The 214,304-nt window shown below is 73.1% G+C and carries 194 protein-coding genes and 4 pseudogenes (1 of these 198 cut by a window edge); 113 read left to right on the top strand and 85 right to left on the bottom strand.

Translation table 11 applies throughout. The annotated features are described in order from the left end of the window. Together B100_RS0108545 and B100_RS0108540 are read left to right on the top strand one after the other, a co-directional pair. Positions 1 to 1,094 (top strand): protein phosphatase 2C domain-containing protein (locus B100_RS0108545; protein WP_024884025.1); only part of this gene is annotated, 1,094 nt, incomplete at its 5' end. 66 nt (positions 1,095 to 1,160) lie between these two features. After that, positions 1,161 to 2,906, top strand: coding sequence for a pyruvate dehydrogenase (locus B100_RS0108540; protein WP_024884024.1), 1,746 nt, complete (start codon positions 1,161 to 1,163; stop codon positions 2,904 to 2,906). 1,674 nt (positions 2,907 to 4,580) lie between these two features. On the opposite strand, the pseudogene B100_RS37535 reads toward B100_RS0108540, so the two are convergent. Then, positions 4,581 to 4,902 (bottom strand): annotated as a pseudogene (locus B100_RS37535) (helix-turn-helix domain-containing protein); the annotation flags it as partial. A 201-nt stretch (positions 4,903 to 5,103) separates the two neighbouring features. Between B100_RS37535 and B100_RS0108530 the strand changes: the two are divergent. Both B100_RS0108530 and B100_RS0108525 read left to right on the top strand, forming a co-directional pair. Then, positions 5,104 to 5,721, top strand: a complete 618-nt coding sequence (locus B100_RS0108530) for a hypothetical protein (RefSeq protein ID WP_024884022.1) — start codon at positions 5,104 to 5,106, stop codon at positions 5,719 to 5,721. Between the two features lie 215 nt (positions 5,722 to 5,936). Continuing rightward, positions 5,937 to 6,356 carry an ATP-binding protein gene (locus B100_RS0108525; RefSeq protein WP_037722518.1) on the top strand — a complete coding sequence of 140 codons (420 nt, stop codon included), beginning with the start codon at positions 5,937 to 5,939 and terminating at the stop codon, positions 6,354 to 6,356. Positions 6,357 to 6,407: 51 nt separating this feature from the next. On the opposite strand, the gene B100_RS0108520 is transcribed toward B100_RS0108525, so the two are convergent. Next, entirely contained in the window at positions 6,408 to 7,460 is a 1,053-nt protein-coding gene (locus B100_RS0108520) for a DUF2637 domain-containing protein (protein ID WP_024884020.1), read from the bottom strand. 360 nt (positions 7,461 to 7,820) lie between these two features. Beyond that, positions 7,821 to 8,693 carry a (2Fe-2S)-binding protein gene (locus tag B100_RS0108515; RefSeq protein ID WP_024884019.1) on the bottom strand — a complete coding sequence of 291 codons (873 nt, stop codon included), beginning with the start codon at positions 8,691 to 8,693 and terminating at the stop codon, positions 7,821 to 7,823. 167 nt (positions 8,694 to 8,860) lie between these two features. Here B100_RS0108515 and B100_RS0108510 point away from each other — a divergent pair, with 167 nt between their 5' ends. Beyond that, entirely contained in the window at positions 8,861 to 9,700 is an 840-nt protein-coding gene (locus tag B100_RS0108510; protein ID WP_024884018.1) for a GntR family transcriptional regulator, read from the top strand. A gap of 313 nt (positions 9,701 to 10,013) precedes the next feature. On the opposite strand, the gene B100_RS0108505 is transcribed toward B100_RS0108510, so the two are convergent. Together B100_RS0108505 and B100_RS0108500 are read right to left on the bottom strand one after the other, a co-directional pair. Continuing rightward, positions 10,014 to 10,781, bottom strand: a complete 768-nt coding sequence (locus tag B100_RS0108505; RefSeq protein WP_037722517.1) for a hypothetical protein — start codon at positions 10,779 to 10,781, stop codon at positions 10,014 to 10,016. A 157-nt stretch (positions 10,782 to 10,938) separates the two neighbouring features. Next, complete coding sequence (locus tag B100_RS0108500) at positions 10,939 to 12,630, bottom strand: PucR family transcriptional regulator (protein WP_024884016.1); 1,692 nt, start codon at positions 12,628 to 12,630, stop codon at positions 10,939 to 10,941. Positions 12,631 to 12,971: 341 nt separating this feature from the next. Here B100_RS0108500 and B100_RS0108495 point away from each other — a divergent pair, with 341 nt between their 5' ends. The 5 genes from B100_RS0108495 (at position 12,972) to B100_RS0108475 (ending at position 19,749) form a co-directional block, all read left to right on the top strand. Continuing rightward, positions 12,972 to 13,862: an FAD binding domain-containing protein gene (locus tag B100_RS0108495; protein WP_024884015.1), complete on the top strand. Its 891-nt coding sequence runs from the start codon at positions 12,972 to 12,974 to the stop codon at positions 13,860 to 13,862. Beyond that, positions 13,862 to 14,437 carry a (2Fe-2S)-binding protein gene (locus B100_RS0108490; protein ID WP_024884014.1) on the top strand — a complete coding sequence of 192 codons (576 nt, stop codon included), beginning with the start codon at positions 13,862 to 13,864 and terminating at the stop codon, positions 14,435 to 14,437. Before B100_RS0108495 ends, B100_RS0108490 begins: the two co-directional genes overlap by 1 nt. 2 nt (positions 14,438 to 14,439) lie before the next feature. Further along, complete coding sequence (pucD, locus tag B100_RS0108485) at positions 14,440 to 16,830, top strand: xanthine dehydrogenase subunit D (RefSeq protein ID WP_024884013.1); 2,391 nt, start codon at positions 14,440 to 14,442, stop codon at positions 16,828 to 16,830. Between the two features lie 267 nt (positions 16,831 to 17,097). After that, positions 17,098 to 18,555, top strand: a complete 1,458-nt coding sequence (locus B100_RS0108480; protein WP_024884012.1) for an NCS2 family permease — start codon at positions 17,098 to 17,100, stop codon at positions 18,553 to 18,555. A gap of 45 nt (positions 18,556 to 18,600) precedes the next feature. Continuing rightward, the gene (locus B100_RS0108475; protein ID WP_024884011.1) at positions 18,601 to 19,749 is read left to right on the top strand and encodes an XdhC/CoxI family protein; all 1,149 of its coding nucleotides are present in this window, start codon (positions 18,601 to 18,603) and stop codon (positions 19,747 to 19,749) included. A gap of 3 nt (positions 19,750 to 19,752) precedes the next feature. Here the strand turns inward: B100_RS0108475 and B100_RS0108470 are convergent, their stop codons facing one another. The 4 genes from B100_RS0108470 to B100_RS0108450 all read right to left on the bottom strand — a co-directional run bounded on the left by B100_RS0108470 (position 19,753) and on the right by B100_RS0108450 (position 23,173). Beyond that, the gene (locus B100_RS0108470; RefSeq protein WP_024884010.1) at positions 19,753 to 20,481 is read right to left on the bottom strand and encodes a DinB family protein; all 729 of its coding nucleotides are present in this window, start codon (positions 20,479 to 20,481) and stop codon (positions 19,753 to 19,755) included. A 120-nt stretch (positions 20,482 to 20,601) separates the two neighbouring features. Next, positions 20,602 to 21,042, bottom strand: a complete 441-nt coding sequence (locus tag B100_RS0108465; protein ID WP_024884009.1) for a hypothetical protein — start codon at positions 21,040 to 21,042, stop codon at positions 20,602 to 20,604. 59 nt (positions 21,043 to 21,101) lie between these two features. Then, complete coding sequence (locus B100_RS0108460) at positions 21,102 to 21,857, bottom strand: polysaccharide deacetylase family protein (protein ID WP_037722516.1); 756 nt, start codon at positions 21,855 to 21,857, stop codon at positions 21,102 to 21,104. Positions 21,858 to 22,420: 563 nt separating this feature from the next. Next, the gene (locus B100_RS0108450) at positions 22,421 to 23,173 is read right to left on the bottom strand and encodes an SDR family oxidoreductase (protein WP_024884006.1); all 753 of its coding nucleotides are present in this window, start codon (positions 23,171 to 23,173) and stop codon (positions 22,421 to 22,423) included. A 69-nt stretch (positions 23,174 to 23,242) separates the two neighbouring features. On the opposite strand from B100_RS0108450, the gene B100_RS0108445 reads away from it, so the two are divergent. From B100_RS0108445 to B100_RS0108410, 8 genes are all read left to right on the top strand, one after another. After that, positions 23,243 to 24,238 (top strand): AraC family transcriptional regulator, encoded by a 996-nt coding sequence (locus tag B100_RS0108445; protein WP_486585603.1) that lies wholly within the window; start codon positions 23,243 to 23,245, stop codon positions 24,236 to 24,238. Positions 24,239 to 24,768: 530 nt separating this feature from the next. Then, positions 24,769 to 25,776, top strand: coding sequence for a glycosyltransferase (locus B100_RS0108440; protein ID WP_024884004.1), 1,008 nt, complete (start codon positions 24,769 to 24,771; stop codon positions 25,774 to 25,776). Next, entirely contained in the window at positions 25,773 to 26,426 is a 654-nt protein-coding gene (locus B100_RS0108435; protein ID WP_024884003.1) for an HAD family hydrolase, read from the top strand. The genes B100_RS0108440 and B100_RS0108435 overlap by 4 nt, the downstream gene beginning before the upstream one ends. Beyond that, complete coding sequence (locus B100_RS0108430; RefSeq protein WP_024884002.1) at positions 26,423 to 27,412, top strand: glycosyltransferase family 9 protein; 990 nt, start codon at positions 26,423 to 26,425, stop codon at positions 27,410 to 27,412. The genes B100_RS0108435 and B100_RS0108430 overlap by 4 nt, the downstream gene beginning before the upstream one ends. Beyond that, positions 27,409 to 28,359 carry a glycosyltransferase gene (locus tag B100_RS0108425; protein ID WP_024884001.1) on the top strand — a complete coding sequence of 317 codons (951 nt, stop codon included), beginning with the start codon at positions 27,409 to 27,411 and terminating at the stop codon, positions 28,357 to 28,359. The genes B100_RS0108430 and B100_RS0108425 overlap by 4 nt, the downstream gene beginning before the upstream one ends. A gap of 42 nt (positions 28,360 to 28,401) precedes the next feature. After that, a complete protein-coding gene (locus B100_RS0108420) occupies positions 28,402 to 29,403 on the top strand; it encodes a glycosyltransferase family 9 protein (protein WP_024884000.1) in 1,002 nt (333 codons plus the stop codon). Further along, positions 29,400 to 30,275 carry a glycosyltransferase gene (locus tag B100_RS0108415; RefSeq protein ID WP_024883999.1) on the top strand — a complete coding sequence of 292 codons (876 nt, stop codon included), beginning with the start codon at positions 29,400 to 29,402 and terminating at the stop codon, positions 30,273 to 30,275. The genes B100_RS0108420 and B100_RS0108415 overlap by 4 nt, the downstream gene beginning before the upstream one ends. Beyond that, a complete protein-coding gene (locus tag B100_RS0108410; RefSeq protein WP_024883998.1) occupies positions 30,272 to 31,168 on the top strand; it encodes a glycosyltransferase family 2 protein in 897 nt (298 codons plus the stop codon). The genes B100_RS0108415 and B100_RS0108410 overlap by 4 nt, the downstream gene beginning before the upstream one ends. A gap of 57 nt (positions 31,169 to 31,225) precedes the next feature. Here the strand turns inward: B100_RS0108410 and B100_RS0108405 are convergent, their stop codons facing one another. Both B100_RS0108405 and B100_RS0108400 read right to left on the bottom strand, forming a co-directional pair. Then, positions 31,226 to 31,546: a DUF3040 domain-containing protein gene (locus B100_RS0108405; protein WP_024883997.1), complete on the bottom strand. Its 321-nt coding sequence runs from the start codon at positions 31,544 to 31,546 to the stop codon at positions 31,226 to 31,228. A gap of 60 nt (positions 31,547 to 31,606) precedes the next feature. Further along, positions 31,607 to 32,536, bottom strand: a complete 930-nt coding sequence (locus B100_RS0108400) for a polysaccharide pyruvyl transferase family protein (protein ID WP_024883996.1) — start codon at positions 32,534 to 32,536, stop codon at positions 31,607 to 31,609. Positions 32,537 to 33,007: 471 nt separating this feature from the next. Between B100_RS0108400 and B100_RS36925 the strand changes: the two genes are divergently transcribed. Both B100_RS36925 and B100_RS0108390 read left to right on the top strand, forming a co-directional pair. Further along, on the top strand, positions 33,008 to 33,532 hold the full coding sequence (locus tag B100_RS36925) for a hypothetical protein (protein ID WP_158686707.1): 525 nt from the start codon (positions 33,008 to 33,010) through the stop codon (positions 33,530 to 33,532). Positions 33,533 to 33,679: 147 nt separating this feature from the next. Continuing rightward, complete coding sequence (locus B100_RS0108390) at positions 33,680 to 34,795, top strand: winged helix DNA-binding domain-containing protein (protein WP_024883994.1); 1,116 nt, start codon at positions 33,680 to 33,682, stop codon at positions 34,793 to 34,795. Between the two features lie 581 nt (positions 34,796 to 35,376). Here B100_RS0108390 and B100_RS0108385 read toward each other — a convergent pair. Continuing rightward, positions 35,377 to 38,187 carry a LuxR family transcriptional regulator gene (locus B100_RS0108385; protein ID WP_024883993.1) on the bottom strand — a complete coding sequence of 937 codons (2,811 nt, stop codon included), beginning with the start codon at positions 38,185 to 38,187 and terminating at the stop codon, positions 35,377 to 35,379. A gap of 155 nt (positions 38,188 to 38,342) precedes the next feature. Next, entirely contained in the window at positions 38,343 to 39,173 is an 831-nt protein-coding gene (locus tag B100_RS0108380) for a helix-turn-helix domain-containing protein (protein ID WP_024883992.1), read from the bottom strand. A gap of 158 nt (positions 39,174 to 39,331) precedes the next feature. On the opposite strand from B100_RS0108380, the gene B100_RS0108375 reads away from it, so the two are divergent. From B100_RS0108375 to B100_RS0108360, 5 genes and pseudogenes are all read left to right on the top strand, one after another. Continuing rightward, complete coding sequence (locus B100_RS0108375) at positions 39,332 to 41,005, top strand: AMP-binding protein (RefSeq protein ID WP_024883991.1); 1,674 nt, start codon at positions 39,332 to 39,334, stop codon at positions 41,003 to 41,005. Further along, positions 41,002 to 42,110, top strand: a pseudogene (locus tag B100_RS33785) (AMP-binding protein); the annotation flags it as partial. The gene B100_RS0108375 and the pseudogene B100_RS33785, both read left to right, overlap by 4 nt. Before the next feature lie 45 nt (positions 42,111 to 42,155). Beyond that, entirely contained in the window at positions 42,156 to 42,593 is a 438-nt protein-coding gene (locus tag B100_RS37530; RefSeq protein ID WP_486585605.1) for an AMP-binding enzyme, read from the top strand. A gap of 84 nt (positions 42,594 to 42,677) precedes the next feature. Next, on the top strand, positions 42,678 to 43,595 hold the full coding sequence (locus B100_RS0108365; protein WP_024883990.1) for a LysR substrate-binding domain-containing protein: 918 nt from the start codon (positions 42,678 to 42,680) through the stop codon (positions 43,593 to 43,595). A gap of 4 nt (positions 43,596 to 43,599) precedes the next feature. Beyond that, a complete protein-coding gene (locus B100_RS0108360) occupies positions 43,600 to 44,322 on the top strand; it encodes an SDR family oxidoreductase (RefSeq protein ID WP_024883989.1) in 723 nt (240 codons plus the stop codon). A 49-nt stretch (positions 44,323 to 44,371) separates the two neighbouring features. Here B100_RS0108360 and B100_RS0108355 read toward each other — a convergent pair whose 3' ends face one another. From B100_RS0108355 to B100_RS33780, 3 genes and pseudogenes are all read right to left on the bottom strand, one after another. Then, positions 44,372 to 44,839, bottom strand: a complete 468-nt coding sequence (locus B100_RS0108355) for a GNAT family N-acetyltransferase (protein WP_024883988.1) — start codon at positions 44,837 to 44,839, stop codon at positions 44,372 to 44,374. Beyond that, on the bottom strand, positions 44,836 to 45,381 hold the full coding sequence (locus B100_RS35340; RefSeq protein WP_078540762.1) for a GNAT family N-acetyltransferase: 546 nt from the start codon (positions 45,379 to 45,381) through the stop codon (positions 44,836 to 44,838). The genes B100_RS0108355 and B100_RS35340 overlap by 4 nt, the downstream gene beginning before the upstream one ends. A gap of 48 nt (positions 45,382 to 45,429) precedes the next feature. Continuing rightward, positions 45,430 to 46,095 (bottom strand): annotated as a pseudogene (locus B100_RS33780) (hypothetical protein); the annotation flags it as partial. A gap of 214 nt (positions 46,096 to 46,309) precedes the next feature. Between B100_RS33780 and gcl the strand changes: the two are divergent. After that, positions 46,310 to 48,094 (top strand): glyoxylate carboligase, encoded by a 1,785-nt coding sequence (gene gcl / locus B100_RS0108345; RefSeq protein WP_024883986.1) that lies wholly within the window; start codon positions 46,310 to 46,312, stop codon positions 48,092 to 48,094. Between the two features lie 103 nt (positions 48,095 to 48,197). Here gcl and B100_RS0108340 read toward each other — a convergent pair whose 3' ends face one another. From B100_RS0108340 to B100_RS0108325, 4 genes are all read right to left on the bottom strand, one after another. After that, the gene (locus B100_RS0108340; RefSeq protein ID WP_024883985.1) at positions 48,198 to 48,947 is read right to left on the bottom strand and encodes a hypothetical protein; all 750 of its coding nucleotides are present in this window, start codon (positions 48,945 to 48,947) and stop codon (positions 48,198 to 48,200) included. A 165-nt stretch (positions 48,948 to 49,112) separates the two neighbouring features. Then, positions 49,113 to 49,349: a hypothetical protein gene (locus B100_RS0108335; RefSeq protein ID WP_024883984.1), complete on the bottom strand. Its 237-nt coding sequence runs from the start codon at positions 49,347 to 49,349 to the stop codon at positions 49,113 to 49,115. A 412-nt stretch (positions 49,350 to 49,761) separates the two neighbouring features. Then, the gene (locus B100_RS0108330; RefSeq protein ID WP_024883983.1) at positions 49,762 to 50,652 is read right to left on the bottom strand and encodes a 2-hydroxy-3-oxopropionate reductase; all 891 of its coding nucleotides are present in this window, start codon (positions 50,650 to 50,652) and stop codon (positions 49,762 to 49,764) included. Positions 50,653 to 50,708: 56 nt separating this feature from the next. Beyond that, positions 50,709 to 51,554, bottom strand: coding sequence for a TIM barrel protein (locus tag B100_RS0108325; RefSeq protein ID WP_024883982.1), 846 nt, complete (start codon positions 51,552 to 51,554; stop codon positions 50,709 to 50,711). 108 nt (positions 51,555 to 51,662) lie between these two features. On the opposite strand from B100_RS0108325, the gene B100_RS0108320 reads away from it, so the two are divergent. The 6 genes from B100_RS0108320 to B100_RS0108295 all read left to right on the top strand — a co-directional run bounded on the left by B100_RS0108320 (position 51,663) and on the right by B100_RS0108295 (position 57,435). Continuing rightward, positions 51,663 to 51,914, top strand: coding sequence for a YkoF family thiamine-binding protein (locus B100_RS0108320; RefSeq protein ID WP_037722515.1), 252 nt, complete (start codon positions 51,663 to 51,665; stop codon positions 51,912 to 51,914). A 53-nt stretch (positions 51,915 to 51,967) separates the two neighbouring features. After that, positions 51,968 to 52,279 carry a helix-turn-helix domain-containing protein gene (locus B100_RS0108315; protein ID WP_051489954.1) on the top strand — a complete coding sequence of 104 codons (312 nt, stop codon included), beginning with the start codon at positions 51,968 to 51,970 and terminating at the stop codon, positions 52,277 to 52,279. Positions 52,280 to 52,450: 171 nt separating this feature from the next. Further along, positions 52,451 to 53,359: a 2-oxo-4-hydroxy-4-carboxy-5-ureidoimidazoline decarboxylase gene (gene uraD, locus B100_RS35335; RefSeq protein ID WP_024883979.1), complete on the top strand. Its 909-nt coding sequence runs from the start codon at positions 52,451 to 52,453 to the stop codon at positions 53,357 to 53,359. Positions 53,360 to 53,364: 5 nt separating this feature from the next. After that, positions 53,365 to 54,270 carry a factor-independent urate hydroxylase gene (gene pucL / locus B100_RS0108305; RefSeq protein ID WP_024883978.1) on the top strand — a complete coding sequence of 302 codons (906 nt, stop codon included), beginning with the start codon at positions 53,365 to 53,367 and terminating at the stop codon, positions 54,268 to 54,270. 116 nt (positions 54,271 to 54,386) lie between these two features. Continuing rightward, positions 54,387 to 55,766: an 8-oxoguanine deaminase gene (locus B100_RS0108300; protein ID WP_024883977.1), complete on the top strand. Its 1,380-nt coding sequence runs from the start codon at positions 54,387 to 54,389 to the stop codon at positions 55,764 to 55,766. A 280-nt stretch (positions 55,767 to 56,046) separates the two neighbouring features. Further along, complete coding sequence (locus B100_RS0108295) at positions 56,047 to 57,435, top strand: nucleobase:cation symporter-2 family protein (protein WP_024883976.1); 1,389 nt, start codon at positions 56,047 to 56,049, stop codon at positions 57,433 to 57,435. A gap of 16 nt (positions 57,436 to 57,451) precedes the next feature. Here B100_RS0108295 and B100_RS0108290 read toward each other — a convergent pair whose 3' ends face one another. From B100_RS0108290 to B100_RS0108265, 6 genes are all read right to left on the bottom strand, one after another. After that, positions 57,452 to 58,102: a peptidoglycan recognition protein family protein gene (locus B100_RS0108290; protein WP_024883975.1), complete on the bottom strand. Its 651-nt coding sequence runs from the start codon at positions 58,100 to 58,102 to the stop codon at positions 57,452 to 57,454. 108 nt (positions 58,103 to 58,210) lie between these two features. Further along, a complete protein-coding gene (locus B100_RS0108285) occupies positions 58,211 to 59,092 on the bottom strand; it encodes a lysozyme (RefSeq protein ID WP_024883974.1) in 882 nt (293 codons plus the stop codon). Positions 59,093 to 59,391: 299 nt separating this feature from the next. After that, positions 59,392 to 59,814: an acyl-CoA thioesterase gene (locus tag B100_RS0108280; RefSeq protein WP_024883973.1), complete on the bottom strand. Its 423-nt coding sequence runs from the start codon at positions 59,812 to 59,814 to the stop codon at positions 59,392 to 59,394. A 58-nt stretch (positions 59,815 to 59,872) separates the two neighbouring features. After that, positions 59,873 to 60,532: a hypothetical protein gene (locus B100_RS0108275; RefSeq protein ID WP_024883972.1), complete on the bottom strand. Its 660-nt coding sequence runs from the start codon at positions 60,530 to 60,532 to the stop codon at positions 59,873 to 59,875. Further along, the gene (locus B100_RS0108270) at positions 60,529 to 60,726 is read right to left on the bottom strand and encodes a DUF397 domain-containing protein (RefSeq protein ID WP_024883971.1); all 198 of its coding nucleotides are present in this window, start codon (positions 60,724 to 60,726) and stop codon (positions 60,529 to 60,531) included. Before B100_RS0108270 ends, B100_RS0108275 begins: the two co-directional genes overlap by 4 nt. After that, on the bottom strand, positions 60,723 to 61,553 hold the full coding sequence (locus B100_RS0108265) for a Scr1 family TA system antitoxin-like transcriptional regulator (RefSeq protein ID WP_024883970.1): 831 nt from the start codon (positions 61,551 to 61,553) through the stop codon (positions 60,723 to 60,725). Before B100_RS0108265 ends, B100_RS0108270 begins: the two co-directional genes overlap by 4 nt. 158 nt (positions 61,554 to 61,711) lie before the next feature. Here B100_RS0108265 and B100_RS0108260 point away from each other — a divergent pair, with 158 nt between their 5' ends. After that, complete coding sequence (locus B100_RS0108260; protein WP_024883969.1) at positions 61,712 to 62,167, top strand: ATP-binding protein; 456 nt, start codon at positions 61,712 to 61,714, stop codon at positions 62,165 to 62,167. 69 nt (positions 62,168 to 62,236) lie between these two features. On the opposite strand, the gene B100_RS0108255 is transcribed toward B100_RS0108260, so the two are convergent. From B100_RS0108255 to B100_RS0108245, 3 genes are all read right to left on the bottom strand, one after another. Then, the gene (locus B100_RS0108255) at positions 62,237 to 62,695 is read right to left on the bottom strand and encodes a hypothetical protein (RefSeq protein WP_024883968.1); all 459 of its coding nucleotides are present in this window, start codon (positions 62,693 to 62,695) and stop codon (positions 62,237 to 62,239) included. A 144-nt stretch (positions 62,696 to 62,839) separates the two neighbouring features. After that, positions 62,840 to 63,295 (bottom strand): hypothetical protein, encoded by a 456-nt coding sequence (locus B100_RS0108250; RefSeq protein WP_024883967.1) that lies wholly within the window; start codon positions 63,293 to 63,295, stop codon positions 62,840 to 62,842. Positions 63,296 to 63,392: 97 nt separating this feature from the next. Then, the gene (locus B100_RS0108245) at positions 63,393 to 64,301 is read right to left on the bottom strand and encodes an MBL fold metallo-hydrolase (RefSeq protein WP_024883966.1); all 909 of its coding nucleotides are present in this window, start codon (positions 64,299 to 64,301) and stop codon (positions 63,393 to 63,395) included. 168 nt (positions 64,302 to 64,469) lie between these two features. Here B100_RS0108245 and B100_RS0108240 point away from each other — a divergent pair, with 168 nt between their 5' ends. Together B100_RS0108240 and B100_RS0108235 are read left to right on the top strand one after the other, a co-directional pair. Continuing rightward, entirely contained in the window at positions 64,470 to 65,384 is a 915-nt protein-coding gene (locus B100_RS0108240) for an MmyB family transcriptional regulator (RefSeq protein WP_024883965.1), read from the top strand. A gap of 191 nt (positions 65,385 to 65,575) precedes the next feature. Continuing rightward, the gene (locus B100_RS0108235) at positions 65,576 to 66,376 is read left to right on the top strand and encodes a GNAT family N-acetyltransferase (RefSeq protein WP_024883964.1); all 801 of its coding nucleotides are present in this window, start codon (positions 65,576 to 65,578) and stop codon (positions 66,374 to 66,376) included. 22 nt (positions 66,377 to 66,398) lie between these two features. Here the strand turns inward: B100_RS0108235 and B100_RS0108230 are convergent, their stop codons facing one another. Both B100_RS0108230 and B100_RS0108225 read right to left on the bottom strand, forming a co-directional pair. Next, the gene (locus B100_RS0108230; RefSeq protein WP_024883963.1) at positions 66,399 to 66,725 is read right to left on the bottom strand and encodes a hypothetical protein; all 327 of its coding nucleotides are present in this window, start codon (positions 66,723 to 66,725) and stop codon (positions 66,399 to 66,401) included. A gap of 180 nt (positions 66,726 to 66,905) precedes the next feature. Next, positions 66,906 to 68,114 carry a pyridoxal phosphate-dependent aminotransferase gene (locus B100_RS0108225; RefSeq protein ID WP_024883962.1) on the bottom strand — a complete coding sequence of 403 codons (1,209 nt, stop codon included), beginning with the start codon at positions 68,112 to 68,114 and terminating at the stop codon, positions 66,906 to 66,908. A gap of 81 nt (positions 68,115 to 68,195) precedes the next feature. Between B100_RS0108225 and B100_RS0108220 the strand changes: the two genes are divergently transcribed. From B100_RS0108220 to B100_RS33765, 4 genes are all read left to right on the top strand, one after another. Beyond that, positions 68,196 to 68,822, top strand: coding sequence for a transcriptional regulator (locus B100_RS0108220; protein WP_024883961.1), 627 nt, complete (start codon positions 68,196 to 68,198; stop codon positions 68,820 to 68,822). Positions 68,823 to 68,934: 112 nt separating this feature from the next. Continuing rightward, positions 68,935 to 69,483: a YciI family protein gene (locus B100_RS0108215; protein WP_024883960.1), complete on the top strand. Its 549-nt coding sequence runs from the start codon at positions 68,935 to 68,937 to the stop codon at positions 69,481 to 69,483. Between the two features lie 159 nt (positions 69,484 to 69,642). After that, positions 69,643 to 70,161, top strand: coding sequence for a hypothetical protein (locus B100_RS33770; RefSeq protein ID WP_037722514.1), 519 nt, complete (start codon positions 69,643 to 69,645; stop codon positions 70,159 to 70,161). 174 nt (positions 70,162 to 70,335) lie between these two features. After that, a complete protein-coding gene (locus B100_RS33765; protein ID WP_037722513.1) occupies positions 70,336 to 70,866 on the top strand; it encodes a DUF3291 domain-containing protein in 531 nt (176 codons plus the stop codon). A gap of 70 nt (positions 70,867 to 70,936) precedes the next feature. On the opposite strand, the gene B100_RS0108200 is transcribed toward B100_RS33765, so the two are convergent. Genes B100_RS0108200 through B100_RS0108190 form a run of 3 tightly spaced genes read right to left on the bottom strand, consistent with a single transcriptional unit; the run spans position 70,937 to position 74,559 of the window. Next, positions 70,937 to 71,737: a hypothetical protein gene (locus B100_RS0108200; RefSeq protein ID WP_024883959.1), complete on the bottom strand. Its 801-nt coding sequence runs from the start codon at positions 71,735 to 71,737 to the stop codon at positions 70,937 to 70,939. Continuing rightward, complete coding sequence (locus B100_RS0108195) at positions 71,737 to 73,008, bottom strand: VWA domain-containing protein (RefSeq protein ID WP_024883958.1); 1,272 nt, start codon at positions 73,006 to 73,008, stop codon at positions 71,737 to 71,739. The genes B100_RS0108200 and B100_RS0108195 overlap by 1 nt, the downstream gene beginning before the upstream one ends. Positions 73,009 to 73,053: 45 nt before the next feature. Beyond that, complete coding sequence (locus B100_RS0108190; RefSeq protein WP_024883957.1) at positions 73,054 to 74,559, bottom strand: IucA/IucC family siderophore biosynthesis protein; 1,506 nt, start codon at positions 74,557 to 74,559, stop codon at positions 73,054 to 73,056. A gap of 47 nt (positions 74,560 to 74,606) precedes the next feature. On the opposite strand from B100_RS0108190, the gene B100_RS0108185 reads away from it, so the two are divergent. The 5 genes from B100_RS0108185 to B100_RS0108165 all read left to right on the top strand — a co-directional run bounded on the left by B100_RS0108185 (position 74,607) and on the right by B100_RS0108165 (position 78,893). Next, entirely contained in the window at positions 74,607 to 76,229 is a 1,623-nt protein-coding gene (locus tag B100_RS0108185) for an IucA/IucC family protein (RefSeq protein ID WP_051489949.1), read from the top strand. A gap of 105 nt (positions 76,230 to 76,334) precedes the next feature. Continuing rightward, on the top strand, positions 76,335 to 77,333 hold the full coding sequence (locus tag B100_RS0108180) for a TerC family protein (RefSeq protein ID WP_024883955.1): 999 nt from the start codon (positions 76,335 to 76,337) through the stop codon (positions 77,331 to 77,333). A 20-nt stretch (positions 77,334 to 77,353) separates the two neighbouring features. Then, positions 77,354 to 77,617: a hypothetical protein gene (locus tag B100_RS0108175; RefSeq protein WP_024883954.1), complete on the top strand. Its 264-nt coding sequence runs from the start codon at positions 77,354 to 77,356 to the stop codon at positions 77,615 to 77,617. Between the two features lie 86 nt (positions 77,618 to 77,703). After that, positions 77,704 to 78,618: a HipA family kinase gene (locus tag B100_RS0108170; protein ID WP_024883953.1), complete on the top strand. Its 915-nt coding sequence runs from the start codon at positions 77,704 to 77,706 to the stop codon at positions 78,616 to 78,618. After that, positions 78,615 to 78,893 (top strand): SelT/SelW/SelH family protein, encoded by a 279-nt coding sequence (locus B100_RS0108165; RefSeq protein ID WP_024883952.1) that lies wholly within the window; start codon positions 78,615 to 78,617, stop codon positions 78,891 to 78,893. Before B100_RS0108170 ends, B100_RS0108165 begins: the two co-directional genes overlap by 4 nt. Before the next feature lie 27 nt (positions 78,894 to 78,920). Here the strand turns inward: B100_RS0108165 and aceB are convergent, their stop codons facing one another. Together aceB and B100_RS0108155 are read right to left on the bottom strand one after the other, a co-directional pair. Beyond that, positions 78,921 to 80,546, bottom strand: a complete 1,626-nt coding sequence (gene aceB, locus B100_RS0108160; protein ID WP_024883951.1) for a malate synthase A — start codon at positions 80,544 to 80,546, stop codon at positions 78,921 to 78,923. Between the two features lie 206 nt (positions 80,547 to 80,752). After that, on the bottom strand, positions 80,753 to 81,352 hold the full coding sequence (locus tag B100_RS0108155) for a nucleotidyltransferase family protein (protein ID WP_024883950.1): 600 nt from the start codon (positions 81,350 to 81,352) through the stop codon (positions 80,753 to 80,755). Positions 81,353 to 81,557: 205 nt separating this feature from the next. On the opposite strand from B100_RS0108155, the gene B100_RS0108150 reads away from it, so the two are divergent. Beyond that, a complete protein-coding gene (locus B100_RS0108150) occupies positions 81,558 to 81,872 on the top strand; it encodes a DUF5955 family protein (RefSeq protein ID WP_024883949.1) in 315 nt (104 codons plus the stop codon). 97 nt (positions 81,873 to 81,969) lie between these two features. Here B100_RS0108150 and B100_RS0108145 read toward each other — a convergent pair whose 3' ends face one another. Then, on the bottom strand, positions 81,970 to 82,776 hold the full coding sequence (locus B100_RS0108145) for an IclR family transcriptional regulator (protein WP_024883948.1): 807 nt from the start codon (positions 82,774 to 82,776) through the stop codon (positions 81,970 to 81,972). Positions 82,777 to 83,013: 237 nt separating this feature from the next. Between B100_RS0108145 and allB the strand changes: the two genes are divergently transcribed. Together allB and alc are read left to right on the top strand one after the other, a co-directional pair. After that, the gene (allB, locus tag B100_RS0108140) at positions 83,014 to 84,354 is read left to right on the top strand and encodes an allantoinase AllB (protein WP_024883947.1); all 1,341 of its coding nucleotides are present in this window, start codon (positions 83,014 to 83,016) and stop codon (positions 84,352 to 84,354) included. Between the two features lie 31 nt (positions 84,355 to 84,385). After that, positions 84,386 to 85,501 carry an allantoicase gene (gene alc / locus B100_RS0108135; protein WP_024883946.1) on the top strand — a complete coding sequence of 372 codons (1,116 nt, stop codon included), beginning with the start codon at positions 84,386 to 84,388 and terminating at the stop codon, positions 85,499 to 85,501. A gap of 136 nt (positions 85,502 to 85,637) precedes the next feature. On the opposite strand, the gene B100_RS0108130 is transcribed toward alc, so the two are convergent. Then, positions 85,638 to 86,390, bottom strand: a complete 753-nt coding sequence (locus B100_RS0108130) for an SDR family oxidoreductase (protein ID WP_024883945.1) — start codon at positions 86,388 to 86,390, stop codon at positions 85,638 to 85,640. A 180-nt stretch (positions 86,391 to 86,570) separates the two neighbouring features. Here B100_RS0108130 and B100_RS0108125 point away from each other — a divergent pair, with 180 nt between their 5' ends. Beyond that, the gene (locus B100_RS0108125) at positions 86,571 to 86,990 is read left to right on the top strand and encodes a ribonuclease domain-containing protein (RefSeq protein ID WP_024883944.1); all 420 of its coding nucleotides are present in this window, start codon (positions 86,571 to 86,573) and stop codon (positions 86,988 to 86,990) included. 52 nt (positions 86,991 to 87,042) lie between these two features. Here the strand turns inward: B100_RS0108125 and B100_RS0108120 are convergent, their stop codons facing one another. Beyond that, the gene (locus B100_RS0108120) at positions 87,043 to 87,246 is read right to left on the bottom strand and encodes a hypothetical protein (RefSeq protein WP_024883943.1); all 204 of its coding nucleotides are present in this window, start codon (positions 87,244 to 87,246) and stop codon (positions 87,043 to 87,045) included. Positions 87,247 to 87,425: 179 nt separating this feature from the next. Between B100_RS0108120 and B100_RS0108115 the strand changes: the two genes are divergently transcribed. Genes B100_RS0108115 through B100_RS0108105 form a run of 3 tightly spaced genes read left to right on the top strand, consistent with a single transcriptional unit; the run spans position 87,426 to position 89,896 of the window. Further along, positions 87,426 to 88,676: a histidine kinase gene (locus B100_RS0108115; protein ID WP_024883942.1), complete on the top strand. Its 1,251-nt coding sequence runs from the start codon at positions 87,426 to 87,428 to the stop codon at positions 88,674 to 88,676. Between the two features lie 58 nt (positions 88,677 to 88,734). Next, positions 88,735 to 89,409, top strand: coding sequence for a response regulator transcription factor (locus B100_RS0108110; protein ID WP_024883941.1), 675 nt, complete (start codon positions 88,735 to 88,737; stop codon positions 89,407 to 89,409). 52 nt (positions 89,410 to 89,461) lie between these two features. Continuing rightward, positions 89,462 to 89,896, top strand: coding sequence for a PaaI family thioesterase (locus tag B100_RS0108105; protein ID WP_024883940.1), 435 nt, complete (start codon positions 89,462 to 89,464; stop codon positions 89,894 to 89,896). Positions 89,897 to 89,976: 80 nt separating this feature from the next. Here B100_RS0108105 and B100_RS0108100 read toward each other — a convergent pair whose 3' ends face one another. Next, positions 89,977 to 90,999 (bottom strand): Gfo/Idh/MocA family protein, encoded by a 1,023-nt coding sequence (locus B100_RS0108100; protein ID WP_024883939.1) that lies wholly within the window; start codon positions 90,997 to 90,999, stop codon positions 89,977 to 89,979. Positions 91,000 to 91,127: 128 nt separating this feature from the next. Between B100_RS0108100 and B100_RS0108095 the strand changes: the two genes are divergently transcribed. The 5 genes from B100_RS0108095 (at position 91,128) to B100_RS0108075 (ending at position 99,053) form a co-directional block, all read left to right on the top strand. Next, positions 91,128 to 91,865, top strand: a complete 738-nt coding sequence (locus B100_RS0108095) for a GntR family transcriptional regulator (protein ID WP_199785224.1) — start codon at positions 91,128 to 91,130, stop codon at positions 91,863 to 91,865. A gap of 233 nt (positions 91,866 to 92,098) precedes the next feature. Continuing rightward, entirely contained in the window at positions 92,099 to 93,247 is a 1,149-nt protein-coding gene (locus tag B100_RS0108090) for an ROK family glucokinase (protein WP_024883937.1), read from the top strand. Then, positions 93,244 to 93,849, top strand: a complete 606-nt coding sequence (locus tag B100_RS0108085) for a hypothetical protein (RefSeq protein WP_024883936.1) — start codon at positions 93,244 to 93,246, stop codon at positions 93,847 to 93,849. The genes B100_RS0108090 and B100_RS0108085 overlap by 4 nt, the downstream gene beginning before the upstream one ends. Before the next feature lie 87 nt (positions 93,850 to 93,936). Continuing rightward, positions 93,937 to 96,804, top strand: coding sequence for a DEAD/DEAH box helicase (locus tag B100_RS0108080; protein ID WP_024883935.1), 2,868 nt, complete (start codon positions 93,937 to 93,939; stop codon positions 96,802 to 96,804). After that, positions 96,801 to 99,053, top strand: coding sequence for an SWIM zinc finger family protein (locus tag B100_RS0108075; RefSeq protein ID WP_024883934.1), 2,253 nt, complete (start codon positions 96,801 to 96,803; stop codon positions 99,051 to 99,053). The genes B100_RS0108080 and B100_RS0108075 overlap by 4 nt, the downstream gene beginning before the upstream one ends. A 69-nt stretch (positions 99,054 to 99,122) precedes the next feature. Here the strand turns inward: B100_RS0108075 and B100_RS0108070 are convergent, their stop codons facing one another. Then, positions 99,123 to 99,488, bottom strand: a complete 366-nt coding sequence (locus B100_RS0108070; protein WP_024883933.1) for a metalloregulator ArsR/SmtB family transcription factor — start codon at positions 99,486 to 99,488, stop codon at positions 99,123 to 99,125. 203 nt (positions 99,489 to 99,691) lie between these two features. Further along, positions 99,692 to 100,066: a roadblock/LC7 domain-containing protein gene (locus tag B100_RS0108065; protein ID WP_024883932.1), complete on the bottom strand. Its 375-nt coding sequence runs from the start codon at positions 100,064 to 100,066 to the stop codon at positions 99,692 to 99,694. Positions 100,067 to 100,503: 437 nt separating this feature from the next. Between B100_RS0108065 and B100_RS0108060 the strand changes: the two genes are divergently transcribed. From B100_RS0108060 to B100_RS0108040, 5 genes are all read left to right on the top strand, one after another. Beyond that, on the top strand, positions 100,504 to 101,496 hold the full coding sequence (locus B100_RS0108060; protein ID WP_024883931.1) for an HTH domain-containing protein: 993 nt from the start codon (positions 100,504 to 100,506) through the stop codon (positions 101,494 to 101,496). Between the two features lie 298 nt (positions 101,497 to 101,794). Continuing rightward, on the top strand, positions 101,795 to 103,096 hold the full coding sequence (pcaDC, locus tag B100_RS0108055) for a bifunctional 3-oxoadipate enol-lactonase/4-carboxymuconolactone decarboxylase PcaDC (protein WP_024883930.1): 1,302 nt from the start codon (positions 101,795 to 101,797) through the stop codon (positions 103,094 to 103,096). Positions 103,097 to 103,169: 73 nt separating this feature from the next. After that, positions 103,170 to 103,805, top strand: coding sequence for an MBL fold metallo-hydrolase (locus tag B100_RS0108050; protein WP_024883929.1), 636 nt, complete (start codon positions 103,170 to 103,172; stop codon positions 103,803 to 103,805). A gap of 84 nt (positions 103,806 to 103,889) precedes the next feature. Continuing rightward, positions 103,890 to 104,669, top strand: coding sequence for an exodeoxyribonuclease III (locus B100_RS0108045; protein WP_024883928.1), 780 nt, complete (start codon positions 103,890 to 103,892; stop codon positions 104,667 to 104,669). 73 nt (positions 104,670 to 104,742) lie between these two features. Then, positions 104,743 to 105,150 carry a DUF6278 family protein gene (locus B100_RS0108040; RefSeq protein ID WP_024883927.1) on the top strand — a complete coding sequence of 136 codons (408 nt, stop codon included), beginning with the start codon at positions 104,743 to 104,745 and terminating at the stop codon, positions 105,148 to 105,150. Between the two features lie 992 nt (positions 105,151 to 106,142). Here the strand turns inward: B100_RS0108040 and B100_RS0108035 are convergent. After that, the gene (locus B100_RS0108035) at positions 106,143 to 106,904 is read right to left on the bottom strand and encodes a hypothetical protein (protein ID WP_024883926.1); all 762 of its coding nucleotides are present in this window, start codon (positions 106,902 to 106,904) and stop codon (positions 106,143 to 106,145) included. A 154-nt stretch (positions 106,905 to 107,058) separates the two neighbouring features. On the opposite strand from B100_RS0108035, the gene ggt reads away from it, so the two are divergent. Then, the gene (gene ggt, locus B100_RS0108025; RefSeq protein WP_024883925.1) at positions 107,059 to 108,876 is read left to right on the top strand and encodes a gamma-glutamyltransferase; all 1,818 of its coding nucleotides are present in this window, start codon (positions 107,059 to 107,061) and stop codon (positions 108,874 to 108,876) included. An 80-nt stretch (positions 108,877 to 108,956) separates the two neighbouring features. Here ggt and B100_RS0108020 read toward each other — a convergent pair whose 3' ends face one another. Together B100_RS0108020 and map are read right to left on the bottom strand one after the other, a co-directional pair. Then, positions 108,957 to 111,485: an ATP-dependent Clp protease ATP-binding subunit gene (locus B100_RS0108020; RefSeq protein WP_024883924.1), complete on the bottom strand. Its 2,529-nt coding sequence runs from the start codon at positions 111,483 to 111,485 to the stop codon at positions 108,957 to 108,959. A 177-nt stretch (positions 111,486 to 111,662) separates the two neighbouring features. Further along, positions 111,663 to 112,433, bottom strand: coding sequence for a type I methionyl aminopeptidase (gene map, locus B100_RS0108015; RefSeq protein WP_024883923.1), 771 nt, complete (start codon positions 112,431 to 112,433; stop codon positions 111,663 to 111,665). Between the two features lie 32 nt (positions 112,434 to 112,465). On the opposite strand from map, the gene B100_RS0108010 reads away from it, so the two are divergent. From B100_RS0108010 to B100_RS0107970, 9 genes are all read left to right on the top strand, one after another. Continuing rightward, a complete protein-coding gene (locus B100_RS0108010; RefSeq protein ID WP_024883922.1) occupies positions 112,466 to 112,747 on the top strand; it encodes a helix-turn-helix domain-containing protein in 282 nt (93 codons plus the stop codon). A gap of 123 nt (positions 112,748 to 112,870) precedes the next feature. Continuing rightward, on the top strand, positions 112,871 to 114,607 hold the full coding sequence (locus B100_RS0108005) for a hypothetical protein (RefSeq protein ID WP_024883921.1): 1,737 nt from the start codon (positions 112,871 to 112,873) through the stop codon (positions 114,605 to 114,607). 172 nt (positions 114,608 to 114,779) lie between these two features. Then, positions 114,780 to 115,622, top strand: a complete 843-nt coding sequence (locus B100_RS0108000; RefSeq protein ID WP_024883920.1) for a nitrilase-related carbon-nitrogen hydrolase — start codon at positions 114,780 to 114,782, stop codon at positions 115,620 to 115,622. Continuing rightward, positions 115,619 to 116,905 (top strand): class-III pyridoxal-phosphate-dependent aminotransferase, encoded by a 1,287-nt coding sequence (locus B100_RS0107995; RefSeq protein WP_024883919.1) that lies wholly within the window; start codon positions 115,619 to 115,621, stop codon positions 116,903 to 116,905. The genes B100_RS0108000 and B100_RS0107995 overlap by 4 nt, the downstream gene beginning before the upstream one ends. A gap of 26 nt (positions 116,906 to 116,931) precedes the next feature. Continuing rightward, positions 116,932 to 118,491, top strand: a complete 1,560-nt coding sequence (locus B100_RS0107990; RefSeq protein ID WP_024883918.1) for a PucR family transcriptional regulator — start codon at positions 116,932 to 116,934, stop codon at positions 118,489 to 118,491. 155 nt (positions 118,492 to 118,646) lie between these two features. Next, positions 118,647 to 119,489, top strand: coding sequence for a nitrilase-related carbon-nitrogen hydrolase (locus B100_RS0107985; protein WP_024883917.1), 843 nt, complete (start codon positions 118,647 to 118,649; stop codon positions 119,487 to 119,489). Between the two features lie 97 nt (positions 119,490 to 119,586). Further along, entirely contained in the window at positions 119,587 to 120,990 is a 1,404-nt protein-coding gene (gene hydA, locus B100_RS0107980) for a dihydropyrimidinase (RefSeq protein WP_024883916.1), read from the top strand. 11 nt (positions 120,991 to 121,001) lie between these two features. Further along, positions 121,002 to 122,003, top strand: a complete 1,002-nt coding sequence (locus tag B100_RS0107975; RefSeq protein WP_024883915.1) for a TIGR03842 family LLM class F420-dependent oxidoreductase — start codon at positions 121,002 to 121,004, stop codon at positions 122,001 to 122,003. Between the two features lie 27 nt (positions 122,004 to 122,030). Then, positions 122,031 to 123,554: an NCS1 family nucleobase:cation symporter-1 gene (locus B100_RS0107970; protein WP_024883914.1), complete on the top strand. Its 1,524-nt coding sequence runs from the start codon at positions 122,031 to 122,033 to the stop codon at positions 123,552 to 123,554. A gap of 37 nt (positions 123,555 to 123,591) precedes the next feature. Here B100_RS0107970 and B100_RS0107965 read toward each other — a convergent pair whose 3' ends face one another. From B100_RS0107965 to B100_RS0107935, 7 genes are all read right to left on the bottom strand, one after another. Continuing rightward, positions 123,592 to 124,452, bottom strand: coding sequence for a CAP domain-containing protein (locus B100_RS0107965; protein ID WP_024883913.1), 861 nt, complete (start codon positions 124,450 to 124,452; stop codon positions 123,592 to 123,594). Between the two features lie 359 nt (positions 124,453 to 124,811). After that, positions 124,812 to 125,477: a hypothetical protein gene (locus B100_RS0107960; RefSeq protein ID WP_024883912.1), complete on the bottom strand. Its 666-nt coding sequence runs from the start codon at positions 125,475 to 125,477 to the stop codon at positions 124,812 to 124,814. 179 nt (positions 125,478 to 125,656) lie between these two features. Beyond that, on the bottom strand, positions 125,657 to 126,721 hold the full coding sequence (gene lplAB, locus B100_RS0107955) for a lipoate-protein ligase LplAB (protein ID WP_024883911.1): 1,065 nt from the start codon (positions 126,719 to 126,721) through the stop codon (positions 125,657 to 125,659). A 149-nt stretch (positions 126,722 to 126,870) separates the two neighbouring features. Further along, positions 126,871 to 127,896 carry an oligopeptide/dipeptide ABC transporter ATP-binding protein gene (locus B100_RS0107950; protein ID WP_486585602.1) on the bottom strand — a complete coding sequence of 342 codons (1,026 nt, stop codon included), beginning with the start codon at positions 127,894 to 127,896 and terminating at the stop codon, positions 126,871 to 126,873. Continuing rightward, entirely contained in the window at positions 127,893 to 129,866 is a 1,974-nt protein-coding gene (locus tag B100_RS0107945; protein ID WP_024883909.1) for a dipeptide/oligopeptide/nickel ABC transporter permease/ATP-binding protein, read from the bottom strand. The genes B100_RS0107950 and B100_RS0107945 overlap by 4 nt, the downstream gene beginning before the upstream one ends. Further along, complete coding sequence (locus B100_RS0107940) at positions 129,866 to 130,816, bottom strand: ABC transporter permease (protein ID WP_024883908.1); 951 nt, start codon at positions 130,814 to 130,816, stop codon at positions 129,866 to 129,868. The genes B100_RS0107945 and B100_RS0107940 overlap by 1 nt, the downstream gene beginning before the upstream one ends. Positions 130,817 to 130,889: 73 nt before the next feature. After that, complete coding sequence (locus tag B100_RS0107935; protein ID WP_051489952.1) at positions 130,890 to 132,443, bottom strand: ABC transporter substrate-binding protein; 1,554 nt, start codon at positions 132,441 to 132,443, stop codon at positions 130,890 to 130,892. 202 nt (positions 132,444 to 132,645) lie between these two features. Between B100_RS0107935 and B100_RS0107930 the strand changes: the two genes are divergently transcribed. From B100_RS0107930 to B100_RS0107905, 6 genes are all read left to right on the top strand, one after another. Continuing rightward, positions 132,646 to 133,398, top strand: a complete 753-nt coding sequence (locus tag B100_RS0107930; RefSeq protein WP_024883906.1) for a FadR/GntR family transcriptional regulator — start codon at positions 132,646 to 132,648, stop codon at positions 133,396 to 133,398. A 254-nt stretch (positions 133,399 to 133,652) separates the two neighbouring features. Then, positions 133,653 to 134,672, top strand: coding sequence for an alpha/beta fold hydrolase (locus tag B100_RS0107925; RefSeq protein WP_024883905.1), 1,020 nt, complete (start codon positions 133,653 to 133,655; stop codon positions 134,670 to 134,672). Positions 134,673 to 134,697: 25 nt separating this feature from the next. Then, complete coding sequence (locus B100_RS0107920; RefSeq protein ID WP_024883904.1) at positions 134,698 to 136,188, top strand: exo-alpha-sialidase; 1,491 nt, start codon at positions 134,698 to 134,700, stop codon at positions 136,186 to 136,188. A gap of 94 nt (positions 136,189 to 136,282) precedes the next feature. After that, on the top strand, positions 136,283 to 137,242 hold the full coding sequence (locus tag B100_RS0107915) for a dihydrodipicolinate synthase family protein (protein WP_024883903.1): 960 nt from the start codon (positions 136,283 to 136,285) through the stop codon (positions 137,240 to 137,242). Then, complete coding sequence (locus B100_RS0107910; RefSeq protein WP_024883902.1) at positions 137,239 to 138,210, top strand: ROK family protein; 972 nt, start codon at positions 137,239 to 137,241, stop codon at positions 138,208 to 138,210. Before B100_RS0107915 ends, B100_RS0107910 begins: the two co-directional genes overlap by 4 nt. Continuing rightward, entirely contained in the window at positions 138,207 to 138,884 is a 678-nt protein-coding gene (locus B100_RS0107905) for a putative N-acetylmannosamine-6-phosphate 2-epimerase (RefSeq protein WP_024883901.1), read from the top strand. Before B100_RS0107910 ends, B100_RS0107905 begins: the two co-directional genes overlap by 4 nt. A 65-nt stretch (positions 138,885 to 138,949) precedes the next feature. Here the strand turns inward: B100_RS0107905 and B100_RS37525 are convergent, their stop codons facing one another. Further along, positions 138,950 to 139,348, bottom strand: coding sequence for a discoidin domain-containing protein (locus B100_RS37525; protein ID WP_486585604.1), 399 nt, complete (start codon positions 139,346 to 139,348; stop codon positions 138,950 to 138,952). Between the two features lie 33 nt (positions 139,349 to 139,381). Next, positions 139,382 to 141,349 (bottom strand): annotated as a pseudogene (locus B100_RS0107900) (glycoside hydrolase family 84 protein); the annotation flags it as partial. A 275-nt stretch (positions 141,350 to 141,624) separates the two neighbouring features. Here B100_RS0107900 and B100_RS0107895 point away from each other — a divergent pair. The 4 genes from B100_RS0107895 to B100_RS0107880 all read left to right on the top strand — a co-directional run bounded on the left by B100_RS0107895 (position 141,625) and on the right by B100_RS0107880 (position 146,475). Further along, positions 141,625 to 143,454 carry a gamma-glutamyltransferase gene (locus tag B100_RS0107895; protein WP_024883899.1) on the top strand — a complete coding sequence of 610 codons (1,830 nt, stop codon included), beginning with the start codon at positions 141,625 to 141,627 and terminating at the stop codon, positions 143,452 to 143,454. A gap of 101 nt (positions 143,455 to 143,555) precedes the next feature. Beyond that, positions 143,556 to 144,401, top strand: coding sequence for an inositol monophosphatase family protein (locus tag B100_RS0107890; RefSeq protein WP_024883898.1), 846 nt, complete (start codon positions 143,556 to 143,558; stop codon positions 144,399 to 144,401). Positions 144,402 to 144,556: 155 nt separating this feature from the next. Continuing rightward, on the top strand, positions 144,557 to 145,966 hold the full coding sequence (locus tag B100_RS0107885) for a phytoene desaturase family protein (protein ID WP_024883897.1): 1,410 nt from the start codon (positions 144,557 to 144,559) through the stop codon (positions 145,964 to 145,966). Next, positions 145,963 to 146,475, top strand: a complete 513-nt coding sequence (locus B100_RS0107880) for an O-acetyl-ADP-ribose deacetylase (protein ID WP_024883896.1) — start codon at positions 145,963 to 145,965, stop codon at positions 146,473 to 146,475. The genes B100_RS0107885 and B100_RS0107880 overlap by 4 nt, the downstream gene beginning before the upstream one ends. 65 nt (positions 146,476 to 146,540) lie before the next feature. Here the strand turns inward: B100_RS0107880 and B100_RS0107875 are convergent, their stop codons facing one another. Next, positions 146,541 to 147,476, bottom strand: a complete 936-nt coding sequence (locus B100_RS0107875) for a helix-turn-helix domain-containing protein (protein WP_024883895.1) — start codon at positions 147,474 to 147,476, stop codon at positions 146,541 to 146,543. Between the two features lie 127 nt (positions 147,477 to 147,603). Between B100_RS0107875 and B100_RS0107870 the strand changes: the two genes are divergently transcribed. Then, complete coding sequence (locus B100_RS0107870) at positions 147,604 to 148,647, top strand: saccharopine dehydrogenase NADP-binding domain-containing protein (RefSeq protein ID WP_024883894.1); 1,044 nt, start codon at positions 147,604 to 147,606, stop codon at positions 148,645 to 148,647. A gap of 284 nt (positions 148,648 to 148,931) precedes the next feature. Here B100_RS0107870 and B100_RS0107865 read toward each other — a convergent pair whose 3' ends face one another. Together B100_RS0107865 and B100_RS0107860 are read right to left on the bottom strand one after the other, a co-directional pair. After that, entirely contained in the window at positions 148,932 to 149,954 is a 1,023-nt protein-coding gene (locus B100_RS0107865) for an SPFH domain-containing protein (protein WP_024883893.1), read from the bottom strand. 4 nt (positions 149,955 to 149,958) lie between these two features. Beyond that, the gene (locus tag B100_RS0107860) at positions 149,959 to 150,390 is read right to left on the bottom strand and encodes an NfeD family protein (protein WP_024883892.1); all 432 of its coding nucleotides are present in this window, start codon (positions 150,388 to 150,390) and stop codon (positions 149,959 to 149,961) included. Between the two features lie 364 nt (positions 150,391 to 150,754). On the opposite strand from B100_RS0107860, the gene B100_RS0107855 reads away from it, so the two are divergent. The 5 genes from B100_RS0107855 to B100_RS0107835 all read left to right on the top strand — a co-directional run bounded on the left by B100_RS0107855 (position 150,755) and on the right by B100_RS0107835 (position 159,451). Then, positions 150,755 to 152,278, top strand: coding sequence for a potassium/proton antiporter (locus B100_RS0107855; RefSeq protein WP_024883891.1), 1,524 nt, complete (start codon positions 150,755 to 150,757; stop codon positions 152,276 to 152,278). A gap of 278 nt (positions 152,279 to 152,556) precedes the next feature. Further along, positions 152,557 to 156,480, top strand: coding sequence for a glycoside hydrolase family 2 TIM barrel-domain containing protein (locus B100_RS0107850; protein WP_024883890.1), 3,924 nt, complete (start codon positions 152,557 to 152,559; stop codon positions 156,478 to 156,480). Between the two features lie 39 nt (positions 156,481 to 156,519). Continuing rightward, positions 156,520 to 157,389 (top strand): DUF72 domain-containing protein, encoded by an 870-nt coding sequence (locus B100_RS0107845; RefSeq protein ID WP_024883889.1) that lies wholly within the window; start codon positions 156,520 to 156,522, stop codon positions 157,387 to 157,389. 72 nt (positions 157,390 to 157,461) lie between these two features. Continuing rightward, positions 157,462 to 158,946, top strand: coding sequence for an AlkA N-terminal domain-containing protein (locus B100_RS0107840; protein WP_024883888.1), 1,485 nt, complete (start codon positions 157,462 to 157,464; stop codon positions 158,944 to 158,946). Between the two features lie 22 nt (positions 158,947 to 158,968). Next, positions 158,969 to 159,451 carry a methylated-DNA--[protein]-cysteine S-methyltransferase gene (locus B100_RS0107835; RefSeq protein ID WP_024883887.1) on the top strand — a complete coding sequence of 161 codons (483 nt, stop codon included), beginning with the start codon at positions 158,969 to 158,971 and terminating at the stop codon, positions 159,449 to 159,451. A gap of 15 nt (positions 159,452 to 159,466) precedes the next feature. On the opposite strand, the gene B100_RS0107830 is transcribed toward B100_RS0107835, so the two are convergent. The 3 genes from B100_RS0107830 to B100_RS0107820 all read right to left on the bottom strand — a co-directional run bounded on the left by B100_RS0107830 (position 159,467) and on the right by B100_RS0107820 (position 161,984). Further along, positions 159,467 to 160,192 (bottom strand): Sir2 family NAD-dependent protein deacetylase, encoded by a 726-nt coding sequence (locus B100_RS0107830; protein WP_024883886.1) that lies wholly within the window; start codon positions 160,190 to 160,192, stop codon positions 159,467 to 159,469. A 52-nt stretch (positions 160,193 to 160,244) separates the two neighbouring features. Beyond that, positions 160,245 to 160,748, bottom strand: a complete 504-nt coding sequence (locus tag B100_RS0107825; protein ID WP_024883885.1) for an NUDIX hydrolase — start codon at positions 160,746 to 160,748, stop codon at positions 160,245 to 160,247. Positions 160,749 to 160,883: 135 nt separating this feature from the next. Then, positions 160,884 to 161,984, bottom strand: a complete 1,101-nt coding sequence (locus tag B100_RS0107820; protein ID WP_024883884.1) for an ADP-ribosylglycohydrolase family protein — start codon at positions 161,982 to 161,984, stop codon at positions 160,884 to 160,886. A 208-nt stretch (positions 161,985 to 162,192) separates the two neighbouring features. On the opposite strand from B100_RS0107820, the gene B100_RS0107815 reads away from it, so the two are divergent. Further along, on the top strand, positions 162,193 to 163,293 hold the full coding sequence (locus tag B100_RS0107815; RefSeq protein ID WP_024883883.1) for a glycerate kinase family protein: 1,101 nt from the start codon (positions 162,193 to 162,195) through the stop codon (positions 163,291 to 163,293). A gap of 257 nt (positions 163,294 to 163,550) precedes the next feature. On the opposite strand, the gene pssA is transcribed toward B100_RS0107815, so the two are convergent. The 9 genes from pssA to B100_RS0107770 all read right to left on the bottom strand — a co-directional run bounded on the left by pssA (position 163,551) and on the right by B100_RS0107770 (position 174,457). Beyond that, positions 163,551 to 164,363 (bottom strand): CDP-diacylglycerol--serine O-phosphatidyltransferase, encoded by an 813-nt coding sequence (pssA, locus tag B100_RS0107810; RefSeq protein WP_024883882.1) that lies wholly within the window; start codon positions 164,361 to 164,363, stop codon positions 163,551 to 163,553. A gap of 22 nt (positions 164,364 to 164,385) precedes the next feature. After that, positions 164,386 to 165,042, bottom strand: coding sequence for a phosphatidylserine decarboxylase (locus B100_RS0107805; protein ID WP_024883881.1), 657 nt, complete (start codon positions 165,040 to 165,042; stop codon positions 164,386 to 164,388). 170 nt (positions 165,043 to 165,212) lie between these two features. Beyond that, positions 165,213 to 166,427 (bottom strand): acyl-CoA dehydrogenase family protein, encoded by a 1,215-nt coding sequence (locus B100_RS0107800; protein WP_024883880.1) that lies wholly within the window; start codon positions 166,425 to 166,427, stop codon positions 165,213 to 165,215. A 2-nt stretch (positions 166,428 to 166,429) separates the two neighbouring features. Beyond that, positions 166,430 to 166,942, bottom strand: a complete 513-nt coding sequence (locus tag B100_RS0107795) for a MaoC family dehydratase (protein ID WP_024883879.1) — start codon at positions 166,940 to 166,942, stop codon at positions 166,430 to 166,432. A gap of 5 nt (positions 166,943 to 166,947) precedes the next feature. Further along, the gene (locus tag B100_RS0107790; RefSeq protein ID WP_024883878.1) at positions 166,948 to 167,910 is read right to left on the bottom strand and encodes an HpcH/HpaI aldolase/citrate lyase family protein; all 963 of its coding nucleotides are present in this window, start codon (positions 167,908 to 167,910) and stop codon (positions 166,948 to 166,950) included. Further along, positions 167,907 to 169,934, bottom strand: coding sequence for a protein meaA (locus tag B100_RS0107785; protein ID WP_024883877.1), 2,028 nt, complete (start codon positions 169,932 to 169,934; stop codon positions 167,907 to 167,909). Before B100_RS0107785 ends, B100_RS0107790 begins: the two co-directional genes overlap by 4 nt. Before the next feature lie 14 nt (positions 169,935 to 169,948). Next, on the bottom strand, positions 169,949 to 171,292 hold the full coding sequence (gene ccrA, locus B100_RS0107780) for a crotonyl-CoA carboxylase/reductase (RefSeq protein WP_024883876.1): 1,344 nt from the start codon (positions 171,290 to 171,292) through the stop codon (positions 169,949 to 169,951). A gap of 380 nt (positions 171,293 to 171,672) precedes the next feature. Then, positions 171,673 to 172,488: a TetR family transcriptional regulator gene (locus B100_RS0107775; protein WP_024883875.1), complete on the bottom strand. Its 816-nt coding sequence runs from the start codon at positions 172,486 to 172,488 to the stop codon at positions 171,673 to 171,675. 163 nt (positions 172,489 to 172,651) lie between these two features. Continuing rightward, positions 172,652 to 174,457: a 3-hydroxyacyl-CoA dehydrogenase family protein gene (locus B100_RS0107770; RefSeq protein ID WP_024883874.1), complete on the bottom strand. Its 1,806-nt coding sequence runs from the start codon at positions 174,455 to 174,457 to the stop codon at positions 172,652 to 172,654. A 350-nt stretch (positions 174,458 to 174,807) separates the two neighbouring features. On the opposite strand from B100_RS0107770, the gene B100_RS0107765 reads away from it, so the two are divergent. Continuing rightward, the gene (locus B100_RS0107765) at positions 174,808 to 175,413 is read left to right on the top strand and encodes an adenylosuccinate lyase (RefSeq protein ID WP_024883873.1); all 606 of its coding nucleotides are present in this window, start codon (positions 174,808 to 174,810) and stop codon (positions 175,411 to 175,413) included. Between the two features lie 140 nt (positions 175,414 to 175,553). Here B100_RS0107765 and B100_RS0107760 read toward each other — a convergent pair whose 3' ends face one another. The 3 genes from B100_RS0107760 to B100_RS0107750 form a co-directional block, all read right to left on the bottom strand. Further along, on the bottom strand, positions 175,554 to 176,108 hold the full coding sequence (locus tag B100_RS0107760) for a GNAT family N-acetyltransferase (RefSeq protein ID WP_037722523.1): 555 nt from the start codon (positions 176,106 to 176,108) through the stop codon (positions 175,554 to 175,556). A gap of 53 nt (positions 176,109 to 176,161) precedes the next feature. Continuing rightward, a complete protein-coding gene (locus B100_RS0107755; RefSeq protein WP_024883871.1) occupies positions 176,162 to 177,748 on the bottom strand; it encodes an alpha/beta hydrolase in 1,587 nt (528 codons plus the stop codon). 133 nt (positions 177,749 to 177,881) lie between these two features. Next, the gene (locus tag B100_RS0107750; protein WP_024883870.1) at positions 177,882 to 178,913 is read right to left on the bottom strand and encodes an Rv2578c family radical SAM protein; all 1,032 of its coding nucleotides are present in this window, start codon (positions 178,911 to 178,913) and stop codon (positions 177,882 to 177,884) included. Positions 178,914 to 179,071: 158 nt separating this feature from the next. Here B100_RS0107750 and B100_RS0107745 point away from each other — a divergent pair, with 158 nt between their 5' ends. Beyond that, the gene (locus B100_RS0107745; RefSeq protein ID WP_024883869.1) at positions 179,072 to 179,518 is read left to right on the top strand and encodes an SRPBCC family protein; all 447 of its coding nucleotides are present in this window, start codon (positions 179,072 to 179,074) and stop codon (positions 179,516 to 179,518) included. Positions 179,519 to 179,706: 188 nt separating this feature from the next. Next, a complete protein-coding gene (locus B100_RS0107740) occupies positions 179,707 to 182,139 on the top strand; it encodes an MFS transporter (protein WP_024883868.1) in 2,433 nt (810 codons plus the stop codon). A 66-nt stretch (positions 182,140 to 182,205) separates the two neighbouring features. Here B100_RS0107740 and B100_RS0107735 read toward each other — a convergent pair whose 3' ends face one another. The 7 genes from B100_RS0107735 to B100_RS0107705 all read right to left on the bottom strand — a co-directional run bounded on the left by B100_RS0107735 (position 182,206) and on the right by B100_RS0107705 (position 188,889). Next, complete coding sequence (locus B100_RS0107735; protein WP_024883867.1) at positions 182,206 to 183,114, bottom strand: alpha/beta fold hydrolase; 909 nt, start codon at positions 183,112 to 183,114, stop codon at positions 182,206 to 182,208. Then, complete coding sequence (locus B100_RS0107730) at positions 183,111 to 184,175, bottom strand: branched-chain amino acid ABC transporter permease (RefSeq protein WP_024883866.1); 1,065 nt, start codon at positions 184,173 to 184,175, stop codon at positions 183,111 to 183,113. Before B100_RS0107730 ends, B100_RS0107735 begins: the two co-directional genes overlap by 4 nt. Beyond that, positions 184,172 to 185,098, bottom strand: coding sequence for a branched-chain amino acid ABC transporter permease (locus tag B100_RS0107725; protein WP_024883865.1), 927 nt, complete (start codon positions 185,096 to 185,098; stop codon positions 184,172 to 184,174). Before B100_RS0107725 ends, B100_RS0107730 begins: the two co-directional genes overlap by 4 nt. Further along, a complete protein-coding gene (locus tag B100_RS0107720) occupies positions 185,098 to 185,838 on the bottom strand; it encodes a branched-chain amino acid ABC transporter ATP-binding protein (protein ID WP_024883864.1) in 741 nt (246 codons plus the stop codon). Before B100_RS0107720 ends, B100_RS0107725 begins: the two co-directional genes overlap by 1 nt. After that, entirely contained in the window at positions 185,835 to 186,575 is a 741-nt protein-coding gene (locus B100_RS0107715) for an ABC transporter ATP-binding protein (protein ID WP_024883863.1), read from the bottom strand. Before B100_RS0107715 ends, B100_RS0107720 begins: the two co-directional genes overlap by 4 nt. A 3-nt stretch (positions 186,576 to 186,578) precedes the next feature. After that, a complete protein-coding gene (locus B100_RS0107710) occupies positions 186,579 to 187,763 on the bottom strand; it encodes a substrate-binding domain-containing protein (protein WP_024883862.1) in 1,185 nt (394 codons plus the stop codon). Between the two features lie 232 nt (positions 187,764 to 187,995). Further along, positions 187,996 to 188,889 (bottom strand): SDR family oxidoreductase, encoded by an 894-nt coding sequence (locus B100_RS0107705; RefSeq protein WP_024883861.1) that lies wholly within the window; start codon positions 188,887 to 188,889, stop codon positions 187,996 to 187,998. A gap of 175 nt (positions 188,890 to 189,064) precedes the next feature. Between B100_RS0107705 and B100_RS0107700 the strand changes: the two genes are divergently transcribed. From B100_RS0107700 to B100_RS0107675, 6 genes are all read left to right on the top strand, one after another. Next, complete coding sequence (locus B100_RS0107700; protein WP_024883860.1) at positions 189,065 to 189,898, top strand: M55 family metallopeptidase; 834 nt, start codon at positions 189,065 to 189,067, stop codon at positions 189,896 to 189,898. Continuing rightward, positions 189,891 to 191,195, top strand: a complete 1,305-nt coding sequence (locus B100_RS0107695) for a M20/M25/M40 family metallo-hydrolase (protein ID WP_024883859.1) — start codon at positions 189,891 to 189,893, stop codon at positions 191,193 to 191,195. The genes B100_RS0107700 and B100_RS0107695 overlap by 8 nt, the downstream gene beginning before the upstream one ends. A 5-nt stretch (positions 191,196 to 191,200) precedes the next feature. Further along, the gene (locus tag B100_RS0107690) at positions 191,201 to 193,165 is read left to right on the top strand and encodes an alpha/beta hydrolase family protein (protein WP_106966964.1); all 1,965 of its coding nucleotides are present in this window, start codon (positions 191,201 to 191,203) and stop codon (positions 193,163 to 193,165) included. Next, positions 193,162 to 194,094, top strand: a complete 933-nt coding sequence (locus tag B100_RS0107685; RefSeq protein ID WP_024883857.1) for an LD-carboxypeptidase — start codon at positions 193,162 to 193,164, stop codon at positions 194,092 to 194,094. The genes B100_RS0107690 and B100_RS0107685 overlap by 4 nt, the downstream gene beginning before the upstream one ends. Before the next feature lie 41 nt (positions 194,095 to 194,135). After that, positions 194,136 to 194,693, top strand: a complete 558-nt coding sequence (locus B100_RS0107680; protein ID WP_024883856.1) for a GNAT family N-acetyltransferase — start codon at positions 194,136 to 194,138, stop codon at positions 194,691 to 194,693. A gap of 106 nt (positions 194,694 to 194,799) precedes the next feature. After that, the gene (locus tag B100_RS0107675; RefSeq protein WP_024883855.1) at positions 194,800 to 196,758 is read left to right on the top strand and encodes a DUF5107 domain-containing protein; all 1,959 of its coding nucleotides are present in this window, start codon (positions 194,800 to 194,802) and stop codon (positions 196,756 to 196,758) included. A gap of 43 nt (positions 196,759 to 196,801) precedes the next feature. Here B100_RS0107675 and B100_RS0107670 read toward each other — a convergent pair whose 3' ends face one another. Continuing rightward, on the bottom strand, positions 196,802 to 197,149 hold the full coding sequence (locus tag B100_RS0107670; RefSeq protein WP_024883854.1) for a VOC family protein: 348 nt from the start codon (positions 197,147 to 197,149) through the stop codon (positions 196,802 to 196,804). Between the two features lie 123 nt (positions 197,150 to 197,272). Between B100_RS0107670 and B100_RS0107665 the strand changes: the two genes are divergently transcribed. Continuing rightward, complete coding sequence (locus tag B100_RS0107665; protein ID WP_024883853.1) at positions 197,273 to 197,725, top strand: phage holin family protein; 453 nt, start codon at positions 197,273 to 197,275, stop codon at positions 197,723 to 197,725. Between the two features lie 95 nt (positions 197,726 to 197,820). Here the strand turns inward: B100_RS0107665 and B100_RS0107660 are convergent, their stop codons facing one another. Continuing rightward, on the bottom strand, positions 197,821 to 198,771 hold the full coding sequence (locus B100_RS0107660; RefSeq protein ID WP_024883852.1) for a TIGR03557 family F420-dependent LLM class oxidoreductase: 951 nt from the start codon (positions 198,769 to 198,771) through the stop codon (positions 197,821 to 197,823). A gap of 143 nt (positions 198,772 to 198,914) precedes the next feature. Here B100_RS0107660 and B100_RS0107655 point away from each other — a divergent pair, with 143 nt between their 5' ends. The 13 genes from B100_RS0107655 to B100_RS33755 all read left to right on the top strand — a co-directional run bounded on the left by B100_RS0107655 (position 198,915) and on the right by B100_RS33755 (position 209,184). Beyond that, positions 198,915 to 200,576, top strand: coding sequence for an FAD-dependent oxidoreductase (locus B100_RS0107655; RefSeq protein ID WP_024883851.1), 1,662 nt, complete (start codon positions 198,915 to 198,917; stop codon positions 200,574 to 200,576). Continuing rightward, complete coding sequence (locus B100_RS0107650; RefSeq protein WP_024883850.1) at positions 200,573 to 202,420, top strand: transketolase; 1,848 nt, start codon at positions 200,573 to 200,575, stop codon at positions 202,418 to 202,420. Before B100_RS0107655 ends, B100_RS0107650 begins: the two co-directional genes overlap by 4 nt. Then, entirely contained in the window at positions 202,417 to 203,343 is a 927-nt protein-coding gene (gene ligD / locus B100_RS0107645; RefSeq protein ID WP_024883849.1) for a non-homologous end-joining DNA ligase, read from the top strand. Before B100_RS0107650 ends, ligD begins: the two co-directional genes overlap by 4 nt. A 122-nt stretch (positions 203,344 to 203,465) precedes the next feature. After that, complete coding sequence (locus B100_RS35325) at positions 203,466 to 203,909, top strand: gas vesicle protein GvpO (RefSeq protein ID WP_024883848.1); 444 nt, start codon at positions 203,466 to 203,468, stop codon at positions 203,907 to 203,909. A 67-nt stretch (positions 203,910 to 203,976) separates the two neighbouring features. After that, complete coding sequence (locus tag B100_RS0107635; RefSeq protein ID WP_024883847.1) at positions 203,977 to 204,396, top strand: gas vesicle structural protein GvpA; 420 nt, start codon at positions 203,977 to 203,979, stop codon at positions 204,394 to 204,396. Continuing rightward, on the top strand, positions 204,393 to 205,166 hold the full coding sequence (locus tag B100_RS0107630) for a GvpL/GvpF family gas vesicle protein (RefSeq protein ID WP_024883846.1): 774 nt from the start codon (positions 204,393 to 204,395) through the stop codon (positions 205,164 to 205,166). The genes B100_RS0107635 and B100_RS0107630 overlap by 4 nt, the downstream gene beginning before the upstream one ends. A 4-nt stretch (positions 205,167 to 205,170) precedes the next feature. Then, the gene (locus tag B100_RS0107625) at positions 205,171 to 205,437 is read left to right on the top strand and encodes a gas vesicle protein GvpG (protein ID WP_024883845.1); all 267 of its coding nucleotides are present in this window, start codon (positions 205,171 to 205,173) and stop codon (positions 205,435 to 205,437) included. Further along, positions 205,434 to 206,144, top strand: a complete 711-nt coding sequence (locus B100_RS0107620; RefSeq protein ID WP_024883844.1) for a hypothetical protein — start codon at positions 205,434 to 205,436, stop codon at positions 206,142 to 206,144. Before B100_RS0107625 ends, B100_RS0107620 begins: the two co-directional genes overlap by 4 nt. Further along, positions 206,141 to 207,418 carry an SRPBCC family protein gene (locus tag B100_RS0107615; protein WP_024883843.1) on the top strand — a complete coding sequence of 426 codons (1,278 nt, stop codon included), beginning with the start codon at positions 206,141 to 206,143 and terminating at the stop codon, positions 207,416 to 207,418. The genes B100_RS0107620 and B100_RS0107615 overlap by 4 nt, the downstream gene beginning before the upstream one ends. Continuing rightward, on the top strand, positions 207,415 to 207,777 hold the full coding sequence (locus B100_RS0107610) for a gas vesicle protein (RefSeq protein ID WP_024883842.1): 363 nt from the start codon (positions 207,415 to 207,417) through the stop codon (positions 207,775 to 207,777). Before B100_RS0107615 ends, B100_RS0107610 begins: the two co-directional genes overlap by 4 nt. Next, on the top strand, positions 207,774 to 208,553 hold the full coding sequence (locus tag B100_RS0107605; RefSeq protein WP_024883841.1) for a GvpL/GvpF family gas vesicle protein: 780 nt from the start codon (positions 207,774 to 207,776) through the stop codon (positions 208,551 to 208,553). Before B100_RS0107610 ends, B100_RS0107605 begins: the two co-directional genes overlap by 4 nt. Then, positions 208,550 to 208,738, top strand: a complete 189-nt coding sequence (locus B100_RS0107600) for a gas vesicle protein (protein WP_024883840.1) — start codon at positions 208,550 to 208,552, stop codon at positions 208,736 to 208,738. Before B100_RS0107605 ends, B100_RS0107600 begins: the two co-directional genes overlap by 4 nt. A 113-nt stretch (positions 208,739 to 208,851) precedes the next feature. Beyond that, on the top strand, positions 208,852 to 209,184 hold the full coding sequence (locus B100_RS33755) for a gas vesicle protein K (protein WP_051489951.1): 333 nt from the start codon (positions 208,852 to 208,854) through the stop codon (positions 209,182 to 209,184). A gap of 36 nt (positions 209,185 to 209,220) precedes the next feature. Here B100_RS33755 and B100_RS0107590 read toward each other — a convergent pair whose 3' ends face one another. Further along, the gene (locus B100_RS0107590) at positions 209,221 to 210,042 is read right to left on the bottom strand and encodes a class I SAM-dependent methyltransferase (protein WP_024883838.1); all 822 of its coding nucleotides are present in this window, start codon (positions 210,040 to 210,042) and stop codon (positions 209,221 to 209,223) included. 161 nt (positions 210,043 to 210,203) lie between these two features. Here B100_RS0107590 and B100_RS0107585 point away from each other — a divergent pair, with 161 nt between their 5' ends. Further along, on the top strand, positions 210,204 to 211,823 hold the full coding sequence (locus B100_RS0107585) for an ATP-binding cassette domain-containing protein (protein WP_024883837.1): 1,620 nt from the start codon (positions 210,204 to 210,206) through the stop codon (positions 211,821 to 211,823). Between the two features lie 15 nt (positions 211,824 to 211,838). On the opposite strand, the gene B100_RS0107580 is transcribed toward B100_RS0107585, so the two are convergent. Beyond that, positions 211,839 to 212,951: a baeRF2 domain-containing protein gene (locus B100_RS0107580; protein ID WP_024883836.1), complete on the bottom strand. Its 1,113-nt coding sequence runs from the start codon at positions 212,949 to 212,951 to the stop codon at positions 211,839 to 211,841. 61 nt (positions 212,952 to 213,012) lie between these two features. On the opposite strand from B100_RS0107580, the gene B100_RS0107575 reads away from it, so the two are divergent. Next, positions 213,013 to 213,300 (top strand): DUF6158 family protein, encoded by a 288-nt coding sequence (locus B100_RS0107575; protein ID WP_024883835.1) that lies wholly within the window; start codon positions 213,013 to 213,015, stop codon positions 213,298 to 213,300. Positions 213,301 to 213,365: 65 nt separating this feature from the next. On the opposite strand, the gene B100_RS0107570 is transcribed toward B100_RS0107575, so the two are convergent. Together B100_RS0107570 and B100_RS0107565 are read right to left on the bottom strand one after the other, a co-directional pair. Beyond that, positions 213,366 to 213,911, bottom strand: a complete 546-nt coding sequence (locus B100_RS0107570; protein WP_024883834.1) for a type 1 glutamine amidotransferase domain-containing protein — start codon at positions 213,909 to 213,911, stop codon at positions 213,366 to 213,368. A gap of 69 nt (positions 213,912 to 213,980) precedes the next feature. Further along, positions 213,981 to 214,304: the 3' portion of a CBS domain-containing protein gene (locus tag B100_RS0107565; RefSeq protein ID WP_024883833.1), read on the bottom strand. The gene runs 102 nt beyond the window's last position; 324 of the gene's 426 nt are visible here — the last part of the coding sequence; its start codon lies off the right edge, out of view — the gene reads right to left on this strand; the stop codon is at positions 213,981 to 213,983.

Below are 214,304 nucleotides of genomic sequence, written 5' to 3'. Positions count from 1 at the left end.
CCGCAGCCCCCGCCTACGGCTCCTGGACCCCCGCCGCTCCCGTACCCACCCCGCCCGCCGACGAGCCCCCGGACGGAACCGGAACGGGCACCGGAGGGTCCCGCCTGGAACCGCTCCCGCCCCCACCTTCCTCCCGCGCCTACGTCGGCTCCCGCCCGCCCACCTACGACGCGGAGCCCACCGCACTCCCGGCCGCCGACCCGGACGCACTGGACGCCCTCGTCCCCGACACCGTGCTGGACGGCGCCCGCTACGGCGCCTGCACCCTGCGCGCCGCCTCCGTACGCGGGGACTCCGCCCGCTACCGGGGCGAGCCGCGCCGCGACGCGCTGCTGACCGCGCGGTTCGGGACGGGGGAGCGGGCCCTGGTCCTGGTGGCGCTGGCCACCGGCGTGCGGACCGCCCCCGGGGCGCACCGGGCCGCCGCCGACGCCTGCCGCTGGATCGGCGCGGCGGTGGGCCGCAGCCACGAGCGTCTCGCCGACGACATCAGGGCCGCCCGGCGCGGCGACCTCAAGTCCGGCCTGCACCGTCTCACCGACCGCAGCCTCGGCAGGCTCCGCGCCGAGGCGACCGAACAGGGACTCGACCCCGACGACTACGCGGCCACCCTGCGCTGCCTGCTGCTGTCCGCCGACCCCGAGTGCCGGACCCGGGTCTTCTTCGGGGTCGGCCCCGGCGGACTGTTCCGGCTGCGCGACGGCGAGTGGCAGGACATCGAACCGGAGGTCGCCGAGATCAAGGGCGCACCGGTGCTCGGCTTCGGCTCGCCGCCGCACGAGACACCGGACGGCGACCGCCTCACCATGGACCTGAACATCCCCACACCCCCGAGCCCGTACGAGCCGGCCCCCGAACCGCCCCGCGAACCCTTCCGCTTCCGCACCTCCGTAGCCCGCCCGGGTGACGTGCTGCTGATGTGCGGCACCGGGTTCGCCGAACCGCTGCGCGGCGAACCGGGACTCCGCGACCACCTGGCCGACCGGTGGTCGGATCCCGAACCACCTGGCCTGACGGCGTATCTGGCCGACACCCAGGTCCGGGTGAAGGGGTACGCCGACGACCGTACGGCCGTCGCCGTCTGGGAGGCGTGAGCGCGTCCGGTGTGAATTCATGGATTCCGTCAGGCATCTCCGGTACCCGAGGGGCAGACGGAACCCATGGCCAAACAGAACATCGCGGAACAGTTCGTCGACATCCTCGTGCGCGCGGGGGTCAAGCGCCTGTACGGCGTGGTCGGTGACAGCCTCAACCCCGTCGTGGACGCCGTGCGCCGCCACTCCGCCATCGACTGGATCCACGTCCGGCACGAGGAGACCGCCGCCTTCGCGGCCGGCGCCGAGGCCCAGGTCACCGGCAGGCTCGCCGCCTGCGCCGGCTCCTGCGGGCCCGGCAACCTCCACCTCATCAACGGCCTCTACGACGCCCACCGCTCCATGGCGCCCGTCCTCGCCCTCGCCTCCCACATCCCCTCCAGCGAGATCGGCCTCGGCTACTTCCAGGAGACCCACCCCGACCGGCTGTTCCAGGAGTGCAGCCACTACTGCGAGCTGATCTCCAGCCCCCGGCAGATGCCCCGGCTGCTGGACACCGCCATCCAGCACGCGGTCGGCCGCTCCGGCGTCAGCGTCGTGTCCCTCCCCGGCGACCTCGCCGACGAACCCGCCCCCGACCAGGCGCCCGAGACCGCCCTGGTCACCTCCCGGCCCACGGTCCGCCCCGGCGACGACGAGATCGACCGCCTCGTCGACATGATCGACCGGGCCGGGAAGGTCACCCTCTTCTGCGGCGCCGGCACCAAGGGCGCGCACGCCGAGGTGATGGAGTTCGCGGGGAAGATCAAGGCCCCGGTCGGACACGCCCTGCGCGGCAAGGAATGGATCCAGTACGACAATCCTTACGACGTCGGGATGAGCGGGCTGCTCGGCTACGGCGCCGCCTACGAGGCGACCCACGAGTGCGACCTGCTGATCCTGCTCGGCACCGACTTCCCGTACAACGCCTTCCTGCCCGGCGACGAGGTGAAGATCGTCCAGGTGGACGTGCGGCCCGAGATCATCGGCCGGCGCTCCAAACTGGACCTCGCGGTGTGGGGCGACGTGAAGGAGACCCTGCGCTGTCTGCTGCCCCGGGTGCGTGCCAAGGACGACCGCAAGTTCCTCGACCGCATGCTGAAGAAGCACGCGGACGCGCTGGAGGGGGTGGTGAAGGCGTACACCCGCAAGGTGGAGAAGCATGTGCCGATCCACCCGGAGTACGTGGCGTCCGTGCTGGACGACATGGCGGACGACGACGCCGTCTTCACCGTCGACACCGGCATGTGCAACGTCTGGGCGGCCCGCTACATCTCGCCCAACGGCCGCCGCAGGATCATCGGTTCCTTCTCCCACGGCTCGATGGCCAACGCGCTGCCGATGGCGATCGGGGCGCAGTTCACCGACCGGGGCCGGCAGGTCGTGGCGATGGCCGGCGACGGCGGATTCAGCATGCTGATGGGCGACTTCCTCACCCTCGTCCAGTACGACCTGCCGGTGAAAATCGTGCTGTTCAACAACTCCTCGCTGAGCATGGTGGAGTTGGAGATGCTCGTCGCGGGACTGCCCTCGCACGGCACCGCCATGAAGAACCCCGACTTCGCCGCCGTCGCCCGCGCCTGCGGCGCCTACGGGGTGCGGGTGGAGAAGCCGAAGGAGCTCGCGGGGGCGCTGAAGGCCGCGTTCAAGCACAAGGGCCCGGCGCTCGTCGACGTGGTCACCGACCCCAACGCGCTCTCCATCCCGCCGAAGGTCAGCAAGGAGATGGTGACGGGGTTCGCGCTGTCGGCGTCCAAGATCGTGCTGGACGGCGGGGTCGGCCGGATGGTGCAGATGGCCCGCTCCAACCTGCGCAACGTGCCCCGCCCGTAGGGGCGTTCAGTTGGTGCGCGGGCGCCAGGAGCGGTTGAGTGTGTCGTACTCGTAGTGCGGCAGGCCGTCGACGGCGCTGGTGCGGAAGGGGCGGCCCCGGTCGTCGATCCGCACGGTGCCGGTGCGGCCCTGCGAGGACCAGTCCAGCTCCAGGTACCAGCGGCAGTCGCAGCCCCGGGTGCGGGCGGTCACCCTCAGCACCTCCGGGTCCGACGCGGACACCCGGTACGGCATCCGCACCGCCGGGATCGGCGTCCCCGCGTCGTTCCCGGCGACCGCGCGGGCGATGGGCCGGTCCTTGTCCAGATCCACGTCGAAGTAGCGCGGGGTCAGCGCGCCGCCGCAGCCCTGGTCCATCGCGTACGCGTTGCCCTGCGCGGGCTCGGAACGGCCGGCCACGCGGACGCGCAGCGCCGTGAGCACGACGGCCGTGTCCGACGTCCCCTGCACGGACAGCTCCACCAGCGTCTCCCCGCCGTGCACGGCCCCCTGCGCGGAGGCCCAGGCACGGGCGTCCTGGGGGGCGGGCGGCGGGGGCACCCGCGCGGGCGGCCTGGCCACGACGTAGTCGTGTCCGCAGCCGTGCGACCAGGCGTGGGAGTCGGCGGACCAGGTGAGGGGTGCCTGCCCGGCGGGCGCGGGCCGTGACGCCGTGGGGGCGCCGGAGTCACGCGGTGCGCCGGACGCCCTGCCGCCTCCTCCGCGGCCGGGGGAGGCGGAACCGGACGGGGAGGGTGAGGCCGAGGCGGAACCGGAGACGGAGGGTGCGACGGACCGTCCCGGCGCCGGGCTGCTGCCGGGGCGGGCCCCGGACGCCTCCTCCTCGGCTGCTCCGGCGGCGGCCTCGCTCCCGGCCGGCGCCCGCCGCTCGTCCGGCAGGAACGACAGGCTTCCGACGGTGGCGAGTACGGCGCACACGGCGGCGGCCGCCGCGACGACCCGCTTCCGCCGCCACCCGCGCCTCTTGCGTCCGCCGTTGTGTTCGACGGGCCCACTGACGACGTCGCCGTCGTGCCCGTTCGCCCACTCCGAGTGGCCGAATCCGTTCGCCACCTCGCCGCCGGAGCGGCCGGCGCCCTCCGCAGCCGCGTCGGCCGACCCGGACGCTTCGTCACCGGCTCCAGGCGCGCCGGAGATCGGCACGGGAGCACGGTCCTCGCCCGCGCCGTCCGCCGGTGAGCCGGCGGACCCGGCTTCGGCGTCACGGCTCGTCCGGGTGCGGTGTCCGGGTTCCTGCTCCGAGGACCGCTCCCCGCGCCGGACGGAGGCGCCCGGGTCCCGGTGCGGCGCGGCATCGGGCCGGTCGCCGTCGGGCGACGAGACCGGCTCGGCGTGCCCTTGGGGCTTGCCTGGCTCGGCGTGTCCTTCGGGCGGCTCCGCGTGCCCTCTCGGTTCACAGGCTTCTTCGGATCCACTGGGCTCCCCGGGCGCACCGGACCGCCCGGGCTCACCGGGCTCACGGGATTCCTCGGTGACACCGGATTCCCCGGGCCCGCCGGACTCCTCAGCTACACCGGATTCCCCGAGCCCGCTGGGTACCCCGAGCCCGCTGGGTACCCCGGGCCCGCTGGGTACCCCGGGCCCGCTGGGTACCCCGGGCCCGCCGGGTGCCCCGGCCTCCCCCGCCGGATCGGCCGCCGTCCCCTCCGGCCCCGGTGCCGACCCCGTACCACCCCGTGGCCGGCGTCGTGCCTCGACCGCCAGGAGCCAGCGGCGGTGGAGTTCCAGGCGTTCCGCGTCCGACGCGCCGCACAGGGCCGCGAAGCGTTCGACCGGGGCGAAGTCGACGGGGACCGCGTCCCCGGCGCAGTAGCGGTGCAGGGTCGAGGTGTTCATGTGCAGGCGGCGGGCCAGCGAACCGTAACTGCGGTCCGTACGCCCCTTCAGCTCCCGCAGCAGCTCCGCGAACCGCCTGACGTCGTCGTCCTGTGCCGACACCGGCCCGGTCACCCCCCACCTCGTCCGTCCCGCACGGCGCGGGCCCTGGGACGGGCATCCCAGGCACCCCATATCACTGCACGTCAGACGGGCTGGGATGGTTCCATGCCGGGGAATCGGGCGGCGACGCTTGCGCCGGCCCCCGGCGGCGGCCGAAGCTCTGGGTATCGCGAACCGCCCCGACGGCCCGGACGGACCATCCCGGCCGTCGCGGTGCACGTCTCGCCATTCCACCACGCACACCTCACGGGGGACACCCATGCCCATCCGCACCCGTGTCGCGGCGCTCGCCGCGCTCACCGCCGCCACCCTCGCCGTGGGAGCGGCCGCCACCGCACCGGCCGGCGCCGCCCCGAAGAAGGCCCCGGCGCCCAAGTTCCTGGCGGCCTCCGAGCTGCCCCCGCACCCGACCGGCTGGACCGCCGGCCCGGTCGCCGACGGCTTCCCGGAGCAGCTCGCCTACTGCCTGGGCGAGGGCGTGCCCGCGTACGACTACCGGCACCGGCTGTTCCACACCGACCTGGACACGGGCGCCGTGCAGGTCACCGTCGTCACCGGGTCCGCCGCGAAGGGCAAGGCGCTGGCCGCCCGGCTGAACAAGGAGATCCGCACCTGCGCGGACCGGATCGAGCGGACCTACCCGGACGTCACGGCCGAGGGCCGGTTCTACGGCACGCTGCCCGTCGAGGAGGGGGCGACGGTGCACGGCCTGCACACGGAGACGTCGTACGGGGCCACGGACGTCAACCTGCTGGCCGTGGGACGGGACGGCAGGATTGTGACCGTCGTCGGCTGGGGTCAGATGGGCGACTTCGACGGCGCCCCGGTGGCCGCGTTCAAGAAGACCGCGAAGAAGGCCGTCACGAAGCTCTACTGAGGTTCGTGAGTTCTGCGACCACTGTGAGAAGCCGGGGTCGTCCTCTCGCCACGGGGGTCGGGAGGACGGCCCCGCGCGGTTGTGTGGCCGTTGCACTTCGGCCAACAACGGCTCACGTCCGCTCCGTATGACTGCCGGGTGAACGACCGGGCAAGCATTCCCGTGTAGGTGTTCGAGCAGCAGGGGGAATCGACATCGGCACGCGGGCGGGGGTCATGAGAAGTCAGGCTTCGGCGGATCGGCTGAGGCGCACACTGGGACGTGCGGACCTTCGGGCGGTGTCCGAGTCCCGCCGCGCCCTGCGCGAACTGTTACGCCACCGGTGCGACCCGGAACGCTCCGCGGTCGCCGAACTGCTCACCAGCGAACTCGTGACGAACGCACTCGTCCACACCGACCGCGAGGCCGTCCTCACGGCGGCCGTGGGCCCCTGGGGACTGCGCGTGGAGGTACGGGACTTCACCGCCCGCGAGCCCCGGCCGCGCCCGCCGGCCGGCAACGACAGCACGCACGGTCGGGGCCTGGTGCTGGTCGAGTCGCTGGCCGACGCCTGGGGCGTCCGCAGGCACGGCGTGGGCAAGTCCGTCTGGTTCGCCCTCCGCCCGGACACGGAGGCGGACGCCGACGCGGCGTGAGGGACGCGGTCCCGCACCGCGTCCCTCACGCCGCGTCGCGGCGCAAGGGCGTCAGCCGAACTGCTGCTCCAGGTCCTTGAGCTTGCGCTCCAGGGAGTCCAGGCGGGGCAGCGCCTGCGTGTCGTCCTCGGCCGTGAGGTCGACGGTCATCGCGTCACCGCCGGAACGGCGCGCGGGCTGCAGGGAGGGACGCGGGGCGCGCGCGGGCAGGGCCTCCGGAGCCGCTATGGCAGGCTCCGCGGAGACCACGTCGGAGTCGCGCTCCATGGTGGGCGCCTCCAGTTCGCGCCCGCCGCCCCGGCCGCCGCCTCCCCCGCGGTGGCCCCGGCTGATCGCCTTGAGCCGCGCCCGCTCCATGCGCTCCTGCTCCCGCCGGCGCCGCTTGGTCTCGTCCTTGCGCAGCTTGTCCTCGCGCACCTCCTCGACCGCCTCGTCGAGGCTGCGCACGCCCTCCAGCAGCATCAGCGACCAGGCGCGGTAGGTCTCGCGGGGGGCGCGCAGCCAGCGGACGATCCGGATCTGCGGCAACGGCCGCGGCACCAGGCCCTGTTCCCGCAGGGCGGCCCGGCGGGTCTGCTTCAGCGCCCGGTCGAACAGCACCGCGGCGGAGAGGGACATGCCCGCGAAGAAGTGCGGGGCGCCCGCGTGACCGATGCCGCGGGGCGCGTGGACCCAGTTGAACCAGGCGGCCGCGAAGGCGAACGTCCACACGAGTATGCGCGAGCCGAGGGCCGCGTCACCGTGGCTGGCCTCGCGTACGGCGAGTACCGAGCAGAACATCGCCGCGCCGTCCAGACCGAAGGGGACGAGGTACTGCCAGCCGTCGGACAGACCCAGGTTCTGCTCGCCGAAGCCGACCAGTCCGTGGAAGGAGAGCGCGGCGGCGACGGCCGCACAGCAGAACAGCAGGACGTAGGAGACGGTGCCGTAGAGGGCCTCCTTGCGCCGCCGGCGCTCCTCGCTGCGCTCCCACGAGTCGTCCGCACCGGTGTCCTTGACCGAGGAACGCTTCCCGCGCGCCAGCACCGCCACCGCCGTCAGCATGCCCAGGAGCAGCACGAGGCCCGGAAGGAGCCAGTTCAGCGATATGTCGGTCAGTCTCATCTAGGGGTCCCTTGCATTGGGATAGGGCGTAACGCCCGCCATAGTGGCCCAATCCCGGCGACCCTCAGGGGGTTTCGGGGCAAGAGGCCGCCAACGAAGTGCGAGGGGGGTGCCCAGGGCGGCATTCTGCTCGAACTGCCTTGTGAGGGGCGGGAGTTGAGTTCGAATAAGACTACCCGTACGGATGGTTCCGTGGAGAGTTCCCGCGAGAGGTGAGGAAATTGTGAAGTGCTCGTGACCTCCGCGGCGCGGTGCGCGCCGGAGCGGCGCACCGACAGGGCGCGCCGACGCGGCGACCGCCCTGACGTACCGGCGGGACGATCTTAGGCCGCGCGGTGTCCCGCCGTTGTCGACGTCGTGTCAACCGGCCTGCGCGGCCAGGGCGGTGGCCCGCTCGCGGGTCCGTGCGGGGGCCTGCTCCTTGGCGCAGGTGCGCGGGCAGGTGGCGCAGATGTCCGCCGGACGCACCGTGTAGAACATGCAGCAGCTCACCCGCTCCCGGGTGGCGGCGGCCGGCTCGGCGTCCGGACCCGCGGGCCGGCGGAAGGCGGCCGCGCCGACGTACGGCTTGGTCGCGCCCGGCAGCAGCAGCTCCAGTTCGCGCATGCCCCGCTCCTCCTCGCCGAGCAGCTGGGCGACGTACCAGAGGCTCTCGACGATCTCGTCGGTCGCCATGCCCCACAGTGCGCGTCCGCGCCGGCGCATCCGCGGGCCGAATCCGGCCAGCACGGGCTCCAGGTGCTCGGCGACCGCCGCGCGCACCTCCGCCCGCAGGGCCTCCTCGTCGGGCACCACCCGGGCGCCGGGCAGGGTGGCGGCGGGGTCGTCCGGCAGGCAGGCGAAGCCGTCGGGGCGGACCGCCATGCGGCCGACGGCGAGACCGGGGGCGCCGCGGTCGAACGAGACATGCGTCACGGGGTAGCGCGGCACCCGGCGGTGCAGGAACCACGGCACCGTGATCAGCAGGCAGGCCGGCCAGGCGTAGCGGTGCAGGCCGAAGCTGGCGATCACGTCCGGGCGGGCCTGCCGGCCGTAGTCCCGCAGCACCTGCGTGTCGTCCCAGGCGAGGAAGGCCTCCAGCGCGTCCCCGCCTGCGGCGAGGTCGTCGGCGGTGATCCAGCCGCCGCCCCGGGGGGTCGCCTCGTCGGCGCCGAGCTCGGTGACGGCGAAGGCGGGGAAGGCCTCCGCCAGGCGGGCGTACGCGTCCGCGACGGCCGAACCGGGCACGGCCATGGGACCACCCCTTCACGTCTCGTGGAGCCGGGCAATAAAAGGTAAGCCTCACCTTACCGAAGATCGGTGAGATGTGAACTGGCGTCCGATGCGCATAAGGTGCTTGACGCACGGGTGCCAACCCCCCGTAATGACCCCAAGTACCGACACGTCCGCTGGAGGACCTTGTGAAGGAGGGCACGGGCTCCGCCGGGACGGAGGAGGCGGTCGCCGCCACCCCCGCCGCGCAGGGCCGCTGCCGGGTGCCCGCCCAGCCCGCGGCCTCCGACGCGGACCGGCGCCGCGACACAGGGCGCGACCGGCTCGCCGGTCCCGAGAACGGCGGCTCCGCGCGCGGTGAGCACACGCACGGCGAGCCCGCCCTTGCCCGGCCCCGGCACGCCGTCCAGCGGTCGTCCGTGCGCGGCCAGGTCCTGGCCGCCCTGCGCACCGCGCTCGTCTCCGGCGACCTGCGGCCCGGCGAGGTCTACTCGGCGCCCGTCCTGGCCGAGCGGTTCGGCGTCTCGGCGACGCCCGTCCGTGAGGCCATGCAGCAGCTCACCCAGGAGGGCGCGGTCGAGGTCGTCCCCAACCGCGGCTTCCGGGTCGTCGAGCGGGGCGCGCGGGAGATCGCCGAGCTGGCGGAGGTCCGGGCGCTGATCGAGGTGCCGGTGATGCTGCGGCTCGCCCGTACCGTGCCGGCCGAACGGTGGGCGGGGCTCCGGCCGCTCGCCGAGGCCACCGTCCGCGCCGCGTCCTCCGGCTGCCGCGCCACGTACGCCGACGCCGACCGCGCCTTCCACAGTGCGGTGCTGGCCCTCGCCGGCAACGAACAACTGGTCGGCATCGCCGAGGAGTTGCACCGCCGAGCCCAGTGGCCGCTGGTGGGCGGCGCCCCCGGCGGCGGCAGCCGCGCCGAACTGATCGCGGACGCCCACGAACACACCGCGCTCCTCGACGCGCTGATCGCGGGCGACCTGGACGAGGTGCGCGCACTGGTGGGGGAGCACTTCGACGGGGCGGAGTAGGAGGGGGCACCCTCCGACAGCCCTGGCTGCATCGAGCACCGGCCCCTCGCACGGACCTCCCGGGCGCCCCGGCCCCTCGCACGGACCTCCGGGCGCCCCGGCCCCTCGGACGCGCCGCGAGCGCCCCGCACCCCGGATCCCCGCGCGCCGCATCCTCGAACGGCCTCCCAGGTGCCCCGCGTCCTGGGGCGTTGAACCCGCTCGGGTGCCTTGAGCCGGGTTCCGCGGACGTCCCCGGGTGGGCGCGGCGAGTCCCGGATCCCGGAACGCGCTCGACCCCCGGTTCACCCGAACGAGGCACCCGTCAGGGGCCTCACGCCGTGGCCGCGTCCGTCTCCGGTGGGGCGAGGCGGTGGGCGAGCCAGGTGGGGACGCCGCCCAGGAGGCGGAACAGCCGACGGGCCTCCTCGCGCAGCCGCGACGCCTCCGTCTCCGTCTCCGTGTCCGCCAGGGACACCAGCGCGGGCGCCGTACCGACGAGGTAGCCCAGCTCCTCGCGGATCCGCAGCGATTCCGCGAACCCGTGCCGGGCCTCCTTCAACTCGCCCTCGCGCAGCGCGAGTCCGGCGAGGTGGCGCCAGGTGGCGGAGAGCAGCAGCGGGTCGGGGTGGGCGGTGGCGCCCGCGTGGGCCCGCCGGTAGGCCGCCCGCGCCGCCTGCGGCGAGCGGGTGAGGTTCTCCGCGATGAGCCCCCGGCGGAAGTCCAGCAGCGCCCGTCCCGCCGCGCCCGGCGCGATCAGCGCCGCCGCCCGGCCGAGCGCGGCGCGCGCCTCGTCGGCCCGGTCCCTGACCTGGAACAGCGTGGCGGCGTAGGCCAAGTACCCGCGTTCACAAGCGGCGGCGCCCCGCTCGTCGTCGGTGTGCGCCAACGCCTCGGCCGTGCGCAGGGCGTCCTCCGCGTCCTCCCACCCGGCCTGCGTGTAGAGGCACCGCTCCACCAGCAGCGAGGCCCGCTGCAGGGACGTATGGGGGGTGGTGGGGGTGAGCAGTGCGGCCGCGTCCACCCAGCAGGCGCGGGAGCGCAGCCGCCACACCGCCGTCTGGAGGGGATCGTCATCGGCGGTCGTTCCGTCACCGGACATGGCGGTATGCGCCACGTTGCCCTCCCCGAGCACGCCATCGAGCTGTTGAGTGGTGGCCGCATCTCAGCACGAACCACCGGGCCCGGCCAAGAGGGCGGGTGAAGGATTTCACAAAGTCATGGGCCGCGGACCGGAACGGGGGAGTCCGAGTGCGGGCTCAGCTCATCCGCAGCGCCAGGAAGAAGTCCAGCTTGTCCTCCAGGCGCGACAGGTCACGGCCCGTCAACTGCTCGATACGGCCGACGCGGTAGCGCAGCGTGTTGACGTGCAGGTGGAGACGGGACGCGCACCGGGTCCACGAGCCGTCGCTGTCGAGGAACGCCTCCAGAGTGGGGATCAGCTCGGCGCGGTGCCGCCGGTCGTACTCGCGCAGCGGGTCCAGCAGCCGGGCGGTGAACGCGCGGCGCACGTCGTCGGGGACGAACGGCAGCAGCAGCACGTGCGAGGCCAGCTCCTGGTGCCCGGCCGCGCACACCCGGCCGGGACGGGCCGCCGCCACCCGCCGCGCGTGCCGCGCCTCCTCCAGCGCCCCGCGCAGCCCTTCGGCCGAGTGCACCGCGGCGGACACGCCCACGGTGAGCCGGCCGTCGCCGTCCAGCCCCTCGGTCAGCGGGCCGCGCACGGACTCCAGCAGCGCGTCGGCGAGCACCCCGGGGCCGCCGTCGTCGTGCTCGCCGGTCACCGAGGGCAGCGGGACCAGCGCGATCGCCTCGTCCCCGGTGTGCGCCACCGCGATCCGGTCGGACGGCTCGGTTCCGGTCGACGCCGGGTCGACCAGGATCTCCTCCAGGAGCGCCCGCGTCACCGCGCCGGCGTCGTCGGCCCCGTCCTCCCACTCGACCCGGGCGACCACCACCTGCCAGTGCGGGGCGGTGCCGAGACCGGGCAGCAGCACCGGCGCGGCCACCCTCAGCCGCGCCGCGATCTCCGCGGGCGCGGCGCCCGTCTGCACCAGCTCCAGCACCTCCTGCGCCAGCCGGCGCCGCACCGTGCGCGCCGCGTCCCGGCGGTCCCGCTCGACGGCGATCAGCTGGGTGACGCCCTGCAGCAGGTCCAGCCGCTCCTCGGCCCAGTCCCCGGCGTCCGCCTCGACCGCCAGCAGCCAGTCCGACAGCGCCGTCTCGCGGCCCTCCCGCGCCGGGGACGGGGCGTGCCCGCTGCCGCGCACCGGGAACAGGCTGTACGTCGTCTGGCCCAGCACCACCCGGTGCGGCCCGCGCCGCCCGGTGCGCACCGCGGCCAGGTGCTCCGCGGCGAGCCGCGCGCACGCCTCGGCGGACAGCGCGGGCGCGGCCCCGCGCGCCCCCGCGTGCTCCTTCGGCGCCGCGATCAGCCGGCCGGTCGGCGACAGCACCCAGGCCCGCAGGTCCAGGTCGGAGCCGAGCAGGTCCAGGACCACGTCGGGGCCGCCACCGGCCGGGCCGGAGGTCATCATCCGCCGGTGCCGGTCCACCACGGCCGCCAAGTCCCCGGCGCGCTCGCCGGACACCTGCCGCACCACGTGCTCGGTGATGGTCGCGAAGGCCACCGACTCGTGCACCGCGAACAGCGGCAGCCGGTGCCGCGCGCACGCCACGACCAGGTCGTCCGGGACGTCCCCCAGCTCCGCCTCGCCGGCCGCCAGCGCGGCCACCCCGGCCTGCACCAGGATCCGTACGAACGGCTCGGAGTCGGCGGCGTCGCGGCGCCAGGCCAGTCCGGTCAGCACCAGCTCGCCGCCCGCGAGGTAGCGGCTGGGGTCCCGCAGGTCGGTGGTCATCACGCCCCGCACACCGCGGTCCAGCTCGTCCTCGCCGCCGAGCAGCTTCAGGCCCAGCGCGTCGGTGTCCAGCAGTGCGCGCAGCCGCATTCTCGTCGCCGCCGTTTCCTTGTCTCGGTAGCCGTGAGGCAATGAAGGGATGGTTCCGGGAGGCCCGTGGGGTGGCCGATCAGCGAGGTCTACCGCTCCCTGGTCCACTTCTCTGTTTCTGTGGGAAGACAGGGAGGTTACTGAGGCTCTCCGTTCATACGAATCTACAAGATGCCCGCGATGGCCAGCCAACTCCTTCATGGTTTCCGTGACTGACCCGGGCGGAGTACGCGGCGGTGTACTGGGCGCACTCCGCGTGAACACCGCATGAACGAGCCGGGCCCGCCGCACACGGATTGGCTCAATCTGTACGCCCCACGAGACGAAGAAGAGAGCCGGTCATGGACTTCCTTCGCCCCGCCAGCTGGGAGGAGGCGCTCGCCGCGAAGGCCGAGCACCCCACCGCTGTGCCGATTGCGGGTGGCACCGACGTGATGGTCGAGATCAACTTCGACCACCGCCGTCCCGAGTACCTGATGGACCTCACCCGCATCGGTGATCTGTACGAATGGGAGGTCGGCGAGGACAGCGTACGGCTCGGTGCCTCCGTCCCCTACTCGACGATCATGGAGCACCTGCGCACCGAGCTGCCGGGCCTCGCCCTCGCCTCCCACACGGTCGCCTCCCCGCAGATCCGCAACCGCGGCGGCGTCGGCGGCAACCTCGGCACCGCCTCCCCGGCCGGCGACGCCCACCCGGCACTGCTCGCCGCCGGCGCCGAGGTCGAGGTCGAGTCCGTGCGCGGTTCGCGCCGCATCCCCATCGACGACTTCTACACCGGCGTGAAGCGCAACGCGCTCGCGCCCGACGAGCTGATCCGCGCCGTCCACATCGACAAGGCCGACGGGCCCCAGCAGTACTCCAAGGTCGGCACCCGCAACGCCATGGTCATCGCCGTGTGCGCCTTCGGGCTCGCCCTGCACCCGCGCACGCGTACGGTCCGCACCGGCATCGGTTCGGCCGCCCCGACCCCCGTACGGGCCCGGGCCGCCGAGGACTTCCTCAACGCGGCCCTGCAGGAGGGCGGCTTCTGGGACAACGGGAAGATCGTCACCCCGTCCGTCGCCAAGCAGTTCGCCGATCTGTGCGCCGCCGCCTGCAACCCCATCGACGACGTGCGCGGCACCGCGAACTACCGCCGTCACGCGGTCGGCGTCATGGCCCGACGCACCCTGACCTGGACCTGGGAGTCGTACCGCGGCGCCCACCGCACCACGGAGGGAGCCGCGTAATGCGCCTCAACTTCACCGTCAACGGACGCCCCCAGGAAGCCGACGACGTCTGGGAGGGCGAGAGCCTGCTCTACGTGCTGCGCGAGCGCCTCGGCCTGCCCGGCTCCAAGAACGCCTGCGAGCAGGGCGAGTGCGGGTCGTGCACGGTACGGCTCGACGGCGTGCCCGTGTGCTCCTGTCTCGTCGCGGCGGGGCAGGCCGAGGGCCGCGAGGTCGTCACCGTGGAGGGCCTGGCGGACTTCGCCCGGCAGCGCGCCTGCGGCACCGGCGGCACGTGCGGCACCTCCCTGGACGAGGCCAAGGGGTGGCGGGCGCAGGGCACCGACTCGCAGGCCGGCGGGGACACCGAACTGTCGCCCGTGCAGCAGGCGTTCATCGACGCCGGCGCCGTCCAGTGCGGCTTCTGCACGCCGGGGCTGCTGGTCGCCGCCGACGAGATGCTGGAGCGCAACCCCAACCCGTCCGACGCGGACATCCGCGAGGCGCTGTCCGGCAACCTGTGCCGCTGCACCGGCTACGAGACGATCATGGACGCGGTCCGCCTCGCGGCCGCCCGCCAGTCCGAGGGGGTCTGAGCATGCCCACGAACGGTGTACCCACGAAGATCACACAAGGCTCGGGCACCAAGGGCGGCATCGGCGAGTCCACCCTTCGCCCCGACGGCACCCTCAAGGTCACCGGCGAGTTCGCGTACTCGTCCGACATGTGGCACGAGGACATGCTCTGGGGGCAGATCCTGCGCTCCACCGTCGCCCACGCCGAGATCGTCTCCATCGACACCGCCGAGGCCCTCGCCACCCCGGGCGTGTACGCCGTCATGACGTACGACGACCTGCCCACCGGGGTGAAGCACTACGGCCTGGAGATCCAGGACACCCCCGTCCTCGCCCACGGCAAGGTCCGTCACCACGGCGAACCGGTCGCGATCGTCGCCGCCGACCACCCGGAGACGGCCCGTCGCGCCGCCGCGAAGATCAAGGTGGACTACCGCGAACTGCCGGTGATCACCGACGAGGCCTCCGCGACCGCCCCGGACGCCGTCCTCCTCCACGAGCACCGCGACGACCACCACATCGGCCACGTCCCGCACCCCAACATCGTGCACCGCCAGCCCATCGTGCGCGGCGACGTCGCGGCGGCCAGGGAGCGGGCCGACGTGATCGTCGAGGGCGAGTACACCTTCGGCATGCAGGACCAGGCCTTCCTCGGCCCCGAGTCCGGCCTCGCCGTGCCCGAGGAGGACGGCGGCGTCCACCTCTACATCGCCACCCAGTGGCTCCACTCCGACCTGCGCCAGATCGCACCCGTGCTCGGCCTGCCCGAGGACAAGGTGCGCATGACCCTGGCCGGCGTCGGCGGCGCGTTCGGCGGACGCGAGGACCTGTCCATGCAGATCCACGCCTGCCTGCTCGCCCTGCGCACCGGCAAACCCGTCAAGATCGTCTACAACCGCTTCGAGTCCTTCTTCGGCCATGTCCACCGCCACCCCGCCAAGCTGCACTACGAGCACGGCGCCACCGCGGACGGCAGGCTGACCCACGTCAAGGCCCGCATCGTCCTCGACGGCGGCGCGTACGCCTCCGCCTCCCCGGCCGTGGTCGGCAACGCCTCCTCGCTCGGCGTCGGGCCGTACGCCGTGGACGACGTCGACATCGAGGCCATCGCCCTGTACACCAACAACCCGCCCTGCGGCGCGATGCGCGGCTTCGGCGCGGTCCAGGCGTGCTTCGCCTACGAGGCGCAGATGGACAAGCTGGCGGCGCGCCTCGGCATGGATCCGGTGGAGCTGCGGCAGCGCAACGCCATGGAACAGGGCACGCTCCTGCCGACCGGCCAGCCCGTCGACTCCCCGGCGCCGGTCGCCGAACTCCTGCGCCGCGTCAAGGCGATGCCCCTGCCGCCCGAGCGCCAGTGGGAGTCCAGCGAGGGCGCCGACGTGCGCCAGCTCCCCGGCGGCCTGTCCAACACCACACACGGCGAGGGCGTCGTCCGGGGCGTCGGCTACGCGGTCGGCATCAAGAACGTCGGCTTCTCCGAGGGCTTCGACGACTACTCCACCGCCCGCGTCCGCATGGAGGTGGTCGGCGGCGACGCGGTCGCCACGGTGCACACGGCGATGGCCGAGGTCGGCCAGGGCGGCGTCACCGTCCACGCCCAGATCGCCCGCACCGAGCTGGGCGTCACCCAGGTGACGATCCACCCGGCCGACACCCGTGTCGGCTCGGCCGGTTCGACGTCCGCGTCCCGTCAGACGTACGTCACCGGCGGCGCGGTCAGACACGCCTGCGAGCTGGTCAGGGAGAAGGTCCTCGACCTGGGCCGGCGCAAGCTGGGCTCCTACCACCCCGCCTGGGCCAACGCCGAACTCCTCCTGGAGGGCGGCAAGGTCGTCACCGACGGCGGCGAGGTCCTCGCCGACCTGGCGGACGTCCTCGGCGACGAGGCCGTCGAGGTCGAGGAGGAGTGGAGGCACCGGCCCACCGAGCCCTTCGACCTGCGCACCGGCCAGGGCAACGGACACGTCCAGTACTCCTTCGCCGCACACCGCGCCGTCGTCGAGGTCGACACCGAACTCGGCCTGGTGAAGGTGATCGAACTGGCGTGCGCGCAGGACGTCGGCAAGGCGCTCAACCCGCTGTCGGTCGTCGGCCAGATCCAGGGTGGTACGACCCAGGGGCTGGGCGTGGCCGTCATGGAGGAGATCGTCGTCGACCCGAAGACCGCGAAGGTACGGAACCCGTCCTTCACGGACTACCTCATCCCGACGATCCTCGACACCCCGACCATCCCGGTCGACGTGCTCGAACTCGCCGACGACCACGCGCCGTACGGCCTGCGCGGCATCGGCGAGGCCCCCACCCTGTCCTCGACCCCGGCGGTCCTGTCAGCGATCCGAGCCGCGACAGGCCTGGACCTCGACAGAACCCCGGTCCGCCCGGAACACCTCACGGTGACGATGGAGGGCTGACGCCCTCAAGTCGCCCGCCGCTGCGGGCAGTACCGGCGCCACACGGCGAGCCGCCGCTGCGGGCAGTCGTGCCTCCCCCAGTGCCTTGAAGGCCTGGGAGGGGGACCTCCTACGCCGGTACGGGTGGGCGCAGCGGCACACCAACGCCGTTCAGGCGTCACCTCGTTCGTCTCGGGCCGTCCCCCGGGTCGTGCACCTCCCCAAATCCCGTCGTCCCCGCCCACGGAGACGCCTGGGTGCCCCTATGAACCTTGGGAGCAGGCCCACATGACCCAACAGTCACTGCAACCGACGACCACGGCCGAGGACGCGGGAACAGGATCCCGCGTCCCGGCAGGACGGTCCTGGCTGGACCGCTACTTCCACATCACCCACAGAGGATCGACCGTCGCCCGCGAGGTGCGCGGCGGCACCACCACCTTCATGACGATGGCGTACATCCTCCTGCTCAACCCCCTGATCCTGTCCGGCAAGGACGCCGCCGGGAACACCCTCGCCGCCACCGCCCTCATCACGGCCACCGCCTTCGCCGCCGCCCTCAGCACGCTGCTCATGGGCTTCTTCGGCAAGGTGCCCCTCGCTCTCGCCGCCGGCCTCTCCGTCTCCGGCGTCCTCGCCTCGCAGGTCGCCCCGCAGATGACCTGGCCGCAGGCGATGGGCATGTGCGTGATGTACGGCGTGGTCATCATGCTCCTGGTCGTCACCGGCCTGCGCGAGATGATCATGAACGCCATCCCGCTCGCCCTGAAGCACGCGATCACCATGGGCATCGGCCTGTTCATCGCCCTGATCGGCTTCTACAAGGCCGGCTTCGTCCACCAGGGCGAGTCCACCCCGGTCACCCTCGGCCCGGCGGGCGAACTCGCGGGATGGCCCGTGCTGTTGTTCGCCGTCACCCTCCTCACGGTCTTCGTGCTCCAGGCCCGGGGCGTGCCCGGCGCCATCCTCATCGGCATCGTCGGCGGCACCGTGCTGGCCGTCGCCCTCAACGCGTTCGGCGTGGTCGATCCGAAGCAGTGGGCGAGCGGTCCGCCCGAACTGCACGGCGGCGCGGTGTCGATGCCGGACTTCTCGGTCTTCGGGCACGTCGAGTTCGGCGGCTGGGGCGAGGTCGGCGCGATGACCGTCGGGATGATCGTCTTCACACTGGTGCTGGCGGGCTTCTTCGACGCGATGGCGACCATCATCGGCGTGGGCACGGAGGCGAAACTCGCCGACGACAAGGGCCGGATGCCGGGCCTGTCCCGGGCGCTGTTCATCGACGGCGCCGGCGGCGCGATCGGCGGGGTCGCGGGCGCCTCCGGCCAGACCGTGTTCGTCGAGTCGGCGACCGGCGTGGGCGAGGGGGCCCGCACCGGCCTCTCCTCCGTCGTCACCGGCCTCTTCTTCGCCGCGTGCCTGTTCTTCACCCCGCTCACGGCGATCGTGCCGGGGGAGGTCGCCGCCGCGGCCCTGGTGGTGATCGGCGCGATGATGATGTCCAACGCCCGCCACGTCGACTGGGCCGACCGCGCCACCGCGATCCCGGTGTTCCTGACCGTGGTGGTCATGCCGTTCACCTACTCGATCACCGCGGGCGTGGCCGCCGGGGTCATCTCCCGCGTCGCCGTCAAGACCGGCCAGGGCAGGGCGCGGGAGGTCGGCGCCTTCATGTGGGGCCTGGCACTGATCTTCCTGGTGTTCTTCGCCCTCGCCCCGATCGAGAGCTGGCTGGGCGTGCGCTGAGGCCGCGATTCCTTTGCACATCACCGCAGTTGAGGAGAGCGAGACATGCTGGACATCGCCGAGGAGCTGGACCGGTGGGTCGCGCGGGGCCGTGACTTCGCCGTCGCCACCGTGGTGTCGGTCGGCGGCAGCGCGCCCCGCGGGGCCGGCGCCGCGCTCGCGGTCGACGCCGACGGCACGGCGGTCGGCTCGGTCTCCGGCGGGTGTGTGGAGGGCGCGGTGTACGAGCTGTGCCTGCGGGCGCTCGAGGACGGCGTGACCGTCCTCGAGCGCTTCGGCTACAGCGACGAGGACGCCTTCGCCGTCGGTCTCACCTGCGGCGGGATCATCGACGTCCTGGTCACCCCGGTACGGGCGGCCGACCCCGTCCGCCCCGTCCTGGCCTCCGCGCTCGCGGCGGCGGCCCACGGCCGGACGGCCGCGCTGGCCCGGATCGTGAACGGCCCGGACGACCTGCGGGGCCGCGCGCTCACGGTCCGCCCCGACGGCACGTACGAGGGTGGCTTCGGCGGCCACCCGGACCTGGACCGCACGGTCGCCGCCGAGGCGGGCGCCTTCCTGGACGCCGGACGCACCGGCTCCCTGGAGATCGGGGAGCGGGGCTCGCGCTGCGGGGCGCCGCTCACCGTGCTGGTCGAGTCGTCCGTGCCGCCGCCCCGGATGATCGTGTTCGGCGCGATCGACTTCGCGGCCGCGCTGGTACGGGTCGGCACGTTCCTCGGCCACCACGTCACGGTGTGCGACGCGCGCCCCGTGTTCGCCACCAGGGCCCGCTTCCCCGAGGCCGACGAGATCGTCGTCGAGTGGCCGCACGAGTACCTGGCCCGCACCACGGTCGACGCCCGCACGGTGCTGTGCGTACTCACCCACGACGCCAAGTTCGACGTACCACTGCTGAAGCTGGCCCTGCGCCTGCCGGTCGCCTACGTCGGCGCGATGGGCTCCCGGCGCACCCACCTCGACCGCAATGCCCGGCTGCGCGAGGCCGGCGTCACCGACCTGGAACTGGCCCGCCTCAGGTCCCCCATCGGTCTCGACCTCGGCGCCCGGACCCCGGAGGAGACGGCCCTGTCCATCGCGGCGGAGATCGTCGCCGACCGCCGTGGCGGCAGCGGCGCCGCCCTCACCGGCGCCCACACCCCGATCCACCACGACCCCGGGACCCCGGCACGCCGCATCGGCTCGGTGGCCTGAGCGCTACCTCGCGTTCCCCGACAGCGTGTGGCGGATCCGCCACAGGTCACGGAGCAGCGCGATCTCGGCCATGTGGTGGATGAACTCAAGATTGGCTCCCGCGATCACACCGATGAACGGGTCGTCCGGGTCGGAGCCGTAGGGGTACTGCGAGAAGCCGATCGTGTCGAGCTGCTCCTCGGTGACGCCGCCGATCCCCTCCCGCCAGCGGTCGACGGCCGACCAGAACCGCCGGAGCGTCACGGCCGCCGAGGGGCTGAAGTCGACCATCAGCTTGGGGTCCTGCTCGCGTTCGCCGAAGGCCCACTCCCAGCCGCCCGCGAACTCGTAGTGCACATGCCCCAGCCGCCACGCGATGGTCGTGAGCGGTGTCTCGTCGGGCTCCGGCTCCCCGGTGTGGGCGAGGACCTCTTCGACCCGCTCGACGCTCACGTTCCAGTCCTCGGCGATCTTGTCGACGCTCATCCCGCTCGCCGCCTGCCGGGCGACCTCCGCGTACTCACTCGCGGGGATGTCCGGGTCGCCCAGGTCGAGCACCCACTCGCCGGGGCCGAACGCCCGGGGCGTCCGTGCTTCGGCCCGGGGCCGGATCGACCAGCACCCGGGGACCGGCTCCCAGAGGTACTCCTCGTCGCCGAGTCCCGACAGTCGCGCACGGGCCATGTCCGTCGCCTTGTCGAACTGCTCCAGCAGGATGCCCAAGCGGTCGGTCCGTGCGCCCTCGGTGCCCATGTCAGGCTCCCTGTCGTCGGGTTGTGTCCAGATGCCAGGGGGAAGGTAGTGGTCCCGCCCCTGGGGGCGCGACCGCTTTTCGGCACACCCTTGGACGCGGAGACCTCCGCCACCGGTGGTTCAGGCCGTCCGCAGCAGCCGGTTCATCGCGCGATCGAACACCTGGTGTCCTGCGCGGGCCAGCAGCGCGTCGCAGGCGGACGGCAGGAAACGCACCTGGATGTTCTCCCGCCACACCACGCCGACCCGCCCGTCGGGGCCGGGGCCCACCTCGATCTCCGCCCAGCCGGTGACGACCCGGCCGCGCTTCTCCAGCCGGCAGAACCCGGGGGTGTCACCCGCCGGGGGCCGCCAGACCGTCACCTCCATCGGGTCGTCGAAGGCGAGCGGGCCGAGGCCCGTGCGGGCGACGAAGACGGTGCCCTCGGCGGTGGGCGGGGGAGTGGTCACGGTGACGCGGGTCAGCGGGACCACCTCGCCGTGCCGGGGCCATGTGGTGAGCCGGCGCCACGCCTCGTCGAGGGGGAGGGGAGCCGTGCGGTGGAGCTGGAAGGTGGCCACGGGAGGATCTTAGGGAACGGCGGCCGGCCGGGGGCGCGTCCATGTGGCGGCCGTGTCGTTCACCGGTAGACCGCGCCGGGCTCCGCCTTGCCAGGGGCGAGCAGCTGCGGCACGGTCACGAACACGTAGCCCCGGGCCTTCAGCGCGTCGATGATGCCGGGCACGGCGGGGACGGTGCCGTCGTAGAGGTCGTGCAGCAGGATGATGCCGTCGCGGGAGGACTGGTCGAGGACGCGGCGCGTGATCAGGTCGGAGTCGTTGGTCTGGTAGTCCTTCGCCGTCACGCTCCACAGCACCTCCGAGAGCCCCAGCTCCCGGCTGATCTCGTGCACGGTGTCGTCGGTGCGGCCCTGCGGCGGGCGCATCAGGGTGGGGCGGCGGCCGGTGAGGCGCTCTATCTCCTCGTTGGTGCGGACCAGTTCCTCGCGTATCTCGTCCGGCTCCAGGTCGGTGAGGATGCGGTGGGTCCAGGTGTGGCTCGCCAGTTCGTGGCCCTCGGCGGCCATCCGCCGCACCAGCTCCGGGTACGTGTCGATGTGCCGTTTGCCGAGGAGGAAGAAGGTCGCCGGGACCTGCTCCTCCTTGAGGATGTCGAGCAGGCGCGCGGAGTGCTTGCTCGGGCCGGCGTCGAAGGTGAGCGCGATGCACTTGGCCTCGCGGCAGTCGACGGTGCCGAAGCGGGCCTGCACGTCGGTGGCGCGGACCGTGCTGGGTGGGGTGGTGTCGAGGTGGGTGCAGCTGGTGAGGGTGAGTGCGGTGATCGCGGCTGCGGCTGCGGTTGCCGTTGTGCGGAACGCGGTGCGCGTTCTTTTCATCCTTCTGATCGGAAAAAGCATGCGCGGACTGTACACGCCGTTTATACACGGGGTTTATAGTCGACTTCCGTGCGCCCTGTTACGGGGCGGTTGCATACTGTGAGAGTTCTCACGCCCCGTGCGGCGACCGGGGTGCCGGGTGCTGTTGTGCGCCGGGTGCGGGCCGTCGGGTGGCCGCTCGCGCAGTTCCCCGCGCCCCTTAGGGGCTCATCTCGTTGGTGTCGAGGGCACTCGAAATGAGCGGGGCAAGTTGGTGCAAGCGCTGGTAGTACCGCTGGCCTGATGGGTCACTGATCTGCGGAATCACTCGCTCCAAATCTGCGACACGGGCCTGGAGAATGCGCCTGCGCTGTGGATCGAGGGTGCCGCCGTTGTTGATCATTACGGTGTTCCTGCCAGAGAAGGGCTGTGTTCTGGACGTGCCCGGATCTGATCATCCGGCCACACTCCTGCAGGCTCACCGGAACGATCCAGGCCGACGGCTGCGCTTCGACCGGAACCCCTCCAGCCGGGACGGCAACGCCCGCGACCCGTAGGGAGCGCGCACTGCGCCGTGGTGCGCCTCAGATCTGGTTGGCGCCTCCGTCGACGTGGAATTCCACGCCAACGATGTAGCTGCTCTGCTCCGAGGCCAGGAAGGCGACGAGGGCGGCCGCTTCCTCCGGCCTCCCGAAGCGGCCCTTGGGCACGGTCGCGGCGACGGTCTCCTTGATAGCCCGGATGGTCTCCTCGTCGCCGAAGACAGCCATGCCGCCGGGAGTCTCGATCCACGCCGGCGAGACCACGTTGACGCGGATGTCACGGTCCTTGAGCTCGACGGACCACGCCCGCGCGAAGGCCCGCACAGCCGCCTTCGACGCCGAGTACGCGCCGAAGCCGGCCACGCCACGGGTCGAAGCAGTCGAACCGACCAGGATGACCGAGGCCCCGTCCTTGAGCAGCGGCAGCGCCTTCTTCACGGTGAACACCGTGCCGCGGACGTTGACGTCGAAGATCTGGTCGAAGTGTTCCTCGGTGGTCTCCTCCAGCGTCACAAAGGAACCGACCCCCGCGTTCGCCACCAGTACGTCCACACCCGTACCCCTCGCCTGGACCGCCTCGTAGAGCCGGTCCAGGTCCTCCGGCTCGGAGATGTCCCCGACGACCGCGGTGGCCCGGTCCGTACCGATCGTTTCGACGGCGGCCTTCAGTTCGGCCTCACGCCGACCGGTGATGAACACATACGCGCCCTCATCGGCCAGCCGCACAGCGGTGGCCAGGCCGATACCGGTGCTGCCCCCGGTGATGACCGCCGTCTTGCGCTCCTGCTGTCCCATGTCCTGTCTCCTCCACTCGCCGGCCAATCCTTGCGAAATCCACACTGCGCGATATCGGGGATACAATCCATGACGCAAAGTCTTGGTTTCTTTACGTATCGTCCAGGAGGGCTGGTGCTCGGGTTTCGGGATCCGGTGGCTGACGCGATCGGCCTTCTGCGGCCCCACACGGTGATCGGTCCCAGTCTTCGTGCCACGGGGGACTGGGCTTTGCGTTTCGCCCCGTTCCCGCATGTGCGGATCGGGGGTCTCGTACGCGGTGCGTGCTGGTTGGTCATCGAAGGGCATGAGCCCGTGTTCCTGCGAGAAGGTGACACCTTCATGCTCGGCAACCCTCCGCCCTACGTGCTGGCCAGTACGCTCGACATCGGCCCGCGTCCCGCGGAATCGGCGTGGGCGAGCGCCGAGGACGGGCTCGTGCGCATAGGCCCCGAGTCAGAACAGGACCTCTATCTCTGCCTCGGCGACATTGCGTTCGACGACAGGAACGCGGCTCTCCTGACCGATCTCCTGCCGGCGCTCGTAACCGTTCGTGCGACCGATCCCCATGGCAAACCGCTCGGGCAGCTGGTCGACCTCCTGGCCACCGAGATCGGGGTCCGCGCCCCAGGCGGTCCGCTCGTGGAAAACCACCTTGCACAGATCCTGCTCGTGCACATGTTGCGTGCTCATGCCGCTGAGACCAACCGGCCCACCGGCTGGCTCAGCGCCCTGAACGAGGACGGGATCGGTGCCGCCCTGCGCGCCATGCACGCAGACGTGGCCCACTCCTGGAAACTGAAGGAGCTCGCCGACATCAGCCACATGTCACGTTCCGCATTCGCCGCTTCCTTCAAGAGCCACGTCGGCGTCCCGCCCTTGGAATACCTCATCCAATGGCGCATGAGCCTGGCGCGTGACGCGCTCGCCCGCGACAGTCTCTCGATCTCGGAGCTCGCCCAGGCCACCGGCTACCTCTCCGAGAGCGCGTTCAGTACGGCGTTCCGCCGCGTAGTCGGCTCGTCACCTGCACAGTTCCGGAATCGAACACGACAGCCGCAGCACTCAGCCGGGAACGACGACTGAAGAAGCCGCGCGGCCGCGTCCAGCGCGGACACGATGTGGTGTCGAGGGCACTCGAGATGAGCAGAGCAAGTTGGTGCAAGCGCTTTTCCAGTGCCTTAAGGGCCTGGGAGGTGCACCCAGGGCGGCACGGGTGGGCGCGGGCGGGACCTTGAGGCGCCGGGTTGCGCAGTGTCCCTGCGGCCACCGAGGTGCCGGGTGGGCAGACCTCCGCGCCCCCCGGAAGGCCGCCGGCGTCGGCCGAAAGGGTGACGCTTGTTCGGGTTCGGGTCGCCGGGGAGGCGGCCTCCGACCTGCGCCGACCGCCGCCCCGGGGCACGCTGGTGCAGAGCGGGGCGAGTTGGGTCAAAAGGTTTGAGTCAGCCTCGGCCGCGGCACCCGCCACCCCGCAGCACTCCTCATACGCAGGGACGGAGCCCACTCCCCATGCACGACCCCGGTGACCACGCCCCGTTCCCCGAGCCGCAGCACCACAACCACAACCACCCCACCGCGGCCGGGCCGTACGCCGTGCCCAGAGGGAGGGCCCCGCGATGACGTCGTACGCCGTCGTGATTCCCACCCTGGTGGGGGACACCCTCGCCGACTGCCTCGCCGCACTGGCCGCCGCACACGGCCCGCGCCCCGACCGCATCGTCCTGGTCGACGACCGGCCCGAACAGCCCGAGCCCGACCCGGCGCCGCTGGAGCACGCGCTGACCGTCCTCGGAGACCTGCGCGCCCGCACCACCGTGCTCACCGGGGAGAACCGCGGCCCCGCCGCCGCCCGCAACACCGGGCTGCGCGCCGTCACCGAGCCCTGGGTGGTCTTCGTCGACGAGGACGTCCAGGTGGGACCGCACTGGTGCGCGCAGCTCCTGGAGGACCTCGACGAGGCGACCCCCGACACCGCGGGCGTGCAGGGCGTCATCACCGTGCCGCTGCCCGGCGGGCGCCGCCCCACCGACGCGGAGCGCGGCACCGCCGCACACGCCCGCGCCCGCTGGACCACCGCCGACATGGCGTACCGCACGGAAGCCCTCCGCCGCGTCGGCGGCTTCGACGAACGCTTCCCCCGCGCCTTCCGCGAGGACGCCGACCTCGCGCTGCGGCTCCTCGACGCCGGCTGGCGCATCCGCAGGGGCTGCCGCACCACCCTGCACCCCGTGCGCGCCGCCTCCCGCTGGGCGTCGGTCCACCGGCAGCGCGCGCACGCCGACGACGCCCTGATGCGGCGGCTGCACGGCCCCGACTGGTGGGACAAGGCGGTCGCGCCGCGCGGCCGGATCCGCCGGCACGCCGCGATCACCGCCGCCGGAGCCGCCGCCTGCGCCCTCGCCGCCACCGGACACCGCCGGGCCGCCGCCGCCTGCGCGGCCGGCTGGGCGGCCGGCACCGCCGAGTTCGCCCGCTCGCGCATCGTGCCCGGCCCGCGCACCCCCGACGAGGTGGTGACCGTCCTCACCACCAGCGTGGTCATCCCGCCCGCCGCGACCTTGCACCGGCTGGCCGGCACCTGGCGCCACCGCAACGCCCCGTCCTGGCGGGAGCCCGCCCGGTGAGCCCCGTGAAGGCGGTGCTGTTCGACCGGGACGGCACCCTGGTCCACGACGTCCCCTACAACGCGGACCCCGGCCGGGTGCGCCCCGTCGCCGGAGCCCGCGAGGCCCTCGACGCGCTGCGCGCCCGGGGGATCCGCACCGGCGTCGTCACCAACCAGTCCGGCATCGCCCGCGGGCTGCTCACCGAGGCCGACGCCGCCCGCGTCAACGGACGCGTCGAGGAACTTCTCGGCCCCTTCGACACGTGGGCCGTGTGCCCGCACGGCCCGGACGACGGCTGCCCCTGCCGCAAGCCCCGACCCGGCATGATCCTCCGGTCCGCCGGCCGCCTGGGCGCCGACCCCGCCGACTGCGTCGTCGTCGGCGACATCGGCTCCGACGTCGAGGCCGCCCACCGGGCCGGCGCGCACGCCGTCCTCGTCCCCACGCCGGTGACCCGCCCCGAGGAGACCGCCGCCGCCCCGTACGTGGCGCCGGACCTGCTCACCGCCGTGACACTGATCCTCGACGGCCCGCCCTGGGAGGAGCACCCCGCGCCCGGTCCGTACGCCCGGGCCGGCCTGGCGGGGGAGCCGTCCGGACGGGCCGCTCCCGGACCCGGGTACGCCGGCCCGGGACCACGGCCGCCCGGGACCGGGAGGTACCTGTGAAAGCCCTCGTCACCCGGCTCGACAGCTTCGGCGACGTGCTGCTCGCCGGGCCCGCCGTACGGGCCGTCGCCGCCCGCGCCGACCACGTCACCCTACTGTGCGGGCCGCACGGTGTGCCCGCCGCGAGGCTGCTGCCCGGGGTGGACGACGTGCTCGTCTGGAAGTCGCCGTGGACCGGGTTCCAGCCGCCTCCGGTGGACCGACGGGACATCGACGCGCTCGTCGCCTCCGTCGACGCCGACGCCGCGCTGGTCCTCACCTCGTACCACCAGTCCCCGCTGCCCACCGCGCTGCTGCTAAGGCTGGCCGGCGTCCCCTTCGTCGCCGCCGACAGCGAGGACTACCCCGGCAGCCTCCTCGACGTGCGCCACCACCGCGCCCCGCACGCCCACGAGGCCGAGGCCGCGCTGGACCTCGCGGAGGCCGCCGGCTTCCCCCGCGTCGACGACGGCCGGCTCCGGGTTCTCCCGCCGCCCGCCGCCGGCGCGCTGACCGGCGACGAGCCGTACGTCGTCGTCCACCCCGGCGCCAGCGTGCCCGCCCGCGCCTGGAGCCCCGGACGGTGCGCCCAGGCGGTACGGGAACTCGCCGCCGCCGGACGGCGCGTCGTGGTCACCGGCGGCGCGGGCGAGCGCGACCTCACCGCGTACGTCGCCGGCGACCGGGCCGTCGACCTCGGCGGCCGCACCGACGCCGCGCACCTCGCCGGGGTGCTCGCCGGGGCCGACTGCGTCGTCGCCGGCAACACCGGACCCGCCCATCTCGCCGCCGCCGTCGGCACCCCCGTGGTGTCGCTGTTCGCGCCGGTCGTCCCGGCCGAGCGCTGGCGCCCCTACGGGGTGCCCTACCTGCTGCTCGGCGACCAGGACGCCCCGTGCGCCGGAAGCCGCGCCCGGCGCTGCCCCGTTCCGGGCCATCCCTGCCTGGACACCGTGACCGCGCTCGACGTCGTCGCCGCGGTCGACAAGCTCGTGGAGGTGGCATGAGGATCCTGCTGTGGCATGTGCACGGGTCGTGGACCACGGCCTTCGTACAGGGACCGCACACCTACGTCGTCCCCGTCACCCCGGACCGCGGACCCGACGGACTGGGCCGCGCCCGCACCTTCGACTGGCCCGACTCGGTCGTCGAGGTGCCGCCGGAGCGCCTGGCCGAGCAGGGCATCGACGTCGTCGTCCTGCAACGGCCGCACGAACTCGGCCTCGTCGACCGGTGGCTGCGCCGCCGCCCGCCCCTGGTCTACCTGGAGCACAACGCCCCGCACGGCGACGTCCCCGACACCCGGCACCCCGCCGCGGACCTCCCCGGCGTCACCCTCGTGCACGTCACCCACTTCAACCGGCTGATGTGGGACGCCGGTCCCACCCCGGCCACCGTCATCGAGCACGGCATCGTCGACCCCGGCCCGCTGTGGACGGGGGAGCTGCCGCACGCCGCCGTCGTCGTCAACGAGCCGGTGCGGCGCGGCCGTACCACCGGCACCGACCTGCTGCCGGAGTTCGCCGCCGCCGCGCCCCTCGACGTGTTCGGCATGGGCACCGAGGGACTCGCCGGGCACCTCGGCCTGCCCGCCGACCGGTGCCGCTCGCACGAACTGACACAGGCCCGGCTGCACGCCGAGATGGCCCGCCGCCGGGTCTACGTCCACCCCGTGCGCTGGACGTCCCTTGGTCTGTCCCTGCTGGAGGCCATGCACCTCGGCATGCCCGTCGTCGCCCTCGCCACCACCGAGGTCACCGAGGCGGTGCCACCCGGCGCGGGCGTGGTCTCCAACCGCGTCGACGTCCTCGCCGACGCCGTACGGGATTTCGTCGCCGACCCGCTGAGCGCCCGCCGCGTCGGCGAGGGCGCCCGCGCCGCGGCCCTCGCCCGCTACGGCCTCGCCCGCTTCCTCGACGACTGGGAGCGCCTCCTGAAGGAGGTCACCCGGTGATCCGCGCCGCCTCCCCGTCCCCGCGTGAAGGGATCTGACCCCGTGCCCGCGCCCCGCCCGGCTCCCGCCTCGGACGCGGACGGCACCCCGCGCCCCCGCGTGCTGGTCCTGCGGGCCCTCGGGCTCGGGGACCTGCTCGCCGGGGTGCCCGCGCTGCGGGCGCTGCGGCGCGGGTTCCCCGGGCACGAGATGGTGCTGGCCGCGCCCGCCGGCCTGGCCCCCGTCGCCGGGGCGACCGGGGCCGTCGACCGGCTGCTGCCCGCCTCCGCGCCCGGCCGGGCCGTCCCCCGCACCCTCGACTGGACCGGGCCGCCTCCCGACGTCGCCGTCGACCTGCACGGCAACGGGCCGCCCAGCCACCGCCTGCTGCAAGCACTCCGCCCGCCGCGGCTGTTCGCCTTCGCGCACCCGGAGACCCCCGACATCGAGGGCCCGCCCTGGTACCGGGACGAGCACGAACGGGACCGCTGGTGCCGCCTGCTCCGCGCGTACGGCCTCGACGCCGACCCCGCCGACCTGCTGCTGCCCCGCCCGCACGCCCCCTCGCCCGCGCCGGGCGCGGTCGTCCTGCACCCCGGTGCCGGGGCGCCCGCGCGCCGCTGGCCGATCGAGCGGTACGCGGCCGTCGCCACCGCCCTGCGCGAGCACGGGCCGCGGGTCGTCGTCACCGGCGGCGCGCACGAGTCCGACCTCGTGGCCCGGCTGGCCAAGCAGGCCCGGCTGCCCGACACCGACGTCTTCTCCGGCGGGCTGCCCTTCGAGCGGCTGTCCGCCCTCGTCGCCGGCGCCCGCGCGGTCGTCAGCGGCGACACCGGCGTCGCCCACCTCGCGGTCGCCCACGCCACGCCCACCGTCACCCTGTTCGGCCCGGTGCCGCCCGCCCACTGGGGTCCGCCCGCACACCCGCGCCACCTCGCCCTGTGGCACGGCCCCGAGGGCGACCCGCACGCCGGCCGTCCCGACCCCGCCCTGCTGCGCATCACCCCCGACGAGGTCCTGGACGCCCTCCACCGCCTGCCCGCCCCCGGGGAGCCCGCCTCATGACCGCCCACCGCCGCACCGGCGTCGTCATCGCCACCCGGGACCGCCGCGAACGGCTCGCCGTCACGCTCCGGCACCTCAGCGAGCTGCCCGAACGGCCGGAGATCCTCGTCGCCGACAACGCCTCCACCGACGACACCCGCGCCATGGTCGCCCGCGACTTCCCCCACGTGCGCGTCCTCGCCCTGCCCGTCAACCACGGCGCCCTCGCCCGCAACCACGGCGCCCGGGCCCTCGACACCCCGTACATCGCGTTCAGCGACGACGACTCCTGGTGGGCGCCCGGCGCGCTCGCCCGCGCGGCCGACCTGTTCGACGCCCATCCCCGGCTCGGGCTGATCGCCGCCCGCACCCTCGTGGGCCCGGACGCCGCTTCCGACCCGCTCAACGACCTCCTCGCCGCCTCCCCGCTCGGCCCCGCCGCCGACCTCCCCGGCACGCAGGTGCTCGGCTTCCTCGCCTGCGGCGCCGTGGTCCGCCGCAGCGCCTACCTCGACGCCGGCGGCTTCCACCGGGTGCTGTTCTTCGGCGGCGAGGAGACCTGCCTCGCCTACGACCTCGCCGCCCGCGGCTGGGGCGTCACCCACTGCCCCGACGTCGTCGCCCACCACCACCCGGCGACCTCCGCCCGCCCCGGCCGCCCGGCACAGCAACGCCGCAACGAGGTGCTCACCGCCTGGCTGCGCCGCCCCGTCCCCTACGCCCTCGCCCGCACCAGGGTCCTCGCGGCCGAGGCACGCGCCGACGGGACGGCCCGGCGCGCCCTCGGCCAGACCCTCACCCGGCTGCCGGCGGCCCTGCGCGACCGACGGCCGCTGCCCCCGCACGTGGAACGGGCCGCCCGCCTGCTGCAGCCGGAAGGGACCACCGCATGACCGACCCGCGCACGACCGTCGTCGTCATCACCCACAACCGCCGCCCGGAACTGCTGCGCACCCTCGGCCGGCTCGCCGAACTCCCGGAGCGGCCCGAGGTGATCGTCACCGACAACGGCTCCACCGACGGCACCGCGGACGCCGTGGCCCGCCACCACCCGCAGGTCCGGCTGCTGCGCCCCGGGCGCAACCTCGGCGCGGTCGGCCGCAACCTGGCGGTGCGGGAGGTCCGTACGCCCTACGTCGCCTTCTGCGACGACGACTCCTGGTGGTCGCCCGGCTCGCTGTCCGGCGCGGCCGACCTGCTCGACCGGCACCGGGCCGTGGTGTCGGTCACCGCCCGGATCGTCGTCGAACCGCACGGCACCGACGACCCGATCGTCACCGAACTGCGGGAGTCCCCGCTGCCCGCACCGCCGTGGCTGCCCGGACCCGCGCTCGGTTCCTTCCTCGCCGCCGCGACCGTGCTGCGCACCGACGCCTTCCGCACGGCGGGCGGCTTCCACCCGAAACTGTGGCTCGGCGGCGAGGAGGAGCTGCTCGCCGCCGACCTCGCGGCCGACGGCTGGTGGCTGACGTACGCCGACCACCTCACGATCCATCACCACGCCTCCGAGGCGCGGGACGCGACGCTGCGCCGCCGGCACGGCATCCGCAACACCCTGTGGTTCACGTGGCTGCGGCGGCCCGTCGGACCCGCGCTGCGGCGCACGCTGAACCTGGCCCGTACGGTGCCGCGCGACACCACGTCGCTGCTCGCCTTCACCGAGGCGGCGGCCGCCCTGCCGTGGGTGCTGCGTGAACGCCGGGTCCTCCCGCACGAGGTGGAGTCCCGTCTGCGCCTGCTGGAGCCCACCCAACGCACCAGCAAGGCCCGCCGCTACACGGGCTGACGGGGGGTCGGGGCGGCGCCCGTCTCCCGGTCGGACGCCCGCCCGGTCCGGCGAGGGTCAGGTGCCGGACCACCTGCACAGGAGGCGGAACGTCGCGAAGAGCGTCACGGGCCACACCGCGGCGAAGGTCCACAGCGCCCACGGCGCCGAGGTGACGATGCCGGTCACCACCAGGGCCACCGACACCACGACCAGCAGGGCCACCGTCCGCCCGCGGGGGCTCCAGGTCGCCGGACGGCCCAGCAGGCGCTTGAGGTCGGGGCGCCGGCGGGCCCGTTGTCCGCGCAGCAGCCGGTTGAGCCGGCGGTCGCGCCGCAGCGACCGCTCGATCTCGTCGAGGATGTTCTGTTCGTGCTCAGGGAGCCGACCGATGGACATCGTCTCTCCTCCAACGACCGCCTACGGGACGGACCTCCGAGTGCCCGGCGGGCGTCCGCCCTAACCGGCGGCGGAGGCGGCTGACAGCGCCTCCACCAGACGGTCCGCGCCGTCCGGCACCCGGCCCTCGCGGAACGTCTCACGGGCCTGCCGTGCCGCGACCCGGCCCGAGGTCAGGCACCAGTCCCACCAGCGTTCCAGCCGGCGTCCGTCCACCTGCTCGGCCGCCAGCAGCGCCGGCCAGCCGCAGGCCCGCGCCTGCGCCGTCACCTTCGCACCGCCCGCCACCGGGTCGATCGCGAGCACCGGCGTGCCGACCCGCAGGGCCAGCACCAGCCCGTGCAGCCGGTCGGTGACCACGAGGTCGAGCCGCGACAGCACGGACTGCACCTGCGCGGGGGTCGCGCTGAGATGCCAGTCCCTGGTGTCGAGCCGGGTCTCCAGCTCCAGGCGGGCGCAGTCCTTCCCGGCCAGCCAGCGCGTCACCTGCTCGGCGACCTGCCCGTGCCGGCGCTGCGGACCGTACTCCTGCTGCCCGTGGGTCAGGATCACCCCCACCACGGGCCGCGGGGGCGCGGACGGGGCGCGGGCCGCCAGGTCCTCGGTGGGCTCGCTGCCGGGCGCGTCCCGTGCCAGCACCCGGTCGAAGCCGGTCACCGCCGGGCCGCCGGGGTCGATCACCGACGTGCCCACGGCGATCCGCACACAGTGCGCGAACCGCCGGTGCAGCTCCTCGATCTGCGGCCCGTGCAGCGGACCGCAGACGAACACGAGGTGCGAGTAGTCGTGGGGGCGTACGCCGTCGAAGTGGAGGGCGTCCGGCCGGAAGCCGGGGCTCCAGACGACGTCGTACGCCATGCCGGTGCCGCGCAGTACGTCCTCGACCCGGCGCAGGGCGAGGACGTCCCCGGCGGTCGCCTCCCCGTCGCGGAAGCTGAACCAGCCGGTCAGGAGGACACGGTGCGGTTTCCTCAGCCGTTCGTCGTGCACAGCGCACCGAGTGCCCCTCCGGGCCGGAGGGCAATCGGTGCGGTGCGGGCGGGATCAGCCGGCGTCGGGCCGCGGTGCCTCCTGCCATCCGCCGCCGTCCTGCCCACGGGGGCCCGCCGGCTGCGGGGCCCCCTGCGGCCGGTGAGCCCCCTGCGGGCGTCGGCCTTCCGGGGCGTGCCCGGGTCCCTGAGCCTGCCCGGGGGCCTGGCCCGGTCCGGGGCGCCGGGGCAGCCGCGGGCCCTGTGCCTGCCCGGGCCCCTGGCCCTGAGCGTGCCCTTGAGTCGGTCCCTGGCGCTGCGGCAGCCCCTGGCCCCCCTCCGGTCCGGGGCGCTGCGGCAGCCCGGGGCCTTGCCCCTGTCCGGGGCCTTGCCCCTGCCGGGCTTCCTGCCCCTGCCCGTGCGTCGGACCGAACTCCGGCTCCTGCCCCGATCCGGGCCTCTGCGCCCGTCGCTCATCCTGCGCCGGTCCGGCATGCTCCTGCCCCTGCGGCCGGCCTCCTCCGGGGCGCTGCGGCAGCCCCTCACCCGGACCCTGCTCAGGGTGCTGCCCCTGCCCCGGCCCACGGTCCTGAGCCTGTCCGGGACCGCGCCCCTGCCCGGAGTCCGGACCCTGACCCGGCCCCAGGTCCCGACGGTGCCCGGGCGCCTGCCCCTGCCCTTGCCGCTGAGGCAGCTCCGGCCCCTGGCCTTGACCCTGCGCCTGCCCGTGACCCTGCGCCTGCCCCGGACCCTGACCTTGACCCGCTCCCTGCGGCAGCCCAGGGTGCGGGGGCCGGCGGGGGCCGCTCTGGGGCGGGCGGGTGCCGCCCTGCGGCTGACGGGGACGGACCGTGCCCGCCAGCGCCTGGCGGGCCTCGAACTGGGTCCGCTCGGCCACCTCGCGAACCTCGGCCACGACGTCACCGCGCTCACGCACGAGTCGGTCGTAGACCGGCAGGCCGTCGGGGGAGGGGGCGGAGGATGTCATGGGGGGTTTCCTTCGTGGGGGGACGACTAGGAGGGGCCGGAGTCCGGCCCCAGAGGATTCAGCGCCGTTCGGGCACCGTGGCGTTACAGTCCGCCGCGTTCTGTCCGGGAAAGCGACAGCTGTCCCGGCGAGGCAATGAGGACACAATCAGACCTAGTACCCCGCTAGCGTGAGCCCATGACGAAGACGAAGCGGACCACCACGGCGTCGGCGCCCGTGCTCAGCACCCGGGCGCTCAACCGGGCGACCCTGGAGCGGCAGCTGCTGCTGCGCCGCTCACCGATGTCCGCGACGGACGCCGTCACGCACCTGGTCGGCCTCCAGGCGCAGAGCGTCAAGCCGCCGTACTACGCGCTCGCCGCCCGGCTCGACGGCTTCACCCCCGAGGCGCTGTCCGGGCCCATGGCCGACCGCACGGTGGTCCGTATCGTCACCCTCCGCTCGACCATCCACACCCACACCGCCGACGACTGCCTGACCCTGCGGCCCCTGGTGCAGGCCGCCCGCGACCGGGAGCTGCACCTGTTCCGGTCGGGGCTGGCCGGCGTCGACCTGGACCGCCTCGCCGTCCGCGCCCGGGGGCTCGTCGAGGCGGAACCGCGCACCATGAAGGAGCTGCGCGAGGCGCTGCTGGAGGACTGGCCGGACGCCGATCCGCAGGCCCTGTCCGTCGCCGCCCGCTGCAAGCTGCCGCTGGTGCAGGTCACCCCGCGCGGGCTGTGGGGCCGCAGCGGCCAGGTCCGGCTGACCACCGCCGAGCACTGGCTGGGCCGCCCCGCCGAGCCGGCCCCCGCACCGGACGACACCGTGCTGCGCTATCTAGCCGCCTTCGGGCCGGCGTCCGTGAAGGACATGCAGACCTGGGCCGGACTCACCCGGCTCCGGGACGCGTTCGAGCGCCTGCGGCCCCGGCTGGCCACCTTCCGGGACGAGAACGGCACCGAACTCCTCGACCTCCCGGACGCGCCCCGCCCCGACCCGGACACCCCGGCCCCGCCGCGTTTCCTGCCCGAGTTCGACAATCTGCTGCTGTCGCACGCGGACCGCTCGCGGGTCGTCCCGGCCGAGCTGAAGGGCCGGCACTGGAAGGGGAACGTCGCCTACCGCACCCTCCTCGTGGACGGCTTCCTGGCGGGACTGTGGCGGCTGGACGAGGACGCTCTCGTCGTCGAGCCCTTCGGGCGGCTCGACAAGGCGGCGCGTGAGGAGGTCACCGCCGAGGCGGAGCGGATGCTGGGGGTCATGCACCCCGGCGCGGCGTACGACATCCGCTTCGGGACGGTGCGGGACTGACCACCTCGGACGTGGACCCGGGACATGGACCCGGCGCGTGAACCCGGGACGTGAACCCGGGGCGTGAACCCGGGCATGGAGAGGGGGCGTTGCGGGCTGCTCGTGGAAGCCCGCAACGCCCCCTGGTCATGACCTGAGGGCTACTCAGGAAATCGAAGGGCCGTCCCCGGACGGCGGCGCGACGCACGCCCCGCGTCGGCGGTCAGGACGAAGACGGCGGAGACGACGGAAGAGGCGGAGGAGAAGACAGGCGCGGGCGCGGCGGCAGTGGCGCGTCCGGTGGCGGACCGTCTGGTGCGGGTGAGCCCTGGCATGGGTCTCCTCCAGTTGCCGGTGGGGGGTCGCACGGTGGGGGCCGGGTATCGGGGGGTGGCCCCGATGTGCCCGGGCGATCGGCACGTGTCACACGCTAGGACCGGTCCAGGGGGCGCCCCAATGAGGGAACCCCCTAAGGGAGTTGGACAGGGAAAACCCTCGGTCGCCGGGCTCGCGCCGGTACATTTCCGGTCACGGTGGCCGAAGCGGCGCCGGGCACGTTCCCATCGTGGCACGGCCCGCGGAGGGGTCGTGACCCGGGTCACCTACGGCGCGCGGCGCCCCGCCGCCAGCCGCACGATGTCCACCCGGGACCGTATGCCCAGCTTGCGGTACACCCGGGTGAGCGTCGCCTCGACGGTCTTGACGCTGATGAACAACCGCCCGGCTATCTCCCGGTTGGTCGCCCCCTCCATGACCAGCGCCGCGACCTGACGCTCCATCGACGCGAGCCCGTCCAGCGCGGCCGGGGTCGCCGCGGGTACCGGTTCGGCCTCCGCCGGACCGGCCGCCACGGCCTCGTCGACCTGCCGCAGCCAGGGCAGCGCGCGGCAGCGCCGGAACAGCCGGGCCGCCTCGTCGTACCCGGCGGGACCCGGGCCCCGCGAGCGCAGCCGGGCCCGCGCGAACGCGGCCCGCGCCTCCTCCAGGCCGTGGCCCAGCTTGGCCAGCCGCTCCTGCGCCGACGTCAACTGGGCGACGGCCGCCTGGTGTTCCCCGCGCGCCGCCCGCACCAGCGCCTCCGCGCGGTCCAGCACCGCCAGTACGCTCGCCCGGTTCAGGCGCAGCGCGTGCACCCGCGTGACGTTGATCAGTTCCTGCGCCTCGCCGGGTTCGCCGATTCGCACCAGCGCCTCGGCGAGGTCGCCCTGCCAGCGCCCGCGCGCCGGGTCGGTGATGCCCATGCCCTGTTCCAGCTCCCGGACCCGGCGCAGCGAACGCACCGCGGCCTGCGCGTCGCCCGACACCAGCTGCGCGTAGCCGAGGGCCGCCAGGGCCAGGGACAGGTACAGCTGGTCGCCGTCCACCTCGGCGTGGTCGGCGGACTCCCGGGCCAGGGCCAGCGCCCGGTCCACGTCACCGCCCGAGGCCTCCGCCACCGAGGCCAGCATCGCGGACGCGCTCTCGCCGATGCCGGAGTCCCGTGCCAGCCGCAGGCTCTCCCCGGCCAGGTCCAGGGCCCGCCCGCAGTGCCCGAAGCGCAGTTCGGTGTCGGCGAGCAGCCGGGAGAAGTGCACCTCGCTCTCGACCATGCCGCGCCGCCGCGCCTCCCGCAGCAACGCGGTGATCGCCGTACGGGCCTCGGGGAGCTGGTCGCTCATCAGCAGCCAGCGGAAGCGGGCCATCGCGGCGCCGTTGTGGTGGCTGGCCACGTCCGGGTCCTGGGGTTCCTGGAGCGCCCGCCGGATGGTGGCGGGGGCGTCGGGGTGGCCCATCAGGGTCTCGGTGGACGACTGGAAGGACAGCGCCATCAGCTCGGTGCGCCGGTCCCCGCCCCGCGCGGCCAGCTCAGCCGCGTGCGCCGCCTCCTGCCGGGACTTGGCGAAGTCGCCGTTGACCACGACCTCGCGCCAGGCCAGCTGGTAGTGGACCAGGGCGAGCAGGCGCGGGTCGTCCCCGGCGTCCGCGAGCACCTGCGGGAAGACCGCGTCGACCTCGCCGAGCGCCTGCCCGGCCGCCTCGATGACCACCATCCACGCCCGCACCCGCTCGGCGGGCACCGTCGCCCGGGTCAGCACCTCGCGGGCTATGTCCCGGGCCAGGTCGACCTCGCCCGCGGTGATCGCGTCCTCGGCGGCCTGCAGACGCCGCTCGTCGGGGGCGGGCGTGCCGTCCGCCGGCGTGTGCCGGGCGGCGAGCAGGCCGAGCGACGCGGCGACCGACGGCGCCCCGCGGTCCCGGGCCATCGCGGCCGCCTCGGCCAGCCGGGCCGCCACCTCCGGATCGGGTCCGGTGGCCGCGAGCGCCAGGTGCCGGGCCCGTTCGATCGGGTCGGAGGCCGCCGTGGACAGCGCGGTGTGCGCGGCCCGCCGCTCCCGCGCCGGCGCCTCCGCGTAGAGGGCGGCGGAGATCAGCGGGTGCGTGAAGCGCAGCGCCGGGTCCTCGGGGTCGGTGATGAGCAGTCCGAGCGACGCGGCCTGGGCGGTCTCGGCCTCCGCGTTGTCCCGGCCGGCCGCGTGCAGCAGGGCCAGGGTGGGGCGGGCGCCCGCGCTGGCCACCAGCAGGGTGCGGCGGGCCTCGTCGGACAGCATCTCCAGGCGGCTGAGGACCAGTGCCCGCAGCGAGGTCGGCACCGGCAGCGGCTCACCGGGGCGCGGCCGGGTGGGGCTCTCCGCGAGGGCGCGGCCCAGTTCCAGCGCGAACAGCGGGTTGCCGCCGCTGGTGCGATGGATGTCACGCACCGTCGAGCGGGACAGGCTGGTGTAGCCACGGTGGTCGAGCAGCGCCGACACCTGGGTGCGGGAGAACGGACCGAGCCGCACGGTCAGCGTGTCCGGCGGGCAGGCGCGCAGATGACGGTCGTACTCCTCGCCCTCGGTGCGCACCGCGCACAGCATGCGTACCGGGCTGTCGCCCAGCCGCCGGGCGGCGAAGCCGAGCAGCTCGGCGCTGGCCGGGTCCAGCCACTGGAGGTCGTCGGCGACCACGAGCACCGGGCCCTCGGCGGACAGCGCGCGCAGCGTGGACAGCACCGCGAGCCGCAGGGCCAGGCCGTCCCGCTGGAGGGTGGACTCGCCGCGCCCGGTGAGCGCCGACTCCAGCGCCGTGCGCTGGGCGGCGGGCAGCCGGGGGGCCACCTCGTCCAGCACCAGACCGAACAGGTCCGCCAGCGCCAGGAACGGCAGATGGGATTCGGACTCCGTGGCCGAGCAGCGCAACACACGCGATGTCGCACCCGCGTTTTCCGCCGCAAGTGCCCGCAGCACGGTCGACTTTCCTATTCCGGCGGGGCCGTGGAGCAGCACACTGCCGCCGCGCGCGAGCTGTTCCCGCGCGTCGGCGACCAGCTCCTCCCGGCCGATGACCAGGTCGGGGCGGCACCTGGCAGGCTCCTTGTCGTCCCGTCGCACGGTCACCGCTCCCCTCCGTGTGGCGTGTCCTGGCCAATATTAGGCAACAGGGTCCTCAATTCCGGGCGGACGGTGTAGTGAGGCAAATTACAGCGGGCCGATCTTCGGTAAATCCCATGGGGTACTCGCGGTAATACCGTGCGCGGGAGAACACCGCAAACCTACGGCAACCACCCGGCCCGGCGGGCGGCGACCACCGCCTCACCCCGGGTCCGGGCCCCCAGTTTCCGCATGGCGGACCGCAAATACGCCTTGACGGTTTCAGCCGTCACCCCGAGCCGCCCGGCCGCGTCCCCGTTCGTCGCCCCCGCCGCCACACAGGCGAGCACATCCACCTCCCGCGGCGCGAGCCGCACCGCACCGGACGGCGCCTCCCGCGCCGTGAGCAGAGCGCACACGTCCAGCAGCTCCGCCCGCAGCGCCGGGTCGGTGATCCGCGGGGCCAGCGCCCGCAACGCCGCGTGCGCCTCCCGCACCTGCTCCCGGTGCGCCCCCGACGCCGGCACCCGCGGCGGGCCCGCCCCCGGACCCGGCGCCGGATGCGCCGCCGCCAGCAGCTCCGCCGCCTCCTCCCGCACCACCAGGGCCTGCTCCACGTCCCGCGCCGCCTGCATCGCCTCCCCGAGCGTGCGGTCGCCGAGCGGGCGTGCGGTGCGCAGCGCCCCGTACAGCACCGCCCGCACCCGCCGCCGTACGACGACCGGCACGGCCACCACGGAGCGCAGGCCCTCGGCGGCGACCGGGGCGTCGTACTCGTGGCTGATCTGCCGGGAGACGGAGTAGTCCGTCACCGCGCACGGCCGGGCGAGCGCCACCGCCTTACCGCCCAGACCGTTGCCCGACGTCACCGCGAGCGCGCTGAGCGCCGGGGTGGCCGTGCCGCTCAGCTCGCTGATCCGCACCTGCCACCGCCCCGGCACCACCAGCCCGCCGAACGCGACCGGCAGCCCCGTCGCACGCCGCAGCCGGGCCAGCGCACCGCGGATCTCCACCACCTCGCCCGTCCTCGCCGGGTCAGCTGTCACCTGATCGCCCCTTCACCGCGGCCTGTGTGCGGGCGCACACCCCCGTTCGGGGGTAGTGAGACCTGCATCACGGATTACACGATGGCGGTGAGCCGCCCGGCAAGGTCCGGCACCGAGGAGGACGCATGACGACGGCGACGGAGCAGTTCCGCAGGGCCCGGGACTTCCTGCTGGAACACCGCGAGGACTACACCACCGCCTACCGGGACTTCACCTGGCCCCGGCCGGAGCGCTTCAACTGGGCCCTCGACTGGTTCGACGTGATCGCCGACGGCAACGACCGCACGGCCCTGCACCTGGTCGAGGAGAACGGCGGCGGGACCCGCCTGTCCTTCGCCGAGCTGGCCCGGCGCTCCGACCGGGTCGCCAACTGGCTGCGTGAGCGGGGCGTCGCCGCCGGGGACCGGGTGCTGGTGATGCTCGGCAACCAGGCCGAACTGTGGGAGACCGCGCTGGCCGCGATGAAACTGCGCGCCGTCGTCATCCCGGCCACCCCGCTGCTCGGCCCCGCCGACCTGCGCGACCGCGTCGAGCGGGGCCGCGTCAGCCATGTGATCGTCCGCTCCGCCGACGCCGCGAAGTTCGACGAGGTGCCCGGCGCCTACACCCGCATCGCGGTGGGGGAGGAGCCCGGCGGGGCCTGGCTGCCGTACGCCGACGCGTACGGCGCGCCCGACCGGTTCACCCCCGACGGGCCCACCCTGGCCGGCGACCCACTGATGCTGTACTTCACCTCGGGCACCACCGCCCGCCCGAAGCTGGTCGAGCACACCCACACCTCGTACCCGATCGGGCACCTGGCGACCATGTACTGGATCGGCCTGCGCCCCGGCGACGTGCACCTCAACATCTCCTCGCCCGGCTGGGCCAAGCACGCCTGGTCCAACCTCTTCGCCCCCTGGAACGCCGAGGCGACCGTCTTCCTGCACAACTACACCCGCTTCGACGCGCCCCGCCTGCTGGCCGAGATGGACAAGGCGGGCGTCACCACCTTCTGCGCCCCGCCGACCGTGTGGCGCATGCTCATCCAGTCCGACCTGGGCCGGCTGCGCACCCCGCCCCGCGAGGTCGTCGCCGCCGGCGAACCCCTCAACCCCGAGGTCATCGAGCAGGTGCGGCGCGCCTGGGGCGTCACCATCCGGGACGGCTTCGGGCAGACCGAGACCGCCGTGCAGGTCTCCAACAGCCCCGGCCAGGTCCTCAAGACCGGCTCCATGGGCCGCCCCAGCCCCGGCTACCGCGTCGAACTCCTCGACCCGGTCTCCGGCGCGCCCGGCGCGACCGAGGGCGAGATCGCGCTCGACCTGTCGGAGAGGCCCGTGGGCCTGATGACGGGGTACCACGGCGACCCGGAGCGCACCGCCGAGGCGATGGCCGGCGGCTACTACCGCACCGGCGACATCGGCTCCCGCGACGAGGACGGCCACATCACCTACGTCGGGCGCGCGGACGACGTGTTCAAGGCGTCCGACTACAAGATCAGCCCGTTCGAGCTGGAGAGCGCCCTGCTGGAGCACGAGGCGGTCGCCGAGGCGGCCGTGGTGCCCGCGCCGGACGAACTGCGGCTGGCCGTGCCGAAGGCGTACGTCGTGCTCGCGGAGGGCTGGGAGCCGGGCCCCGACACCGCGAAGGTCCTCTTCGAGCACTCCCGCGAGGTGCTCGCCCCCTACAAGCGCCTCCGCCGGCTGGAGTTCGGGGAGCTGCCCAAGACCGTCTCCGGCAAGATCCGCCGCATCGAGCTGCGCGAGGCGACGGCGGCCGGCTCGACCGCCGAGTACCGCGAGGAGGACTTCCGGTGACCGCACTCTCCTACAGCCACGGCACCGGCTCGACGCCCCTGCTCGGCGACACCGTCGGAACCAACCTGGACCGTGCCGTCGCCGCCTGGCCGGACCGCGAGGCGCTGGTCGACGTGGAGTCGGGCCGGCGCTGGACCTACGCCGCATTCGCCGAGCGTGTCGACGAGTTGGCGTCCGCGCTGCTCAACTCCGGTGTCACGCAGGGCGACCGGGTCGGCATCTGGGCGGTCAACTGCCCCGAGTGGGTGTTCACGCAGTACGCCACCGCCCGCATCGGCGCGATCATGGTGAACATCAACCCGGCGTACCGCACGCACGAGGTGGAGTACCTCCTCAAGCAGTCCGGCATCCGGCTGCTGATCGCCTCCCTCGGCCACAGGACCAGCGACTACCGGGCCATGGCGGAGGAGGTGCGCGGAAGGTGCCCGGAGCTGCGGGAGGTCGTGTACATCGGCGACCCGAGCTGGGACGCCCTGACCGCCCGCGCCACCCCGGACCCGGTGTGGCCGGAGCTGTCCTGCGACGACCCCGTCAACATCCAGTACACCTCGGGCACCACCGGCTTCCCCAAGGGCGCCACCCTCTCCCACCACAACATCCTCAACAACGGCCTTTTTGTCGGGGAGTTGATCGCCTACAGCGAGCAGGACCGGGTGTGCATACCGGTGCCGTTCTACCACTGCTTGGCATGGTCATGGGCAACCTCGCGGCCACCTCGCACGGCGCGTGCATGGTCATCCCCGCCCCGTCCTTCGACCCGGCGGCCACCCTGCGCGCGGTCCAGCAGGAGCGCTGCACCTCGCTGTACGGCGTGCCGACGATGTTCATCGCCGAGCTGAACCTGCCGGACTTCGCCTCCTACGACCTCTCCTCGCTGCGCACCGGCATCATGGCGGGCTCGCCGTGCCCGGTGGAGGTGATGAAGCGGGTGGTCGCCGAGATGCACATGGAGCAGGTCTCCATCTGCTACGGCATGACGGAGACCTCCCCGGTGTCCCTCCAGACCCGCATGGAGGACGACCTGGAGCACCGCACCGGCACTGTCGGCCGCGTCCTGCCGCACATCGAGGTGAAGGTCGTCGACCCGGCCACCGGCGTCACCGTCCCGCGTGGCACGTCCGGTGAACTGTGCACCCGCGGTTACAGCGTGATGCTCGGCTACTGGGACGAGCCGGAGAAGACCGCCGAGGCGATCGACCAGGGCCGCTGGATGCACACCGGCGACCTGGCGATGATGCGGGACGACGGCTACGTGGAGATCGTCGGCCGCATCAAGGACATGATCATCCGGGGCGGGGAGAACATCTACCCGCGCGAGATCGAGGAGTTCCTCTACGCCCACCCGAAGGTCGCGGACGTCCAGGTCGTCGGCGTCCCGCACGAGCGGTACGGCGAGGAGGTCCTGGCCTGCGTCGTCCCCCGCGACCCGGCCGACCCGCTCACCCTGGACGAGCTGAGGAGCTTCTGCGACGGCCGCCTGGCCCACTACAAGGTCCCCAGCCGCCTGGAACTCCTGGAGACCTTCCCGATGACGGTCTCGGGGAAGGTGCGCAAGATCGAACTGCGCGAGAGGTACGCGACCGGCTGAGCCCCGCGCGCACCTTGCTCACCGCTCGCACCGTGCTCGCCGCTCGTCGCGCCGGTGCCGCTCCTCGCGCCGTAGGATTTGTGCATGTCGGAGCTCAATCTGCGGCGTCTGCGCTACTTCGTGGCCGTCGCCGACACGCTCAGCTTCAGCCGGGCGGCGCGGCAACTGCACATCGCCCAGCCCGTGCTCAGCCGGCAGATCGCGCTGCTGGAACGGGAACTCGGTGCGACCCTGTTCGACCGCTCGACGCGGGGTACCGACCTGACCGAGGCGGGCCGGGCCATCGCGGAGGACGGACGCCGGCTGCTGCGGTCGGCCGAGGCCCTGGAGCGACGTGCCCGTCAGGCCGCCCAGGGGACCGAGCGGCTGGCCATCGGTTTCATGCCGGGCCTGCTGGTCACGCCCATCGTGCAGGGTCTGCGGCAGTGGCTCGCCGACATCCGGATCGACCTCGTCCGCACGGGCTGGCACGACCAGGTGGAGACGATCCTCGACGGCCGTGTCGACCTCGGTCTGGTGCGCCTTCCCGTTCCGCACCGGGGTCTTCAGGTCGAGCCACTGTTCCAAGAGGAGCGGATCGTCGTCCTGTCCGCCTCGCATCCCCTCGCCGCCGTCGAGGATTTGAGTCTGTACGCCCTGGCCGAGTACGACCTTCTCCAGTCCCCGGACGCGGCTCCCGAGTGGCGTGAGGCCCGTCTCGCGCGTGGTCTGCCCGTGCGGACCGGTGGTGACTATCCGCACGAGGTGGAGATCAAGCTGGAGCGGGTGGCCGCCTCGTCCGGGGTGGCGTTCCTCCCGGTGTCGACGGCCCGGTTCTACACCCGGACCGACGTCGTCGTGCGTCCGGTGGCGGGGCTGGCACCGGGCGCCGTCGGCGTGGCCTGGGCCGCCGGGCGCGACTCGGCCGCGCTGAACCGCGCGATCGCGCTCGCTCATACCCTGCGGGCATCACTGACGACGGAAAGGGTCTTGGACGCGGCGGCGGTCCCGGACGGACCCTGAACGCATGACCATCACCTCTTCCTCCCGCATCGTCGTCATCGGTGGAACCAGCGGCATCGGCCTCGCCGTCGCCCGGCGCGCCGCCGAAGCCGGAGCGACGGTGACCATCGCCTCGAGCCGGGCCGCGTCGGTCGAGCGCGCCCTCGCACAGCTTCCCGCCGGCGTCGTGGGACGGGCCGTGGACGCGAGCTCCAGCGACGCGGTCGCGGCCCTCTTCGACGAGATCGGCACGTTCGACCACCTCGCCTACACCGCCGGTGAGAATCTCACCGGCCGCCCGCTCACCGAGTACACGGTCGACGGGGCGAGCGAGTTCTTCGCTCTGCGCCTGTTCCACGCGCTCGAGGCCGTCCGGCTGGCCGTGCCGCATCTCGCGCCGGGCGGGTCCGTCACCCTGACCAGCGGCACAGCGGCCTTCAAAGGCGGCCCCGGATGGACCCTGGGGGCCGCGGTCTGCGGCGCGGTGGTGTCCGCCGCCCGCAGTCTCGCCGTGGAACTGGCGCCGGTGCGGGTGAACGCCGTGGCGCCCGGGGTCGTGCGCTCGCCGCTGTGGTCCGGGATGAGCGAGGCGGACCGGGAACACATGTACGCCGGTCTCGCCGCGTCCCTGCCCCTGGGCCGTGTGGCGGAGCCGGACGACGTGGCCAAGGCGTTCCTCGCCCTGATGGACCAGGACTGGGTGACCGGCACGGTGTCGGTCGTCGACGGCGGCACCCTCGTCGCCTGAGGGCGAGGGGCGTACGGGCCGACTCCGCCCGGTGCCGGGCACGTGGCGATCAGCGGTCCACCGTCCGGCGGAAGACCTGCCGGGAGCCGCCCTCCGGGCCCGGGGCGGCGGGCTCGGCGGGGGTGAAGCCGAGGCGCTCGTAGAAGACGCGGGCGCCGCTGACGACGGCCCCGGGGTGGTCGGGGCCGAAGGTGACCACCTCGATCTCGCCGGGGCCGCGCACCCAGCGCCGTACGGCCTCCTCCATCAGCGCGCGGCCGACGCCCGTGCCGCGGGCCCGGCGGGAGACGACGAGCCAGTGCACGTGGTACGTCGGCGCCTCGGCCCCGAAGAGCAGCCCGCCGAGCAGGTCCGGCCCGGAGGACGGGGCGACCAACGCCCGGGACGCGGCGATGTGCTCGCGTACCGCGTCGTGGAAACCGGGCTCCTCGACCATCGGTCCGAACCACTCCTCGACCTGGGCCGCCAGGTCGAGAAAGCCCGGGAAGTCACGCTCGCGTGCCGGTCTGATCGTCATCCGGACAGTCTGTCGGACGCCCCGGCGGTGTGCGGCAGTTCGAGGCGCATGCAGACGCGCGGCCACCGGTCGAGACCGTGGGCCGCCTCCTCGGCGCGGATCCGCCGCAGCCCAGGAGTGAGTTCGCCCTCGCCCAGCGTGCGGAAACCCAGGCGCGCGTAGTACGGGGCGTTCCACGGGACGTCGGTGAAGGTGGTCAGGGTCAAGGCGGTCAGGCCGTCCTCGCGGGCCCGGTCCGCGGCGCGAGCGAGCAGGGCTCGGCCCACGCCCCGGCGGGCGGCGTCGGGGTGGACGGACACCTGCTCCACATGGAGTGCGCCGTCCACCGGTTCGGCGATCAGGTAGGCGGCCGGTACGTCCGTGTGGGCGTCGGCCGCGACCCAGCAGCGGCCCGCCCGCCGGTAGCGCTCCAGCGTCTCCGGGGCGGGCGGCGCGTCGTCGGCGACACCCGCCATGCCGACGTCACGGAAGGGGGCGCCGGCCGCCCGTTCGATCTCCTGGAGGCGGGCCAGTTCGGCGTGGGCGGCGGGACGGATGCGCATGCGCCGAGTATGGGACGCCCCGGCGCGTCCGTCGCCGGGTTTTCGGTCCGCGTCGGCGTCCAGCGCGTCGGCGGCGGCGTTGACGGGCCGGGGGACGCCGGTGAGGTCGAGCCGGAACAGTGGCACGTCCAGGGTGTCGGCGCGGTCGCGGGCCTCGTCGGTGTAGCCGGAGAGGGAGAGGTACAGGCAGGACGCGGACTCCGTCATGGCGGTCAGCCACAGGCACTCGATGTCCCGGGGGGCCGCCGGCCGGGACGACGTGTCCAGTGCGGCCAGTACGCCCCGGCCGGCCAGTCCGATGCCGGACGTGGGCCGCTGGTCCGCGCGCCGGATGTCCTCGTGACCGAGGCGCCGCAGATACAGCACGGCCGCCGTGACCGCGTCCCGCGCGGTGCGGATCGGCATCACGGGGGTGGCGGGGCGCCGCGTCCTGCCGGCCGGCACCGACGCCTCCTCGCCCGCCACCGGGATGCGCATCACCGTCCCGCAGGGGCAGCCCAGTTCGGGGTGCGGCCACTCGCCGCGCAGGCCGCAGCTCCCGCAGCGCACGCTCACCCATTCCTCCCGCCAGGCGCGCTGCCCGACGGGGCCCGGGACCCGGTCCGGGTCCAGCGGCGCGGCGACGGGGGCGCCGCAGGCGCAGGGGTACGCCGGTGCCGTGTAGCGGTGCGAGCGCCGACAGTCGGGGCAGCGCACCGGCAGGCTCTCGGGCATGGTCCACTCCCGTGGTCTCGAGGCGGGTCCATCGTCCTCCATCCGCCCGCCGGTGTCCCGTACTTGCCGCGCGCTTGCCGCTCTCTTGACGGGCTTCCCCTACTCCTCTTACATTCATTCCAGATAGCAGAAGTTAGTTTCCATTATGCGGAAGAAGCTCGCGGCGGGGCGCGACGGGAGTGCGATTCCGAGAAGCCCGAAGCAGGAGTACTCCATGGCTCGAATGACGGCTGCCCGCGCGGCGGTCGAGATCATCAAGCGCGAGGGCGTCGACGTCGCGTTCGGTGTCCCCGGCGCGGCGATCAACCCCTTCTACGCGGCCCTCAGAGCGGCCGGAGGCATCGCCCACACCCTCGCCCGGCACGTCGAGGGCGCCTCCCACATGGCGGAGGGCTACACCCGTACGCACCCGGGCAACATCGGCGTGTGCGTCGGCACGTCCGGCCCGGCGGGGACCGACATGATCACCGGCCTGTACTCGGCGTCCGGCGACTCCATCCCGATCCTCTGCATCACCGGTCAGGCGCCGACCGCGGTGATCCACAAGGAGGACTTCCAGGCCGTCGACATCGCGTCGATCGCGAAGCCGGTCACCAAGATGGCCGTGACCGTGCTGGAGGCGGCGCAGGTGCCCGGTGTCTTCCAGCAGGCGTTCCACCTGATGCGCTCCGGCCGCCCCGGGCCCGTGCTGATCGACCTGCCGATCGACGTGCAGCTGACGGAGATCGAGTTCGACCCGGACACCTACGCGCCGCTGCCCGTCTACAAGCCCGCCGCCACCCGCGCGCAGATCGAGAAGGCCCTCGGCATGCTCAACGCCGCCGAGCGCCCGCTGATCGTCGCGGGCGGCGGTGTCGTCAACGCCGACGCGGCCGGCCTGCTGGTGCGGTTCGCGGAGCTGACCGGCACGCCCGTCGTGCCGACCCTGATGGGCTGGGGCGTCATCCCCGACGACCACGAACTCAACGCCGGAATGGTCGGGTTGCAGACCTCGCACCGCTACGGCAACGCCACCTTCCTGGAGTCGGACTTCGTCCTCGGCATCGGCAACCGCTGGGCCAACCGTCACACCGGACGGCTCGACGTCTACACCGCCGGCCGCACCTTCGTGCACGTCGACGTCGAACCCACCCAGATCGGCCGCATCTTCGCCCCCGACTACGGCATCGCCTCCGACGCCCGCGCCGCACTGGCGCTCTTCGTCGAGGTCGCCGAGGAGATGCGGGCCGCGGGCCGACTGCCCGACCGCTCCGCCTGGGCGGCCGCCGCGCAGGAGAAGCGCGTCACGCTGCAGCGCCGTACGCACTTCGACGACGTCCCGATCAAGCCGCAGCGGGTGTACGAGGAGATGAACAAGGCGTTTGGGCCCGAGACGCGGTACGTCACCACCATCGGCCTCTCGCAGATCGCGGGCGCGCAGATGCTGCACGTCTACCGGCCGCGCCACTGGATCAACTGCGGCCAGGCAGGCCCCCTCGGCTGGACCGTCCCCGCCGCGCTGGGCGTCGCCAAGGCCGACCCGGAGGCGCAGGTCGTCGCCCTGTCCGGCGACTACGACTTCCAGTTCATGATCGAGGAGCTGGCCGTCGGGGCGCAGCATCGCATCCCGTACGTCCATGTCCTGGTCAACAACGCCTACCTGGGCCTGATCCGTCAGGCCCAGCGGGCCTTCGACATCGACTTCCAGGTCAACCTGGAGTTCGAGAACATCAACACCCCCGAGCTGGGCGTCTACGGCGTCGACCACGTCAAGGTCGCCGAGGGCCTGGGCTGCAAGGCGATCCGCGTGACCGACCCGGACGAACTGGGCGCGGCCTTCGAGCAGGCGAAGAAGCTCGCTGCGGAACACCGCGTCCCGGTGATCGTGGAGGCGATCCTGGAACGCGTCACGAACATCGCCATGTCGACCACCAACGACATAAGCGACGTGGTCGAGTTCGAGCCCGTCGCGACGGAACCGGGGCACGCCCCGACGGCGGTCAGGCCCCTCAAGGTCTGACCAGCACGCGGAAGGGGCGGACCCCGGGGGCACACACAGGTGGCCCCGGGGCCTGCCCCGACCCAGTCACAGAGGCGTGGCGCCCCGGGGCTCCTTCAGCGTCTCAGTTCCCCCCGCCCCCGCCGCAACCCCCTCCACCTCCGCAGCCGCTACCGCCCCCACAGCCGCCCCCGCCTCCACAGTCGCCCCAGCCGCCGCAGTAGTGGGGGCCCGTGTAGCCGCCGCCGGAGCCGCCGGAGGCGGGGATGAAGCGGCGCAGGGCTCGTTTGCGACGGAGGCGGAGGCGGACGCGTGCGGTGAGGCCCGCGCGGAGGGCGAAGCGGGGGACGACGGCGCGGAGGGCCGGCTCGCCGTGCAGGGCGACGGCCAGCAGCTTCTCCTCGTCGGAGGGGCCGTCACCGTCCCGGCTCGCCGGGACGGGATACGCGGTGCGCAGCACGTGCAGGCGACGGCGTGCCGCCCGTGTCGTACCCAGCGCCGGCGGACTCACCATGCCCGTCTCCGCCAGCCCGGTCCTCAGCGTGTCCACCGCCCACCGGACGTCCGGGTCGCGCAGCAACTCCCGTACCTCGCACGGCCGGTGCAGCCGTTGGTGCACCGCGCTCTCCAGGTACGGCACCCTCAGCTCCGCCGGGACGTCGTTCTCCGGCGCGAGGGCTTCCTCCGGCGTCGGCAGGGGCGGTAGCGCGCGCCCCGCCTCGTTGTCGACCGCCACCACCGTGCCCCGTGCGCCCGCCTCGACGGCGCCGCGCAGGTGCAGGGCGACGACGGTCACCATGACGGCGGCGCGTGGCCCCGCGGCCAGCAGGGCGAGCTCGTGCGGCGTCTCCCGGACGCGCGCGGTGTCGGCCATGACAGGACACCCCCTCGGACAGGGGGCCCGCCGCCCCCGTGCCGGCGGGCCCCTGTGCGGGGATGGTTCCGCCCGCGGGGACCGCCCAAGCCTCGGGAGGCCGTCTTCAGAGGTTCATTTGAGGGTGCCGTAGCCCGCCTACGGACGTTGCCGTAGAGGCCGCGCTCACGACTCGTGGTGTTCGGACAGTCCCGGCCAGTCGTCCGGGCCGCCGCCCTGCCACTCGATGAAGTCCGCGTCCTCGACGTCGGTGACGTACAGGTCGGACAGGCGCAGGATCTCGCCCACGTCGTCGGTGTGCGTGGCGACGCCCAGCGTCTCGTCGTCGGAGGTGACCCGCCGGGAGCCGTCCAGGGCGGGCGCGTGGACCACGATGTGCGGATGCTCCGTCGGATGTGCCATGTCCCCAGGCTGCTGCGGTCCGGGCGGATCCGCACGCCGGGACCCGGATCGGCAGCCGGGAGGACGGTGGGCTCGGGGCCGCGGCGGCGGCGACGGCCGCGGGGCGTCTCCCCTCAGGTCGTAGGAGACGGGCCGCGGCGTTGACCACCGCACTGGCTCGCACGCCGCCGCGGCGCCCCAGGGCCTTTCGTTGGGATCGTCCCGGCGTCGCGAAGACGCACCGCGCCTCACAGCCGGCCTGATCCGGACGAAAGACCCTCGCCCGCCCGCACCGCCGCCGTGCCGTACGGCCACCCCTCATCCGGGCCGTACGGCGTCGCGGTGCGGGCCGTGGGTTCCGGGCGGCGCCGCCGCCTTGGGCGCGACAGGACTGATGTCGGCGCCGGCGCCGCCCGGAGTTTCGGGGGGTGGGTCAGACCCGCGCGCCGGACAGCCGCTCGACCGCCCGCAGCAGCGCGGAGTGGTCGAGGCCGCCGTCGCCCTGCGCGCGCAGGCTCGCCACCAGCTGGGCGACCACGGCACCGACGGGCAGCGCGGCGCCCACGTTCCGGGCGGCGTCGGTGACGATGCCCATGTCCTTGTGGTGCAGGTCGATCCGGAAGCCGGGCTTGAAGTCCCGGTTCAGGAAGTTGTCCCTCTTGCGGGCCAGCACGGTCGAGCCGGCCAGCCCGCCGCCCAGGACGTCCAGCGCCGCCGTCAGGTCGACGCCGGACTTCTCCAGGAAGACCACGGCCTCCGCGCACGCCTGGATGTTCACGGCGACGATCAGCTGGTTGGCGGCCTTCACCGTCTGCCCGGAGCCGTGCGGACCGCAGAGCACGATCGTCTTCCCCAGCGCCTCGAACAGCGGCTTCGCCTCGTCGAAGTCGGCCGGCTCGCCGCCCACCATGATGGACAGCACCGCCTCGATCGCCCCGGCCTCACCGCCGGACACGGGCGCGTCGAGCACCCGGATGCCCTTCTCCCGAGCGGCGGCGGCCAGGTCGACGGAGGTCTGCGGGGTGATCGAGGACATGTCGATCAGCAGGGCGCCGGGGCGGGCGTTCTCCAAGATGCCGTCGGGCCCGTACGCGACGGCCTCGACCTGCGGGGAGGCGGGGACCATCGTGACGATCACGTCGGCGTCGCGGACGGCCTCGGCGACGGAAGCCGCGGCGGTGCCGCCCGCGACGGTCAGCCGGTCCAGCTTCTCCCGCTCCAGGGTGTGGCCGGTGACGTCGTAGCCCGCCTTGACCAGGTTCTCGGACATGGGGGAGCCCATGATGCCGAGGCCGATCCAGGAGACCTTGGGAAGAGTGCTCATGAGGGTGCCTCTCGGTACGACTCGGTACGTCTCGGTACGTCTCGAAAAGGTGCGGGTCAGCGGGCGGCGGGTCGGCGGGCCTCCCGCGGCAGCCAGTCGAAGGCCTCCGCGCTCGGGCGGTCGCCCGGCTTGTACTCAAGACCGACCCGGCCGTCGTAACCGGCCTTGCGCAGCCGGTCCAGCAGGTCCTCCAGCGGCAGCGACCCGGTGCCGGGCGCGCCGCGTCCGGGGCTGTCGGCGATCTGCACATGCCCGGTCCGGTCCGCGTAGTGGTCGATGACCGCCGGCAGGTCCTCGCCGTTCATGGCCAGGTGGTACAGGTCCATCAGGAAGCGGGCGTTGCCCAGTCCGGTGGCCGCGTCGACCCGGTCGACGACCTCCAGCGCGGCCGGTGCCGACACCAGCGGGTAGTGCGGCGACTCGGCCCGGTTGAGCGCCTCGACCAGCAGGACCGCGCCGATCCGGTCGGCGGCCCGCGCGGCCAGGACGAGGTTCTCCAGGGCGAGAGCGTCCTGCTCGCCCGGGTCCACGCCGTCCACCCGGTTCCCGTACAGCGCGTTCAGCGCGCGACAGCCCAGCGACTCGGCGAAACCGGCCGCGACCTCGACGTTCGCACGGAACCGGTCCGACTCCTCACCCGGCACGGACAGGGCGCCCCGGTCGGGCCCGGGCAGCTGCCCGGCGTAGAAGTTCAGGCCGGTGAGGCGGACGCCCGCGTCCTGGATCGCCGTGCGCAGCGCGTCCAGCTCGGACCTTTGCGGCACGGGGGAGTCCGTCCAGGGCCACCACAGCTCGACCGCGGTGAAGCCGGCCTCGGCCGCGGCCGCGGGGCGCTCCAGGAGCGGGAGTTCGGTGAAGAGGATCGACAGGTTGACGGTGAAGCGCTGGTCGGCGAATCCCATCGGGCCGCGCTCCCTTCGTTGTTTTCCGTATGGCGAAATAATGTTTCTGCTTACTGGAAGATTGCCCGTGTGGGTGAAGGGCTGTCAAGAGGTCGGTAGGTTGGCCCCGTGCGATTGCGAGTGGAGTTCACGACCGAGCCCTTCGACCTCGACGAGGCGCCCGAGCACGCCGTGGTGGCGCGCGAGGTCGTCGAGACGGCCGACCTGGACGCGGTGGACGTCGGGCCGTTCGGCAACACCGCCGAGGGCGGCGCCGACGCCGTACTCTCGGCCGTGGACGCCCTGCTGCGCCGCAGCCTGACCGCCGGCGCCACCCGCGTCTCGCTCCAGATCAACGTGGTCGGGGAGGGCGACCGGTGACCGCGACCGGTGAGGGTGCCTTCATCGCGGCCGTGAAACCGCTGGTCGACGCCATGGGTGCGGAGCTGGTCCCGCCGGACGAGGCCGGCCCCGACGACGTGGTGCTGACCTGGGAGGGCGCCGCCGCCGTCGCCGTACGGCTGCCGCAGCTCGCGGACTCCCTCGACCACATCCTCGCCGCGCTGGAGCGCCGCCAGGGCGTGCCGCTGGCGGAGCTGGACCGCAAGGCGAAACAGGAGATCGTCCGCGCTCTGGAGGCGCGCGGCGCGTTCGCCGTGCGGCACGGCGTGGAGACCGTGGCGAGCGCGCTCGGCGTCAGCCGCTTCACCGTCTACAACTACCTCAACCGGGAAAAGGGCGCCTGACTCCGGGCGCCTGACTCCCGGCGCCGGACGCCCTCACGGGGCACCCGGCGGAGGGCACACCCAAACGTCACACGGAATTCTCAACAAACTGTTGACGCCTGCTGCGTGACGGCGTTCACTGTCGGCACGCCCGTTCGCAGCACACGGCCGTTCGTCGGCCAGGAGGCTCCCGTGACGTCGACATCCACGCCCCCGGGCCTGACCCGGTTCAACGCCCTGGAGGAGCACGCGGCGTCCGCCGCGCTCCACGAGGTCTGCGCCTCCACCGCCTGGACCCGGCGGCTGCTCGCCGCCCGCCCGTACGCGGCCCCCGACGACCTCTACGCCGCCAGTGACGCCGCGATGGCCGAGCTGACCGAGGCCGACCTGGCGGAGGCGATGGCCGGACACCCGCCGATCGGCCGCCCCAAGCCGGGGGACCCGACCTCCGCCCGGGAGCAGAGCGCCATGTCCGGGGCCGCCGACGGGCTCCGGGCCGAGATGCTCGAACTGAATCTGGCCTACCAGGAGCGGTTCGGCCACGTGTTCCTCATCTGCGCCACCGGCCGCAGCGCCGAGGAGATGCGGAACGCCGTGCGCGAGCGCCTCGGCAACCCGCCGGAGAAGGAACGCGAGATCGTCCGCACCGAACTGGGGAAGATCAACCGCATCCGGCTGACCCGACTCGTCGAAGAGGACCGACCTCGCATGAGCACCGACACCACCGCCTCCGTGTCCACGCACATCCTGGACACCAGCGTGGGCCGCCCCGCCGAGGGCGTCGCCGTACGCCTCTCCGCCCGCCCCGGCCGGCGGGCCGCCTGGCAGGAGCTCGGCGGGTCCGCGACCGACGCGGACGGGCGGTGCAAGGACCTGCCGGCCCTGCCGGAGGGAACCACCCACGTACGGCTCGACTTCGAGGTGGAGCCGTACTTCCTGAAGAAGAAGGCCGAGGCTCAGCAGGACGCCCCCGCGCATCGGGACAGCGGTGCCGTGTTCTTCCCCGAGGTGGCGATCACCTTCGCCGTCACGGCCGGCGAGCACTACCACGTACCGCTGCTGCTCAACCCGTTCGGCTACTCCGTTTACCGAGGGAGCTGACACCCATGCCCACGATCCTGGGACAGAACCAGTACGGCAAGGCAGAGAACCGAGTCGTCAAGATCACGCGGGACGGCGCCACCCACCACATCAAGGACCTCAACGTCTCCGTCGCCCTCTCCGGCGACATGGACGACGTCCACTACAACGGCTCCAACGCGAACGTCCTGCCGACCGACACCACCAAGAACACGGTCTTCGCCTTCGCCAAGGAGCACGGCATCGAGTCCGCCGAGCAGTTCGGCATCCACCTCGCCCGCCACTTCGTCACCTCGCAGGACCCCATCCACCGGGCGCGCATCCGCATCGAGGAGTACGCCTGGGACCGCATCGAGACCTCCGGCGAGGCCAGGCACTCCTTCGTCCGCACGGGCCAGGAGACCCGCCTCACCCAGGTCACCTACGACGGCGCGAGCTGGGAGGTCGTCTCCGGCCTGAAGGACCTCACGGTGATGAACTCCACCGACTCCGAGTTCTGGGGCTACGTCAAGGACCGCTACACCACCCTCAAGGAGGCCCACGACCGCATCCTCGCCACCTCGGTCTCCGCCCGCTGGCGGTTCAACTGGACCGACGACGCGCGGGAGATGCCCGACTGGGACGCCTCGTACGCCCAGGTCAAGCAGCACATGCTGCGGGCCTTCGCCGAGACGTACTCGCTCTCCCTCCAGCAGACGCTCTACCAGATGGGCACCCGCGTCATCGAGGAGCGCGACGAGGTCGACGAGATCCGCTTCTCCCTCCCCAACAGCCACCACTTCCTGGTCGACCTGGAGCCGTTCGGCCTCAAGAACGACACCCCCGACGGAGCGGTGTACTTCGCCTCCGACCGCCCCTACGGCCTGATCGAGGCCACGGTCCTGCGCGACGGCTGCGAGCCGCGGATCCCGGTGGACCTCACCAACCTCTGACCGCACCCCCTTTCGGCACCCGTGGCCGGGTACCCGGGCCCCGCCCCTCCCGGCCACGGCACTCAAACCCCCAGGGTCCTGCCGTGCCCTCTCCCCGTACGCGAAAAGGACGCACCATGGCAGCAGACCGGCGCACCGTCATCGAGAACTGTGCGATCGCGACCGTCGACGCGGCGGACACCGAGCACGCCACCGGCCACCTCGTCCTCGCCGGCGACCGCATCGAGTCGCTCGGCGCGGGCCCGGCCCCCGGGGACCTGGAGAACGTCGGCCGCCGGATCGACGCCACCGGCCATCTCGCGACCCCCGGACTGGTCAACACCCACCACCACTTCTACCAGTGGCTCACCCGGGGCCTGGCCACCGACCACAACCTCTTCGACTGGCTCGTCGCCCTCTACCCGACCTGGGCGCGCATCGACGAGGCGATGGTGCACGCGGCGGCCCAGGGGTCCCTCGCGATGATGGCCCGCGGCGGCGTCACCACCGCCATGGACCACCACTACGTCTTCCCGCGCGGCTCCGGCGACCTGTCCGCCGCGATCATCACCGCCGCCCGCGACATGGGCGTCCGCTTCACCCTCGCCCGCGGCTCCATGGACCGCGGCGAGTCCGACGGCGGCCTGCCCCCGGACTTCGCGGTGGAGAGCCTCGACGACGCGCTCGCCGCCACCGAGGAGACGGTGCGCCGCCACCACGACACCTCGCCCGGCGCGATGACCCAGGTCGCCGTCGCCCCCTGCTCCCCCTTCTCCGTCTCCACCGAACTCATGCGCCAGGGCGCCGACTTGGCCCGCCGCCTCGGCGTGCGGCTGCACACCCACGGCTCGGAGACCGTGGAGGAGGAGAAGTTCTGCCACGAACTGTTCGGCATGGGCCCCACCGACTACTTCGCGTCCACCGGCTGGCTCGGCGAGGACGTGTGGATGGCGCACTGCGTCCACATGAACGACTCCGACATCGCCGCCTTCGCCCGCTCCGGCACCGGTGTCGCCCACTGCCCCTCCTCCAACGCCCGCCTCGCCGCCGGCATCGCCCGCGTCCCCGACATGCTGGCGGCCGGCGTCCCCGTCGGCCTCGGCGTGGACGGCACCGCCTCCAACGAGTCCGGCGAACTCCACACCGAACTGCGCAACGCCCTGCTGATCAACCGCCTCGGCGCCCACCGGGAGAAGGCCCTCACGGCACGCCAGGCCCTCCGTCTCGGCACCCAGGGCGGGGCGCGGGTGCTGGGCCGGGCGGACGAGATCGGTTCCCTGGAACCGGGCAAGCTTGCCGACCTGGTGCTGTGGCGGATGGACACCCTCGCCCACGCCTCCATCGCCGACCCGGTCACCGCGCTGGTCTTCGGCGCCGCCGCCCCGGTCACCGCGTCCTTCGTGAACGGCCGCCAGATCGTGGAGAACAACCGGCTGCTCACCGCCGACGAGGACGCCGTCGCCCGCACCACCCGCGCCGAGGCGCGGAGGCTGGCCGGCATCGCCGCGCGGAACTGAACCCCCCCGCACGTCTCCGGGCCGTGAGGGACGGCTCCCGGCCCGGAGACCGCGGACCCGGTGCGCCGGGATCCGCGGAGGCCGTCTCCGGGGCGCGCTCCGGCGTGCCCCGGAACGGCTCACCACCCGTCCCACGCCCCCGTGGCGGCTCCACCGGACGTCCTCGTCCCTCCCACCCACGCTCGGCCGCACTCGAGCGGGAGGTACCCCACGCCCGCCCGCACCACCTCCCTGACAACCACGCCGGCACCGGCGTGCAACCGACCGGAGGAACACCGCAGTGGCCGACCATCCCGTAGACGAGAAACTGCCCGCGCCGAAGATGGCGACGACCGGCCTGCAGCACGTGGCCGCCATGTACGCGGGTGTCGTCGCCCCGCCCCTGATCGTCGGCGCGGCCGTCGGTCTCACCCCTGCCGAACTGACCTTCCTCACCGGCGCCTGCCTGTTCACCGCGGGCCTCGCCACGTTCCTGCAGACCGTCGGCGTCTGGAAGATCGGCGCCCGGCTGCCCTTCGTCAACGGCGTCACCTTCGCCGGTGTCGCCCCGATGACCGCGATCGTCGCGTCCACCGACGACAAGAAGGACGCGCTGCCGGTCATCTTCGGCGCGGTCATCGTGGCCGGTCTGCTCGGCTTCCTCGCCGCGCCCTTCTTCAGCAAGGCGGTGCGCTTCTTCCCGCCCGTGGTCACCGGCACCGTGATCACCCTGATAGGCGTCTCCCTGCTGCCCGTCGCCTTCGGCTGGGCCCAGGGAGCGAGCCCCGACGCCGACGACTACGGCTCGGCCACCAACCTCGGCCTCGCCGCCGTCACCCTCCTCGTCGTGCTGCTGCTGCGCCGCTTCACCCGCGGTTTCGTCAAGCAGATCGCCGTCCTGCTCGGCATGGTGGCCGGCACCCTGATCGCCGTCCCGTTCGGCGTCACCGACTTCTCCCCGGTCGCCGAGGCGGACCTGATCGGCTTCCCCACCCCGTTCCACTTCGGCGCCCCGCAGTTCCAGCTCGCGGCGATCCTCTCCCTGTGCGTGGTGATGGTCGTGTCGATGACCGAGTCGACCGCCGACATGCTGGCCCTCGGCGAGATCGTCGAGCGCCCGGCGGACGAGAAGACGATCGCGGCGGGCCTGCGCGCCGACACCCTCGGCTCGGCGATCTCCCCGCTGTTCAACGGCTTCATGTGCAGCGCGTTCGCCCAGAACATCGGACTCGTCGCCATGACGCGCATCCGCAGCCGGTTCGTCGTCGCCACCGGCGGCGGTTTCCTCGTCCTCATGGGCCTGTGTCCGGTCGCCGCCTCGCTCATCGCCGTCGTACCGCGCCCGGTGCTCGGCGGCGCCGGGGTGGTCCTCTTCGGCTCGGTCGCCGCCAGCGGCATCCAGACCCTCGCCAAGGCGGGCCTGGACAAGGACAACAACGTCCTGATCGTCGCCGTCGCGCTCGCCGTGGGCGTCATACCGATCAGCGCCCCGGAGTTCTACCACGCGTTCCCGGAGACCGCCCGCATCGTCCTGGACTCCGGGATCTCCACCGGCTGCGTGGTCGCCGTCCTGCTGAACCTCGTCTTCAACCACCTGGGCAACAGCCGCCGCGAGGCCGCCGACGTCACCCACCCGATGGAGACGGGTGAGGAACTCGCCTCCCAGGGCAAGGCGCCGGCGGCCCCCTGACGGTCCGGCGGCCCGGTCAGGCCCGGGCCGCCGCCACCTCCGCGCGCAGCTGCGGCAGCATGTCGTGGTAGACGCCCGGGCACTGCGTCGTGCCGTAGTCCTTGTGCCCGAAGATCTGCGTGGACGCGATGCCGTACTGGTCGCAGGCGTACGCGCACAACGTCACCAGCACGTCCCACTGCGCCTGCGGCGGCTCGGCGCCCGCGTGGTACGCGCCCTCGCAGGCGATGCCGATGGCCGCGGTGTTCTGCCCGGAGGTGTGGGCGCCGAGCACGAAGGTCCGCCCGCCGGTCAGCGCCGTGAGGCTGCCGGTCCGGCCCTCGGTGATCCAGCCGCCGCGGCTGACCAGGAAGTTGTAGCCGGTGTCCACCCAGCCGTTGTCGTCCATGTGCAGGTCCTGCACCCAGTGGGCGTGCGCGTGCGCCTGGGCGCGGGAGTAGTCGGTGGAGTTGTCGGACACGGTGTGGTGGACCACGATCCGGCTGGGCCGGTACTGCAGGACGCTGACGGTCCCCTGCGGGGACCGGGCGCCCCAGGTCCTGGTGGCGTCGATGTCCGGCTGGACGGCGGCGCCGCGCGCGTGCGCGACGCCGGACACGGCACCGGCGGCCAGCCCGGCCGCGCCGGCGATCAGGAGGCGGCGCCGGAGGACGTTCCTGGGATGCACGGGCACTCCTCGGGAGAGGGTGGTGGTGGGGGCAAAGCGGGAAGGGGCCGGCGTCCGAGGACGGCCGGCCCCACCGCGTGAGCGTATGACCGTGGACCTGTCAGTCCGTCACGTGTTGTTGGCGAGCGCCAGGAGCCGGTCGCGGGACCCGTTGAACTTGTTGCGGTCCACGTTGCCGGAGACGCCGGAGACCGACCCGGCGTCGGTGTACTGCCACACCGTCCAGGTGGGGAAGCCGCTCGGGATGGTCGGCGACGCGGCGGAGGTCCAGTGCGCCACCCACAGCGGGCTCTTGGCCGACATACCGGTCCAGTTGCCGGTGCAGGTGTTCCACCAGCTCGCCGTCGTGTAGATCACCACGTCGCGGCTCGTGCGCGCCTTGTACGTGGTGTAGAAGTCGTTGATCCAGGTGCGCATCTGCGTGGTGGACAGGCCGTAGCACATCGCCCCGTAGGGGTTGTGCTCGATGTCCAGGACGCCGGGCAGCGTCAGGTTGTCGCGCGACCAGCCCCCGCCGTTGCTCGCGAAGTACGTCGCCTGGGTCGCCCCGTTGGAGGCGTTGGGGAGCGCGAAGTGGTACGCCCCTCGGATCACGCCCGCGGAGTGCGCGGCCGGGTAGTTCGTGTTGAAGCGGGAGTCCTTGTAATTGGTGCCCTCGGTCGCCTTCATCCAGGCGAACTGGATGCCGGCGTTGCGCACCGAGGTCCAGTTGATGCTGCCCTGCCAGTGCGAGACGTCGATGCCCTGGACGCCGTCGGTGGGCGCCAGCAGGCCCCGCCCCGGGTCCTCGGCGGGCACGCCCTCGTGGATGGCGGCGCCGACGCCCATGTAGGCCTGGCCGGGTTTGACGTTGAGGGGCCTCGGGTCGGGCTGCGGTGCGGCGGTCGCGCCGCCGACGGTCGTGGCCGTGAGAGCCAGCGCGGCGCCGAGGACGCCGAGCGCGGTGGCCGTGCGTCTTCCGAGGCGGGAGACGTGGGGGAGTACCTGCATGGGGACTTGCCTCCTGGCACATGTGGGGATGAGAAGGAGGTGACGTCGGCCGCTGCCACCTGGGCAGTTCCGTACTGCTTGACGTGCGCGCGTCATTAGTTACGCACGTAGATTCACAGCGTGTAAAGAGTCTCCTGGTCTCTCTGGTGGTCTGGTCCACTGTAGGAGTGGATGGCCAGGAAACTTGGGAGCCGAACGGAGGAAACTTTCATCGGATGAAAACAGAAACCGGGCTCCGGTGACCCGGAACCCGGTCGTCGGCACGCCTCCTGACGCCCCCGCAGCCGTGCGGCGCGGCCCTACAGCCCGAAAAGGGCGGTGTCGTTCGTCAGCTCGCGGAAGACGTCCTGCGGGTTCGCCATCAGCTTGCGCTTCTCCAGGTCCAGCAGGCCGCCCACGGCGCTGACCTCCGCCGCGACCGTGCCGTCCGTCTTGGTGACGGTCTGCTCGATGGTGAAGGTCTTGCCCCCGCCCCAGTGGAAGACGCAGGTCACGTCCACCTCGTCACCGGCGAGCAGCTCCCGCTTGTAGCGGATCGTGGTCTCCAGCGCGACCGGCCCCACCCCGTGCGACTGCAGCCGGGCCTGGGTGATCCCCGCCTCCTGGAGCAGCGACCAGCGCGCGTGCTCCGCGTAGTTGAGGTACACGGCCTGGTTGAGGTGGCCCTGCACGTCGGTCTCGTATCCACGCACGGTCACGCGGACGGAATACGGCTTGCTCACTGCGTCCCCTTCACGCCTGCTCGGTTCGTTGCCCGATCCACCGATCTTGGCACGCCCCTCACACGCGGCGCGGGGAGGCCAGGACGTAACGGGCCCGCGTCCGGGGCTCCGTGTACTCACCGGCCTGCCAGCCGGCCCCCTCCAGGGTCTCCGCGCACGCCCGCAGCAACGTGGCGTCGGGCGCGTGAACGGCGACGGCGTCCGGCTGCGGAGTCTCCCGCACCCGGTAGCCGCCCTCGCCGTCCGCTCCGGCGGGCCGGTGCCCGGCCGCCTCCAGGGCGAGCGCGGCGGCCTGCACGAGGTGCGCGCGCTCCCATCCGCAGGGACGGTCGGTCGACCCGTCCGTGTTGGTCATCCGGCGCAGCTCCAGCATGCCCTGCCAGGCGCTGCGGACCTCCCGCGTGCGGGCGGGGCCCTCTGCGGGAGGTGCGGCCTCACCGCCGACGCGGGCGGCGAACACCCCGGTGCCGGCAGGCGCGTTCGCCTGCGGTGCGTTCGCCTGCGGCGCGCTCGGCTCGGGTGGTGCGTCCGGCTCCGCCTCCCGTACGCGGTGCCCGGCGGGCGTCAGGAAGTGGTCGTGCGGGGGCCGCGGGTGACGGAAGGCGAGCCCGCGCTTCACCAGCGCGGTGAGCTGGGCCTCGGTCCCCTTGAGACGCCCGGTCTCCGGATCGGCGGCCTCGATCAGCCGGCGCTGGGCGGCGGTGGGCGGTCGGGTCATCGGCGTCCCGACGCGTAGGGGAGGAAGGCGGCCCACTGGGTGGGGGTGAAGGTGAGGTGGGGGCCTTCTATGTGCTTGGAGTCGCGGACGTGGATGGTGTGGGGCGTGGTGGCCACCTCCACGCAGGCCGGGCCGTCGTCGGTGCTGTGGCTGCTCTTGAACCAGGTCAGGTCCGTGCGGGACTTCGCAGTCATGTCTCTCCCAGGATCTTCTCGATGAAGGCCAGCGACTCTCGTGGCGGGAGCGCCTGCGCCCGGATGACTCCGTACCGCAGTTCCAGGATCTGGATCTCCTTCCTCTCCGAGATCAGCCGACTGGTCCGCTGAACCTCGTTGTGCGCCACTGTGCTGCCCTCCTTGAGCCGCAGCAGATGGAACGGACCGCCGAGCCCGGCATTGTCCTCGCGATCCAGAGGAAGGACCTGGATCTCCACATTCCGCCTCTGCCCCACATCCAACAGTCGTTCGAGCTGTCGGCGCAGCACCATTTTGCCCCCGACCCGTCGCCGCAGTGCAGCCTCATCATGCACGAAGCTGAAGGAAGTGCCGGGCAGCGAGCCCTCGACGATGCGCTGCCGGGCCAGGCGGGCGGCGACCAGCTGGTCGACCTCGTCTTCCGAGAAGGCCGGGCGCCGCGAACCGAACACCGCCCGCAGATACTCCTCCGTCTGAAGCAAGCCGTTGACGACGGAGTTGTCATAGGCGCAGATCTCCACGGCCTCCGCCTCCAGCTTGGCCAGGTCCCGTACCTTCTTCGGAAAGCGAGCCTTCTCCACGTCGCCCCTCAGGGCGCTGATCAGGCCGTTGGCATCGAGGACACGGTCGGCCGCGTCGAGGAACTCCTCCATCGGCGCCCGGCGTCCCCGTTCGACGGAGGACACCTGCTCCTCGCTGTATCCGATCTGCGCGCCGAGGGCGGCCTGGGTCAGCCCCGCCCGTTCCCGGCACATCTTGATGACACGGCCGACGGTCCGCAGGACGGCCGCCGACTCCTCGTCCGCCCCATAAGGTTCCACGCTCATGTCCCCACACCTCCGTGCTCCGCCCGGTGTTCAACACGGCGAAGGCGCCGGATGTCACGCGTCGCGACCCGGACAGGCCCGGACGGCTTCCGTACGGCGCCTTCGGGTCCGGCCGCCGGGGCTGTTCACCGCGGAGCCGGATGACCACGCTGAGTGACATGAACGTCGAGATCGCCCCGGTGGACGAACACACCGGCCCCGCCCGCCACTTCCGTATCCGTCTCTCCGCCACGGCCAGGGGCGCCCGGCTCGCCCGTCACCTCGCGGCGGGCCAACTGGCGGCGTGGGGATGGCCGTACGACGCGGAGGGCAACCGGACGGCGTCCCTGCTCGTGACTGAGCTGGCCACGAACGCGGTACGGCACGGGCACGTGAGCGGCCGCGACTTCGCGCTCCGCCTGACCCTGTACGCGGCGGACGCCACGCTCCGTATCGAGGTCACGGACGCCCGCCCCGACCGCAGCCCGCCGCTCCCCGGCACACTCAGGCCCGCCGACCCCGACACGGAGTCGGGCCGGGGCCTGCTCCTCGTCGAGGCGCTGTCCACCCACTGGGGCACGACCGCCGGAGACCCCTACACCAAGACGGTCTGGTGCGAAGTCCCGCTGGGGTGATGTGCCGAACCATGCCGCTCGACGACAGCGTGACGCTCATGACCGCTGAAGACGCGCCACGCGCACGGGTCACGTGGCGGACAGGGCGCCGACCTCCGGGGTCTCGCCCGGCAGTGTGAGGACACCCCCGACGGGCGTGGCGGAACAGGGCAGCCTGCTCAGCAGGGTGATGCGGTCGAGCAGTTCGTAGCCCTCGGCGAGCGCCATCGTCGCCCCGCCGTAGGACTCCAGGTTCAGCACCACGGCCCGCACGGTCTCCACCTCCTCCACGAGCATCGGAATGTCGGCGTGACCGAGCGCGCGGGCGGCACCGGCGCGCTCCGACAGTGTCAGCATCAGCCAGTAGCCGCTCGCCTCGTCCACGACCCCCAGATCCCGCTCGTCGGCGTGCCGCGCCAGTTGGGTGCGCGCATGGCCGGTGACGCGCTCCAGCACCTGCAAGTCCTCGACGGTGAGGGCGAAGGCCGCCCCCCGTGCCGGCACGGTCTCGGTGGTGATGGCGCGGGTACGGCGGCGGAACGTAGGCATGCGTTGGAAACCCCTCCCCAGTGGCGTATACCCACCTGCTCCGAAGTGGCGGCCGGAAACCTGTCAATGTGCTGTCATCACCGGAGAGTTACTGTCGAGTCAGCTCGCGCTCGGGGAGTGCTCGAAAGGCAGCACGCGACGCAGTCAGAAGCTCCAGCTGTAGAGGCCGCCGCCCGTATGCGCCGCAGACGCTGCGAGGCGGGCGACGCCCCGCAGCACCGCGAGGAGATCGTCGTCGGTCATGTCGTCACCGTCCTCGGCCCGAAACCGCGTGACCCAGCGGCCCGCGAGCTCCTCGAGTTGGGCGGAACTCGCCTCGCCGAGGGCCCGGGTCAGCCGCTTCGGCAGAGCGAGCACCTCGACGCCGTCGTTCAAGGGGGCGGTGACCCACTCCGGCCATGGCCGCCACGCATACAGCTGCTCAAGCGGCGGGGCCTCCGGCGACGGCGCCTCGAAGTACATGTCCCACTCGGCGATGGCACTGTCCGGCTCGATGAAACGGCAGGTCACGGACTCGAATGCCGCACCAGGTCCCTGCAGGCGCGTCAAGGCGGCCGTCTCGTCGTCGGGGGCGAGGAAGAACACGACGTCGTGGGCCATTCGAGCATGATGGCAGCCCGCGGCAGACGGGGCGCGGCGTGCTCGGTCCTTGTGAGGCACACCACCCGCGCGACGTGGGCGCGGTGCGACTGCCGTGCTATGTACGGGAGAACGGCGCCCACCGGGCCAGCCCGAAGCCGCTGCCCTCGCGGCGGATCTCGAAGGCGCCCTGGCCCGGCAGGTGGGCGGGGAACACGAGGGCGTTGTGGTCGGCGGCGTAGGCGAACATCCGTGCCCGGCTGGCGCGGGCGCCGTCCTCGTCCTCCTCGAAGCAGCTGTTGAGGTGCGGCTCGTGGACCTGGATGGCCCCGTGCAGCAGGTCACCGGCGAAGACCGCGCGGTCGCCCCCGGACTCCAGGTGGATGACCGAGGAACCGGGGGTGTGCCCCGGCGCCGGTGCGAGCCGCAGGTTGCCGTCGATGACGTAGGAGTCCTCCCACGTCGTGACGAGCCCCGCGTCGATCACGGGCTGGACGCTGTCCTCGAACACGTTCTGGTTGCCCCGGCCGAACCGCGTGCGGTGCAGGTTGTCGGGATGCCAGTACGTCACCTCGGTGGCCGGCATCAGGTAGGTCGCGTTCGGGAAGGTCGGCACCCAGTCGCGACCGTCGAGGCGGGTGTTCCAGCCGACGTGGTCGTCGTGCAGATGGGTGTTGACGACGAGGTCGACGTCCTCGGGGCGCACGCCGGCCGCGGCAAGGTTGGCCAGGTAGTCCGTGTCCAGGTAGGACCAGATCGGCTGCAGCGGACGGTACTTGCCGTTCCCCGCCCCCGTGTCGATCACGATGACCCTGCCCTCGCTGCGCAGCACCCAGGACTGGGTGGCGACACGGGTCAGGTCGGTACTCGGCTCCCAGTGGTCCGGGTCCAGCAGGGCGGCGTGCCGCTGCCATTCCTCCGGCTCGCTGCCGGGGAAGAACACGTCGGTCGTCATCGGTGAGATCTCGGAGAACTCGACGACCCGGGTGATCTCGACGTTCCCCAGTTTCAGGGTGGTGGTGGGCATGGGTCTCCCTCGTTCGGAGCGGCGTGGGCCGCGGAACGCCGCGGACACGGCGTCCGCGGTGCATCGTGGGATCGACTCTGCGGGCCCCCGCCCGCAGCGACCAGTCCCGCTCCTGCCTACCCCTGACAGGTGCAGGCTCCGGGCGTCGCCGCCGCGCATACTGGCGTCATGGACCGCAGATCACCGCTCGGCGAGTTCCTCAGAGCGCGACGGGCACAGGTGAGCCCCGACGACGCCGGCCTGCCCCGGTACGGGGACCGGCGCCGGGTGCCCGGGCTGCGCCGGGAGGAGGTCGCGCTGCTCGCGGGGGTCAGCGCCGGCTACTACACGCGGCTCGAACAGGGCCAACAGGCCAACGCCTCGGCCGAGGTCCTCGACGCGATCGCGCGCGCCCTGCACCTGACCGCCTCCGAACGCGAGCACCTGCACGTCCTGGCCACGACCGGCCACCGCACCCGTCCGGGGGCACCCCGCCCGGAGCACGCCTCCGCCGATCTGCGCATGCTGCTGGACACCATGGCGCACGTGCCCGCCCTCGTCGTGGGCCGCCGCAACGACGTCCTGGCCTGGAACACGTCCGCCCACGCCCTCCTCGCCGGACACCTGGACCCCGCCGCGCCCGACATCCCCGACGCGCGCCCCAATCTCGCCCGGCTGGTCTTCCTGGACGCCCCCACCCGCGCCCTCTACCGCGACTGGCCCGCCAAGGCCCGCGCGGTGGTCGGCAACCTACGCATCCTGACCGCCCGCAACCCCGGCGACACCTGCCTCACCGCCCTCGTCGACGAACTGACGTGCCTCAGTGACGAGTTCGCCGGGCTGTGGGCCCGGCACACCGTCGAGAGCTGCGGCCGCGACGTCTACGCCTTGACCCATCCGCTGGCCGGAAACCTGACCGTCACCCAGCAGACCTTCCAGGTCCCGCAGGAACCCCACCAGTCCCTCGTCACCCTCACCGCGGAACCCGGCTCCCCTTCGGCCGCGGCCCTGGAGGCTCTCCACCGGACGCGTGGCGGCACGTGGCTCCACGACATCCGCGCACGCGACGAGGACGCCTTCCCGACGACGCACGCCGACGTCTGAGCACCGACTTCGCCGACGACACGTCGGGAGGACTCGTACGCCGACGCCGAGTTCGTCGCAGGGCTCGACCGGGCGGACGTGTGCGACACGGCGCGCCGGAGCGGGACCGGCGGGCCCCCTGCCGGGCACCGGGCGTGTACAACTCGTACCGCCCGGAAAGGCTCCACACCCGCGACCGGAGAGGAAAGCCTGTGCGCGATCTCGCAGACTCCGTCGAGTCGATGGAACAACTCGCCGCCGTCTGGCGGACCATGGTGCTCGACCGTGACCCGGACGCGGACGTCCGTGACCTGCCGGGCATCGCCGTCCGGTGGGCCGACAGCCGGTTCGCCTTCTGGAACTGCGTCACCCTGACCGGCGCCGGCACGGGCGCCGATCTCCTGGAGCGGCGCCTGAAGGAAGCGGCGGAGATCATGCGGGCGAAGCGCCGCCCGGGGTTTCTGTGGGTCTTCGAGGACCTCCTCGACGACGAGGCGCGCGCGACGGTGGACACGGCCGCCGGGCAGGCGGGCCTCGCGTACGCCTTCCCGGGCACCGGCATGGCCGGCGACCTGCTGCCCGTCCCGGAACCGCACCACCCCGACCTGACCTTCGTACGCGTGACCACCGAGGAGCACCTCCAGGCCTACGCGGACATCAACTCCCGCGCCTACGGCTTCCCGCTCGACGACGGCCGTGACGGACTCGTCGGCTCCACACTGTGGAAGCACGGCGTGCACGCCTACCTGGCCGTACGCGACGACACCCCCGTGGCCTGCGCCGCCACGGTGGAGGCGCAAGGGCGCCTCTTCGTCCTGCTCGTCGCCACCGACCCGGAGTGGCAGCGCCGCGGCTACGGCGAGGCGGTGACACGCAAAGCCCTGTACGAGGGCGCCCGGGCCACAGGAGCGACCCGCGCGACCCTGCACGCGACCGCCGCCGGCGCGCCCGTGTACCCCCGCATCGGCTTCCGGCCGAACTCCCCGATGCGGTTCTACGGCCTGGCGCGGTGATCGGCCGGCGCCGCCACGGCCGTCAGTAGACGATCTCCGGAGGCTGGTACGGCGTCCACCAGCTGAGCAGGCCCCAGATTCCGAGGGCGAGCGCGCTCGCGGCCGCCACGGCCGACAGCCACGGGCGCCGCAGGGTGCGCAGGGTGAGCAGCCAGACGGCGAGCGGCAAGAACGCCCCGCCGGCGGCGACGAGGGGCAGGTCGACGTAGAGGACGCTCAGGTCCCGGTACATGCCCTCGAATCCGCCGTGGACGCTGACGCGTGCCCTCGGCGCCCAGGCGAGCACCGCCGCCACGGCGCCCGCGACCGCCAGGAGGATGCCGGCGCAGCCCCGTCCGTGTTCCCTCATGCCCTGATCCGACGCGATCACCGTACGGGCGGTTCCCAGGCACCTCGCGAACGGTCCCGCTCCGCGCCTCGTGCACCCATGCCTCCGCCATGCCGGCCTCGTAGCCGGCGATCGCGTCGGGCGATGCCAACCCCCGACTCCCGGTACGAACGGCGTTGTGCGAGGTCAGGTCCCGCGGCTCTACTGCCGGTAGCCGCTCAGGAAGCGGCCGATGCGGCCGATCGCCGCCTCCAGGTCCTCCGCGTGAGGGAGGGTGAGGATGCGGAAGTGGTCGGGGGAGGGCCAGTTGAAGCCGGTGCCCTGGACGACCTGGATCTTCTCCCGGAGCAGCAGATCCAGGACGAACCTCTCGTCGTCGTGGATCTTGTGCACCTTCGGGTCCAGGCGCGGGAACGCGTACAGCGCGCCCTTCGGCTTCACGCAGCTCACGCCGGGGATCTCGTTCAGCTTCTCCCACGCCACGTCCCGCTGTTCGCGCAGCCGGCCGCCCGGGGCGGTCAGCTCGCGGATCGACTGCCGGCCACCGAGCGCGGCCTGAATCGCGTACTGCGCGGGCGCGTTGGCGCACAGGCGCATCGACGCCAGCATGGTCAGACCCTCGAGGTAGTTCCTCGCGTGCTGCTTAGGACCGGTCACCACCAGCCAGCCCGAGCGGAAGCCGGCCACGCGATACGTCTTCGACAGGCCGCAGAAGGTCAGGACGACCAGGTCGGGGGCGAGCGCGGCGGCGGAGTGGTGCACGGCGTCGTCGTAGAGGATCTGGTCGTAGATCTCGTCGGCGAACACCATCAGGCCGTGGCGGCGGGCCAGGTCGAGGATGCCCTCGACGACCTCCTTCGGATACACCGCGCCCGTCGGGTTGTTGGGGTTGATGATGACCACGGCCTTGGTGCGGTCGGTGATCTTTGCGGCCATGTCGTCCAGGTCCGGGTACCAGTCGGCCTGCTCGTCGCAGAGGTAGTGCACCGCCTTGCCGCCGGCAAGGGTGGTGACCGCCGTCCAGAGGGGGAAGTCGGGGGCGGGGATGAGGATTTCGTCGCCGTCCTCCAGCAGGGCCTGCACCGCCATGGACACCAGCTCGGAGACGCCGTTGCCGAGGAAGACGTCGTCGACGTCGACCTCCAGGCCGAGCGTCTGGTAGCGCTGGGCCACCGCCCGGCGGGCGGAGAGGATGCCGCGTGAGTCGGTGTAGCCGTGCGCCTGGGGGAGCATCCGGATCATGTCCTGGAGAATCTCGTCCGGCGCCTCGAAACCGAACAGGGCCGGGTTGCCGGTGTTCAGGCGCAGCACGCTGTGCCCCGCCTCCTCCAGCGCGTTGGCGTGCTCGATGACCGGGCCGCGGATCTCGTAACAGACCTCGCTGAGCTTGCTCGACTGCCGGAACTCCATGCGCCCCTCCGGTTTCTGGTGTTACTTGGTTTTACCAAGTGGACGCTTGGAAAGTCCAACAACTTGTCTAGACTGCGAGGCATGCCACCTCGCCGAAGCTACGACCAGTACTGTTCCGCCGCCCGTGCGCTCGACGTCGTCGGCGACCGCTGGACCCTGCTGATCGTCCGGGAACTGCTGGCCGGGCCGCGCCGCTACACCGACCTGCACGCGGACCTGCCCGGCGTCAGCACGGACGTACTGGCCTCACGGCTGAAGGACATGGAGCGAGACGGCCTCACCACCCGCCGCCGCCTCCCGCCACCCGGCGCGGCGTACGTCTACGAACTCACTCCGCGAGGGCGCGAGTTGCTGCCGGTGCTTCAGGCCCTCGGCACGTGGGGCGAGCCCGAACTTGGGGAGCGCCGCCCGACGGACGCGGTGCGCGCCCACTGGTTCGCTCTGCCGCTGCTGCGGTCCCTGGAGGGTGAGGGACTGGTCGAAGTACGCCTGGAGGAGGGCCGCTTTCACCTCCACCTGGGCGCGCAGGAGGGCCCGGTCCACAGCGACGGCCCGGCCCCCCGCGACCCGGACGCGGTCCTCACCCTCGACACGGCCACCTGCACGGCCATCAGTCGAGGCACCCTGCCCCTCACGGAGGCAATCCGCACGGGCCACGTCGAGGTGACGGGCGACACCCCCCTCGCCAAGCAGCTGCGGGACGCCTGATGGCTTCCCAACGGTGTACCCCGACCACCCGTACCCTCTCGCCCCGCGCGGCAGTCAGGTCCGCCGCCGTACCACTTGAGATGGTGCCCCTGACGAGGAAGGGTCCGTGGTCATGGAGTTCTTCTGTTACCACCGTGACCGACCCGGCTCCCTCGCGCTGCGCGAGGAGTTGCTGGAGGAGCATTGGTCCTACATGGACCGGTACGCGAAGGAGCTGATCGCTCGCGGCCCGACCCTCGCCGACAACGGTGAAACACCCACCGGCAGCGTGCACATCGTCGACCTCCCCGATCCCGCGGCAGCCCGCGCATTCGCCTTCGACGAACCCGGCTACCAGGCCGGCGCGTACCGGGACGTGCTGCTGCGCCGGTGGCGCAACATGATGGGGCGCACCATGTGGGATTTTCCCGGTGGCCCGAGTGGCGGCGACCGTTACCTGGTACTCGGTCTCGGCGAAGGTCCGGCCGCCGACCTCGCCCTGCCGCTCGACAGGGACGAGCTGGTGGCGTACGGACCTCTGCTGTCCGACGAGGGCGACACCTGGCTGGGTACCGCGGTGCTGCTCCGGGCCCCGGATCCGGAGACGGCGCGGGCCGTCCTGGATCCGGACAGGTACGCGGACATCGAGGTCCACAACTGGGAGTTCGGCGGGCGCCGATGACCCACGAAGGCACAGGAGTTCATGCCGTCCCCGGACCATATTGACCTGGCATGGGAGCGGTGCCGGCGGTTGACGAGGGCCGGTCGGCATCCACTGCCCGTGATCTCTGCCGACGTCCGGCAATGAGTGCGGCGTGGGGCGTGTGGCAAAGTCCGGGGCATGGGGTGGAGCTTCAAGGTGCACGGGGGGATCGCGCTGGCGTTGAGCGCCGGTGCGGTCCTGTTGGCGGTTCTCGCGTGGGTGCCGCGGACGACGATGTTGCTGGCCGGCGTGGAGTGGCTGGCGGTCGCGGTGCTCACCGCGCCGGTCGCCCTGGCTGCGGGGGTGCGCGCCTTCTTGACCGGGGCGGACAAGAAAATGACGTGGCGTGCCTTCTGGTGTCTGCCGGGCGCGTTGCAGCTGGTGCTCGGCGCCCTGGCCGCTTCCAGCTTCCTGCTGATGTTCCTCGGCATGTCCGGCGACAGCCGGCAGCAGACTGAGCCGATCAAGGACGGCCGCTACTACGTCTTCGACATGACCACTTCGCATCGTCGCGTGATCGAGGTCTCGCGCAGCGATTACGAGACGGTCCTCAGGAAGGAACAGCGCCTGATGTTCGGAGGTGCCGCCCTGGCTTTCGCTGTCAGCGCCTTCGGTGTCTTCACCGCCGGCGAGGTGCGCCGCGCTGACGCCGCGTAGGCGGTGCAGGCACCGGCGGCAGGGGCCGGCGGACACGCGAGGGGTGCGCTGCAAGAGCCATTTCGACGAGGAAAGCGCAACGTCGACAGGGCCCGCCGAGAGGGCTACCTTCACCTGGTCCTCGGCGGATCCGCGCCCAGGCGCACCCCCCCGCCCCCGACCAGGGAGACACGCATGCCCCGTCTTGCGCTGTACACCTTCGGCGTCCTCCAGGCACCCCTCGCCGATCCCTCGCCCGCCACGCGTGAGTTCTACGCCATCGGTGCGGACGTCTACCGGAGGATCGGCGCGCACCCCGGCCACCTCGCCCGGGCCGAACCGGCCGGCGGTGAGCAGGGGGTGCTCTTCGGGGCGGACTGGGGTGCGTGGGGGGAGTTCGCCGTACCGGCCTGGTACGGCAAGGGCCGCACGGCGGACACCACCGCCCTGGCCACGACCCTCTCCCTCTGGACCGACCCGCGTTCCGCCTTCGACGCCGTCTACACCGGGCTGCACCGGGACGCGCTGAAGAGGCGCCACGACTGGTTCGAACGGTCGCGCCACCCCAGTCACGTGCTCTGGTGGGTCCCCGAGGGAGTGACCCCGACCTGGCAGGAGGGTGTGGACAAACTGGATCACCTCCACGACCACGGCCCCGTACCCCAAGCCTTCACCTTCCACCAGCAGTTCACCCCGGAGGGAACCCCGACCCCCACCCAAACCTGAGGGCAACGGACGCCGGACAGGCGGAAGGCCCGCGCGGGGCGGGCCTTCCGGTGAGACACAAGAGGGGTGCCTACACCCCCGGCGGGACGTGCCGAGGCCGCCCCGGCCCCCGGGTCAGGCGGTAGCCGAAGACGCCTGCCAGGGAGGCCAGGACGCCGCCCGCCGCCGTCCAGATCCAGCGGTCGGACCACCAGCCCGACGTCCAGCCGTCCTCCGGCTCCAGGCCGGCCAGCACGGCGGAGGAGGAGTCGTCCGACTCCTCCTCCGGCCGGGACGCGATGCCCGGCACCAGCGGCTCGGACAGCGCGCCGTCCACGGCCGCCGCGCCGCCCATGTCCTGCGACTCGACGCGCAGTTCGGCGTCGACCGCCTGGCCCAGGTCGTTCGCCGACAGCGTCAGCGCCGTCAGCCGCACGTAGTACGTGCCGGGCAGCGGATCGTTGGCCCAGGGCTCCGACCAGGCGCGGACCGTGCGCAGCACGCACGCCAGCTCCACGGTCGTCGTGCCCTGGCCGGCCGCGCGGGTCTGGGCGCCGTACTGGCAGGCCTGGCGGCGGCGCAGCCCGTCGTACACGTCGACCTGCCAGGTCTGTGACGCGTGGCTGTCCGGCAGCTTCACCGTCGCGCGGACCGTCGGCCGCTGTCCCGCGTCCGCGGGGAACGACCAGTACAGGTAGTCGCCCGTGGAGGCCCGCGCCGTGGCGGTCTGCCCCTGCTCGACCTCCGTCGCGGTGCGGAAGGACGTCCCCGCGCGGGTCGGCCCGCCGCTGTCACCGGAGGCCTCCGGGGACGGCGAGGAGTCGGCCGCGGCGGGCGCGGCGGCCAGGCCCAGCGTCAGCAGGGCGGCACTCAGTACTCGTACGGCGCGCATCAGTTGGTCCTCCAGACAGCGACCCGCCAGCGGGACAGCCAGCCCCAGACGAGACCGGCGAGGAATCCGGTCAGGACCAGGGCGCCGAGCAGCCACCAGCCCCGGCCGAGGCCGAAGGAGGCGACGTCGCTCGCGCCGTCCGGACCGTCCACGACGTCGACGGTGAGCTCCAGCGGCAGACCGGGCGTGGTCTTCACCCCGGCGTCCGCCGAGAAGGAGGTGGTCACCGCGAGGCAGACCGTCTCCGTGGCCGGCTCGCCGCTGTCGTCGTCCAGTTCCGGCTTGGGGTAGCGCAGGCCGGTGGAGAGCACGTCGGTGCGGCCGGTGCCCGTGGCCTCGCCGCGTACGATCTCCCGGCCGTGCCGGGTGACGGCGCGCATCAGCAGCCCGTGGTCGGGACGCACCGCGCGGTCCGCCGCGACGCTCACGGAGGCGCGCAGTTCCTGCCCGGCGGGCAGCTCGACGCGGTACCAGCGCTGCTGGCCGAACTCCTCACGGTCGGTGTACAGACCGGACTTCAGCTCGGGCGCCTTCTCGCACGCGTCGGCGCCCTCGGTGGCCACCGGGGTCACCACCGGCTCGGCCGCCCGGTCGACCAGCTCGTTGACACGGTCGGTGAGTTCGTCCTGGTGCTCGATGGAGGTGTAGGTGCCGCCGGTCGCCTCCGCGATGCAGCTGAGCTGCCGGCTGAGCTTGGCGTTCGGCACCAGGCCCAGGGTGTCGATGGTCAGGCCGATGCCCTTGGCCGCGATCTCGCGGGCCACCTCGCACGGGTCGAGCGGGGCGCAGGTGTCCTCGCCGTCGCTGATCAGCACGATCCGCTTGGAGCCGTCGCCGCCGTCCAGATCACCGGCCGCCTTCAGCAGCGCCGGGCCGATCGGCGTCCAGCCGGTCGGGACGAGGGTCGCCACCGCCGTCTTCGCCTCGGTGCGGTCCAGCGGGCCGACCGGGTAGAGCTGCGCGGTGTCCTTGCAGCCCTCCTTGCGGTCGTCGCCGGGGTAGTCGGCACCGAGGGTGCGGATGCCGAGCTGCACCTCCTCCGGCGTCGCGTCCAGCACCTCGTTGAACGCCTGCTTCGCCGCCGCCATCCGGGACTGGCCGTCGATGTCCTTGGCGCGCATCGAGCCGCTCACGTCGAGGACGAGGTCGACCTTGGGCGCGTCCTGGCCCGTGGGTTCACCGGCGGCCGCCCCGGCCGGGAAGGCGATCCCGGCCGTGAGGGCGGCGAGCAGGGCTATGGCGCCTGCCACCGGCCGTGTTCTTCTGATCATCGGCGGATCCTAGTGATCAGGAGCGCCGCACTCCAAAACGGTCCGTCACCCCGGCCCGAACTGGAAGGGATTGGGCAGTTCCGCCCACTGGTCGCCGGCCCGTCCCGGTGACAGCCGCATCAGCGTCAGCGCCTTCGCCGGCAGCGGCCCGTCGAGCAGCGCCCTCAGGTCCGCGGTACGCGGCAGATCCCGCACGGCGTCCTCCAGGGCCGCCCGCAACGCGGGGCCGGACCCCGCCGTCCCGGCCAGCGCGCCCGCCACCAGCGAGCCGAACAGCTTGCGCCGCAGGGCGGGAGCGTCGTCCGTGATCATGCGGTCCGGCACGTCCGGCACCGGCATCCCGTGCCGGGCGAGGCGTGCCGGGGAGACCCGCAGATCGGCCAGGTCCCGGTAGACCAGCCGCACCGGGTCCCCGTCCGACGACAGCACCACCAGCAGGTTCTGCCCGTGCGCCTCCAGCGCCACCCCCAGCTCCAGCAGCCGCAGCCCGGCGGTGAGGGCCAGCCGGGCGAGGCGGGCCATCCGGGCGGGGGAGCGGGGCAGGTCCGTGACCGCCAGTGCCGCCACCGGCAGCACCCGCTCCCCGGGACCCGCGTACGCCTCCGGCGACTCACGCAGCAGGGCCGCCAGATCGGACGACCCCGCCGCCACCGCGCCCAGCGTGCGGGTGATGCGCAACAGCCCGTCCGTGCGCGCCGCCACCGCCTCGCCGAAGTCCGACAGCACCGCCGACGCGGCGACCGACCCGAGCGAGATGTCCCGCACCGAGGACGTCAGCCGCGCGCTCAGCGCCGTCTTCACATGCGGCCCGTCCGGCAGCGCGAGCGTACGCAGCGCCATCAGCGGATGCGCCGCGAGCACCCCCTCGCCCGACCGCTTGAGCACGTGCGCCGCCTGCCAGGGGTGCACCGGCACCAGCACCCGGCCCCCCTCCCGCAGCCGTTCCGGCCACACCCCCGTCACCAGGCACTCCCCGGCCGGCACGGGCAGCAGCCCCAGCTCCACCACCGGGCGGTGCTCCGGGCCGTAGGCGAGCTGTTCGGCCGCCGAGAACCCAGGCCGGGTACGGCAGTTGGGATGGAACGGATGCCCGTCGACCACCCGCTGCTCCCACTCCCAGTCCCGCACCGGCAGCCCCCTCCCGGCCGCCTCCTGCCCCGCCCGCGACAACGCCAACGACGCCGTACTGTGCGCCACTTCCTCGGCGAACGAGGTGCAGTGCGGCACCGCGAGGTCCGTCACCAGCCGCGCCGGATCCCCGTACGCCACCCCGTCCAGCCGCACGGCGGTCACGTAGGCGTCCGTCGCGTACGGGTCCGGGCGCGGGCCCTCCAGCCGCCGTCCGTCCGCCAGCCGCAGGACGAGACCCGCGCCGCCCTCCGCACGATCCGCCACCCACGGCAGCGGGTCGTGCGTGAGACCGCGCCACAGCCGGGTCAGCACCGCCGCGCGGGCGGCGGGCAGCGCCGCCGTGTACGCGGGCAGCAGACCGGGCCGTACGCCGGCCAGCTCCTCGGCGATCCCGTCCTCGGCGGTGGGGGGACGCTGCACGGGCGGACTCCTCGGATCGGCGGAAAGGTGGGACGTACGGGGGGACGATGCCCGACATACTGATCGTCTCCGCCGGACAGAACCGTAGGGAATCAGAACGCGTGGATCTCATCCCCCCGCCCGCAGACGACGACGCGGCGAGCCGCGCCGGCCTGGCCGGGCGAGCCGACGCCCACGCGGCCGTACCGCTGCTCAACTGCCTGCTGCGCGAGGTGGCCGAGCCCCTGCCCGGGCCCGCCCCCGGGGCGCCCGAGGACGGCCGCCGGACCTACCGCCTGCCCCACGCGGACCGGCTGCTGCGGGTGCGCGGCACCCGGCGCCCCGCCGACCCCGAGGTGTACACGGCCGGCGCCTGGCGCCCGGTGGACCACACCGAACTGGTCAAACTCGTCGCCGAGGAACTGCGCCGGCACACCGGCCGGTCCAACCACGAGCTGCCCGTCGAGATGCTCGACAGCCGCGACGCGGTAGCCGCGCTGCTCGCCGCCCGCGACCGGGCCACCCCGCCCGACGACCCGTACCTGCTCTCCGAACAGTCCCTGGTCACCGGCCACACCCACCACCCCGCCCCCAAGGCCCGCGGCGGCGGTCCCGCGGCCGCCTGGCTGCCGTACGCGCCCGAGGCGCACGCCCGCTTCCCGCTGGTCCTGCTCGGCGTGCGCGAGGACAGCGTGGTCGACGAGGGCGACACCACCGCCCTGGACGGCCTCGGCACCGCCCCGCCCGGATACCGGCTGCTGCCCGCCCACCCCTGGCAGCTGGACCTGGCCGCCCGCGACCTCGCCCCCGCCTTCGCCGACGGCCGCCTGCTCCGGCTCGGCACCACCACCGGCCCTGTGTGGCCCACGGCGGCCGTCCGCACCGTGTACGCGCCCGGCGACGACCTGTTCCTGAAGTTCAGCCTGGACGTGCGGATCACCAACGACATCCGCCGGCTGTGGCACCACGACCTGCTGCGCCTGCGCGCGACCGACACCGCCGTACGCGACGCCTTCACCGCGAGCGGCCGGCCGGCGGGCGGGGCGTGGCTGAGCGACCGGGGCCACCGCACCGCGGACTTCGCGGTCGAGCAACTGGCCGTCGTGGTCCGCGACGGACTGCGCGGCCACCTGCCGCCGGACGCCACCCCCTACCTGGCCGCCGCCCTGGTGGAGGGCTTCGACGGCGACCCGCTCGCCGCCACCACCCGGCCGGACGCCTGGTGGGATGCCTACCTGTCCCGGGTGGTGCCCCCCGCCGTCACGGTCTTCCACCGGTACGGCGTCGTCCTGGAGGCCCACCTGCAGAACACGCTGATCGCCGTGGACGGCGCCGGCCTGCCCGTGCGGGCGCTCTTCCGCGACGCCGAGGGCGTGAAGCTGCTCGCCGGGCCCGCCCGCCCGGACGGCCTGCCCACGGTGTCGCGGGAGGCCGGGTGGGAGCGCCTGGTGTACTGCCTGGTCGTCAACCACCTCATGGAGGTCGCCGCCGCTCTCGCCGAGCACCACCCCGGCCTGGACCCCTGGCCCGCGGCCCGCCGCGAACTGGCCCGGCACGACCTGCCCGAGATCCCCGCCCTGCTGTCCGCCCCCACCCTGCCCGCCAAGACCAACCTGCTGCTGCGCTGGACCGCCGCCGACGGCGCCGCGGCCCGCTATCGTCCGCTGCCCAACCCGCTGTCCGGCGGCTGAACGCGGGCACCCGGCCGGAGGCGACGACAGGCGCCGACCGGTCCCATGCCCCAGACTCGGGACGAGGGGGACCACCAGGCGACCATGCCCCGAGGAGGCCGGCCCGTGCATGACGTGCCGTTCTGGCTGTGGATCGTGTTCGGCGTCACCGTGGTGGTGTCCCTCGCGATCGACCTCTTCGCGCACCGCACCGCCCATGTCATCGGCTTCCGTGAGGCGGCCGCCTGGAGCGCCGGGTGGATCAGCCTGGCCATCGTCTTCGGTGGCGTGGTCTTCCTCGTGGTCGGTCCGGACGCGGGCGTGGAGTACACCACCGCCTGGCTGCTGGAGAAGAGCCTGTCCGTGGACAACCTCTTCGTCTTCGCGCTCATCTTCAGCTACTTCAAGGTGCCGCGGGCCTACCAGCACCACGTGCTCTTCCTCGGCGTCCTGGGCGCCCTGGTCTTCCGCGGACTGTTCCTCGCCGCCGGTGTGGCGGTGGTCAGCCGCTTCACCGCCGTCCTGTACGTCTTCGCCGCGATCCTCTTCTGGAGCACGTACAAGATCCTCAAGGGCGAGGACGAGAGCTTCGACCCGGGGAAGAGCATCGCGGTCCGGCTGCTGCGCAAGGTGATCCCCGTGCGGGACGAGTACGCGGGGCCGCACTTCTTCGTCAAGGAGGCGGGCAAGCGGGTGGCGACCCCGCTGCTCGCGGTCGTCGCCGCCATCGAGGCCGCCGACCTCGTCTTCGCCGTCGACAGCGTGCCCGCCGTCCTCGCCGTGAGCAGCGACGTCTTCATCGTCTACACCAGCAACGCCTTCGCCATCCTCGGCCTGCGCGCCCTGTACTTCATGCTGGCCGGGCTGCTCGACCGCTTCCACTACCTCAGCGTCGGCCTGGCCCTCATCCTCGGCTTCATCGGCGTCAAGCTCGTCCTCCAGGCCACCCACGAGACCGTCAGCACCGCCGTCCCCGAGATCCCGTCCCTGGTCAGCCTCGCCGTCATCGTCGTCGTCCTGGCCGCGTCGATCGTGGTCAGCATGCTGCGGCCGCCGGCGGAGCAGGCGGAGGCGGAGGGGCCCGGGACCGAGGAGCCCGGACAACAACCGGGCAAACACGAGTAAAACGGGCGTAAAGTAGGGCCATGAGCAGCGACCGCAAGCGCGACGGGACCGGGCCGACCGAGCTGGTGTGCGGCTCGTGCCGGCAGCCGGTGGAGACCGTCGTCGAACGACACAAGACCATGGGCATCAACGTCCCCCACTGGAGGGCGGGCCCCTGCCACAACCCCGACTGCGAGGCCTACGTCCCCGAACTGGTGCCGGCGGACTCCGTCCGCCCCGACGCCGGTCACCGGGCGCAGCGGCCTGCCGGGCGGCGTGAGATGGAGGCCGGCCCGCCCGCCTGACCGCACCCGCCGGCCCTCCGGACCGCCCGCCCCACGAGGTTAGGATTGCCTGTCCGACGTCGTACGAGGATGGGGTGGCCCGGAGCATGCTGAAGCAGGTCACCGCGACCCGCTACGTCGAGCCCCTGCACTCCGGGGGCTCCGTGCCCGGCGTCGTCGAGGCCGACGACCTCGGCACCTACGTCGTGAAGTTCACCGGCTCCGCGCAGGGCCGCAAGGCGCTGGTCGCCGAGGTGATCGTCGGGGAGCTGGCACGGGCACTCGGCCTGCGCTTCCCCGAGCTGGTGCTGGTGGACTTCGACCCGGCGATCGCCGACGCCGAACCCCACCAGGAGGTGCGTGAGCTGCACGCCTCCAGCGCCGGGACCAACCTCGGCATGGACTACCTGCCGGGAGCGCGCGACTTCACCCCCGAGGTGGCCGAGAGGTTCGCCGTCGCCCCGCTCGAGGCCGGGCGGATCGTATGGCTCGACGCGCTGACCGCGAACGTCGACCGCACCGTGCACAGCTCCAACCTGCTCCTGTGGCCGACCCTCGGAGTCGCCCCGCCCCGGCTGTGGCTGATCGACCACGGTGCGGCGCTCGTCTTCCACCACCGCTGGGACGCCGGCGACCCCGAGAAGGCGTACGACTTCCGGCATCACGCCCTCGGCCGGTACGGCCCCGACGTGCGCGCCGCCGACGCGGAGCTCGCGCCCCGGGTGACGGAGGAGCTGCTGCGGTCGGTCGTGGACCAGGTGCCCGACGCCTGGCTGGACGGCGAGCCGGGGTTCGACTCGCCCGAGGCGGTCCGCGCCGCCTACGTGAGCCATCTGCACGCGCGGGCGCGGGTCTCCGGCGCGTGGCTGCCCCTCGACTTCCCCACGGCCGACCAGGTCGCCGCGGAGAACGCCCTTCGCGCGGCACGGACGCAACAGGCCCGCCCGGACTGGCTCAAACAGGTCCCCGACCTGCACGGCCGGCCGGCGGTGGAACAGGACGGGACGGTGCACCTGCGATGACGACCGGCGCACGGCGCGTGGAGATCGAGTACTGCACCCGATGCCGCTGGCTGCCCCGGGCCGCCTGGCTGGCACAGGAGCTGCTGACCACGTTCGAACAGGAGGTGACCGAGCTGGCGCTCAGGCCCGGCACCGGCGGTGTCTTCGTGGTCCGCGTCGGGGACGAGGTGGTCTGGGACCGGCGCGAGCAGGGCTTCCCGGAGCCGACGGCGGTGAAGCGGGCCGTACGCGACCGAGTGGCCCCGGGGAAACCCCTGGGCCACTCGGACAAGTGAGCCGGACCGGACGGCTCTCGGGCCGCCTCAGCCCTTCAGCTGCTCGTACGCCGGCAGGGTGAGGAAGTCGGCGTAGTCCTCGTCGAGGGCGACCTTCAGCAGCAGGTCGTGCGCCTGCTGCCAGTTGCCCGCCGCGAACGCCTCCTCGCCGGCCTCCGCGCGGATGTTCGCCAGTTCCTCCGCGGCGACCTCGCGCGCCAGCGCGGCGGTGACCCGCTCGCCGTTGTCGAGGACGACGCCCGCGTTGATCCACTGCCAGATCTGGGAGCGGGAGATCTCGGCGGTGGCCGCGTCCTCCATCAGGTTGAAGATGGCGACCGCGCCCATGCCGCGCAGCCACGCCTCGATGTAGCGGATGCCCACCTGCACGGCGTTGACCAGGCCCGCGTACGTCGGCCTGGCGTCGAGGGAGTCGACGGCGATGAGGTCCGCGGCCTTGACGTCGACGTCCTCGCGGAGCCGGTCCTTCTGGTTCGGCTTGTCGCCGAGCACCCGGTCGAAGGACTCCATGGCGATCGGCACCAGGTCCGGGTGGGCCACCCAGGAGCCGTCGAAGCCGTCGTCGGCCTCGCGGTCCTTGTCGGCGCGGACCTTCTCGAAGGCGACCTTGTTGACCTCGGCGTCCCGGCGGGACGGGATGAACGCCGCCATGCCGCCGATCGCGTGCGCGCCGCGCTTGTGGCAGGTGCGGACGAGCAGTTCGGTGTACGCGCGCATGAACGGGGCGGTCATGGTGACCGCGTTGCGGTCGGGCAGTACGAACCTCTCGCCGCCGTCACGGAAGTTCTTGACGATGGAGAAGAGGTAGTCCCAGCGGCCGGCGTTCAGCCCGGAGGCGTGGTCGCGCAGCTCGTAGAGGATCTCCTCCATCTCGTAGGCGGCCGTGATCGTCTCGATGAGCACGGTGGCGCGGACGGTGCCCTGGGGGATGCCCAGGTAGTCCTGCGCGAACACGAACACGTCGTTCCACAGCCGGGCCTCGAGGTGCGACTCCGTCTTCGGCAGGTAGAAGTACGGGCCCTTGCCGAGGTCGATCAGCCGCTTGGCGTTGTGGAAGAAGTACAGGCCGAAGTCGACGAGGGCGCCGGGCACCGGGGTGCCGTCCGGGTCGGTGAGGTGCCGCTCGTCCAGATGCCAGCCGCGTGGCCGTGTGACGACCGTCGCCAGCTCCTCCTCGGGGCGCAGGGCGTAGGACTTGCCGGACCTCGGGTCGGTGAAGTCGATGGCGCGCGTGTAGGCGTCGATCAGGTTCAGCTGGCCGGTGACCACGTTCTCCCAGGTGGGCGCGGAGGCGTCCTCGAAGTCCGCGAGCCACACCTTCGCGCCGGAGTTGAGCGCGTTGACGGTCATCTTGCGGTCGGTCGGGCCGGTGATCTCGACGCGGCGGTCCTCCAGGGCCGGCGGGGCCGGGGCCACCTTCCAGGAGTCGTCGGCGCGGATCGCGGCCGTCTCGGGGAGGAAGTCGAGGGTGGGGGTGCGGGCGATCTCGGCGCGGCGCTCCGCGCGGCGGGCGAGCAGCTCGTCACGCCGGGGCGTGAACCGCCGGTGCAGCTCGGCCACGAAGGCGAGCGCCGTGTCGGTGAGGACCTCCTCCTGCCGCGGCAGGGGCTCGGCGTCGACGATGGCCAGCGGGGACGGCGCTGGTGCGGACATCAGCTGTCACTTCCTTCGGCGTGCGGGGGCACCGGGTGCCGGGCGACCCGGGTACGGCGGGAGAGGCCCTTGCGGGGGCAAAGGGCTTCTGATCAGTGGATAGTAGTTTCCTCATGGTGGAGTTCAATGTTTTGTTGATGTCGAGAATCTCCGGGTCGAGGGACGGTGGCGCGGGGTGCCTCGCCCGCCCGGCCGGGTGCACCGGCTCATTCAAGGTGCGTCAGATCGGCCTCGGTGTCGATGTCGTACGCCTGCGCGATGTCACCGCACTCGACGCGTTCGACGCGGTCCGCGTGCTCCTTCAGATAGGCGCGCGCCCCTCGGTCACCGGTGGCGGTCGCGGCGATCCCCGCCCAGTGTGCGGCGCCGAACAGCACCGGATGACCGCGCACGCCGTCGTAGGCCGCCGAGACCAGCGACCGCGGCGACCGGTAGGCGCCCCGCACCCGGGCGACCGCCTCTGGGCCGATCCCCGGCTGGTCCACCAGCAGTACCAGCGCGGCCCCGGCGCCGGTGCCGGCCAGGGAGTCCAGCCCCGCCCGCAGGGAGGACCCCATGCCCTGCTCCCAGTCCGGGTTGTCCACCAGCACGCAGCCCGGGAGTACGACGCGGGCGCGCACCTCGTCCGCGCGCGCCCCCAGCACCACGTGCACGCCCGCGCAGCCACCCGCGCGCAGCACCCGCGCCGCGTGCTCCACGAGGGGGCGCCCCCGGTGTGTGAGCAGTGCCTTGGGGCGCCCGCCGAGCCTGCGCCCGCCGCCCGCGGCCAGCAGCAGGCCGACCACCCGGTTCTCGTCGTCCGTCATGAGGTCCTGCATACCCCACCACCGCCCGTGGTCCGGGGCGTTCGGGAAGGTGCCTTGGGCCACGGTGTCACGCTCCGGAACAACTTGATGACGCAGTGGACTGGCGCAAAGGCCCCGGGGTGGCGTTTACTGGCGCGCACCGGTTCCACGGGGGCGCGCTGGGCCGGTCAGGGGAGGCGCACGACGACCTGCCAGGGGGAGGACTGTGTTGCGGAGCGTGGACCAGAGGTGTGTGCCCGGCAGTCAGGTGGACCCGCGAGTGACGGAGCTGCGCTCCGCCGTGTCCCGGTTACACCGCCAACTCGCCGCCCATCGCGCTGAGTTCCGGGACCGGAGCATCGCGGAGGAGGAACTCGCGACACTGGCCGGCCTGGCCGCCGCCGACCACCCCGACATCTCGCGCCTGCGCCGCTCCCTGCTGCTGGTCGCCGGCGCGATCGGCTCGGTGAGCGCGCTCGGGCAGGGCGTACGGGAACTCCGGGAGGCGGTCGACCTCTTCGGCCCGGCCCCTCGCTCCTGACGCCCGTTCGTGCGAGCGGCTCACGGGCGCGTGTCGCGGTGCTACGCCCCCGGGCGGAAGCCCGCCCCGGGCGGCGGCCTGCGGGTGTCCTCGGGGCTCAGGCGTTCGGGCCCGCGCCCGGGGTCGTCAGGGCCTCCGAGAGCTCCGCCGCGATCTGCTGCAGCACCGGCACGATTCTCTCCGTCGCCGCCTCCGTGACCCGGCCCGCCGGGCCTGAGATGGAGACGGCCGCCGCCGTCGGGGCGTCCGGCACCGACACCGCCAGGCAGCGGACGCCGATCTCCTGCTCGTTGTCGTCGATGGCGTACCCCTGCCGCCGGACCTCCTCCAGCGCCGCGAGGAAGCCGTCCGCCGTGGTGATGGTCTTCTCCGTCGCGGCCGGCATGCCGGTGCGGCCCAGCAGGGCCCGCACCTCCTCCGGCGGGAAGCCGGCCAGCAGGGCCTTGCCCACGCCCGTGGAGTGCGGCAGCACGCGCCGCCCCACCTCGGTGAACATCCGCATCGAGTGCTTCGACGGCACCTGCGCCACGTACACGATCTCGTCCCCGTCCAGCAGGGCCATGTTCGCCGTCTCGCCGGTCTCCTCCACCAGGCGCGCCAGGTACGGCCGGGCCCAGGTGCCCAGCAGGCGGGACGCCGACTCGCCGAGGCGGATCAGGCGCGGGCCGAGCGCGTACCGCCGGTTGGGCTGCTGGCGTACGTAGCCGCAGGCGACGAGGGTGCGCATCAGCCGGTGGATCGTCGGCAGGGGCAGGCCGCTGCTCGCGGATAGCTCGCTCAGCCCGACCTCGCCCCCCGCGTCCGCCATCCGTTCCAGCAGGTCGAAGGCGCGCTCGAGGGACTGTACGCCGCCACTGGCGGCGGAACGGGCGGAGTCGGTGGTGCTGGCGCTGGACGTCGGCACGGTGCGTTCCTTCCGGGACTGGCGGGGAGGGCAGAAGCCTACCCGGCGGCCGCCCGGCAGCCCGCTTGTACGGAACTACGTTCTGCCTACCGAAAGTGTAATTCCGCCTTGTGGAATCGTCCAGAGCCGCTGTCCGGGCGGCCGGGGTGGCGGGCGGACCCTTGACGCGGCGGGTGCCGAGGGGAACACTCCTTCAACAGAACGTTGAATTTTCCGCTGACGTGCAGGAGGCTCCGGGTGCCCGACGTCGAACTGGTGCTGCGCTCGACACGCGTCGTCACCCCCGAGGGAACGCGCGCCGCGTCCGTCGCCGTCGCCGACGGCACCATCACGGCCGTCCTGCCGTACGACGCCCCGGTACCCGAGGGCGCCCGCCTGGAGGACCTCGGCGAAGACGTCCTGCTGCCCGGCCTGGTCGACACCCACGTGCACGTCAACGACCCCGGCCGCACGGAGTGGGAAGGCTTCTGGACCGCCACCCGCGCGGCCGCCGCCGGCGGTATCACCACGCTGGTCGACATGCCGCTCAACTCGCTCCCGCCGACCACGACGGTGGATCACCTGGGCGTCAAACGGAAGACCGCCGCCGACAAGGCACACATCGACGTCGGTTTCTGGGGCGGCGCCCTCCCCGACAACGTCGCGGACCTGCGCCCGCTGCACGAGGCGGGAGTCTTCGGTTTCAAGGCCTTCCTCTCACCGTCCGGCGTGGACGAGTTCCCGCACCTCGACGAGGAGCAACTGGCGCACTCCCTCGCGGAGATCGCCGCCTTCGACGGCCTGCTGATCGTGCACGCCGAGGACCCCGGGCACCTCGCCGACGCCCCGCAGCGGGGCGGCCCCCGGTACGCCGACTTCCTCGCCTCCCGCCCGCGCCGGGCCGAGGACACCGCGATCGCCCGGCTCCTGGAGCAGGCCCGGCGGTTCGACGCCCGGGTGCACGTGCTCCACCTCTCCTCCGCCGACGCGCTGCCCCTCCTCGCCGAGGCCCGGGCGGACGGCGTCCGCGTCACCGTCGAGACCTGCCCCCACTACCTCACCCTCACCGCGGAGGAAGTCCCGGACGGGGCGAGCGAGTTCAAGTGCTGTCCACCCATCCGCGAGTCCGCCAACCAGGACCTGCTCTGGCGGGCCCTGGCGGACGGCACCGTCGACTGCGTCGTCACCGACCACTCCCCGTCCACCGCCGACCTCAAGACGGACGACTTCGCGACCGCCTGGGGCGGCATCTCCGGCCTCCAGCTCAGCCTTCCGGCCGTCTGGACCGAGGCCCGCCGGCGCGGCCACACCCTGGAGGACGTGGTCCGCTGGATGGCGACGCGCACGGCCCGGCTGGCCGGTCTCGAAGCCCGCAAGGGCGCCATCGCGCCCGGCCACGACGCCGACTTCGCCGTCCTGGCACCCGACGAGAGCTTCACCGTCGACCCGGCCGCCCTCCAGCACCGCAACCGGGTGACCGCGTACGCCGGCCGCACCCTGTACGGCGTCGTCAGGTCCACCTGGCTGCGCGGCCACCGGATCCTGGCCGACGGAGAGTTCACCGCACCGAAGGGCCTGCTCCTCACCCGACCCAGCTGACCCGACACCCGAAAGGCAGGATCACATCACCGTGACGGCGATCGAGACCTTCACCGGCGACGCCCACCCCTACGGCGGGGGCGACCCGTACGCGGACTACCGCACCGCCGAGTTCCCCTTCACCCGCCTCGCGGACCTCGCCGATCGCCGGCTCGGCGCCGGTGTGATCGCCGCCAACGACGAGTTCTTCGCCCAGCGCGAGAACCTCCTGCTGCCCGGACGCGCCGTCTTCGACCCCGAACGCTTCGGGCACAAGGGCAAGATCATGGACGGCTGGGAGACCCGCCGGCGGCGCGGCACCTCCGCGGGGCAGCCCTGGCCGGCGGACGACGACCACGACTGGGCGCTGATCCGCCTGGGCACGCCCGGCGTCGTCCGCGGCATCGTCGTCGACACCGCCCACTTCCGTGGCAACTACCCGCAGGCGGTGTCGGTCGAGGGCACCGCGGTGGACGGCTCCCCGTCGCCCGAGGACCTGCTCGCGGACGACGTGAAGTGGACGACGCTGGTACCGCGCACCGCCATCGGCGGCCACGCGGCCAACGGCTTCGCGGTCACGGCCGAGCAGCGCTTCACCCACCTGCGCCTCAACCAGCACCCCGACGGCGGCATCGCCCGGCTGCGGGTGTACGGCGAGGTCGTCCCCGACCTGGCGTGGCTCACCGCGCTCGGCACCTTCGACGTGGTGGCCCTGGAGAACGGCGGCCGGGTGCTGGACGCCTCGGACCTGTTCTACTCGCCGGCCGCCAACACCGTCCGGCCCGGCCGTTCCCTCAAGATGGACGACGGCTGGGAGACCCGGCGCCGCCGCGACCGGGGCCATGACTGGATCAGCTACCGCCTGGTCGCGCAGGCGCGGATCCGCGCCCTGGAGATCGACACCGCCTACCTCAAGGGCAACGCGGCGGGCTGGGCGTCGGTGTCGGTGCGGGACGGCGAGGACGGCGACTGGCGGGAGATCCTGCCGCGCACCCGCCTGCAGCCGGACACCAACCACCGTTTCGTCCTCCCGGAACCGGCGGTGGGCACCCACGCGCGGGTGGACATCCATCCCGACGGCGGCATCTCCCGCCTGCGCCTGTTCGGTTCCCTGACCGAGCAGGGCGAGGCGGCCCTGGAAGCGCGCCGACAGGAGCTCGGCGGCTGAACACGGGAAGCGGCGGCCCCGCACACGAACTGCGGGGCCGACAGCGGATTCCGGCGGCTGAGACCGTGAGGGCGCTCGATCCCCTCGGGGCCGGGCGCCCTCGCTCCCCAAGGCCGCCGGCCCCGGGGGACGGGACTCAGGCCGCGTGCCCCCCGTCCACCGCGAACTCCGCCCCGGTCACGTACGCCGCGCCCGCGAGGTGGGCGATCGTCTCCGCCACCTCCGCGGCCGTGCCGAAGCGCCCCAGCGCGGTCGCCGCCGCCTGCCCGGCCGCGTACGGGCCGTCCGCCGGGTTCATGTCCGTGTCGATCGGGCCGGGGTGGACGATGTTCGCCGTGATCCCGCGCTCCCCCAACTCCCGTGCCAGCGCCTTGGTCAGCCCCACCAGCGCCGCCTTGCTCATGGCGTAGAGCGTCCCACCGGGGCCGGGCACCCGCTGCGTCATGCACGTGCCGACGGTGACGATCCGGCCCCCGCGCGGCATCACGGCGGCCGCCGCGCGCGAGGCCAGGAAGACACCGCGCACGTTCACCGCGAGCACCCGGTCCACATCGCCGGGGGAGAGGGACTCCAGCGGGCCGAGCAGGCCGACGCCCGCGTTGTTCACCAGGACGTCCAGGCGGCCCAGTTCACGGACCGCGGCGCCCACCGCCCCCGACGCCTCCTCCGCGTCGCCGGCGTCCGCCCGGAGCGCCACCGCGCGCCGTCCCAGGGCCTCGACGGCCCGTACGACGTCCTCCGCGGCCTCCTTGCCGTTCACATACGTCACCGCGACGTCGGCGCCCTCCCGCGCCAGCCGGAGCGCCGTCGCGGCGCCGATGCCGCGGCCGCCGCCGGTCACCAGCGCCGCCTTGTCGAGCAGGGTCTTCTCCATCGTGTACGTGGTCATGTGTCCATCCCACCGCCGCTCGTCCCGCCGTGCTGGCGGCGAACGGACGTCTACCTGCGCCCCGGAGGGCCGGCGCGGACGGCGGCCGCACGTCGCGTCACGGGAAACTCATCGGACCGCACCGAAAACTCCATGTACTTGACATTGACATGCCACCGTCTACGCGCGTCATCATGGGCTATGCGATTCCCCCCACGCGCGGCCCGGTCCGGCGCCGCAGCAGCCCTTCTGTCCGTCCTTCTGCTGGGCGGCGGCGGAGCCCTCGCCGCGCCGGCGGCCCACGGCGCCCCCGTCGCCGCGGCGTCCGTCCTCGCGGTCGGTGACATATGCGCGAGCGACCTGCCCGCCGAGGCGCACGACACCCTCGACCTGATCGACCGGGGCGGCCCCTTCCCGTTCGAGCAGGACGGCACCGTCTTCCAGAACCGGGAAGGCGTCCTGCCGGACCGGTCGAGCGGCTACTACCACGAGTACACGGTGATCACGCCCGGTTCCCCCACCCGTGGCGCCCGCCGGATCGTGACCGGTGAGGAGTACCAGGAGGACTACTACACCGCCGACCACTACGCGTCGTTCGACCTGGTCGACCACACCTGCTGACCAGGACGGCGACGCGGCGGCAGGGACGGTGCGGCGGCCGGCCGCCTGCCGGTCACCCGCCCGGCTTCCGGCTCTCCGCGACGGCGAACAGGGCGATCCCCAGCACCAGCAGGGCGACGCTCGCGTAGATCTCGTAGCCGTCGAAGAACCCGGTCCGCCGCACCAGGCCCCAGTCCCAGCCGGTGAACTCCGTCACCAGACCGGCCACACCCTGCAGCACGGCCACGAAGCCCAGTACCTCCAGCAGTTTCCTCATGCCCCCGACTCTCGCCCCGCGGACCCCCCACCCACATCGGCCGCGGGGCGAGCCCTTTCCGACCGAGGTGGACGACCGGCGCGCTCAGGGACGCCGAAAGTCGCCGCCCGCCCGACTTCGGTCGACGATCCCGCCCGCGGGGCGTCCCGTGCGCTGCCCTCCGCATAGATTTGTCGACCGTGACTGATGACAACGCGGCACGGACCGCCCCGGTGTTCACGGGGCCCAGGTGGTTCTTCCCGTCCGCCCTCATCCACGAACTCGACCCGGACGCCGCCCGCTCGGGGCGCCGGCCCCGGCGTACCGCCCGCGACTGGCTCGTCGACTTCGCCTGCTTCCTGCTGGCCGTCCTGATCGGACTGCTCGGCGCGGAGACACTCGACAACACCCCTGACCTTCCCCGGTTCGTGAGCGTGGCCGACCAGGTGCTGGGCGCGCTGTCGTGCGGCGCGGTCTGGCTGCGCCGACGATGGCCGTTCGCCCTGGCCGCCGTCATGGTGCCGGTCAGCTTCGTCTCGGAGACCTCCGGCGGCGTGGCGGTCATCGCCCTGTTCACGCTCGCCGTGCACCGGCCCTTCCGGTACGTGGCCTGGGTGGCGGGCGTCCAGCTGGCGCTCGTACCGCTGTACTTCTGGTGGCGTCCCGACCCGGACCTGCCGTATGCGGCCGCGGTCGTCCTGCTCGTCGTGCTGACGGTCGCCGTCGTCGGCTGGGGCATGTTCGTCCGCTCCAAGCGGCAGCTCATGCTGAGCCTCAAGGACCGCGCCCGGCGGGCCGAGACGGAGGCGCGGCTGCGGGCCGAGCAGGCGCAGCGGCTGGCCCGCGAGGCCATCGCACGTGAGATGCACGACGTGCTGGCGCACCGGCTGACGCTGCTCAGCGTGCACGCGGGCGCCCTGGAGTTCCGGCCCGACGCCCCGCGCGAGGAGGTCGCGCGGGCGGCCGGCGTGATCCGGGAGAGCGCCCACGAGGCCCTGCAGGACCTGAGGGAGATCATCGGGGTGCTGCGGGCCGGCGAGAGCGAGGACGGCGGCCGGCCGCAGCCGACGCTCGCGGCGCTCGACTCCCTCGTCGCCGAATCCCGGCAGGCGGGCATGAAGGTCACCCTGGAGCAGCGGGTCACCGACCCGGCCGGCGTCCCCGCGTCCGTCGGCCGCACCGCCTACCGGATCGCCCAGGAGGGCCTGACCAACGCACGCAAGCACGCGCCCGGCACGGAGGTCACCGTGTCGGTCGCCGGCGGGCCGGGGGAGGACCTCGCGGTGACCGTGCGCAACCCCGCCCCGGAGGGGGACGTACCGGCCGTGCCGGGCGCCGGGCAGGGACTGATCGGGCTCACCGAACGGGCCACCCTGGCCGGCGGCACCCTGGAACACGGCCCCGCCCCCGACGGCGGCTTCGAGGTACGGGCACGGCTGCCATGGCGATGACTCCCGTCCCGCCCCTCGGTGTGTCCCCGTGCCGCCCGGCCATGATTACGTACCGTCCATGACTGCGATCCGCGTGCTTCTCGTCGACGACGACCCGCTGGTGCGGGCCGGGCTGTCCTTCATGCTGGGCGGGGCCGGCGACATCGAGATCGTCGGCGAGGCCGCCGACGGCGCCGAGGTGGGGACGCTCGTCGACCGCACCCGCCCGGACGTCGTCCTCATGGACATCCGGATGCCGTCCGTCGACGGGCTCACCGCGACCGAGTCGCTGCGGACCCGCGAGGACGCCCCCCAGGTCGTGGTGCTGACCACCTTCCACGCCGACGACCAGGTGCTGCGCGCCTTGCGCGCGGGCGCCGCCGGGTTCGTGCTCAAGGACACCCCGCCCGCCGAGATCGTCGCCGCGGTACGGCGCGTCGCCGCCGGGGACCCGGTGCTGTCGCCCGCGGTCACCCGGCAGCTGATGGCCCACGCGGCCGGTGCCGCGGGCGACACGCGGCGGGCCCGGGCCCGGGAGCGCGTCACCGGGCTCAACGACCGCGAACGCGAGGTCGCCGTCGCGGTCGGCCGGGGCCTGGCCAACGCGGAGATCGCCGCCGAGCTGTACATGAGCGTGGCCACCGTCAAGACGCACGTCTCCCGCATCCTGGCCAAGCTCGGCCTGAACAACCGGGTGCAGATCGCCCTGCTCGCCCACGACGCGGGACTGCTGGAGGAGACCGGGAGCTCCTGACGCCCGTCGCCCGGCCCGCGTACCGTCCGCCCGCCCCGAGGAGGCCCGCCGCATGACCTCGCCCCCCGACCTCGACCTCGCCACCGCACGGCGGCTGCTGGACGCGCAGCCCTTCAGCAGGCTGCTGGGCGCCCGGCTCACGGACTTCGGCGACGGCGGGGCGACCCTGGAGATCGACATCCGCGAGGACCTGCACCAGCAGAACGGCTTCCTGCACGGCGGGGTCCTCGCCTACGCGGCGGACAACGCCCTCACCTTCGCCGCGGGCGCCGTCCTCGGCCCGGCCGTGCTGACCGGTGGCTTCTCCGTCCAGTACCTCCGCCCGGCCACCGGCCGCACCCTGCGCGCCCGCGCCCACGTGGTCCACGCGGGCCGGCGCCAGGCCGTGACCCGCTGCGACCTGCTCACCGTGGCGGAGGACAGCACGGAGACCCTGTGCGCGGTGGCCCAGGGAACGGTCCTGCCGGTCACCGCCAGGACGTCGTGAACGCGTTTCCGCCCTGGCACCTCGAACCGGTTCCGCCCGGGCACCTCGGACCGTTTCCGTCAGGACTTCGTGAACGCCCTCTAGGCCGGCGCGTCCGCGGAGCTGCTCAGCAGTTCCGCGGGGCGGACCGCTCTGCGCTCCCGGCGGGACCGCTCGCAGGCCTCCGCGATCAGCAGGGCCCGCAGGGCCTCACGGCCGTCGCAGGGGTTGGGCCGCTCGCCCCGGACCACCTCGACGAACGCGACGAGTTCGGCCTCGTAGGCGGGCCCGAACCGTTCCAGGAAGCCCGTCCACGGCTTGTCCGCGGCCGGCGGTCCGGTCGGTTCCGTGGAGGCGATCGGCGTACGGTCGTCCAGGCCGACGACGATTTGGTCCAGCTCCCCGGCGAGTTCCATGCGGACGTCGTAGCCGGCGCCGTTCAGCCGGGTCCCGGTGACCGTGGCGAGGGTGCCGTCGTCGAGGGTGAGGAGCGCCGCGCCGGTGTCGACGTCGCCCGCCTCGCGGAACATCGGGGGACCGGCGTCCGATCCGCCGGCGTAGACGTCCACGACCTCCCGGCCGGTCACCCAGCGCAGGACGTCGAAGTCGTGGATGAGGGTGTCCCGGTACAGCCCGCCGGACTGCGCCAGACGCGAGGGGGCCGGCGGCTCCGCGTCGCTCGTCATCGCCCGTACCGTGTGCAGCCGCCCCAGCCTGCCCGTCCGCACCGCCTCACGGGCGCCCGTGTAGCCCCGGTCGAACCGCCGCTGGAAGCCCATCTGCAGCACCGTCCCGGCGGTCTCCACCTCCGTGATCGCCTGTAACGTCCCGGCGAGATCCAGGGCGATGGGCTTCTCGCAGAAGACCGGCAGCCCCGCGCGGGCCGCCCGGCCGATCAGATCGGCGTGCGCGGACGTGGCCGCGGTGATCACCACGGCGTCCACTCCCCAGGTGTAGATCTCGTCCACCCCCGGCGCCGCCGTCTCGCCGAGGCGGTGGGCGAGTGCCTGGGCCCGCGTCGGATCGACGTCCGTGAGGATCAGGGACCCGACCTCGCGGTGCCTGCTGAGTGTGTGGGCGTGAATGGTGCCGATGCGGCCCGTACCGATGACCCCGATGCGCATGGAAACAAAGTGGGGCTCGCACCGCTCCCTGTCAATGCGTATGTCCGGACAACCGAACTACACGACTTCCCGTCAACAGCCCGCCGGACTACGCTCACCCCGTGCCGAAACCAGAAGTGGACCCCACCGTGCAGCTGGAGCTCAGCGTGGACCGCGGCTCCCCCGTGCCGTTGTACTTCCAGCTGTCCCAGCAGCTGGAGTCCGCCATCGAGCACGGCACCCTGACCCCCGGCACCCTGCTGGGCAACGAGATAGAGCTGGCCGCACGGCTCGGCCTGTCCCGGCCGACCGTCCGCCAGGCCATCCAGTCGCTCGTCGACAAGGGCCTGCTGGTGCGCCGCCGCGGGGTCGGCACCCAGGTGGTGCACAGCCAGGTCAAGCGCCCGCTGGAGCTCAGCAGCCTCTACGACGACCTGGAGTCCGCGGGACAGCGGCCCACCACGGCCGTGCTGGTCAACACCATGGTCACCGCGTCCGCCGAGGTCGCCGCCGCCCTCGGGGTGACCGAGGGCACCGAGGTGCACCGCATCGAACGCCTGCGGTCCGCGCACGGCGAGCCCATCGCGTACCTGTGCAACTACATCCCGCCCGCCCTGCTCGACCTGGACACCGGCCAGCTGGAGGCGACCGGCCTGTACCGGCTGATGCGGGCCGCCGGGATCACCCTGCACAGCGCACGGCAGACCATCGGCGCGCGCGCCGCCACCGCCGTCGAGGCCGAGCGGCTGCGTGAGCAGCCCGGCGCCCCGCTGCTCACGATGCAGCGGGTGACCTTCGACGACACCGGCCGCGCGGTGGAGTACGGCACGCACACCTACCGGCCCTCGCGGTACTCCTTCGAGTTCCAGCTGCTGGTGCGCAGCTGAGCGCGATCCCGTGAGGGCTCTCGCGGCGCCGTGAGCGCGTGGCCGCCGTCGCGGTCGTCGCATTGTCCGGACAATGTGACCGGATCCACAGAGGCGTGACGCGCGCACCGTGAACCGGTGCGGACGCGAACGGGGGAAGGCCCGCCGCCGGCCGTTTCCGGTGCCGGATCCGACGTACCCCGCCACCTGCCCGGTACCGCGTTCGGCGGTCCCGTGCGGCACAATCGCACCCGATGAGCACCTACCGCGACTTCACCGCCCCCATCGGATCCCGGCGCGCCACCGTCCTGAGAACGGTCGGCACCCGGGAGCGCCGTTCCCACCTGTCGGCCCCCCGGGTCCCGACCGTGGGCATCGACATCGGCGGCACCAAAGTGATGGCGGGCGTCGTGGACGCCGACGGCAACATCCTGGAGAAGCTCCGCACGGAGACCCCGGACAAGTCCAAGAGTCCGAAGGTCGTCGAGGACACCATCGTGGAGCTGGTACTGGACCTGTCCGACCGGCACGACGTGCACGCCGTCGGGATCGGCGCGGCCGGCTGGGTCGACGCCGACCGCAACCGCGTGCTCTTCGCCCCCCACCTGTCCTGGCGCAACGAACCCCTCCGGGACCGTCTCGCCGACCGCCTCGCCGTCCCGGTCCTCGTCGACAACGACGCCAACTCCGCCGCCTGGGCCGAGTGGCGCTTCGGCGCCGGCAGCGGCGAGGACAACCTCGTCATGATCACGCTCGGCACCGGCATCGGCGGCGCGATCCTGGAGGACGGCAAGGTCAAGCGCGGCAAGTACGGCGTCGCCGGAGAGTTCGGCCACATGCAGGTCGTCCCCGGCGGCCACCGCTGCCCGTGCGGCAACCGCGGCTGCTGGGAGCAGTACAGCTCCGGCAACGCCCTGGTCCGCGAGGCCAAGGAGCTGGCCGCCGCCGACTCCCCGGTCGCCTACGGGATCATCGAGCACGTCAAGGGCAACATCGCCGACATCAGCGGCCCGATGATCACCGAGCTGGCCCGCGAGGGCGACGCCATGTGCATCGAACTGCTCCAGGACATCGGCCAGTGGCTCGGCGTGGGCATCGCCAACCTGGCCGCCGCCCTCGACCCCTCCTGCTTCGTCATCGGCGGCGGTGTCTCCGCGGCCGACGACCTGCTCATCGGCCCCGCGCGGGACGCCTTCAAGCGGCACCTCACCGGCCGCGGCTACCGCCCGGAGGCCCGTATCGTCCGCGCCCAGCTCGGCCCCGAGGCCGGTATGGTCGGCGCCGCCGACCTCGCCCGCCTCGTCGCCCGCCGCTTCCGCCGCGCCAAGCGCCGCCGTGTCGAGCGATACGAGCGCTACGAGCGCTTCGCCGGGGCCCGCCGTACGACCTCGGAGTCGCTGTGACGGGCGAGCTTCCCCCGCTGACGGGCGACCCCGGCCACCCCGGCGGGCCGGACGACGCGGGCGGGTCGCAGCCGGGCGAGGACCGGCGGCACATGATCCGCCGCCGCGCCCTCACCCTGCTGATCATCGTGCTGCTCATCGGCGTCCCGGCCGGCTACCTGGTGATCTCCGCGAACCAGAGCCGGGCCAGCGGCAAGGACAAGGAGGCGAAGTACTCCGCGACCGGCCTGACCGAGGGCTGGCCGTCGAAGCTCCAGCGCCGCATCTACCAGGTGCCGATACCGCATCCGGCCTGGTGGGTGGCCTCGTACGAGACCAACAACTGGAAGACCAGCCGCCTGTACGTCGAGTTCGAGACCAGCGACGCGGGCCTGACCGCCTTCCTCACCAGCATGGGCATGGCGGAGAAGGACCTGAAGGAGGACCGCCTCACCATCGGCGAGCGCGACCGCGAGGTCACCGGCTGGACCTTCGACGGACCCGGCACCTGGTCCGGCCTGGTGCACAAGCAGGAGAACCCCGCGCCCACCCACGACGTGGTCGTCAACCACGACAAACCCGGCTACCCCCGGGTGTACGTCGTGGCCCGCACCGTGCCCTGACCCCGGGCGCCGGAGCCGGTTGTCGGACCCCGCCCGTAGAGTCGAAGACGACTGGTCCGACCGGCGGGCGGGGAGGTGACAAGGCGTATGGGCGAGGCGACCGTGACGGCGGTGCCCGGGACGGGTGACGGACTCGTCGCGTCGTCGCACCTCCCGGCCGTGTTCCTGCCCGCACCCCTCCCACGCGACGGGCGGATCGCCTTCTACGACCCCGAGGGCGCGGACATGCCCTCCGAGGAAGGGGAAGACGACCGGCGTACGGACCTCACCGTCGTCCGGCCGCACGGCGCGGGAGTGCGCCGGCGCACCGTCCCCGCGCTGTCCCTGCCCGTGGACGAGGCCCTGCCCCTGCTGGTCGCCGCCCGGTACGACCCCGCGGCCCACCCGGCCACCGCCTGCTGGGGCGCCGCCGCCCTGCACGCGCTGCGGCTCACCGCCCGCGGACGCCTGCTGCCCGGCCTCACCGCCGAGGGGTACGACGCCTGGCGGGCCGGCCCGCTCGAACCGGACGACGTGGCACACCTGCGCGCGGTGGCCGCCGCCCTGCCCTACGAGGGCCACGCGGTGCCGCTGCCCGGGCCCGGCCCCCTGCGCCTGCCCACGCCCGAGGCGCTCGTCCGTGCCTTCCTGGACGCGGTCGCGGACACCCTGCCCCGTACCCCCGCCGCCCCCTACGCCTCCGGCCTGCCGTTCGCCGCGCGGCGGCCCCAAAGGCTGCCCGACGCCCGGGACTGGGCCGCCGAGGTCGCCGCCGGGATGGACGCGGGCGTGCGGATCTCGCTCCGCCTGGACCTGTCCGCCCACGACCTCTTCGACACCGGGGAGACCGCCGGCGGCGAGGGCGGCGGCGCGCGTGGCGCGGGCGCCGCGATCGTGCAGGTGCACAGCCTCTCCGACCCGACGCTGGTGGCCGACGCGGCGGCCCTGTGGTCGGGCGAGGCGGACCACGGCTTCGGGCCGCGCGCCCGGGTGGACGCCGCCCTCGCCGTGCGCCGGGCGGCCCGCGTCTGGCCCCCGCTCGACCGGCTCGCCGACCAGGACGTGCCGGACGTACTGGCTCTGTCCGAGGACGAGTTGAGCGATCTGCTCGGGGTCGTGGCCACCCGGCTCGCGGCGGCCGGCGTCGCCGTGCACTGGCCCCGCGACCTCGCGCAGGACCTCACCGCCACGGCCGTGGTCCGGCCCGCGCCCGGCTCGGCGACCGACGGCACCGGCTTCTTCGAGAGCGAGGACCTGCTGCGGTTCGGCTGGCAGATCGCCCTGGGCGGCGACCCGCTCGGCGAGGCCGAGATGGACGCCCTGGCCGAGGCGCACCGCCCGGTCGTCCGGCTGCGCGACCAGTGGGTGCTGGTCGACCCCGCCCTCGTCCGCAAGGCCCGCAAGCGCGACCTGGGGCTGCTCGATCCCGTCGACGCCCTGTCCGTCGCCCTCACCGGCGAGGCGGAGGTCGACGGCGAGACGGTGGAGGCGGTGCCCGCGGGGACGCTGGCCGCCCTCCGCGACCGTCTGACGGCCGGCGTGCGGCCCGCAGCGCCTCCGCCCGGCCTGGACGCCACCCTGCGCGACTACCAGCTACGCGGCCTGGCCTGGCTCGACCTCATGACCTCCCTCGGTCTCGGCGGCTGCCTCGCCGACGACATGGGCCTCGGCAAGACCGTCACCCTCATCGCCCTGCACCTGAAGCGGGCCCGCCGCGAACCCACCCTGGTGGTCTGCCCAGCGTCCCTGCTCGGCAACTGGCAGCGGGAGATCACCCGGTTCGCCCCCGGCGTGCCCGTACGCCGCTTCCACGGCCCGGACCGCACTCTCGACGACCTGGACGGCGGCTTCGTCCTCACCACCTACGGCACCATGCGCTCCGCCGCGCCCACCCTCGCGGAACAGCGCTGGGGCATGGTCGTCGCCGACGAGGCGCAGCACGTCAAGAACCCGCACTCGGCGACCGCCAAGGCGCTGCGCACCATTCCGGCCCCGGCCAGGGTCGCCCTCACCGGCACCCCCGTGGAGAACAACCTCTCCGAGCTGTGGGCCCTGCTGGACTGGACGACCCCCGGGCTCCTCGGCCCGCTGAAGTCCTTCCGCGCCCGGCACGCGCGGGCGGTGGAGACCGGCGAGGACGAGCAGGCGGTCGAGCGGCTGGCCCGGCTCGTCCGCCCGTTCCTGCTCCGGCGCAAGAAGTCCGACCCGGGCATCGTCCCCGAGCTCCCGCCCAAGACGGAGACGGACCACCCGGTGCCGCTCACCCGCGAGCAGGCCGCGCTGTACGAGGCGGTGGTGCGCGAGTCGATGGTGGCCATCGAGACCGCGCAGGGCATGGGGCGCCGCGGGCTGGTGCTCAAGCTGCTGACCGCGCTCAAACAGATCTGCGACCACCCCGCGCTGTACCTGAAGGAGGAACACGCCCCGGCCGGCGACCGACTCGCCGCCCGCTCAGGCAAACTCGCCCTGCTGGACGAGCTGTTGGACACGGTGCTCGCCGAGGACGGCTCGGCCCTCGTCTTCACCCAGTACGTCGGCATGGCCCGCCTGATCACCCGCCACCTCGCCGAGCGCGCCGTCCCGGTCGACCTGCTCCACGGCGGTACGCCGGTGCCCGAGCGGGAGCGGATGGTGGACCGTTTCCAGAGCGGTGCTGTGCCGGTCCTCGTGCTCTCGCTCAAGGCGGCGGGGACGGGACTGAACCTCACCCGGGCGGGTCATGTCGTCCACTTCGACCGCTGGTGGAACCCGGCGGTGGAGGAACAGGCCACCGACCGCGCGTACCGCATCGGCCAGACCCAGCCCGTCCAGGTCCACCGGCTGGTCACCGAGGGCACGGTCGAGGACCGCATCGCGGAGATGCTCCAGTCCAAGCGGGCCCTCGCGGACGCGATCCTCGGGTCGGGCGAGTCGGCGCTCACCGAGCTGTCCGACCGCGATCTGTCCGACCTGGTGTCCCTGCGGAGGTCGGCATGACACCCCGCCCGTCGGAGGAGGCACGGGAGGCGCTGCGCGCGGCGCGGGCACGGGTGTCCGAGGGGGAGCTTCCGGAGGACGAGTCGCAGGGCGGGGTGCGGGGCGGCCCGCAGGGAGAGTCGCGGGGCGGGTCGTCGGCGGGGGAGGAGCCCTCGCCGGTCCGGGAGGCGTCCCCGGCGCCTCAGGCCCCGCGTCCGTCCGAGGCGGCCCGTGAGGCCCTGCACCGCGCGCTGCGGGCACGGCGGGGTGTATCCGCCGAGCCGCGACCCGAGCCGCAAGCCGGGCCGGAGTCCTACGCCGAGGCCTCCGGGGAGGTGACCGACGAGCCGCGGCCGACCTCGGACGCGGTGGCCGGGGGAGTGACGGGTGACGTGCCCCCGTACGCGGACACGGCGGTCGCGGATCACACGGCGGCCGAGGACACGGCGGCCGAGGACACGGCGGCCGAGGGTGCGTCGCCCGCCGAGGACGAAACAACCGACGAAGCGCGACCGAACCCGGTCGAGACCGCTGTCCCGGCCCCCGGCCCGGAGGACAGTGCCGACTCCGCCCAGGGGGCCGATGCTGCCACCCCCGCGACCGGCGTGGGCGCGGAGACGTCGGCCCACCGCCCCGGTGACATCGCGCGGGAGGCGTTGCGCGCCGCACGCGAGGAAGCCGCGCGGGCCCGCGCCCGCGAGCAGGTGGACGAGGCCAAGCGCACCCGACGGGCCCCGGCACCCGCGCCCAGGGTGCCACGCACCACGCGGGGCGAGCGCGCGGCCGACCGCCGCGCGCGGGAGATCCGGGAGACCCTGGCCGACGCCTTCCGCATGCCCGGCACGGCGGACGACCCGGCCCCGGACGCACCCGCCGACGTTCCCGGCCGCCGGCCGGATGCCCGGCCGCCCGCCCGCGAAGGCACCGCGCCCGGGACAGCGCCAGGCACACGGACCACCGGCGAACCGGCGGCGGCGCCCCCCGTCGCCCCGTCCTCCATGGCCGCCCCCGCGCGGGACGGCGACCTGCGCCGTACCTTCCCGTCGTTCCCGCCCCGCTCCTCGGACGGCGCCGAGCGGTTCGCGGAAACCTGGTGGGGCAGGGCGTGGGTGACCGCGCTGGAGGACGGCGCGCTGGACCCCGCCCGGCTCGCCCGCGGACGCGGCTACGCCGAACAGGGACACGTCGACGCCATCACCGTCACGCCCGGCCTGGTCCTCGCGTACGTCCGGGGCAGCCGCGCCCGGCCCTACCGGGTGCAGGTGCGGCTGCGGACGTTCGACGACGCCGACTGGGAGCGGTTCCTGGACGCCGCCGCCGAACGCCCCGGCCACATCGCGGCGCTGCTGGACAAGGAGATGCCGCAGTCCCTCGCCGACTGCGGGGTCCCGCTGCTGCCCGGCCCCGGCGACCTCGCCCCGCGCTGCAGCTGCCCCGACTCCGGGCACCCTTGCAAACACGCGGCAGCCCTCTGCTACCAGACCGCGCGGCTGCTCGACGCGGACCCGTTCGTGCTGCTCCTGCTGCGCGGTCGGAGCGAGCGCCAGGTGATCGACGCGCTGTCCCGGCTCAGCGCCGCCCGCGCCGCCCGTGCCGCCCAGGGCAAGGAACCGGAGCCGCTGCCCGGCATACGGGCCACCGACGCCCTGGCCCGGCGCGGCCCCGAACTTCCGCCGCCACCCTCGCCGTTGCCCCCGCCGTCGCACCCGGAGCAGCCCCCCGTCTACCCCGCGTCGCCCGGCGGCCCCGACCCGTTCGCGCTGGACCAGCTCGCCACCGACGCCGCCGCCCGCGCGCACGCCCTGCTCACCACCGGCCGTGACCCGGTCGGCCCGCTCACCCTGTGGCACGACGCGGTGCGACTGGCCGCCGCCCGCCCCGGCTCCGGACTGACCGCCGGCACCCGTGCGCTGTACTCCTCCCTCGCCCGGGCCGCCGGCCGCACCCCCGGGGACCTGGCGCGCGCGGTGGCCGCCTGGCGCCAGGGAGGCCCGACCGGGCTGGCCGTGCTGGAGGAACCGTGGGACCCGCCGGCCGGCCGCTTCGACCGCGCCCGCCCCTTGCTGCTCGCCGCCGACCTGCCCGCCTTCCGGCCCTGGCACAACCGCCTCACCCACCCCCGCGGCCATGTGCAGCTCCGCCTCGGCCGCGACCACCTCTGGTACGCGTACGAGTCGGAGCCGGACCAGGACGACTGGTGGCCCCGGGGCACCCCCGACCCGGACCCGGTCGGCGCCCTGACCGGCCTGGACACCCTCGGCGACCTGTGACGAGAGGTCCCGGCCGTCCCCGCTCACGAGTGCCTGAGCGCCCCCCGTCGACGAGGTTGACGTGCGGGCCTAACCTTCCCCGCCGCCGGGCGCCGTCGGCACCGGCACGTCGACCTGCCGCAGCTCTGCCAGCAGTTCGCTCTGCCCGGCCAGCAGTTCGGTGAGGATCCTGCGGGCCGCCCGGAGCAGTTCGGCGACGTCGCCGCCCGCGAGGGCGTAGGTCACGGTGGAGCCCTCCCGTACCGAGACGACGATGCCGGACCTGCGCAGCACCGCCAACTGCTGTGACAGGCTGGACGGTTCGATGTCGATGTCGGCGAGCAGGTCCCGCACCGGCACGGGCCCGTGCTGCAACAGCTCCAGGACCCGGATGCGCACCGGGTGCCCCAGCATCCGGAAGAACTCGGCCTTGGCCTGGTAGAGGGGGACTTGCATGGGTGCGCGCTCCCTGCCGCGTCGGGAATGTTCTCCAGGGCGCGGCGGCGCCCACGTCGGGCGCCGCCGCACGATGTGCCGTCCTTCGCCGTCGATCCTTCTGGCTCGGCGTGACGCGCGCCCATGGCTTGGGGCCATGTTCATGTGGCGACTTGCAGAACTCTTCACATCATGGGCGCGCGTCGGCCGGGACCCGGGGCGGTTCACACTTCCAGTTGTTCCTCGATCCGCTTGAGCTGGTGGCGGGCCATCGCCAGGTTCGAGCGGGACTTGTCCAGCACGAGGTACAGGAACAGGCCGTTGCCGCTGCGGCCGGTGACCAGGCGGATCAGGTGGTACTGGGACTCCAGCGTGATGAGGATGTCCTCGATCTGGCCGGTGAGGCCCAGCAGTTCCATCGTGCGCACCTTGGCGCGGATCACATCCGTGTTGCCGGCCGCCGCGACGGTGAGGTCCAGGTCCTTCCCCCCGCCCAGCGTTCCCAGCGCCATGCCGCTCGAGTAGTCGACGACGGCCGCTCCCAGGGCTCCTTCGACGACGGTCATGATGTCCTTCAGCGACACTTCCACAGTTGCCACGGGTGTCTCCCTCTCCAGTCGTTGCGTGCTCGCGGCGGCCTCCACGGGGCAGCCCACTCGCCCCGGCCGCGCTGGAACCGTAGGCGGGCGACACCGGCCCGAGGGCACGGGTTTTCGAGGATGTCCCCGGATGATCGAATACGGGCGCCGGGGAACTGCCGTTTGCGTGAGGTGAGTTCGAAAAGCTCCGAACATCCGGACGTGAAGCGCCAGTTGACCACCCGGTCGACCACCGGCACCGCGGTGACGACGAGATCGGACCGGTCGCCGCTCCGCACCGTTGCCGGCGCCACACCGGAACGCCACGTCAGCCTGCGTGACGGCGTCGCCACGATGACCCCGATCAGCGGCACCTACCGCTCTCCCGCCACAGGACCGGCCCTGACCTGCCAACAAAACATGACATCCGCCGTCATGTATTTCGTTAGGGTTTTCCCATGCGCGCCGACCGCCTGGTGTCCCTCGTGCTCCTGCTGCGCCAACGGGGCCGAATGACCGCCGAGGCACTCGCCCGCGAACTCGAGGTGTCCACCCGCACCGTGCTGCGCGACATGGACGCCCTGTCCGCGGCCGGTGTCCCCGTCTACGCCGAACGCGGCCGTCACGGCGGCTTCGCCCTCCTGCCCGACTTCCAGACCGCGCTCACCGGCCTCAGCCACGACGAGGCCCTCGCCCTGCTGGTCGCCGGCTCCCGCCGCGGCGCCCAGCTCCTCGGCCTGGGCTCAGCCCTCGCCTCGGCCGTCCTCAAGGTCGTCGACGCACTGCCCGAAGGACTGCGGGAGACCGCCGCCGGAGCCGCACAGCGCCTGCTCATCGACCCCGAAACCGATCTGCTGTCCCGGCCCGTGGCCCCCGAGGAGGTCCCCGACCCGGTGGCCACCCAGGTCCGGCGCGCCGTGTTCGACGGCCACCGCCTGCGCATCCACTACGCCGCCGTCGACCGGAACCCAGCCTGGCGCACGGTGGACCCCGTCGGCCTGGTCACCGTCCGCGACCAGGGTTACCTGCTGGCCCAGCGCGACGGCCAGGACCGCACCTACCGCCTCAGCCGCATCCTCGCCGCCGAGGAACTCCCCGAACCCGCACAACGCCCCGACACCGTCGACCTCGACCACGCCTGGCGCCAACGCAACCTGCGCTTCCGCACCGGCGGCGACTCCACCCACGTCCATCTCCGCGTCGACCCCGCACACCGCGACCACCTCGTCACCACCGCCCTCGCCCTTCACCACGAAGAGATCGACCCCGACGGCCGACACCGCCTCACCCTCACATTCCAGGACCCACGCCACGCCCAGTGGGCCCTCTGGCAACACGCACCCCACGCCGAGATCCTCGACCCGCAATGGCTCCGCACGACACTGCGCGACCGCGCCAGGGCGGTGGCCGCCCGCTACGACACCCCGCCTTCCGACGGGACGGCACCGTAGACGCGAACACGGGTACGGAGCGTCATGGCGCCTTCTTATGGGGGCGATTGGTGCGGGGTCGGTGAACGTGTCATGCGGGTGGCGGGCTGCTTCTGTGGTGCGACGTGGCCTCCGGCGGTTCGAACGTGTGTGTTTCGGCCGTATCGGGAGGCCCGGGATGAAGCGTGCGCCGGAGAAGTCTCCGCTCCATCCATTAAGGTTCCGGCAGTACCGGACGTGGCGTGGCGTGGGGGGCGGTCGACCGTCCGTGATTCCCCCGGCCACGGCGCATTGCGTGAGACGTGAGAGGGTCTGACGGGTGAGCGAGACAGCACCGAACACCCTGCAATACCGCTTCGACGGACCAGAAGACGCTCCGGTTCTGATCCTGGGGCCCTCCCTCGGCACCACCTGGCACATGTGGGACCGCCAGATCCCGGAACTGACGAAGCAGTGGCGGGTGTTCCGGTTCGACCTCCCGGGGCACGGCGGCGCCCCCGCCCACCCCGCGGCGTCCGTCACCGACCTCACCACCCGGCTGCTCGCCACCCTCGAGGGTCTCGGCGTGCAGCGCTTCGGGTACGCCGGCTGCGCCCTCGGCGGCGCCGTCGGCATCGAGCTGGCCCTGCGCCACCCCGAGCGGCTCGCGTCCCTCGCGCTGATCGCCGCCTCGCCCCGCTTCGGCACCGCGGACGAGTTCCGGCAGCGCGGGGTGATCGTGCGGACCAACGGCCTGGACCCCATCGCCCGCTCGGCGCCCGAACGCTGGTTCACCGGCGGGTTCGCCGCCGCCCAGCCCGCGATCACCGAGTGGGCCGTGCAGATGGTCCGCACCACCGACCCCGGCTGCTACATCGCCGCCTGCGAGGCGCTCGCCTCCTTCGACGTCCGGGCCGGCCTCGGCAGCGTCGGCGTACCGACCCTGGTGCTGGTGGGCTCCGAGGACCAGGTCACCGGCCCCGCCGAGGCCCGTACCCTGGTCGCCGGCATCCCGGACGCCCGGCTCGCCGTCGTACCCGGCGCCTCCCACCTGGTGCCGGTGGAGCAGCCGGCCGCCGTCACCGACCTGCTCGTCCGGCACTTCTCCACCGCCTGGCAGCCCCTCCCCGACAACGCGACCGGCCACGTCGTCATGCCCGCCGCCGTGCCCCGGCCGCCCGTCCCGGCCGTCGCCCCCGCGCAGCTCGCCCCCGTCGCCGAGATCGCCCCGGCCGCCGTGCCCCCGCAGGCGCAGGGGGCCCCGGACCCGTACGACACCGGCATCAAGGTGCGCCGCGAGGTGCTGGGCGACGCGCACGTCGACCGGATCCTGGAGCAGACCGACGCCTTCTCCGAGGACTTCCAGGAGCTGGTCACCCGGTACGCCTGGGGCGAGGTCTGGGACCGCCCCGGACTCGACCGCCGCACCCGCAGCTGCGTCACGCTGACCGCCCTGGTCGCGGGCGGCCACCTCGAGGAACTCGCCGTGCACACCCGCGCCGCGCTGCGCAACGGGCTCACCCCGGCCGAGATCAAGGAGGTGCTGCTGCAGGCGGCCGTCTACTGCGGCGTCCCCGCGGCCAGCGGCGCCTTCCGGGTGGCCCAGCAGGTCGTGCGCGAGGAGACCACCCCGCCGGAGTGAGCCGCGGTCACCGGGTACGTGCCCGGTCCCTCCCCCTGCGCGCCGCTCCGGGCGCCGGATGCAGGATGGAGCCATGAAGCTCATCAAGATGTCGCACTCCTGCGTCCGGCTGGAGAAGGACGGACACGTCCTCGTCCTCGACCCGGGAGGGTTCAGCGAGGAGGACGCCGCCGTCGGCGCGGACGCGGTGCTGATCACCCACGAGCACCCGGACCACTTCGACGAGGGCCGGCTGCGCACCGCGATGGAGGCCAACCCGGCGGCCGAGATCTGGACCCTCAAGTCGGTCGCCGACCAGATCTCCGCCGCGTTCCCGGGCCGTGTGCACACCGTCGGGCACGGTGACACCTTCACCGCCGCCGGCTTCGACGTGCAGGTCCACGGCGAACTGCACGCCGTGATCCACCCGGACATCCCGCGCGTCACCAACGTCGGCTACCTCGTAGACGGCGGGAAGCTGTTCCACCCCGGCGACGCGCTCACCGTCCCCGACCACCCGGTCGAGACGCTGATGCTGCCCGTCATGGCGCCCTGGAACAAGATCTCCGAGGTGATCGACTACGTCCGCGAGGTCCGTCCCGAACGGGCGTACGACATCCACGACGCGCTGCTCACCGACCTCGCCCGGCCGCTCTACGACCGCCAGATCGGCGCCCTCGGCGGTTCCGAGCACCTGCGGCTGGCCCCGAGGGGAGCGGCCCGGATCTGACCGCGCGGGCCCGTCCGGCACGGTCGTCCACAGCCGGCGGCCGTCGGTCGAGCGTTGTCGGACCCGGCGGGTAGGTTGTGAAGCATGCGCATCGCGACCTGGAACGTGAACTCGATCACCGCCCGCCTGCCGAGGCTCCTGGCCTGGCTGGAGAGCAGCGGCACCGACGTGCTGTGCCTCCAGGAGGCCAAGGTCGCCGAGGCCCAGTTCCCGGTGGACCAGCTGCGCGAGCTGGGGTACGAGGCGGCGGTGCACGCCACCGGCCGGTGGAACGGCGTGGCGGTGCTCTCCCGCGTCGGCCTGGAGGACGTCGTCAAGGGGCTTCCGGGCGACCCCGGCTACGACGGCTCCGTCGAGCCCCGCGCCGTCTCCGCGACCTGCGGCCCGGTCCGTGTCTGGTCGGTCTACGTGCCCAACGGCCGCGAGGTGGAGCACCCGCACTACGCGTACAAGCTGCAGTGGCTGGAGGCGCTGAAGGCGGCCGTGGCCGGTGACGCGGCGGGTGACCGCCCCTTCGCGATCCTCGGCGACTACAACATCGCCCCGACCGACGACGACGTCTACGACCGCGCCGCCTTCGAGGGCTCCACGCATGTCACGCCCGCCGAGCGGGCCGCCCTCGCCTCCCTGCGCGAGGCCGGACTGTCGGACGTGGTGCCGCGCCCCCTCAAGTACGACCACCCCTTCACCTACTGGGACTACCGCCAGCTCGGCTTCCCCAAGAACCGCGGTATGCGCATCGACCTGGTCTACGGCAACGAGCCGTTCGCCAAGGCCGTCACCGACTCCTACGTCGACCGCGAGGAGCGCAAGGGCAAGGGCGCCTCGGACCACGCGCCGGTCGTGGTCGACCTGGACGTGTAACAAGGCCCGGCCGGCCGTCGAAGGACCCCGCGCGCCTGTTTGCGCGCGGCGGTTCGAATGACAGGCTGGAGAAATGAAGATCCCGTTCCTGGGCAAGCGGCGCCGGAAGGACGAACTTCCCGATCCGGAGGGTCTCGCGGAACTCCTCGCGGAGTGCGCGCTGTTGCGCTCCCAGGCGTACGGGGCGGGAGTCCGACTCGACGACAGCCCGGCCTCGTTGGAGGCGCTGGATCAGCTGGTCCCCAGGTGGCGGGACGACGAGGACACCTCCGACTGGCTGGGCAACGACGCGGGTCTGTACCTCGGCACCGTCATCGTGCGCACCGTGCCGGGCGCGGCCTGGGAGCTTCGCGCCGACGGCCAGCCGGTCGTACACCTCACCGGCGGACGGGAGTTCGACGTCGTGGAGGCGGGTCACCAGTGGGCGGCCGACGGCGTGCCGGAGCTGTCGCAGTTGTACGCCGAGGTCGCGGAGGACTGACGCGCGCCCCGCTCGCGCGCCCCATCACCCGCCGTAAATACGGCTTATGACCGAAAAGTGCGTGTCGCGTCGTCCTGGCGATCTTGCCCGGATACGTTGCGGCGACCACCATGACGTACGGAAACCGGTCCGTCCGGACCTCGACTACGATGTTCCCTCCGTCCCGGTGGGGGGAGAGACTTCGCGGTGCAAGCGGGGACGCCGCCTCCGGGAGGGGACCGCCCGCCCAGCCGGGGCGGCGGATCACACAGGCCGGACCCGTCCGGCGGCAGCCGGTGATCACTGCTCGCGGCGGCAGCGGCCGAAACCACGGTCGCCCGCCGGCGAGGAGAAGGTCAGCTGCCCGCCGGGCGGGTGGTGCCCCATCCGCCCCTACGGGGCGCACTTCTTCCTCGCCTCGGAGGCGCCCTCCGTCCCGCGAACGGAGCGTCAGCGTCTGCCCGGCAGGGGCGTGACCAATCGCCCAGGGCGCGCCTGACGGACGACCCCACCCGCCGGATGCACGGTCCGCCTCCAAGCCCCGCTTGTCGGAGGCCCCGCCCGATGGGCGATCAATCCCGCAGGCCCCGCTTGCCGGACGGCCCTGCCCGAAGGGCGGTCCGCCCTCACGTCCCGCCCGGTGGGCGTCCCGCTGTTTGACCCGCGCGAAACGCTCCGCCCGCCCGGCGGACGCCCACGGCGTCCACCTCCGCAGGGGGCGGCTCGGTCGTCGGCCGGGCGGCGTGACCCTAGGCCGTCACGCGACCGCGTGACGTCTCCCTCTGGCCGTCGGAGCAGCAGGCGCTTCGCCCGCAACGCGCGCTTCCGCTCATGCGGGGCGCACTTCGGCCGCCGTAGCGGCGGGCGTCGCGTCCCTCGGACGCGCTCCGGCGTGAGCTCCGGCCGCCCTGGAGCCAGGGCGTACGCCCGGAGGACGTACCCCCGCGCTTCGGGAGGTGTGGGTTTCGGCCGCACCGGCGGCCGGCCCCCGCGCCCGGCGGCGTGGCACGTCGTCAGTCCGCGCGGTGGGACTTGCGTGCCGCCGGTTCCGGAGCCGGCAGCGGAGTCTGTGCGGGCTTGCTGACGTCCGCCACCAGCTCCACCACGTCGGGGCCGTACGCCTGCGAGTTGATGACCTTCAGGAGCAGCACGAAGGAACCGGACCCGTGCTTGCGGGCCAGCCGCTCGTGGTTGCGGGCGAGGTACCGGGTCGCGGCCTGATTGGTGATCGCCCGTTGGCCGCAGAACAGGAACACCGGCCGGATGTCCCGTCGTTCCCCCGCCGTCAGCCGCGCCAGCAGGACGTACTCGGAGACGCCCGCCTCCATACGGTAGAGGTCGGAACCTATCCGGAAGGCGCCGCGGTCCGGGCCCGGCTCCGGGTCCACGTTGACCCGCACCCCCGGCAGCATCGCCGCCATGTGCGCGACCATCCGCCGGTTCGACCCCGGACCGCCGACGCAGAACTCCGTGCGCTCGCCGAACCCCTGTTGCGCCGCGTCCTGGGTGACCACCTGGGCGTGCGCCCCGCAGTCCTTGATCAGCGCCGAGAGTTCGAGCAGCGCGAACACGTCGAAGCGGTGCACCGCCGGTTCCGCCGTCGCCGGGTCGCGGTTGACGACGAGCAACGACTCGGAGTTGTCGGGAAGTCCGAAGAAGGCCTGCTTGCGCCGGAGCTTGCGCTTCCAGAGGTAGGTACGGGCGATCCAGCCCAGGCCGGCGCTGATGCCCGCGGCCACCAGGCCCAGCACGATGTTGCGCACGTCGTCATTCATGGGCGCGCATGCTAGCGGTCCCGAACAGACCCGTGTTCGACGCCCGGCTGCGTAACGTCCCGGACGGCTCGGCGCGGCACGCCCGGACCGGCCTCCCTGACGCGGGCATGGCGACGAACTAAGCTGCCCGGACGGCCCTTTACTGGAGGTGCGGATGCGTCGCCCTGTCGCACGGAATCTCGCGGTCCTCGCGGTCACCGCCGCTGTCGCGTCGGTGGGGGCGGCCGCGCCGCCCACCCCCCGCGGCGAGCCCGCCCCACACGCCCGGCCCACGCCCAAGGTGCCGGTGGCCGTCGGCCACGGTGGCGCCGTCTCCAGCGTCGACGCCGACGCCACCGCGGCCGGCATCGAGGTCCTGCGCAGGGGCGGCAACGCCGTCGACGCGGCCGTGGCCACCGCCGCCGCGCTCGGCGTCACCGAGCCCTACTCGGCCGGCATCGGCGGAGGCGGCTACTTCGTCTACTACGACGCCCGGTCCCGCACCGTGCACACCCTCGACGGCCGTGAGACCGCCCCGCTCACCGCCGACTCCGGCCTGTTCCTGGAGAACGGCGCGCCCATCCCGTTCGCCGAGGCGGTCAGCAGCGGACTCGCCGTCGGCACCCCCGGCACGCCCGCCACCTGGCAGCGGGCGCTCGACAAGTGGGGCAAGAGGAAACTCGGTACGGTCCTGGAGCCCGCCGAACGGCTCGCCCGCGACGGCTTCACCGTCGACGAGACCTTCCGCTCGCAGACCGCCGCCAACGAGACCCGCTTCCGGTACTTCCCCGACACCGCGAAGCTGTTCCTGCCGGGCGGCGAACTCCCCGCCGTCGGCTCCACCTTCAAGAACCCCGACCTGGCCCGCACCTACCGCGAGCTGAGCCGCAAGGGCGTCGACGCCCTGTACCGGGGCGACCTCGCCCACGACATCGTGAACACGGTCAACAAGCCGCCCGTGGACCCGGCGTCGGGCTGGAACGCGCGCCCCGGCGACCTGTCGCCGCGCGACCTCGCCGCCTACCGCGCCAAGTCCCAGCCCCCGACGAAGACCTCCTACCGGGGTCTCGACGTCTACTCCATCGCACCCTCGTCCTCCGGCGGCACGACGGTCGGCGAAGCCCTCAACATCCTCGAGCGCACCGACCTGTCCAAGGCGAGCGACGTCCGCTACCTGCACCGGTTCATCGAGGCGAGCCGCATCGCGTTCGCCGACCGGGGCCGCTGGGTCGGCGACCCCGCCTTCGAGGACGTACCGACGAAGGAACTGCTCTCGCAGCGGTTCGCGGACTCCCGCGCCTGCCTGATCAAGGACGACGCCGTCCTCACCAGCCCGCTCGCCCCCGCCGACCCCCGCCACCCGGCGCCGTGCGCGAAGGGCGGTACGGCCGCGCCGACGACGTACGAGGGCGAGAACACCACGCACCTGACCACCGCCGACCGGTGGGGCAACGTCGTCGCCTACACGCTCACCATCGAGCAGACCGGCGGCAGCGGCATCACCGTCCCCGGGCGCGGATTCCTGCTGAACAACGAGCTCACGGACTTCTCCTTCGCCCCGGCGAACCCCGCCGTCCACGACCCGAACCTGCCCGGCCCCGGCAAGCGGCCCCGCTCGTCCATCGCGCCGACGATCGTGCTCGACCGGCACGACCAGCCGGTGGTGGCGCTCGGATCACCCGGCGGCGCGACCATCATCACCACCGTGCTGCAGACCCTCACCGGCTTCCTCGACCGGGGTCTGCCGCTCGTCGACGCGATCGCCGCGCCGCGCGCCAGCCAGCGCAACGCCGCACAGACCGAGCTCGAACCCGGGCTCTTCGACAGCGCGCTGCGGCAGCGCCTGGAGGCCATCGGGCACTCCTTCCGGGAGAACCCCGAGATCGGCGCCACGACCGGCGTACAGCGGCTGCCCGGCGGGGCCTGGCTGGCCGCGGCGGAGAAGGTCCGCAGGGGCGGCGGCTCGGCGATGGTCGTCCACCCGAGGCGGTAGGGCCCCGTACCTCCGCGGCCCTCACGTCCACCGGCCCGGCACCCCTCGTCAGGGGTGCCGGGCCGTGCCGTACGGGCGGGTCAGAGCTCGGGCGCCGGCGTCTCCTGCGTACGGAACACCAGACGCCCGTCCTGCGCGTCCACCGTCACCCGGCCGCCCTCCCGAACACGGCCGTCCAGGAGCAGCCGGGACAGCTGGTTGTCGACCTCACGCTGGATGGTGCGGCGCAACGGCCGGGCGCCGTACTCCGGTTCGTAGCCGCGTTCGGCCAGCCAGTCCACGGCCGCGTCGGTGAAGTCGGCCGTGATGTCCTGGCCCTTCAGCCGGCGGCGGGTGCTCTCCAGCAACAGGTCGGTGATCTGCCGCAGTTCCTCGGGCGTGAGCTGGCGGAACACCACGATCTCGTCGATCCGATTGAGGAACTCCGGCCGGAAGTGCTCCCGCAGCGGCCGCAGGATCTGCTCCCGCCGCGCCTCCTCGTCGGCCTCCGCACCGCCGGTCGCGAAACCCAGGGTGGCGCCGCGCCGGGTGATGGCCTCGGAGCCGAGGTTGCTGGTCATCACGATCACGCTGTTGGTGAAGTCCACCGTGCGGCCCTGCGAGTCGGTCAGCCGGCCGTCGTCCAGCACCTGCAGCAGGATGTTGAAGACGTCCGGGTGGGCCTTCTCCACCTCGTCGAGCAGCAGCAGCGAGTACGGGTGCCTGCGCACCACCTCGGTGAGCTGGCCGGCCTCCTCGTGGCCCACGTACCCGGGCGGGGCGCCCACCAGGCGGCTCACCGTGTGCCGCTCCTGGTACTCACTCATGTCGAGCCGCACCATCCGGTCCTCGCTGCCGAACAGCGCCTCGGCGAGAGCCCGCGCCAGCTCCGTCTTGCCGACGCCCGTCGGGCCGAGGAACAGGAAGCTGCCGATCGGCCGGTCCGGGCTGGACAGCCCCGCGCGGGAGCGCAGCACGGCGTCCGAGACGACCCGTACGGCTTCCTCCTGGCCCACCACCCGCTGGTGCAGATGCTGCTCCAGACCCAGCAGCCGGTCCTTCTCCTCCTCGGTCAGCCTGCTGACCGGGATGCCCGTCTGCCGGGCCACCACCTCGGCGATCGCCTCGGCGTCCACCCACAGGCTCTGCCCCTCGTCGACCTCGCCGTCGCCGCCGGCCTGCGCGACGCGCTCCTTCAGCTCCGTGATGCGGTCCCGCAGCTGCATCGCCTGCTCGTACTGCTCGTCCGCGACCGCCTGGTCCTTGTCGCAGGTCAGCTGCTCGACCTCGCGCTCCAACGCGCGGACGTCCGTGCCCTTGGTGCGGGCCCGCAGCCGCACCCGGGCACCCGCCTGGTCGATCAGGTCGATCGCCTTGTCCGGCAGCCGCCGGTCGCTCAGATAGCGGTCGGACAGCTCCACGGCCGCGACCAGCGCCTCGTCGGTGTAGCGGACCTGGTGGTGCGCCTCGTAACGGTCCCGCAGGCCGCGCAGGATCTCGATCGCGTCCGCGGGAGTCGGCTCGGGCACCATGATCGGCTGGAAGCGGCGGGCCAGGGCCGCGTCCTTCTCGATCCGCCGGTACTCCTCCAGGGTCGTCGCGCCGACGATGTGCAGTTCGCCGCGGGCCAGGGCCGGCTTGAGGATGTTGCCGGCGTCCATCGAGCCGCCCTCGCCGCCGCCTCCCGCGCCGACCACGGTGTGCAGCTCGTCGATGAAGACGATCAGCTGGTCGGAGCGGGCGCGGATCTCTTCCACGAGGTTGTTCATCCGCTCCTCGAAGTCGCCCCGGTACCGGGTGCCGGCGACCACGCCGGTCAGGTCCAGGGCGACCACCCGCCGGCCGAGGAGGATGTCGGGCACGTCCCCCTCGGCGATCCGCTGCGCCAGCCCCTCCACCACGGCGGTCTTGCCGACGCCCGCGTCACCGATCAGCACGGGGTTGTTCTTGCCGCGCCGGGACAGCACCTCGACGGTCTGCTCGATCTCGACGTCCCGCCCGATCACCGGGTCGATACGGCCCTCGCGGGCCAGCGCGGTGAGGTCACGGCCGTACTTGTCCAGCGTCGGGGTGCCCGACGAGGGCCGGGGACGCTCGGTGCGGGGCTGCTGTGCCTCCGGCGCCTCGGGCGGGCCGGAGGGGGTGTACCGGGCCGCGTTCAGTATGTGGCCGGCCGCCGAGTCGGGGTTGGAGGCGAGGGCGCTGAGCACGTGCTCCGGGCCGATGTAGCCGACACCGCTCGCCCGGGCCATCTCGTGCGCGTCCAGCAGCGCCCGTTTGACGGCGGGCGTCAGCGACAGCGACGTCGGCGGTGGGGCCTCGTCGGGAGAATGCTGCACGGGCCCGGACCGGTCGTCGATCTGGGACGCCAGCGAGTCCGGGTCCGCGCCCGCCCGGCTGAGCAGACTCCGGGTCGGCTCGGCGGAGAGGGCGGCGCGCAGCAGGTGCTGGGTGTCCAGGTCACGGCTGCCGTGCTCGGCCGCGTACTGGGCGGCGCCGCGCACGAGTTCCCGGGCGGGCTGGCTGAGAAGCCTGCCGATGTCTATCTGGCGGGGGCGCTGTCCGCCGAAGAAGCGGGCGAGGAATTCTGCGAACGGGTCACCCTCCGGGCCGACGAAACCACTCGTCATCGTCATCCGTTCCTTCGCTGGGTCGACGTGCCGGAGCCGGGTAACCCGGCCGAGCCGCGCTCATGCCCACGATGACACGATCCGTATGGGCGGGCATGTCCAGATTCGCCCCCGCCGGACGAATCCCGGGCGCCGCCCGGCGGGGGAGGGGGCCGACATCCCGGGCGGCCCCCGGGTTCAGTCCCGCGCCGTCAGGACGCGGGGCCCCGCGTCCGTGATCGCGACCGTGTGTTCCGTGTGGGCCGCGCGGGTGCCGTCGTTGGTGCGGAGGGTCCAGCCGTCCGGGGCGGCGTGGTATGCGTCCGTGCCGCCGGCGATCAGCATCGGCTCGATCGCCAGGACCATGCCGTGCCGCAGCGGCAGCCCGCGTCCCGGCCGGCCCTCGTTCGGCACCGGCGGGTCCTCGTGCATGTGCCGGCCGATGCCGTGGCCCCCGTAGTCCTCCATGATCCCGTAGCCCGCGTCGCGGCACACGGTGCCGATGGCGTGCGCGATGTCGCCGATGCGGTTGCCGACGACGGCCGCCTCGATGCCGGCGGCGAGCGCCCGCTCGGCCGTCTCGACCAGCCGGATGTCCGCCGGGCGCGGGGTCCCCACCACGAAGCTGATCGCCGAGTCCCCGGCCCAGCCGCCCAGCTGGGCGCCGCAGTCGATGGAGACGAGGTCCCCGTCGCGCAGCCGGTAGCCGTCCGGGATGCCGTGGACGATCGCGTCGTTGACGGACGCGCAGATCACCGCCGGGAACGGCGTGGGTGCGAACGATGGCCGGTACCCCAGGAACGGCGAGGTCGCGCCCGCCGCGTTCAGCACGTCCCGGGCCACCTCGTCCAGCTCCAGCAGGGACACGCCCACGTCGGCGGCCTTCCGTACGGCCGTCAGCGCACTGGCGACGACCTGTCCGGCCTCGTACATGGCATCGATCGATGCGTCGGTCTTGAGCTCCACCATGCCAATTACTATACCGGTATTAGAATGGGGTCATGGTGCGCACCCCCTTGACCCCCGAAGAGCGTGAACGCGGCGAGCGGCTCGGCAGGCTGCTGCGCGAGGCACGCGGAACCCGCAGCATGACGGACGTCGCCGCGAGCGCCGGCGTCTCCGCGGAGACCCTCCGCAAGATCGAGACGGGGCGGGCCCCGACCCCCGCGTTCTTCACCGTGGCCGCGCTGGCCGGCGCGCTCGGCCTGTCGATGGACGCGTTGATCGGGCGCTGCGCGCCGCAGGAGGCGCCGGACACCCCGGACGCGTCGATCGCCGCCTGAGCGGGGGCGGCGCCGCTCCCGCTGCCGTGTCCGCACCCGCCGGAAAACTCGCCGTAGCGCCGCCGTAACACACCGGGTGTTACCTACGGAGTCAAGTACTCCGGAATCCGGCGGGAGTTGGCTATGGCTGCGGAGCAACTCCCGGACAGTGTCCGGGAGTTCACGGCCCTTCTGCGGGGTCTGCTGGCACGACTGGACCGGTACGCGGGCTGGTGCCTGGTGTTCTGGCAGCGCGACCCCGACGGCATGCGGGCGTGTCTCGAAGGGCGCGAACCGCCGCCCTGGGACGTGGTGGAGTCCCTGCTCCAGGACCTGGCCGCCGCCCACGGACCCGCGGTCGCCGAGGCGGAGGCCCCGCGGGCGCGCTTACTGCACGCCGAGGCGACCACCGCGTTCGACGGCCGGCCCGGTGCCCGGCAGACCCTGAGTGACCGGCTCGACGTGATGCTGCGCGAGCAGCGGTACGCGGCGGACCGCCGCGCCGAGCTGACGCGCCGGCTCGCCACCGCGGCCGACCGCGAGGAGGCCGACGTCCTCGGCAACGACCTCGCCTGGGCCGAGGACGACCACCGCCGTGCGGCTGCCCGCTGCGCGGAACTCACCGCCCGTATGGCGGCCCTCGACCGGCGCACCCGCACGAACACGGCTCCCACGGGCAGGTATGCGTCCGGTCCCACCGGCACGGCAGCAGCACGGAGCGGCCCCGCCGCACAGCGCGCCCCCCTGCACCCCGCCGGCCCCACGTCACCGGCTCGCCCCGCCACCCCGGACCGCTCCGGCCACACCCCGGCTCCCGGCCCCCAGCAGCACGCGGACCCGGCCCCGGATCCCACCCGGACGGGACGTCACCCCGCACCGGCCCTCGGCCCGCAGCACACGGACCCGATGTCGCGTCCCTCGGGGCAGGGGCGCCCGGCCTCCGCCGTCGGGGCGCACCCGCACACGAGTCCGGCCCCCGGCCCCGTCGCGCGCGGGCGTCACCCGGCGCCGGGCGCGGAGGCGGAGCACTCGCGGCCGGATGCGGCCCGCTCCCGGCAGGAGCGGTACCCGGGACCCGACCCCGTCCCGCCCGAGCTGCGCGCCGCGCAGCGGCATGTCCCGCCGGCCGCGCCCGCCGACGGCGGTCCGCCCGCGCCCCGCAAGCGGCGGCGCGGCGGCGCTCGGTTCGCCGGGATGGAGGGCAGCGGGGAGGCGCCCGTCGTCACGCCGCCCGCCGCCGTCCCGGAGCTGCCCGTCGCCGCCTCCGTCTCCCGCGGCGCCCGTTTCGCCGGAGCCGCCGCGGACGAGGGCGAGCAGGCCGGGCCGCCGGCCGGGGAGCGGGCCGGCGCGGAGGACCTACGGCAGGCCGAACACCTGGTGCGCACCCTCGTACGACTGCGCCGCGAGGGACGCGCCGGCGAGGCGCACGCCGCGCTGAACGACGCCGCCTACTGGTCCGCCGTACGGTTCCCGCTGCTCGCCGACGAGATGGAGCGGGCCGGACTGGGGGCCGACTGGGCGACCCTGCTGTGGGAGGCGGCCGCGTCGCTGCCCGCCGAACGCCTCGTCGCCGCCGCCGACGCGCTCACCGCGGCGGGCCGGGCCGAGGACGGCGAGCAGATCCTGCGGCAGGGCGTCGTACGGCCGGCCGACGAGATAGGCCACGCCGCCCTCGCCCTGGCCGACGGCACCCGCCACCGCGAGCTGCGGGCCCTGCTGGACGCCTGCGTCCGGATGCGCACCCCGCAGGACGCCGCCCGCACCGCTGCCCCCGACCCCCGACGCCTGGTGCCGCTGCTGCTGACGGCGGCCCGGGGCGTGTCGGAGGAGCGGCACTGGGACGTGCTGCACGCCCTGCGTGTGGCGGGACTGGCCGCCTGACCGGGGGCCGGCGGCCGGGCGGACTCACCCACAGGGGTGTCAATCCGGATCGAGTCCACGGCCCGCACGACGATGGTCTTGGCAAGGCCGTCCGAGAGGCTTACGTTCGTCCCTCTACGGCCGTCTCTACGGGCGTAGAGGCGCTGACGTCGCGTCGAAGGAGCAGCAGCTCATGCCCAACGTCGTAACCGCCGCCCTGGTCCAGGCCTCGTGGACCGGCGACACCGAGTCCATGCTGGCGAAACACGAGGAGCACGCCCGCGAGGCGGCCCGGCGGGGCGCGAAGGTCATCGGGTTCCAGGAGGTGTTCAACGCCCCCTACTTCTGCCAGGTGCAGGAGGCTGAGCACTACCGCTGGGCCGAGGAGGTCCCCGACGGCCCCACCGTGCGCCGGATGCGGGAGCTGGCCCGCGAGACCGGCATGGTGATCGTCGCCCCCGTCTTCGAGATCGAACAGTCCGGCCACTACTACAACACCGCCGCCGTGATCGACGCCGACGGCACCTACCTCGGCAAGTACCGCAAGCACCACATCCCGCAGGTGAGAGGCTTCTGGGAGAAGTTCTACTTCCGCCCGGGCAACCTCGGCTGGCCCGTCTTCGACACGGCCGTCGGCAAGGTCGGCGTCTACATCTGCTACGACCGCCACTTCCCCGAGGGCTGGCGGCAGCTCGGCATCAACGGTGCCCAGCTGGTCTACAACCCGTCGGCCACGCACCGCGGTCTGTCGGCCCACCTGTGGCAGCTGGAACAGCCCGCGGCCGCCGTGGCCAACGAGTACTTCGTCGCCGCCATCAACCGCGTGGGCGTCGAGGAGTACGGGGACAACGACTTCTACGGCACGAGCTACTTCGTCGACCCGCGCGGACAGTTCGTCGGCGACCTCGCCAGCGACAGCAAGGAGGAACTGGTGGTCCGGGACCTGGACTTCGACCTCGTCGACGAGGTGCGGCAGCAGTGGGCCTTCTACCGTGACCGCCGCCCCGACGCCTACGAGGGGCTGGTGCGGCCGTGAACGACGACCTGCTGAGCCGCCACCGCTCCGTGCTGCCCGACTGGCTCGCCCTCTACTACGACGAGCCCCTCGAGATCACCCACGGCGAGGGACGCCACGTCTGGGACTCCCGCGGCAACCGCTACCTCGACTTCTTCGGCGGCATCCTCACCACCATGACCGCCCACGCCCTGCCCGAGGTCACCAAGGCGGTGACCGAACAGGCCGGGCGGATCCTGCACTCCTCCACCCTCTACCTCAACCGGCCGATGGTGGACCTGGCCGAACGGATCGCCAAGCTCAGCGGCATCCCCGACGCCCGCGTCTTCTTCACCACCTCCGGCACCGAGGCCAACGACACCGCCCTGATGCTCGCCACCACCTACCGGCGCAGCAACACGATCCTGGCGATGCGCAACAGCTACCACGGACGCTCCTTCAGCTCCGTCGGCATCACCGGCAACCGCGGCTGGTCCCCGACCTCGCTCTCCCCGCTGCAGACCCTCTACGTGCACGGCGGGGTCCGCACCCGGGGTCCGTTCGCCGAGCTCGACGACTACGACTTCGTCGCCGCCTGCGTCGACGACCTCAAGGACCTCCTCGGGCACACCCGCCCGCCCGCCGCGCTGATCGCCGAACCGATCCAGGGCGTCGGCGGCTTCACCTCCCCGCCCGACGGGCTCTACGCGGCCTTCCGCGAGGTGCTGCACGAGCGCGGCGTCCTGTGGATCGCCGACGAGGTGCAGACCGGCTGGGGCCGCACCGGCGAGCACTTCTGGGGCTGGCAGGCGCACGGCCGCAGCGGCCCGCCGGACATGCTCACCTTCGCCAAGGGCATCGGCAACGGCATGTCCATCGGCGGGGTCGTCGCCCGCGCCGAGATCATGAACTGCCTGGACGCCAACAGCATCTCCACGTTCGGCGGCACCCAGATCACCATGGCGGCGGGCCTGGCCAACCTCAACTACGCGCTGGAGCACGACCTCCAGGGCAACGCGCGCCGGGTCGGCGGGCTGCTCATCGAGCGGCTGCGGGCCGCCGCCGCACAGGTCCCGGCCGTCCGGGAGGTACGCGGACGCGGCCTGATGATCGGCATCGAGCTCTGCAGACCGGGCACCGACGAGGCCGACCCAGCGGCCGCGTCCGCCGTCCTGGAGGCGGCCCGCAGGGGCGGCCTGCTCATCGGCAAGGGTGGCGGCCACGACACCAGCGTCCTGCGCGTCGCCCCGCCGCTCTCCCTCAACGTCGCGGAGGCCGAGGAGGGTGCCGCGATCCTCGAGGACGCCCTGCGGAGCATCCAGTAGCCCCATACGCACCGGAGGACGCCGCCATGACCACCTGGGAGCCACCGGTACCGGCCCTCTCGGTCCGGCAGGTCCTCGCCCTGGAGCGGGTGCTCGCCGGACAGCCCGAGGTGGTGGCCGGCGCCGGCCGGCTGGACCGGCCGGTGCGCTGGGTGCACGTCGCCGAGGCGGCCGACGTGGGCGTGATGCTCAGCGGCGGCGAGATGGTGCTCACCACCGGGGTGCTGCTCGCCGGCGACGAGGACAAGCAGGCGGAGTACGTCCGCTCCCTGCACCGCGCCGAGGCCTCCGCCGTGGTCCTGGGCCTCGGCCGGGCCTTCCCGTCCCCGCCGGAGACCATGCGGAGGGTGGCCGAACGCTGCCAGCTGCCCCTCGTGGTGCTCCACCGCCCGTTCCCCTTCGCCCAGTTGACCGAGGAGGTGCAGTCCCGGCTGGTGCGGCGGAAGTTCGCCGCCGTCAGCCTCTCCGAGGCGGTCCGCACCGAACTCACCGCGCTCATCACCGGCGGCGCCCCGCTGCAACGGCTGCTCGACGAGATCGCCCGGCACAGCGGCTGCCCCGTCGTCGTCACCAACCTGGCCCACCGCGTCCTCGGCACGGCCGGTGAGCGTCCGGCCGTCGACGACGTGCTGCGCGACTGGGAACGCATCGCCCGCCAGGCAGGCCGCAGCGAGGGCGACGGCTGGATCCGCGCCGAGCTCGGCGGGCGCGGCGGGCACTGGGGCCGGCTGGTGCTGTGCGGCTACCGCGGCGACACGGAGACCGGACGACTGCTCGCCGACCGGGCCGCCGAGGCCCTGGTGCTGCACCGCATGCTCGGCGGCGCCGACTGCTCCTGGGAGGAACAGTCCGCGTCGAGCCTGGTCACCGACCTGGTCGGCGGCGCCGTACCGGCCCGGCACCTGCTGCCCCGGGCGCGCGCGGCCGGGCTGCCGGTGAACCGGCGCACCTTCGTGCCGCTCGTCGTCCACGGCCGCCGGGCCGCCCCGCTGGACCGCGTGCTGCGGCTGATCGGCCTGCCCGGCGTCGCCGGGGAGCTGTCGGACACCGCGACCGCTGTGCTGCTCAGCCTCGCCCGCGACCAGGACGCCGAGGCGCTCACCGCGCACTTCGCGGCCCGGCTGCGCGCCGAACCGGCCGACGGGCCCGTCGTGGTCGCGGCCGCCGGCGCCCGCACCTCCTTCGACGACGTGCCCGCCGGGCTGCGCGAGGCACGGCATGTCGCGGACGCGGTGGCGGACTCCGCCGCCGCCCTCGACCTGCCGCCCGTGGTGCGGCTGCGGGACGTCCATCTGCGGGGACTGATCCGCCTGTTGCGCGACGAGCCACAGGTACAGTCGTTCGCCGAGCGGGAGTTGGCGGGGCTGCTGTGCGACCCCGGCGAGGACCTGCTGCCGGTGCTGCGCACGTACCTGGCGACCGGCCGCAACAAGTCCCGTACCGCGCAGCTGCACCACGTCTCCCGGCCCGCGCTGTACCGCCGCCTGGAGGCGATACAGATACGGCTGGGGGTGGACCTGGACGACTTCGAACAGGCCGCCTCGCTGCACATCGCACTCCTCGCGCACGACGCGCAACACCACTGACACGAGCGACCACCTGCGGCAACGGCGGTGACACATGGGATCGTCCGCGGATGACACGGTGACACGCCGCACCCCGGCAGACGTGACACGCTGCCACTCAGAGCGCGCTCGTCCGCTTCCTAGGCTCACTGCACACCGAGCGACCGGAGGTCCCGATGAGCCGAGTGATCCGAGCCGCCGTCTTCCAGACCGCCTGGACGGGCGACAAGGAATCGATGATCCAGGTCCACGAGCAGGCCGCCCGCGACGCGGCCGCGCAGGGCGCTCATGTGCTGTGCTTCCAGGAGCTGTTCTACGGACCGTACTTCTGCCAGGTGCAGGACCCCGCCTTCTACGAGTACGCCGAACGCGTCCCGGACGGTCCGGTCGTCGAGCGGTTCCGGCGCCTCGCCCGGGAGCTGGGCCTCGTCCTGGTGCTGCCGATGTACGAGGAGGAGCAGCCCGGCGTCCTCTACAACACGGCCGCCGTGATCGACGCGGACGGCAGCTACCTCGGCAAGTACCGCAAGACGCACATCCCGCAGGTCAAGGGGTTCTGGGAGAAGTTCTACTTCCGCCCGGGCAACAGCGGCTGGCCCGTCTTCGACACGCAGGCCGGCCGGATCGGCGTCTACATCTGCTACGACCGTCACTTCCCGGAGGGCTGGCGCGCGCTCGGACTCGCGGGCGCGGAGGTCGTCTTCAACCCGTCGGCCACCTCCCGGGGCCTGTCCGGCTACCTCTGGCAGCTGGAACAGCCGGCGGCGGCCGTCGCCAACGAGTACTTCGTCGGCGCCATCAACCGGGTGGGCGTCGAGGAGTACGGAGACAACGACTTCTACGGCACGAGCTACTTCGTCGACCCGGAGGCCCGCTTCGTGGGCGAGGTCGCCAGCGACAAGGAGACCGAACTGGTCGTGCGCGACCTGGACCTGGCCAAACTCCGCGAGGTCCGCGACCGCTGGCAGTTCTACCGCGACCGCGCCCCGGGCGCCTACGGCCCCCTGACGACTCCCTGAAGGGGCGCGGGGCTGCATTCGATCCGCGGCCGGCGCCGCGCGGGCGCGACAAGCCACGAACAACCCGCACGCACCCACATCGAGGAGCGACCCGGACATGAGCACCCGCACCGTGATCCGCGGCGGTCTGGTCATCACCGCCTCCGACGAACTACACGCAGACGTCCTCATGGAAGACGGCCGCATCGCGGCCCTCGCCGCCTCCGGCACCCCCGCCGCCGAGGCGTTCACCGCCGAGCGGACCGTCGACGCCGCCGGCAAGTACGTGATCCCGGGCGGGGTCGACGCGCACACCCACATGGAGCTGCCGTTCGGCGGCACCTTCGCCTCCGACACCTTCGAGACCGGCACCCGGGCCGCCGCCTGGGGCGGCACCACCACGATCGTCGACTTCGCCGTGCAGAGCGTCGGCCACGGCCTGCGCGAGGGCCTGGACGCCTGGCACGCCAAGGCGGAGGGCAACTGCGCGATCGACTACGCCTTCCACATGATCGTCTCGGACGTGAACGACGAGACGCTCAAGGAGATGGACCTCCTCGTGGAGGAGGGCGTCACCTCGTTCAAACAGTTCATGGCCTACCCCGGCGTCTTCTACTCCGACGACGGCCAGATCCTCCGCGCCATGCAGCGCTCCGCCGACAACGGCGGCCTGATCATGATGCACGCCGAGAACGGCATCGCCATCGACGTCCTCGTCGAGCAGGCCCTCGCCCGCGGCGAGACCGACCCCCGCTTCCACGGCGAGGTGCGCAAGGCCCTCCTGGAGGCCGAGGCCACCCACCGCGCCATCCGGCTCGCGCAGGTCGCCGGCGCCCCGCTGTACGTCGTACACGTCTCCGCCACCGAGGCGGTCGCCGAACTCGCCCGGGCCCGTGACCAGGGCCTGAACGTCTTCGGCGAGACCTGCCCGCAGTACCTGTTCCTGTCCACCGACAACCTCGCCGAGCCGGACTTCGAGGGCGCCAAGTACGTGTGCAGCACGCCCCTGCGCCCCAGGGAGCACCAGGCCGCGCTGTGGCGGGGCCTGCGCACCAACGACCTCCAGGTGGTCTCCACCGACCACTGCCCGTTCTGCTTCACCGGGCAGAAGGAGCTCGGCCGCGGCGACTTCTCCAAGATCCCCAACGGACTGCCCGGCGTGGAGAACCGCATGGACCTGCTGCACCAGGCGGTCCTCGAAGGGCACCTCACCCGACGCCGCTGGATCGAGATCGCCTGCGCCACCCCGGCCCGGATGTTCGGCCTGTACCCGAAGAAGGGCACGATCGCGCCCGGCGCCGACGCCGACGTCGTGATCTACGACCCGGCGGCCGAGCAGGTCATGTCCGCCGACACCCACCACATGAACGTCGACTACTCGGCCTACGAGGGCAAGCGGGTCACCGGCCGCGTCGAGACCGTGTTCTCGCGCGGGGTCCCCGTCGTCACCGACCGGGAGTACACCGGACACGCCGGACACGGCGTCTACACCCCGCGTTCCACCTGTCAGTACCTCACCTAGGAGCGGAGCGCATGGACTTCGGCCTCGTCCTGCAGACCGACCCGCCGGCCTCGCGGGTCATCAGCCTGATGAAGCGCGCCGAGCGCAACGGGTTCACCCACGGGTGGACCTTCGACTCGGCCGTGCTGTGGCAGGAACCCTTCGTCGTCTACAGCCAGATCCTGGCGAACACCACGACCCTCAAGGTCGGCCCGATGGTCACCAACCCGGGCACCCGCACCTGGGAGGTCACCGCCTCCACCTTCGCCACGCTCAACGACATGTACGGCAACCGCACCGTCTGCGGCATCGGCCGCGGCGACTCGGCGATGCGCGTCGCCGGACGCAAGCCCAACACCCTGGCCCGGCTCGGCGAGGCGATCGACGTGATCCGCGACCTCGCCGAGGGACGCGAGGCCGAGGTGGACGGCCGGCCGATGCGGCTGCCGTGGGTGCGCGACGGGAAACTGCCGGTCTGGATGGCCGCCTACGGCCCCAAGGCACTCGCCCTCACCGGCCGCAAGGCCGACGGCTTCATCCTCCAACTCGCCGACCCCTTCCTCACCGAGTGGATGGTCAAGTCCGTACGCGACGCCGCCGCCGAGGCGGGCCGCGACCCGGACTCGGTCACCATCTGCGTCGCCGCTCCCGCGTACGTCGGCGACGACCTCGCGCACGCCCGGGAGCAGTGCCGCTGGTTCGGCGGGATGGTCGGCAACCACGTCGCCGACCTCGTCTCCCGCTACGGCGACCACTCCGGCATGGTCCCCGAGGCGCTGACCGACTACGTCAAGGGCCGACAGGGCTACGACTACAGCCACCACGGACGGGCCGGCAACCCGTCCACGGACTTCGTGCCCGACGAGATCGTGGACCGCTTCTGCCTCCTCGGCCCGCCCGAGGCGCACATCGAGAAGCTGCGGGCACTGCGCGACCTGGGCGTGGACCAGTTCGCGGTGTACGACATGCACGACGCGCAGGAAACGACGATCGACGCGTACGCCGCGGAGATCATCCCGGCACTCAGCGACTGAACCGGTACCACTGCGAAAGGCACGCCCATGACCGCGACCGTTCCGCCGGCGCCGTCCGAGAATCCGATACCCGACCCGGCGGGGCGCGTCGAGCTCCCGCCGGGCACCGCCCTCACCGACGCCCGCTTCGTCAACGACGACCTGCTGCCCGTCCCGCTGGCCCGGCGCCGCTGGACCACGTACAACTTCACCGCCCTGTGGGTGGGGATGGCGCACAACATCCCGTCCTGGCTGCTGGCGTCCGGGCTGGTCGCACTCGGCATGGACTGGAAGCAAGCCGTCTTCACCATCGCGCTGGCCAACGTCATCGTGCTCGCGCCGATGCTGCTGACCGGGCACGCCGGCCCCAAGTACGGCATCCCGTTCCCGGTGCTGGCCCGTGCCTCCTTCGGGCTGCGCGGCGCCAACCTGCCCGCCCTCATCCGGGCGGGGGTCGCCTGCGCCTGGTTCGGCATTCAGACCTGGATCGGCGGCCAGGGCATCTTCGTCCTGCTCGGCAAGCTGTTCGGCGGCTGGGCCGAGGCGTCGGAGGTGGGCGGCCAGCCGTGGACGCTGTGGGTGTGCTTCGTGCTGTTCTGGGTGCTCGAACTGGCCATCATCTACCGGGGGATGGAGACCCTGCGGCGGTTCGAGAACTGGGCCGCGCCGTTCGTCGTCGTGGGCGCGCTGGTGCTGCTGGTGTGGGTCGCGAACAAGGCCGGCGGTCTCGGTCCGCTGCTCGACCAGCCCTCGAAGCTGGGCTGGGGCGCCGACTTCTGGCCGGTGTTCTTCCCGTCCCTGATGGGCATGATCGCCTTCTGGTCGACCCTCAGCCTCAACATCCCCGACTTCACCCGCTTCGGCGCGGGGCAGCGCGCCCAGGTCTGGGGGCAGACGCTCGGACTGCCCACCACGATGACGCTGTTCGCGCTGCTGTCGGTGTTCGTGACCTCGGGCTCGCAGGCCGTCTACGGCGCCGCCATCTGGGACCCGGTGGAGCTGGCCGCCAAGACCGACAACGTCTTCGGACTGCTCTTCGCGCTGATCACCGTGCTCATCGCCACGATCTCCGTGAACATCGCCGCGAACGTGGTGTCACCGGCGTACGACCTGGCGAACCTGGCGCCGCGCCTCATCAGCTTCCGCACCGGCGCGCTGATCACCGGTGTCGTCGGCGTGGTCATCATGCCGTGGAAGCTCACCGAGACACCGGAGCTGTACATCTTCACCTGGCTCGGCCTGGTCGGCGGGCTGCTCGGCACGGTCGCCGGCATCCTCATCGCCGACTACTGGATCGTGCGCCGCACCGTGCTGGACCTGCCCGACCTGTACACGCCGGGCGGACGCTACTGGTACACCTCCGGCTGGAACCTGCACGCCGTCGTGGCCTTCGCCGTCGGCGGGGTGCTCGCGGTGGGCGGCTCCCACTCGGCGCCCGGCAAGGGGCCCTTCCCCGAGGACGGGATCATCCCGTTCCTGAAGCCGCTCGCCGACTACGGGTGGGCGGTCGGCCTCGCGGCCTCGCTCGTCGTGTACGTCGCGCTGATGGCGGGCACGCGGCGGCGGGTGTGAGCACCCGCCGCCGCGTCCCCGCGGTGCCTCGGCGGGGTCAGCGGGCCGTGCCGAAGTCCTGCGTCCAGTAGGTGCCGGACAGGCCGACGCCGATCTCCTTGAACGAGCAGTTGAGGATGTTCGCCTTGTGACCGGGGCTGGTCATCCAGCCCTGCATCACCTGCTCGGGCGTGGAGTAGCCGTAGGCGACGTTCTCGCCGTAGGTGCTCCAGGTGTAGCCGGCGCGGGTGATGCGGGCACCGGGGTCGGACCCGTCCGAGCCGGTGTGCGACATGGTTCCGGTCGACGCCATGTCCTCGCTGTGCCGCTGCGCGGCCGTGTTCAGGGTGGCGTTGGCCGTCACCGGGGAGCAGCCGGCCTCGGCACGCTCGGCGTTGACCAGTTCCACGACCCGGGCGACGGCACCGGAGGCGGTGGCGGTCGGCTTCGGGGCGGCGGTCGTCGGCGCCGGGGCGGGGGTGGTGGGCGCGGGAGCCGCCGTCGACGGCTTCGGGGCCGCCGTGGTGGGCCTCGGGACGGCCGAGGTGGTGGTGGAGGGGGCCGCGGAGGCCGGCTTCGTGGTCTTCTTCGTCGGCGTGTGCGTGTTCTTCGGCTTGTGCGAGGGCTTCCCGCCGTGCTTCGCGCGGGCGTCCTTCGACGGGCTCGCGGAGGCGCTCGGCGAGTCCGACGCCACCGGCGTGGGGTCGCCCTCGTGCTGGCTGCGCCAGCGGCCGTACCAGCCGGGCCCGTCCCAGCGGTCCTCGCCGGCGGACGGCACCGCGGTCGTGCGGTCCTCCCGCTGCCCGCCGTCCGGCCAGTCGGTACAGGCCATGGCGACCGAGGGTATGCCTATGGCGCCGACGGCGACCGCGGTGACGACCGTCCGCCGGTACTTCTTGTGATGGCGATGGATTCCCATACGTGACCTCACCCCTGGGTGTGCGGAGGCTGGTCATTCTTGGGACGGCCCGGCTCGGGGCGCAAAGGGCTCTTCCACTATTCGTTTTCGTAGATCCGTGAGGGCCTTGCGACGGGCGGGGGAGCGTGCCGACCCGCCCGGACGGGGCCGGGCGGACCGTCTGCCGTCGCGTCAGGAAGCCGCATGCGGCGACGAACCGGGGTGCCGCGGATCCCGGCCGGACCACCGCCCGCACGGGCCCGGTCCGCTGTCCGGCCAAGACGGACAAGTCCCCCATGTCGCCGCCGTGGCGTCTACTAAGCGACCCGGACAGATCGGGAACGGCCTGTGACAGATGTCACGGAACCATTGGTTCCGGATCAGCCTCGCGCCTTCGCCAGCGCGGCCACCGCCTCCTTGGCGGCCTTGATCGCGCCCTTGTTGATCTCCTCCGTACCCGGCGCCTTCTTCGACTCGAAGTCGCTGCCGTTGTACGTGACGATCACCAGCGCGTTGGCGGAGCGGGCCACCACGACGCCCTCACGCGTCTGCTGCTTGTCCTCGGTGGCGAGGTTCACGACCGAGTACGCCGCGTCGCCGACCCCCGGCACCGCGCCCCCGCCGCTCTTCTCCTCCAGCCGCCCGCCGTACGACTGCTCCGCCGCCTCGTCGGAGTCCAGCACCTCGAACGACACGTCGAGCCAGCGGTACTCGTAGCCCTTGAGCGCGTTCCACGAGCAGGTGCGGCGCAGCCCGGAGTCCGTGGACGGTATCTCCTTGCCGGCCGTCTTGGCGCCCGGCACAAGGGACTTGACGGTCTTGGCGCTCAGGGCGGTGCACGGCGCGGGCGCCGCGGCGTACGTCTTCACCGCCCGCGTCTCGGACGGGGCGGCCGGGGACTGGGCCGCCGTCTTCCCGGTCGGCTTCTTCTCGGGCGCCTCGGGCGGGGCCAGCGGGCCGGAGGACAGCGCCCATCCGGCCGCGGCGAGGACGACCACCGGGGACAGACGGGCGGTCAGGGCGATCGGCAGAGGAAAGGAACGCACGGCGCACTTCTCGTGGGGGACGGTGCGGAGGGGGCCCGCACAGCGGACGGGACGCCAGTGTCACACGCATCGTCACGGTGCGGAAGGGCTCAACTCGCTCCGTAGGCGCGCGGTGACGGGGTGGCCCCGCGACGGCGGCCGGTTGCCGTTGTTCCTCTGCGAATAGGGGGATTTGAGCGTCAGGGCACCCGGGCGACCCACTCCGGCGAGGTGAACTTCGTCCGCGCGAGTTCCCGCGCGCGCGACAGCTCCTCGTCCGTCACCTTGCCCTCCGTCAGGCCGTACCGGGCACGGAAGGAGTCGACCATCCGTCCGATGACCGCCTCGCGCGCCAGACCGGTCTGCCGGCGCAGCGGGTCCACCCGCTTCTTCGCGCTCTTCGTGCCCTTGTCCGACAGCTTCTCCTTGCCGATGCGCAGCACCTCGAGCATCTTGTCCGCGTCGATGTCGTACGCCATCGTCACGTGGTGCAGCACCGCGCCGGGTCCGCCGCCCGGGCCCACGATCCGCTTCTGTGCGGCGCCGGCGATCTTGCCCTGGTCGGTGGCGATGTCGTTCAGCGGCTGGTACCAGGCCTTGATGCCCATGTCGCCGAGCGCGCCGAGCACCCAGTCGTCGAGATAGGCGTAGCTGTCCTGGAAGGACAGGCCCTGCACGAGCGCCTCCGGCACCGACAGGGAGTAGGTGATGGTGTTGCCGGGCTCCACGAACATCGCCCCGCCGCCGGAGATGCGGCGCACCACGTCGACGCCGTGCCGGCGGGCGCCGTCCGCGTCCACCTCGTTGCGCAGCGACTGGAAGCTGCCGATGATCACCGCGGGGGAGGCCCACTCCCACACCCGCAGCGTCGGGGGCCGCCTGCCTGCGGCGACCTCGGCGGTCAGCACCTCGTCGAGAGCCATGTGCAGCGCGGGCGGCTGCGGGCCCTCGTGGACGAGCTGCCAGTCGTAGTCGGTCCAGTCGGTGGCGTGCGCGAGGGCGCGGCGCACCGCGATGCCGACGCCCTCCGAGGTCAGCCCGTACATCACGGTGCCCTCGGGCAGGGCGGCCTCGATCCGCGCGGCGAGACCGGCGGCGTCGGTGTCGGCCGGGGCGCCCTCCAGGGCGCCGTTCACGGCGTCCAGCGCCTCGTCGGGTTCGAGGAAGAAGTCGCCCGCCACGCGTACGTGACGCAGCGCGCCGTCCTCCACGTCGACGTCCACGACGACGAGCTTGCCGCCGGGAACCTTGTACTCACCGTGCACGACTCCGCCTTTCCTGTACCCCTGGGCGCCAACACCGGCGGAAAGGGAGATGTTCCCCCGTTCCCCGCCGCCGGAGCCGCCGCCGGTGCCGGTGCCGAAGCCGAAGCCGGCGGGGGCGGGACGGATCCCGGCCCCGCCGGCGCGGGCGGTCACACGGCGCGGGCAGCCGGAACCGTGTCGGACCCGGCGGCGGGCTGCGGGTGGACGCAGTGCCAGCGGTGGCCGTCCGGGCCGTCGGAGGCGGCCGGGAACACGGTGGCGCAGGCGTCGTCCGCCTTCCAGCAGCGGGTGCGGAACGGGCAGCCGGACGGCGGGTTCGTCGCCGAGGGCACCGGACCGTGCAGCACGATCCGCTCCGGACGCTCCAGCAGGCTGGGCGTGGCCGACAGCAGCGCCTCGGTGTACGGGTGCCGGGAGTCGCCCGTGACCTGCGCGGACCGGCCCTCCTCCACCACACGGCCCAGGTACAGCACCGCGATCCGGTCGGCCAGGTACCGCACGGTCTGCACGTCGTGGGAGATGAAGACCATCGCCAGGCCGAGCCGGGCACGCAGGTCCACCAGGAGGTTGAGGATCTGCGCGCGCACCGACACGTCCAGGGCGCTGGTCGGCTCGTCCGCGACGATCAGCTCCGGCTCCAGCGCCAGCGCGCGGGCGATCGCCACCCGCTGACGCTGCCCGCCGGACAGCTGGCCGGGCAGCGCGCCCAGGGTGTGCCCGGGCAGGCCCACCAGGTCAAGCAGCTCCTCGACGCGCCGCTCACGCTCGGCGCGGGTGCCCCGGGCGTGCACGTCCAGCGGGTCACGCAGGATCCGCCGTACCGGCAGGCGCGGGTTCAGGGCGGTGGACGGGTCCTGGAAGACGACCCCGACACTCGACCCGAAATGGTTCCGGCGTTCCGCCGCGGGCATCGTCCACAGGTCCTGGCCCTTGAAGTACACCTGACCCTCGGTCGGGCGCTGGAGCCCGGTGACCACCCGGGCCAGGGTGGACTTGCCGCAGCCCGACTCGCCGACCAGGCCGAGGATCTCGCCGCGCCGCACCTCCAGGGAGGCGTCGGTCAGGGCGTGCACGGCGTCCCGGCGCAGGATGCCTCCGCTGCGCGCCTTGTGCCGGACATGGATGCCGTCGAGCCGGACCAGCGGCTCCGTCATGGTTTCCTCGGGGGCGGTCATCGGGCACCCTCCAGCGACTTGGCCGACGGGCGCACGGGCGCCGGGTGATGGCAGGCGAACAGGTGGTCGGGGGAGTCGCCGCGGTCGGCGGCGGGCGGCGGGGTGGTGGCGCACAGCTCGGTGGCGGCGGTGCAGCGCGAGGCGAACCGGCAGCCCGCGCCGAACGCCTTCGGGGCGGGCACGACCCCGCGGATCTGGTGCAGCCGCTCGGCCCCCGCCTCCAGCGAGACGACGGAGCCCAGCAGGCCCCGGCTGTAGTGGTGCGCCGGGTCGGTGAGCAGGGAGCGGGTGTCACCGGCCTCCGCGACCTGCCCGGCGTACATGACCGCGACCCGGTGCGCGAGGTCGCCGACCAGGGCGAGGTCGTGCGAGACCAGCACCATGGCGAAGCCGAGCTCGTCGCGCAGTCTCACCAGCAGCTCGACCACCTGGGCCTGCACGGTCACGTCGAGCGCGGTGGTCGGCTCGTCGGCGATGAGCAGCCGCGGGCTGCGGGAGAGCGCCATCGCGATGAGCACGCGCTGGCGCTGGCCGCCGGAGAGCTCGTGCGGGTAGCTGCGCAGGGTGCGCTCGGGGGACAGGCCGACCAGTTCGAGCAGTTCGGCCGGGGTGCGGGTGCCGCCCCGGGAGGTGAGCCGCTTGAGCTGGGTGCCGATCAGCACCGACGGGTTCAGCGACGACATGGCGTCCTGGTAGACCATCGCGATCTCCGGGCCCATGAGGGCGCGCCGCTCCCGGGGCGACAGCTTCAGCAGGTCACGGCCCCGGTAGAGGATCTCGCCGGTCGCCACGGCGTTGCGCGCCAGCAGGCCCATGACGGCCAGGCTGGTGATCGACTTGCCGCAGCCCGACTCGCCGACCAGTCCCAGCGTCTCGCCCTCGCGGACGGTGAAGGAGATGCCGTCGACGACGGGGATGTCGCCGTAGCGGTCGGGGAAGCGGATCGACAGGTCGCGTACGACGAGCAGGTCGGCGGCGTCCTCGGCCAGCGGCGGCACGGCGGGTTCCGTGGCCTCGATCCGGGTGGCGAGCTCGGTGAGCGCCGCGTCGGCGGCGGTCCGGTCCGCGGCCGGCTCGGCGGCGGCGATCTTCTCGACGGTGTCGCCGCCGTCGGCGCGGGCCTTGTCCGGGGAGGCGGCGGCGTCCGTCATGCCCTCGGACAGGACGTTCAGCGCGAGCACCGTGATCAGCAGGCACAGGCCCGGGAAGAGGGTCGCCCACCAGCCGCCGGAGAGCAGGATCTGCCGGCCGTAGGCCAGCACGCTGCCCCAGCTGGGGTCGGGGTCCTGCACGCCCGCGCCGATGAAGGACAGGCTGGCCTCGAAGATGATCGAGTCGGCCACCATGACGGTCGCGAACACCAGCACCGGCGCCGCGCAGTTGACGGCGACGTGCCGGGCCACGATGTAGTGGCGGCGGGCGCCGATGACCTGCTCCGCGGCGACGTAGTCCTCGCCGTACTGCTCCAGCACGTTGGCCCGGACGACCCGGGCGAGCGAGGGGGAGTAGACGAAGGCGATGGTGAAGATGATGACCGGGACGCTGGCCCCGAACACGGCCACGAGCACGGCGGCCAGCGCGATCGGCGGGAACGACATGACGACGTCCAGCGTGCGCATCACCGACTCGTCGGCGAACTTGCGCGAGGTGGCCGCCAGGGCGCCCAGGGACGAGCCGATGGCCAGCGCGAGGAGGGTCGCGCCGAACCCGATGACCAGGGAGTAGCGGGCGCCGTGCACGACGCGGGCGAACACGTCGCGGCCGGCCCGGTCGGTGCCGAACCAGTGGTCGGCGCCCGGCGGCAGGGCCGGGGTGCCGGTGGCGAGCGGATCCTGGGTGAGCAGCGGTGCGAAGACGGCGCCCAGCACGACGACGAGGAGGACCGCGAGGGCGATCCGGGAGGGCACGGGCAGGCGGCGCAGGCGGGTGCCGGGCCGGAGCCGCTCGGCGAGGGAGCGTGGAGCGAACATCACACCGTCCTGATGCGCGGGTTGACGAGCAGGTAGAGCAGGTCGACGACGACGTTGACCACGAGGAACGCGACGGCGATGGTCAGCACGGTGCCCTGGACCAGCCCCACGTCGCCCCCGTTGACGCCTTCCAGGATCAGCTTGCCCATGCCGGGCAGGTCGAAGATCGCCTCGATGACGACGGCGCCGCTGAGCATGTAGCCCACCTTGACGCCGAGCACGGTCAGCGGGGTGATCAGGGAGTTGCGCAGCACCGACCGGATGATCATGAACGGGGGCAGGCCGCTGCCGCGGGCGGTGCGCACGTAGTCCCGGTCGAGTTCGGCGACCATCGAGGTGCGGATCAGCCGGGCCAGCGAGGAGGCGACCGGCAGGGCGAGGGCGACGGCGGGCAGGGTGAGGCTCTCCAGCCAGCCGGTGAAGGAGTCGGCCGGATTGACGTAGCCGCCGGTCGGGAAGACCGGCATGTTCAGCGCGAACTGCTGGATGAGGAGGACACCGATCCAGAACGAGGGCAGGGCGATGCCGATCATCGACAGCACCCGGAAGACCTGGTCGGGCCAGCGGTCGCGGTACACGGCGCTGGTGACGCCGAGGACCAGGGCCAGCACGATGGCCAGCGTGAGGCCGAGCAGCGTCAGCTGGAGGGTGAGCGGGAACGCGTTGGCGATCCGGTCGGCGACCGGCTGGCTGGGTGCCACGGTGACGCCGAGGTCGCCCTGCACCAGATCGCCGAGGAAGGCGAAGTACCGGACGGGCAGCGGGTCGTTGAGACCGTGTTCCTCGGCGAACGCGGCACGCGCCTCGGGACTCGCGCTGTCCCCGAGCGCGTTGTAGGCGGGGTCGGCCGGCGAGAACTGCAGGACGACGAAGACCAGCAGGGCGATGCCGAGAATCATCACCGGCATCATCGCGACGCGGCGCAGCGCGAGCCGGAGAAAAGCAACCATCGTGAGGTTCCTAGCGATTGGGGCGGGGGCCGCCGCCCGTCACGGCGGCGGCCCGTCGGCCGGGGCGTGCGGGTCAGGCGCGGCCGACGTCGATGAAGGACAGCCCGGTGGTGGGCAGCGGCTTGAACCCGGGCAGCGTCCCGTCCCGCCAGGCGGTGGGCAGCTTGCGGTGCAGCACCGGGTACAGGGCGGCCTCGTCGGCGACCGTGTCGGTCACTTGCGCCCACAGGTCCTTGCGCTTCGTCTCGTCGGCCTCCGCAGCGGCCTTGTCCAGCAGCGACTTGACCTTCTTGTAGGCGGCGCTGCCCGCCCAGCCGTAGCGGTTCTCCGGCCAGAAGCCGTAGTAGAACCAGCGCAGCAGCAGGTCCGCGTCGTTGCCGAAGACGGACGGGTCGCCCGGCGCGGCCAGGGCCTCGAAGTCACCCTTGTCGATCTTGGCGTACTGCGCGGCGGACTGCTGGATGTCGAGCTTGGCCTCGACGCCGACCGCGGCCCAGCTCTCCTTGATCAGCGGCGCGATGTCCTTGACCCAGCCGTTGTCGGTGAGGAGCAGCGTGAAGGAGAGCTTGCCCACGCCCGCGTCGGCGAGCAGCTTCCTGGCCTTGGCCGGGTCGTGGCCGTAGACCGTGGCGGCCTTGCGGTAGTCGGGGTGCGTGGCCGGCACGTAACCGGTGGCGGCCTCGGCGTTGCCCAGCAGGGCGGTGGAGATGATCTTCTCGGTGTCGAGCGCGTAGTGCAGGGCCTGGCGCACCCGCTTGTCCGCGAAGCGCTTGTCCTTGGTGTTGAACATCAGGAAGAGCAGGCCGAAGGACTGGACGGACTCCACCTTGTCCTTGCCCGTGATGCCCTTCACGTCGATGTAGGGCACGTCCTCGATGGCCTGGACGCGGCCGGACTTCAGGGCGCTGACCCGGGCGGACGGGTCGGAGATCAGGTGCCAGACCATCTTCTTGGCCTTGGCGGGGTGCGGGCCGTTGTACTTGTCGTACGCCTCCATGACGATCTTGTCCTCGCGGACCGCCGACACGAAACGGTAGGGACCGGAGCCGACCGGCTTGGCGTCGAAGGCCTTGGCGTCGGCGCCGGCGATCTTCTTCGGCACGATCCGCACCACGGATATCCGCGAGGGGAAGAGCGCGAAGGCGTACTTCAGCTTGAACTCGACCGTCGCCGTGTCGACCGCGGTCACCTGGTCGATGAAGGGCACGAACTGCGCCATGAGCGAGGCGTTCTTGGGGTCCAGGACCCGCTCGAAGCTGAACACCACGTCCTCGGCGGTGACCGGCGAGCCGTCGTGGAAGGTGGCACCCTTGCGTAGGGTCGCCCGGTAGGTGGTCGCGTTGATCTTCTTCGGCATCTCGGTGGCCAGCGTCGGCCGGGCGGCCAGCGTGGCCGGGTCGAGGTCCACCAGACCCTCGAAGATGTGCATGTTGGCGGCGAACGGGGTCGCGCCGGAGGTGATCATGGGGTCGAAGCCCGTGGAGAGCGGGTACGACAGCCCGGCTTCGATGGTGTCGGTGCTGCCGCCGGAACCACCGGAGCCGTCACCGGTGCTGCCCGGACCACCGCAGGCGGACAGGCCCGCGGTGATGGCGGTCGCCGCACCGAGGGCGCCGGTGTATCTCATGAAGGTGCGGCGGTCGACGCCGGTTGCGCTGCGCGGGGTCAAGGAACCCTCCTGGCGGGAGTCAAAGACGGGCGAGGAAGCGGAATGGCTGATTCTGTACGACGGTCCGGCGTGAACGTATCCCGCCGGGATGCATCAGACGTCTGATGTCTGATGCTTGATAGCGTGGGAACGTAGTCGGGCAAAGGAGAGGGGTCAAGAGGTGGCGGTGGGACAAAGGGCGATTCGGGGTGCCGAACCGGAACCCAAGGCGGTGCGGCAGCCGTTGCGCCAAGAGGTCGTGGACGGGATCAAGTCGTACATTCTGCGCAACGAGCTACGCCCCGGTGATCCGCTGCCGACCGAGCCCGCCCTGTGCGAGGCGCTCGGTGCCAGCCGTTCCAGCGTGCGCGAGGCGATCAGGATCCTCACCGCGCTCGACATCGTCGAGGTACGGCACGGGCACGGCACCTACGTGGGCCGGCTGAGTCTGTCCGCGCTGGTGGAGAGCCTGGCGTTCCGCGGTCTGCTCAGCCCGGACGACGACTTCCAGGTGATGAGCGACCTCATCGAGGTCCGCGAGCTGTTCGAGCGGGGCATGGCCGAGCGGCTCGTCGAGGCGCTCAGCGACGAACAGATCGGCCGGCTGGCCGCGCTGGTCGACGAGATGCGCCGGGCCGGCGCCGGAGAGGGCCACGGCTTCGTCGAGGCCGACCGCGCCTTCCACACCCTGCTGCTCGCCCCCCTCGGCAACGACCTCATCGGCCAGCTCTCCTCGGCGTTCTGGGACGTCTACGTCATCGTCGCGCCGCACCTCGACGTCTTCACGCACGAACACGAGGCGGCCACCATCGCCAACCACCAGCGGATCGTGGACGCGGTGCGCGAGCGGGACGCCGCCGAGTTCGCTGCGGCGCTGAGCGAGCACTACGAGCCCGTGCGGCAGCGCATCGCGGAGGCCCGGGCGCGCCGCTGACCGGCGCCGACACGGCGGATGCGGCCCCGATGACCGGGGCCGCATCCGTCGTTCCTTGACGGCGGCGAGGCGGTCCCGGTGCCATGGGGGCGCGGCCCCACCCGTCACGTCGGGAGGGTCTCCGCTTCTCACGGAGGGCACTTGACGGTCGCCTGCCCGGGTCTCTAGGGTCCCAGGACAGCAGACATCAGACGTCTGCTCTTGACCGTCACCGCGCTGCGCCGCGCGCACGCCTCACCCACCGGGGCCCCTCCATGCCGCTCACGGACCTCACCCTCGCCGAGTGCCTCGCACTCCGCCCCGACCTCGACGAACCCGCCGACCTCGACGCGTTCTGGGCCCGCACCCTGCGCACGGCGCGCGCGGCCGGCGCACCCCCGCGCTACACGCCCGAGGACACGGGCCTGACCCAGGTGACGACCTACGACGTGACCGTGCCCGGCTTCGCGGGCGAACCCGTCCGGGGCTGGCTGCACCTGCCCGCCGGAGCCGAGGGGCCGCTCGGCTGCGTCGTGGAGTTCCTCGGCTACGGGCGCGGCCGGGGACTGCCGCACGAGCAGGTGCTCTGGGCCAACGCCGGCTACGCCCACTTCATCATGGACACCCGCGGCCAGGGCTGGTCCACCGCCGCCGGCGCCACCCCCGACACCGTCTCCCTCCACGGCGACGTGCCCGGCTTCCTGACCCGCGGCGTCGACAGCCCCGACGACCACTACTACCGGCGCGTCTACACCGACGCCGTGCGCTTCACCGAGGCCGCCCGCGCCCACCCGGCCGTCGACCCGGACCGCGTCGTCGTCACCGGGCACAGCCAGGGCGGCGGCATCGCGCTCGCCGTCGCCGGACTCGTCCCCGGCCTCGCGGGCGTCATGCCCGACACCCCGTTCCTGTGCGACATCCGCCGCGCGGCACTGATCGCCGGCGCACCGCCCTACACCGAGATCGCGGAGTACCTGAGCCTGCACCGCGACCGCGTCGAGACGGTGTTCACCACGCTGTCCTACGTCGACGCGGCCCTGCTGGCCGCCCGCGCCACCGCCCCGGCCCTGTTCTCCATCGCCATGATGGACGCCGTCTGCCCGCCCTCCACCTGCTTCGCCGCCTACCACCTCTACGGCGGCGCCAAGGACCTCAAGGTCTACGAGTTCAACGGCCACGAGGGCGGCGCCGGACACCACCGGCGCGCACAACTCGCCTGGGTACGGAATCTGTTCACCACCCCCCGACCCGTCGGCCCCGGCGTCTCCACCCTGCACGACCCCCAGCTCGCCTGACCCCTCACCGAGAAGAGGCACGTTCATGCAGCGCAGAGCCACCCTTGCCGTCACCACCGCGAGCGCCGCCCTGGCCCTCCTGGTCGCCGGCACCCCCGCCGCCCACCCGGCCACGCCCGCCGCGCAGGCCGCCCCCGCCCCGGGCACGCTCGTCTCGCAGGACATCGCCACCGCCGGCAGCGGCTCCCCGTACTACCGCATCCCCGCCCTGACCCGCACCACCAAGGGCACCCTGCTCGCCGCCTACGACGCCCGCCCCACCCTCGGCGACCTGCCCGGCAACCTCGGCGTGGTCCTGCGCCGCAGCACCGACGGCGGCACCACCTGGCAGGCCCAGCAGGTGATCCGCAAGGAGGCCGCGCCCAAGGGCTTCGGCGACCCCAGCCTCCTCGTCGACCGCGAGACCGGCCGTGTCTTCGTCTTCTACGCGGCCTCCGTCAACCAGGGCTTCTTCGGTTCGGGCACCGGCAACGACGAGAGCGACCCGAACGTCCTGCAGGCCGACTACAGCTACTCCGACGACGACGGCCTGACCTGGAAGCACGAACGGATCACCGCCGAGATCAAGAACCCGGCCTGGGCCGGCATGTTCGCCGCCTCCGGCGAGGGCATCCAGGTGCGCAACGGCACTTACAAGGGCCGCCTGATCCAGCAGTACGCCATCCGCAACAACGGCGCCAACTACGCGGTCAGCGCCTACAGCGACGACCACGGCGCCACCTGGCGGATGGGCACGCCCGTCGGACCCGGCGGCGACGAGAACAAGACCGTCGAACTGTCCGACGGCCGCATCATGCTCAACAACCGCTCCGCCCCCTACCGTACGGTCGCCTACTCCTCCGACGGCGGCGTCACCTACACGCCGTTCCAGCAGGACAAGGAGCTGCCCGACCCCGCCAACAACGGGTCCGTCGCCCGCTTCGCACCCGACGTGCCGGCCACCCATCCGCGGGCCCGGTGGCTGATGTTCAGCAACACGGCGACCACCAACAGCCGCAGCAACCTCACCGTCCGCCTGTCCTGCGACAACGGGCAGAACTGGCCGGTCCGCAAGACGGTGGAGTCCGGCGCCGCCGCCTACTCCACCCTCACCCCGCTCGGCACCGGCACCGCGGGCAACGACCGGGTGGGCCTGCTCTGGGAGCGCGGCAACTACCAGCACATCACCTACTCCTCCTTCGACGTGCAGTGGCTCGGCGGTGTCTGCGCACCCGTCACCGTCACCCCGCCCGCGTCGCTGCCCGCCGGGAGGACCACCGAGGTCACCGTCCGCGTCGTCAGCCAGAACGACAAGGACCTGCCCTCCGGCTCGGTCTCGCTGACCCTGCCGTCCGGCTGGAGCGCCCCCACGGTCACCGTGCCCGCGCTCAAGCCCGGCCAGGGCGCCAACATGAGGATCCCCGTCACCGTCCCGGCGAACGCCACCGCGGGCGCCGCGCCGACGACCGCGACCTATCTCGTCCGCGGCAGCCAGCGGTCCTACGGTGACGGCACCCTCACCGTGACCACGTCCTGACCCCGGCGCCCCCGGCCCGCCCGCACGCACGCAAGGCGGCGGCGGGCGGCCCGGGGGCTCCCGTACCACCATCCGCACAGCCCAGGAGACACCCATGTCCTCGTCCCAGCCCCTCCGCGGCGTCGTCCCGCCCGTCTGCACCCCCCTGGATGCGTCGGGCGAGATCGACACCGCCTCCCTCACCCGGCACGTGGAGCACCTCGTGAGCGGGGGAGTGCACGGGCTGTTCGCCCTGGGCTCCAGCAGCGAGGTCGCCTTCCTCACCGACCGGCAGCGGGAGACGGTCCTGCGCACGGTCGTCGAGACCGTCGCCGGACGCGTCCCCGTGCTCGCCGGTGTCATCGACATGACCACCCCCCGCGTCCTCGTCCACGCGGAGGCCGCCCGCGAGGCCGGCGCCGACGCCCTGGTCGCGACCGCGCCGTTCTACGCCCGCACCCACCCCGTCGAGATCGCGCACCACTTCCGCACCCTGCGCTCCCGCGTCGACCTGCCGCTGTACGCCTACGACCTCCCGGTCTCCGTGCACAGCAAGCTCTCCGTCGCCCTGGTCCGTGAACTCGCCGAGGACGGCACCCTCGCCGGCCTCAAGGACAGCAGCGGCGACGAGGGCGGCCTGCGTCGGCTGCTCGTCGCGCTCGGCGGACGCCACGGCCGCGCCGACGGCCCCGCCCCCGGCTTCAGCGTCCTCACCGGGTCCGAACTCACCGTGGACGCCGCCCTGCTGGCCGGCGCCGACGGCGTCGTACCGGGCCTCGGCAACGTGGACCCCGCCGGTTACGTACGCCTCTACGACGCGGTGCGCGCAGGGGACCTCGACCGCGCCGTGAAGGAACAGGAGCGGCTCGTCGAGCTGTTCGGCATGGTCGACGCGGGACCCGAGTCCGAGATGGGCCGCAACTCGTCCGCCATCGGCGCCTTCAAGCACGCCCTGCGCCTGCTCGGGGTGTTCGCCGAGGGCACCACCGCCGCCCCGCAGATCCAGCTGGGCGACGCGTCGGTCTCCTTCGTCGAGGAGCGGCTGCGCGGCGCCGGCCTGCTGCCGGTCCGATGAGGGGACGCATACGGGGACGGCGTCCGGACGACGCCCCGGTGATCGGCCTCGACCTGGGCGGCACGAAGATCGCCGCCGCCCTGGTCGCGCCCGACGGGATCGTCCTGGACCGGCACTTCCTGCCCACCCCGGCGACCGAAGGCGCGGAGGCCGTGCTGGACGCCCTCGGCAAGGCCGCCCACGCGGTACGGACGCGGGAGGCCGCGGCGATCGGTGTCGCCGCCGCCGGGGTGATCGACCCCGCCACCGGAACGGTCACCAGCGCCACCGACACCATCCGCGGCTGGGCCGGCACCGCCCTGGCCGCCGGACTCGCCGCCCGCACCGGCCTCCCCGTCGCCTGCGACAACGACGTGCGCGCGGCGGCGGCCACGGAACTGACCGGCCCCTCCGGGCAGGAGACGTCCGTGATGCTCTACGCCGCCGTCGGCACCGGCGTGGGCGGCGCCGTCGCCGTGCACGGGCGGATGCTGCACGGAGCGGCCGGCGTCGCCGGGCACCTCGGCCATCTGCCGAGCCCCGAGGCCGAGGGACTGCCGTGCACCTGCGGCGCCACCGGCCACCTGGAGGCGATCGCGGCGGGCCCCGGCATCACCGCCCACTACACCCGTATGAGCGGAACCCCCGCCGACCGCCTGGAGACGGTCGCCGCCCGCGCCGCCCGGGGCGAGCCGCACGCCGTCGCCGCCGTCGTCCTCGGCGCCGAGGCCACCGGCCGCGCCCTGGGCGGACTCGCCAACGCGCTCGGCGCCGACCGCGTGGTCGTCGGCGGCGGGGTGCCCCGCATCGGCGCCCTGTACCTGGACGCCCTGCACGCGGCCTTCACCGGCGAACTCATGCCGCCCCTTTGCGGGTTGCGTCCCGTACCACCGCGCGGCGGACCCGACACCGGGGTCCTCGGCGCGGCCGCGCTGACCTCGGCCCTGCCCCTGCACCACCCCGACCGGACCACCGGAGCACCGCGATGACCCTGCCCCTGACCGACGCCCTGAAGGGCCGACTGATCGTGTCCTGCCAGGCCCCGCCCGGCGACCCGATGCGGCACACCGACACCCTGGTCCGCATGACCCTCGCCGCCCGGGCCGGCGGCGCGGCGGCCGTACGCGTCAACGACCCTGAGGTCGTCGCCGCCACCGTCGCGGCCGTGGACCTTCCGGTGATCGGCCTGTGGAAGGACGGCGACAGCGGCGTCTTCATCACGCCGACCGTGCGCCACGCCCTCGCGCTCGTGGAGGCCGGGGCCGCCGTCGTGGCCGCCGACGCGACCGCCCGCCCGCGCCCCGACGGCAGCACCTTCGCCGACCTCGTGGAGGCCGTGCACGAGGCGGGCGCCCTGGTCATGGCCGACGTGTCCACCTTCGACGAGGGCCGTGACGCCGCCGAGCAGGGCGCCGACCTCGTCGGGACGACCCTCTCCGGCTACGTACCCGGGTCGCCCGTGCAGACCGCGCCGGACCTCGCGCTCGTCGCCGACCTGGCCGCCGCGATCGCCGTGCCGGTGATCGCCGAGGGCCGTATCGCGACGCCGGAGCAGGCCGCCGGGGCGCTGGCGGCGGGCGCGCACAGTGTCGTCGTGGGCACCGCCATCACCGCGCCGACCGCGCTGACGGCGGCGTTCGTGGCCGGGCTCACGGCCGGCTGAGCGCGGACGGGTGACGAGGGCTGCCGCCCGGAGACACCTCCGGGCGGCAGCCCCCTGTCACGGGATCAGGAGGCGGGCGTCCCGTAGACGCCCAGCTCGTAGATCGAGTAGCCCCACGTCGTCCTGCGCTCGACGCCTTGCACGCGGACGTACCGCACGGCCTCGTCGGCGGGGAGCCGGACGACGTCGTTGCCGCAGGTCTCCGGACGCTGCGTGGACCCGGTCCGCCAGGTCGTCCCGTCCACGGACGTCTGCACGGTGTACTCCGTCGCGCAGGCGCTCTCCCAGGCCACGGTCACCGCGGCGACCTTCGTCGGCCCGGCCAGCTCGATCTGCACCCACGCGTCGTCGGCGTAGCCGGACGCCCAACGGGTGTCCAGGCGGCCGTCGTTGACGTACCGGGCGGACAGCCGGTCGAGGTCCTGCTCCACGCTGGAGGCGGACGCCGTCCCCTCCGGCGCCAGGTTGCGCGCGCCGCCCGTGGAGTCCCACAGCCGCAGCCGCAGTTCGGCCTGGGTGAGGAAGGCGTCCAGTACCCCGTCACCGACCTTGGGCTGGACCGCGCCCCACGCGTTGCGGGGCGGGTCGGTCCGTACGGCGCGGGCCCGCCCCTGCAGTTCGCCCGACTCGGCCAGCAGCCGGTCGGAGGTCTCCCGGTCCCCGGCCTGCCGTGCCGCGAGCGCGTCGAGCATCCGCACCGCCGCCGTGCCCCACAGCTCGGTGGCGTCCAGCCAGGGCGCCGCGTCGACGGTGAAGCCCCGCTCCACGGCCCCTGAACGGATCGTGGCCGGCGCACTTTCGACGGCGGTCGCGTACGCGCGCAGGGCCCGGACCGCGCCGGTACGGTCGCCCTCGTCCCACGCCGTCCAGAACTGCTGGACACGCCGGGCGAGTTCGGGGGCCTGGGGCTGCCACGGGGTGTCACCGAAGGTCGGCGCCAGATGCTCCAGGTCACCGAAGACCAGCAGGGCCTCGGTGGCCTCCGCGTCGCCGCCCGCGAGGTAGGACATGGCGGCGCGCCAGTTGCGGCCCGCGTCGTAGGCGCGGTCGTTCCAGGCGAAGTCCGCGGTGCCGAACACGGCGACCTTGCTGGCGTACGGCTGGTTCATGGGGTTGGCCACGACGCCGGAGAGGTGGTCGGAGAGGCCCGCCTCGCGCTTGTCGTACGGCGCGAGCAGCAGCCGGCCACCGGTGTTGCCGAAGTCGTTGACCGGATAGTTGTCCCAGACGAACACCTTGCGGCCGAAGACCTTCGCGGCCTGCTCGGCGTCCTCGTTCGTGATCCCGTCGGGCACGACGCCCACCCCGGTCCACATCACCTCGACCTCGGGGTCCAGGCCCTCCCTGAGGGCCCGCTTGTAGGCCGACTCCGTGTGGTTGTAGTACTCGGTGGGCACCATCTGGAGCGGCCACGTGCCGTCATGGGTGGCCACGAAGTCGCGCTGCACGTCGTTCAGCAGGTCCGCCTGCGCCAGACCGGCCGCCCCGGTGCCCGGTTCGCCGTACGCGGCCCGGTCGGCCTCGCAGTTCCAGCGGCTGTGGTCGATGTCGTCGAGGGGGACGGAGAAGGCGCGGGTGCCCAGGTCGTACAGCGCCTGGAGCTTGTCCTTGAGCGCCTTGCGGTCGGCCGGGTCGGAGTAGCAGATCGACTCACCCGGCGAGACCGCGAAGGTGAAGCGCACGTGGTTCGCCGTGGCCCGCTCCACCAGCTCGCCCAGCTCCGCCAGCTTGTCCGCCGGGTAGGGCTCGCGCCACTTGCCCCGGTGGTACGGGTCGTCTTTGGGCGCGTAGATGTACGTGTTGGCCTTGACGTCGCCGTAGAAGTCCATCTGGTCGAGGCGCTCGGCGTGCGTCCAGGGCTGTCCGTAGAAGCCCTCGATGGTGCCGCGCAGCGGCATCGACGGGAAGTCGCCGGCCCGGGCGCCGGCCACCTTCCAGCCGTTCCCGGAGCGGAGGAACAACTGACGCAGCGTCTGCACGGCGTAGAACTGGCCGGCGCCGTCCGTGCCGCCGAGGACGACCTGCGCGCCCCGCCCGGCCCGTGCGACCCGCAGGGCGTACCCCTCCGCGTGGTCGGGGACGGCCGTGCCGGCCAGCCCGGACGCGATGTCGGGGCGGCCGGCCGGACCGAGCCGCACGGTGAGCAGCCCGGCGGCGGCCCGGGGGACGTGCCCGGGCGTGACGACGTCGACGCGGTCGGCGCCGTGCTCCTTCAACTCCCTGACCAGGCGGACGCGGGCGGCGGCGTCCGTCTCCGAGTCCGCCACGACGATCACTCTGCCGGTGACGGGTACGTCGTCACCGAGGCGGGAGAGGGACTGCGGGGCGGGGGAGACCGGGGGCAGCGTGGCGGCCGCGCGCGGGCCCGCCTCGGCGGCTCCGGCCGCTGGTGCCCCGGCTGTCAGGGTGCTTGCGAGCGCGAAGCACACACCGAGCGTCGCCAGGGTTGTCGTGCGTCTTCCCACGAGACCTCCATGATGGGTACGGACCGGGAAATCGGCTTGTGCGCGAGGATGTTGCCGCCACCGACGGCAGGACGTAAGACGTATGGGGTCTAGACCTCTTCGCGATCCCGGTTCACGTCGGCCAATGGGCACGGGACCTCGACGCTCGTGCGGCGGAGGGGGTGGCGTCGTCCGGCGGTACGCGCTTACTCTGCGTGCGGCAGTGGCCGAGGCCGCCGGCCCGGACCGGGCGGTGGCGGGACAGGGCCGGACGACGCGAACACCGAGGGCAGGGAATGCAGTTCACCACCCGACCGACCCTTCAGGGCACCTTCGGCATGGTGTCCTCCACCCACTGGCTGGCCTCGCAGTCCGCCATGGCCGTCCTCGAGGACGGCGGCAACGCCTACGACGCGGCCGTGGCCGGGGCGTTCGTGCTGCACATCGTCGAACCCCACCTCAACGGGCCGGCCGGCGAGGTGCCCATCCTCCTCGCACCGGCCGGCGGGGAGGTGCGCGTGCTCTGCGGACAGGGCGTCGCCCCGGCCGGAGCCACCGTCGCCCACTACCGCTCCCTCGGCCTCGACCTGGTCCCCGGCACCGGACCGCTCGCCGCCGCCGTGCCCGGCGCCTTCGACGCCTGGATGCTCCTCCTGCGCGACCACGGCACCAAGCCCCTCGCCGACGTCCTGAAGTACGCCATCGGCTACGCCGAGGACGGCCACCCGCCCGTGGAACGCGTCGGCGGGACCGTGGAGACCGTGCGCGAGCTGTTCGAGACCGAGTGGACCACCTCCGCCGAGGTCTATCTCCCCGGCGGCCGGTCGCCGCGCCCCGGTGAGCTGCTGCGCAACCCCGCCCTCGCCGCCACCTGGAAGCGGCTGCTCGCCGAGGTCGCCGGGGCGGGCGACCGGGAGGCGCAGATCGAGGCCGCCCGGGACGTGTGGCGCACCGGGTTCGTCGCCGAGGCACTGCTGCGGCAGTCCGCCCGCCCCACTCTGGACACCAGCGGCGAGCACCACACCGGCACCCTGACCGCCGAGGACCTCGCCGCCTGGTCCGCCGGCTACGAGGACCCGGTGACGTACGACTTCGACGGGTGGACCGTGTGCAAGGCCGGACCCTGGAGCCAGGGACCGGTACTGCTCCAGCAACTCGCCTTGCTTCCGTCCGAGTTGCCGCCGTACGGCTCCGCCGCCTACCTGCACCTGCTGATCGAGAACTGCAAGCTCGCCATGGCCGACCGCGAGGCCTGGTACGGCGACGCGGCCGAGGTGCCGCTCGACGACCTGCTGTCCGCCGAGTACAACGCCGAACGCCGGACCAGGGTGGGCCCCCGCGCCTCCCACGCGCTGCGCCCCGGCAGCCCCGGCGGCCGTACCCCCCGGCTGGCACTCCGCGCCCGCCTCGCGGCCACCGGACCCCAGGCCGCGAGCGCGCCGGGCGCCGGAGAGCCGACCGTCGCCAAGCACCCCACCTCCCCGGTGCCCGGCGAACCCGAGGTCTCCGCCGACGGCTCCACCCGCGGCGACACCTGCCACCTCGACATCGTCGACCGCTGGGGCAACATGATCTCCGCCACGCCCAGCGGCGGCTGGCTCCAGTCCAACCCCGTCGTGCCCGAACTGGGCTTCCCGCTCGGCACCCGGCTGCAGATGACGTGGCTGGAGGAGGGCCTGCCCAACAGCCTCACCCCGGGCCGCCGCCCCCGCACCACGCTCACCCCGTCCCTCGCGCTGCGCGACGGGGTGCCCGTCATGGCGTTCGGCACCCCCGGCGGCGACCAGCAGGATCAGTGGCAGCTGCATTTCTTCCTCGCCGTCGCCCTGCGCGCCAAGGTGCGCGGCGGACTCGACCTCCAAGGCGCCATCGACGCCCCGAACTGGCACAACGACAGCTTCCCCGGCTCCTTCCACCCCCGCGGCATGCGGCCCGGCAGCGTCACCGTCGAGTCCCGCACCGACCCGGAGGTCGTCGAGGAGCTGCGGCGCCGCGGCCACGACGTCACGGTCGGTGACGCCTGGTCCGAGGGACGGCTGTGCGCGGTGGCCCGCGACCCGCACACCGGCGTCCTCTCGGCGGCCGCCAACCCGCGCGGACAGCAGGGGTACGCGGTGGGCCGCTGAGCCCATGGGTCACGGGGCGGGCAGCCCATTTCCGGCCCGCGCGCACCCGAGACCGACGCGGGCGGGGCGGGGGTGTCGGTGGCGCGTGCTCTCATGGAGGAGTGATCGACACCGACGCAACCATCGACGAGTTCCTGGCCCGGCACGCCCACGACGTGGAGGAAGCGGTCCGCGAGGCCGCCGCGCGGGAGATCATGCCGCGCTGGCGCCGCCTCGCCGAGCACGAGGTGGACCGCAAGAGCGGACCGCACGACCTGGTGACCGACGCCGACCGCGGCGCCGAGCTGTACCTGACCCGGCAGCTGCCCCTCCTGCTGCCCGGCTCCGCGGTGGTCGGCGAGGAGGCGGTGCACGCCGACCCGGCGTCGTACGAGGCGATACAGGGCCGGGCGCCGGTCTGGATCGTCGATCCCGTCGACGGGACCCGCCAGTTCGTGCGGGGCGAGCCCGGCTTCTGCACCCTGGTCGCCCTCGCCCTCGACGGAGTGGTGCGGGCCTCCTGGACCTACGCGCCGGCCCGCGGCCTGCTGGCCACCGCAGTCCGCGGACAGGGCGCCCGCCTCGACGGCGAGCCGCTGCGCTCCGGCTCCCCGGAGGCCGGCCGGGACCTGCGCGTCGCCACCTCCCACCCGGACTTCACCACCGACGAGCAGAAGCGCGCCCTGCTCGGCCTGCGTACCGACGGCGTCGCCCCGCGCCCCTGCGGCTCGGCCGGCCTGGAGTACCTGGCCGTGGCCCGCGGCGAGCTGGACGCCACCGCGTTCAACTGGGAGCTGGCCTGGGACCACGCGGCCGGACTGTTGCTGGTGGAGGAGGCGGGCGGCGCCCACCTCACCCGCGCGGGACGGCCCTACGAGATCCGCGGCGGCAACACCCTCCCCTTCACCGCGGCCCGCGACGCGGCCACGGCCCGCCGGGTGGTGGAGCTGCTGTCGCGCGCCGTCTGACCTCCGCACGGCGGTCGCCGGACCCCGGATCCCTCACCGCTCGCCGGGCCCGTTCCGGGCCGTGTGACCGAAGCCCCGCCGAGATCGTTCACGGCCGGGCATATCCTGATCCTCAAGTGGCCGTCGGCTGACGAAGGAGTCCGAAGGTGCCGTCGATGCTCGATGCGGTCGTGGTGGGAGCGGGGCCGAACGGCCTGACCGCCGCCGTGGAGCTGGCCCGGCGCGGCTTCTCGGTGGCCCTCTTCGAGGCCAAGGACACCGTCGGCGGCGGCGCCCGCACCGAGGAGCTGACCCTTCCCGGCTTCCGGCACGACCCCTGCTCCGCCGCCCACCCCCTCGCCGTCAGCTCGCCCGCCTTCCGCGCCCTCCCCCTGGAGCGCCACGGCCTGGAGTGGCTCCACCCCGAGCTGCCCATGGCGCACCCCTTCCCGGACGGCACGGCGGCCGTGCTGTCCCGGTCGGTCGCGGAGACGGCGGCCTCCTTCGGACCGCGTGACGCCGGCGCCTACCGCCGGCTCGTGACACCGTTCCTGCCCCACTGGGACACCCTGGTCCGCGACTTCATGTCACTGCCGCTGACCGCGCTGCCCCGCGACCCGGTCACCCTCGCCCGGTTCGGCCTCGTCGGCCTGCCCCCGTCCACCTGGCTGACCCGCCGGTTCCGCGACGAGCGGGCCCGCACCCTCTTCGCCGGCCTCGTCGCCCATGTGATGGCCCCGCTCAGCGGCTTCGCCACCTCGGCCATAGGCCTGGTCTTCGCCCTCGCCGCGCACACCCGCGGCTGGCCCGTCGCCCGCGGCGGCTCCCAGGCCCTCTCCGACGCCCTCGCCGGGTACCTGCGCGAACTCGGCGGCACCGTCCACACCGACTACGAGGTCAAGCGCCTAGACGACCTGCCGCCGGCCCGGGCGTACGTCTTCGACACCTCGCCCACCGCGCTGGCCCGCATCGCCGGCTTCGGCGACCACTACGCCCGCTACCGCTACGGCCCCGGCGTCTTCAAGATCGACTACGCGCTGGACGGGCCCGTACCGTGGACCGCCCCCGAGGCGCGCACCGCCGGGACCGTGCAGATCGGCGCCGACAGCGCGGAGATCGGCGCCGCGCTGCGCGCCGCCTCCCGGGAGAACCGGGCCCCCGACGCGCCCTTCCTCATCACCGTCCAGCCCTCGGTCGTCGACCCCACCCGCGCCCCCGCCGGCAAACACGTCTTCTGGGTCTACGGGCACGTCCCGCACGGCTGGACCGGCGACCTCACCGATGCCATCGAGCGCCAACTGGAACGCTTCGCCCCGGGGTTCCGCGACCGCGTGCTGGCCCGCGCCACCGCGGGACCGCCCGAACTGGCCGCCCGCAACGCCAACTACGTCGGCGGGGACATCGCCACCGGCGCGGTCTCGGGGCTGCAGACCCTGCTGCGCCCCAAGCTGTCCCTGTCCCCGTACACGACACCGCACCCGGCCGTCTTCATCTGCTCGCAGGCCACCCCGCCCGGTCCGGGCGTGCACGGCATGCCGGGGCACAACGCCGCCAAGGCGGTATGGAGGAGGCTGCGCCAGACATGACCCCCACCCTCACCCTCGTCGAGGGCGACATCACCCGCCGGAGCGCCGACGCGATCGTCAACGCGGCCAACTCGTCCCTGCTCGGCGGGGGCGGCGTGGACGGCGCGATCCACCGGCGGGGCGGCCCGGAGATCCTCGCCGAGTGCCGCGCCCTGCGCGCCTCCCGGTACGGCAGGGGGCTGCCCACAGGGCAGGCGGTCGCCACGACCGCGGGCCGGCTGGACGCCCGCTGGGTGATCCACACGGTCGGCCCGGTGTACAGCGAGAGCGAGGACCGCTCCGCGCTGCTCGCCTCCTGCTACCGGGAGTCGCTGCGCGTCGCCGACGAACTGGGCGCCCGCACGGTCGCGTTCCCCGCCATCTCCACCGGCGTCTACCGATGGCCCCTGGACGACGCGGCCCGCATCGCCGTGGACACGGTCCGCGCGACGGACACGGCGGTCGAGGAAGTGACCTTCGTCCTCTTCGACGACCGGGCCTACCAGGCCTTCACCGCCCGCACCGTTTGATCCGACGCGCCGGAGCCCGTCCCGCGGTGCCGGCGCGGCCCGCGCACGGAGGGCCTGGGCGCCCCTTACGGACGGAAGGTGCGGCGGTAGGCGTCGGGCGGGACGCCGACGCTGCGGTGGAAGTGGCGGCGCAGGGTGGTGGCGGTGCCCATGCCGGTGGCCGCGGCGATGGTGTCCACGGTGGCGTCGGTGGTCTCCAGCAGTTCCTGGGCGTGGCGAATGCGCTGGGTGTGGAGCCATCGCAGTGGCGTGGTGCCGGTGAGGTGCTTGAAGTGGCGGCCGAGGTGACGTGAGCTCATGCGCGCCTGACGGGCCAGGTCCTCCACGGTCAGCGGCCGGTCCAGCCGCTCCAGCGCCCAGGGGAAGAGCTCACCAAGAGGATGGTTGCCCGGGGCGGGGAGGGGGGTGGCGATGAACTGCGCCTGGCCGCCGTCCCGGTGGGGTGGGGTGACCAGGCGTCGGGCGATCTTGTTGGCGTCGGCCGAGCCGTGGTCGAGGCGGACCAGGTGCAGGCACAGGTCCATGGCGGCGGCTTTGCCCGCGGAGGTGAGGACGTCGCCGTTGTCGACGTAGAGGACGTCCGGATCGACGGTGGCCGCCGGGTGGCGCCGGGCCAGTTCCCGCGTGTGGGCCCAGTGTGTGGTGGCGCGCCTGCCGTCGAGCAGTCCTGCCGCGCCCAGGATGAAAGCGCCTGTGCACAGTGAGGCCACGCGGGCACCTGCCGCGTGGGCCGCGCGTACCGCGTCGACCAGCTCGGCGGGCGGGTCGCGGTCGGTGTCGGCCCACCCGGGGACGATCACTGTGTCCACCTGTGCGAGGTGGTCGAGTCCTCGGTCCGGCTCCAGGCGGAAGCGGCCCACGGACACCGGACCGCTCCCGCAGAGGGAGAAGTCGTACCAGGGGTCCACGACGTGGGTCAGGTCGTCCCCGAAAACCTCGAGAGCCACGGACAGTTCGTAGTGGAGCATGCCGTCGGTGACGGCCAGCGCGACGGCGGGCATGTCCGGAACTGTACGCGACATGTCGTTTCCGACGCTCCCGCGAGGCGCTGCCGGAGGGACAGGATGTGGTTGTCAGGCCGCAGGGGACCGACCTCGCGGCGGGCGTTCGCGTACACGGGAGAGTTCCATGGGGTCAGGTCAGCTGGTGACGGTGTTCGGTGCCTACGGTCACACCGGACGGTTCGTGGTCGCGGAGCTGGCCGCCCGTGGGTTCGTTCCGGTGCTGTCCGGGCGCAACGCGCGGACCTTGGAGGAGATGGCCCACGAACACGGGCAGGAGGTTCGGGTGGCGTCGGTCGAGGACCCGGCTTCGCTGGAGCGGGCCCTGGCGGGCACGGCGGCGGTCATCAACTGCGCCGGCCCCTTCGCATCGACCACCGGCCCTGTCATCGAAGCCGCGCTCCATGCGAAGATCCCCTACCTGGACGTGGCCGCCGAGCTCGAGGCCAACCTCGACACCTTCGCCCGCTACCGCGAGCGGGCCCGGGACGCGGGAGCGGTGATCGTCCCGGCCATGGCCTTCTTCGGCGGCCTCGGCGACCTGCTGACCACCGCGGCGATGGGCGACTGGACCGAGGCCGACGAGGCACACATCGCCTACGCCCTCAGCCATTGGCATCCCACCGCCGGTACCCGGCTCTCGGGCGCGGTCTCCCGCGAGCGGCGCGGCGCCCACCGCCTGCGCTGGAGCGGCGGACAGTGGGAGCGCCGCACCGACGCCGCGCCCACCCTGGAGTGGACCTTCCCGGAACCGATGGGACCCCGGCCGGTGATCGCGGAGTTCACGATGGCGGACGTCGTCACCGTCCCCCAGCACCTCTCCATCCCCGAGGTCACCACCTACATGAGCGCCGAGGCGGCCCGAGACGTCGCCGCCCCCCACACCCCGGCCCCGACCGCCGCCGACGCCCGCGGGCGCTCGGACCAGACCTTCCTCGTCGACGTCGTCGTCCGCTCCGGCGGAGCCGAACGCCGGGCCACGGCCAGTGGCCAGGACATCTACGCCGTCACCGCGCCCCTCGTCACCGAGGCCCTCGAGCGCGTCCTGACCGGCCGCACCAAGACCGTCGGCACCGTCTCCGCCGGCGAGATGTTCGACGCCCCCGACTTCCTGCACGCGCTCGACCCGCACATCACACTCGACCTGCACCCGCAGAAGCGGAACGCCTGACCCGAGCCGACCACCCTGCCGGGCGCGTGCCCGCAGCGAGCCTCACGCTCCCGGGCCGCCGTCCCAACAGTCGCGGCGGCGCGGTTGCACAGGCGGCCGCGGCGTATGGCCGGCGGCGCGCTGCCGTAGTCGGCCGGCCCCCCCCGCATGGCGGACACAGGGCCTGGCCCGCCATGCGGGGGGCCGCGCGGGCGTGCCGCTCCGGGTGCGGTCGCCGGCCTGGCTGCGGCGTGTGCGGCGGTCGGCCGCGTCCGGGTCGGCCACCTGGTGCCCGCCGCGTGCGTTCAGGCGCGAGGGGGACGCCTGTCCGCCTCCGCCGCGTCCGCCACCGCCTCGGCGGCGGCCTGTGCCGCCTCGGCCGTGTCGTCGGCCGCCTTGGCAGCGGCCGCGTCGTCGGCGGCGGGCTTGTCCCGGGTGGCCGGCGAGGGTGGCAGCACCTCGCTGAACGCCTTGGAGACACCCTGCAGCGCGCTGGTGATCTCGCTAGGGATCACCCAGAAGTTGTTGCCCTGGCCCTGTGCCAGCTGCGGCAGCGCCTGCAGGTACTGGTAGGCGAGGAGCTTGGGGTCGGGGTCGTTGCGGTGGACGGCCTGGAACACCTCGTCGATGGCCCGCGACTGGCCCTCGGCCTCCAGGATCGCAGCGGTCCGGTTGCCCTCGGCGCGCAGCACCGCCGCCTGCTTGTCACCCTCCGCCGTGAGGATCTGCGACTGGCGCTGGCCCTCGGCGCCCAGGATCGCGGCCCGCTTGTCCCGCTCGGCACGCATCTGCTTCTGCATGGCCTCCTTGATGGACTGCGGCGGGTCGATCGCCTTGATCTCCACCCGGTTGACCCGCAGCCCCCACTTGCCGGTGGCCTCGTCCAGCACCCCGCGCAGCTGGCTGTTGATGGTGTCCCGGGAGGTGAGGGTCTTCTCCAGGTCCATGGAGCCCACCACGTTGCGCAGCGTGGTGACGGTCAGCTGCTCCACCGCCTGGAGGAAGCTGGCGATCTCGTAGAAAGCCGCCCGCGGGTCGGTGACCTGGAAGTACAGGACGGTGTCGATCTCGACGACCAGGTTGTCCTCGGTGATGACCGGCTGCGGCTTGAAGGAGACCACCTGCTCGCGCAGGTCGATCTGCGGGTGCACCCGGTCGATGTACGGGATGACGAGGTTGAGGCCGGGGTTCAAAGTCTTGTGGTAGCGGCCCAGCCGCTCCACGTTGCGGGCGCGTGCCTGCGGCACGATACGGACCGCGCGCACGACGGTGAAGATCGCGAGGAGCGCGACCAGCAGGCCTGCGATGAGCGAGGCGGAGATGTCCATGGCTTCAGTCCCGTGGGTAGACGATCGCGGTGGCGCCACTGATCTCGATGACGTCGACGGTCGTTCCGGGTGAGATCACCAGCGTTTCGTCGTAACTGCGGGCCGTCCACTCCTCGCCGTCTATGCGGACCCTGCCGCCGGTGCCCGACACGGCGGTCAGCACCTGCGCGGGCTTGCCCACCAGCGCGTCCACACCGAAACGCGGACCCTGCGGCCGCACCACGTGGCGCAGGGCGAGGGGACGTACGAACACCAGGGTCACGGCGGCGAGGACGGCGTACGCGACCAACTGGACCCCCAGCGGCATCCCGACGGCGGCGACCCCCGCCGTGACCAGCGCGGCCACGCCCAGCATCCCGAGGGCGGCGGTGAGAGTGAGAATCTCCGCCACGGCCAGCACGGCCGCGACGATCAGCCAGATCAGCCAGGAGTCCATGTCGCGCCTCTTCTCACCCGGGGTGGAGGGCTTCGGCCGGGGCGCCGGCGGCACAGCGGCGGGAACCGGCACCTTTGCGACCACTTTACCCAGACACGGCCCCGGCGCCGAGGTCCATGCACCGAGCATTCCCGCCGTACATGTCCGGCACGCCTCCAATTGGGTGATGACCCTTATGGCGGCCGCCCGCCCCGCCGGGCGAGGGTTCGAAGAGCCCCCTTGACCCCGTCGACGTCGGCCTCCGCCTGGCGTGTATGTGCGCCTGTGCCACCTCGCCCGGTGTGATCGTGATGCACAGCGTCGACGGCGGGGCCGGGGAGCCGGCGGACGACGGACGGCAGAGGACGGCACGAGGAACCGATTGATGACCTTGCCCGAGCTGTACCTGACGCTGCTCATCGCGGGCACGGTGCTGCTGGCCAGTATCGCCGCCGCCCGTACCGCGCACCGGGTGGGTCTGCCCAGTCTGCTGCTGTTCCTCGCGGTGGGGATCGTGGCCGGTGAGGACGGGCTCGGCCTGCGGTTCGACAACGTGCAGCTGGCCCAGGCGCTCGGCACCGCCGCCCTGGCCGTGATCCTCGTCGAGGGTGGCCTGACCACCCAGTGGAGCGACGTACGGCGGCTGGTCGCGCCCGCCGGTGTGCTGGCCACCCTCGGCGTGGTCGTCTCCGTCGTGGTCACCGCGTCCGGGGCGCACTGGCTGCTCGGCCTGGACTGGAACGTGGCGCTGCTGCTCGGCGCGATCGTCTCCTCGACCGACTCCGCCGCCGTCTTCTCCGTCCTGCGGGCACTGCCCCTGCCGCGGAGACTGACCGGACTGGTGGAGGCCGAATCCGGCTTCAACGACGCGCCGACCATCATCCTGGTGCTGGTCTTCTCCACCACCACGAGCGACCTCCCGGCGATCGGGCCCCTCTTCGGCAGCCTGCTGTTCCAGCTCGTGGTCGGCGGCCTGCTGGGCGTCGTGATCGGTCACCTGGGCGCCGTCGCCCTGCGCCACATCGCGCTGCCCGCCACGGGCCTCTACCCGCTGGCCACGGTCGGATTCGGCATCATCGCCTTCGCCGCCGCCGGGGCGGCCGGTGCGAGCGGCATCATCGCCGCCTACCTGTCCGGTCTGGTCCTCGGCAACTCGCAGCTGCCGCACCGCGCCGCCACCCGGTCCTTCGCCGAGGGCGCCGGCTGGCTGGCCCAGATCGGCCTGTTCGTCATGCTGGGCCTGCTCGTCGATCCCAGCGAACTGCCCGCCGCGATCCTGCCCGCCCTCGTCGTGGGACTGGTGCTGCTGCTGGTCGCCCGCCCCATCTCCGTGCTGCTGTGCCTGCTGCCGTTCCGCATCCCCTGGCGGCAGCAGGCGTTCATCTCCTGGGCCGGCCTGCGCGGCGCGGTCCCCATCGTGCTCACCACCTTCCCGGTGGTGGAGGACGTGCCGCACGCCCGCGACATCCTCAACATCGTGTTCGTGCTGGTCGCCCTGTTCACCCTGCTCCAAGGCCCCACCCTCCCCGCCGTCGCCCGGCGCCTCCACCTCGTGCGCGGCGACGCGCTGCGCGAGATCCAGGTGGAGGCAGCGCCGCTCGACGTCCTGGACGCCGACCTGCTCACGGTGAGCATCCCGGAGGGCTCCCAGCTGCACGGCGTGGCCGTCTTCGAACTGCGGCTGCCGCCCCCGACCGTCATCACCCTGATCGTCCGGGACGGCACCACGCTGGTGCCGGACCGCGACACGGTGCTGCGCGCCGGTGACGAACTGCTGCTCATCGCCACTCCGCGGACCCGCGAGGACGCCGAACGCCGACTGCGGGCCATCGGCCGGCGCGGCAAGCTCGCCCGCTGGCTGGGCGAGCACGGCAGGCCGGAACCGGAAGGCACCACCACCGGCAGCTGACGGGACGCCCGCCGCGTGCGGACCCCGGCGCGTGCGGACCCCGATGCGCGCGGACCACCCCGGCGCGCGCGGAACCACCACTACCGCACAGACTCCGACGGCATCATTGCTTCGTTTGTGTGCGAGTCCTAGGGTGTGGCGGGCCCAGTAGTCGCACCGTCACCACCCGTCGTGGTTCTCCCCAGGCGTGACGTCGCCGCCGTGACGCCGCGCCGTCGGGGGATCCGACGCGCCCTCAGTCCGTGCAGTGCCCTGTCGAACCGAGGAAGGCCACGGTCATGCCGCACCCGCACGTGTCTCCCGCCGCAGGTCCCGTCCGCCCCGGGCGGCCGGTCGTCAGCCGCCGCCGTCTCCTGGAGTCCGGCGCCGCCGTGCTCGGCGCCCTCGCCCTGTCCGCCCCGTCCGGCGCCGCGCACGCGGCCGGTCCGCGCCCGCTGCCGGACGACGGCCCGCCGGAATGGAACGACTTCGGCGTCTTCCGGGTCGGCACCGAAGCCCCGCACACCACGCTCATGCCGTACGCCGGCGTCCCCCAGGCCCTCGCCGCCGACCGCACCCGCTCCCCGTACCGGCTCGACCTCGACGGCACCTGGAAGTTCGCCTACGCGGACCGCCCGGAGGACCGGGACCCCGACTTCCACCGCACCGACACCGACGACCGCGGCTGGGACACCGTCCCCGTCCCGTCGGTGTGGCAGCTGCACGGCCACGACTTCCCGGTCTACCTGAACATCACCTACCCCTACTGGGGCCCCAACGGCCAAGGCGAGGAGCCGCAGCCGCCCGCCGCGCCCACCCGCTACAACCCGGTGGGCCAGTACCGCCGCACCTTCACCGTCCCGCACGACTGGCGGGGCCGCCGCGTCTTCCTGCACTTCGAGGGCGTCAAGTCCGCGCACTACGTGTGGATCAACGGCGAACTGGCCGGCTACGACGAGGACTCCTACACGCCCTCCGAGTACGACGTCACCGACCACCTCCGCCCGGGCACCAACCAGATCGCGGTGGAGGTGTACCGCTACTCCGACGGCGACTGGCTGGAGGACCAGGACATGATTCGGCTGAGCGGCATCTTCCGCTCGGTCCACCTGTACTCCACCCCGCCCGTGCACCTGCGTGACTTCAAGCTGGAGACGCCGCTGGACGACACGTACACCTCCGCCGAGCTGGACGTCACCGCGCACGTGCGGGCGTACGGCGACGGCGCGGACGGCGGCGGCAGGTACACCGTCGAGACGCAGCTGTACGACGCGCGCGGGCACGCCGTGTGGTCCCGGCCGCTGCGGCGGACCGCCGACCTCGGCACGGTCGACGCCGGCCGGGACGTCACCGTACGGGCGTCCCGGGCCGTGCCCCGGCCCCGGCTGTGGTCGGCCGAGGACCCGTACCTCTACACGGCCGTCCTCCAGCTCCGCGACCCGGCCGGCACGGTCGTCGAGACCCTCTCCCACCGCGTGGGGATCCGGGAGTTCGCCCTCAAGGACGGGCTGATGCGGATCAACGGTCGTCCCGTGTCCTTCCGCGGCACCAACCGCCACGAGATGCACCCGGCCCGCGGCACCGCCCTCACCCGCGAGGACATGGTCCGGGACATCACCCTCGTCAAGCGCATGAACATGAACTCCGTCCGCACCTCGCACTACCCCGACAACCCGCTGTGGTACGAACTCGCCGACGAGTACGGCCTCTACCTCGTCGACGAGACCAACCTCGAGACCCATGGCATCCGCGACCGCTACCCGGGTGACCGTCCCGACTGGACCGCCGCCTGCGTCGCCCGCGCGCAGAACATGGTCCACCGCGACAAGAACCACCCCTCGGTGGTCATCTGGTCGCTCGGCAACGAGGCGGGCGGCGGCTCCACCTTCACCGCCATGCACGACTGGATCCGCTCCTACGACAGCACCCGTGTCATCCAGTACGAGGGCGACGACCGGCCCGGCGTCAGCGACATCCGCTCCCGCATGTACGAGAGCCCCGCCCGCGTGGAACAGCGCGCCCGGGACACCGCCGACACGCGGCCGTACGTGATGATCGAGTACTCCCACGCGATGGGGAACTCCAACGGCAACTTCAAGAAGTACTGGGACGTGGTGCGCCGTCACGACGTCCTCCAGGGAGGCTGGATCTGGGACTTCGCCGACCAGTCCCTGCACACTCCCGTGCCCGACCGCGTCCTGCTCACCGAGTCGGGACCCGCGGCGCTGCGCGGCGAGATCCTCGCCACCCGCGGTCGCCTCGACCGTGACAAGGGCCTGTCCGGCATCACCGTCTTCGAACGGCACGACAGCCTGGACCTCACCGGCTCCCTCACCCTGGAGGCGTGGTTCACGCCGGGCGTGCCCGGCTACCACCAGCCGATCGTCGCCAAGGGCGACACCCAGTACGCCCTCAAACAGACCGACCGCAGGGTCGAGTTCTTCATCCACTCCGGCGGCGAGTGGATCGCCGTCAACTGGACCGTGCCGGACGACTGGAGCGGTAGGGAGCACCACGTCGCGGGCGTCCTCGACGCCGACGCCGGCACCCTCACCCTGCACGTCGACGGCGCCGTCCGCGCCACCCGCGCCACCGACCGCCGGCCCACCAGCAACACGGCCCCGCTGTCCCTCGCCTCCGACGCGGACAACCAGACGCGGGAGTTCGACGGCACGATCCGCCGCGCCCGGGTCTACGCCCGCGCCCTCACCGCCGCCGAACTGGCCTCCGAGGAGCGGGCACCCGGCGACGACGGCGTACGCTTCTGGTTCGACGCCGCCACCGTGCGGACCGAGCGCGAGCGCCCCGAGGCCAAAACCTTCCTCGCGTACGGCGGTGATTGGGGCGACAACCCCAACGACGGCGCCTTCGTCGCCGACGGCATCCTCACCGCCGACCGCCGGCTCACCGGCAAGGCCGCCGAGATCAAGCGCGTCCACCAGGCGATCGGCGCCGCCCGCACACCGGGCGGCGGCCCGGGCGCCGTCACCCTCACCAACGAGTACCTGTTCATCAACGTCCGTGACTTCGAAGGCCGTTGGGAGCTGGTCGCCGACGGGGAGGTGGTCGGCGGCGGACGGCTCACCCGGGACCAGCTCGACGTGGCACCGTTGTCCGAGAAGGCCGTCGAGCTGCCCGTGCGCCTGCCCCGGAAGCCGGCCCCCGGCACGGAGTTCTTCCTCCAGCTGTCCTTCACCACCCGGGAGCGCACCCCCTGGGCCGAGAGCGGCTTCGAGGTGGCCCGGCACCAGCTCCCGCTCGACGCCGACAGCCCCGCCGTGGTCCCCGCGCCCCTCGCGGGAGTCCCCGCACTGCGGCACGAGATGAGCGAGGAGGACATCCGGATCACCGGCCAGGGCTTCTCCGTCACCGTCGACCGGCGCACCGGCCTCCTCACCGACTACCGGGCGGGCGGCACCCGCCTGCTCACCGCCGGTCCGGCGCCCAACTTCTGGCGGGCTCCCACCGACAACGACCGGGGCAACGGCCAGCACCTGCGCAACCAGACCTGGCGCGACGCGGGCGCCCGGCGCACGGTCACCGACGTCACCGTACGGACGCTCGACGACCGGGCCGTCGAGATCCGCGTCACCGGCACCCTCCCCACCACCGTCGAGTCCGCGTACTCCACCACGTACACGGTCTTCGGACACGGCGAGATCAAGGTGGACAACACCCTCCACCCGGGCGCCGCGACCCTGCCCTACCTCCCCGAGGTCGGCACGCTGCTGTTCCTGCCCCGCCGCCTGGACCGCCTGCACTGGTACGGGCGCGGCCCCGAGGAGAACCACTGGGACCGCAACAACGGCACCGACGTGGGACGTTACGCCTCGACGGTGGCCGACCAGTGGACGCCGTACATCCGCCCCCAGGAGAACGGCAACAAGACCGACGTCCGCTGGGCCGCCCTGACCGGCCGCGACGGACGCGGGCTGCTGGTGTCCGGCGAACCCCTCCTGGAGATCAACGCCTCGCACTTCACCCCGGAGGACCTGTCCGCCGGAGTCCGCCACGACTACCAGCTCACCCCGCGCGACGCGGTCGTGCTGCGGGTCAGTCACCGGCAGATGGGCGTGGGCGGCGACGACAGCTGGGGCGCGCACACCCACGACGAGTTCAAGCTCCTCGCGGACCGCGACTACGCCTACACCTACCGGCTGCGCCCGCTCACCGACGTGGACCGGGCGCCCGCCCTCTCCCGCCGGCCCACGGCCACCGAATAGCGGGGCACACTCACGGGAGCCCGGGGTAACCGGGCTCCCATGGGTGACATCCTGGTCGGCGCCTGCTCGTGGACGGACCGCCAACTCGTCGCGAGCGGCTGGTATCCCCGCGGACGGCGCGACGCCGAAGGGCGGTTGCGGCACTACGCGGAGCGGTTGCCGGTCGTCGAAGTGGACTCCGGCTACTACGCGTTGCCGCGCCGCCGCAACAGCGAGCTGTGGGTCGAGCGCACCCCGGACGGATTCCGCTTCGACGTGAAGGCGTTCTCCCTGCTCACCGGGCACCCGACCCGCCCGGAGGCGCTTCCGGCAGACCTGCGCGGGCGGGTACCCGCGCGGGGGCCGGTGGACCCCGCGCTGCTCGACGAGGTGTGGGGCCGCTTCGCCGAGGCGGTCGACCCCCTGCGTACGGCCGGACGGCTGGGCGCCGTGCTGTTCCAGTTCCCGCCCTGGTTCACCCCCGGCGCCCCGGCCGAACGCTTCCTGGAGGACTGCGCGGAACGCACCAAGGGCTGGCCGCTCGCCGTCGAGTTCCGCCACCCCGCCTGGTGGCACCCCGAACGAGGAGACGACACGGCGGAGTTGCTGGCCTCCCTGGGCGCCACGACGGTCGGCGTCGACATGGCCCAGGGCCTCACCGCCTCCCTGCCGCCCCTGCTCCCGGTCACCCGCCCCGCCCTGGCGGTCGTACGGTTCCACGGCCGCAGCGGGGCGTGGGGGAGGGGCAGCAAGGAGGACCGCTTCCGCCACGACTACGACGTGACGGAACTCGCCGCCTGGGTGCCGCGCCTGCGCCGCGCGGCACGGCGCACGGACGAACTCCACGTCCTGTTCAACAACTGCTGCGGCGACGCGGCGGTACGGGCGGCGGAGACGATGCGGGGGCTGCTGGCAGCCCCCGCCGAATAGGCCCGTACGCCCCCCGACCTGCATGTCGGATTTCCGCCAGACCGCCACGCCGCCGTGGCCGATCCTGGAGACATGCACCAGGGGATGTACACCGACACCGAACGCTGCGTACGCGCCGTGCGGTCGAAGGACGCACGGTTCGACGGCTGGTTCTACACCGCCGTCCTGACCACCGGCATCTACTGCCGCCCCAGCTGCCCCGTCGTCCCGCCCAAGCCGGAGAACATGGTGTTCCACCCGAGCGCGGCCGCCTGCCAGCAGGCCGGGTTCCGGGCGTGCAAGCGCTGCCGCCCCGACACCAGCCCCGGCTCCCCGGAGTGGAACACGCGGGCCGACCTCGTGGCCCGCGCCATGCGGCTGATCGCCGACGGCGTCGTCGACCGCGACGGCGTCACCGGACTCGCCGCCCGCCTCGGCTACAGCACCCGGCAGATCGAACGCCAGCTGTACGCCGAGCTGGGCGCCGGCCCTCTCGCCCTGGCCCGCGCCCAGCGCGCGCAGACCGCGCGGACGCTCGTCGAGACGACGGACCTGCCCATGGCGGACGTCGCCTTCGCGGCCGGCTTCTCCTCCGTGCGCACCTTCAACGACACCGTGCGCGACGTGTACGCGCTCACCCCGAGCGAGCTCCGTGCCCGGACCCCGCGGGACACCGCGCGCCGCGACACCCCGGGCACGCTCTCCCTGCGCCTGTCGTTCCGCGCCCCGCTCAACCCCGACAACCTCTTCGGCCACCTCGCCGCGACCGCCGTGCCCGGCGTGGAGGAATGGAGGGACGGTACCTACCGGCGCACCCTGCGGCTCCCGTACGGCCACGGCATCGTGACGCTGGCCCCGCGCCCCGACCACATCGCCTGCCGGCTCGCCCTCGGCGACCCCCGCGACCTCACCGTCGCCATCAGCCGCTGCCGCCGCCTGCTCGACCTCGACGCCGACCCGGTCGCCGTCGACGAGCAGCTGCGGACCGACCCCGCGCTCGCGCCCCTCGTCGACAAGGCACCCGGCCGCCGGGTGCCGCGCACGGTCGACGAGGCGGAGTTCGCCGTCCGCGCGGTCCTCGGCCAGCAGGTGTCGACGGCCGCCGCCCGCACCCACGCGGCCCGCCTGGTCACCGCGCACGGCACCCCCGTGGACGACCCCGAGGGCGGCCTCACCCACCTCTTCCCGACCCCGGAGCACCTGGCCGCGCTCGACCCGGACGCCCTCGCCATGCCCCGCACCCGACGCACCACCCTGACCACCCTGGTCCGCCGGCTCGCGGACGGCGACCTCCGCCTGGGCGCCGACAGCGACCGGTCCGCGACCCGCGCCGCGCTCCTCGCCCTCCCCGGCTTCGGCCCCTGGACGGCCGACGTCATCGCCATGCGCGCCCTCGGCGACCCCGACGCCTTCCTCCCCACCGACCTCGGCGTCCGCCGCGCGGCCCGCGACCTGGGCCTGCCCGCCACCCCGTCCGCCCTCACCGCCCGCGCGTCGGCCTGGCGCCCTTGGCGCGCCTACGCCGTCCAGTACCTCTGGGCGACGGACAGCCACCCGATCAACTTCCTGCCGGCCTGACGCAGCGGAGGACTCGCAGCCGATGAGACAGCACACCGTGACCGACAGCCCCTACGGGCCCCTGACCCTCGTCGCCGACGACGGCGTCCTGTGCGGCCTCTACATGACCGGCCAGCGGCACCGCCCGGCCGAGGAGACCTTCGGCGCCCCCGACGACACTCCCTTCGCCGGGACGACCGAACAGCTCGCCGCCTACTTCGCGGGTGAGCTGAAGGAGTTCACCGTCCCCCTGCGCCTGCACGGCACCCCGTTCCAGCGCCGGGTGTGGGAGCAGCTGACGCGCATCCCCTACGGCGAGACCCGCACCTACGGCCGGCTCGCCCACCTGCTCGGCAACCCCAAGGCGTCCCGCGCGGTCGGACTCGCCAACGGCCGCAACCCGGTCGGCATCATCGTGCCGTGCCACCGGGTCATCGGCTCCACCGGCGGCCTCACCGGCTACGGCGGCGGCCTGGACCGCAAGCGGCGCCTGCTCGACTTCGAACGCGGGACGGCCCTGTTCTAGATGAGCGGCCCGGCTCTAGGCGGCGATCCGGCGCAGCAACGCCGGCAGGGCCGTGCCGATCGGCTCGTCGATGACCTCGTCGGCGAGGGCGTCGTACGGGGTCGGCTCGGCGTTGACGACGATCAGGCGGGCGCCGTGGTCGACGGCGACCTGCGCGAGGCCGGCGGCCGGATGGACCTGGAGGCTGGTGCCGGCCGCGACGAACACCGTGCACGCCTTGGTGATCGCCACCGCCTCACCGAGCACCACCGGGTCGAGCGCCTCGCCGAACATCACCGTCGCCGGCTTGAGGATGCCCCCGCAGTCCGCGCACGGCGGGTCCTCCTCGCCGGCCGACAGACGGGCCAGAGCGTCCTCCATCGGCGTCCGCGCGTCGCAGTTGGTGCAGACGACTCCGCGCGCCGTGCCGTGCAGTTCCAGCACCTTGCGGTCCGGCATGCCGCCGAGCTGGTGCAGCCCGTCCACGTTCTGCGTGATCACCCGCACCGCCGTCCCGGACCGCGCCAGCTCGGCCACGGCGCGGTGGGCGACGTTCGGTTCGGGCAGCGCGGCGACGTTCTCCTGCCGCATCCGCCACGACCGGCGGCGGATCTCCGGATCAGCCATGTAGTACGCGTACGTCACGAGCTTCTCGGCGTCCGGGTCGCGGCGCCACAGCCCGGCGGGCCCGCGGTAGTCGGGGATGCCGGAGTCGGTGCTGACGCCGGCGCCGGTCAGGAGGGCGACGAGGGGCTTGCTCATGCGGTGAGGGTAGGGCGGCCGGGGCGCGCGCGGCCAGCGGATTCCGGGCGGGTCAGCGCACCCGGTGCCCGTCCTCCAGCTCCGCCGTGCCCGAGCCGTCGGCGAGCACGTCGAGGGCGGCCAGCACCCGGCGGCCGAGGGAGCCCGGCAGGTGCGCCATGATCTCCTCGCGCTCCACCAGCCGCCACGACAGCAGCTCCTCCTCCTGGAGCCGGATCGCCCGCAACTCGTCCGCACCGAGCACACCGCCGTCGTACAGGTACGCCACCAGCGGCGGGACGCCCGGCGTCCGCACCCAGTCCACCGCGAGGAGCCGGCCGAGTTCACGGTCCAGGCCGATCTCCTCGGCCGTCTCCCGCCGCGCCCCGTCGCGCGGGCTCTCCCCGTCGTCCGACTCGACGGTGCCGCCGGGCAGCGCCCACCCCTCCCGGTAGTTCGGCTCGACGAGCAGCACCCGCCCCTCCGCGTCGCGGAAGAGCGCGGCGGCCCCGGCGAGTACACGGGGGAGGGAGGCGACGTAGCCGGCGAAGTCCTGGGTGTCCTGCGTGGTGGTCATGCGGGAAGGGTAACGGCGCCGACGGGCCCCGCCGGGGCGGTCGCCACCTGCCCGGACGGCGCACGGCAGCACACGCCGTCCCCTGATCGACACGGCGGGCGCACACGCCGGAGCACGGCCGACGGCGACAAGAGCTCAGGCCTCCGCCTGCGCCAGCCGCAGCGTCCGCTCCGCCAGCTCGCTGATCCGCACCCCGTCGAACCCGAAGACCGCGCTGCGCACGGTGTCCTCCAGCGGCTCCTTCCACTGCTCCGGCACGGCTGCCGCGCCGCACATCACGCCGGCCACCGAACCGGCCGTCGCGCCGTTGGAGTCCGTGTCCAGACCACCCCGCACCGTCAGCGCCACGGTCCGGGTGAAGTCGCCGTCGCCGTACAGCAGGCCGGCGGTGAGCACGGCGGCGTTCGGAACCGTGTGGATCCAGCCGAGGCCCGCCGTCTCCTCCTCCAGCGTGGTGAGGGAGTCCTCCCAGGACAGCCCGCTTCCGTGCAGGGACGTCACCCGGCGCACGGTGCGCGCCAGCCGGCTGCTCGCCGGGATCACCGTCAGCGCCTCGTCCACCGCCTGCCGCACCGTCGGCGCCGTGAACGCCGCCGCGACCATCGCCGCCGCCCACATCGCGCCGTACACGCCGTTGCCCGTGTGGGACAGCACGGCGTCCTTGCGGGCCAGCGCGGCGGCCCGGCGCGGGGCGCCCGGCGAGGTCCAGCCGTGCACGTCGGCACGGATCAGCGCGCCGATCCACTCCTGGTAGGGGTTCTCGTACGTCGCCGTCAGCGGCGGCTTCAGACCGTTCGCGAGGTTGCGGTACGCGGCCCGCTCTGCGGTGAAGGTCTGCAGGTACGGCAGCCGCAGCAGCCACAGGTCGCCGACCTGCTCGGTGCTGAAACCGAAGCCGTGGGTCTCCAGCAGGTGCAGGCCGAGGATCGCGTAGTCGACGTCGTCGTCCCGGCAGCTGCCGCGCACCCGGCCCCGCACGCAGTACCGCCACTCCGGCCGCAGCGTCCGCTCCTCGCTCTCGGACGGCGGCCCGGGCAGGTAGTCGGTGAGCGGCAGCGCGTCCGTCGCCCGCAGGTAGCGGTCGATGCGGTCCCGCGTCCACACCTCGCCCTGCTCCACCGGTTTGCCGAGCATGTTGCCGGCGATCCGGCCCAGCCAGCCGCCGAGGATCCGGTCGGCGAGTCCGGGCCCGTCGGTCGTGTCGGGCCCGTCGGTCGCGTCGGTCGTGGCGGTCATGGGACCGGTCTACCCGTTTCCGGGCGGTTGCGCGCGGGACCGGTCCACGGGCCGGTCCGGGCATGACGGGCACCGCGTGCGGCGGTTAGGGTCGCAGCGGCGCGACTGGCCCCGGCACGCAGGCGTGGGCGGGGCCCGATGAGCGAGGGGAAGGCAAGTGGCGGACGCTGCAGGAAGCGGTACGCGTAGGACGCCGTCGGCACAGCGGGTGCTGGTCGCCGCGGACAAGTTCAAGGGGTCGCTGACGGCCGTGGAGGTCGCCGAGCGGGTGACGGCCGGGCTGCGCAGGGTCCGGGCGGACCTCGCGGTCGAGGCGCTGCCGGTGGCCGACGGAGGCGACGGCACCGTCGCGGCGGCCGTGGCGGCCGGGTTCGCACGGCACGAGGTCCGGGTCCGCGGCCCGCTCGGCGACGAGGTGACCGCGGCCTACGCGCTGCGGGACGGCACCGCCGTCGTGGAGATGGCGGAGGCCAGCGGGCTGCAGCGGCTGCCCGACGGGGTCCTCGCGCCGCTCACGGCCTCGACGTACGGCTCAGGGGAGTTGCTGCGGGCCGCGCTGGACGCGGGCGCGCGGCACATCGTGTTCGGCGTCGGCGGCAGCGCGACGACCGACGGCGGGGCGGGGATGCTGGCGGCGCTGGGCGCGCGGTTCCTGACGGCGTCGGGTGAGCCCGTGGGGCCCGGCGGCGGGGCGCTGGCCGAGCTGGCGTCGGCCGACCTGTCCGGTCTCGACCCGCGGCTCGGGTCCGTGGAGTTCGTGCTGGCCAGCGACGTCGACAACCCGCTCACCGGGCCGAAGGGCGCGGCGGCGGTGTACGGGCCGCAGAAGGGCGCCTCGCCGGAGGACGTCGGGCGGCTGGACGCGGCACTGGCGCACTTCGCGAAGGTGCTGGACGCTTCCGCGTACGCGGGGTCGCCGGGTGCGGGCGCCGCGGGCGGCATCGGCTTCGGGGCGCTGCTGCTGGGGGCGCGGTTCCGGCCGGGCATCGAGGTGATGCTGGACGTGCTGGGGTTCGCGTCGGCGCTGGAGCGGGCCGATCTGGTGATCACGGGCGAGGGGTCGCTGGACGAGCAGACGCTGCACGGGAAGGCGCCGGCGGGGGTGGCCTCGGCGGCGCGGGCCGCGGGGAAGGACGTGATCGCGGTGTGCGGGCGGCTGGCGTTGCCGCCGGAGGCGTTGGGGCGGGCCGGGATCCGGCGCGCGTACGCCCTGACGGACCTGGAGCCGGACGTCGCGGTGTGCATCGCCGATGCGGGGCCCATCCTGGAACGCACGGGTGAGCGCATCGCCCGTGACTACCTCAGCTGACCGACCCGGTTCTTCGCCCCCGCCGCCCCTTCCCGTCCCGACCCCGGGGGCTGCGCCCCGGGCCCCCTTGTCGGCCCTGACGGGCCTCGTCCTCAAACGCCGGACGGGCTGGATGTCACCCCCGAGTCGGGTGGTGGGTGGGCGAAGGTCGGGGGTCTGGGGGCGGAGCTTCCAGGAGAGGCCCGCCGCACGCCCGGTGCAGACAAAAGGGCCCCGGACCCGACTCGGGTCCGGGGCCCAGAAGCCCAGCGGCAGCGTTACGGCAGCTGCGCCGCCCGCGCCTCGCGACGGTTGTCGCGGAAGTTGTTCACCCGCCGTGCCGTGGCGAAGAGCGGAATCACCGCGCCCATCACCAGCTGCAGCGCACACCCCGTCTGCAGGAGCAGCTGACCGCTCGGCGCGTCGAACGCCCACGCCGCCAGCAGCCCCATCGACAGCACGATCCACGAGAGCATCGCCACCGCGAGGCGGCCCCGCGGCTTCGGGTACTCCACGCGGCTCACCATCAGCCACGCCGTGCCGATGATCGCCAGCAGCGTCGCCACGAACGGCAGCTCCAGCAGCACGATCGACACGACCGTCAGCGCCCCGAACGGCGACGGCATGCCCTGGAAGGTGCCGTCCTTCACGGTGACGCAGGAGAACCTCGCCAGCCTCAGCACCACCGCCAGCAGCACCACGATCGCGCCGACCGCGGCCACTCTCTGGTGCGCGTCGTCCGCGACCATGCCGTAGACGAGCACGAAGTACGCCGGCGCGAGGCCGAAGCTGATCAGGTCCGAGAGGTTGTCCAGCTCGGCGCCCATCGGCGAGGAGCGCAGCTTGCGCGCCACCAGGCCGTCGAACAGGTCGAAGACCGCCGCGCACAGCATCAGGATGACGGCGGTGGCCGCGCTGTGGCGGGCCATGCCGGTCTCCTGGCTGCCCTGCAGATGAGGGATCAGGATGCCGGTGGTGGTGAAGTACACCGCCATGAAGCCGCACGTGGCGTTGCCCAGCGTGAGGGTGTCCGCTATCGACAGGCGCAGCGACAGAGGCATCTCCTCGTCGTCCTCGTCGGCCTCCGGCACCCAGCCGGCCTGGGTCTCGGGATCAACCACGGTCAATGCGAGTCACCCCAGCCACGGTCTTCTGACCCACTTCCACATCGACCTCCACACCCTCGGGCAGGTAGATGTCGACGCGCGAGCCGAAGCGGATCAGGCCGATGCGCTCGCCCTGCTCGACCTTGGTGCCCTGCGGCACGTAGGGGACGATGCGGCGGGCCACCGCGCCGGCGATCTGGATCATCTCGATGTCACCGAGCTCGGTGTCGAAGTGCCACACCACGCGCTCGTTGTTCTCGCTCTCCTTGTTGAAGGCGGGAACGAAGCCACCGGGGATGTGCTCCACCGACGTCACGGTGCCGGCCAGGGGGGCGCGGTTCACGTGGACGTTGAGCGGGCTCATGAAGATCGCGACGCGGGTGCGTCCGTCCTTCCAGGGCATGATGCTCTGCACCACACCGTCGGCGGGCGAGATGACCCTGCCCTGGGCGATCTCGCGCTCGGGGTCGCGGAAGAACCACAGCATCCCCGCCGCGAGTGCGGTGGCGGGGACGGCGACGGCCTTGGCGGCGCCCGAGCGGCGGGCGCGGAGCAGACTCACGGCTGCGGTGGCGACGGTCGGCAGAAGCCACGGCGATGCTCCGCGCGCGAGGCGTACGCCGGCGAGGCTGTCGCGGTGTGCAGAGGTTTGGCTGTGGGGCATGGATGACCTTCGTAGCGGATGATGCCGCGCAACTGCGGGGGACGGCGGCTTTCCGGCGATCGTAGCGGCTCCCGGCCGCAACTGGGTAAGCCAGGCAACCAAGTCGGCGGCCGAAGAGTGCATACGGGGTGTGATCCTCTTCCTCAAGAAAACACCCCGTATCCGGACATCTAGCCCTGGAATCGATACTCTTCGAGCAGTCGGCGGCCGATGATCATTTTCTGGATCTCGGCGGTGCCCTCACCGATCAGCAGCATCGGTGCCTCCCGGTAGAGGCGCTCGATCTCGTACTCCTTGGAGAAGCCGTAGCCGCCGTGGATCCGGAAGGCGTCCTCCACGACCTCCTTGCAGTACTCGGAGGCGAGGTACTTCGCCATCCCTGCCTCAAGGTCGTTTCGCTCCCCGGAGTCCTTTTTGCGTGCCGCGTTGACCATCATGGCATGCGCGGCCTCCACCTTGGTAGCCATCTCCGCCAGCTTGAACTGGATGGCCTGGTGTTTGGCGATCGGCTTGCCGAAAGTGTGACGCTGCTGGGCGTACCGGACACCCAGCTCGAAGGCACGCTGAGCGACGCCGCAGCCACGTGCCGCGACGTTCACGCGGCCGACCTCGACCCCGTCCATCATTTGGTAAAAACCTCGGCCGGTGACGCCGCCGAGCACCCGATCGGCGGGAACGCGCAGGCCGTCCATGATGAGCTCGGTCGTGTCGACGCCCTTGTAGCCCATCTTGTCGATCTTCCCGGGGATGGTCAGGCCCGGACGGACCTCGCCGAAGCCCGGCTCCTTCTCCACCAGGAAGGTGGTCATCGACTTGTGCGGCTTGGCGGCTGCCTCTTCAGGGGAGTGTCCTTCGTCACTCCGCACCAGAACGGCCACCAGGGACGACGTTCCGCCGTTCGTCAGCCACATCTTCTGGCCGTTGAGGACGTACTCGTCGCCGTCCTTCACCGCCTTGGACGTGATGGCCGACACGTCGGAGCCCAGCCCCGGCTCCGACATCGAGAAGGCGCCGCGGATGTCGCCGGCCGCCATCCGCGGCAGGAAGTGGTCCTTCTGCTCCTGCGTGCCGTGCTGCTTGAGCATGTACGCCACGATGAAGTGCGTGTTGATGATGCCGGAGACCGACATCCAGCCGCGGGCGATCTCCTCGACGCACAGCGCGTACGTGAGGAGGGACTCGCCCAGACCCCCGTACTCCTCGGGGATCATCAGACCGAACAGGCCCAATTCCCTGAGCCCGTCGACGATCTGCTGCGGGTACTCGTCGCGGTGCTCCAGCTCCGTGGCGACCGGGATGATCTCCTTGTCCACGAAGTCCCGGACGGTGGAGAGGATCTCCTGCTGGACGTCGGTCAGACCGGCCGTCTGGGCGAGTCGCGCCATGGCTACTTCTCCTGCTGCTTCGGTTCCGGGCGGCCGGGCTGCTCGCCGCCGCGCTCCTTGATGTACGTCTCGGTCGGCACCATCACCTTGCGGCGGAACACGCAGACCAGGGTCCCGTCCTGCTTGTGGCCCTTGGTCTCGACGTACACGATGCCGCGGTCGTTCTTCGACTTCGACGGCCACTTGTCCAGGACGGTCGTCTGCCCGTAGATCGTGTCGCCGTGGAAGGTGGGCGCCACGTGCTTGAGCGACTCGATCTCCAGGTTGGCGATCGCCTTGCCGGAGACGTCCGGCACCGACATGCCGAGCAGCAGGGAGTAGATGTAGTTCCCGACCACCACGTTCTTGCCGAAGTCCGTCGTCTTCTCGGCGTAGTTGGTGTCCATGTGGAGCGGGTGGTGGTTCATGGTGAGCAGGCAGAACAGGTGGTCGTCGTACTCGGTGACCGTCTTGCCCGGCCAGTGCTTGTACGTCGCCCCGACCTCGAACTCCTCGTAGGTGCGTCCGAACTGCATGGTCCTCAGGCCTCCGGGATCTCGAACTTCGACGTGCGCCGCATGCCGGCGGCGCGGCCCTTGCCCGAGATGACCAGGGCCATCTTGCGGCTGGCCTCGTCGATCATCTCGTCGCCGAGCATCGCGGAGCCCTTCTTGCCGCCCGCCTCGGACGTGTAGTAGTCGTACGCGTCCAGGATCAGCTCGGCGTGGTCGTAGTCCTCCTGCGACGGCGAGAAGATCTCGTTGGACGCCTCGACCTGGCCGGGGTGCAGCACCCACTTGCCGTCGAAGCCGAGCGCTGCGGCCCGCCGGGCGACCTCGCGGTAGCCGTCCACGTTGCGGATCTGCAGGTAGGGGCCGTCGATCGCCTGGAGGTCGTTGGCGCGGGCGGCCATCAGGATCTTCATCAGGATGTAGTGGTAGGCGTCCGCCGGGTAGCCGGGCGGCTGCTCGCCCACGACCAGCGACTTCATGTTGATCGACGCCATGAAGTCGGCCGGGCCGAAGATGATGGTCTCCAGGCGCTGGGAGGCCTGGGCGATCTCGTTGACGTTGTTCAGGCCCTGGGCGTTCTCGATCTGCGCCTCGATGCCGATCTTGCCGACCTCGAAGCCCATCGTCTTCTCGATCTGCGTCAGCAGCAGGTCGAGGGCGACGACCTGCTGGGCGGTCTGCACCTTCGGCAGCATGATGCAGTCGAGGTTCTGGCCGGCCCCCTCGACGACCGTCACGACGTCCCGGTACGTCCACTCCGTGGTCCAGTCGTTGACGCGCACCACGCGCGTCTTGCCGGTCCAGTCGCCCTCGTTCAGGAACTTCACGATGGTGTGGCGCGCCTCGGGCTTGGCGAGCGGGGCGCAGGCGTCCTCGAGGTCCAGGAAGACCTGGTCCGCCGGGAGGCCCTGGGCCTTCTCCAGGAAGCGCGGGTTCGAGCCGGGTACCGCCAGGCAGGAACGCCGGGGGCGAAGGCGGTTGACCGTGGTCATGCGGGGACCTCCAGGGGGTCGAGCTTGTTCGCGGTGCGGATCTCGTCGACGATGCGGCCGATGATCCCGGTGATGTCGAAGTCCTTCGGGGTGAAGACCGCGGCGACTCCCGCGGCCCGCAGTTGTTCGGCGTCACCGCTGGGGATGATGCCACCGGCGATCACGGGAATGTCCGTGGCGCCGGCCACACGGAGCCGTTCGAGCACGTCGGGCACCAGCTGGGCGTGCGATCCGGAGAGGATGGACAGGCCCACCGCGTGGACGTCCTCCGCCAGCGCGGCGTCCACGATCTGCTCCGGGGTGAGCCGGATGCCCTGGTAGACCACCTCGAACCCGGCGTCGCGGGCCCGCACGGCGATCTGCTCGGCGCCGTTGGAGTGACCGTCCAGGCCCGGCTTGCCGACCAGGAAGCGCAGCTTGCCGACGCCCAGGTCCTTCGCCGTGAGTTCCACCTTCCGGCGGACCTCCGACAGGGGGGAGCCCTCCTCGGCGGCGACCGCCACGGGGGCGGACGACACCCCGGTCGGCGCGCGGAACTCGCCGAACACCTCGCGCAGCGCGCCGGCCCACTCGCCGGTGGTGACGCCGGCCCGGGCGCACTCCAGGGTGGCCTCCATGAGGTTGTCGGTGCCGCGCGCGGCCTCCTTCAGCTTCTCCAGCGACTTGCAGGGGCGCGGGTGGTTGAAGGGCGGCTGGTAGCGGGTGTCGCGCCAGTGCTGCAGCGAGGCGATCACCCGGGCCTCCACCGCGGGGTCGACGGTCTGGATGGCGGTGTCCAGGTCGGCGGTGAGCGGGTTGGGCTCGGTGGACTCGAAGGCGTTGACCCCGATGATCTTCTCCTCGCCGGACTCGATCCGCCCCCGGCGTTCGGCGTGCGAGGAGACCAGCTGGGACTTCAGGTAGCCGGACTCGACGGCGGCCATCGCGCCGCCCATCTCCTGGATCCGCCCGATCTCCGCGGTCGCCTCCGCGACCAGTTCCTCGACCTTCGCCTCGATCACCGTCGAGCCCTCGAAGATGTCGTCGTACTCCAGCAGGTCGCTCTCGTAGGCGAGGACCTGCTGGATGCGCAGCGACCACTGCTGGTCCCAGGGGCGGGGCAGGCCGAGGGCCTCGTTCCAGGCGGGCAGCTGCACGGCACGCGCGCGGGCGTCCTTGGAGAGGGTGACGGCCAGCATCTCCAGCACGATGCGCTGGACGTTGTTCTCCGGCTGCGCCTCGGTCAGTCCGAGGGAGTTGACCTGGACGCCGTAGCGGAAGCGGCGGTGCTTGGGGTTCTCGATGCCGTACCGCTCGCGGGTGACGGTGTCCCAGATGCGGCCGAACGCGCGCATCTTGCACATCTCCTCGACGAAGCGGACGCCCGCGTTCACGAAGAAGGAGATGCGGCCGACCACGTCGCCCATGCGTTCCTGCGGCACCTGGCCGCTGTCCCGCACCGCGTCGAGCACGGCGATCGCGGTGGACATCGCGTACGCGATCTCCTGCACCGGCGTGGCCCCGGCCTCCTGCAGGTGGTAGCTGCAGATGTTGATCGGGTTCCACTTCGGGATGTGGGAGACCGTGTACGCGATCATGTCGGTGGTCAGGCGGAGCGACGGTCCCGGCGGGAACACGTGCGTGCCGCGGGACAGGTACTCCTTGACGATGTCGTTCTGGGTCGTGCCCTGGAGCTTGGTGACGTCCGCGCCCTGCTCCTCGGCGACGACCTGGTAGAGCGCCAGCAGCCACATGGCGGTGGCGTTGATCGTCATCGAGGTGTTCATCTGCTCCAGGGGGATGTCCTGGAACAGCCGGCGCATGTCACCGAGGTGCGCGACCGGCACGCCGACCCGGCCGACCTCGCCGCGGGCGAGGACGTGGTCGGAGTCGTAGCCGGTCTGGGTCGGCAGGTCGAAGGCGACCGACAGCCCTGTCTGCCCCTTGGCGAGGTTGCGCCGGTACAGCTCGTTGGACGCCTCGGCGGTCGAGTGGCCGGCGTACGTCCGCATGAGCCACGGACGGTCCTTCTGACGCTCTGTCATGGTCCTGCCCGCCCTCAGACGTTACGGAAGCGGTTGATGGCGTCGATGTGCCTGGCCCGCTTCTCGTGGTCGCGCACGCCGAGACCCTCCTCGGGCGCCAGGCACAGCACGCCGACCTTGCCCTGGTGGAGGTTGCGGTGCACGTCGTACGCGGCCTGGCCGGTGTCCTCCAGGGCGTAGGTCTTCGAGAGCGTGGGGTGGATCTTGCCCTTGGCGATGAGGCGGTTGGCCTCCCAGGCCTCGCGGTAGTTGGCGAAGTGGGAGCCGATGATGCGCTTCAGGGACATCCACAGGTAGCGGTTGTCGTACTGGTGCATGTAGCCCGAGGTCGAGGCGCACGTGGTGATGGTGCCGCCCTTGCGGGTGACGAAGACCGAGGCGCCGAAGGTCTCGCGGCCGGGGTGCTCGAAGACGATGTCGATGTCCTCGCCGCCGGTGAGTTCGCGGATGCGCTTGCCGAAGCGCTTCCACTCCTTGGGGTCCTGGGTGTTCTCGTCCTTCCAGAACTTGTAGCCCTCGGCGTTGCGGTCGATGATCGCCTCGGCGCCCATCTTCCGGCAGATCTCCGCCTTCTGGTCGCTGGAGACGACGCAGATCGGGTTGGCGCCGCCGGCCAGCGCGAACTGGGTGGCGTACGAGCCGAGGCCGCCGCTCGCGCCCCAGATGAGGACGTTGTCGCCCTGCTTCATGCCGGCGCCGTTGCGGGAGACCAGCTGGCGGTAGGCGGTGGAGTTGACCAGGCCGGGGGCTGCGGCCTCCTCCCAGCTGAGGTGGTCCGGCTTCGGCATCAGCTGGTTGGACTTGACGAGCGCGATCTCGGCGAGGCCGCCGAAGTTGGTCTCGAAGCCCCAGATGCGCTGCTCGGGGTCGAGCATCGTGTCGTTGTGGCCGTCGGAGGACTCCAGCTCGACGGACAGACAGTGCGCGACGACCTCGTCACCGGGCTTCCAGGAGTTCACGCCGGGGCCGGTGCGCAGCACGACGCCCGCGAGGTCGGAGCCGATGATGTGGTACGGCAGGTCGTGGCGCTTGGCCAGCTCGCTGGTGCGGCCGTAGCGCTCGAGGAACCCGAAGGTGGACAGCGGCTCGAAGATCGAGGTCCACACCGAGTTGTAGTTGACCGAGGAGGCCATCACGGCGACCAGGGCCTCGCCGGGGCCCAGCTCGGGCAGCGGCACGTCGTCCAGGTGGATCGACTTGCGGGGGTCCTTGTCGCGGGTGGCGAGGCCCGCGAACATCTCCGTCTCGTCCTTGTGCACGGTGATCGCGCGGTACGACTCGGGGAGCGGCAGGGCGGCGAAGTCCTCCGACGTGGAGTCGGGCGACTGGATCGCGGCCAGGATGTCCTTGACGGTCACGGTGTTGCCTCCGGCGATGGGCGCCCTAAGGGAGGGGCGCTGAGGGTTACGTCGGTGTGCTGCTGAGGGTCGAGGGGTGCCGTCGGTTCGGCGGGTGGTGCTTCGGCAGCGCGTGGTTGCGCGGGAGGGTGCCTGTGACGCAGGCGTCCGGGCGTGCGGGCTGTGGACCCGCCGGGACTCGCCCGGACCTCTTCAACGTATGGCACGCCGTGTCAGTCGGCAAGGCACTGCGTGCCAGAACTTGGGCTCAGGTGGAATCTTTACGCATCAGATGAGCGATGATCGATCGAAGCGGCCCGGAAACGCGGGCGAAAAGCGCCCCTGACATGGCAAAACGGCCACCCCGAGGGGTGGCCGTCATCACAGCGGTGGAGAGTGGTTCAGCGCTCCTTGAGCGCCTGCTCGATGGCCCGCATGACCTCGTCCAGCGGGGCGTCGGTCCGGGCGACCGTCACCAGCACCTCGTCGTGCGCGGACGCCGTGGCCGCCGGTGGCCGCTGCGGGGCGGCCGTGCGCCGGCCCGCCATGATGCCGGTGCCGAAGGTCTTTCGCACGATCGCGAAGGCGTGGTCCAGCTGCGCCTCCACGTCGCCCTGGCCGCCCGCCCGCAGCCAGCGCCGCAGCACGTGGTTGTGCGCCGTGACCACCGCGGACGCGGCGACCTCCGCCAGCAGCGGGTCGTCGTTGGCGTCGTCGTCGTGCGCGTGCTCGTCGAAGTGGCCCAGCAGATAACGGGTGAACAGCCGCTCGTAGCGGGCCACCGAGGCGATCTCCGCCTCGCGCAGCGTCGGGACCTCGCGGGTCAGCTTGTAGCGGGCGACCGAGATGTCCGGCCGCGCCGCGTACATCTTCATGACTTCCTTGATGCCCCGGCACACCGTGTCGAGCGGATGCTCGTGCGCGGGGGCGGCGTTGAGCACCGCCTCGGCGCGGACCAGGGTGTCGTCGTGGTCCGGGAAGATCGCCTCTTCCTTGGAGCGGAAGTGACGGAAGAACGTGCGGCGGGCCACCCCGGCGGCGGCCGCGATCTCGTCGACGGTGGTCGCCTCGTACCCCTTGGTCGCGAACAGCTCCATCGCGGCGGCCGCGAGCTCCCGGCGCATTTTCAGCCGCTGGGCGGCGGCACGCGAGCCGGCGGTGGACTCCGGCGGCTCGGTCGTGGCTGGCGTACGTACGGACTTGGCGGGCTGGGACATGCCCTGAACGTACTGCATGCGCGCAGCTCGGTGCGCGTGACCGGGGCTTCCCCCGCCCTCGGGGGGCGGGGGAGGAGCGGTGCGGGCGGGCGGCGGGAACCGGTCGGGATCCAGCAGCCCGCCCCACTCGGCACCGCCCGGGAGCGGCTCGCCGGGGAACCGCTCAGCGCTTGGCATATTCGCGGAAGCCACGGCCGGTCTTGCGGCCGAGGCAGCCCGCGGCCACCAGGTGCTCCAGCAGGGGCGCCGGGGCCAGACCCGGGTCGCGGAACTCGCGGTGCAGCACCTTCTCGATGGCCAGCGAGACGTCCAGCCCGACCACGTCCAACAGCTCGAACGGGCCCATCGGGTAGCCGCCGCCCAGCTTCATCGCGGCGTCGATGTCGTCGAGGGTGGCGTAGTGCTCCTGCACCATCTTGATCGCGTTGTTGAGGTACGGGAACAGCAGCGCGTTCACGATGAACCCGGCCCGGTCCCCGCAGTCCACGGCGTGCTTGCGGATCCTCGCGCAGACCTCCCGCACGGTGGCGTGCACGTCGTCGCCGGTCAGGACCGTGCGCACCACCTCGACCAGTTTCATCGCCGGAGCCGGGTTGAAGAAGTGCATGCCGATCACGTCCTGCGGGCGCGAGGTGGCGCGGGCGCAGGCGACGACCGGGAGGGAGGACGTGGTGGTGGCGAGCACCGCGCCGGGCTTGCAGACCTTGTCCAGCGTCGCGAACAGCTGCCGCTTGACCTCCAGGTCCTCGGCGACCGCCTCGACCGCGAGGTCGACGTCGGCGAAGTCGTCGTAGGTGCCCGTCGCGCGGATCAGGTCCAGGGTGCCCGCGGCGGCCTCGGCGGTCATCCGGCCCTTGTCGACCGACCGGGACAGCGACTTGCCGATGCGGGCCTTGGCCCGCTGCGCCTTCTCCTCGCTGCGGGCGGCCAGGACGACCTCGAAGCCCGCCTTGGCGAAGACCTCGGCGATCCCGGACGCCATCGTGCCCGAGCCGGCCACGCCCACCGAGCGCACCGGACGTCCGGCCACCGACGGGCCGTCCTCACGCGGGGTGAGGGCGTCCTCGACGACCGTGCCGCTGCCCGGCGCCTCGTAGGTGTAGAAGCCGCGGCCCGCCTTGCGGCCGGTCAGTCCCGCCTCGCTGAGCTGCTTGAGGATCGGCGCGGGGGCGTGCAGCCGGTCGCGGGAGGCGGTGTACATGGCCTCCAGGACCGTGCGGGCGGTGTCGACGCCGATCAGGTCCAGCAGTGCCAGCGGGCCCATCGGCAGGCCGCAGCCCAGCCGCATCGCGGCGTCGATGTCCTCGCGGGAGGCGTAGTTGGCCTCGTACATCGCGGCGGCCTGGTTGAGGTAGCCGAACAGCAGGCCGTCGGCGACGAAGCCGGGCCGGTCGCCGACCGCCACCGGCTCCTTGCCCAGGTCCAGGGCGAGGTTGGTGACGGTGGTGACGGCGGCGGGCGCGGTCAGCACACTGGAGACGACCTCGACCAGCTTCATCGCGGGCGCCGGGTTGAAGAAGTGCATGCCCAGCACCCGCTCGGGGTGGGCGGAGTCGGCGGCCAGCCGGGTCACGGACAGCGCGTTGGTGCCGGTGGCCAGGACGGTGTCCGCCCGCACGACACCGTCCAGCTCACGGAAGATCTGCTGCTTGATCTCGTACGACTCCGGCGCCACCTCGATCACCAGGTCGGCGTCGGCGGCGGCCGAGAGGTCGGTGGCGGTGGTGACCCGGGCGAGGAGCTCCTCGCGCTGCTCCCCGGTCAGCCGGCCGCGCTCGACGGCGCGGGCGGTGGAGGCCTCCAGGGTGGCGACGCACTTCGCGGCCTGGGCCTCGCTGATGTCGATGCCGACGACGTCGCGGCCGGCGGCGGCCAGGACCTCGGCGATGCCGGTGCCCATCGTGCCGAGGCCGACCACGGCGATCGTCCGGAGCGGGGACAGGGGGGTGTCGGACAGGGGAGTGGCCATCGCGGGACTCCAGGAATGAGGGTGACGACGGAAGCCGCGCCCCGGTGCGCCGACAGGCGCACCGGGTGCGTGCTGGATGCGGGTGTTGGCCGGGCTGCGAGCGCACACGCCCGGTCCGCCGGCGAAGCGGCGGTGGATCCGACCGGCCCTGTCCCGGGGCCGAGCCGTACTGCGGTACACGGGGTACCGAACCGACTGCGACTCACTGCGGCCGCGTCACCAGACCGCCGTGAGGAGGGTGCGAGTTGGTAACTCGCTCGTCTGAGATTAACCCGCGGGTAACGAGCGCGCCAGCCCCCGGATTTGTGAGGTAGCTCCCGCGCCGGGTGTGACCGCCCTAACCTCGTCGCATGGACGAAGAGTTGCGAACGCTCACGGAACGCTTACGGGCGGAGTCCGGCGGATCGGCCGCCTACGAGCGGCTGGCCGCCACGGACGACCACGACGTCCTGGCCGGCGTCCTCACCGCTCCCGGACAGCCGTTGTGGGCGCGCGAACTGGCCGCGTTCCGGCTGGGGACCGCCGGGGACCGGCGGGCGTTCGAGGCGCTGGTGCTGCTCCTCAACCACCGCGACCCGCCGCGCTGCGCCGCCGCCGCGCACGCCCTGGCCCGCCTCGGCGACCCGCGCACCGCCCGCGCCGCGGCCGCCCTCGCCACCAACGAACTCCGCGTCGCCTACGCCCTGCACCCGGTCCGCCTCCTCACCGAGCTGCGCGCCCCCGAGGCCGTCCCGGCCCTGATCACCACCCTGCGGCGGCGGCTGCGCCCCCAGGACCCCTACCGACGGGTCGCGCTCGCCTGCGTGGAGGGACTGGGCGCACTCGCCGACCCGCGCGCGGAGCCCGTACTGAACGAGGCGCTCGCGCACCCGGCCCTGGCGGAGGCAGCGGTCCACGCCCTGGCCCGCATCCCGCACCAGGGGAGCGCCCGGGGGCGGATCCCGGGGCAGCGCTGAGACGTGACGGGCCGTCACTTCACCGGGGTGTCATCCCCGCGCCGTTGCCGCGAGCAGGCGGGGAGGCGGGTGTCCCGGTCCCGGACCTGCGGTGGACCCCCGTCGCGCGCCCGCGGGCCAGGTGTGAAGGACCGCAGGCGTCAGCCGGTGAAAGTCCGCACGTAACGGACCTCCGGGACCTCGGTGCCGGCCACCTCGAAGGGTTCCCGCGTGCCGTCCGCCGTGAAGCCGGCGGCCTCGTAGAAGCGGCGGGCGCGCGCGTTCTGTTCGAGGACCCACAGGAACACCCGGGGGAGGCCGGCCGCCGCGCAGCGGTCGGTCACCTCGGTCAGCAGGGCGCGCCCCATCCCCTGCCCGATCCGCACGGGCGGCAGGTACAGCGCGTACAGCTCGCCGTCGCCGGTGCGCACCTCGCCGTCCCGGTACGGCCCGTACGCGGCCCAGCCGGCGAGCGTGCCGTCGGCCGCCTCGGCGACCAGGTTCACCACGCTGCCGTCCCCGGCCGCGAGCCGCTCCCGCTGCTTCCCGGCCTCCGCCGCGACGTCCATCGCGTCCAGATACGCCTGCGGGATCATCCCGCGGTACGCGTGCTGCCACCCCCTCACCCGCATCGCGGCGACCTCGTCGCTGTCGTCGGCGGTCATGGGGCGGATGCGGACGCGAGCGGGGGCGGACGCGCGGGTCAGGTGGGTCATGAGCGCCACCATGACCCACCGCGCCACGCGTCCGCCCCCGAGTTTCCGCCGGGTCAGATGCGGGAGCCGAGCAGCCCGTGCAGGACCGAGCCGCGGGCCGTGCCGGGCGCCGCCTTCGACGTCAGCGGCTTCGGGTCGGGCAGCGCCGCGCACACCGCGTCGGCGTCCCCGTGACTGCCGCGCGGCACCGTGCCGTCGGCCAGGTAGGCCGTCAGGTGCCGGTCCAGGCAGGCGTTGCCGCTCAGCGTGATGCCGTGGTTGCCGCCGCCCGACTCGACCACCAGGGCGGAGCGCTCCAGCCGGCGGTGCACGGTGACGGCCCCCTGGTACGGCGTGGCCGCGTCGTCCGTGGCCTGGAACAGCAGCGCCGGCGGCACCTGGCCGGTGGTGTTGATCCGCTCCGGGCGCACCGACCCGGTCGGCCAGAACGCGCACGGCGCGTTGTACCAGGCGTTGTTCCAGGCCATGAACGGCGCCCGCTCGTACATCTCCCAGTTGTCCTTGCGCCACTGCGCCCAGTCCCGCGGCCAGCCGGCGTCCCGGCACTCGACCGCCGTGTAGACGCTGTAGCCGTTGTCCCCGGCGACGTCGTTCGCGCCGAAGTTCTCGTACGCCTCGACCAGCGGCTCGGCGTCGTCGTCGTTCACGTACGCGGCGAACGCCTCGGCCAGGTAGGGCCAGTAGCCGTTGTAGTAGCCGCCCGGGACGAAGGTGTCCTCCAGTTCGGCCGCGCCGACCTTCCCGCCCGCGGGGTTCTCCTTCAGTGCGGACCGCATCGCGTACCAGGCCGTCTCGATCTTCTCCGCGTCGGTGCCCAGGTGGTACGTCGCGTCGTACTTGGCGACCCAGTCCATGAAGGCGCGGTGGCGGGAGTTGAACGCCTGGTTCTGGTCGAGGTTGGAGTCGTACCAGACGCCGGTGGGGTCGACCACGGAGTCCAGCACCAGGCGCCGTACCCGCTGCGGGTACAGCTTGGCGTAGACGGTGCCGAGGTAGGTGCCGTAGGAGTAGCCGAAGTAGTTGATCCGCTCGGCGCCCAGCGCCTGCCGCACGACGTCCAGGTCGCGCGCGGCGGCCGTGGTGGTCATGTGCGGCAGCAGGTCCCCGTACTTCGCGCCGCACGCCTCGGCGAAGGACTTCGCGCGCTCCAGGTTGGCCTGCTCCACCTCGGGCGAGGTGGGCACCGAGTCGGGGCGGACGGCGTCGAAGTGGCCGGGCACGCAGTCCAGCGCCGGGCGGCTGTCGCCCACGCCGCGCGGGTCGAACCCGATGACGTCGTACTCGGCGGCCACCTTCTTCGGCAGCGAGGCGGCCACGAACCCGGCGAGCGTCAGTCCGCTGCCGCCCGGGCCGCCCGGGTTCACCAGCAGCGGGCCCTGGTACTTCTTCGCGGTGTGCGGGACGCGGGAGAGCGCCAGCGTGATCGTGCGCCCGGAGGGGGCGGCGTGGTCGAGCGGCACCTCGACGGACGCGCACTGCAGCGTCGGGTAGTCGTCGGTGCCGCACTTCTTCCAGGCGGGCGCGGCGGCGCGGAACGTCTCCGGGGCGTGCGGGGCGCCGGCCTCGGCGGGCACGGCCGTGAGGCCCGAGGCCACGACGACGGCGGCGGCGCCGCACAGCACGGCTGCGCGTTTTCTCATGGTTCTCCCAGGACGATGTGCTGCGGACCGCGACACTCACGGCTCACGCGGCATCGTCCCGATGTGGCGCCCCACCTGAACGTGTTCCGTCAGTTCTTGACCCAATCGGGCCGCCTGATGCGCCCGGATGCCCTCAGAGCAGCGTCAGCTGGGTCGGCAGCTCCGCCTCCGGTTCCGCGGGGGCCGGGACGCGGCGCCGGCCCTCCGGGCGGTCCGGGCCGATGCCGTACTCCCGGGCCAGGTCGTGCACCTGACGCGTGATCCGGCGCTGGTACCACCGGGGGGCGTAGGCGCCCTCGGCGTACAGCCGCTCGTAGCGGGCCACCAGATGCGGGTGGTGCTCCGCCAGCCAGGACATGAACCACTCGCGGGCCCCGGGCCGCAGGTGGAGCGCCAGCGGGGTGACCGAGGTGGCGCCCGACGCGGCGACGGCCCGCACGGTCGCCCTCAGCTGCTCAGGACGGTCGCCCAGGAACGGGATCACCGGCGCCATCAGCACCCCGCAGCCGATGCCGGCGTCGGTGAAGGCGCGCACCACGTCCAGCCGCCGCTCGGGCGCCGGGGTGCCCGGTTCGACCGTGCGCCACAGCTCCTCGTCGGTGAAGCCCACCGAGACCGAGACGCCGACGTCGGTCACCTCGGCGGCCTGCCGCAGCAGGGGCAGGTCACGCAGGATCAGCGTGCCCTTGGTCAGGATCGAGAAGGGGTTCGCGTGGTCGCGCAGGGCCTCGATGATGCCCGGCATCAGCCGGTAGCGGCCCTCCGCGCGCTGGTAGCAGTCGACGTTGGTGCCCATCGCTATGTGCTCGCCGTGCCAGGAGCGGGAGGCCAGCCGGTGGCGCAGCAGTCCGGGCGCGTTCACCTTGACCACGATCTGGCTGTCGAAGCCGAGCCCGGTGTCCAGGTCCAGGTAGCTGTGGGTCTTGCGGGCGAAGCAGTAGACGCACGCGTGCGTGCAGCCCCGGTAGGGGTTCACCGTCCACTCGAACGGCATGCGGGAGGCACCCGGCACCCGGTTGACGATGGAGCGGGCCCGAATCTCGTGGAAGGTGATGCCGCGGAACTCGGGCGTGTCGAAGGTGCGGGTCGTGACCGCCTCCGCGCCGAACAGCGCGGTGTCGGCACGGCTGTGTTCGGAGTCCGGTGAGAGGTTCTCCCAGCGCATGACGCCTCCTCGGTGTCGCTGGCCACAGAATAGAACACATGTTCCCTTGATCGTGCGAGCGACATCTTCGGTCACTTCCGGAACCCCGATTTGGGCGGCCGGGCGCGGGGGTGGTTGGCTTGCCCCGACCCTGGAGAACCCAGCCCTGGAGGAAAGCGATGGCGCAGGTCGAGGCCACTACGGAGCGGATCGTCGCGGCGGACGCGGAGACGGTGTTCGATACCCTCGCCGACTACAGCGGCACCCGCGCCAAGCTGCTGCCCGAGCAGTACAGCGAGTACGAGGTCCGCGAGGGCGGCGACGGCGAGGGCACCCTCGTGCACTGGAAGCTCCAGGCCACCAGCAAGCGGGTGCGCGACTGCCTCCTGGAGGTCACCGAGCCGACCGACGGCGAGCTGGTCGAGAAGGACCGCAACTCCTCCATGGTCACCACCTGGCGGGTCACCCCGGCCGGCGAGGGCCGCTCCCGGGCCGTCGTGACCACCGTGTGGGACGGGGCGGGCGGCATCGGCGGCTTCTTCGAGCGCACCTTCGCCCCCAAGGGCCTCGCCCGCATCCACGACGCCGTCCTGGCCCGTCTGGCCGCGGAGGTGGAGAAGCAGTAGGGATGGTCGCCGCCGTGCAGTAAGGGCGGTCGCCGTCAACTCCGGCGCGCTGAAACGGAGTTGATTCTTCCGTCACCGGTTCGGGTGATCTCTCGGCGGACCGTCTCTGTGCCGTAACTCGTCGCGCTTGCTCGTAGTTGTCGCTTTTACGCGGGAATTGTCCGGCAGTGCGACGAGGGGAGCGGCACGTGGGCGGGATCACTCTGACGCAGGACGAGCCGGTCACGGCTCCATCGGCCGGGGGGCCGCCGCCCCCCGTGCCACCGGCCGGGGGCCCGCCGTCCCCGGCCCCGGAGACCGGACCGGCCCTGAGCCCCGGCCGGGTCCGGCTGGTCTTCGTCGCCCTGATGCTGGCGCTGCTGCTCGCCGCTCTGGAGCAGATGATCGTCGCCACCGCGCTCCCCAGGATCGTCGGGGAGCTGCAGGGCCTGGACAAGATGTCCTGGGCGATCACCGCCTACCTGCTCACCTCCACCGTCGGACTGCCGGTGTACGGCAAGCTCGGCGACCAGCTCGGCCGCAAGGGCGTCTTCCAGTTCGCCATCCTGGTGTTCGTCGTCGGCTCCGCGCTCGCGGGCCGGGCGACGACCATGGACCAGCTGATCGCCTACCGCGCGGTGCAGGGCGTCGGCGCGGGCGGCCTGATGATCGGCGTCCAGGCGATCATGGCGGACATCGTGCCCCCGCGGCAGCGGGGCCGCTTCATGGGCCTGATCGGCGCCGCCTTCGGCCTCGCGTCGGTCGCCGGGCCCCTGCTCGGCGGCTACTTCACCGACCACCACTCCTGGCGCTGGTGCTTCTACATCAACGTGCCCTTCGGCCTCGTCACCATGGCCGTCGTCGCCGCCGTGCTGAAACTGCCGAAGCCGACGGGCCGCCGCCGCTTCGACGTGCTCGGCACCCTGCTGCTGACCGCCGCCTCCACCTGCCTGGTGCTGCTGACCAGCTGGGGCGGCACCGAGTACGCGTGGGGCTCCCGCACCGTGCTCGGCCTCGGCGCGGGCGCGGTCGCGGCCACCGCCGCCTTCCTGGTCGTCGAGCGCCACGCCGCCGAACCGCTCATCCCGCTGCGGCTGTTCCGCGACTCCGTCTTCAACGTCACCGGCCTCGTGGGCCTGGTCATCGGCGTCGCCCTGTTCGGCGCCGCCAGCTACCTGCCCACCTACCTGCAGATGGTCGACGGGGCCTCGGCCACCGAGTCCGGACTGCTCATGCTGCCCATGATGGGCGGCATCGTCGGGACGTCCATCGTCTCCGGACAGATGATCAGCCGCTCCGGCCGCTACCGCGGCCACCCCATCGTCGGCGCCGCCCTGTCCGTCGTCGGCATGTGGCTGCTGTCCCGCCTGGAGACCGACACCCCGCGGCTGCACTACAGCGTCTGGATGTTCGTCCTCGGCGCCGGCATCGGCATGGTGATGCCCGTGCTGATCCTCGCCGTGCAGAACTCCGTGCGACCCGCGGACCTCGGCACCGCCACCAGCGCCAACAACTACTTCCGGCAGATCGGCGGCAGCGTCGGCGCCGCCGTCTTCGGCACCCTGTTCGCCGGCCGGCTCACCGACGCGCTCGCCGAGCGCCTCCCCGCCGACCTGGCCGGCGCACCGGCCGACGCCGAGTCGATCACCCCCGAGCTCGTGCACGCCCTGCCGCCCGAGCTGCGCGACGCCTACATCCAGGCCTACGCGGACGCCATGCCGCGCATCTTCCTCTACCTCGTGCCGGTGCTCGTCCTCGGCCTGCTCATCGCCTTCTTCCTCAAGGAGAAACCACTGGTGTCCCATCACACCCCCACCGCCGACCCGGCCCAGGAAGCACCGCGCTTCGACCCCCGCGTGCCCCCGGCCCGCTCCGCGCCCAGCGGCGGCATCCCCGTCTGCGGCACCGTCCAGCACCCCGACGCCACCCCCGTGCCGCACGCGGCCCTCACCCTCATCGACGTCTCCGGGCAGCAGACCGGACGCGGCGCCAGCGGCCCCGACGGACGGTACGCGCTGGCCACGCCCGGACCGGGCTCGTACGTCCTGATCGCCGCCGCCGGCGGCCATCAGCCGCAGGCGGTCTCCGTGACCGTCGGCGAGCGGCCGGTCGAGCTCGACGTCGTCCTCGGCGGCGCCGGCCGGCTCGCGGGCAGCGTCGTCACCGCCGACGGCACCCCCGTGCGGGACGCCGCCGTCACCCTCACCAACGTGCACGGCGAGGTCGTCGCCAGCACCCGCAGCGGCCGGGAGGGCGGCTACGTCATCACCGAACTGGTCGCGGGGGAGTACACCCTCGCGGCCAGCGCCCCCGCCTTCCGTCCGGCGGCCCTGCCGGTCACCGTGCAGGCCGCCCGCGAGACCCGGCAGGACGTGGAACTGGCGGGCGGCGCGGTGCTGCGCGGCACCGTGCGGGCCGGCGGCGGCCGACCGGTGGAGGACGCGCGGGTGACGCTGCTCGACGCGGCGGGCAACGTCGTCGACACCCTCACCACCGGGCCCGACGGCACCTTCCGCTTCGTCGACCTGTCGTCCGGCGAGTACACGGTCATCGCCGCCGGCTACCCGCCGGTCGCCACCGTCCTCCAGGTGGCCGGCGGCGGCCGCACCGAACGCGACCTCCAGCTGGGGCACGAGGACTGACCCTCCCCGCACCCCGTCCCGGTGGACCGGAGCCGCCCCCCTCCTCGGCTCCGGTCCACCGTTCTCTCACCCGGCGGCCGGCGCGTCCACCGCGTCCGCCGCGTCCCGTACGGCGGCGGCGACCTCCTCGACGGCCGGCGGGAACAGGATCGAGTAGTGGTTCGTGCCGTCGATCCGGCGGGCCGGCATCCGCGCCGGGTCCAGGGCGGCCGCGGCGACGCGCCCGGCGTCGTACAGCGCCTGCGGCTCGTCGAGCAACCCCCGCTCGGCCCACAGCAGTTCACCGCGCACCTGCGGCTGGTGCACGGCGCCCAGGACGTCCGGGTCGTGGAGCACGTCGGCGCCGTCCGCGCGCACCGCGTCCAGCACACAACTGCTGCGCAGCTCCGGTGCCCGGCCCGCGAGGTCCCGTGTCACGTAGCCGGCCACGTGCGGTCCCCAGTGCGGGGCGAGCGCCGGGTGCGCGCGGAAGAACGCCAGATAGTCCTCGGCGCTCCGGAACGTCATCGACAGCCGGTCCATCGCCGGCCCGATCACCGCCTTCAGCAGCGCGTCGATGTCGGTGCCCGGAGGCGGCGGGAAGCCCAGCCCACCGTCGACCAGCACCACGCGCGGGAAGCGCTCCGGATGCCGGGAGGCGGCCGCCGCGGCGACGAAGGCCCCCATCGAGTGGCCCACCAGCACCGCCCGTGCCGGCCCCAGGTGGTCGAGCAGCGCCACCACGTCGTCGACGTGCGCGGCCAGCCCGTACGGTCCCGGCAGTTCCGCGCTCCGGGCCCGTCCCCGCAGGTCGGGGGCGTACAGGGCGAAGCCGGGCAGGGCGTCGGCCAGGGCGGCGAAGGCCAGCGAGTTGGCGGTGATGCCGTGCAGGGCGACGACCGGCGGGCCGTCGCCCGGCCAGTGGGTGACGGCGAGCCGGCCGCCCCGGACGGGGACGGTCAGGTCCCGCGCGAGGGCGGACCCGGACGTGGTCATGCGTTCCTCCTTCGGCCGAGGGCGGTGATGCCGCCGGGGGCCAGGTAGACGGCAAGGACGAAGAGACTGCCCAGGATCAGCATCGGTTCCACCCCCAGGTCCCAGCCGCCGAGCCGCTGGTCGAGATAGGTGAACAGCACCCCGCCGACGACCGGCCCCCAGCGGGTGCCACTGCCGCCCAGCACCACCATCACCAGCAGGGTGAGGGTGAACTCGGGTGTGGAGGTGTGCGGGGTGGCGCCCGCGGTGACCAGCAGGTGCAGCACCCCGCCGAGCACGGCGAGGGACGAGGCCAGCACGAACGCGCCGAGCTTGTGCGCGAACGGGCTGCGGCCGAGGACCGCCACCCGCTGCTCGTTGTCCCGGATCGCCTGCCAGACCCGGCCGGCCGGGCGGGCGGTGACCGTCCACACCACGGCGGCGACCAGGACCAGGTAGGCGAGCGCCAGCCAGTACACGTTCGCGGTGTTCTGCACGCCGACCAGGGCGTCCGGCACCCCGTCCACGAACAGCGGCAGGCCCTCCTCACCGCCGGTGAGACCGCCCGGGTTGCGCTCCACGTAGATGGAGCCGGCCTGCGCGAAGGCCAGGGTGACCATCGCGAACCCCACGCTGCCGAGCGCGAGCGTGCGCAGCGACACCGCGCCCAGGACGAGCGCGGCCAGCGCCCCGAGGACCAGGGTGAGCAGGGCCGCCGGCAGCAGGCTCAGGCCCAGCTCGGTCATGGCGAGCTGGGTGCCGTAGCTGCCGCCGGCGATGTAGAGGGCGTGGCCGAAGGAGAGCAGCCCGGTACGCCCGAACATCAGGTCGTAGCCGAGCGCGAGCGCGCCGAAGACCAGGCAGAGCGCGAACAGCTGGAGCGAACCGGGGGAGTTGACCGGACCGTCGAGCAGGACGGGGATGTCCAGTGCCGAGTACGGCAGCAGCACGAGGACCAGCAGTACCGCCACCGGGACGGTGAGCGGGCGCAGCCGGCGCAGGCGTGAGGGGCCGGCCGGTGCGGCGGCCGCTTTCGCCGGCGCGGCGCCGGGGGTGGCCCGCGGGGTACGGGTGGCGGTCATGCCGTGCCTCCTGCGGATCGGGTGCGGGGTGCGGTGAGCGCGCGGCGCAGCCGCGTCAGCGGCGACCCGGTCCCGGCGGCCGGCCGCGCCAGCACCACCGCGGCCAGCAGGAACACGACGGCCAGGTCGCCGTAGCCCCCCGCGTAGTAGTTCGCGTACTGCTGCACCAGGCCCACGCTGAGCGCGGACAGGGCCACGCTGATGATCGAGACGAGACCGCCGATGATCACCACGACGAACGCGAACACCAGCAGCGACGTCCCCTGGTGCGGGGAGAGCGAGCCGAAGTAGAGGCCGCCGAGCACACCGGCGAGGCCCGCGAGGGCGCCGCCGAGCGCGAAGACCAGCGTGAAGGCGCGGGTGACGTCGATGCCGAGCGCCGTGACCATCGCGCGGTCCTCGACCCCGGCGCGGACGATCAGCCCGTAGCGGGTGCGGGACAGGAACAGGTGGATGCCGGCGAGCACCAGCAGCGCCACGGCGATCAGCAGGAACCGGTTCACCGGCACGCGCGCCCCGAGGACCCCCACGGTGCCGGAGAGCGCGTCGGGCACCGGGAAGGGCCGCGCGTCGGCGCCCCACACGGTCTGCACCAGCGCCGGGACGGCGAGCGACAGGCCGACGGTCACCAGGATCTGCTCCTTGACGCGGCCGTACAGCCGCCGGATCAGAACCAGTTCGACCACGGCGGCGAGCAGCAGCCCGGTGAGGGTGCCCACGACGGCGGCGAGCAGCAGCCCCGGCAGCCCGCCGACCGTCTCGGCGGTGCGCCAGGCGGTGTAGACGGAGACGGTGAGGAACGCGCCGTGCGCGAAGTTCAGCACGTCCATCAGGCCGAAGATCAGCGCCAGTCCGGAGGCGATGAGGAAGTACAGGGCTCCGAGGCCCAGTCCGGTCAGGGTGAGCAGGACGACGGTGTCCATCAGGCGGCTCCGTGGTCGGGGCGGCTGCCGACACCCAGCAGCGCGGTCGTACGGGCGGTGTCCGCGAGCAGGTCGCGGGCGTCGCCGGTGTGCACCACCCGGCCGGCGTCCAGCACGACCGCGCTGCGCGCCAGCCGGCGCACCACGGCGAGATTCTGCTCGACCAGCAGCAACGGCACGCGCTCGGCGGCCCGTTCCAGCACCTCGGCGGCCTCGGTGACCACGCGGGGGGCGAGGCCCTTGGTGGGTTCGTCGACGACGACCAGGGTGTTGTCGTTGAGCAGGGTCCGGGCGAGGGCGACCATCTGCTGCTGGCCGCCGGAGAGGGTGCCGGCGCGCTGGTCGCGGCGGGCGGCGAGTTCCGGGAACAGGTCGTGCACCAGGTCGTAGTGGTGGGTCACCCCTGGGCGTTCGGCGAGGGCGAGGTTCTCCGCGACGGTGAGTCCGGCGAACACCCCGCGGTCCTCGGGGGCGTAGCCGATGCCGCGGCGCACCGTGCGGTGGGTCGGCTCGTGGGTGATGTCGTCCCCGGCGAAGGTGACACGGCCCGCGGTCACCCGGCCGCCGTCGGGCAGCAACCCCAGCACCGCGCGGATGGTGGTGGTCTTGCCCACGCCGTTACGGCCCAGCAGGGCCGTCACCCCGGAGGCGGGGACGTCGAAGGTGACGCCGGTGAGGATCCGGGACCCGGCGATGTCCACGTCGAGGCCCTCGACGCGCAGGATCGGTGGCGCGGTCACAGCTCGTCTCCCAGATAGGCCTGCTGGACGGTGGCGTCCGCCATCACCTCGGCGGGGCTCGCGGCGGCGAGCAGCCGGCCGTGGTGCATGACGGCGACCCGGTCGGCGAGGCCGAGCACCACGTCCATGTGGTGCTCGACCAGCAGCACGGTGCGGCCCTCGTCGCGGTGCAACGAGCGGATCAGGTCGGTGAGTTCACCGGTCTCCTCGGAGGCCACCCCGGCCATCGGCTCGTCCAGCAGCATCAGCCGGGAGCCGGACGAGCCCGCGCCGAGGGTGGGCGCGAGCAGCATCGCCAGCTCCAGCTTGCGCTTGTCGCCGTGCGAGAGGCCGGCCGCGAGGTCCCCGCCCCGGTGGGCCAGACGGACCCGGTCCAGGACGCCGGTCACGTCCGCCGCGCCGATCCGGCGGACCCCGGCCGAGCGGGCGGCCAGGTCGACGTGCTCGGCGACCGTCATGGTCGCGAACACCGACGACGACTGGAAGGTCCGTCCGATGCCCCGGCGCACCCGGCGGTGCGGGGGCAGGGCGGTGATGTCGTGGCCGTCGAGGCGGACGGCGCCGCCGGTCGGCCGGGTCAGTCCGGTGATCAGGTTGAACAGGGACGTCTTCCCCGCCCCGTTGGGGCCGATGACGGCGAGAAGCTCCCCCTCGCGCACGGCGAGCGACACCTCGTCGATGATGTGCGCTCCCCCCACCGACCAGCTCAGCCGCTCCAGTCGCAGTACGGGCGTCATGCGTCAGCCGATCCTCGACTCGGCGGGGGCGACCTGCTCGGCGGAGAAGGTCCGCGACACCCGCGGCGCCCCCTCGCCGGTGAACTGCGCCTGGAACGTGGGCTGCAGCAGCGCGTGATCGGCGGCCCGCACGGTGTTCGGCCCCTTCACCCCGGAGAACGAGAAGCCTTCGAGGGCCTTCACCATGGCATCGGTGTCGCCCTTCGCACCGCCCGCCCGGACCGCCTCGACGACCATCTGCGCGGCGTTGAAGCCGTCCGGGGTGAACAGGTCCTCCTGCCACTTCTTCTTCCCGAAGTACGCCCGCATGGCCTCGGCCTCCGGGGTGGCCGCGGCGCCGGGCACGTAGTGCGCGAGCAGCGTCACCTTCTCCCGCGCCTTGCCGAAGACCGGGTAACTGGCCCTGCTGTCCAGGCCGGTGACGACGGTGGCGGCGTCGAGGACGCCCTGCTGGTCGAGGGTGGACCACATGGACTGGGCGGTGTCCCCGGCCCAGGCGACGAACACCATGTCCGGCCGGGCCGCCTTCACCTTGCTCGCCACGGGGGTCAGGTCGGTGGCGGCGGGCGGGGCCAGCACCTCGCTCACCGTGGTGCCGCCGGTGCCGAGGACGGACTTCACCGCGGCGGCGTTGGCCTGCCCGAAGGCGTTGTCCTGGGCCAGCACGACGACCTTCTTGCCCGGGGAGTCGCCCAGGATGTGCTTGGCGGTCAGCACGTCCTGGTAGGTCTGGCGGCCGGAGCGGAAGGTGTAGCGGTTCACACCGGTCAGCGCGTCGGTGGCGGCGGGCCCGCTGATGTAGAGGGTCTTGTTCTGCGCCGCGACGGGCGCGATCTGGGTGGCGACACCGGAGACCGCGGACCCGGCGATGATCGGCACGCCCTGCCCGATGCGCTGCTTGGCGAGGGAGACGCCCTTGGCGGGGTCGCCGCCGTCGTCGTCCTTCAGCACCGTCACCTTGACGCCGTCGACGGTGCCGGTGCCGTCGGTCGCGTGGTCGAGGCCGGCCTCGAAGCCCCGCAGGTACTGCTCTCCGTACGAGGCCAGCGGGCCGCTGGTGGAGGTGATGAGGGCGACCTTCACCTCCTCGGAACCGGAGGCGGTGCTGCTGCCGGGGCTGGAACAGCCGGCGGTGAAGGCGGTGGCGAGCAGGGCCACGGCGGCGGACAGGAAAAGGGGTCTACGCATGACCGTACGGCTCCTCGGTGCGACGGCGGACGGCTCCAGCGGCACGATCGGTCACGGATGATCACTGTGCGCTGAGCGGTATCCGGCAGTGTGTTCCGCGCCAGATCCGGCCACAATGTGGCCCACACACATGAGGGGCCGACCAACCATGGTGCGGGCCAACGTCGTTGTGGCGTCCAAGGAGGCGCCGTCGCGAGCCAAGCGACGACCGCGCGCCGTCCGGGGGCGTAGGTCAGGACGTGCGGCGGTGCCTCGCGCCCTCCTGGTCCGCGCGACCCCCGGCGCCCAGCAGACCCGTCGCCTCGAACGGCTGGGAGTCGGCCAGCCGCGGCAGCTCACGCCGGGACAGCGCCGTCACCACCGGCGGCATCGCCGCGCGCACCAGCTGGGTCGCGCGCAGCCAGCCCGGCACGTAGACCGACGGGCGGCGCCGCTGCACCGCGTCCACCAGCCGCCCCGCCACATGCTCCACCGGATACACCTTCCGGGCCGGGGCCGGCATGTGCCCGCGCAGTTCGCGCAGCACCGCGTGGTCGTCCACCCCGCGGATCATGTCGGTGTCGGTCCAGTTGATGTAGGCGATGCCCACCCCCACGTGCCGGTGGGCCATCTCCGCCCTCAGGGAGTGCGCGAACGACTCCACACCCGCCTTGGACGCGCAGTACGCGCTCATCAGCGGCGCCGAGCCGATCGACGCCAGCGACGCCACCTGGAGGAAGTAGCCGGCGGTGCCGGTCAGGTCCCCGATGAAGGTGCGGGCGGTGGCCGCGCTGCCGATCAGGTTCACCTCGATCACCCGGCGCCACACCGCCGGGTCCGACTCGGGGAACGGCCCGCCCTCGGCGACCCCCGCGTTGGCGATCACGACGGACGGCGGGCCGAGACGCGCCCGGATGTCCGCGCCGGTCTCGGCCAGACCCCGGTCGTCAGTGACGTCGACCTCCCAGCAGCCGCCCTCGCCCGGCAGTTCCTCCCGCACCTGCCGCAGCGTCCGCTCCTCCCGCCCGAGCAACGCCACCTTCATGCCGCGCGCGGACAGCTCCCGTGCCAGTGCCGCGCCCAGTCCGCGCGCCGCCCCGGTGACGACGGCGGTCCTTCCCTCCAAGGGGTTCCGGGTGACCGGCATACGGCGCTCCTGGTGCTCCGTGGCGGGCGTTCGTCCCGTTCACGGTAGGTCCGGGCGGGCGTCCGCGCAGGTCGGGCACGGCTGCCCCGCCCCGAGAATCGCGTCAGTGGTCTGGACCGGTGAGAGTTTTCCACAGGGTGGCCGGACCTCGGCGGGACGACGTAGCGTGTGCCGCATGAAGATCCTCATCAGCGCCGACATGGAGGGCGCCACCGGTGTCACCTGGCCGGCCGACGTCCTGCCGGGGACGCCCCAGTGGGAGCGGTGCCGGTCGATGTTCACGTCCGACGTGGACGCGGCCGTCCGGGGCTTCCTCGACGGCGGCGCGGACGAGGTGCTGATCAACGAGGCGCACTGGACCATGCGCAACCTGCTGCTGGAGCGGCTCGACGAGCGCGCCGAGATGCTGACCGGCCGGCACAAGTCCCTGTCCATGGTCGAGGGCGTGCAGCACGGCGACGTCGACGGCATCGCCTTCATCGGCTACCACGCGGGCGCCGGCATGGAGGGCGTCCTCGCGCACACCTTCCTCGCCAACTCCATCACCGGCGTGTGGCTCAACGACGTGCGGGCCAGCGAGGGCCTGCTCAACGCGCACGTGGCCGCCGAGTACGGCGTGCCGGTGGTCCTGGTCACCGGCGACGACGTGGCCTGCGAGGACGCCCTCGGCTACGCGCCCGAGGCGCTGAAGGTCGCCGTCAAGGACCACGTGTCGCGTTACGCCGCGGTGTGCCGCACCCCTACGCGCACGGCCGCCGACATCCACGCGGCGGCCAAGGAGGCGGCCGCGCTGGCGGTGCGCCACGAACCGGTCCGCGAGGGGCCGTTCACCGTGGCGGTGGAGTTCGACGCCGAGCACCTGGCGACCTCCGTCACCGTCGTCCCGGGCGTGTCCCGGACCGGCGAACGCAAGGTGCTGTACACCAGCGACACCATGTACGACGCAATCCGCACCTTCAAGGCGGTCACCACGATCGCCTCGGCCGCGGTGGAGGAGCAGTATGGCTGACCAGCGGGCCCTGGAGGAGGTCGTGACCTTCACGTCCGACCTCATCAGGATCGACACCACCAACCGGGGCGGCGGCGACTGCCGCGAGCGGCCGGCCGCCGAGTACGCGGCGGCGCGGCTCGCCGAGGCCGGTCTCGAACCGGTCCTGCTGGAGCGCACCCCCGGCCGGACCAACGTCGTGGCGCGCCTGGAGGGCACCGACCCGTCCGCCGACGCGCTGCTGCTCCACGGCCACCTGGACGTGGTGCCGGCCGAGCCCGCCGACTGGAGTGTGCACCCCTTCTCCGGGGAGATCCGCGACGGCGTCGTGTGGGGACGCGGCGCCGTCGACATGAAGAACATGGACGCGATGATCCTGTCCGTGGTGCGGTCCTGGGCGCGCGAGGGCGTGCGGCCCCGCCGTGACGTCGTCATCGCCTTCACCGCCGACGAGGAGGCGAGCGCGGCGGACGGCGCCGGCTTCCTCGCCGACCGGCACGCCGGTCTCTTCGAGGGCTGCACCGAGGGCGTCAGCGAGTCCGGCGCCTACACCTTCCACGACGGCCAGGGGCGGCAGTTCTATCCGATCGGGGCCGGCGAGCGCGGCACCGGCTGGATGCGGCTCACCGCCCGCGGCCGGGCCGGACACGGCTCCAAGGTGAACCAGGAGAACGCGGTCACCCGCCTCGCCGCCGCCATCACCCGCATCGGCGAGCACGAGTGGCCGCTGCGGCTCACCCCGACCGTGCGGGCCGCGCTGACCGAGATCGCCGGCGTGTACGGCGTCGACGCCGACCTGTCCGACGTGGACGCCATGCTGGACAAGCTCGGCGGTGCGGCCAAGCTCGTCGAGGCCACCGTCCGCAACAGCACCAACCCGACCATGCTCGACGCCGGGTACAAGGTCAACGTGATCCCGGGTGAGGCCGTGGCGCACGTCGACGGCCGCTTCCTGCCGGGCGCCGAGGACGAGTTCCGGGCGACCATGGACCGGCTCACCGGACCGGACGTCGACTGGGAGTTCGCCCACCGCGAGGTGGCGCTGCAGGCCCCGGTCGACTCGCCGACGTTCGCCCGGATGCGGGAGGCCGTCGAGGAGTTCGCCCCCGGCGCGCACACCGTGCCGTACTGCATGTCCGGCGGCACCGACGCCAAGCAGTTCTCCCGGCTCGGCATCACCGGCTACGGTTTCGCACCGCTGAAGCTGCCCGAGGGCTTCGACTACCAGGCCCTCTTCCACGGGGTGGACGAGCGCGTCCCGGTCGAGGCGCTCGAGTTCGGTGTCCGGGTGCTCGACCGGTTCCTGCGGTCGGCCTGAAACAAGTGGGGGAGACAGTGCAGACCCTGGCGTACGGTGAATGGCCCTCGCCCGTCGACGCGGCGACCGCCGCGGCGCACGACGGCAGTCCCGAGTTCGCGGGCTTCGTCGGCGACGAGGTGTGGTGGACCGAACCCCGGCCCGCCGAGGCGGGCCGGCGCACCCTGGTGCGGCGGCACACCGACGGCACGGAGGAGTCCGTACTGCCCGCCCCGTGGAACGTGCGCAGCCGGGTCGTCGAGTACGGCGGCCGCCCCTGGGCCGGCACCGTGCGCGACGACGGCCCGCTCGTGGTTTTCACGCACTTCCCCGACCAGCGCCTGTACCGCTGGCAGCCGGGTGAGGAGCCCCGCCCCCTCACCCCGGTCTCCCCGGTCGGGCAGGGGCTGCGCTGGGCCGACCCCGTGGTGCTGCCGGAGCGCGACGAGGTGTGGTGCGTCCTGGAGGAGTTCACCGGCGACGGCCCGAGCGACGTGCGCCGGGTCCTGGCCGCCGTGCCGCTCGACGGCTCCGCCGCCGACGACCGGACCGCCGTACGGGAACTGACCGACGGGCGGCACCGGTTCGTCACCGGACCGCGCCTGACCCCGGACGGCACGCGCGCCGCCTGGATCGGCTGGGACCACCCCCGCATGCCGTGGGACGGTACCGAACTGCTCGTCGCCGACGTCCGCCCGGACGGCACCCTGAGCGGCGCCCGCACCGTGGCCGGCGGACCCGAGGAGTCCGTCGCCCAGGTCGACTGGACCGGCGACGGCCGCCTGCTGTACGCGAGCGACCGCACCGGCTGGTGGAACCTCTACCGGGACGGGGAGCCGGTCTGTCCGCGCCCGGAGGAGTTCGGCGGGCCGCTGTGGAAGGTGGGCCTGAGCTGGTTCGCCCCGCTGGACGGCGGACTGATCGCCGTCCTGCACGGCAAGGGCGCGCTGCGGCTCGGCGTGCTCGACCCGGAGACCTGCGAGGTCGTCGACGCGGCCGGCCCGTGGAGCGAGTTCACGCCCGGCCTCGCGGCACTCGGCGAACGGGTCGTCGCCGTCGGCGCCGGTCCGACCAGCTCCCACGAAGTGGTGGAGCTGGACACCAGGACCGGCCGCGCCCGCGTCATCGGCTCCGCGCACCAGGACGCCGTGGACCCCGCCTACTACCCCGAGCCGCGGGTCCGCACCTTCACCGGACCGGACGGCCGGGAGATCCACGCCCAGGTCTACCCGCCGCGCAACCCGGACTGCACCGGCCCCGAGGGCGAGCTGCCCCCGTACGTGATCTGGGCGCACGGAGGCCCCACCAGCCGGGTGCCGCTCGTGCTCGACCTGGAGATCGCCTACTTCACCTCGCGCGGCATCGGCGTCGCCGAGGTCAACTACGGCGGCTCCACCGGCTACGGACGCGCCTACCGCAACCGGCTGCGCGAACAGTGGGGCGTGGTCGACGTCGAGGACTGCGCCGCCGTCGCGCTCGCCCTCGCCGAGGAGGGCACCGCCGACCGCGACCGGCTCGCCGTGCGCGGCGGCAGCGCCGGCGGCTGGACCACCGCCGCCTCCCTCACCGCCACCGACGTCTACGCCTGCGGCACCATCATCTACCCGGTGCTGGACCTCACCGGCTGGGGCACGGGGGAGACTCATGACTTCGAGTCCCAGTACCTGGAGACTCTGATCGGCCCCCGCGCCGAGATGCCCGAGCGGTACGAGCAGCGCTCGCCCGCCACCCACGCCGACCGGCTCACCGCGCCGTTCCTGCTGCTCCAGGGACTCGACGACGTCATCTGCCCGCCCGTGCAGTGCGAGCGGTTCCTGGCCCGGCTGGCCGGCCGGGGCGTCCCGCACGCCTACCTCACCTTCGAGGGGGAGGGGCACGGCTTCCGGCGCGCGGAGACCATGGTGCGCGCCCTGGAGGCCGAGCTGTCCCTGTACGCCCAGGTGTTCGAGCTGAAGGCGCCCGGCGTCCCGGTCCTGGAGCTGCAGCCGTGAGCGCGCTCGCGCCGCTGCGGCGGCCGCCCCGCCTCGCCACCGGCGCCCGGGTCGCCGTGGTCGCCCCCAGCGGCCCCATTCCGGAGGAGCGGCTCGCGGCCGGGTTGGACGTGCTGCGCGGGTGGGGCCTCGACCCGGTGGCCGCGCCGCACGTCCTCGACCGGCACGGCGAGCTGCGCTACCTCGCCGGTACCGACGCCGACCGCGCCGCCGACCTGCAGAACGCCTGGTGCGACCCGGCCGTCGACGCGGTGATCTGCGCGCGCGGCGGGTTCGGCGCCCAGCGCATGGTCGACGCCCTCGACTGGGAGGCGATGCGCGCCGCCGGGCCGAAGGTGCTGGTCGGATTCAGCGACATCACCACGCTGCACGAGGCGTTCGCGGTGCGGCTCGGCCTGGTCACCCTGCACGGGCCGATGGCCGCGGGCGCCGACTTCATCAAGAGCGCCCGCGCCCAGGACCACCTCAGAGCCACCCTCCTCGACCCCGAGTCGGTCCGTACGATCCGCTCCGGCGGCACCGCGATGGTGCCGGGGCGTGCCCGCGGGGTGACCCTCGGCGGCTGCCTCTCCCTGATCGTCGGCGGCATCGGCACCCCGCACACCCGCGACCGCGCGCGCGGCGGACTGCTGTGCCTGGAGGACGTGGGGGAGGAGACCTACCGTCTCGACCGCTACCTCACCCAGCTGTTGCGCGCCGGATACCTCGACGGCGTCACCGGGGTGCTGCTGGGCTCCTGGGCCGAGTGCGATCCGTACGACCAGGTGCGCGCCCTGCTCGTCGACCGGCTCGGGGGGCTCGGTGTTCCGGTGGCCGAGCAGTTCGGTTTTGGACACTGCGACGACGCCCTGACCCTTCCCTTCGGGGTCGCCGCCGAACTCGACGCGGACGCGGGCACCCTGACCCTGGAGGAACCCGCGCTGAGCTGAGCCCCGCCGCGCGCGGCCGGACGCCGTCGTAGGGTGACAGGGTGCCGCACACCGCTTCCCCCTACCTCACCGAAGGCCGCCGCGTGGGGCTCCGTCACTTCACCCACGCCGACGGCGCCGAGTTCACCGCACGCGCCCGGGAGAGCAAGGACCTGCACCACCCCTGGCTGTTCCCACCGGACACCGCACCCGCCTACGCCGCGTACGCGAAGCGGCTGATCGAGGACCCCACCAAGGCCGGGTTCCTGGTGTGCGAGAAGGACGCGGACGGCGCACTCGCCGGGTTCGTCAACATCAACAACATCGTCGAGGGCGGCTTCCTGTGTGGCGCGCTGGGTTACGGCGCCTTCGCCCACGCGGCGGGACGCGGGCTGATGCGCGAGGCACTGAACCTCCTCGCGCGGTACGCCTTCGGGCCGATGCGGCTGCACCGGCTGGAGATCAACGTGCAGCCCGGCAACGCCGCCTCCATCGCCCTGGCCCGCGCCTGCGGCTTCCGCAACGAGGGCTTCTCCCCGAAGATGCTCTACATCGACGGCGCCTGGCGCGACCACGAACGCTGGGCGCTCACCAGCGAGATGCTGACGCCCGGCGCCTGACCGGGGCGCGGCTCCCGGTCCGTGCCCCCGCGGCGGCGCCCCGGCGCCGCCCTCGCGGAACGTACTCGCGACGGCCCTCTGTTCAGGCGGGCGTCCGGCGGCTTCCATGGAGATCGTGACGACGATCCGACGTGAGGTACTGACGCTGCCCGCGGCACAGCTGGGCCCCGACAACCCCCTGCCCGCCCTGCGGCCCCTCGACGAGATGCACCGCATCGAGGACCGTGACAAGAAGGACCTGCCGCGCGACATGGCCCGGCAGATCGGCTACGCCCCCCTGCACAGCCTGCTGCCGGTCCCGGTCCGCGACGGCTACGGCCGTCACCGCGAGCCCCGCCGGCTCGACGCCCTCGTCATCGAGAACGACCGGCTGCGGGCCACCGTGCTGCCCGGCCTCGGCGGCCGGATCGCCTCCCTCGTCCACAAGCCCACGGGCCGTGAACTGCTCTACGTGAACCCGGTGTTGCAGCCCGCCAACTTCGCCCTCAACGGCGCCTGGTTCTCCGGTGGCATCGAGTGGAACATCGGCGCCACCGGCCACACCACGCTGTCCTGCTCACCGGTGCACGCCGCCGTCGTCCCGGCCCCCGACGGCGGGGAGATGCTGCGCCTGTGGGAGTGGGAGCGGCTGCGCGACCTGCCCTTCCAGGTCGACCTGTGGCTGCCGGACGGCTCCGACTTCCTCCACGTCGGCGTGCGGATCCGCAACCCGCACGAGCGGCAGGTGCCGGCCTACTGGTGGTCCAACATCGCCGTCCCCGAGGACTGCCGCGTGCTGGCCCCCGCCGAGGAGGCCTACCACTTCGGCTACGAACAGCGCCTGCGCCGCGTCCCCGTCCCGGAGTACGACGGCACCGACCGCACCTACCCGCCGAACAGCACCTACGCCGCCGACTACTTCTACGAGGTCCCCGAGGCCCGCAGGCGCTGGATCGCCGCGCTGGACGCCGACGGCCACGGCCTCGTGCAGACCTCCACCGACACGCTGCGCGGGCGGAAACTGTTCGTGTGGGGCCGTGGGCCCGGCGGGCGGAGCTGGCAGCAGTGGCTCACCGAACCCGGCACCGCAGGTTACTGCGAGATCCAGGCCGGACTCGCCCGCACCCAGCTGGAACACGTACGGCTGGAGCCGGAGAGCGAGGTGTCCTGGCTGGAGGCGTACGGGCCCTTCGAGGCGCCGCGCGAGGGGGAGTGGGGCACGGTCCTGGACGAGGCGGAGACCCGCCTGGAGGGTGTCCTGTCGCGCGCCGACGTCGAGGCGGCCTACGCGGCCTGGCTGCCGTACGCCGACACCGAACCCGGCGAGCGGCTGGCGGCCGGATCCGGCTGGGGCGCCCTCGAAGTGCTGCGCGCCGGGTGGAAGCTGTCCGGCACGCCGTTCGACGAGTCCACTCTGGGCGACGAGCAGGAGCCGTGGCTGCGTCTGCTGCGCGCCGGTTCCTTCCCCGAGCCGCCGGGCAGTCGGCCGCCCGGCGGGACGCTGGTGGCCCGGCACTGGCGGGACATGCTGGAGACGGCGCCCGCGACCGGTCTCACCGAGTACCACCTGGGTGTCGCCCAATGGCACGGCGGCGACCGGGCGCAGGCCGTACGCAGCTGGGAGCGCGGGCTGGCGCAGCCGGGCCCGTCCTGGCCGGTGCTGCGCTGCCTCGCCGTCGCCGACCGGGAGGAACGCCACCCCGAACGCGCCGCCGACCGCTATGTGCGGGCGTTCGACGACCTGTGCCGCGAGGCCGCGGCACCGGACGGGGAGTGGACGGCCGTCGCCGCCGCGCTCGGCCGGGAGGCGATCGAGGCGCTGCTCGCGGTGGGACGTACGGAGGACGCCCGGTCCGTGTGGCAGCGGCTGGCCCCCGCGACCCGGGCCCGCGGACGGTTCCGGCTCGTCGAGGCGGGCCTGCTGCTCGCCGAAGGCCGGCGGGACGAGGCCCGCGCCGTGTTCGACGCGGGCTTCGAGGTCGCCGACCTGCGGGAGGGCGACGAGGTCATCGGGCGGCTGTGGGCCCGGCTCACGGAGGAACCGCTGCCCGAGCGGTACGACTTCCGGATGCGGCCGACGCCGTGACGGGACCTCACGCCGCGACGAGTCCTCACACCGTGACGGCAGTTCAGGCGCGGCGGTCCGCGTACTCGTAGACCGCCCCGTCCGGGTGCCGCGCGATCAGGTTGCGGCCGACGGGGGTGGGCAGCGGCCCCGCGAGGACGGCCGCGCCCATCTCCTCCAGCACCTGGCGGGTCTCGTCGACGTCCTGGACCGCGATGGTCGCGGCGACCTTGCGCAGCACGTCCAGTTGGGCCTCGGGACCGCTCATCAGCAGGAAGCAGCCCACGGCGGCGACCTGGACGCCCTCCCTCTCGAACCGCAGGGCCGTACCGCCCGACAGACGCTCGTAGAAGGGGATGGCGGTCTCGATGTCGTCGACGCAGACGCGCAGTGTGGCACCCAGAATCTCCATGAGGACGAGCCTAGTTGGGCGGCGCGGGAGAGGGGCGGGCCGCCGGTGATCTCCACACCACCGTCTCTCCCGCCGTCCGCCCGGCGGGAGTTACCCGGCCCCGGTCGCGGGTACCCGTACGCCATGCAGCGCTTGGAGCACTTGCAGCATCTGGACAAGCACCTGGCGGACGAACTGGCCCAGGTGGCCCGGGAGTCCGTGCGCGCCGAACTGCGCGAGCAGACGCGGGGGCAGCGACGCAAGGCCGCCCTGTACGCCGGTTCCGGCGCCGCCGCGCTCTACGCGGGCGCGGCGGTCGCCCTGGCGGTGGGCCTCGCCCTGGACCTGGCCCTGCCGGGCTGGGCGGCGGCCCTGATCACGGCGGTCCTCCTGGCCGCCCTGTCCTTCGCCCTCCGTACGGCAGCCCGCCCGACCCCGCCCGGCGTCGCCGGCACGTCCCACGCGGCACCGTCCGCGCGGCCGGCGCCCGGCACCGGTCCGGTGCCTCCGGTCCCGTCCACTCCGCCGACGGCCGGCACGGCGACCCCCCACCCGGCCCCCGCCACCGACCACGACCCGCGCACCGACCACTCCTGAACCACCGCCCGCCGGCACCCCGAGCCGCAGGCTCACGAGGCCGTGGGTGGGTACGGCGCCGCGCCGGCGCCGTACCCACCCACGGCCACACCCCTTTACAGCTGCGGCAGCACCTTCGTGCGGTAGAAGTCGAAGAAGCCCTGCAGATCGGGTCCGATCTGGTTGACGTAGATCCGGTCGAAGCCCGCGTCGGCGAACCGGCGGAGTTCGGCGACGTGCTCGTTCACGTCGTCGCCGCACACCCGGTTCTCGCGCACCATGTCCTCGGTGACCAGCGTCTGCGCCTGCTCGAAGTGCTTGGGCGAGGGCAGCACCTGTCCCAGCTCACCGGGCAGCAGCTCGTTCGCCCACAACCGGTGCACCGTGCGCACGCACTCCTCGCGGTCGGCGCCGTAGCAGACCTTCGTACCGCCGCTGATCAGCTTCCCGCCGCCCCCGCCCTTGCGGTACTGCTCCACCATGGAGGCGTCCGGCATCATCGTGATGTAGCCGTCGCCCACCCGCGCCGCGAGCGCGGTCGCCGCCGGGCCGAAGCCCGAGATGTCGACCGGTACCGGCTCGTCCGGGAGCGTGTACAGCCGGGCGTTCTCCACCGTGTAGTGCGTGCCGCGGTGGTTGACCTCCTCGCCGGAGAACAGCCGGCGCATGATCTGCACGGCCTCCTCCAGCATCTCCAGACGGACGTGCGCGGGCGGCCAGGGGCCCCCGACGACGTGTTCGTTCAGTGCCTCGCCCGTGCCCACGCCCAGCCGGAACCCGCCCGGTGACATCACCGCGGCGGTCGCCGCCGCCTGGGCGACCACCGCCGGGTGCGTCCGCACGGTCGGGCAGGTCACCGCCGTGCCCACCGGCAGGGACACCGCCTCCGACAGCGCGCCGAGCACCGACCAGACGAAGGGACTCTGCCCCTGCTCGTCGTTCCACGGGTGGTAGTGGTCGGAGATCCACAGCGCCTGGAAACCGGCCTGCTCGGCCATGCGCGCCTGCTCGATCAGCTCGGCGGGACCGTACTGCTCGCAGGAGAGGAAGTAGCCGTACTCGGGCATGGGGGGTGCCTCCGTGACATGGGCCGTCCGGGTCGCCGCCCGGGTACCCGGGCGGCCTCGCGGCAACCGGCCGGACGTTTGGCGGCCCCGCACAGGGGGACGCGGAAGTCTCCCGACGTACGCGACCGCGCCGGAGGCGAACCGTGAGTCGACCCCGCATTGTGATCGTCGGTGCCGGCTTCGCCGGTTACCGCACGGCCCAGACCCTGTCGAAAACGGCCAAGGGCCGTGCCGAGATCATCCTGCTCAACCCCACCGACTACTTCCTCTACCTGCCCCTGCTGCCCCAGGTCGCCGCCGGCATCCTGGAGCCGCGCCGCGTCACGGTCTCCCTCACCGGCACGCTGCCGCACGTCAAACTGGTGCTGGGCGAGGCCGACCGGATCGACCTCGACGGACGCCAGGTGCACTACACCGGTCCCGAGGGCGAGGGCGGCACCCTCACCTACGACCGTCTGGTGCTCGCGGCGGGCAGCGTCAACAAGCTGCTGCCCATCCCCGGCGTCGCCGAGCACGCGCACGGCTTCCGCGGCCTGCCCGAGGCGCTGTACCTGCGCGACCACGTGACCCGGCAGGTGGAGCTCGCCGCCGCCACCGACGACCCGAAGCGCTGCGCCTCCCGGTGCACGTTCGTCGTCGTGGGCGCCGGCTACACCGGCACGGAGGTTGCCGCGCACGGCCAGCTGTTCACGGACGCGCAGGTGGCCAAGCAGCCCCTGCGCACCGGGATGCGGCCCCGCTGGATGCTGCTGGACATCGCCGACCGGGTCCTGCCCGAGCTGGACGAACGGCTCTCCCGCACCGCCGACACGGTGCTCAGGGAACGGGGCGTGGACGTACGGATGGGCACCTCCGTGAAGGAGGCCACGCCCGACGGCGTGCTGCTGACCGACGGCGAGTTCGTGGACACCCGCACCCTGGTGTGGTGCGTGGGCGTACGCCCCGACCCGCTCGCCGAGTCCCTCGGGCTGCCCCTGGAACGCGGCCGGCTGCTGGTGGACCCGCACCTGCAGGTCCCGGGCCGGCCGGAGGTGTTCGCGTGCGGTGACGCCGCCGCGGTGCCCGACCTGGAGAAGCCGGGCTCCTACACCCCGATGACCGCCCAGCACGCCTGGCGGCAGGGCAAGGTGTGCGCACAGAACATCGCCGCGTCCTTCGGCGACGGGGAGCGGCGCGCGTACCGGCACAAGGACCTGGGGTTCGTCGTGGACCTGGGCGGTGTGAAGGCCGCCGCCAACCCGCTCGGCGTCAACCTCTCCGGGCCGGCGGCCGGTGCGGTGACCCGCGGCTACCACCTGGCCGCGATGCCGGGCAACCGGGTGCGGGTGGCCGCCGACTGGCTGCTCGACGCGGTACTGCCGCGGCAGGCCGTGCAGTTGGGCCTCGTACGGTCCTGGTCGGTGCCCCTGGACACGGCGTCCCCCGAGGTGGCGCGCGTCCCGGGCCGGCCCGGGACCGACCGCCCCTCCGGCAGCCCGCCCGGCAGCACGTCCGACGACGGCGACCGGCCGGCCACGGCCCACTCGGGCGACGCACCCGGGAAGAACACGGCCCACTCGGACGGCGCCCCCGCGAAGAACCGTCCCGGCGGCGAACCGGCGAAGAACCAGCCCGGTGGTGAGCCCGCCAAGAACCGTCCCGGCGGCGAACCGGCGAAGAACCAGCCCGGCGGCGAACCCGCCAAGAACCAGCCCGACCGGGGCACGAACGACCTCGCCCCGCCGCCCGACCAGCCGGAGCCCGGCCCCGACGTGGCGCCCGGGCCCGTCCGGCGCACCGACCGTTTTACCGAAGGAGACGCATGAACACCGGTGAACTCGCCGAGCTCGGACAGCAGTTGCGCGTGGACAGTGTCCGGGCGGCGGCGGCCGCCGGCTCCGGGCACCCCACGTCGTCGATGTCCGCGGCGGATCTGATGGCCGTCCTTTTCGCGAACCACCTGCGCTACGACTTCCAGCGCCCCGACCACCCGGCCAACGACCGCTTCGTCCTCTCCAAGGGCCACGCCTCCCCGCTGATGTACGCCACTTACAAGGCGGCGGGCGCCATCGACGACGAGGAGCTGCTCACCTTCCGCAAGGACGGCAGCCGGCTCGAAGGACACCCCACGCCCCGCAAGCTCCCCTGGGTCGAGACGGCCACCGGCTCCCTCGGTCAGGGCCTGCCCGTCGGCGTCGGCATCGCGCTCGCCGGGAAGCGGCTGGACCACACCGACTACCGGGTGTGGGTGCTGTGCGGCGACAGCGAACTGGCCGAGGGCTCGGTGTGGGAGGCGGCCGAGCAGGCGGCGTACGAGAACCTGGACAACCTGACCGCGATCGTGGACGTCAACCGGCTGGGCCAGCGCGGTCCCACCCGGCACGGCCACGACCTCGACGCCTACGCCCGCCGCTTCCAGGCGTTCGGCTGGCACACCGTGGAGGTGGACGGCCACGACGTGGACGCGGTCGACCGCGCCTACGGGGAGGCCCTGTCCACCCGGGGCCAGCCGACCGCGATCATCGCCCGCACCCTCAAGGGCAAGGGCGTGGAGTCCGTGCAGGACCGGGAGGGACTGCACGGCAAGCCGCTGCCGGAGGCCGACGACGCGATCGCCGAACTCGGCGGCCCGCGCGACCTGCGGATCACCGTCCGCCCGCCGGCCACCGACGGGCAGGCGCCCGCCCGGCGGACCGCGACCCCCGAACTGCCCCGCTGGGACAAGGGTGAGGAGGTGGCCACCCGCAACGCCTTCGGGGAGGCGCTCGCCGCCCTCGGCACCGCGCGCGGCGACGTCGTGGCCCTGGACGGCGAGGTCGGCGACTCCACCCGCCTGGAGTTCTTCGCCAAGGAGCACCCCGAGCGGTACATCGAGTGCTACATCGCCGAGCAGCAGATGGTGGCCGCCTCCGTCGGGGTCGCCGCGCGCGGCTGGACGCCGTACGCCTCCACCTTCGCGGCCTTCCTCACCCGCGCCCACGACTTCGTCCGCATGGCGGCGGTCAGCGGCTCCGGCCTCAACCTCGTCGGGTCGCACGCGGGCGTCGCCATCGGCCAGGACGGGCCCAGCCAGATGGGCCTGGAGGACCTGGCGATGATGAGGGCGGTACACGGCTCCACCGTGCTGTACCCGTGCGACGCCAACCAGACGGCCCGCCTGGTGGCCGCCATGGCCGACCTCGACGGCATCCGCTACCTGCGCACCTCGCGCGGCGGGAGCCCGGTGCTCTACGGCCCCGACGAGGAGTTCCCGGTCGGTGGCAGCAAGGTGCTGCGCTCCTCCGACGACGACCGGCTCACCCTGGTCGCCGCCGGTGTCACCGTGCCGGAGGCGCTGGCCGCCGCCGACGCCCTCGCGGACGAGGGCATCGCCGTACGGGTCGTCGACCTGTACTCGGTCAAGCCGGTCGACCGGGAGACGCTGCGCACCGCCGCCGAGGAGACCGGCTGTCTGGTGACGGTCGAGGATCACCACCCCGAGGGCGGGCTCGGCGACGCGGTCGCGGAGGCCTTCGGCGACGGGCGTCCCGTCCCGCGGCTGGTGCGGCTGGGCGTGCGCAGCGTGCCGGGCTCGGCCTCCCCGGAGCAGCAGCTGCACATCGCCGGCATCGACGCCGAGTCGATCGCCGCGGCCGGCCGGCTGCTGGTGGGGGAGGCGATCGTGTCGTGAGCGACGGCGGGTCGCGCACCGTACGGGCCGGCCGCCGCCGGGTGGAGATCCGACGCCCGGACAAGGTGCTCCTCCCGGGCGACGGCGACGCCCGCGCGTACACCAAGGGCGACCTCGTCGACTACCACCGGGCCGTCGCCCGGCACATGCTGCCGCACCTGCGGGGCCGGCCGCTGATGCTGGACCGGCGGCCCGACGGCCTGGGCGGACCGGCGTTCATGCAGAAGAACACCCCCGACAGCTATCCGGACTGGATCAGGCGTGCCGAGGTCGCCAAGGAGGGCGGCACCGTCGCGCACACGGTGTGCGACGACACCGCCACCCTGCTCTACCTGGTCGACCAGGCGAGCGTCACGCTGCACCGCTGGCTCTCCCGCGCCGACGACGTGGACCGCCCCGACCGGCTGGTCTTCGACCTCGACCCGTCCGGCGACGACTTCGAGACGGTGCGGGAGGCCGCCCGGCAGCTGGGGGAGCTGCTCGGCGAACTCGCCCTGCCCTCCGCCCTGCTGACCACCGGGTCCCGGGGCCTGCACGTGATCGTGCCCCTGGACGGCGGCGAGGACTTCGACGCCGTACGGGAGTTCGCCCGCGAGGTCGCCGACACGCTGGCGGACGCCCACCCCGACCGGCTCACCACCGCGGCCCGCAGGAAGGACCGCGGCGACCGGCTGTACCTCGACGTGGGGCGCAACGCCTACGCGCAGACCGCCGTCGCCCCCTGGACCGTCCGCGCCCTGCCCGGCGCCCCCGTCGCCACCCCGATCACCTGGGACCAGCTCGACGACCCGGAGCTGCACGCCCGCCGCTGGACGGTGGAGAACGCCGTCGAGCAGACCGGCGCGAACCCGTGGGCGGGTCTGTCCCGCAAGGGCCGTTCCCTCGCCCCTGCCCGCCGGAGGCTCGCCGCGCTGCGCGGCTAGATCCTTCGGAGCCGCCGCCTGTTACCCCTCTGCGACCAGGGGCGACAGCCGGCCGTGGCGAACGGGTGAGTCCTCGGAGGTTTGGTGAACACACTTGCGGCCACACGGAGGGGGAGGTGGCCATGTCGAACACGAAGAACACCGAAGAGTCACAGGATTCACAGGAATCTCAGGACTCCCGTGAGGGCCAGGACTCCCAGCAGGCCCGGACCTCACGCACGCCCCGTAAACGAACCGCACCCCGTAAGCGGCCCGAGAACGACAGCGACACGACCGAGAGCACCACGGAACGGAAGAAGCCGAAGCCCATGCAGGTGCTGCGCCAGGCGCGCGAGCAGCTCGCGGAGCTCACCGGCATGGAGGCCGAGTCCGTGTCGTCCTTCGAGCAGACCTCGGAGGGCTGGGCGCTGGAGGTCGAGGTCCTGGAGCTGGAGCGGGTGCCCGACACGATGAGCCTGATGGCGAGCTACCAGGTGGAGCTGGACCCCGACGGGGACCTCACCGGGTACCGGAGGGTCCGCCGCTACGAGCGCGGACGCGCCGACACGCGCAGGTCCGGCGGCTAGGCCGCCCCCCGCGCGCGATCACACGTACAGAGACCACACCCACCGACAACAAGGAGGAAGGGCCGGCATGACAGTAGTACCGGCACAGCAGTCCGGCGGTGGAGGCGGCAGCAGCGGCCTCTACGACGTGCTTGAGCTTGTTCTGGACAGGGGGCTCGTCATCGACGCATTCGTGCGCGTGTCCCTGGTCGGCATCGAGATCCTCAAGATCGACGTCCGTGTCGTCGTGGCGAGCGTCGACACCTATCTCCGGTTCGCGGAGGCGTGCAACCGGCTCGACCTCGAGGCCGGACCCCGCAAGAGCCCGGGGCTGCCCGAGATCGTCGGCGAGGTCACCGAGTCCGGTGCCCGCGGCAAGTCCAAGGGCGCCCTCTCCGGCGCCGCCGAGACCATCTCCGACGCCGTCAAGCAGGGGCGTGACGGAGAGACCGAGTCGCGGCCGCGGGCGCGTAAGAGCACGTCCCGCCGGAAGGAGGAGCAGGAGTGAGCACCTACGTCTACGGCATCACGGCGGCCTCGCACCCGACTCTGCCCGAGGGCATGGGCGGCGTCGGCGACCCGGCGCGTCCGGTGCGGGTGCTGACCCAGGGCGACCTCGCGGCGATCGTCAGCGACGCGCCGGAGGGACTGCGGCCCAAGCGCAGGGAACTGCTCGCCCACCAGAACGTGCTCAGTGAGATCGGCGCGGGCGGCTGCGTGCTGCCCATGCGCTTCGGCAGTGTCGCCCCGGACGACGAGTCCGTCACCGGCGTCCTCGCCGAGCGGGCCGACCACTACCTGGAGCGGCTGCGCGCCCTCGACGACCGCGTCGAGTACAACGTCAAGGCCAACCACGTGGAAGAGGCCGTCCTGCACCACGTCATGGCGCTCAACCCGGAGATCCGCGCCCTCGCGGAGGCCAACCGGCAGTCCAACGGCGGCAGTTACGACGACAAGATCCGCCTCGGCGAGATGGTCGCCGAAGCGGTCAAGGCCCGGGAGGCCGAGGACGGCGCCGCGCTGGAGAACGCGCTGCGGGGCATCGCCGACGCGGAGAGCGTGGGCCCCGAGTCCACGGGCTGGCTCGCCAACGTCTCGTACCTGGTCAAGCGTGAGACGGCGGAGGAGTTCCTGGCCGCGGTGGAGCAGGCCCGCACGGACATGCCCCACCTGGAAGTACGTCTGAACGGCCCGCTGCCCCCGTACAGCTTCGTCGAGCCCGGCCCCGCCGAGCCCGCGGGCACGGTGGCCGGCGGGACGGACACCGAAACGAGGTGACGTCATGGGCCTGATCTCGGAAGTGCTGCTGCTGCCGCTCGCCCCGGCGCGCGGCGGCGCCTGGGCCATCCGGCAGGTCCTGCAGGAAGCGGAACGCATCTACTACGACCCCGCGACCATCCGTGCCGAGCTGGCCCGGCTGGAGGAACTGCTGGAGGCCGGGGAGATCACCGAAGAGGAGTTCGACGAACAGGAGGACGCACTCCTGGACCGGCTGGAGATCGCTACGCGCACGGGCGCGGGTACTGGGGACGGGACGGCACAACGATGAATCGAACGGGAATGGGCCTCGCCATCGGGGCCGGATATCTCCTCGGACGGACCAAGAAGCTGAAAATGGCGCTGGCCGTCGGCGGGCTGGTGGCGGGCAAGAAACTCAACCTCAGCCCGAAGGCGGTCGCCGACCTGCTGCAGCAGCAGCTGCGCGACAACCCGCAGTTCAAGGAGCTGGGCGACCAGCTCCGCGGTGAGCTGCGCGGCGTCGGCAAGGCGGCCTCCGGCGCACTGGTCGAGCGGCAGATCAGCTCGCTCGCCGACCGGCTGCACGGCCGCACCGCCGAGGTGCGCGGCCAACTGGCCGGGGACAGTGCGGAGGACCGGGACGAGGAGGACGAGGACACAGAAACCTCCGAGGACCGCGACGCCGAGGACACGGACGACACCGTGGACGCCGAGGACACGGACGACGCCGACGACACGGACGACACCGAGGACGCCGAGGACACGGACGACGCCGAGGACTCCGACGGCCGGGGTGAGGAGCCGGACGCCGGGCGGAGTGGGCGGAAGGCGGCCGACAAGGCTCCGGCCCGCAAGTCCGCCCCGGCCAAGAAGGCGGCGCCGGCGAAGAAGGCCGCGTCCGGGCGGACCGCGCCCGCGAAGAAGACCGCCGCCAAGAAGACGGCCGGGAGGAAGAGCGCGTCCGCCTCCCGTGGCGGCGCCCGTTCCCGTAGCTCGAAGGGAGGCGGTGAGCGATGACCGAGACCGTGGGAAAGGCCACGTCCGCCGCGCGTGACGGTGCGGACGGCGCCACGAAGAACCCCCTGTCCGACATCGCCCACAGCGAGGCCGCGGACCGGCTCAAGAGCGAGGTCCAGGACTACCTCGCGGCCCAGGCCACCCGGCTGCTGAGCGGGGTCGGCCACAAGCTGGGCGAGACCACCGGCAAGCTCAACGACATCGCCGAGGGCAACAGCCCCGGGTTCGCCAAGCTCGCCACCGACGGCGGCAAGAAGCTCGCCGAGGGCAAGGGGCCGCTGCGCACCGCCGTGGAACTTGGCGCCACGCGCGCCAAGGACAACGTCAAGGGCGCCCTGCAGAACCTGGGCGGTGGCGGCGGCAAGGGCAAGCGCAAGAAGTCGTCCGGCAACAAGCCGACCGTCATCATGGAGTACATCGACGTCGGTGTGCCGCTGCGCACGGCGTACGACCAGTGGACGCAGTACCAGGACTTCAGCACCTTCGCCAAGGGCGTCAAGAGCGCCAACAAGTCCGACGACACCACCTCGGACTGGCAGGCGAAGATCTGGTGGTCCAGCCGCAGCTGGAAGGCGACGACCTCCGAGCAGGTCCCCGACCAGCGCATCTCGTGGTCCACGGAAGGCGCCAAGGGCACGATGAAGGGCGTCGTCTCCTTCCACCAGATCGCCGAGAACCTGACACGGGTCCTGCTGGTCATCGAGTACTACCCGTCGGGCTTCTTCGAGAAGACCGGCAACATCTGGCGCTCCCAGGGCCGCCGCGCCCGGCTCGACCTGAAGAACTTCGCCCGCTTCATCACGATCAAGGGCGAGGCCGAGGACAGCTGGCGGGGCGAGATCCGCGAGGGCGAGGTCGTCAAGACCCACGAGGACGCCGTGGCCGAGGAGGAAGAGGAACAGGGCGCCGAGGGCGAGCAGGAGGACTCCGAGTCCGAGGACCAGGAGGGCGAGCCCGACGCCGAGGCCGAGGACGCGTACGACGAGGAGGCCGACGAGGACGGCACCGAGCCCGAGGGCGCGTACGACGAGGAGGACGAGGAGGACGACGGCACCGAACCCGAGGACGCGTACGAGGACGAGGCCGGCGGCCCCGGGACCGACGACCCGTACGAGGACGAGGACGAGGAAGCCGCCGACGGCGAGGACGACGACGAGGAGGGCGTGCCCCCGGAGGAGGACTACGAGGACGAGGACGACGACGAGTACGAGGACGACGAGCCGGCCGAGGACGAGGCCGGGCAAGAGGAAACCGAGGGCCGGAGCCGCCGATGACCACCCCCAGCCGACTCCCCGACCCCTATGGCCAGGGCAGCAGCGCCAACCTTGCCGACATCCTGGAAAGGGTGCTGGACAAGGGCGTGGTGATCGCGGGCGACATCCGGATCAACCTGCTCGACATAGAACTGCTCACCATCAAGCTACGCCTCGTCGTCGCCTCCGTGGACAAGGCCAAGGAGATGGGGATCGACTGGTGGGAGTCCGACCCGGCGCTCTCCTCGGGCGCCCGGCGCGACGAACTCGCGCGTGAGAACGCAGAGTTGCGTGAGCGCCTGGCCCGTCTGGAGGAGCTGGCGCCGCGTCGCGGCGAGGGGCAGCTGGAGCAGCGCCGCGCCGAGGAGGAGACCAAGTGACCGGACTGCGCTACGTCTACGCGGTCTGCCGCCCCTTCGGCACACCGCTGCAGGCCCAGCTCACCGGGGTGGCCGGCGACCCGCCCCGGCTGGTGCCGCACCACGACCTGCTGGCCGTGGTCAGCCATGTGCCCGAGGAGGACTTCGCCGAGGAGGCGCTGCGCGCGCACCTGGAGGACCTCGACTGGCTGACCGCGGTCGCGCGGGCGCACCAGGGGGTGATCGACGCGCTCACCACCGTCACCACACCGCTGCCGCTGCGGCTCGGCACCGTGTTCCGCGACGACAGCGGCGTACGGTCGATGATCGAGGAGCGCGAGGAGAACTTCCTGCGGCGGCTGGACCGGCTCGAGGGCCGGGTCGAGTGGGGCGTCAAGGTCTTCCTGGAGCCGCGGGGTGAGCCGGAGCAGGCCTCCGCGCCCGAGCCGGCGGCGATGTCCGGACGGGACTACCTGCGCCGGCGCCGTCAGCAGACGCGGTCGCGGGAGGACCAGTGGCAGCAGGCCGAGACCTTCGCCACCCGGCTGCACGGCACGCTCGCCGAGTTCGCCGAGGACTCCCGGCTGCACGCGCCGCAGAACCCCACCCTGTCCGGCGCCCGCGGGCGCAACGTGCTGAACGCCGCCTACCTGGTGCCGCGGGCGGAGTCGGAACAGTTCGTGGAGCAGGTGGACCGGACGAAGGACGACGTCCCCGGACTCCGGGTGGAACTCACCGGGCCGTGGGCGGCCTACTCCTTCGCCGGTGAGGAGAACACCGGGGAGGAGGGCTCGTGACCGTCGTCGAACGGCGTGAGATCGCCCTGGTCGACCTGCTCGACCGGCTGCTGGCCGGAGGCGTGGTGATCACGGGCGACATCACACTGCGGATCGCGGACGTCGACCTGGTCCGCATCGACCTCAACGCGCTCATCAGCTCGGTGAACCAGCAGGTCCCCTCGCCCTTCGAGGAGTCCCCTTGACCGACGAACCGCGCCACCACGCGCCCGACGCGCCGCGCCACCGGGCGCCCGACGCGCCGCAGCCCTTCACCGTGTCCGACGTCGACGCGGACACCGTCGACGGGCGGTCCGCTCTGCCTCCGGAGACGTCCTTCGACGCGCGCCCGGAGCCGCGTGAACCGCACGCCAGTCGCCGCCGCCGGCTCGACCTGGAGCCGGACACGGTGGAGCGCGACCTGGTGAAACTGGTGCTGACCGTCGTGGAACTGCTGCGTCAGCTCATGGAACGACAGGCGGTGCGCCGCTTCGACGAGGGCGACCTCACCGAGGAGCAGGAGGAGCGGGTCGGACTGACCCTCATGCTCCTGGAGGACCGGATGGCCGAGCTGCGCAACCGCTACGGCCTGCGCCCCGAGGACCTCAACCTCGACCTCGGGCCGCTTGGCCCGCTGCTGCCCCGGGACTGAAGTCCCGGGGGCGGCCCGCCCCGTCCCGCCCGCCGGTCAGGCGTCCTTGCGGCAGAGGATCTCGCCGTGCAGCACGGCGAACCAGCCGTCGTCCCGGGCACCCCACTCCCGCCACGCGCCGGCCACCTGGGCCAGCCGTTCGTGGGTGGCGTGCCCGGCGTCGACGGCCCGTCCCGCGTACGCGGACGCCACCGTGCGGTCCGCCCACAGCCCGCTCCACCAGGCACGTTCCTCCGGCGTGGAGAAGGTCCAGGCGCTCGACGTCGCGGTGACGTCGGTGAGGCCCGCGGCCAGTGCCCACGCCTTGAGGCGCCGGCCCGCGTCCGGTTCGCCGCCGTTGGCCCGCGCCACCCGCCGGTACAGGTCCAGCCAGTCGTCCAGGCCCGGCGATGCGGGATACCAGGTCATCGCCGCGTAGTCCGCGTCCCGTACGGCGATGAACCCCCCGGGCTTCGTCACCCGGACCATCTCGCGCAGCGCGCGCACCGGGTCGCCCACGTGCTGGAGCACCTGGTGGGCGTGCACCACGCAGAACGTGTCGTCGGGGAAGTCCAGCGCGTGCACGTCGCCCACCGCGAAGCCGGCGTTCGTGACGCCCCGCTTCCCGGCCTCCGCCCGGGCACGCTCCAGGACGCCCGGCTCCCGGTCGAGACCGGTGACGTGCCCGTCGGGCACCAGCGCCGCCAGGTCGGCGGTGATGGTGCCGGGCCCGCAGCCGATGTCCAGGATCCGCATGTGCGGCTTCAGCGCTCCGAGGAGGTACGCGGCCGAGTTCGCGGCGGTGCGCCAGGTGTGCGAGCGAAGCACCGACTCGTGGTGCCCGTGCGTGTAGACGGCGGTCTCCCGTGCGTGCGGCATGACAGGCCCACCCCTTCCACTGTCGTAGGAGGACGTCCACGCTACGCCTGACGGCCGCATGATGAGATCCGGGTTTCATCATGCGGGACGGGTGTCGGGCCGGGACCGGCCGTGGGAAACCCGTTTGCCACCGGCCGCCGGCGCCCCGCAGAATCGCGCCCATGGGTCACCTGGAAGCCGCGCACATCGAGTACCACCTCCCCGACGGGAGGGCTCTCCTGGGCGACGTGTCGTTCCGGGTGGGGGAGGGCGCCGTCGTCGCCCTCGTGGGACCCAACGGCGCGGGCAAGACCACCCTCCTGCGCATCCTCTCCGGCGAGCTCACCCCGCACGGCGGGAACGTCGCCGTCAGCGGCGGCCTCGGCGTGATGCGCCAGTTCGTGGGCTCGGTACGGGACGAGACGACCGTGCGTGACCTGCTGGTGTCCGTGGCGCCGCCCCGCATCCGCGAGGCCGCCCGCGCCGTGGACGCCGCCGAGCACGCCATCATGACGGTCGACGACGAGGCCGCCCAGATGCGCTACGCGCAGGCGCTCGCCGACTGGGCCGAGGCCCAGGGGTACGAGGCCGAGACGCTGTGGGACATCTGCACCACGGCCGCCATGGGCGTCCCCTACGACAAGGCCCAGTGGCGCCAGGTCCGCACCCTCTCCGGCGGTGAACAGAAACGGCTGGTGCTGGAGGCGCTGCTGCGCGGCCCGGACGAGGTGCTGCTCCTCGACGAGCCGGACAACTACCTGGACGTGCCCGGCAAGCGCTGGCTTGAGGAGCGCCTCGCCGAGACCCGCAAGACGGTCCTGTTCGTCTCCCACGACCGCGAACTGCTCGCCGGGGCCGCCGAGAAGATCGTCTCCCTCGAACCGGGCCCCGCGGGCGCCGACGCCTGGGTGCACGGCGGCGGCTTCGCCACCTTCCACGAGGCCAGGCGTGAGCGCTTCGCCCGCTTCGAGGAACTGCGCCGCCGCTGGGACGAGAAGCACGCCCAGCTGAAGAAGCTGGTGCTGACCCTGCGCCAGGCCGCCGAGAACAGCCCGGACATGGCGTCCCGCTACCGTGCCGCCCAGACCCGGCTGCGCAAGTTCGAGGAGGCGGGCCCGCCGCCCGAGCCGCCGCGCGAGCAGGACATCCGGATGCGCCTCAAGGGCGGCCGTACCGGCGTCCGCGCCGTCACCTGCGAGCAGCTCGAACTGACCGGCCTGATGAAACCCTTCGACCTGGAAGTCTTCTACGGCGAGCGGGTCGCGGTGCTCGGTTCCAACGGCTCCGGCAAGTCGCACTTCCTGCGCCTGCTCGCGGGCGAGGACGTCGCGCACACCGGGGCCTGGCGGACCGGGGCGCGCGTGGTGCCCGGACACTTCGCGCAGACCCACGCCCACCCCGAACTGCTGGGCCGCACCCTGCTCGACATCCTGTGGACCGAGCACTCCCAGGACCGGGGCGCCGCGATGTCCCGGCTGCGCCGCTACGAGCTGACCCAGCAGGCCGAGCGCACCTTCGACCGGCTCTCCGGCGGACAGCAGGCCCGCTTCCAGATCCTGCTGCTGGAGCTGCAGGGCGTCACGGCCCTGCTCCTGGACGAGCCCACCGACAACCTGGACCTGGAATCGGCCGAAGCCCTCCAGGAAGGCCTGGAGGGCTTCGAGGGCACGGTCCTCGCCGTCACGCACGACCGCTGGTTCGCCCGCTCCTTCGACCGTTTCCTGGTCTTCGGCAGCGACGGCAGGGTCCGCGAGACACCCGAACCGGTCTGGGACGAACGCCGGGTGGAACGCGCGAGGTGACCCGCGGCGGGCGGGTCACCTCCAGCGCAGCAGCGCGCCCAGCCCGCCGACCGGAGCGTCGCCGCCCGCGTCCGGCGCCGCGGTCACCGAGAGGGCGGGCGCGTCCGTCGTCACGGCCGACCGGATCAGCGCGTCGTCCGCGCGTGCCGCCCAGGAGTTCTGCTCGCCGAGGATCTTGAGGTCGGTGCGCCGGACCGCCAGCTGGTCCGGGTCCTCGCCGATCCACACCTCGCGGTGCGCGTCCGGGCCGTCCGGCCGGATCAGCAGCTCCTCGATCCGGTGCTCCCGGGCCGCCTCCACCAGTGCCGGAACGCCCTCCACGGCGCCCGCGCGGCCCTCGTCGTCGGGACCGCGGGCGGCCAGGAACCGCTCCAGCTCGGCCGCCGCACGCTCGCGCACATGCCCGGCGCGGATCCGCTCCACGTCCTCGTCCAGCAGCCGGCTCCCGGCGCCGTGGGACGCCTCGGCGACCATGCCTCGCATCCGCTGCGGCAGCCGCTCGCGCACCGTCCGCCGCTCACGGTCGTCCCCGACCAGGATCGCCAGGTCGGCGCCGGTCTCCTCCTGACAGACGGCGAGCGCGTCGGCGATCTCCGCCGCGTTGTGCTCCCAGGTGTTCTCCACCCGCAGCTGGAAGTGGCGCACCGACCAGTCGCCCGTGCCGGTGCGGTGGAGGGGGTGCTGCTGCCCGGTGACCCCGCCGGCGCCCTCCCGCCCGAGCGCGCTGCGCAGCTCGAACTCGGCGCCCGCGCGGTCGACGTACGCGACGACACACACCGGGTCCTCCCCGGCCAGCTCCAGCAGCGGCGCGACCCGGGGCAGCGGGGCCCACTCGGCCCCGTCGCGCCGCGGGGGCCGGGCCAGCGACGGGTCCAGTACCACCTCGCCGTCCCGGGCGAACAGGGCGCGGCCGTGCGGTTCGCCGGAGTGCCGCAGCTCCTCCAGCGCCTGCCGCACCGCCGTGCAGGTCGCCTCGTCGGCGCCCTGGCCTGCCAGTTCCCGCGCCATCGCCTCGGCGGTGAGCCGGCGTTCGTGCGGGGTGTTCTCCGTGTGCCGGGAGGTGTCGACGTAGACGGAGGCCCAGGGGCCGGGACGTTCGTAGAGCGGGTTGAGGAATGCGAGGTCCATGGGTCCCTCCCGGTTGCCGTTCGGGGTGGTGCCTGTGCCGCCGGGCGGGTACCCGGGGGCCATGAACGCACACGACGAGCGGGGCACCACCATGACCGGAGTCGACCCGAACCGCCTGGACGACCAGCAGCTCATGAAGGAGCTGGAGACCATCCACCGCACGCGTCACGACACGCTGCTGTACGGCTCCAACGACGCGCTGCGCGCCCACAACGAGCGGATGGCCCAGCTGGAGGGCGAGTACCTGCGGCGCTACCCGACCCGCCCGGTCGCCCCGGGCCGGACCCGCGAGGGGGCCCGCGAGCGCGGCGCCGCGGACTCCGCGACGCCGACCGCCTCGGGCACCTGAACGCGAAACGGGAGTCCCGCGCGGGACTCCCGTTTTCTCCCGCCGCCCGGGCGGCGACCGCCCGCCTAGGCGGAGCGCTCCGCCGTGAAGACCTCCAGGAAGGTCTCGCAGAAGGCCTTCAGGTCGTCCGGCTTGCGGCTGGTGACCAGCTTGTTCGAGCCGTGGTCGCAGACCTTGACCTGCTCGTCGACCCAGGTCGCGCCCGCGTTGCGGAGGTCCGTCCGCAGGCTCGGCCAACTGGTCAGCACGCGGCCCCGCACGACGTCGGCCTCGATGAGGGTCCACGGCGCGTGGCAGATCGCGGCCACCGGCCGGCCCTGCTCGAAGAAGTCACGGACGAACGCGACGGCCTTGTCGTCCGTCCGCAGGAAGTCCGGGTTGGCGACCCCGCCGGGCAGCACCAGCCCGTCGAAGGAGTCCGCCGACGCGTCGCCGACGACCTCCTGCACGGGGAAGGTGTCCGCCTTGTCGAGGTGGTTGAACCCCTGGACCTCCCCGGACTGCGTCGACACGAGGACGGGCTCGTGCCCGGCCTCCTCGGCCGCCTTCCAGGGCTCGGTCAGCTCGACCTGTTCGACGCCCTCGGGTGCGGTCAGAAATGCGATGCGCATGATGGCGCTACGTCCCTTCGTTCGGTTCGTCAGTCGGTTGTTCGGTCGGTCGGTCGGTCGGTTCGTCGTTCAGTTGCTGTCGTCGGGCTCCGCGCGGCTGATGTCGGCGAGCGCCGACCCCGGATCCCGGGCCTCGGCCAGGTCGCCGAGTGTCACCAGGCCGACGGGCAGACCGCCCTCCACCACGGGGATCCGCCGCACCGCGTGCTCCCGCATCAGCGCGACGGCCGAGGACACCGGGTCGTCCGGGGCGAGGGTCAGCGGGTCCGGCGTGCACACCGACTCCACGCTCACCCCGAACGGGTCCCGGCCCTCGGCGACCGCCCGTACGGTGATGTCCCGGTCGGTGATCACGCCCACGACGCGCTGTCCGTCGGCCACCACCACGTCGCC

The organism is Streptomyces sp. CNH189 (assembly GCF_000527195.1).
This window is presented reverse-complemented; position numbering and strand designations above follow the sequence as displayed.

Bases quoted from the DNA above. Each gene is read 5' to 3' on its own strand.
- B100_RS0108540 (WP_024884024.1), top strand. From the start codon at position 1,161: ATGGCCAAACAGAACATCGCGGAACAGTTCGTCGACATCCTCGTGCGC.
- B100_RS0108530 (WP_024884022.1), top strand. From the start codon at position 5,104: ATGCCCATCCGCACCCGTGTCGCGGCGCTCGCCGCGCTCACCGCCGCC.
- B100_RS0108525 (WP_037722518.1), top strand. From the start codon at position 5,937: ATGAGAAGTCAGGCTTCGGCGGATCGGCTGAGGCGCACACTGGGACGT.
- B100_RS0108520 (WP_024884020.1), bottom strand. From the start codon at position 7,460: ATGAGACTGACCGACATATCGCTGAACTGGCTCCTTCCGGGCCTCGTG.
- B100_RS0108515 (WP_024884019.1), bottom strand. From the start codon at position 8,693: ATGGCCGTGCCCGGTTCGGCCGTCGCGGACGCGTACGCCCGCCTGGCG.
- B100_RS0108505 (WP_037722517.1), bottom strand. From the start codon at position 10,781: ATGTCCGGTGACGGAACGACCGCCGATGACGATCCCCTCCAGACGGCG.
- B100_RS0108500 (WP_024884016.1), bottom strand. From the start codon at position 12,630: ATGCGGCTGCGCGCACTGCTGGACACCGACGCGCTGGGCCTGAAGCTG.
- B100_RS0108495 (WP_024884015.1), top strand. From the start codon at position 12,972: ATGGACTTCCTTCGCCCCGCCAGCTGGGAGGAGGCGCTCGCCGCGAAG.
- B100_RS0108490 (WP_024884014.1), top strand. From the start codon at position 13,862: ATGCGCCTCAACTTCACCGTCAACGGACGCCCCCAGGAAGCCGACGAC.
- pucD (WP_024884013.1), top strand. From the start codon at position 14,440: ATGCCCACGAACGGTGTACCCACGAAGATCACACAAGGCTCGGGCACC.
- B100_RS0108480 (WP_024884012.1), top strand. From the start codon at position 17,098: ATGACCCAACAGTCACTGCAACCGACGACCACGGCCGAGGACGCGGGA.
- B100_RS0108475 (WP_024884011.1), top strand. From the start codon at position 18,601: ATGCTGGACATCGCCGAGGAGCTGGACCGGTGGGTCGCGCGGGGCCGT.
- B100_RS0108470 (WP_024884010.1), bottom strand. From the start codon at position 20,481: ATGGGCACCGAGGGCGCACGGACCGACCGCTTGGGCATCCTGCTGGAG.
- B100_RS0108460 (WP_037722516.1), bottom strand. From the start codon at position 21,857: ATGAAAAGAACGCGCACCGCGTTCCGCACAACGGCAACCGCAGCCGCA.
- B100_RS0108450 (WP_024884006.1), bottom strand. From the start codon at position 23,173: ATGGGACAGCAGGAGCGCAAGACGGCGGTCATCACCGGGGGCAGCACC.
- B100_RS0108445 (WP_486585603.1), top strand. From the start codon at position 23,243: ATGACGCAAAGTCTTGGTTTCTTTACGTATCGTCCAGGAGGGCTGGTG.
- B100_RS0108440 (WP_024884004.1), top strand. From the start codon at position 24,769: ATGACGTCGTACGCCGTCGTGATTCCCACCCTGGTGGGGGACACCCTC.
- B100_RS0108425 (WP_024884001.1), top strand. From the start codon at position 27,409: ATGAGGATCCTGCTGTGGCATGTGCACGGGTCGTGGACCACGGCCTTC.
- B100_RS0108415 (WP_024883999.1), top strand. From the start codon at position 29,400: ATGACCGCCCACCGCCGCACCGGCGTCGTCATCGCCACCCGGGACCGC.
- B100_RS0108410 (WP_024883998.1), top strand. From the start codon at position 30,272: ATGACCGACCCGCGCACGACCGTCGTCGTCATCACCCACAACCGCCGC.
- B100_RS0108405 (WP_024883997.1), bottom strand. From the start codon at position 31,546: ATGTCCATCGGTCGGCTCCCTGAGCACGAACAGAACATCCTCGACGAG.
- B100_RS36925 (WP_158686707.1), top strand. From the start codon at position 33,008: ATGCTCCTGCCCCTGCGGCCGGCCTCCTCCGGGGCGCTGCGGCAGCCC.
- B100_RS0108390 (WP_024883994.1), top strand. From the start codon at position 33,680: ATGACGAAGACGAAGCGGACCACCACGGCGTCGGCGCCCGTGCTCAGC.
- B100_RS0108375 (WP_024883991.1), top strand. From the start codon at position 39,332: ATGACGACGGCGACGGAGCAGTTCCGCAGGGCCCGGGACTTCCTGCTG.
- B100_RS37530 (WP_486585605.1), top strand. From the start codon at position 42,156: ATGCTCGGCTACTGGGACGAGCCGGAGAAGACCGCCGAGGCGATCGAC.
- B100_RS0108365 (WP_024883990.1), top strand. From the start codon at position 42,678: ATGTCGGAGCTCAATCTGCGGCGTCTGCGCTACTTCGTGGCCGTCGCC.
- B100_RS0108360 (WP_024883989.1), top strand. From the start codon at position 43,600: ATGACCATCACCTCTTCCTCCCGCATCGTCGTCATCGGTGGAACCAGC.
- B100_RS0108355 (WP_024883988.1), bottom strand. From the start codon at position 44,839: ATGACGATCAGACCGGCACGCGAGCGTGACTTCCCGGGCTTTCTCGAC.
- B100_RS35340 (WP_078540762.1), bottom strand. From the start codon at position 45,381: ATGCGCATCCGTCCCGCCGCCCACGCCGAACTGGCCCGCCTCCAGGAG.
- gcl (WP_024883986.1), top strand. From the start codon at position 46,310: ATGGCTCGAATGACGGCTGCCCGCGCGGCGGTCGAGATCATCAAGCGC.
- B100_RS0108340 (WP_024883985.1), bottom strand. From the start codon at position 48,947: ATGGCCGACACCGCGCGCGTCCGGGAGACGCCGCACGAGCTCGCCCTG.
- B100_RS0108335 (WP_024883984.1), bottom strand. From the start codon at position 49,349: ATGGCACATCCGACGGAGCATCCGCACATCGTGGTCCACGCGCCCGCC.
- B100_RS0108330 (WP_024883983.1), bottom strand. From the start codon at position 50,652: ATGAGCACTCTTCCCAAGGTCTCCTGGATCGGCCTCGGCATCATGGGC.
- B100_RS0108325 (WP_024883982.1), bottom strand. From the start codon at position 51,554: ATGGGATTCGCCGACCAGCGCTTCACCGTCAACCTGTCGATCCTCTTC.
- B100_RS0108315 (WP_051489954.1), top strand. From the start codon at position 51,968: ATGGGTGCGGAGCTGGTCCCGCCGGACGAGGCCGGCCCCGACGACGTG.
- pucL (WP_024883978.1), top strand. From the start codon at position 53,365: ATGCCCACGATCCTGGGACAGAACCAGTACGGCAAGGCAGAGAACCGA.
- B100_RS0108300 (WP_024883977.1), top strand. From the start codon at position 54,387: ATGGCAGCAGACCGGCGCACCGTCATCGAGAACTGTGCGATCGCGACC.
- B100_RS0108285 (WP_024883974.1), bottom strand. From the start codon at position 59,092: ATGCAGGTACTCCCCCACGTCTCCCGCCTCGGAAGACGCACGGCCACC.
- B100_RS0108275 (WP_024883972.1), bottom strand. From the start codon at position 60,532: ATGACCCGACCGCCCACCGCCGCCCAGCGCCGGCTGATCGAGGCCGCC.
- B100_RS0108270 (WP_024883971.1), bottom strand. From the start codon at position 60,726: ATGACTGCGAAGTCCCGCACGGACCTGACCTGGTTCAAGAGCAGCCAC.
- B100_RS0108265 (WP_024883970.1), bottom strand. From the start codon at position 61,553: ATGAGCGTGGAACCTTATGGGGCGGACGAGGAGTCGGCGGCCGTCCTG.
- B100_RS0108260 (WP_024883969.1), top strand. From the start codon at position 61,712: ATGAACGTCGAGATCGCCCCGGTGGACGAACACACCGGCCCCGCCCGC.
- B100_RS0108255 (WP_024883968.1), bottom strand. From the start codon at position 62,695: ATGCCTACGTTCCGCCGCCGTACCCGCGCCATCACCACCGAGACCGTG.
- B100_RS0108250 (WP_024883967.1), bottom strand. From the start codon at position 63,295: ATGGCCCACGACGTCGTGTTCTTCCTCGCCCCCGACGACGAGACGGCC.
- B100_RS0108245 (WP_024883966.1), bottom strand. From the start codon at position 64,301: ATGCCCACCACCACCCTGAAACTGGGGAACGTCGAGATCACCCGGGTC.
- B100_RS0108240 (WP_024883965.1), top strand. From the start codon at position 64,470: ATGGACCGCAGATCACCGCTCGGCGAGTTCCTCAGAGCGCGACGGGCA.
- B100_RS0108230 (WP_024883963.1), bottom strand. From the start codon at position 66,725: ATGAGGGAACACGGACGGGGCTGCGCCGGCATCCTCCTGGCGGTCGCG.
- B100_RS0108225 (WP_024883962.1), bottom strand. From the start codon at position 68,114: ATGGAGTTCCGGCAGTCGAGCAAGCTCAGCGAGGTCTGTTACGAGATC.
- B100_RS0108220 (WP_024883961.1), top strand. From the start codon at position 68,196: ATGCCACCTCGCCGAAGCTACGACCAGTACTGTTCCGCCGCCCGTGCG.
- B100_RS0108215 (WP_024883960.1), top strand. From the start codon at position 68,935: ATGGAGTTCTTCTGTTACCACCGTGACCGACCCGGCTCCCTCGCGCTG.
- B100_RS33770 (WP_037722514.1), top strand. From the start codon at position 69,643: ATGGGGTGGAGCTTCAAGGTGCACGGGGGGATCGCGCTGGCGTTGAGC.
- B100_RS33765 (WP_037722513.1), top strand. From the start codon at position 70,336: ATGCCCCGTCTTGCGCTGTACACCTTCGGCGTCCTCCAGGCACCCCTC.
- B100_RS0108200 (WP_024883959.1), bottom strand. From the start codon at position 71,737: ATGCGCGCCGTACGAGTACTGAGTGCCGCCCTGCTGACGCTGGGCCTG.
- B100_RS0108195 (WP_024883958.1), bottom strand. From the start codon at position 73,008: ATGATCAGAAGAACACGGCCGGTGGCAGGCGCCATAGCCCTGCTCGCC.
- B100_RS0108185 (WP_051489949.1), top strand. From the start codon at position 74,607: ATGCCCGACATACTGATCGTCTCCGCCGGACAGAACCGTAGGGAATCA.
- B100_RS0108175 (WP_024883954.1), top strand. From the start codon at position 77,354: ATGAGCAGCGACCGCAAGCGCGACGGGACCGGGCCGACCGAGCTGGTG.
- B100_RS0108170 (WP_024883953.1), top strand. From the start codon at position 77,704: ATGCTGAAGCAGGTCACCGCGACCCGCTACGTCGAGCCCCTGCACTCC.
- B100_RS0108165 (WP_024883952.1), top strand. From the start codon at position 78,615: ATGACGACCGGCGCACGGCGCGTGGAGATCGAGTACTGCACCCGATGC.
- aceB (WP_024883951.1), bottom strand. From the start codon at position 80,546: ATGTCCGCACCAGCGCCGTCCCCGCTGGCCATCGTCGACGCCGAGCCC.
- B100_RS0108155 (WP_024883950.1), bottom strand. From the start codon at position 81,352: ATGACGGACGACGAGAACCGGGTGGTCGGCCTGCTGCTGGCCGCGGGC.
- B100_RS0108130 (WP_024883945.1), bottom strand. From the start codon at position 86,390: ATGACCACGTACACGATGGAGAAGACCCTGCTCGACAAGGCGGCGCTG.
- B100_RS0108125 (WP_024883944.1), top strand. From the start codon at position 86,571: ATGCGATTCCCCCCACGCGCGGCCCGGTCCGGCGCCGCAGCAGCCCTT.
- B100_RS0108120 (WP_024883943.1), bottom strand. From the start codon at position 87,246: ATGAGGAAACTGCTGGAGGTACTGGGCTTCGTGGCCGTGCTGCAGGGT.
- B100_RS0108110 (WP_024883941.1), top strand. From the start codon at position 88,735: ATGACTGCGATCCGCGTGCTTCTCGTCGACGACGACCCGCTGGTGCGG.
- B100_RS0108105 (WP_024883940.1), top strand. From the start codon at position 89,462: ATGACCTCGCCCCCCGACCTCGACCTCGCCACCGCACGGCGGCTGCTG.
- B100_RS0108100 (WP_024883939.1), bottom strand. From the start codon at position 90,999: ATGCGCATCGGGGTCATCGGTACGGGCCGCATCGGCACCATTCACGCC.
- B100_RS0108090 (WP_024883937.1), top strand. From the start codon at position 92,099: ATGAGCACCTACCGCGACTTCACCGCCCCCATCGGATCCCGGCGCGCC.
- B100_RS0108080 (WP_024883935.1), top strand. From the start codon at position 93,937: ATGGGCGAGGCGACCGTGACGGCGGTGCCCGGGACGGGTGACGGACTC.
- B100_RS0108075 (WP_024883934.1), top strand. From the start codon at position 96,801: ATGACACCCCGCCCGTCGGAGGAGGCACGGGAGGCGCTGCGCGCGGCG.
- B100_RS0108070 (WP_024883933.1), bottom strand. From the start codon at position 99,488: ATGCAAGTCCCCCTCTACCAGGCCAAGGCCGAGTTCTTCCGGATGCTG.
- B100_RS0108060 (WP_024883931.1), top strand. From the start codon at position 100,504: ATGCGCGCCGACCGCCTGGTGTCCCTCGTGCTCCTGCTGCGCCAACGG.
- B100_RS0108050 (WP_024883929.1), top strand. From the start codon at position 103,170: ATGAAGCTCATCAAGATGTCGCACTCCTGCGTCCGGCTGGAGAAGGAC.
- B100_RS0108045 (WP_024883928.1), top strand. From the start codon at position 103,890: ATGCGCATCGCGACCTGGAACGTGAACTCGATCACCGCCCGCCTGCCG.
- B100_RS0108040 (WP_024883927.1), top strand. From the start codon at position 104,743: ATGAAGATCCCGTTCCTGGGCAAGCGGCGCCGGAAGGACGAACTTCCC.
- B100_RS0108035 (WP_024883926.1), bottom strand. From the start codon at position 106,904: ATGAATGACGACGTGCGCAACATCGTGCTGGGCCTGGTGGCCGCGGGC.
- ggt (WP_024883925.1), top strand. From the start codon at position 107,059: ATGCGTCGCCCTGTCGCACGGAATCTCGCGGTCCTCGCGGTCACCGCC.
- B100_RS0108020 (WP_024883924.1), bottom strand. From the start codon at position 111,485: ATGACGAGTGGTTTCGTCGGCCCGGAGGGTGACCCGTTCGCAGAATTC.
- map (WP_024883923.1), bottom strand. From the start codon at position 112,433: ATGGTGGAGCTCAAGACCGACGCATCGATCGATGCCATGTACGAGGCC.
- B100_RS0108010 (WP_024883922.1), top strand. From the start codon at position 112,466: ATGGTGCGCACCCCCTTGACCCCCGAAGAGCGTGAACGCGGCGAGCGG.
- B100_RS0108005 (WP_024883921.1), top strand. From the start codon at position 112,871: ATGGCTGCGGAGCAACTCCCGGACAGTGTCCGGGAGTTCACGGCCCTT.
- B100_RS0108000 (WP_024883920.1), top strand. From the start codon at position 114,780: ATGCCCAACGTCGTAACCGCCGCCCTGGTCCAGGCCTCGTGGACCGGC.
- B100_RS0107990 (WP_024883918.1), top strand. From the start codon at position 116,932: ATGACCACCTGGGAGCCACCGGTACCGGCCCTCTCGGTCCGGCAGGTC.
- B100_RS0107985 (WP_024883917.1), top strand. From the start codon at position 118,647: ATGAGCCGAGTGATCCGAGCCGCCGTCTTCCAGACCGCCTGGACGGGC.
- hydA (WP_024883916.1), top strand. From the start codon at position 119,587: ATGAGCACCCGCACCGTGATCCGCGGCGGTCTGGTCATCACCGCCTCC.
- B100_RS0107975 (WP_024883915.1), top strand. From the start codon at position 121,002: ATGGACTTCGGCCTCGTCCTGCAGACCGACCCGCCGGCCTCGCGGGTC.
- B100_RS0107970 (WP_024883914.1), top strand. From the start codon at position 122,031: ATGACCGCGACCGTTCCGCCGGCGCCGTCCGAGAATCCGATACCCGAC.
- B100_RS0107965 (WP_024883913.1), bottom strand. From the start codon at position 124,452: ATGGGAATCCATCGCCATCACAAGAAGTACCGGCGGACGGTCGTCACC.
- B100_RS0107950 (WP_486585602.1), bottom strand. From the start codon at position 127,896: ATGACCGCCCCCGAGGAAACCATGACGGAGCCGCTGGTCCGGCTCGAC.
- B100_RS0107945 (WP_024883909.1), bottom strand. From the start codon at position 129,866: ATGTTCGCTCCACGCTCCCTCGCCGAGCGGCTCCGGCCCGGCACCCGC.
- B100_RS0107940 (WP_024883908.1), bottom strand. From the start codon at position 130,816: ATGGTTGCTTTTCTCCGGCTCGCGCTGCGCCGCGTCGCGATGATGCCG.
- B100_RS0107935 (WP_051489952.1), bottom strand. From the start codon at position 132,443: ATGAGATACACCGGCGCCCTCGGTGCGGCGACCGCCATCACCGCGGGC.
- B100_RS0107925 (WP_024883905.1), top strand. From the start codon at position 133,653: ATGCCGCTCACGGACCTCACCCTCGCCGAGTGCCTCGCACTCCGCCCC.
- B100_RS0107920 (WP_024883904.1), top strand. From the start codon at position 134,698: ATGCAGCGCAGAGCCACCCTTGCCGTCACCACCGCGAGCGCCGCCCTG.
- B100_RS0107915 (WP_024883903.1), top strand. From the start codon at position 136,283: ATGTCCTCGTCCCAGCCCCTCCGCGGCGTCGTCCCGCCCGTCTGCACC.
- B100_RS0107910 (WP_024883902.1), top strand. From the start codon at position 137,239: ATGAGGGGACGCATACGGGGACGGCGTCCGGACGACGCCCCGGTGATC.
- B100_RS0107905 (WP_024883901.1), top strand. From the start codon at position 138,207: ATGACCCTGCCCCTGACCGACGCCCTGAAGGGCCGACTGATCGTGTCC.
- B100_RS0107895 (WP_024883899.1), top strand. From the start codon at position 141,625: ATGCAGTTCACCACCCGACCGACCCTTCAGGGCACCTTCGGCATGGTG.
- B100_RS0107885 (WP_024883897.1), top strand. From the start codon at position 144,557: ATGCTCGATGCGGTCGTGGTGGGAGCGGGGCCGAACGGCCTGACCGCC.
- B100_RS0107880 (WP_024883896.1), top strand. From the start codon at position 145,963: ATGACCCCCACCCTCACCCTCGTCGAGGGCGACATCACCCGCCGGAGC.
- B100_RS0107875 (WP_024883895.1), bottom strand. From the start codon at position 147,476: ATGCCCGCCGTCGCGCTGGCCGTCACCGACGGCATGCTCCACTACGAA.
- B100_RS0107870 (WP_024883894.1), top strand. From the start codon at position 147,604: ATGGGGTCAGGTCAGCTGGTGACGGTGTTCGGTGCCTACGGTCACACC.
- B100_RS0107865 (WP_024883893.1), bottom strand. From the start codon at position 149,954: ATGGACATCTCCGCCTCGCTCATCGCAGGCCTGCTGGTCGCGCTCCTC.
- B100_RS0107860 (WP_024883892.1), bottom strand. From the start codon at position 150,390: ATGGACTCCTGGCTGATCTGGCTGATCGTCGCGGCCGTGCTGGCCGTG.
- B100_RS0107855 (WP_024883891.1), top strand. From the start codon at position 150,755: ATGACCTTGCCCGAGCTGTACCTGACGCTGCTCATCGCGGGCACGGTG.
- B100_RS0107850 (WP_024883890.1), top strand. From the start codon at position 152,557: ATGCCGCACCCGCACGTGTCTCCCGCCGCAGGTCCCGTCCGCCCCGGG.
- B100_RS0107845 (WP_024883889.1), top strand. From the start codon at position 156,520: ATGGGTGACATCCTGGTCGGCGCCTGCTCGTGGACGGACCGCCAACTC.
- B100_RS0107840 (WP_024883888.1), top strand. From the start codon at position 157,462: ATGCACCAGGGGATGTACACCGACACCGAACGCTGCGTACGCGCCGTG.
- B100_RS0107835 (WP_024883887.1), top strand. From the start codon at position 158,969: ATGAGACAGCACACCGTGACCGACAGCCCCTACGGGCCCCTGACCCTC.
- B100_RS0107830 (WP_024883886.1), bottom strand. From the start codon at position 160,192: ATGAGCAAGCCCCTCGTCGCCCTCCTGACCGGCGCCGGCGTCAGCACC.
- B100_RS0107825 (WP_024883885.1), bottom strand. From the start codon at position 160,748: ATGACCACCACGCAGGACACCCAGGACTTCGCCGGCTACGTCGCCTCC.
- B100_RS0107820 (WP_024883884.1), bottom strand. From the start codon at position 161,984: ATGACCGCCACGACCGACGCGACCGACGGGCCCGACACGACCGACGGG.
- B100_RS0107805 (WP_024883881.1), bottom strand. From the start codon at position 165,042: ATGCCCCACAGCCAAACCTCTGCACACCGCGACAGCCTCGCCGGCGTA.
- B100_RS0107800 (WP_024883880.1), bottom strand. From the start codon at position 166,427: ATGGCGCGACTCGCCCAGACGGCCGGTCTGACCGACGTCCAGCAGGAG.
- B100_RS0107795 (WP_024883879.1), bottom strand. From the start codon at position 166,942: ATGCAGTTCGGACGCACCTACGAGGAGTTCGAGGTCGGGGCGACGTAC.
- B100_RS0107790 (WP_024883878.1), bottom strand. From the start codon at position 167,910: ATGACCACGGTCAACCGCCTTCGCCCCCGGCGTTCCTGCCTGGCGGTA.
- B100_RS0107785 (WP_024883877.1), bottom strand. From the start codon at position 169,934: ATGACAGAGCGTCAGAAGGACCGTCCGTGGCTCATGCGGACGTACGCC.
- B100_RS0107775 (WP_024883875.1), bottom strand. From the start codon at position 172,488: ATGTCCCAGCCCGCCAAGTCCGTACGTACGCCAGCCACGACCGAGCCG.
- B100_RS0107770 (WP_024883874.1), bottom strand. From the start codon at position 174,457: ATGGCCACTCCCCTGTCCGACACCCCCCTGTCCCCGCTCCGGACGATC.
- B100_RS0107765 (WP_024883873.1), top strand. From the start codon at position 174,808: ATGGACGAAGAGTTGCGAACGCTCACGGAACGCTTACGGGCGGAGTCC.
- B100_RS0107760 (WP_037722523.1), bottom strand. From the start codon at position 176,108: ATGACCCACCTGACCCGCGCGTCCGCCCCCGCTCGCGTCCGCATCCGC.
- B100_RS0107755 (WP_024883871.1), bottom strand. From the start codon at position 177,748: ATGAGAAAACGCGCAGCCGTGCTGTGCGGCGCCGCCGCCGTCGTCGTG.
- B100_RS0107750 (WP_024883870.1), bottom strand. From the start codon at position 178,913: ATGCGCTGGGAGAACCTCTCACCGGACTCCGAACACAGCCGTGCCGAC.
- B100_RS0107745 (WP_024883869.1), top strand. From the start codon at position 179,072: ATGGCGCAGGTCGAGGCCACTACGGAGCGGATCGTCGCGGCGGACGCG.
- B100_RS0107735 (WP_024883867.1), bottom strand. From the start codon at position 183,114: ATGACCACGTCCGGGTCCGCCCTCGCGCGGGACCTGACCGTCCCCGTC.
- B100_RS0107730 (WP_024883866.1), bottom strand. From the start codon at position 184,175: ATGACCGCCACCCGTACCCCGCGGGCCACCCCCGGCGCCGCGCCGGCG.
- B100_RS0107725 (WP_024883865.1), bottom strand. From the start codon at position 185,098: ATGGACACCGTCGTCCTGCTCACCCTGACCGGACTGGGCCTCGGAGCC.
- B100_RS0107715 (WP_024883863.1), bottom strand. From the start codon at position 186,575: ATGACGCCCGTACTGCGACTGGAGCGGCTGAGCTGGTCGGTGGGGGGA.
- B100_RS0107710 (WP_024883862.1), bottom strand. From the start codon at position 187,763: ATGCGTAGACCCCTTTTCCTGTCCGCCGCCGTGGCCCTGCTCGCCACC.
- B100_RS0107705 (WP_024883861.1), bottom strand. From the start codon at position 188,889: ATGCCGGTCACCCGGAACCCCTTGGAGGGAAGGACCGCCGTCGTCACC.
- B100_RS0107700 (WP_024883860.1), top strand. From the start codon at position 189,065: ATGAAGATCCTCATCAGCGCCGACATGGAGGGCGCCACCGGTGTCACC.
- B100_RS0107695 (WP_024883859.1), top strand. From the start codon at position 189,891: ATGGCTGACCAGCGGGCCCTGGAGGAGGTCGTGACCTTCACGTCCGAC.
- B100_RS0107675 (WP_024883855.1), top strand. From the start codon at position 194,800: ATGGAGATCGTGACGACGATCCGACGTGAGGTACTGACGCTGCCCGCG.
- B100_RS0107670 (WP_024883854.1), bottom strand. From the start codon at position 197,149: ATGGAGATTCTGGGTGCCACACTGCGCGTCTGCGTCGACGACATCGAG.
- B100_RS0107665 (WP_024883853.1), top strand. From the start codon at position 197,273: ATGCAGCGCTTGGAGCACTTGCAGCATCTGGACAAGCACCTGGCGGAC.
- B100_RS0107660 (WP_024883852.1), bottom strand. From the start codon at position 198,771: ATGCCCGAGTACGGCTACTTCCTCTCCTGCGAGCAGTACGGTCCCGCC.
- B100_RS0107650 (WP_024883850.1), top strand. From the start codon at position 200,573: ATGAACACCGGTGAACTCGCCGAGCTCGGACAGCAGTTGCGCGTGGAC.
- B100_RS35325 (WP_024883848.1), top strand. From the start codon at position 203,466: ATGTCGAACACGAAGAACACCGAAGAGTCACAGGATTCACAGGAATCT.
- B100_RS0107635 (WP_024883847.1), top strand. From the start codon at position 203,977: ATGACAGTAGTACCGGCACAGCAGTCCGGCGGTGGAGGCGGCAGCAGC.
- B100_RS0107625 (WP_024883845.1), top strand. From the start codon at position 205,171: ATGGGCCTGATCTCGGAAGTGCTGCTGCTGCCGCTCGCCCCGGCGCGC.
- B100_RS0107620 (WP_024883844.1), top strand. From the start codon at position 205,434: ATGAATCGAACGGGAATGGGCCTCGCCATCGGGGCCGGATATCTCCTC.
- B100_RS0107615 (WP_024883843.1), top strand. From the start codon at position 206,141: ATGACCGAGACCGTGGGAAAGGCCACGTCCGCCGCGCGTGACGGTGCG.
- B100_RS0107610 (WP_024883842.1), top strand. From the start codon at position 207,415: ATGACCACCCCCAGCCGACTCCCCGACCCCTATGGCCAGGGCAGCAGC.
- B100_RS0107590 (WP_024883838.1), bottom strand. From the start codon at position 210,042: ATGCCGCACGCACGGGAGACCGCCGTCTACACGCACGGGCACCACGAG.
- B100_RS0107585 (WP_024883837.1), top strand. From the start codon at position 210,204: ATGGGTCACCTGGAAGCCGCGCACATCGAGTACCACCTCCCCGACGGG.
- B100_RS0107580 (WP_024883836.1), bottom strand. From the start codon at position 212,951: ATGGACCTCGCATTCCTCAACCCGCTCTACGAACGTCCCGGCCCCTGG.
- B100_RS0107575 (WP_024883835.1), top strand. From the start codon at position 213,013: ATGAACGCACACGACGAGCGGGGCACCACCATGACCGGAGTCGACCCG.
- B100_RS0107570 (WP_024883834.1), bottom strand. From the start codon at position 213,911: ATGCGCATCGCATTTCTGACCGCACCCGAGGGCGTCGAACAGGTCGAG.